General features: G+C 71.2%; 173 protein-coding genes and 10 pseudogenes (2 of these 183 running past the window's edge). 90 read left to right on the forward strand and 93 right to left on the reverse strand.

The window, feature by feature from the left end:
• The 3 genes from ACVDFE_RS35045 to ACVDFE_RS35055 form a co-directional block, all read right to left on the reverse strand.
• Positions 1–279, reverse strand: the start of a protein-coding gene (locus ACVDFE_RS35045) for an HEXXH motif domain-containing protein (protein WP_458433480.1). The gene continues 1,425 nt to the left of window position 1, outside the view; only the first 279 of its 1,704 coding nucleotides appear in the window; its start codon is at positions 277–279; its stop codon lies beyond the left edge, outside the window.
• On the reverse strand, positions 273–491 hold the full coding sequence (locus ACVDFE_RS35050; protein ID WP_458433481.1) for a hypothetical protein: 219 nt from the start codon (positions 489–491) through the stop codon (positions 273–275). The genes ACVDFE_RS35045 and ACVDFE_RS35050 overlap by 7 nt, the downstream gene beginning before the upstream one ends.
• Before the next feature lie 277 nt (positions 492–768).
• Positions 769–1,443 (reverse strand): TetR/AcrR family transcriptional regulator, encoded by a 675-nt coding sequence (locus ACVDFE_RS35055; protein ID WP_458433482.1) that lies wholly within the window; start codon positions 1,441–1,443, stop codon positions 769–771.
• A gap of 73 nt (positions 1,444–1,516) precedes the next feature.
• Between ACVDFE_RS35055 and ACVDFE_RS35060 the strand changes: the two genes are divergently transcribed.
• Both ACVDFE_RS35060 and ACVDFE_RS35065 read left to right on the forward strand, forming a co-directional pair.
• Positions 1,517–2,731, forward strand: a complete 1,215-nt coding sequence (locus tag ACVDFE_RS35060; RefSeq protein ID WP_360401630.1) for a cytochrome P450 — start codon at positions 1,517–1,519, stop codon at positions 2,729–2,731.
• A complete protein-coding gene (locus tag ACVDFE_RS35065) occupies positions 2,728–2,922 on the forward strand; it encodes a ferredoxin (protein ID WP_360401627.1) in 195 nt (64 codons plus the stop codon). Before ACVDFE_RS35060 ends, ACVDFE_RS35065 begins: the two co-directional genes overlap by 4 nt.
• 42 nt (positions 2,923–2,964) lie before the next feature.
• Here the strand turns inward: ACVDFE_RS35065 and ACVDFE_RS35070 are convergent, their stop codons facing one another.
• From ACVDFE_RS35070 to ACVDFE_RS35120, 11 genes are all read right to left on the reverse strand, one after another.
• The gene (locus ACVDFE_RS35070) at positions 2,965–4,581 is read right to left on the reverse strand and encodes a protein kinase domain-containing protein (RefSeq protein WP_458433483.1); all 1,617 of its coding nucleotides are present in this window, start codon (positions 4,579–4,581) and stop codon (positions 2,965–2,967) included.
• Complete coding sequence (locus tag ACVDFE_RS35075) at positions 4,574–4,753, reverse strand: hypothetical protein (protein WP_458433484.1); 180 nt, start codon at positions 4,751–4,753, stop codon at positions 4,574–4,576. The genes ACVDFE_RS35070 and ACVDFE_RS35075 overlap by 8 nt, the downstream gene beginning before the upstream one ends.
• A 72-nt stretch (positions 4,754–4,825) precedes the next feature.
• Complete coding sequence (locus ACVDFE_RS35080) at positions 4,826–5,380, reverse strand: EF-hand domain-containing protein (RefSeq protein WP_360401621.1); 555 nt, start codon at positions 5,378–5,380, stop codon at positions 4,826–4,828.
• Between the two features lie 135 nt (positions 5,381–5,515).
• A complete protein-coding gene (locus tag ACVDFE_RS35085; RefSeq protein ID WP_458433485.1) occupies positions 5,516–7,759 on the reverse strand; it encodes a transglutaminase domain-containing protein in 2,244 nt (747 codons plus the stop codon).
• Complete coding sequence (locus ACVDFE_RS35090; RefSeq protein WP_458433486.1) at positions 7,756–8,895, reverse strand: DUF58 domain-containing protein; 1,140 nt, start codon at positions 8,893–8,895, stop codon at positions 7,756–7,758. Before ACVDFE_RS35090 ends, ACVDFE_RS35085 begins: the two co-directional genes overlap by 4 nt.
• Positions 8,896–8,899: 4 nt before the next feature.
• Positions 8,900–9,868: an AAA family ATPase gene (locus ACVDFE_RS35095; RefSeq protein WP_360401612.1), complete on the reverse strand. Its 969-nt coding sequence runs from the start codon at positions 9,866–9,868 to the stop codon at positions 8,900–8,902.
• A gap of 17 nt (positions 9,869–9,885) precedes the next feature.
• Positions 9,886–16,053, reverse strand: a complete 6,168-nt coding sequence (locus tag ACVDFE_RS35100; protein ID WP_458433487.1) for an Ig-like domain-containing protein — start codon at positions 16,051–16,053, stop codon at positions 9,886–9,888.
• 105 nt (positions 16,054–16,158) lie between these two features.
• The gene (locus ACVDFE_RS35105) at positions 16,159–17,640 is read right to left on the reverse strand and encodes a serine/threonine-protein kinase (protein ID WP_458433488.1); all 1,482 of its coding nucleotides are present in this window, start codon (positions 17,638–17,640) and stop codon (positions 16,159–16,161) included.
• Positions 17,637–18,788: an FHA domain-containing protein gene (locus ACVDFE_RS35110; RefSeq protein ID WP_458433489.1), complete on the reverse strand. Its 1,152-nt coding sequence runs from the start codon at positions 18,786–18,788 to the stop codon at positions 17,637–17,639. Before ACVDFE_RS35110 ends, ACVDFE_RS35105 begins: the two co-directional genes overlap by 4 nt.
• Positions 18,785–19,525: a PP2C family protein-serine/threonine phosphatase gene (locus ACVDFE_RS35115; RefSeq protein ID WP_458433490.1), complete on the reverse strand. Its 741-nt coding sequence runs from the start codon at positions 19,523–19,525 to the stop codon at positions 18,785–18,787. Before ACVDFE_RS35115 ends, ACVDFE_RS35110 begins: the two co-directional genes overlap by 4 nt.
• The gene (locus ACVDFE_RS35120; protein WP_458433491.1) at positions 19,522–19,773 is read right to left on the reverse strand and encodes a hypothetical protein; all 252 of its coding nucleotides are present in this window, start codon (positions 19,771–19,773) and stop codon (positions 19,522–19,524) included. Before ACVDFE_RS35120 ends, ACVDFE_RS35115 begins: the two co-directional genes overlap by 4 nt.
• 206 nt (positions 19,774–19,979) lie before the next feature.
• Between ACVDFE_RS35120 and ACVDFE_RS35125 the strand changes: the two genes are divergently transcribed.
• Positions 19,980–20,660: a class I SAM-dependent methyltransferase gene (locus ACVDFE_RS35125; RefSeq protein WP_458433492.1), complete on the forward strand. Its 681-nt coding sequence runs from the start codon at positions 19,980–19,982 to the stop codon at positions 20,658–20,660.
• Here the strand turns inward: ACVDFE_RS35125 and ACVDFE_RS35130 are convergent.
• The 4 genes from ACVDFE_RS35130 to ACVDFE_RS35145 all read right to left on the reverse strand — a co-directional run bounded on the left by ACVDFE_RS35130 (position 20,648) and on the right by ACVDFE_RS35145 (position 26,169).
• Entirely contained in the window at positions 20,648–22,846 is a 2,199-nt protein-coding gene (locus tag ACVDFE_RS35130) for a rhamnogalacturonan lyase family protein (RefSeq protein ID WP_458433493.1), read from the reverse strand. The genes ACVDFE_RS35125 and ACVDFE_RS35130 overlap by 13 nt on opposite strands.
• 81 nt (positions 22,847–22,927) lie before the next feature.
• A complete protein-coding gene (locus ACVDFE_RS35135) occupies positions 22,928–24,226 on the reverse strand; it encodes an extracellular catalytic domain type 2 short-chain-length polyhydroxyalkanoate depolymerase (protein ID WP_458433494.1) in 1,299 nt (432 codons plus the stop codon).
• A gap of 138 nt (positions 24,227–24,364) precedes the next feature.
• Entirely contained in the window at positions 24,365–25,183 is an 819-nt protein-coding gene (locus tag ACVDFE_RS35140; RefSeq protein WP_458433495.1) for an alpha/beta hydrolase, read from the reverse strand.
• Positions 25,180–26,169 (reverse strand): hypothetical protein, encoded by a 990-nt coding sequence (locus tag ACVDFE_RS35145; protein WP_458433496.1) that lies wholly within the window; start codon positions 26,167–26,169, stop codon positions 25,180–25,182. The genes ACVDFE_RS35140 and ACVDFE_RS35145 overlap by 4 nt, the downstream gene beginning before the upstream one ends.
• Positions 26,170–26,234: 65 nt before the next feature.
• Here ACVDFE_RS35145 and ACVDFE_RS35150 point away from each other — a divergent pair, with 65 nt between their 5' ends.
• The 4 genes from ACVDFE_RS35150 (at position 26,235) to ACVDFE_RS35165 (ending at position 30,726) form a co-directional block, all read left to right on the forward strand.
• On the forward strand, positions 26,235–26,708 hold the full coding sequence (locus ACVDFE_RS35150) for a (2Fe-2S)-binding protein (RefSeq protein ID WP_360401579.1): 474 nt from the start codon (positions 26,235–26,237) through the stop codon (positions 26,706–26,708).
• 105 nt (positions 26,709–26,813) lie between these two features.
• Complete coding sequence (locus tag ACVDFE_RS35155; RefSeq protein WP_458433497.1) at positions 26,814–28,751, forward strand: molybdopterin cofactor-binding domain-containing protein; 1,938 nt, start codon at positions 26,814–26,816, stop codon at positions 28,749–28,751.
• 26 nt (positions 28,752–28,777) lie between these two features.
• Complete coding sequence (locus ACVDFE_RS35160) at positions 28,778–29,254, forward strand: MarR family winged helix-turn-helix transcriptional regulator (RefSeq protein WP_458433498.1); 477 nt, start codon at positions 28,778–28,780, stop codon at positions 29,252–29,254.
• A 107-nt stretch (positions 29,255–29,361) separates the two neighbouring features.
• On the forward strand, positions 29,362–30,726 hold the full coding sequence (locus ACVDFE_RS35165) for an alpha-amylase (RefSeq protein WP_458433499.1): 1,365 nt from the start codon (positions 29,362–29,364) through the stop codon (positions 30,724–30,726).
• A gap of 42 nt (positions 30,727–30,768) precedes the next feature.
• On the opposite strand, the gene ACVDFE_RS35170 is transcribed toward ACVDFE_RS35165, so the two are convergent.
• On the reverse strand, positions 30,769–31,800 hold the full coding sequence (locus ACVDFE_RS35170) for a LacI family DNA-binding transcriptional regulator (RefSeq protein ID WP_458433500.1): 1,032 nt from the start codon (positions 31,798–31,800) through the stop codon (positions 30,769–30,771).
• 234 nt (positions 31,801–32,034) lie between these two features.
• Between ACVDFE_RS35170 and ACVDFE_RS35175 the strand changes: the two genes are divergently transcribed.
• The 4 genes from ACVDFE_RS35175 to ACVDFE_RS35190 are packed head-to-tail and all read left to right on the forward strand — an operon-like array spanning position 32,035 to position 36,484.
• The gene (locus ACVDFE_RS35175) at positions 32,035–33,291 is read left to right on the forward strand and encodes an ABC transporter substrate-binding protein (protein ID WP_360401999.1); all 1,257 of its coding nucleotides are present in this window, start codon (positions 32,035–32,037) and stop codon (positions 33,289–33,291) included.
• Positions 33,292–33,302: 11 nt separating this feature from the next.
• A complete protein-coding gene (locus tag ACVDFE_RS35180) occupies positions 33,303–34,223 on the forward strand; it encodes a carbohydrate ABC transporter permease (protein WP_360402002.1) in 921 nt (306 codons plus the stop codon).
• 4 nt (positions 34,224–34,227) lie between these two features.
• A complete protein-coding gene (locus tag ACVDFE_RS35185) occupies positions 34,228–35,115 on the forward strand; it encodes a carbohydrate ABC transporter permease (protein WP_360402005.1) in 888 nt (295 codons plus the stop codon).
• A 22-nt stretch (positions 35,116–35,137) separates the two neighbouring features.
• Entirely contained in the window at positions 35,138–36,484 is a 1,347-nt protein-coding gene (locus ACVDFE_RS35190; protein WP_458433501.1) for a GH1 family beta-glucosidase, read from the forward strand.
• 220 nt (positions 36,485–36,704) lie between these two features.
• Here ACVDFE_RS35190 and ACVDFE_RS35195 read toward each other — a convergent pair whose 3' ends face one another.
• The gene (locus ACVDFE_RS35195; RefSeq protein ID WP_458433502.1) at positions 36,705–37,670 is read right to left on the reverse strand and encodes an SDR family NAD(P)-dependent oxidoreductase; all 966 of its coding nucleotides are present in this window, start codon (positions 37,668–37,670) and stop codon (positions 36,705–36,707) included.
• Between the two features lie 59 nt (positions 37,671–37,729).
• Positions 37,730–37,930: a hypothetical protein gene (locus tag ACVDFE_RS35200; protein ID WP_458433503.1), complete on the reverse strand. Its 201-nt coding sequence runs from the start codon at positions 37,928–37,930 to the stop codon at positions 37,730–37,732.
• A 59-nt stretch (positions 37,931–37,989) separates the two neighbouring features.
• Here ACVDFE_RS35200 and ACVDFE_RS35205 point away from each other — a divergent pair, with 59 nt between their 5' ends.
• Positions 37,990–38,397 (forward strand): hypothetical protein, encoded by a 408-nt coding sequence (locus ACVDFE_RS35205; RefSeq protein WP_458433504.1) that lies wholly within the window; start codon positions 37,990–37,992, stop codon positions 38,395–38,397.
• Between the two features lie 175 nt (positions 38,398–38,572).
• Complete coding sequence (locus tag ACVDFE_RS35210) at positions 38,573–39,829, forward strand: extracellular catalytic domain type 1 short-chain-length polyhydroxyalkanoate depolymerase (RefSeq protein WP_458433505.1); 1,257 nt, start codon at positions 38,573–38,575, stop codon at positions 39,827–39,829.
• An 86-nt stretch (positions 39,830–39,915) separates the two neighbouring features.
• Here the strand turns inward: ACVDFE_RS35210 and ACVDFE_RS35215 are convergent, their stop codons facing one another.
• The 4 genes from ACVDFE_RS35215 to ACVDFE_RS35230 all read right to left on the reverse strand — a co-directional run bounded on the left by ACVDFE_RS35215 (position 39,916) and on the right by ACVDFE_RS35230 (position 43,360).
• The gene (locus tag ACVDFE_RS35215; protein WP_360402023.1) at positions 39,916–40,572 is read right to left on the reverse strand and encodes a lytic polysaccharide monooxygenase auxiliary activity family 9 protein; all 657 of its coding nucleotides are present in this window, start codon (positions 40,570–40,572) and stop codon (positions 39,916–39,918) included.
• Positions 40,573–40,746: 174 nt separating this feature from the next.
• Positions 40,747–41,394, reverse strand: a complete 648-nt coding sequence (locus ACVDFE_RS35220; RefSeq protein ID WP_360402026.1) for a response regulator transcription factor — start codon at positions 41,392–41,394, stop codon at positions 40,747–40,749.
• Complete coding sequence (locus ACVDFE_RS35225) at positions 41,391–42,536, reverse strand: sensor histidine kinase (RefSeq protein ID WP_360402029.1); 1,146 nt, start codon at positions 42,534–42,536, stop codon at positions 41,391–41,393. The genes ACVDFE_RS35220 and ACVDFE_RS35225 overlap by 4 nt, the downstream gene beginning before the upstream one ends.
• Positions 42,533–43,360, reverse strand: a complete 828-nt coding sequence (locus tag ACVDFE_RS35230) for a CPBP family intramembrane glutamic endopeptidase (protein ID WP_458433506.1) — start codon at positions 43,358–43,360, stop codon at positions 42,533–42,535. The genes ACVDFE_RS35225 and ACVDFE_RS35230 overlap by 4 nt, the downstream gene beginning before the upstream one ends.
• Positions 43,361–43,659: 299 nt before the next feature.
• Between ACVDFE_RS35230 and ACVDFE_RS35235 the strand changes: the two genes are divergently transcribed.
• Positions 43,660–44,391, forward strand: a complete 732-nt coding sequence (locus ACVDFE_RS35235; RefSeq protein ID WP_360402035.1) for a D-Ala-D-Ala carboxypeptidase family metallohydrolase — start codon at positions 43,660–43,662, stop codon at positions 44,389–44,391.
• A 312-nt stretch (positions 44,392–44,703) separates the two neighbouring features.
• On the opposite strand, the gene ACVDFE_RS35240 is transcribed toward ACVDFE_RS35235, so the two are convergent.
• Entirely contained in the window at positions 44,704–45,630 is a 927-nt protein-coding gene (locus ACVDFE_RS35240) for an alpha/beta fold hydrolase (RefSeq protein WP_458433507.1), read from the reverse strand.
• Positions 45,631–45,810: 180 nt separating this feature from the next.
• Between ACVDFE_RS35240 and ACVDFE_RS35245 the strand changes: the two genes are divergently transcribed.
• Both ACVDFE_RS35245 and ACVDFE_RS35250 read left to right on the forward strand, forming a co-directional pair.
• Positions 45,811–47,019, forward strand: coding sequence for a PP2C family protein-serine/threonine phosphatase (locus ACVDFE_RS35245; protein ID WP_458433508.1), 1,209 nt, complete (start codon positions 45,811–45,813; stop codon positions 47,017–47,019).
• Between the two features lie 153 nt (positions 47,020–47,172).
• Positions 47,173–47,589, forward strand: coding sequence for an ATP-binding protein (locus ACVDFE_RS35250; protein WP_360402044.1), 417 nt, complete (start codon positions 47,173–47,175; stop codon positions 47,587–47,589).
• 4 nt (positions 47,590–47,593) lie between these two features.
• On the opposite strand, the gene ACVDFE_RS35255 is transcribed toward ACVDFE_RS35250, so the two are convergent.
• The 15 genes from ACVDFE_RS35255 to ACVDFE_RS35325 all read right to left on the reverse strand — a co-directional run bounded on the left by ACVDFE_RS35255 (position 47,594) and on the right by ACVDFE_RS35325 (position 62,456).
• Positions 47,594–47,950 carry an STAS domain-containing protein gene (locus ACVDFE_RS35255; RefSeq protein WP_360402047.1) on the reverse strand — a complete coding sequence of 119 codons (357 nt, stop codon included), beginning with the start codon at positions 47,948–47,950 and terminating at the stop codon, positions 47,594–47,596.
• Positions 47,947–49,365, reverse strand: coding sequence for a PP2C family protein-serine/threonine phosphatase (locus ACVDFE_RS35260; RefSeq protein ID WP_458434449.1), 1,419 nt, complete (start codon positions 49,363–49,365; stop codon positions 47,947–47,949). The genes ACVDFE_RS35255 and ACVDFE_RS35260 overlap by 4 nt, the downstream gene beginning before the upstream one ends.
• On the reverse strand, positions 49,365–50,168 hold the full coding sequence (locus ACVDFE_RS35265; RefSeq protein WP_360402050.1) for an alpha/beta fold hydrolase: 804 nt from the start codon (positions 50,166–50,168) through the stop codon (positions 49,365–49,367). The genes ACVDFE_RS35260 and ACVDFE_RS35265 overlap by 1 nt, the downstream gene beginning before the upstream one ends.
• Positions 50,169–50,566: 398 nt before the next feature.
• The gene (locus ACVDFE_RS35270; RefSeq protein WP_458433509.1) at positions 50,567–51,883 is read right to left on the reverse strand and encodes a glycosyltransferase 87 family protein; all 1,317 of its coding nucleotides are present in this window, start codon (positions 51,881–51,883) and stop codon (positions 50,567–50,569) included.
• Positions 51,867–53,213, reverse strand: coding sequence for a glycosyltransferase family 4 protein (locus ACVDFE_RS35275; protein WP_458433510.1), 1,347 nt, complete (start codon positions 53,211–53,213; stop codon positions 51,867–51,869). The genes ACVDFE_RS35270 and ACVDFE_RS35275 overlap by 17 nt, the downstream gene beginning before the upstream one ends.
• A complete protein-coding gene (locus tag ACVDFE_RS35280) occupies positions 53,210–53,968 on the reverse strand; it encodes a glycosyltransferase (protein ID WP_360402099.1) in 759 nt (252 codons plus the stop codon). Before ACVDFE_RS35280 ends, ACVDFE_RS35275 begins: the two co-directional genes overlap by 4 nt.
• Positions 53,965–54,675: a transglutaminase-like domain-containing protein gene (locus ACVDFE_RS35285; protein WP_360402102.1), complete on the reverse strand. Its 711-nt coding sequence runs from the start codon at positions 54,673–54,675 to the stop codon at positions 53,965–53,967. Before ACVDFE_RS35285 ends, ACVDFE_RS35280 begins: the two co-directional genes overlap by 4 nt.
• Positions 54,676–54,690: 15 nt before the next feature.
• The gene (locus tag ACVDFE_RS35290) at positions 54,691–55,830 is read right to left on the reverse strand and encodes an acyl-CoA dehydrogenase family protein (protein ID WP_360402105.1); all 1,140 of its coding nucleotides are present in this window, start codon (positions 55,828–55,830) and stop codon (positions 54,691–54,693) included.
• A 4-nt stretch (positions 55,831–55,834) separates the two neighbouring features.
• On the reverse strand, positions 55,835–57,235 hold the full coding sequence (locus ACVDFE_RS35295; RefSeq protein ID WP_458433511.1) for a class I adenylate-forming enzyme family protein: 1,401 nt from the start codon (positions 57,233–57,235) through the stop codon (positions 55,835–55,837).
• 29 nt (positions 57,236–57,264) lie between these two features.
• On the reverse strand, positions 57,265–58,050 hold the full coding sequence (locus ACVDFE_RS35300) for a maleate cis-trans isomerase family protein (protein WP_458433512.1): 786 nt from the start codon (positions 58,048–58,050) through the stop codon (positions 57,265–57,267).
• Positions 58,047–60,113, reverse strand: a complete 2,067-nt coding sequence (locus tag ACVDFE_RS35305) for an MFS transporter (protein WP_458433513.1) — start codon at positions 60,111–60,113, stop codon at positions 58,047–58,049. Before ACVDFE_RS35305 ends, ACVDFE_RS35300 begins: the two co-directional genes overlap by 4 nt.
• Positions 60,110–61,048, reverse strand: a complete 939-nt coding sequence (locus ACVDFE_RS35310; protein ID WP_458433514.1) for a pseudouridine-5'-phosphate glycosidase — start codon at positions 61,046–61,048, stop codon at positions 60,110–60,112. Before ACVDFE_RS35310 ends, ACVDFE_RS35305 begins: the two co-directional genes overlap by 4 nt.
• 78 nt (positions 61,049–61,126) lie before the next feature.
• Positions 61,127–61,501 (reverse strand): ectoine synthase, encoded by a 375-nt coding sequence (locus tag ACVDFE_RS35315; RefSeq protein ID WP_360402123.1) that lies wholly within the window; start codon positions 61,499–61,501, stop codon positions 61,127–61,129.
• Between the two features lie 29 nt (positions 61,502–61,530).
• On the reverse strand, positions 61,531–61,782 hold the full coding sequence (locus ACVDFE_RS35320) for an acyl carrier protein (RefSeq protein ID WP_458433515.1): 252 nt from the start codon (positions 61,780–61,782) through the stop codon (positions 61,531–61,533).
• The gene (locus ACVDFE_RS35325; protein WP_360402129.1) at positions 61,746–62,456 is read right to left on the reverse strand and encodes a hypothetical protein; all 711 of its coding nucleotides are present in this window, start codon (positions 62,454–62,456) and stop codon (positions 61,746–61,748) included. Before ACVDFE_RS35325 ends, ACVDFE_RS35320 begins: the two co-directional genes overlap by 37 nt.
• 202 nt (positions 62,457–62,658) lie before the next feature.
• On the opposite strand from ACVDFE_RS35325, the gene ACVDFE_RS35330 reads away from it, so the two are divergent.
• Complete coding sequence (locus ACVDFE_RS35330; RefSeq protein WP_360402132.1) at positions 62,659–62,823, forward strand: hypothetical protein; 165 nt, start codon at positions 62,659–62,661, stop codon at positions 62,821–62,823.
• 67 nt (positions 62,824–62,890) lie between these two features.
• Here ACVDFE_RS35330 and ACVDFE_RS35335 read toward each other — a convergent pair whose 3' ends face one another.
• Positions 62,891–65,968, reverse strand: a complete 3,078-nt coding sequence (locus tag ACVDFE_RS35335; RefSeq protein WP_458433516.1) for a BTAD domain-containing putative transcriptional regulator — start codon at positions 65,966–65,968, stop codon at positions 62,891–62,893.
• A gap of 843 nt (positions 65,969–66,811) precedes the next feature.
• Here ACVDFE_RS35335 and ACVDFE_RS35340 point away from each other — a divergent pair.
• On the forward strand, positions 66,812–67,162 hold the full coding sequence (locus ACVDFE_RS35340) for a PadR family transcriptional regulator (protein WP_458433517.1): 351 nt from the start codon (positions 66,812–66,814) through the stop codon (positions 67,160–67,162).
• 283 nt (positions 67,163–67,445) lie between these two features.
• Complete coding sequence (locus ACVDFE_RS35345) at positions 67,446–67,814, forward strand: hypothetical protein (RefSeq protein ID WP_360402141.1); 369 nt, start codon at positions 67,446–67,448, stop codon at positions 67,812–67,814.
• On the opposite strand, the gene ACVDFE_RS35350 is transcribed toward ACVDFE_RS35345, so the two are convergent.
• A complete protein-coding gene (locus ACVDFE_RS35350) occupies positions 67,811–68,620 on the reverse strand; it encodes a hypothetical protein (protein WP_360402144.1) in 810 nt (269 codons plus the stop codon). The two genes, ACVDFE_RS35345 and ACVDFE_RS35350, sit on opposite strands and share 4 nt — an antisense overlap.
• A 103-nt stretch (positions 68,621–68,723) precedes the next feature.
• Positions 68,724–68,909 carry a hypothetical protein gene (locus ACVDFE_RS35355; RefSeq protein WP_458433518.1) on the reverse strand — a complete coding sequence of 62 codons (186 nt, stop codon included), beginning with the start codon at positions 68,907–68,909 and terminating at the stop codon, positions 68,724–68,726.
• A gap of 555 nt (positions 68,910–69,464) precedes the next feature.
• On the opposite strand from ACVDFE_RS35355, the gene ACVDFE_RS35360 reads away from it, so the two are divergent.
• Entirely contained in the window at positions 69,465–69,782 is a 318-nt protein-coding gene (locus ACVDFE_RS35360; RefSeq protein ID WP_360402150.1) for a PadR family transcriptional regulator, read from the forward strand.
• Positions 69,783–69,943: 161 nt separating this feature from the next.
• On the opposite strand, the gene ACVDFE_RS35365 is transcribed toward ACVDFE_RS35360, so the two are convergent.
• Entirely contained in the window at positions 69,944–70,747 is an 804-nt protein-coding gene (locus tag ACVDFE_RS35365; protein ID WP_458433519.1) for a hypothetical protein, read from the reverse strand.
• A complete protein-coding gene (locus ACVDFE_RS35370) occupies positions 70,744–71,040 on the reverse strand; it encodes a hypothetical protein (RefSeq protein WP_360402174.1) in 297 nt (98 codons plus the stop codon). The genes ACVDFE_RS35365 and ACVDFE_RS35370 overlap by 4 nt, the downstream gene beginning before the upstream one ends.
• A gap of 392 nt (positions 71,041–71,432) precedes the next feature.
• On the opposite strand from ACVDFE_RS35370, the gene ACVDFE_RS35375 reads away from it, so the two are divergent.
• From ACVDFE_RS35375 to ACVDFE_RS35425, 11 genes are all read left to right on the forward strand, one after another.
• Positions 71,433–73,889 carry a TIR domain-containing protein gene (locus tag ACVDFE_RS35375; RefSeq protein WP_458433520.1) on the forward strand — a complete coding sequence of 819 codons (2,457 nt, stop codon included), beginning with the start codon at positions 71,433–71,435 and terminating at the stop codon, positions 73,887–73,889.
• A complete protein-coding gene (locus ACVDFE_RS35380; RefSeq protein WP_458433521.1) occupies positions 73,886–76,510 on the forward strand; it encodes a hypothetical protein in 2,625 nt (874 codons plus the stop codon). Before ACVDFE_RS35375 ends, ACVDFE_RS35380 begins: the two co-directional genes overlap by 4 nt.
• Positions 76,507–76,956 carry a J domain-containing protein gene (locus tag ACVDFE_RS35385; protein WP_360398778.1) on the forward strand — a complete coding sequence of 150 codons (450 nt, stop codon included), beginning with the start codon at positions 76,507–76,509 and terminating at the stop codon, positions 76,954–76,956. Before ACVDFE_RS35380 ends, ACVDFE_RS35385 begins: the two co-directional genes overlap by 4 nt.
• Positions 76,956–77,684, forward strand: a complete 729-nt coding sequence (gene grpE, locus ACVDFE_RS35390) for a nucleotide exchange factor GrpE (RefSeq protein WP_458433522.1) — start codon at positions 76,956–76,958, stop codon at positions 77,682–77,684. Before ACVDFE_RS35385 ends, grpE begins: the two co-directional genes overlap by 1 nt.
• Before the next feature lie 7 nt (positions 77,685–77,691).
• Positions 77,692–79,632 carry an Hsp70 family protein gene (locus tag ACVDFE_RS35395; protein ID WP_360398784.1) on the forward strand — a complete coding sequence of 647 codons (1,941 nt, stop codon included), beginning with the start codon at positions 77,692–77,694 and terminating at the stop codon, positions 79,630–79,632.
• A 2-nt stretch (positions 79,633–79,634) separates the two neighbouring features.
• Entirely contained in the window at positions 79,635–81,056 is a 1,422-nt protein-coding gene (locus ACVDFE_RS35400; protein ID WP_458433523.1) for a tetratricopeptide repeat protein, read from the forward strand.
• An 11-nt stretch (positions 81,057–81,067) separates the two neighbouring features.
• Positions 81,068–82,960, forward strand: coding sequence for a hypothetical protein (locus tag ACVDFE_RS35405; RefSeq protein WP_458433524.1), 1,893 nt, complete (start codon positions 81,068–81,070; stop codon positions 82,958–82,960).
• A gap of 4 nt (positions 82,961–82,964) precedes the next feature.
• The gene (locus ACVDFE_RS35410) at positions 82,965–83,180 is read left to right on the forward strand and encodes a hypothetical protein (RefSeq protein WP_360398793.1); all 216 of its coding nucleotides are present in this window, start codon (positions 82,965–82,967) and stop codon (positions 83,178–83,180) included.
• A 7-nt stretch (positions 83,181–83,187) separates the two neighbouring features.
• Positions 83,188–84,837, forward strand: coding sequence for a tetratricopeptide repeat protein (locus ACVDFE_RS35415; RefSeq protein WP_458433525.1), 1,650 nt, complete (start codon positions 83,188–83,190; stop codon positions 84,835–84,837).
• Positions 84,838–85,131: 294 nt separating this feature from the next.
• Complete coding sequence (locus tag ACVDFE_RS35420) at positions 85,132–87,405, forward strand: M4 family metallopeptidase (protein WP_458433526.1); 2,274 nt, start codon at positions 85,132–85,134, stop codon at positions 87,403–87,405.
• Positions 87,406–87,625: 220 nt separating this feature from the next.
• The gene (locus ACVDFE_RS35425) at positions 87,626–88,372 is read left to right on the forward strand and encodes a thioesterase II family protein (protein ID WP_458433527.1); all 747 of its coding nucleotides are present in this window, start codon (positions 87,626–87,628) and stop codon (positions 88,370–88,372) included.
• 6 nt (positions 88,373–88,378) lie between these two features.
• On the opposite strand, the gene ACVDFE_RS35430 is transcribed toward ACVDFE_RS35425, so the two are convergent.
• The 4 genes and pseudogenes from ACVDFE_RS35430 to ACVDFE_RS35445 form a co-directional block, all read right to left on the reverse strand.
• Positions 88,379–89,023, reverse strand: a complete 645-nt coding sequence (locus tag ACVDFE_RS35430; RefSeq protein WP_360398804.1) for a response regulator transcription factor — start codon at positions 89,021–89,023, stop codon at positions 88,379–88,381.
• Positions 88,987–90,288, reverse strand: coding sequence for a sensor histidine kinase (locus ACVDFE_RS35435; protein ID WP_458433528.1), 1,302 nt, complete (start codon positions 90,286–90,288; stop codon positions 88,987–88,989). The genes ACVDFE_RS35430 and ACVDFE_RS35435 overlap by 37 nt, the downstream gene beginning before the upstream one ends.
• An 83-nt stretch (positions 90,289–90,371) precedes the next feature.
• On the reverse strand, positions 90,372–92,870 hold the full coding sequence (locus ACVDFE_RS35440; protein WP_458433529.1) for an ABC transporter permease: 2,499 nt from the start codon (positions 92,868–92,870) through the stop codon (positions 90,372–90,374).
• Positions 92,870–93,611, reverse strand: a pseudogene (locus ACVDFE_RS35445) (ABC transporter ATP-binding protein). The gene ACVDFE_RS35440 and the pseudogene ACVDFE_RS35445 overlap by 1 nt, the downstream one beginning before the upstream one ends.
• Positions 93,612–93,978: 367 nt before the next feature.
• On the opposite strand from ACVDFE_RS35445, the gene ACVDFE_RS35450 reads away from it, so the two are divergent.
• Positions 93,979–94,230 carry a hypothetical protein gene (locus ACVDFE_RS35450; RefSeq protein ID WP_360398816.1) on the forward strand — a complete coding sequence of 84 codons (252 nt, stop codon included), beginning with the start codon at positions 93,979–93,981 and terminating at the stop codon, positions 94,228–94,230.
• A 41-nt stretch (positions 94,231–94,271) separates the two neighbouring features.
• Here the strand turns inward: ACVDFE_RS35450 and ACVDFE_RS35455 are convergent.
• From ACVDFE_RS35455 to ACVDFE_RS35475, 5 genes and pseudogenes are all read right to left on the reverse strand, one after another.
• Positions 94,272–98,105, reverse strand: a pseudogene (locus tag ACVDFE_RS35455) (type I polyketide synthase); the annotation flags it as partial.
• Positions 98,106–98,151: 46 nt separating this feature from the next.
• Entirely contained in the window at positions 98,152–99,558 is a 1,407-nt protein-coding gene (locus ACVDFE_RS35460) for a type I polyketide synthase (protein ID WP_458433530.1), read from the reverse strand.
• Positions 99,559–99,571: 13 nt separating this feature from the next.
• Positions 99,572–113,632, reverse strand: a pseudogene (locus ACVDFE_RS35465) (SDR family NAD(P)-dependent oxidoreductase); the annotation flags it as partial.
• 77 nt (positions 113,633–113,709) lie between these two features.
• Complete coding sequence (locus ACVDFE_RS35470; RefSeq protein ID WP_458434450.1) at positions 113,710–118,518, reverse strand: type I polyketide synthase; 4,809 nt, start codon at positions 118,516–118,518, stop codon at positions 113,710–113,712.
• Positions 118,515–123,795: pseudogene (locus tag ACVDFE_RS35475) on the reverse strand (SDR family NAD(P)-dependent oxidoreductase); the annotation flags it as partial. The gene ACVDFE_RS35470 and the pseudogene ACVDFE_RS35475, both read right to left, overlap by 4 nt.
• Positions 123,796–124,436: 641 nt before the next feature.
• On the opposite strand from ACVDFE_RS35475, the gene ACVDFE_RS35480 reads away from it, so the two are divergent.
• Positions 124,437–127,220: an AAA family ATPase gene (locus tag ACVDFE_RS35480; protein WP_458433531.1), complete on the forward strand. Its 2,784-nt coding sequence runs from the start codon at positions 124,437–124,439 to the stop codon at positions 127,218–127,220.
• Between the two features lie 69 nt (positions 127,221–127,289).
• Here ACVDFE_RS35480 and ACVDFE_RS35485 read toward each other — a convergent pair whose 3' ends face one another.
• The 14 genes and pseudogenes from ACVDFE_RS35485 to ACVDFE_RS35550 all read right to left on the reverse strand — a co-directional run bounded on the left by ACVDFE_RS35485 (position 127,290) and on the right by ACVDFE_RS35550 (position 156,739).
• Positions 127,290–134,048 carry an SDR family NAD(P)-dependent oxidoreductase gene (locus ACVDFE_RS35485; RefSeq protein ID WP_458434451.1) on the reverse strand — a complete coding sequence of 2,253 codons (6,759 nt, stop codon included), beginning with the start codon at positions 134,046–134,048 and terminating at the stop codon, positions 127,290–127,292.
• A 34-nt stretch (positions 134,049–134,082) separates the two neighbouring features.
• Positions 134,083–137,637, reverse strand: a pseudogene (locus ACVDFE_RS35490) (acyltransferase domain-containing protein); the annotation flags it as partial.
• A gap of 63 nt (positions 137,638–137,700) precedes the next feature.
• Positions 137,701–137,751: pseudogene (locus tag ACVDFE_RS35495) on the reverse strand (hypothetical protein); the annotation flags it as partial.
• Between the two features lie 64 nt (positions 137,752–137,815).
• Complete coding sequence (locus ACVDFE_RS35500; protein ID WP_458434452.1) at positions 137,816–138,385, reverse strand: acyl carrier protein; 570 nt, start codon at positions 138,383–138,385, stop codon at positions 137,816–137,818.
• Between the two features lie 127 nt (positions 138,386–138,512).
• Positions 138,513–143,558 (reverse strand): annotated as a pseudogene (locus ACVDFE_RS35505) (SDR family NAD(P)-dependent oxidoreductase); the annotation flags it as partial.
• A 24-nt stretch (positions 143,559–143,582) separates the two neighbouring features.
• Positions 143,583–148,349 (reverse strand): annotated as a pseudogene (locus ACVDFE_RS35510) (SDR family NAD(P)-dependent oxidoreductase); the annotation flags it as partial.
• Between the two features lie 89 nt (positions 148,350–148,438).
• A complete protein-coding gene (locus tag ACVDFE_RS35515; protein ID WP_458433532.1) occupies positions 148,439–149,704 on the reverse strand; it encodes a methylaspartate mutase in 1,266 nt (421 codons plus the stop codon).
• The gene (locus ACVDFE_RS35520) at positions 149,701–150,183 is read right to left on the reverse strand and encodes a cobalamin B12-binding domain-containing protein (protein ID WP_458433533.1); all 483 of its coding nucleotides are present in this window, start codon (positions 150,181–150,183) and stop codon (positions 149,701–149,703) included. Before ACVDFE_RS35520 ends, ACVDFE_RS35515 begins: the two co-directional genes overlap by 4 nt.
• Positions 150,183–151,415: a type III PLP-dependent enzyme domain-containing protein gene (locus ACVDFE_RS35525; RefSeq protein ID WP_360398843.1), complete on the reverse strand. Its 1,233-nt coding sequence runs from the start codon at positions 151,413–151,415 to the stop codon at positions 150,183–150,185. The genes ACVDFE_RS35520 and ACVDFE_RS35525 overlap by 1 nt, the downstream gene beginning before the upstream one ends.
• Positions 151,412–152,938 carry an AMP-binding protein gene (locus ACVDFE_RS35530; RefSeq protein WP_458433534.1) on the reverse strand — a complete coding sequence of 509 codons (1,527 nt, stop codon included), beginning with the start codon at positions 152,936–152,938 and terminating at the stop codon, positions 151,412–151,414. The genes ACVDFE_RS35525 and ACVDFE_RS35530 overlap by 4 nt, the downstream gene beginning before the upstream one ends.
• Before the next feature lie 32 nt (positions 152,939–152,970).
• Entirely contained in the window at positions 152,971–154,545 is a 1,575-nt protein-coding gene (locus ACVDFE_RS35535) for an AMP-binding protein (protein ID WP_458433535.1), read from the reverse strand.
• A gap of 3 nt (positions 154,546–154,548) precedes the next feature.
• On the reverse strand, positions 154,549–154,791 hold the full coding sequence (locus tag ACVDFE_RS35540) for a phosphopantetheine-binding protein (protein ID WP_458433536.1): 243 nt from the start codon (positions 154,789–154,791) through the stop codon (positions 154,549–154,551).
• Between the two features lie 31 nt (positions 154,792–154,822).
• Positions 154,823–155,779, reverse strand: a complete 957-nt coding sequence (locus ACVDFE_RS35545; protein WP_360398855.1) for an ACP S-malonyltransferase — start codon at positions 155,777–155,779, stop codon at positions 154,823–154,825.
• Positions 155,780–155,782: 3 nt separating this feature from the next.
• Positions 155,783–156,739 (reverse strand): proline iminopeptidase-family hydrolase, encoded by a 957-nt coding sequence (locus ACVDFE_RS35550; RefSeq protein ID WP_458433537.1) that lies wholly within the window; start codon positions 156,737–156,739, stop codon positions 155,783–155,785.
• A 314-nt stretch (positions 156,740–157,053) separates the two neighbouring features.
• On the opposite strand from ACVDFE_RS35550, the gene ACVDFE_RS35555 reads away from it, so the two are divergent.
• From ACVDFE_RS35555 to ACVDFE_RS35605, 11 genes are all read left to right on the forward strand, one after another.
• The gene (locus tag ACVDFE_RS35555; protein WP_360398861.1) at positions 157,054–158,295 is read left to right on the forward strand and encodes a cytochrome P450; all 1,242 of its coding nucleotides are present in this window, start codon (positions 157,054–157,056) and stop codon (positions 158,293–158,295) included.
• 28 nt (positions 158,296–158,323) lie between these two features.
• Positions 158,324–159,565 carry a cytochrome P450 gene (locus ACVDFE_RS35560; RefSeq protein ID WP_458433538.1) on the forward strand — a complete coding sequence of 414 codons (1,242 nt, stop codon included), beginning with the start codon at positions 158,324–158,326 and terminating at the stop codon, positions 159,563–159,565.
• Positions 159,566–159,588: 23 nt separating this feature from the next.
• Entirely contained in the window at positions 159,589–159,789 is a 201-nt protein-coding gene (locus ACVDFE_RS35565; RefSeq protein WP_360398867.1) for a ferredoxin, read from the forward strand.
• 307 nt (positions 159,790–160,096) lie between these two features.
• Entirely contained in the window at positions 160,097–161,872 is a 1,776-nt protein-coding gene (locus ACVDFE_RS35570) for a methylmalonyl-CoA mutase family protein (protein ID WP_458433539.1), read from the forward strand.
• The gene (gene scpA / locus ACVDFE_RS35575; protein ID WP_458433540.1) at positions 161,869–163,989 is read left to right on the forward strand and encodes a methylmalonyl-CoA mutase; all 2,121 of its coding nucleotides are present in this window, start codon (positions 161,869–161,871) and stop codon (positions 163,987–163,989) included. Before ACVDFE_RS35570 ends, scpA begins: the two co-directional genes overlap by 4 nt.
• A gap of 17 nt (positions 163,990–164,006) precedes the next feature.
• On the forward strand, positions 164,007–164,219 hold the full coding sequence (locus ACVDFE_RS35580; protein ID WP_360402063.1) for a DUF5988 family protein: 213 nt from the start codon (positions 164,007–164,009) through the stop codon (positions 164,217–164,219).
• Between the two features lie 51 nt (positions 164,220–164,270).
• Positions 164,271–165,755: a DHA2 family efflux MFS transporter permease subunit gene (locus tag ACVDFE_RS35585; RefSeq protein WP_458433541.1), complete on the forward strand. Its 1,485-nt coding sequence runs from the start codon at positions 164,271–164,273 to the stop codon at positions 165,753–165,755.
• Positions 165,730–165,951 carry a helix-turn-helix domain-containing protein gene (locus tag ACVDFE_RS35590; protein WP_360402069.1) on the forward strand — a complete coding sequence of 74 codons (222 nt, stop codon included), beginning with the start codon at positions 165,730–165,732 and terminating at the stop codon, positions 165,949–165,951. Before ACVDFE_RS35585 ends, ACVDFE_RS35590 begins: the two co-directional genes overlap by 26 nt.
• 1,445 nt (positions 165,952–167,396) lie before the next feature.
• Positions 167,397–168,347 carry an arabinan endo-1,5-alpha-L-arabinosidase gene (locus tag ACVDFE_RS35595; RefSeq protein WP_458433542.1) on the forward strand — a complete coding sequence of 317 codons (951 nt, stop codon included), beginning with the start codon at positions 167,397–167,399 and terminating at the stop codon, positions 168,345–168,347.
• 45 nt (positions 168,348–168,392) lie between these two features.
• On the forward strand, positions 168,393–169,889 hold the full coding sequence (locus tag ACVDFE_RS35600) for a family 43 glycosylhydrolase (RefSeq protein WP_458433543.1): 1,497 nt from the start codon (positions 168,393–168,395) through the stop codon (positions 169,887–169,889).
• A gap of 71 nt (positions 169,890–169,960) precedes the next feature.
• Positions 169,961–171,343, forward strand: a complete 1,383-nt coding sequence (locus ACVDFE_RS35605) for a glycoside hydrolase family 43 protein (protein ID WP_458433544.1) — start codon at positions 169,961–169,963, stop codon at positions 171,341–171,343.
• Here ACVDFE_RS35605 and arfA read toward each other — a convergent pair.
• From arfA to ACVDFE_RS35625, 4 genes are all read right to left on the reverse strand, one after another.
• Complete coding sequence (gene arfA, locus ACVDFE_RS35610) at positions 171,337–172,842, reverse strand: arabinosylfuranosidase ArfA (RefSeq protein WP_360402081.1); 1,506 nt, start codon at positions 172,840–172,842, stop codon at positions 171,337–171,339. The genes ACVDFE_RS35605 and arfA overlap by 7 nt on opposite strands.
• Before the next feature lie 7 nt (positions 172,843–172,849).
• Positions 172,850–173,713: a carbohydrate ABC transporter permease gene (locus tag ACVDFE_RS35615; protein WP_360402084.1), complete on the reverse strand. Its 864-nt coding sequence runs from the start codon at positions 173,711–173,713 to the stop codon at positions 172,850–172,852.
• The gene (locus tag ACVDFE_RS35620) at positions 173,710–174,675 is read right to left on the reverse strand and encodes a carbohydrate ABC transporter permease (RefSeq protein WP_458433545.1); all 966 of its coding nucleotides are present in this window, start codon (positions 174,673–174,675) and stop codon (positions 173,710–173,712) included. The genes ACVDFE_RS35615 and ACVDFE_RS35620 overlap by 4 nt, the downstream gene beginning before the upstream one ends.
• A gap of 61 nt (positions 174,676–174,736) precedes the next feature.
• The gene (locus ACVDFE_RS35625; protein ID WP_360402090.1) at positions 174,737–176,032 is read right to left on the reverse strand and encodes an ABC transporter substrate-binding protein; all 1,296 of its coding nucleotides are present in this window, start codon (positions 176,030–176,032) and stop codon (positions 174,737–174,739) included.
• Between the two features lie 392 nt (positions 176,033–176,424).
• Here ACVDFE_RS35625 and ACVDFE_RS35630 point away from each other — a divergent pair, with 392 nt between their 5' ends.
• The 3 genes from ACVDFE_RS35630 to ACVDFE_RS35640 all read left to right on the forward strand — a co-directional run bounded on the left by ACVDFE_RS35630 (position 176,425) and on the right by ACVDFE_RS35640 (position 179,640).
• A complete protein-coding gene (locus ACVDFE_RS35630) occupies positions 176,425–177,456 on the forward strand; it encodes a LacI family DNA-binding transcriptional regulator (RefSeq protein ID WP_360402093.1) in 1,032 nt (343 codons plus the stop codon).
• 360 nt (positions 177,457–177,816) lie between these two features.
• On the forward strand, positions 177,817–178,407 hold the full coding sequence (locus tag ACVDFE_RS35635; protein WP_458433546.1) for a hypothetical protein: 591 nt from the start codon (positions 177,817–177,819) through the stop codon (positions 178,405–178,407).
• A 444-nt stretch (positions 178,408–178,851) separates the two neighbouring features.
• On the forward strand, positions 178,852–179,640 hold the full coding sequence (locus tag ACVDFE_RS35640) for an ANTAR domain-containing protein (RefSeq protein WP_458432142.1): 789 nt from the start codon (positions 178,852–178,854) through the stop codon (positions 179,638–179,640).
• 527 nt (positions 179,641–180,167) lie between these two features.
• Here the strand turns inward: ACVDFE_RS35640 and ACVDFE_RS35645 are convergent.
• Entirely contained in the window at positions 180,168–180,764 is a 597-nt protein-coding gene (locus ACVDFE_RS35645) for a hypothetical protein (protein ID WP_458433547.1), read from the reverse strand.
• A 240-nt stretch (positions 180,765–181,004) separates the two neighbouring features.
• On the opposite strand from ACVDFE_RS35645, the gene ACVDFE_RS35650 reads away from it, so the two are divergent.
• The 5 genes from ACVDFE_RS35650 to ACVDFE_RS35670 all read left to right on the forward strand — a co-directional run bounded on the left by ACVDFE_RS35650 (position 181,005) and on the right by ACVDFE_RS35670 (position 183,976).
• Positions 181,005–181,475 carry a helix-turn-helix domain-containing protein gene (locus tag ACVDFE_RS35650; RefSeq protein WP_458433548.1) on the forward strand — a complete coding sequence of 157 codons (471 nt, stop codon included), beginning with the start codon at positions 181,005–181,007 and terminating at the stop codon, positions 181,473–181,475.
• 50 nt (positions 181,476–181,525) lie between these two features.
• Positions 181,526–181,771 carry a hypothetical protein gene (locus tag ACVDFE_RS35655; protein WP_458433549.1) on the forward strand — a complete coding sequence of 82 codons (246 nt, stop codon included), beginning with the start codon at positions 181,526–181,528 and terminating at the stop codon, positions 181,769–181,771.
• Positions 181,772–181,798: 27 nt separating this feature from the next.
• Positions 181,799–182,239 carry a hypothetical protein gene (locus tag ACVDFE_RS35660; RefSeq protein WP_458433550.1) on the forward strand — a complete coding sequence of 147 codons (441 nt, stop codon included), beginning with the start codon at positions 181,799–181,801 and terminating at the stop codon, positions 182,237–182,239.
• Between the two features lie 551 nt (positions 182,240–182,790).
• Positions 182,791–183,519 carry a calcium-binding protein gene (locus ACVDFE_RS35665; RefSeq protein ID WP_458433551.1) on the forward strand — a complete coding sequence of 243 codons (729 nt, stop codon included), beginning with the start codon at positions 182,791–182,793 and terminating at the stop codon, positions 183,517–183,519.
• Positions 183,520–183,841: 322 nt separating this feature from the next.
• Positions 183,842–183,976 (forward strand): hypothetical protein, encoded by a 135-nt coding sequence (locus ACVDFE_RS35670; protein ID WP_458433552.1) that lies wholly within the window; start codon positions 183,842–183,844, stop codon positions 183,974–183,976.
• A 125-nt stretch (positions 183,977–184,101) separates the two neighbouring features.
• Here the strand turns inward: ACVDFE_RS35670 and ACVDFE_RS35675 are convergent, their stop codons facing one another.
• Positions 184,102–184,278: a hypothetical protein gene (locus ACVDFE_RS35675; protein WP_360401474.1), complete on the reverse strand. Its 177-nt coding sequence runs from the start codon at positions 184,276–184,278 to the stop codon at positions 184,102–184,104.
• A 283-nt stretch (positions 184,279–184,561) separates the two neighbouring features.
• Here ACVDFE_RS35675 and ACVDFE_RS35680 point away from each other — a divergent pair, with 283 nt between their 5' ends.
• The 9 genes from ACVDFE_RS35680 (at position 184,562) to ACVDFE_RS35720 (ending at position 189,323) form a co-directional block, all read left to right on the forward strand.
• The gene (locus ACVDFE_RS35680) at positions 184,562–184,810 is read left to right on the forward strand and encodes an isoprenoid biosynthesis enzyme family protein (RefSeq protein WP_360401477.1); all 249 of its coding nucleotides are present in this window, start codon (positions 184,562–184,564) and stop codon (positions 184,808–184,810) included.
• Between the two features lie 18 nt (positions 184,811–184,828).
• Positions 184,829–185,368 (forward strand): terpene synthase family protein, encoded by a 540-nt coding sequence (locus tag ACVDFE_RS35685; protein ID WP_458434453.1) that lies wholly within the window; start codon positions 184,829–184,831, stop codon positions 185,366–185,368.
• A gap of 253 nt (positions 185,369–185,621) precedes the next feature.
• Positions 185,622–185,849: a DUF2188 domain-containing protein gene (locus tag ACVDFE_RS35690; RefSeq protein WP_458433553.1), complete on the forward strand. Its 228-nt coding sequence runs from the start codon at positions 185,622–185,624 to the stop codon at positions 185,847–185,849.
• 221 nt (positions 185,850–186,070) lie between these two features.
• Positions 186,071–186,598, forward strand: coding sequence for a glycosyltransferase (locus ACVDFE_RS35695; protein ID WP_458433554.1), 528 nt, complete (start codon positions 186,071–186,073; stop codon positions 186,596–186,598).
• A 614-nt stretch (positions 186,599–187,212) separates the two neighbouring features.
• Positions 187,213–187,407 (forward strand): hypothetical protein, encoded by a 195-nt coding sequence (locus ACVDFE_RS35700; protein WP_360401486.1) that lies wholly within the window; start codon positions 187,213–187,215, stop codon positions 187,405–187,407.
• 59 nt (positions 187,408–187,466) lie between these two features.
• Positions 187,467–187,604, forward strand: a complete 138-nt coding sequence (locus ACVDFE_RS35705) for a hypothetical protein (protein ID WP_360401489.1) — start codon at positions 187,467–187,469, stop codon at positions 187,602–187,604.
• Complete coding sequence (locus tag ACVDFE_RS35710) at positions 187,601–188,083, forward strand: hypothetical protein (protein ID WP_458433555.1); 483 nt, start codon at positions 187,601–187,603, stop codon at positions 188,081–188,083. Before ACVDFE_RS35705 ends, ACVDFE_RS35710 begins: the two co-directional genes overlap by 4 nt.
• Positions 187,983–188,720: a hypothetical protein gene (locus tag ACVDFE_RS35715; protein WP_458433556.1), complete on the forward strand. Its 738-nt coding sequence runs from the start codon at positions 187,983–187,985 to the stop codon at positions 188,718–188,720. The genes ACVDFE_RS35710 and ACVDFE_RS35715 overlap by 101 nt, the downstream gene beginning before the upstream one ends.
• A 108-nt stretch (positions 188,721–188,828) precedes the next feature.
• Positions 188,829–189,323: an ANTAR domain-containing response regulator gene (locus tag ACVDFE_RS35720; protein WP_458433557.1), complete on the forward strand. Its 495-nt coding sequence runs from the start codon at positions 188,829–188,831 to the stop codon at positions 189,321–189,323.
• Between the two features lie 137 nt (positions 189,324–189,460).
• Here the strand turns inward: ACVDFE_RS35720 and ACVDFE_RS35725 are convergent, their stop codons facing one another.
• The gene (locus ACVDFE_RS35725) at positions 189,461–190,207 is read right to left on the reverse strand and encodes a hypothetical protein (RefSeq protein ID WP_458433558.1); all 747 of its coding nucleotides are present in this window, start codon (positions 190,205–190,207) and stop codon (positions 189,461–189,463) included.
• Here ACVDFE_RS35725 and ACVDFE_RS35730 point away from each other — a divergent pair.
• The 6 genes from ACVDFE_RS35730 (at position 190,200) to cas6e (ending at position 193,504) form a co-directional block, all read left to right on the forward strand.
• Positions 190,200–190,412 (forward strand): hypothetical protein, encoded by a 213-nt coding sequence (locus tag ACVDFE_RS35730; RefSeq protein ID WP_458433559.1) that lies wholly within the window; start codon positions 190,200–190,202, stop codon positions 190,410–190,412. The genes ACVDFE_RS35725 and ACVDFE_RS35730 overlap by 8 nt on opposite strands.
• A gap of 8 nt (positions 190,413–190,420) precedes the next feature.
• Positions 190,421–190,606 (forward strand): sigma factor-like helix-turn-helix DNA-binding protein, encoded by a 186-nt coding sequence (locus tag ACVDFE_RS35735; protein ID WP_360401555.1) that lies wholly within the window; start codon positions 190,421–190,423, stop codon positions 190,604–190,606.
• 444 nt (positions 190,607–191,050) lie between these two features.
• Entirely contained in the window at positions 191,051–191,449 is a 399-nt protein-coding gene (locus tag ACVDFE_RS35740) for an HPF/RaiA family ribosome-associated protein (RefSeq protein WP_360401504.1), read from the forward strand.
• Complete coding sequence (locus ACVDFE_RS35745) at positions 191,446–192,075, forward strand: GAF domain-containing protein (protein ID WP_360401507.1); 630 nt, start codon at positions 191,446–191,448, stop codon at positions 192,073–192,075. Before ACVDFE_RS35740 ends, ACVDFE_RS35745 begins: the two co-directional genes overlap by 4 nt.
• 90 nt (positions 192,076–192,165) lie before the next feature.
• Positions 192,166–192,558, forward strand: coding sequence for a GAF domain-containing protein (locus ACVDFE_RS35750; protein WP_360401558.1), 393 nt, complete (start codon positions 192,166–192,168; stop codon positions 192,556–192,558).
• Between the two features lie 412 nt (positions 192,559–192,970).
• Positions 192,971–193,504 carry a type I-E CRISPR-associated protein Cas6/Cse3/CasE gene (gene cas6e, locus ACVDFE_RS35755; protein ID WP_458433560.1) on the forward strand — a complete coding sequence of 178 codons (534 nt, stop codon included), beginning with the start codon at positions 192,971–192,973 and terminating at the stop codon, positions 193,502–193,504.
• Between the two features lie 199 nt (positions 193,505–193,703).
• On the opposite strand, the gene ACVDFE_RS35760 is transcribed toward cas6e, so the two are convergent.
• The 5 genes from ACVDFE_RS35760 to ACVDFE_RS35780 are packed head-to-tail and all read right to left on the reverse strand — an operon-like array spanning position 193,704 to position 197,993.
• The gene (locus ACVDFE_RS35760; RefSeq protein ID WP_458434454.1) at positions 193,704–195,167 is read right to left on the reverse strand and encodes an HAD-IC family P-type ATPase; all 1,464 of its coding nucleotides are present in this window, start codon (positions 195,165–195,167) and stop codon (positions 193,704–193,706) included.
• Positions 195,055–196,257, reverse strand: coding sequence for a cation-translocating P-type ATPase (locus ACVDFE_RS35765; RefSeq protein WP_458433561.1), 1,203 nt, complete (start codon positions 196,255–196,257; stop codon positions 195,055–195,057). Before ACVDFE_RS35765 ends, ACVDFE_RS35760 begins: the two co-directional genes overlap by 113 nt.
• Positions 196,238–196,660, reverse strand: coding sequence for a universal stress protein (locus ACVDFE_RS35770; RefSeq protein WP_458433562.1), 423 nt, complete (start codon positions 196,658–196,660; stop codon positions 196,238–196,240). Before ACVDFE_RS35770 ends, ACVDFE_RS35765 begins: the two co-directional genes overlap by 20 nt.
• Positions 196,661–196,701: 41 nt before the next feature.
• A complete protein-coding gene (locus ACVDFE_RS35775; RefSeq protein ID WP_360401516.1) occupies positions 196,702–197,124 on the reverse strand; it encodes a universal stress protein in 423 nt (140 codons plus the stop codon).
• Entirely contained in the window at positions 197,121–197,993 is an 873-nt protein-coding gene (locus ACVDFE_RS35780) for a universal stress protein (protein ID WP_360401564.1), read from the reverse strand. Before ACVDFE_RS35780 ends, ACVDFE_RS35775 begins: the two co-directional genes overlap by 4 nt.
• 407 nt (positions 197,994–198,400) lie before the next feature.
• Here ACVDFE_RS35780 and ACVDFE_RS35785 point away from each other — a divergent pair, with 407 nt between their 5' ends.
• Positions 198,401–199,414 (forward strand): magnesium transporter, encoded by a 1,014-nt coding sequence (locus tag ACVDFE_RS35785; protein WP_458433563.1) that lies wholly within the window; start codon positions 198,401–198,403, stop codon positions 199,412–199,414.
• Here the strand turns inward: ACVDFE_RS35785 and ACVDFE_RS35790 are convergent.
• From ACVDFE_RS35790 to ACVDFE_RS35845, 12 genes and pseudogenes are all read right to left on the reverse strand, one after another.
• Complete coding sequence (locus ACVDFE_RS35790) at positions 199,392–200,492, reverse strand: acetate/propionate family kinase (protein ID WP_458433564.1); 1,101 nt, start codon at positions 200,490–200,492, stop codon at positions 199,392–199,394. The two genes, ACVDFE_RS35785 and ACVDFE_RS35790, sit on opposite strands and share 23 nt — an antisense overlap.
• 9 nt (positions 200,493–200,501) lie before the next feature.
• On the reverse strand, positions 200,502–202,610 hold the full coding sequence (locus tag ACVDFE_RS35795; RefSeq protein ID WP_458433565.1) for a phosphoketolase family protein: 2,109 nt from the start codon (positions 202,608–202,610) through the stop codon (positions 200,502–200,504).
• A pseudogene (locus tag ACVDFE_RS35800) lies at positions 202,492–202,878 on the reverse strand (phosphoketolase family protein); the annotation flags it as partial. The gene ACVDFE_RS35795 and the pseudogene ACVDFE_RS35800, both read right to left, overlap by 119 nt.
• A complete protein-coding gene (locus ACVDFE_RS35805; RefSeq protein ID WP_458433566.1) occupies positions 202,875–204,044 on the reverse strand; it encodes an AI-2E family transporter in 1,170 nt (389 codons plus the stop codon). The pseudogene ACVDFE_RS35800 and the gene ACVDFE_RS35805, both read right to left, overlap by 4 nt.
• 133 nt (positions 204,045–204,177) lie before the next feature.
• Positions 204,178–204,915, reverse strand: a complete 738-nt coding sequence (locus ACVDFE_RS35810) for a GAF and ANTAR domain-containing protein (protein ID WP_458433567.1) — start codon at positions 204,913–204,915, stop codon at positions 204,178–204,180.
• Between the two features lie 5 nt (positions 204,916–204,920).
• Positions 204,921–205,649 carry a GAF and ANTAR domain-containing protein gene (locus ACVDFE_RS35815; protein ID WP_458434455.1) on the reverse strand — a complete coding sequence of 243 codons (729 nt, stop codon included), beginning with the start codon at positions 205,647–205,649 and terminating at the stop codon, positions 204,921–204,923.
• 5 nt (positions 205,650–205,654) lie between these two features.
• A complete protein-coding gene (locus ACVDFE_RS35820; protein ID WP_458433568.1) occupies positions 205,655–206,764 on the reverse strand; it encodes a tetratricopeptide repeat protein in 1,110 nt (369 codons plus the stop codon).
• Between the two features lie 407 nt (positions 206,765–207,171).
• Entirely contained in the window at positions 207,172–208,497 is a 1,326-nt protein-coding gene (locus ACVDFE_RS35825) for a hypothetical protein (RefSeq protein WP_458433569.1), read from the reverse strand.
• 549 nt (positions 208,498–209,046) lie between these two features.
• Entirely contained in the window at positions 209,047–209,940 is an 894-nt protein-coding gene (locus ACVDFE_RS35830) for a hypothetical protein (RefSeq protein ID WP_458433570.1), read from the reverse strand.
• A gap of 925 nt (positions 209,941–210,865) precedes the next feature.
• Positions 210,866–212,032, reverse strand: a pseudogene (locus tag ACVDFE_RS35835) (IS3 family transposase).
• A gap of 759 nt (positions 212,033–212,791) precedes the next feature.
• Positions 212,792–213,463 carry an HAD family hydrolase gene (locus tag ACVDFE_RS35840; protein ID WP_458433571.1) on the reverse strand — a complete coding sequence of 224 codons (672 nt, stop codon included), beginning with the start codon at positions 213,461–213,463 and terminating at the stop codon, positions 212,792–212,794.
• Positions 213,456–214,328 carry a GntR family transcriptional regulator gene (locus tag ACVDFE_RS35845; protein WP_458433572.1) on the reverse strand — a complete coding sequence of 291 codons (873 nt, stop codon included), beginning with the start codon at positions 214,326–214,328 and terminating at the stop codon, positions 213,456–213,458. The genes ACVDFE_RS35840 and ACVDFE_RS35845 overlap by 8 nt, the downstream gene beginning before the upstream one ends.
• A gap of 548 nt (positions 214,329–214,876) precedes the next feature.
• On the opposite strand from ACVDFE_RS35845, the gene ACVDFE_RS35850 reads away from it, so the two are divergent.
• The 22 genes from ACVDFE_RS35850 to ACVDFE_RS35955 all read left to right on the forward strand — a co-directional run.
• Positions 214,877–215,197, forward strand: coding sequence for a hypothetical protein (locus ACVDFE_RS35850; protein ID WP_458433573.1), 321 nt, complete (start codon positions 214,877–214,879; stop codon positions 215,195–215,197).
• Entirely contained in the window at positions 215,194–215,646 is a 453-nt protein-coding gene (locus tag ACVDFE_RS35855; protein ID WP_458433574.1) for a DUF3307 domain-containing protein, read from the forward strand. The genes ACVDFE_RS35850 and ACVDFE_RS35855 overlap by 4 nt, the downstream gene beginning before the upstream one ends.
• Before the next feature lie 34 nt (positions 215,647–215,680).
• Positions 215,681–215,866: a hypothetical protein gene (locus ACVDFE_RS35860; protein WP_458433575.1), complete on the forward strand. Its 186-nt coding sequence runs from the start codon at positions 215,681–215,683 to the stop codon at positions 215,864–215,866.
• Positions 215,867–215,908: 42 nt separating this feature from the next.
• On the forward strand, positions 215,909–216,304 hold the full coding sequence (locus tag ACVDFE_RS35865) for an RRQRL motif-containing zinc-binding protein (protein WP_458433576.1): 396 nt from the start codon (positions 215,909–215,911) through the stop codon (positions 216,302–216,304).
• Complete coding sequence (locus tag ACVDFE_RS35870; protein ID WP_458433577.1) at positions 216,304–216,714, forward strand: hypothetical protein; 411 nt, start codon at positions 216,304–216,306, stop codon at positions 216,712–216,714. Before ACVDFE_RS35865 ends, ACVDFE_RS35870 begins: the two co-directional genes overlap by 1 nt.
• A 14-nt stretch (positions 216,715–216,728) precedes the next feature.
• A complete protein-coding gene (locus ACVDFE_RS35875) occupies positions 216,729–217,112 on the forward strand; it encodes an HIT family protein (protein ID WP_458433578.1) in 384 nt (127 codons plus the stop codon).
• Positions 217,113–217,274: 162 nt separating this feature from the next.
• On the forward strand, positions 217,275–217,439 hold the full coding sequence (locus ACVDFE_RS35880; protein WP_458433579.1) for a hypothetical protein: 165 nt from the start codon (positions 217,275–217,277) through the stop codon (positions 217,437–217,439).
• A 167-nt stretch (positions 217,440–217,606) separates the two neighbouring features.
• Positions 217,607–217,756, forward strand: coding sequence for a hypothetical protein (locus ACVDFE_RS35885; protein ID WP_458433580.1), 150 nt, complete (start codon positions 217,607–217,609; stop codon positions 217,754–217,756).
• Between the two features lie 100 nt (positions 217,757–217,856).
• Entirely contained in the window at positions 217,857–218,054 is a 198-nt protein-coding gene (locus ACVDFE_RS35890) for a hypothetical protein (protein ID WP_458433581.1), read from the forward strand.
• Positions 218,055–218,062: 8 nt separating this feature from the next.
• A complete protein-coding gene (locus ACVDFE_RS35895) occupies positions 218,063–218,203 on the forward strand; it encodes a hypothetical protein (RefSeq protein ID WP_458433582.1) in 141 nt (46 codons plus the stop codon).
• Positions 218,204–218,400: 197 nt separating this feature from the next.
• A complete protein-coding gene (locus ACVDFE_RS35900) occupies positions 218,401–219,147 on the forward strand; it encodes an NUDIX domain-containing protein (protein ID WP_458433583.1) in 747 nt (248 codons plus the stop codon).
• 73 nt (positions 219,148–219,220) lie between these two features.
• Complete coding sequence (locus ACVDFE_RS35905) at positions 219,221–219,400, forward strand: hypothetical protein (protein WP_458433584.1); 180 nt, start codon at positions 219,221–219,223, stop codon at positions 219,398–219,400.
• A gap of 91 nt (positions 219,401–219,491) precedes the next feature.
• Positions 219,492–220,037: a hypothetical protein gene (locus ACVDFE_RS35910; RefSeq protein WP_458433585.1), complete on the forward strand. Its 546-nt coding sequence runs from the start codon at positions 219,492–219,494 to the stop codon at positions 220,035–220,037.
• The gene (locus ACVDFE_RS35915; protein ID WP_458433586.1) at positions 220,034–221,158 is read left to right on the forward strand and encodes a hypothetical protein; all 1,125 of its coding nucleotides are present in this window, start codon (positions 220,034–220,036) and stop codon (positions 221,156–221,158) included. Before ACVDFE_RS35910 ends, ACVDFE_RS35915 begins: the two co-directional genes overlap by 4 nt.
• On the forward strand, positions 221,155–223,413 hold the full coding sequence (locus ACVDFE_RS35920) for a hypothetical protein (RefSeq protein WP_458433587.1): 2,259 nt from the start codon (positions 221,155–221,157) through the stop codon (positions 223,411–223,413). The genes ACVDFE_RS35915 and ACVDFE_RS35920 overlap by 4 nt, the downstream gene beginning before the upstream one ends.
• A 315-nt stretch (positions 223,414–223,728) precedes the next feature.
• Positions 223,729–223,914, forward strand: coding sequence for a hypothetical protein (locus tag ACVDFE_RS35925; protein ID WP_458433588.1), 186 nt, complete (start codon positions 223,729–223,731; stop codon positions 223,912–223,914).
• Between the two features lie 338 nt (positions 223,915–224,252).
• Entirely contained in the window at positions 224,253–225,968 is a 1,716-nt protein-coding gene (locus tag ACVDFE_RS35930) for a DNA cytosine methyltransferase (RefSeq protein ID WP_458433589.1), read from the forward strand.
• A 77-nt stretch (positions 225,969–226,045) separates the two neighbouring features.
• Positions 226,046–226,804: a PP2C family protein-serine/threonine phosphatase gene (locus ACVDFE_RS35935; protein WP_458433590.1), complete on the forward strand. Its 759-nt coding sequence runs from the start codon at positions 226,046–226,048 to the stop codon at positions 226,802–226,804.
• Positions 226,801–227,109 (forward strand): hypothetical protein, encoded by a 309-nt coding sequence (locus ACVDFE_RS35940; RefSeq protein WP_458433591.1) that lies wholly within the window; start codon positions 226,801–226,803, stop codon positions 227,107–227,109. The genes ACVDFE_RS35935 and ACVDFE_RS35940 overlap by 4 nt, the downstream gene beginning before the upstream one ends.
• A 97-nt stretch (positions 227,110–227,206) precedes the next feature.
• On the forward strand, positions 227,207–228,271 hold the full coding sequence (locus ACVDFE_RS35945; RefSeq protein ID WP_458433592.1) for a bifunctional DNA primase/polymerase: 1,065 nt from the start codon (positions 227,207–227,209) through the stop codon (positions 228,269–228,271).
• Between the two features lie 58 nt (positions 228,272–228,329).
• Positions 228,330–230,027 carry a hypothetical protein gene (locus tag ACVDFE_RS35950; RefSeq protein WP_458433593.1) on the forward strand — a complete coding sequence of 566 codons (1,698 nt, stop codon included), beginning with the start codon at positions 228,330–228,332 and terminating at the stop codon, positions 230,025–230,027.
• A gap of 124 nt (positions 230,028–230,151) precedes the next feature.
• Positions 230,152–230,686, forward strand: partial view of an endonuclease/exonuclease/phosphatase family protein gene (locus ACVDFE_RS35955; RefSeq protein ID WP_458433594.1) — the 5' portion only. Its footprint extends 380 nt past the window's final position; 535 of the gene's 915 nt are visible here — the first part of the coding sequence; its start codon is at positions 230,152–230,154; its stop codon lies beyond the right edge, outside the window.

Below are 230,686 nucleotides of genomic sequence, written 5' to 3' on the forward strand. Positions count from 1 at the left end.
CCTGCGCAGCAGGTCCGTGAGCCACACCCCGACCTGGGGCAGCAGGAGGACTTCGCGCACGAGCCCGGGAGACTTGCGCTGCGCCGCCACGAGCAGGTCCCACGCCTCGTCGAGGCCGAGCAGGAACTCGCGGCCGGACGCCAGCTCCAGCAGCGCACGCAGACCCACGAGCCGTGAGCTGAACTGCCCGTTGCTCAACAACGTCAGGAGCTCGTCGTCGCCGCCGCCGCACGCGAGCCGGTCGATCGAGCGCAGAGGCAGCCGGTGCGCGCTCAGCACGTGATCAACGGCAGCGGCTCCCGCTCGTCGTGCCGCTCGGGCAGGAAACTTCCGCTGCAGTCGTCGTCTTTGTTGCTCATCCGCGACATGCGGTGAACGGGGTCGGAAGCCTCACGCAGCACCGTGCGCACCGACGCCGTGACCGACTCGTCGGTGGTGTGCCGGAGCTCGTCGAGGGAAATGCCGGTCAGGTCGACGAGTTCACAACTCACCGCTGGAGCATCTTGCATGGGTCCTCCCGACTACCGAGGGTGACACCGATGTCACCACCATCATGCCCAATCGACCTGGGATATGGGAGATCCTTTCGCGTACTTGCGGGCTGCTCCATCCGCGCCATCTCCAGAAAACCAGCTGCGCACAGCACCGGAAATCCCGCCGGGACACAAAAAGTTGACAGTATCTGGACAAGGATTCCTCGTGGGCGGGCAATTGCGGCGCGACATTGCGGTGTGGCGCCGGCTTTCCCGCTCGGGCGCGCCGGAGCGGTCAGCGTTCGCGCATCAGCGAGCTCGCGTCCGAAAGGCCGCGCAGCACGAGGCCGAGGGCGCGGGCGAGGTGCTCCCTGTGGTCCTCGAGTGCCTCCGGTGTGATGCCGCCGGCGGTGGCGGCCGCCACGTCGTCGGTCGCGGCCTTCAGCACCGCGCTCATGGCGGCGGCCTGGACGCGGACGGCGATCGAGTCGGCGGGGAGGGCCATGCGGTGGGCGAGGACTTCGGCGAGGGCGTCCTCGTCGCGTTCGCGGAGCATCAGGTACGCGGCGCGCAGGGCGGGTTCGTGGTGGGTGAGGCGGACGACCGCCAAGACCGCGGCCACGTCGTCGTCGGAGCCCGCGTCGAGGACGGGCTGGTAGGCGGTGCGGAGGTGGTCGATCAGGTCGAGCTCGGCCGGCCAGGCGCGCAGCACGGCGCAGAAGGCGTCCACGCTGCGGGTGAGGAGGGGCTCGACGCAGCTCTCCTTGTGCGGGAAGTGGCGCCAGAAGGTGCGTTCGGAGACGCCGGCGGCCCGGGCGATCTGCTCGCCGGAGGTGGCGGCGACGCCCTGCTCGGCGAACAGGCGCACGGCGTGGCGGGAGATCTCCAGGCGCTGGCGGCGGCGTTGCTCGCCGCTCACCGGCGGCCGGCCCCTGCGGGGTGCCCCGTTTTCCGCCACAACGTCCGCCATCGGGTGATTCAAGCACGTCAGAGGCTCGAAAGTTTAATGGCAGCTAGTGCCAATAAACGGTACGGTCGGGGTCATGAGCCTTGCTCCCGAACGCATTCAGCTGCCTTTGCCCAGGCCGAACGTGCTCGAACTCGCCCCGCTCTACTCGCTGCTGCGCAGAGAGGCCCCCATCGCCCCGGTCACCACACCGACCGGCGACCCCGCGTGGCTCGTGACCCGGTTCGAGGAGGTGCGCCTCCTGCTCGGTGACAAGCGCTTCGGCCGTTCCCACCCGCACCCCGAGCAGGCCTCGCGGATCACGACCGCGGCCGTGCTGGACGGGCCGACCGGCGAGTACGAGACCGAGGAGGCCGACCACGCGCGGATGCGGCGCCTGCTCACGCCCGCGTTCTCCGCCAAGCGCATGCGGATGCTGTCCGACCACATGGAACGGTTGATCGAGGGGTACCTCGACCGGCTGGAGGCGGAGCACGAGACCGCCGGGGTCGTCGACCTGCACCGCGGGCTGGCGTTCCCGTTGCCGGTGGCCATGATCTGCCGCCTGCTCGGCGTCCCGGAGGCCGACAGCGAGCTGTTCGCGTCGTTGTCCGAGCGCATGGCGGGCACGGCGATCGGCGAGGAGGCGCACCGGGCGCGCGAGGAGTTCTTCCGCTACATGATCGGGCTGATCGAGACCAAGCGACCGGACCTCGGTGAGGACGTGATCTCCGACCTGGTCCGCGCGCAGGGCGCCGACTCGGCGTTCGACTACGAGCAGATGGTGCGGCTGTGCGTCGGGCTGCTGTTCGCGGGCCACGAGACCACGGTCAACCGGATCGGGCTCGGCGTGCTGTTCCTCATGACCAACCGCGAGCACTGGGACGCGCTGGTCGCCGACCCGGACGGGCACGTCGACGCGGTGGTCGAGGAGATCATGCGGCTCGGCGCGCCCGGTGACCTGGGGCTGCTGCGGTATGCGCACGAGGACGTCGACATCGCCGGCGTGACGATCGAGCGCGGTGACGCGCTGATCCTGTCGATCAACGCCGCGAACCGGGACGACGGGGTGTACTCCGACGCGGAGGTGTTCAACCCCGACCGTCCGGAGAGGACGCACCTCGGGTTCGGGCACGGCGCGCACTTCTGCATCGGCGCGTCGCTGGCCAGGACCGAGCTGCGGGTCGTGTTCGCGGCGCTGGCCAAGCGGTTGCCGCGGATGCGGCTGGCCAAGGACGTGTCGGAGCTTGAAATCAGGGCCACGCTCACGGGTGGCGTGTCCGAACTGCCGGTGACGTGGAGGTCGGAATGAGGGTCAGCGTCGACCAGGGCAGGTGCGTCGGGGCCGGGCAGTGCGTGCTCGCCGCCGACGACGTGTTCGACCAGCGCGACGAGGACGGGCTGGTGGACCTGCTGAACCCGAGCCCCGCGGAGGAACGCCGGGCCGACGTGCGGCACGCGGCCGAGGTGTGCCCGGCGTCCGCGATCAGCGTGGAGGACTGAGAACGGGTGCGGCGCGGTGCTCTCGACGCACCGCGCCGCGCCTCACTGCGCCATCAGCGGCTCGGTCAGCGGCGTGCCGTCCGCCCTGCCCACGAAGCAGTGGATGACGCGGCTGGAGTGCCGGTAGCCGTTCTGGGTCTTCACCTTCCACGACTCGGCGGTCGGGACCACCACCCAGTACCGCAGCGTCTTCTCCTTGTCCTGCCCGGTGACCTTGTTCGACAGGAACGTTTTGGTGCAGGCGGTGCCGCCGATCTTCGTCAGCTCCTCCACGCCTGGGTACGCCACGTCCTTCTCCATCTCGGAGTTGGCGAGCACGGTGTCGAGGACCTCGGTCGCGTGCTCCTTGTAACAGCCACCGCGCTGCTGCGGCTTGATCGGCGCGGCGTCCTTCGCGGGCGTCCAGGCCAGGCAGTCCTTCCTGAACGCCAGCAGGCTGTCGTCCTTGATGTCGCCGTCGATGCCCAGGGTCAGCACCGGTTGCATCGCCGCTGAGCTGGCGGGGCCGTCGCCCGTGTTGCCGGCACCCGTGTTGCCCAGGCTCGTGTTGCCCAGCCCCGTGTTGCCCAGGCCCGTGTTGCCGAACCCCGTGTTGCCGAGCATCGGCTTGAAGACGGTGAAGTACAGCAGGACGAACACTCCGACGATGAACAACGGCGTCAGCGTCGCCGACAGGTACATGCCGACCGAGCGGCGCTTGCGCGGCGGCACGGGGACCTCGACCGGTGGTGCCGCGGTGAACGGTGGTGGCGTGGTGAACGGTGGCGGCGTGGCGACCGGGCCGCTGTGGAACGCGGGAGGCCTGGGCGCTGGCATCGGCCCCGACACCGGTTCGAAGCGTTCCGTCAGGTCCGGCTGCACGAGCGCGCGGGTGATCAGCCGGCGGGCCTGCCCGGTGCCGAGGCGGCGCTGCGGGTCGGGCTCCATCAGGCCGGTGATCAGCTCGCCCAGCGGTCCGCTGACCCGCGGCACCGGACGTTCGCTCATCACCGCGAGGATCGTCGCCGAGGTCGTCGGGCGGTCGAACGCGCCGCGGCCCTCGACCGCGTAGAACAGCGTGGCGCCCAGCGCCCACAGGTCCCACGCCGGTGAGGCCTCCCCGCCCGCCAGGCGTTCCGGTGACATGTAGGCGGGCGAGCCGATCAGCGTCCCGGTGGCGGTGAGCCGCGGGTCGTCGAGCGACTGCGCGATGCCGAAGTCGGTGAGCTTCGCCGTGCCCCTGCCGGGCACCATGACGTTGCCCGGCTTGACGTCGCGGTGCACGATGCCCTGCTCGTGCGCGGCCTCCAGCGCGTCCAGCAGCTGGCCGGCGAGCGTGGCGGCCTCCCTCACGCCGAGCGGGCCGTCGCGGTCGACGCACGCGTCCAGGGTGGGGGCGTTGATCAGCTCCATCACGATGAACGTCTGGTCGTCCTCGGAGATCAGGTCGAAGACGGTCACCACGGCGGGTTCGGACAGCCTGCTCGCGATGCGCGCCTCGCGCAGCACCCGTTCCTGGTAGACGGCCCGCTCGTGGGCGGGCACGGTGCCGGGCAGCAGCAGCTCCTTGACCGCGACCTCCCGGCCCAGGACCGAGTCCTCGCCGAGCCACACGGCGCCCATGCCGCCCCGCCCCAGCTCGCGGATCAGCCGGTAGCGCCCGTTGCCCACCTCACGCATGCGGGAAGTCTCGCAAGCCGATCACCCGGTCCGGTGAACGGGGGGCACGATGACGTGCCACGAACGTCAGCAGCTCCCCCCGGATCGCCGACAGGTCCGGGGCGGACCAGGTCGCGGTACCGGTCACCAGCGAGCGGCTGAGCACGCCCGGCGGGCTCAGCGCCGTGCCCACGAACCAGCTCGGCGCACTCGTCGACCGGGTGGAGCACGGCAACGCCGGCACCGCGAACGGGGCCCGGTCCCGTCAGGTGCGCTGCAACGCCTTCGGGTACAGCCAGCTGCCGGGCGTGTCCTCGGCCGGGTTCGTGTAGTAGTCGCGCACCGCCGCGATGTACTCCGGCACGCTGATCGCCCCGTCACCGTCGGTGTCGAGGTGCGCGAACGCCACCCCGCACTCGTCGTCACCGAGCCCGCGCGCCTTGAGCAGCACGGTGAACTCGTCCACGTCGACCCGCCCGTCACCGTCGGTGTCCGCGAGGGCCAGCAGCTCCTGCACCACCTCCAGGAAGTCCGCCTCGATCGGCCCTCCGGTCACGAACATCTCGATCATCGCCTCCCGGTACTCCTCCGGCGAGACCTGCCCGTCCCGGTCGGCGTCGCAGTGCACGGCCAGCATCTCCCAGAACCGGTCGTGCGCCTCCACCAGCTCCCGCCCGCGCTCCGACCCCGCCGGCTCCCCGAACGCCCGCAACAACCGCTCCGCCAGCGCGTAGACGTCGGCGAGCTCGATGACACCGTTGCCGTTCACGTCGTAGTGGGCGAACGTCGCGTCGATCCTGTGCTGCAACACCTGCTTCATGTCCGGCACTGTGTTCACGCGACCCCCTGGCGCGCAACGCAGGTCGCCCAGCCGGGTGGAGTTGTTCCACCGCTCCGGGTGATTGCGGGTTCAACGGCATGGGAGCGCGCGAGCGTGAACGTGATCTGCACGCCCTCACCTGGCCCTGGCCGGCAGGAACGTGCGGACGTCGAGCGGTGCGAGCCACCGCCGCCAGCGCGGCACGCCGGTGCGCATCCGCTTCCTGGCCTCGCGCACGTCCGCCCAGTACGCGTCCACGGCCGCCTGGTCCGGCTGTCCCGGCCCGAACACGTGGGCGTCGGCCCGCACCGCCAGGCCGCCCAGGTCGAACCCGGCCAGCAGGGTGGCCTCCTGGCGCCGGGTCAGGCCGCGCGGCACCCGTGCCCCGAGGTCGCGGGCGTGGTCCACGAGCTCGTGCCAGCCCGTGGCGAACCGGTTCGCGGTGCTGCCGCGCGTCTGGCGGCGGTGACGGCGCACGGCCTTGCCCCCGACGACGAGACCGACCACCGCGGCGATCGGCAGCAGCACGGAGGCGGCGTCGGCCAGCAGGCCGGCGAGCCAGCCCGGCAGCCAGGACCCGCCGGGGTCGCCGATGCCGACGCCGCTCGCGTCGGTGCGGCTCGCGTCGACCAGTGAGCTGGGCATCTTCACCGTGTTCGGCGGTGGCACCACCGCGGCGTCGGTGTTCTCGATCTCCTGCGGCGGCTGGTGGTCCGGCTTCTTCGAGCGGTCCGGCATGAACTCGGTGTTCGGGACGACCGCCCACGTGCCGTCCGCGAGGTGCAGCTCCACCCACGCCTGCACGTTCTCGCCGCGCACCACACCGCCGCTGCCCGGCACCGCGCCCAGCACGACCCGCGCGGGCATGCCGATCTCGTTCGCCACCAACGCGTACGCGGCGGCGTACTGCTCATCGTTGCCCGCCGGGCGCTTGGCGTTGAAGAACGCCGTGAGCCGGCCCGCGCTGTGCCCCGGCAGGTACTCGGTCTCGCCGGGACCGCCGTCGGTGTAGGCGCCGTTGTCGCGCAGGTACGCGGCGGCCGCCTTCAGCCGTTCGGCGGTCGTCGTCGCGCCACCGGTCCACTTGGCGACCTTGCCGCGCACGAAAGCCAGCTCGGAGGTGCGCACCGACGGCCGCCCGAACGGTTGGGCGTCGTCCGGGATGCCCGCTGTGGTCAGGACCGTGCGCAGCGAGTAGGTGTCCCCCTCGCGCAACCGGTCGGCGACGATGCCGGACGCCGTGGCGAGGTTGTAGCGCAGGTTCTCGGTGTGACCGGCCCTGCGCTCACCGCTGAAGGCGATCTCCCGTGCGCGTCCGGCCGTCGGCAGCCACGCGCTCAGCTCGTCCGCCGTCGCGTAGGCGGCCTCGATCCGGATGGTCACGTCGGACTCGGTTCCGGTCCCGGTGGCCGGGATGCGCACACCGATGCGTTGGAAGTTGTTGCGCTGCACCGGGTCCACCGCACCGGCCGGGTCGTTCGTCGCGCCCCACACCCGGCCGTCGTACCCGTCGAGGGTGGCGATCCGGACGCGTTCGCCCTCCGGCAGCCCCTGCACGGTGAACAGCGTCTGGTCCCAGAGCTGGTTGGCGTCCTTCGTGTGCTTGCGGTAGCCGACCAGCGGGCTCGCGTAGGCGCCGATCTCGAACGGCGGCTCCACGTACTTGCGCAGCACCACCCGGTGGGCGCTGCCGGTGCCGGGCAGCACCGGCGACACCACCAGCGCGAACCCGGCCGCGACGCCGACGAGCGCCACGGCGGTCACCGCGCGCACCCGGCGCATCCCACCGGCACGCACACCGGTGCGGTGCCGGGCCGCGCGCACCGCGAGCCAGCCTGCCGCGACCGCGGCGAACACCGCGCCGAGCACCCCGGCCGCCTCACCGGTGCCGAGCAGGACCACCGCGGCGAGCACGGCGAGCGGCGCGCCGATCGGTGCCCCGCTGAGCGGCACGCGGCGGGCCAGCGTGAAGCCTCCCGACCCGCACAGCAGGCCGAGGATGTACGGGATCACCAGCAGCGGACCTGCGCCGTCGACCGGCGGCAGCGTGGTGAGCAGCTGCTTCCAGCCGTGCACGCCGAGGTCGAGCAGACCGGCGAGGACGTCGGGTGTCGGCAGTCCCCCGTCCTCGCGCAGCGCCACGACACCGCCGAGGAGGAAGAACACCGCGACCGTCATGGCGGCGACGGCGATCATCGGCCGGCGCAGCACCGACGCGACGTGCCCGGCCAGGACGCCGAGCAGGAGGCCGGTGCCGCCGGCGAGCAGGAAGCCCCAGCCGGTGTAGGTGGTGCGGAACCCCAGCAGCGCGACGACGAACAACGCGCACAGGAAGGCGGCGTCGACGAGGTCGTCGCGGCGGGGCACGAGTCCGGTCACTGCAGGGTCCCTCCCGCCAGCAGCACCGGCAGGTCGCCCAGCCGGCGCAGGGTGAGCACGGTGAACGCGGTGCTCGCCGACCGCGCGGTGCGCTGCCGCGGGTCCACCCGCAGCACGACCTTGCGCACCTCGGCCGGGAACGCGGTCGCGACGGCGCGCAGGTCGCCGTAGCCGTGCCGCGCGCCGGTGACGAGCACGAGCAGCGTGGCGTCGGGAGCCGCGGCCGCCGCGCGGGCGGTCGCCTCGGCGAGCGACGGGCCGCCCAGCTCTGCGCGGGCGAACACGTCCAGCACGTGCTGGGCCCGGCCGGAGAGGTGCCCGGAGGCGACCACGCTGGTGTCGATCCCGTCCGCCACCGCGCGCTGCACCACCGACGCACCGGCGGACAGGGCCGTCTCGAACACCGAAGGGTCCGGATAGGACTGTTCGGCGCCGTCGACGACCACCACGACGTGCGCGCGCCGGGAGTCGAGGTACTGCCGCACCAGGAACCGACCGTCCTGAGTGGACGCGGCGAGCTTCGCCGTGGAGCGCCAGTGGATGTGCCGCCGGTCGTCGCCCGGCGCGTACTCGCGCAGCGCGTGGAACGCGAGGTCGCTCATCGAGACGTCGTTGGTGGTGCAGCCCTCCAGGTCGCGCAGCAACCCGGTGCCCAGCGGCGCCAGCGGCACGGTCAGCGGGTGCACGAACAGCTCGACGACCTCGGTCATCGCGACCGTCCGCCGCACCAGGCCGAGCGGGTCGCCCCTGACCGTGGTGGCCGGTCCGACCGCGATCACCCCGCGCCGCAGCCCGGCGACCTCCACCTCGCGGCCGCTGTCGAAGACCTCGACCCGGTCCCGGCCGATCGGCAGCTCCACCTCGGGCGCGAACAGCGTCCTGCGGCCGTGGTGCTCGACCTCGACCGCGCAGCGCGTCGACTCGTCGGGCCGCAGGCGGCGCTTGGCGACGGCCACGTCGACCCGCACCGCGCCGCGGCCCAGCGTCAGCCCGCACGCCAGCGCCAGCAGCACCAGCCCGGTGGCGCCGAGCAGCACGAGCTCGTCCCAGCCGAGCACGGCGCCGAGCACCCACCCCACCGCCGACGCGACCGCGAGCAACCGGCCCGCCGGCGAGACCACCTCCAGCAGCCGCACCACCTCAGGCCCCCCGGCGCACGGGCGGCTCGACGTCCGCGAACAGCGAGTCGACCACCTTCTCCACGGTGGCGCCGTCGAACTGCGCCTCCGGGTGCAGCAGGATCCGGTGGCCCAGCACGGGGTGCGCGAGCTGCTGGACGTCGTCCGGCACGACGTGACCGCGCCCCTGGGCGAGCGCCCACGTCTTGGCGCACCGCACGTACGCGAGACACCCGCGCACCGACACGCCGAGCCGCACCGCGGGGTGCGACCGCGACGCCTCGGCGATCCGGCTGACGTACCCGAGCACCGCCGGATCGACGTGCACCTGGTCGGCCAGCGCGGTCAGCTGCGCCACCGCGCTCGCCGCGATGGCCGGCGGCACGGTCGCCGACCGGTCCCGCGTCGCCGCGTCGGCCAGCAGCGCCACGGTGGCGTTGTGGTCCGGATAGCCGATGCTGGTCTTCATCAGGAACCGGTCGAGCTGCGCCTCCGGCAACCGGTAGGTGCCGGCCTGCTCGATCGGGTTCTGCGTGGCGATCACCATGAACGGCGACCCCACCGGGTGCGTCTCGCCGTCGACGGTGATCCGGCCCTCCTCCATCACCTCCAGCAGCGCCGACTGCGTCTTCGGCGAGGCCCGGTTGATCTCGTCGGCGAGCACGATCGAGCCGAAGATCGGCCCGGGGTGGAACCGGAACACACCGCGCTGCTGGTCGTAGATCTGCACACCGGTGACGTCCGACGGCAGCAGGTCCGGCGTGAACTGGATGCGGGCGCTGGTGCCCTGCACCGTGTTCGCCAGCGCCTTCGCCAGCGATGTCTTGCCCGTGCCGGGGTAGTCCTCCAGCAGCAGGTGGCCGTCGGAGAGCAACGCGGTGAGCGCCAGGCGGATCACGTGCTCCTTGCCGGAAATGGCCCGCGAGATGTTCAGCACCATTTGCTCGAAGGTCTGCGCGAACAGCCGAGCCTGTTCAGGGGTCACGGTCATGGTATTTCCTTCACTGTTCACCAACGGAATGATCCCTGGACGCCACCACAGGTCACGTAGACCTGTTCGCCCGGATATCCGTAGTAGTTCCTCGTCTGCCGGCGCTCGTTGGGGCCGAAGTTCTCGTTCACGAATCCGACCGGGCCGTGGTCGCTGTTGAACGTGCACGTCACGCTGCTGCTGAAATTCGCGGTCTGCACGACGACGTACGCACACGCCGAAGAAGTGCAGACACCTGATCCGTTGCACCCGCCCGCACCGCAGGCGGCTCCCTTCGACACCGTCACGGTGGGTGGCGGCGGAGGCGGTGGGGTGGCCTGCTGCCGGGACTGGCTCAGCATCGGCCGGCCCGCGTCGGACACCGTCGCCGTCACGGTCACGTTCTGCGAGTAGCCGACGTCCTGGCTGCCCGACCAGCTCCACCCGCCGACACCGGTGGTGAAGGTCTGGTCGAAGCCGCGGCTCGTCGTCACGCGCACGGTCGCGGGCTTGCCGTTCGGGTTCACCGAGACGGAGAAATTGATGACCGTGTTGTTGTTCGAGGTGTTGAGCGCGAGGTCGCGCATCGGCCCGTAGGTGGCCACGCCCGCGGTGGCCGCGCTGTTGCACGGGTTGCCCGCGTACGCCCCTCCACCACTGCCGTTGCACGCCTGGAGGCTGATCGTGACCGGCTGCCCGTTCGGCAGTCCGTTGATCGTCTGCGTCGCGCCGGCCTGCCCGCCGACCGGGTAGGTCCAGGTGCCGCACGAGCCGCCGGACCAGGTGCAGCTCACGGTGTTCGACCTGCCGTGCGAGGCGCCGACGTCGAACCGCAGCGCAGCCTGCCCGTCCACGCCGGTGGGTGCCGCGGTGAACCCGGTGATCGGGTCCGGGGTCGCGGTCGCCTCCATCTGCGCGGGCGCGCTGGCCGGCGAGGTGTGCCCGGCCGGTTCGGCCTCGGCGGCGGCGTTCGCGGCGACGACGGTGTAGCTGTAGATCGTGCCGTCGTTCTGCAGGCCGTCGTCCAGGCACGTGGTGGCGGTGACCTTCGAGCACACCGTCTTGGTGCCGCCGCCGGTGCGGGTCAGCGTGTAGGTCGTGGGGCCGGGGCCGTTCGCACCGACCGCGCCCCACGACACGGTGACCGCGCGGGTCTGGGCGTTCGCGGCGTTCGTCGCGGTGAACGCCGGCGCCGCCGGGGCGTCCGGGGCACCGGCCGACTGGCCCTCGACGGTGACCGCGGGGCCGGGGCCCTGCGAGTTGACCGCGATCACCGTGAACACGGTCTGCGCGTCGTTGTCGAGGCCGGTGGCCGTCACGCTCGTCGCACCGCCGGGTGCCGTCGTGCGGCCACCGCCGGACCAGCTGATCTCGTGCCGCAGCACGGGCGTGCCCTCGTTGGCGGCCGCGGCCCAGCTCAGCTTCAGCGTGCCGTCCCGCGGCTCGGACGTGCTGAGCCCGGTGACGGCGCCGGGCACCGTGTTCGGCTGGGCCGGCGCGGACGAGCCGCTCGGCTTGCCCCACCCGACGAGGTTGTGCGCCCGCACGGTGAACGTGTACTCCGTGCCGTTGGACAACCCGGTGATCGTGCACGGCGACGCCGGGCACACCTGCTTGCCGCGGCCGTAGTCGACCTCGTAGGAGTCGATCGGCGCGCCGTTGCCCGAGGGCGTGCTCCAGGACAGTTCGACGACCTTGCTCAGCACCGTGCGACCGGTCACCGGGGTGCCGGGGGCGTCGGGCACGCCGAGCACGTTCAGCCTGATCCGGCCGGTGACCCTGCGGTCCTCCCGGCCGGTGTCGGCCACGTCGGTCACGACGACGTTGAACTCCATGGCGCCGTGCGCGTCGCCGTTCGGGGTGATGCGCACGGTCGAGCCCTCGTTGCTCACGTTCGCCCCGGCACCGTTGACCTGGGTGACCGCGACGACGGAGATCTTCGGGTCGCGCAGCTGCGAGCGCACGTAGGAGACGAGGTCGACGGTCGCCGTGTCGCCCGCCTTCACGCCGTCCACCGTCACCGGTGCGATGGCGGGCGGCAGTGCGGCGGCGACCTCCACCACGAGCTTGCTCTTCGGCCCGTCGCCCGCGCCGACCTCGATCGTGCCGGTCGAGCCCGGCTTCGCGCCGCCGGCCGCGGTGACGGTCAGCGTGCGTTCGCCGGAACCCTCCAGCGACACGCCGTCCGGCTGTTCGAGCCAGCTCGCCCGGTACCGGACGTCCCCGAGCCTCGACCGGTCGGCGACCCACACGTGGCACACGGACGTGACGTCGACCTTCACCGGAAGGCCTCCCTCGACGACCGCGAGCGCCGAGGACGGGCACCGCAGCACCGGCGTGTCGGGGCCGACCTGCACCGGCACCGTGATCAGGGCGAACTTGCCCTCGGGGTCGGTGAGCGAGCTGCCGTCGGTGACCTGGAACGTGACCGCGGCCGGTCCGGTGTAGCCGTCGCGCGCGGTGAGGACGAGCCCGGTGTCGCCCTCGTTGCGCACCGCCAGCCCGGTCGAGGGCGCGGCGGTGACCCGGTCGACCGTCGTGAGCTTGGGCTGCTTGCCCGACGGGACCTCGACGTAGTCCTCGACCTGCACGGTCACGGAACCGTCCGCGGGCACGGAGATCAGCTTGTCCGGGATGGCGCGCGGGGCGCCGGTGCCCTTCGACGGCACGTGGACCAGCCCCGCCGCCGTGGCCCCGGAAGCGTCCCTGACCTCGTAGACGAGGGTGCGCGGGTGGTCACCGACCGGCACGGTCGCCTTGAGCCCGGAGACCTCGGCCCGCTCGTGGAAGACCTTGGTGACCTCCAGCTCGCCGGCCGGCCCGTCGGGGTCGGCGACCGCGCCGGCGAGGTCCACCTCGACCGTGCTGTCGCCCTTGCTCACCAGTGGGAACAGCTCGCCGGCGACCGGCGGGACCTGAAAGCCCTCCCGGCTGCGGACGGTGAGCGTGGCGACCGAGGGCTGGCCGAGTCCGTTGGTGACGGCGTAGGCGATCACCAGCGGCTTGCCGGTGAGGTCCGGCGCGGTCAGCTCGATGCGGCCGTCGGTGGCCTTCACGTCACCGGGCAGCGACGGGTTGCGCGCCTCCAGCGGTTCGACGGTCACCGTGTCGCCGGGTGCCCGCACGTCGTTGGCGAGCACGTCGACGGCCAGGCGCGCACCGGGTGCGGCGGTCACGACGTCGTCCACCGCGACCGGTGGCTGCGGGTCTCCCGGCGGCACCACGGCGACGCGGACCAGCGACTCGCCGGTGCGGCCGTAGGAGTCGGTGACGACGAACCCGAACGTGTCGGTCCCGTTCGAGGTCGGGAACGCCTCGTAGGTCAGCGAGGTGCCGGCGATCCCGACGACGCGGCCGATCGCCGGTGCGGACGCGATGCCGGTGACCGCGACCGAGTCGCCGTCGGGGTCAGCGCCGCTCGACGGCACGGTGACCGTCACCCGGTCGCCGGCGACGACCCGCACCTCGACGGGTTCCGGTGCCGGCGGCTGGTTCGGGTTGGCGGGCGTCGGCGCCGGGTTCACGGTCACGTGCGCGTGCCCGACGGCCTGGTCGCCGTCCGGGTTCTGCACCACGTAGGAGACGTCGGCGACGAACGGGGTGTCGAGCCGGTCCGGTGCCACGTAGCGGACCACGTCGCCCGCGACGTAGGCGGTGCCCGCGTCCTGGCGGCCGTCCCGCGTGGTGACGGTCAGGCGCCCGGTGCCCGGCGCGCCCTGCACGTTGGACTGCAGCGTCAGCGGGGCACCGGCCGGTGAGATGTCGTTGTCCAGCACCGGGATCGTCGCCGAGTCACCGGCGCGGGCCGCCGCCCGGTCGTCTTTGGGCACCGGAGTGTCGTCCGCGGGCGGCGGCAGCTGGGTGACGGTGACCTCGCCGGTCACCGGGCCGGTCACGCCGTCGGTCACGGTGTAGCGCACGACCTGCGGGTTGCGGTCGAGGGTGGGCGCGGTCGCGTTGATCCGCAGCCAGCGGCCCTTGACGACGGCGACCTCGAGCTGACCGGAGGTGCTCTCGGCGTGCTGCACGCCCAGCAGCGACCCCGCCGGGCTGAAGTCGTTGGCCAGCACGTCGGCGACGACGGGTTCCTGACCGCGCACCACCGCGTTGTCCGGCATGGCGACCGGCGGCAGCGGGGAGGCGGGTGCGGCGGCGACGTCGATGCGGATGGCGCCCTTGGCGAACGGCGCGTTGCCGAACGCCGCGGTGTAGTCCAGCGGGAAGGTGCCCGGCTTCGTCGCGGTCAGCGTGACCAGGCCGGTCTTCGTGTCGGTGGTGACCGTCGCGCCCGCGATCGGTGCCACGTCGGCGGCAAGCCGCAGCTCGGCGGCGGGGTCGACCGGGTCGGCGCCGGGCAGGTCGTTCTCCAGCGGGCGCACCAGGACCGGTGTGCCGACCTGGCCCCGTGCGACGTCCGGGCGCGCGACCGGGGGCAGGGCGGCCGGTGCGGCGGCGTCGAGCACCCGCACGCGTTCCGCTCCCGCGACGGCGTTCGCGATGCCGTCGGTGACCCGGTAGTCGACCGCCTGCTGACCGGCCTGGACCGGTGCCGCGTACTCGACGAACCCGGTGTTGGTCGTGGTCGCGACACCCGCCTTGGCCGCGGCCTCGGTCAGCACGACCGGGTCGCCGTCGAAGTCGCGCCAGTCCGCGAGCACCGGCAGCGTCAACCGGCCACCGGAGGCGACCGACCACTCGTGCGGCACGGCGCCCTTGCGCACGGCGGGCGCCTCGTTCTGCGTCGCGGTGCGCACCTGCACGGTGACGGCGGCCGTGGCGTTGAGGCCCTTGCCGTCGTCGACGGTGTACTTGAAGTGCGCGTCCTGGGCCTGCTCCGGCAGCGTCACCTCGACGGTCTGCCCGTCCGGGGCGATCGCGAGCGCCACGTCCTTGCGGTCGAGGTCGCTCACGGCCGTGACGGACAGGATGTTGCCCGCGGGGTCGGAGTCGTTGTCGAGCACGTGCAGCACCGTGGTGCGGCCGGGCCGTGCGCCGAGCGTGTCGTCGGAGGCCTTCGGCGGCTTGTCCTTGGCGGACTCGGTGGTGTTCTCGTTCTTGTCCTTGTCGCTGGGGTTCTGCTGGGGCGGCGGCTTCACCGACTGCCAGTCGTCGACCTTGCGCTGAGTGCTCAGGTCCCACACCGCGCCGGTCGCGACGTCGTTCAGCACGATCGCCTTGCGGTTCACCCGGAACACCGGCTGCACCAGCGCCTTCGCGTCCCGGATGTTGCCCGGTGCGGCCTTCTGGCCGCCGCACGAGCGGAAGTAGCCGCCGGACGCGCCGGCCCACGCGGCGTGCACGCAGTCGCCGAGCCGCACCGGTTCGGCCGGGGCACCGTCCACGCCCTCGTGCAGCACCACCGCGCCGTCGCCGTCCAGGTCGAACGCCGTCAGCTCGGTCCGGCCGGCCACGACGACCGCGGCCGCCTCCGGTCCTGCGTGCTGCAGCACGGACTCGCGCCCGGCCCGCGCGGTGCGGCCGCCGGGCAGGAAGAGGGTGCCGGACTCCGCGTCGAGCACGACGGCGTCGTTGCCGACGGCGGTGATCGCCGGTGCCTTGAGGGCGGTGGGGAGCTTGCCGTACTCGGGTTCACCGAAACCGGTCCCGGCCGGGGTCACCCGCACCGTGCGGCCGTTGGCGGACACGGCGTGCACCGCACCGTCCAGCCCGACCGCCAGCGCGGCGGTGCCGGCGGCGTCCAGGCCGGCGAGCGGCGGGGTCTCCTGGCTCACCTGGTCGAGCGCGCTCACGCCGGCGGCGACGTCGACTCGGGTCGCCCAGACCTTGCCCGCGGCGGGGTCGAGCACGGCGAGCGTGCCCCCCGCGAGCGCCACCTGGCCGCCGCTGGGCAACGCCAGCCCGTGGTCACCGAGCGTCACCGAGCGGGCGACGTCGACCGGGTACAGCTTGCCGCCTGCCCGGTCCCGCGCGACCACCGCGGAGGCGTCCTGGACGACGTCGAGCTGATAGCTCTGCCGCGCCCCACCGGGCGGGTTGAACGCGGCGTCGAGCGCTCCGACCGGTTTGTTGAGCCGGCCGAACAAACCGTCGCGGTCACTGGTGACCCAGACACCGCCGTCGTCGAGGTCGACCTGGCGGACCGGATTTCCGGTGGACGTGAACGCGTAGGCGACGAGTGAGGCGGCCGCGAGAACGAGCACCGTTCCGGACGCGAGCGTGGTCCGGTGCTTTCGGAAGAATCCCACTGTTCCCCTCGTTTGCGGTCGCGGCGCTCCCCGGCGGTTCCGTCAACCGCCTGTCGGGCCGATCCCTGAATCCGTTGCAGCTTTCACCCGAATGCGGGCGGAGGATTATCCGCAGCTCTCCTGCGACCAGTCGGCGGTCGCGTTGCTGCCGTCCGCGCGCACTACTTTCACCTGGAGGCACACGGGGTTCGCGCCCTCGACGACCACCTTCGGCGCCTTCTCCACACCGGTGCGGGCACCGTCGGACGTGCGCCAGGAGAACGTGTCCGTGGCCTGCTGGGCCGAGTAGCTCCACTCGAACCGGACTGTTCCCGCGTCCACGCGCGTCGCGGTGATCACCGGACGGCCCGGCGGGGCGCCGCCCGCCCCCGCGTTCTGGTCGGGGACGTCGTCGACGACGGTGGCCGGCGCCGGTCCGGTCGCGGGTTCCTCCCCGCCGGACAACAGGAACACGCCCACACCGATGATCGCGACCGCCGCGGCGGCACCGGCGGCGTACAGCGGCCAGCGCACCCGTTCCACGTGCTCCGCCGGTGTCAGCCGCGGTGCGGAGGCGGGCTCGCGGACGATCGTCGCCGGCTGCGGGTTTCCCTGCCGCGCCAGGGTGTGCGGGGCGCGGGGCGCCGTCGGCGGCACCCGTTGCCGGGTCGGCGGCGCGGTGCGCGGAGCAGGCGGCGCGAACGACGGGACGCCGGCCGTGCGCACCGGGTGCCGCTCCGGCACGGTGCCGGGCATCAGCACCAGTTCGGTCCGGCCGAACCGGTACATCACCTGGATCCGCTGCAGCTCGGCGGCGAAGTCGAGCAGGGAACCCGGCCGTGCCGCCGGGTCCTGGTCCATGGCGCGCAACAACAACCGCCGGAGCTCGTCGGGTGCGGCCAGCTGGTCCGGCCGCCACCCGCTCACGATCCGGTGCTGGACCGCCTCGACCGAGTGGTCGGTGCCGAGCGGCATGAACGGCGACCGTCCCACGAGGAGGTGCCACAGCGTCGCGGCGAACGAGAACACCTCGGTGCGCACGCCGTACCTCGCCACGGCGTCCACGCCGAACAGCTCGGGCGCCGACCACGGCGGCGACAGCGCCACCTGCGTCTCCCGGCCGCGGTCCGCGAGCCGGCCCGCGATGCCGAAGTCGGTCAGGCACGCGTCGCCGGACTCGTTCATGAGCACGTTGGCCGGCTTGATGTCGCGGTGCAGCATCCCGCGCCCGTGCGCCGTCTCCAGCGCGCCCGCGATCTGCACCCCGATGTCGAGGACCTGCTTGACCGACAACGGCATCCGGCTCGCCATCTTCGCCAGGTCGCCGCCGGGGCAGTACTCCATCACCAGGTACGGGCGCCCGTCCACCGCGGTGCCGGTGCCGTACACCGTGACGACGTTGCGGTGCTTGCGCAGCTTCGCCATCGACTCGCCCTCGGCGAGGAACCGCTCGCGCACCTCGTCGGACAGGCCGGCCGTCTGCGGCACCTTGACCGCGACGTCGTCCTTGAGCTTGCCGTCGTAGTAGCGGTGCACCGTCGCGAAGCCGCCCGCACCGATGTCACCGCGGTACTCGAAGTCCGGGATCGCCGGTGGTCCCAGCGTCATCCGCCCACCTCGAACGTGAAGAAGACCTGCTCGCTCAGCGACACCCTGGTCCCGGGGGTGAGGAACTGCTCGATGTGCGGGGCCAGCTGCTCCGGCGGGCAGCCGGGGCGGGAGATCGTGGTGCCGTTGGTGGAACCGAGGTCGCGCACCAGCACGTCCCAGCCCTCCAGCCGCACCTCGACGTGGGTCCGCGAGATCTCCGCGTCGGTCTCGCTGCCGACCTGCACGAGGTTCGCGTGCCTGCGGTCACCACCGGGGTCGCGGCCCACCACCACGTCCCGGTCGAGCGCGATCGTGTCGCCGGTGGACATCCGCAGCAGGCCCAGCACGGGCCTGTCCAGCACGATGGCGACCTGGTCGGGCAGCAGGACCTCGCACACCCGGCAGTGCACCGCGTAGTCCGAGCTGAGGTGTCCCGACGGGCACCGCCGCGCCCGCACCCGGTGGTTCCCCGCGTGCAGCATCCGGGTGTCGCCGGGGGACGTGGCGTTCGTGCGCAGCACCGTGTGCGTCACCGGCTCGGCGGGTGGCGCCGCGGCGACCCGGGGCGCCCAGTCGAACGACTGGATCACGCCACCGGTCCGGGCGAGCGCGGGCACCGGCGGTGGTGCGACGTGGTCGCGGACGACGGGCAGGTCGACCGGTTCTTCCTGGCGCACAACGGTGTGCTCGACGGCCTCGGTCGGCGGGGCCGGTTGCGGCGGCAGAGCTGCGGCGGCGTCGGACAGCGTCACGACGAGCTCACCCGCGAGGACCACGCCCCCGCGCAACGGCAGCGCGGTGCCTCCCGGACCGGCGGTGACCCGCAGCAGGGCCACGTCGTCCAGGCCGCGGTCCACCCACGTCGCGACACCGGTCGCGGTGATCTCCTCGACGGCACCGGACCCGGTGACGGCCTGCAGCTGGACCTCGCCGCGCACCACGGCGCGCTGTTCGGTCGCGGTCACGCGGACGAGCGCGAACCCGCTCACCGCGCGGAACCCCTCGTGCACGATCGCGGCGAGCACCTCGTCCAGCGGCTCGTCCGCGCGCACCAGCTCCCAGCAGCGGCGGACCAGGTCGGAGCCGGGTGCCACGGACAGCAGGAGCCACGTCCGCTCCCCCGCCACGGCGGTCCACGTGCCCGGCACGTACTCGACAGCGGTCATCGCGGACCCCGCGGTGCCGTGTCGCAGCTGGACGCGACCGCCTCGGTGTAGTCGACCACCAGCGCGGTGACGTTGTCGCGGGCCCCGGCGGCGACGGCGCGGTCGACGAGGTCCGCCGCGGCACCGGCCGCGTCGGCGTGCAGCCGCAGCACCTCGTCCAGCTCGTCGTCCGCGAGCTCACCGGTCAGCCCGTCCGTGCAGATCAGGAACCGCTCACCGGCCTGCGGCGGGAACACCCACAGGTCCGGGTCGCCGGCGCCGGTGCTGCCGAGCACCCTGGTGACGACGTGCCAGCGGGGGTAGGTCCTGACCTCGTCCGCGGTCAGCACCCCGGCCGCCACGAGCTCCTGCGCCTCCGAGTGGTCGACGGTGAGCTGCGTCAGCCCCGCGCCGTCGAGGCGGTAGACCCGCGAGTCGCCGACGTTGAACACGACCCAGTGCGGCCGCCCGGAGAACGCGACCAGCGCGAGCCCCGCGACCGTCGTCATCCCGCCGTGCTCGGCCTCCACCAGCGACCGGCCGGCGGCGGCCAGCGTCGCCCGCACGTCCTCCACCCCCGGCAGCTCCAGCCCGTCGAGCTCCCGCAGCCGCGCGACCACGAGCCCGCTCGCGACCTCGCCGGCCGCGTGCCCGCCGACCCCGTCGGCCACGGCGAACACCTGCCTGCCCGCGACGGCGTCGTCCTCGTTGACCGTCCGCACCACGCCGGGGTGCGTGGTCAGCCCCGTCCGGATCACCGTGCTCCCACCACGTCCGGGAACAGCTCGCCGACGCGGGCGCACGCCTCGCCGGGACTGACCGGGGTACTCCTGCCGGGGTCGTCCCCGGAGTCCGAGGGGTACCAGGCCCCCGCGGCGTCGTGGCCGCGCCAGGGCGAACCGAGGAGCACGACCGCGAGCTCGGAGCGGACGCCGTCCACCCGGTCGGCGCACGCGAGCAGCGTCGACGCCAACCGGTCGAGCCGGTCCGGATCGGACCCGATCACCGCGCACACCCGCATTTCCTCCGCTCACCCGTTCGGACCTCTCGTCGTTCGGCGCACGCTCGGCGTTAGCTGAAATTTGGGGACAAAAAGTGGTCAGCGGAAGGCGAAACGTTCCGGCCGCGAGAAGCGATGGAACTCGACCGATCAGGTCGCGGACGCGAAAACCAGCACTCCCGGTGCTGTGTCCGGTTTGCTAGCTTTGCCCGATGAGTCGTGTTGGTCGGCTGCTGCGCACGGGCTACTACACCGCCAGTTACGGGCGGCGGTTCCCCGGCCACGACCGCGTCGAGCGGTTCGTCCGCGACTTCGAGGCGCGGGAGGCCAAGGGGGACACGCCCCGGGAGCGAGCCGCGTGGGACGCGCAGTACGCCAGGGGCGAGTGGGACCACCTGGCGGGACTGGGCGAGCAGGCGCACTACGCGGTGATCGTCGGGTATGGGACGTTCTTCGCGCCGGGTGGCAGTGTGCTCGACGTCGGGTGCGGTGAAGGTGTGCTGCACAGCCGGTGGCTGCCGCACGGGTACGAGCGGTACGTCGGGCTCGACATCTCCGAGGTGGCCGTGCGGAGGCTGGCGCAGCGGGTGGACGAGCGCACGGAGTTCCGGGCCGCCGACGCGGACACGCACACGCCGGACGGGAAGTTCGACGTGATCGTGTTCAACGAGAGCCTGTACTACCTCACCGATCCGCTGGTGGCGCTCGAACGGTACGAGCGGGCGCTCACGCCCGACGGCGTGGTGATCGTGTCCATGTTCCTGGGCTCCCGCCGGTCCCGCGCCATCCTCGGTGCGGTCCGGCGGGAGCGCCGGGTCGTGGACTCCACGCGCACCACTCAGGGTGCGACGTCGTGGGAATGCCTTGTGCTCAAACCCCTTCAGCCCGCGTAGTGCACGTCCGGCCACGGCGGGGTGGCCATGCCGGCACCGATGTGGAAGCTCGGGTGCGGGGGCTGGTTGTAAGCCGTGTTCTGCCACGCGATGGCGACGCGGTACATCGGGTCGTGCATCAGCGTCGGGATGCGGCGGTCGGTTTGCGCCGGCGTGCTGTAGATGCGGAGCGCGCGGTTGTCGGTCGTGGGCCAGATGACCTCTTCGCGCCAGTCACCGAGGATGTCGCCGGAGAGCGACGGGGTGGACTTGGTGCCGTTGTTGGAGTGCACGTCGGCCGCGGTGAGCAGGCGGGTGTCGGCGGAGGTGCCGTACTTGTCGACGTGCGTGCCGTCGAGGAGCTCGCGGGTGGGGTCACCGTCCCACCACAGCAGGAAGTTCGCCGAGGACGGTTTGCGGCCGATGGCCTGGCCCCTGGTGTCGCGGAGCTGGCTGTCGGCGCTGGACCAGGACTCGGCACCGGGGCTGCCGGGGTGGATGTCGCCGGAGACGCCGCGGCCGTTGTCGCCGGCGGCCGGGGTCTGCCAGAGGACCTGGCCGGTGCGGGCGTCGGCGAACCAGGACGCGGGTTTGCTGGCGTCCTCGGAGACCTTGTAGTACTCGAGGCCGGGGCGGGACGGGTCGAGGTCGCCGAGGTGGGCGGCGTCGCCGTGGCCGAAGCGGGTGTTCCAGAGGCCGCGGCCGGTGTCGTCCACGACCGCCGCGCCGTAGACGATCTCGTCGCGGCCGTCGGCGTCCACGTCGCCGATGGTCAGCGAGTGGTTGCCCTGGCCCGCGTAGGCGGTGTTGCTGTTCGAGTCGAACGTCCAGCGCTTCACGAGCTGGCCGCCGCGGAAGTCCCAGGCGGCGATCACCGAACGGGTGTAGTAGCCGCGGGCCATGATGAGTGACGGGCGGGCACCGTCGAGGTAGGCGGTGCCCGCGAGGAAGCGGTCGACGCGGTTGCCGTAGCTGTCGCCCCACGAGGACACGGTGCCGCGCGGCGGGTCGTAGTTCACGGTGGACACCGCGGCACCGGTGAGGCCGTTGAACATCGTCAGGAACTCGGGGCCGCTCAGCACGTAGCCGTCGCTGTTGCGGTAGTCGGCGGAGGCGTTGCCGATGACCGTGCCGCGGCCGTCACGGGTGCCGTCCGCGGTCTTCATCGCGATCTCGGCACGGCCGTCGCCGTCGTAGTCGTACACCTGGAACTGGGTGTAGTGCGCGCCGGAACGGATGTTGCGGCCCAGGTCGATGCGCCACAACCGGGTGCCGTCGAGGCGGTAGGCGTCGATGAACGTGTTCCCGGTGACGCCGGCCTGCGAGTTGTCCTTCGCGTTGTCCGGGTACCACTTCAGGAAGATCTCGTACCGGCCGTCGCCGTCGGCGTCGCCCACGCTGGCGTCGTTCGCGCTGTACCCGCCGGCCGGCGCGGAGATCGGCACGTCGAGGTAGCCCTGGGCGAACGACAGCGACGCCGGGGACGCGGGTTGCTCCACGCCGCCGGCGACCGCGCGCACGGTGTAGGACGCGCCCGCCGGGCCACCGGCGTCGAGGTAGTTCGTGGACGCCGTGACCGGTGCCGAGGTGAGCCTGGTGCCACCGCGGTACACGTGGAACCCGGTGTCGCGCGCGTCGCCGGCGAGCAGCCGCCAGCTGACCAGGTTGCCGCTGCCCGAACGGACGCTCACGACACCGCGGTCCAGCCGCTCGACCTGCTTGCGGCCGGTGGGGTCACCGGGCTCGGGCGCGGGAGTGGTGGTCGTCGTGGTCGTGGTCGTGGTCGGCCCCACGCCGCCCGTGCACACCACGCCGTTCAAGGAGAACGACTCCGGCGTGCCCACCTCCGAGCCGGACACCGTGCCGTTGAACCCGAACGACGCCGTGCCACCGGTGGGCACGGCACCGTTCCAGTCCACATTGGACGCCGTTACGCTCGCGCCGGACGCCGTGAACCGCGCGTTCCAGCCCTCGCCGTAGCGCTCGGAACCGGGGAACGTCCACGCCAGGCTCCACCCGGTCACCGGGTCGCCCAGGTTCGTGATCGTCACGTTCGCCGAGAACCCGCCCTGCCACCGGTTCTGCACCACGTAGTCGACTTTGCAGCCGGGGGCCGCCACGGCCAGTCCCGCCGCCGCGACACCCCCTGCCACCACACCGAGAGCCGCCGCCACGGCACCCACGCGCACACCAACGCTGCTGAGCACGTCTTCTCCCTCGAAGTCCGTTTTCTGGGAGCGCTCCCAGAAACCTGCCGTGCTTCATGACAGCACCGGACCGGAGAGGGGTCAAGGGCGGAAACGGGCCAACGCACCGCGCGAACGGCTTCTTTCGGTAAGCGCTTTCCACCCTTCACGGCGACGTGTCAGCACTTCACCCAGTAGTTCGGCGCGCTCTGCCGGACGCTGCTGGTGACGAACGTGTTCCACAGCCCGAGCGCCTGGTTGGAGCCCAGCGCGTAGGTCTGTCCCAGGTTCGCGTAAGCGCGGCCGGCGGTGGTGTGCGCGTAGTTGCTCGCGGTGACGCACTCCGACCCGGGTGACGTGGTGGTGGTCGTGGTCGGCGTCTGCCCGCTGGTCAGCGCCTTCACCATCGCCACGACGGCGGCCATCTGCGGACCGGACTTCAGCGGGTACGACGCGGACTGGTAGCCCCACCAGTCCCAGCACCCCCCGCGGGTTGCCGGTCATCGTGGTGGCCTGCGGGTACAGCACGATCATGCGGTTGGTGTCGGCGTACTCGTTGAGGTAGCCCTTGTCCATCAACGCGTTCCCGACGAGGCCGTGGTACTGGTAGCAGCCGTGCAGGGTGACCATCAGCTTGCACGGCCCCGTTTCACACGCCCGCGGCACGTACGCGAACCCGTCACGGCCCAGGCTGATCGCCGCCGCGTTCCCGCCGGGCGCGTACCGGCCCTGGTCGAACTGCACGAGCTTGCCGGTCAGCGACGACGCGGGCGCGGCCACCGACCCGAACAGGTGTCCGAGCATCTCGCGCACCGGGTCCGCGGTGCCGCAGTTGTTGACGTACGGCGAGGCCGTCGAGCCGCAGCTGTTCGGTCCGATCGGGCTGACCCACGCGTGCCCGGCGGCGGAGGTGTTGTCGTACGCCACCCTCGCACCGAAATCGCGGTAGTAGGTGGCCAGGTCGTCGTTCACCGCGCGGGCGACGGTCTGGTCGGCGCTGCCGTGGAACAGCCACACCGGGTCGCCGGACAGGTTCGCGGGCGGGTCGACCGTGCCCGCCGACGCACGGGTCCTGGTCAGCTGTTCCAGCTCGGCGGGCGTCTTGCGCGGCTGGTAGGTGTCCATGCACGCGTTCAGCGCGGTGGTGAGGTTGTTCTGGGCGCAGTCGTAGGGGCCCGCGGAGAAGATGCCCGCGCCCTGGAACACCCCGGAGTAGGCCACGTGCAGCTGGTTGGCCATGAAACCGCCGGACGACAACCCGCTGACGTACGTGCCGGTGACGTCGTAGCGGGCGAGGGTGCCCGGTTGCGGCGCGGGGACCGCCGCCAGCGAGATCGACAGGGACGCGGCGGCCAGGCCGGTGGCCGCCGCGAGTGCCAGGAACACGTTCCCGAGTCGCATGTGTTCGCCTCCGTCGGTGCAGGCAGGGACATGACGACCCCAGTGAAGACCCGGCAGGACGAGCGCACCACGTGCGCGGCCACCACCTCGTGCCGCCGTCCGCCGTGGACCCGCACCATTGCCCCGGCCGGCCGGAGCTCACATGGCGGCGAGCGCAGCCACCGTGGCCGCGACGATCCGGTCCTGCGCCTGGTCCCTCGGCACCGTCGGCGTCCCGTCGCCGGGCTGGTCGCCGTAGTCGCCGAAGAACGCGTGCACGGCGCCCGGCACGACCTCGAACCGGGTGTCCGCCGGCAGCCGCCGCCGCGAGTCGGCGACGTCCTGCGGGGTGGTGAACCCGTCCCGCTCCCCCGAGATCGACCACGCCGTCAGCCCTGCCCGCCCGGACAGGTCGTCGACCGGGTACGACGCCCACAGCACCAGGCCGCGCACCGAGCTGTCGGCGAGCACGTCCCGTCCGGCGGCCACACCGCCCAGCGAGTGCCCGCCGACCGCCCACACCGGCACCTCGGGGTGGGCGGCGCGCACCGGTGCCGTGTCACCGGCCAGCAACGCCATGTTCAGCGGCTCGCGCACGACCACCACGAGGAACCCCTGTGCCGCAACGCGTTTGAGCAACGGCAGGTAGGCGCGGTAGTCGACGCGGGCACCGGGGTGGAACACCAGCCCGGCGCGCACGGCACCGTCCGGCCGCAGCACCGCGGCGTCGTCCTCCACCCGCGTGGCCGCGAACGGCTGCAGGTACACGGCGGGCGCGACCAGCACCACGGCGAGCACCACCACGAGCCACGACGGCACCTTCCGCCACAGCGCGAGCCCGCCGCCCACCACGGCCACCGCGCCGAGCAGCACCGGCTGCGCCGGGTGCCCCGCCGTCAGCGGACCCCAGCCCGCGACCAGGAGCACCAGCGGCACCACCAGGCAGGCGGTCCCGGCCAGCCGCCGCGCCCAGGTCACGACCGGACCAGCGCGGCCGCGCGGACGCCGGCCCAGATCAGCAGCGCCAGCACCCCCACCAGCAGGTACTCGATCAACGGAATCCGCACCACCTCGTCGATCCGGTCGAGCCCGCGCCACGAGTACACCGCGAGCGCCGCCACCACGAACGTCCCGCCGATCCACCAGCGGGTGCGGGCGCTCAACCCGACGCCGTGCATCTGGGTGAGCACGAAGATCGCCACGAACCCGAACAGGAACATCGGCCACACCCCGTCCGGCCCCGAGTTCATCACCGCGACCAGTGTGCCGTGGATCGCGACCATCAGTTCGAGGGTGAGCGTCCACCACCGGTTCGTGTGAGCGCGGCTGAACATCAGGCTGCTCTGCACCAGCAGCAGGAACATGTAGAAGAAGCCGATGAGGTGCCCGCTGGTCGACTCCATCGGGTGGTACCAGAAGGTGTAGATCGCGGCCCAGCTGAACAGGTAGCCGTGGTAGCGGCGGGCGAACGACACCACCTGCGCGGAGATCGGCGCCGACCAGGTGAGCACCAGGCCGCGGCGGCGGTTCTCCATCAGCAGCACCCAGACCAGCAGCAGCACGACGGAACCCTGCGAGCTGAAGATCGACACGTCCTGCGCCAGGCCGTCGTAGAACAGCTGCGTCTGCACCGCGTGCAGCGCGATGAACCCGCCGTTCGCGGCCAGCGCGATCACGTTGATCCGGTGCAGGCCGTCGGTGTAGCGCCGCACCCTGGTCTGCGCGAAGTGGATGAGCCACCACGACACCAGCTGGTGCGCCGCGTAGCCCACCCAGGCGGACGCCCTGGTCCAGGAGGTGGGGTCGGGCAGCTTCCAGTAGTACCAGGACGCCCCCTGGTCGGGCAGCAGCTCGACCCCGTGCAGCCGCTGACCCAGCAGCCACACCAGGCCCGTGAGCAGCGCACTCGCCGCCACGCCCCACACCAGCACCCCTCGGGAGGAGCGCCGCACATCGTTCAGCATGCTGAGCATTATGCACGGTTCGTCGTGATATGTTCAGCGCACTGAGCAACTCGGGAGGCAGCGCGGTGGCCCGATATCTGTTGCGCGTCAACGGTGAACGGCACGAGGTCGACGTCGAGGGTGACACTCCCCTGCTGTGGGTGTTGCGCGACGAACTGGGGTTGACAGGGGTCAAGTACGGGTGCGGGGTCGGTCTGTGCGGCGCCTGCACGTCCCATGTGGACGGTGAGGCGGCACGGCCGTGCGTGCGCACGACCGCCGACAGCACGAGAACGCGGATCACCACCATCGAAGGGCTTTCGCGCGACGGCGACCACCCCGTGCAACGGGCGTGGCGCGAGCTCGACGTCGCCCAGTGCGGCTACTGCCAGCCGGGTCAGGTGATGGCCGCGGCGGCACTGCTCGCGAAGAACCCCGACCCGGACGACGCGGCGATCGAGGAGGCCTTGCGCGACAACGTCTGCCGCTGCGGCAGCTACCCGCGCATCCGCGCGGCGGTGCGCCGGGCGAGCCGGCTCATCCGCGAGGAGGACCGGTGATCAGCAGGCGGACCCTCCTGCGCGGTGCGGGAGCGGGAGCACTCGTCGTGGCGGTGCCGGTGCCGGCACTCGCGCAGGAGAAGCTCCGAAGGCGCCACGGGCCTGGTGCCCACCATCTTCGTGCGGCTGGACGACAAAGGCCGGATCACGGCCACGGTGCCACGGCCGGACACGGGCCAAGGCGTACGCACGGTCGTCGCGCTGATGGTCGCCGAAGAGCTCGCGGTCGACGCCGACGACATCACGTTGGAGCAGGCGCACGGCGACACGGAACGGTTCGGCTCGCAGGCCGTGGCGAACTCGTCGTCGGTGCGCCAGCTCGCCACGCCGATCCGCACGGCCGCCGCGACCGCGCGCTGCCTGCTGGTCACGGCCGCGGCGCAGCGCTGGAAGGTGCCGGTCGCCGAGTGCACGGCGAAGGACGGCACCGTGCGCCATCCACGCCGGGGCCGGCTCGCCTACCGGGCCCTCGTCCGCGCCGCCGCCGCACTCGACCCCGCCACGGTGCCGGTCGAGCTCACGCCGCCGGAGGAGTGGCGGCTGCTGGGCAAGACCCGCGGTGGCCGCGTGGACACCCGCGACATCGTCACCGGTCGCACCCGGTACGGCATCGACGCCCGGCCGGCCGGCGGGTTCGTCGCGGTCGTGCTGCGCCCGCCGTGGCTCGGCGCGGTGCCGGACGCGGTCGACGACACCGCGGCCCGCGCGCTGCCGGGCGTGGTCGACGTGCTGACGCTGACCGCACCCGCCGAGGGCCAGGGCGGTGTGGCGGTCGTGGCGAAGTCGACCCACCAGGCGTTGCGCGGCCGGGACGCGCTGCGGGTCACGTGGCGCGGCGGCACCCCTGCGGCGGACAGCCGCGCGTGGCTCGCCGACCTGGAGGCCGCCCTCCCCGCGCAAAGCCCGATCGACGGCGTGCAGCGCGTCTACCGGATGCCGTTGCTCGCGCACGCGCCGATGGAACCGATGAACGCCACCGCGCACGTCCGCCCGGACGGGCTGACGGTGTGGGCACCGACGCAGGACCCCGGCGGCCTCCGCACGCAGCTGGCCCGCCAGCTCGCGATCCCCGCGACGTCCGTGCGGGTGGAGGCGACGGCGTCCGGCGGCGCGTTCGGGCGGCGCATCGAACCCGACCCCGTGCTGGAGGCCGTGGCCTGCTCGCGGAAGGTGGGTGCGGCCGTGCAGGTGCTGTGGACCCGCGCCGACGACATGCGCAACGACTCCTACCGGCCGATGTCGGTGCACCGGATGACCGCGCTCGTCGGGCCCGACGGCCTGCCCACCCGGCGGTCGCACGAGGTCGTCACCTGGCCGTTGACCGTCCTGCCGATGTTCGCGAACCCGGCGTTGATCAAGGCGAGCGGCGACCACTTCCCGTACACCGTGCCCGGAGACGTCGTGGTCGGCGTGCGGCCGGCGCCGCTGCGGACCGGGTTCTGGCGCGCGGTCTACGCCGGGCAGTTCCTCTACGCCGAGGAGAACTTCCTCAGCGAGCTCGGCGCGCGGGCCGGCCTCGACCAGATCGCCCTGCGCAGGGCGCTGCTGCCGGCGGGGTCGCGGTTGCACCGGCTGCTCGACACCGTCGCCGAGAGGTCCCACTGGGCGAAGCCACCCGCACCGGGCACGGCCCGCGGTGTCGCCTGCCACGAGGACTACGGCTCGGCGATCGCGGTGGTCGCCGTGGCCGAACCGGGGTCGCGCCGGGTGCTGCGCGTGCACGCCGCGGTCGACGTCGGCGTGGCCCTGCACCCGTCCGGTGTGCGGGCACAGGTCGAGGGGTGCGTGGTCGACGCGGTGTCCACTGTGCTCGGTGCGCAGATCACCGTCCGGGAAGGACGCGTCGTGGAGTCGTCGTTCGGCGACTACCGGTGGGCGCGCATCGGGCAGGCACCCGACGTCGACGTCACGATCGTGCAGTCGAACGCCCCGCTGGGCGGTCTGGGCGAGCTGGCCTACCCGCCGGCGGCCGCGGCCGTCTCCGCGGCGCTCGCGGCCGGTGGCCCGGTCACCGGCATGCCGTTCGGGACCGACGTGGGGTGATCGGGCGGGTCTGGGATGATGGGGTCGTGGCCGAGGGAGACGAGCTGGCGGTGGCGCACCGCCCGGACCAGGTGGGCGCGGACGTCGCCTCCTGGCCGACCGGCAGGCTCCTCTCGGTCGCGGCCCGCGTCGTCGAGAAGCGGTTCGACGACTTCCTCGCCGGCCGCGGCCTCACCCACGCCGGGATGATCACGCTGCACCACCTCGCCGACGGGCCGCGCTCGCAGCGCGAGCTGGCCGTGCTGTGCCGGGTCACCGACCAGACGATGAGCCGCACGATCGAGCACCTCGACCGCGGCGGCCACGTCGTGCGCAGCCAGGACCCGGCCGACCGCAGGCGCACGTCGGTGAAGATCACCCCCGCCGGTCGCCGCGCGCTGGCGGCCGCCCGCCGGGAGGAACGCGAGTCCGACGCGCTGCTCGGCGCGGTCGACGACTACGAGCACTTCCGCCGCCAGCTGATCGCCCTGATCGCGGCGGCCACTTCGACCACACAGGACTAGTCCGTGCGCTTCGCGGACGAATTCGCGGAGAAAGTTCTTGCAACGCTTCCCGGTGCACGGGTCGGCCTGGTACGACCATGGGGAACCCCTGCAACCTAGGAGACAACGTGGTTTCCTCGGCTCTTCGCGTCCTGGTCACGGCCGTGCTGGCCGTGACGCTGTTCGCACCGGTGCAAAGTTTTGCGGCACCGCCGGGCAACAGGGACGTCACCGTCACCCTGTTCCAGTGGCCGTTCGCCCGCGTGGCCTCGGAGTGCACGAACGTGCTGGGCCCCAAGGGCTACGGGTACGTGGAGGTGTCCCCCGCCACCGAGCACGTCCAGGGTCCCCAGTGGTGGACCACCTACCAGCCGGTCAGCTACCGCATCGCCGGACGACTCGGCGACGAGAACGCGTTCAGGAACATGATCTCGGCCTGCCACAGCGCGGGCGTCAAGGTCATCGCCGACGCGGTGGTCAACCACATGAGCGCGGGCTCCGGCACCGGCACCGGCGGCACCGGCTACTCGAAGTACAACTACCCCGGCGTGTACAGCGACTGGGACTTCCACTCGTGCCGCTCGCCGATCAGCAACTACCAGGACCGCTCCAACGTCCAGAACTGCGAGCTGGTCGGACTGTCCGACCTGAACACCGGCAGCGACTACGTGCGCGGCGCCATCGCCGGGTACCTCAACCGGCTCATCGCGATGGGCGTGGACGGGTTCCGCATCGACGCGGCCAAGCACATCGCGGCCGCCGACCTGTCCGCGATCAAGTCGAAGCTGACCAACCCGAACGTGTTCTGGGTGCACGAGGTCATCTACGGCGCCGGTGAGGCGGTGCAGCCGGGCGAGTACACCGGGTCCGGTGACGTGGACGAGTTCCGCTACGCCTACGACCTGAAGCGGATCTTCACCAACGAAAATCTGGCCTACCTGCGCACGTTCGGCCAGTCGTGGGGCTTCCTGCCCAGCGGCCAGGCCCGGCCGTTCGTGGACAACTGGGACACCGAGCGCAACGGGTCCACGTTGACCTACAAGGACAACTCGACCTACACGCTGGCGAACGTGTTCATGCTGGCGTGGAACTACGGTGCCCCGCAGGTCTACTCGGGCTACGAGTTCAGCGACAAGGACGCGGGCCCGCCCGGTGACTGGGCCTGCTACAACGGCGGCTGGAAGTGCCAGCACGCGTGGACGCAGATCGCGAACATGGTGGCGTTCCGCAACACCGTGGCCGGCACCGACGTGAACAACTGGCAGGACAACGGGTACGACCTGATCGCGTTCGGGCGGGGCAGCAAGGGCTTCGTCGCGATCAACCGGGAGACCTTCGCGGTCACCAGGACGTTCCAGACCGCCCTGCCCGCCGGGAGCTACTGCAACGTGCAGGAGACCGGCTGCGTGCGCGTGACGGTCGACTCGAACGGCCGGTTCACCCACACCCTCGGTGCGGGCACGGCGCTCGCGCTGCACGTCGGCGCGAGGTAGGCCGGGGTGGTGCCCGCCGCGGGAGCCGCGGCGGGCACGACCTCAGGAACCGCAGGACTCCCTGACCACCAGGCGGGTCGGCAGCACCACGGGGTCCTCCCGGCCGGAGCCGGTGATCATCGCGAGGATCGCCTTGGCCGCCGCGACGCCGAACCCCGGCTTGTCCTGGGCGACCGTCGTCAGCGCCGGTTCGACCAGCGCGGCGACCTCGATGTCGTCGAACCCGACGATCGCCAGGTCGTGCGGCACCCGCAGACCGGCGGCGCGGGCGGCGAGCAGAGCGCCGACCGCCATCTCGTCACTGGCCGCGAACACCGCCGTCGGCGGGTCGTCGAGCGCCAGAAGCCGGTGCATCGCAACGGTTCCGCTGGTGCGGTAGAAGTCGCCGGCGACCACGTACTCGTCGCGCGCCGGCAGACCGGCGTCCTGCAACGCCGTGCGGTAGCCCGCGACCCGGTCCCGCGAGGGCTGGTTGCCGGGCGGACCGGTGATCGTGGCGATCCGGGTGTGGCCGAGCCCGGCGAGGTGGCCGGTCGCCATCCGCGCGCCACCCGCGTTGTCCGACGTCACGTAGGTCGCCCTGGGACCGTCGACGGCCACGTCCAGCGCCACGCACGGGACACCCGACTGCGCGAAGGCGGCGAACGCCTCGGCGTCGGACCCGCTGTCGATCAGGACCAGCCCGCCGAGGTGGTGGCGGCGGGTCATGTTCACGTAGCCCACCGGGTCCGCGAGCGACGCGCCGACCTCGCGGGCGTCACCGCTGGTCGCGAGCATCAGCAGGTGGTAGCCGTGCGCGCTGAGCGCCGACTTCAGCCCGATCAGCAGGTCCTGCAGGTATGGGTGCCGCCAGCCGGGCCTGCGGTGGTCGGTGTCCCAGACCAGCCCGATCATCGTGGACTGCTTCGTCGACAACGCCCGCGCGGACTCGTTGGGCTGGTACCCGAGCTCCTTCGCGACCCGCAGCACGCGTTCACGCGTGTCCTCGTTGACCGTTCCCGGCTGGTTGAAGACGCGCGACACCGTCGCCACGGACACACCGCAGAGCTGGGCGATCTCACGCCCGGTCGGCATCGTCGGCCTCCGTTTCACCGTAAGCGGTTACATCACCGTATGAGCAGCACTTCTCCTAGTCAAACGGGTGCGGGAGTTGATCTGTTTATCATCTCGTTACTTGACGTACACCGCGTAACCCCGTTGTCATAGGCGCCACACCTCTTCGGCCGGCAGTTCCGCTCAATCGTCGGCCCATCCGCACCGGAACCACTTTTCTCTTCAGCGCGCCCAAAATTCGACGGAGGCCTGTACATGCGCCCCAAAGCACTCGCCCTCGGCTGTGCCGTGCTGGCGACCGCCGTGGTGCTCAGCGGTTGCGGCAGCAGCACCGCGGGCGGTGGCAAGACCAAGCTGTCCATCGGGTTGTTCGGCAACTTCGGTTACGCCGAGCTGCTCAAGGAGTACGCGGCAGCGCACCCGGACGTGGAGATCACCGACCGGACGGCGTCCTACTCCGACCACCACAAGAACCTCGCCGCGCACCTCGCCACCAGCAGCGGCACCGCGGACATCGAGGCCGTGGACACGGGCTACATCAACCAGTTCAAGGCCACGCCGGACAAGTTCGTCGACCTCAACACCAAGGGCGGTGACCAGCTGAAGGACCGCTGGCTGCCGTGGAAGTGGGAGGGCTCGCTGTCCAAGGACGGCAAGCAGATCGGCTACGGCACCGACGTCGGCGGCCTCGCGATCTGCTACCGCCGCGACCTGCTGCAGAACGCCGGGCTGCCCGCCGACCGCGACCAGGTCGCCGCGCTGTGGCCGACCTGGCAGGACTTCATGGCCGCGGGCAAGAGGTTCCAGGAGAAGGCGCCCGAGGGCGTGAAGTGGTTCGACGGCGGGCCGACCGTGCTCAACGCGATCGTCGGCCAGGCGTCGGTGGGCTACTACGACAAGTCCGACAAGATCGTCGTGGGTGAGAACAAAGAAATCAAGGACGCCTGGGACCTCGTCGTCGACGGCGTGAACTCGGGTCTGTCCTCGAAGCTGCTCTTCTCCACCCCCGTCTGGAACACCGGGTTCAAGCAGGGCCAGTTCGCGACCGTGACCTGCCCCGCGTGGCAGATGGCCAAGATCAAGGACCAGGCCGGTCCCGAGGCCGCGGGCAAGTGGGACGTCACGTCCGTTCCCGGCGGTGGCGGCAACTGGGGCGGCTCGTACCTCACGGTGCCGAAGTCGGGCAAGAACGTCGACAAGGCCGTCGAGCTGGCCGCGTGGCTGACCGCGCCCGAGCAGCAGGCGAAGGTGTTCAAGAGCGCCGGGCTGCTGCCGTCGATCCCGAAGCTCTACGACGACCCGTCGATCGTCGACTTCAAGAACCCGTACTTCAACGACGCGCCGATCGGCAAGCTCTTCACCGACGCCGCGAAGAAGCTGAACCCGCAGTACCAGGGCCCGAAGGCCGGTGACATCCAGACCGCCATCGGCAACGCGATGCAACGCGTCGAGCAGGGCAAGCAGAACGGCGAGGAGTCCTGGCGCCAGTTCGTCGGCGACGTCCAGAAGTGACGGGCTGACCCATGACCTCGATGGACCGGACGGCCAGAAGGCACCGGTGGGACACGAAGTTCGCGCCCTACGGGTACGTGGCGCCGTACTTCCTGATCTTCGGTGTCTTCGGGCTGTTCCCCCTGCTCTACACCGTCTGGGTGTCGATGCAGCACCGCAACCTGCTCGACGAGGGCGGCGCGTACGTCGTCTGGTTCGACAACTACGGCAAGCTGCTCGCCGACCCGTACTTCTGGAACTCCATGGGCAACACGCTCAGCCTGTGGCTGCTCACGACCGTGCCGCAGATCCTGTTCGCGTTGTTCATCGCCCAGCTGCTCAACCGCAAGGTCCGCACCCGCACGCTGTTCCGGATGGGCGTGATCCTGCCGAACATCACCTCGGTGGCGGCGGTGACGATCATCTTCGCGCAGCTGTTCGGCCGGGACTTCGGCCTGGTCAACTGGGTGCTGGGGCTGCTGGGCGCCGGTCAGGTCGACTGGCAGGCGGGCACCGCCACCTCGCACATCGCCATCGCGGTGATGGTGGTGTGGCGGTGGACCGGCTACCACGCGCTGATCTTCCTGGCGTCGATGCAGGCGATCCCGTCGTCGCTGTACGAGGCGGCCACGCTGGACGGCGCGAGCGGCCGGCAGCAGTTCTGGCGGATCACGGTGCCGCTGCTGCGGCCGCAGATCATCTTCTCGACGATCATCGCGACCACCGGCAACATGCGCCTGCTCGCCGAGCCGCTGCTGTTCAACCCCGGTGCGGCGGCCGCGACCGGCGGGTCCGACCGGCAGTTCCAGACCGCGGCGCTGTACCTGTACGAGCAGGGTTTCACGAACTACGACTTCGGCTACAGCTCGGCGATCGCGGTCGTGCTGGCCATCGCCACGATCATCGTCGCCGGGATCGGTTACCTGGTGACCAAGCGGATCCGGACGGAGTGACCCCATGACCGCTGTGCTGGAGCGTCCCGCACCGGCGCGCCCCACCGGGCCGTCGGCGCGGGCCCGCCGGCTGGCCCGGCGCGTGGCCGGTCCCTGGACCTACGCCGCGCTGATCGCCGTGCTCGCCGGATCGGCCTTCCCCGTGTACTGGTCGTTCGTGGTGTCCTCGCAGACACCGGACGCGATCGACAGCGTGCCCCCGGTCCTGGTGCCCGGCGGCCACCTCTTCGAGAACATCGCCCGCGTCTTCGACACCACCGACTTCGCGCTGGCGCTGATGAACTCGATCATCGTCGCCGGCACGGTCACGGTGTCGGTGGTGCTGTTCTCCACGCTGGCCGGGTTCGCGTTCGCCAAGCTGAAGTTCCGCGGCCGCAACGTGCTGCTGCTGCTCATCATCGCCACCCAGGCGATCCCGACCGAGCTCGGCATCATCCCGCTGTACATGATGATGGCCGAGTTCGGCTGGGCGGGCGAGATCCACGCGGTGATCGTGCCGGGCCTGGTGACCGCGTTCGGCGTGTTCTTCATGCGCCAGTACTTCGAGCGCGCGATCCCGAACGAGCTGCTGGAGGCCGGCCGGATGGACGGCTGCCACTCGCTGCGGCTGTTCTGGCACGTCGCGCTGCCCGCGGCCCGCCCGGCGGCGGCGGTGCTGGGGCTGTTCACGTTCATGCAGGCGTGGAACGACTTCTTCTGGCCGCTGGTGGTGCTGGTGCCGGAGAACCCGACGGTGCAGACCGCGCTGTCCACCTTGGCCAGTGGCTACACCACGGACTACACGCTCGTGCTGACCGCCGCCACGATCGGCACGGTCCCCGTGCTGGCCGTGTTCCTGTTGTTCGGCCGCCAGATCGTCGGCGGCATCATGTCGGGCGCCGTCAAGGGCTGACCCCTCGCAGAGGAGACAAGCAGTGAACTTTCCGGCCGGCTTCCGCTGGGGCGTGGCGACCTCGGCCTACCAGATCGAGGGAGCGGCGGCCCTCGACGGCCGCGGTCCGTCCATCTGGGACACCTTCGCCGCGGTACCCGGTGCCGTCGCGAACGGTGACACCGGTGACGTGGCCGCCGACCACTACCACCGGTGGGCAGAGGACGTCCGCCTGCTCGTCGACCTCGGCGTCGACGCGTACCGCTTCTCGGTGTCGTGGTCGCGAATCCTGCCCGAGGGCCGCGGCCTCGTCGAGCAGCGCGGCCTCGACTTCTACCGCAGGCTCGTGGACACGTTGCGGGACAACGGCATCGAGCCGTTCGTCACGCTCTACCACTGGGACCTGCCGCAGGCGCTGGAGGACCGCGGCGGCTGGCGGGTCCGCGACACGGCCCTGCGGTTCGCCGACTACTCGGCGATCGTGCACGACGCGCTCGCGGACGTCGTCAGCAAGTGGACCACGCTGAACGAGCCGTACTGCTCGTCGGTCGTGGGCTACGCGGAGGGCCGGCACGCACCCGGTGCCCGCGAGGGCCACGGCGCCCTCGCCGCCGCCCACCACCTGCTGGTGGGGCACGGTCTGGCGGTGGAGGCCATGCGCGCCAACGGCGTGCCCGGCCAGGAGTTCGGCATCGTCCTCAACCAGTCGCCGACCGTGCCGGTGAGCGACTCGCCCGCCGACGTGGCCGCGGCCACCCGGCAGGACGTGCTGCTGCGCCGCCAGTTCACCGACCCGCTCTTCGGCGGCACCTATCCCGAAGAGATGACGTCGATGTACGGCGAGCTCACGGACTTCTCGTTCCGCCACGACGGCGACCTGGCGGTCATCGGGCAGCCGCTGGACTACGTGGGCCTGAACTACTACTACCGGCTGCACGTCGCCGACGCACCGCACCGCGAGCCCGACCCGGCCAAGCGCACCGCGCACGACATCGGCGTCGACACGACCCGGCTGCCGGACGTGCCGCGCACCGGCATGGGCTGGCCGGTCGAACCGGTCGGGATCACGACCGCGCTGAGCGACCTCAGCGCCCGGCACCCGCAGCTGCCGCCGATCTACGTGACGGAGAACGGCTGCGTCTACCCGGACACCGAGGACCTCCAGGACACCGACCGGATCGCGTTCCTGGAGGGCCACATCGCCGCGGCACTGGCCGCCGGCGTGGACCTGCGCGGCTACTTCTGCTGGTCGCTGCTCGACAACTTCGAGTGGGCGCACGGCTACAAGCACCGGTTCGGCCTGGTCCACGTCGACTACGCGACCCAGCAGCGGACCCCGCGCGCCAGCTTCCACTGGTACCGCGACTTCGTCGCACGGGCGCGGGGCTGAGAGCGCCCGGCGGCACACCCCGGCTTCCGGGCTGCGATCACGCGGTACTTCGACGAGGTCGTGGACCGGCTCGCACGCGAGGGGGCCGACGCGCGCAGGTGCTGGAACTGTCGCCGACGCACCCGAGGCGCGGTCAGGTCGTGACCGCGCCGGGGTCCGGTGCCGCGCCGGCGCGACGACCTCGGCGGGAGCAACGGCCCGGCCGGGGTCCGGTGAGCCGTCACGGCACGAGGCCGGCGGCGTTCGTGCAGTAGGCCCAGAACGCGGCGATGTCGGCACGCCGTTCGGCCGTGGTCGGCAGGTAGTGCGTGGTCCGCTCGCGCCGGTCGTGCCAGAACCGGCCGGTGCGCGGGACCGGGCTGGTCGCGGCCAGCCACACGACGGTGTCCGCGCCCTCCTCCGCGGTGCGCAGCAACGGCCGGGTCAGCCGGTGGAAACCGGGCAGCGAGCTCGCGACCCCCGGTGTGTCGGCCCAGCCGGGGTGCATGCCGTGCACGCCGATGCCGTCGGCCCGGTACCGCTCGGCCAGCACGGGGACGAGCGCCACCTGCATCCGCTTGGTCCGGGCGTACGCGGTGGCGCCGCGGTACTCGCCGTCGCGGTACTCGGGGTCACCCGCGCGCAGCCGCTGGGTGTACATGCCGCCGGAGGACACGAACACGACCCGCGCGTCCGGTGAGGACACCAGCAGCGAGCGGAGCAGCTCGGTCAGCAGCAACGGCCCGAGGACGTGCGTGGCGAGCGTCAGCTCGTGGCCGTCGACGCTGGTGGTGCGCTTCGCCGGCATGGTCCCGGCGTTGTGCACCAGCACGTCCACGCGGTCGAACTCGCCCAGCAGGTCGCTCGCGAACCGGCGCACCGAGGCCAGGCTCGACACGTCGCACAGCCGCACGAAGACCACGGCGCCGGGAACGGCGGCGATGATCTCGTCCCGCGCGGCCCTTCCCTTGACCTCGTCGCGCACCACGAGCACGACCGCGGCGCCGAGGCGGGCGAGCCCGAGCGCGGTGGCCTTGCCCAGTCCCGTCCCCGCACCGGTCACGACGGCGAGCCCGCCGCGCAGCGCACCGGGTTCGGGGTCGGTCGCGGGCCAGCCGGCGCGGCGCAGCCGGTAACCCCACCGCGAGTAGCCGGGGACCACGAGCCGGTCCATCGCGCTGTCGAGCACGCCGGGCAGTCCGCTCACCGGTTCCTCCTCCGCTGCCGTCCCGTGGTGGTTCGGTGCGCAGGGCCCGTCCGGTTCGGTCAGCCGTGGCGCAACGGCTTGCGCGCGGACTCGGCGAGCACCCGCGACGCCATCCAGGCCAGGCCGTCGACCGTGGCCGCCGGGCTACCGGTGGGCTGCACGGCGTGGCTGAGCACGGTCCGGGTGAGCACGTCGATGACGACCCCGGCCTGCTCGCCGGTCAGCGCGGGGCGGTAGGCCTCGACCCGTTCCGCGAGCACCGCTGACCGCCTGTCACGTCCGGGGCCGCTTCGGCGATCTTGTGGAGGAAGGAGGCGTCGTGGCGAAGAAGTCGATCACGGCCCGGACGGTGTCCGGGCTCGTGCTGGCCGGTGCGGTCCTGGGCCTGGTGCTGCTCGTCCAGTCCGCGACCGAGCAGCGGTCGTGGGCCGGCTCGGAGGGCACCGTCCAGGAACGGCTGAAGTCGGGCAAGAGCGTCTCGGTCAAGGTCGAGTACCCGTTGCCCGACGGCACGAGGCAGGTCGCGACGCTGTCGGAGAACGGCCCGGCCCGCAACCCCGGCGACCGCGTGACGGTCCGTTACGACCTGCGCGACGGCCGGGTCGTCAGCGCCGCGCTGGCCGACAACGACCAGGCGCACCGGGTGGTGGGCGGCATGCTCGGGGTCGTGGTCCTCGGGGCGCTGTTCGCGAACCTGGTCGTGTGGGTGCCGCGCCGGCACGCGTGATCCGGGGGCACGACTCCTGGAGCGGTCCGACCCCTTGAGCACCACACCGTCCACATCGGACTTGTTCGTCGAACGACGTACCGCATTCGTTGGTCACAATCTTGACGACCGTCACCGATCTGAATACCTTCGGGAACCTCCTGGGAGATCCCGAATCTCTGACCGGAGGTCGACGATGACCACACGTGCCACCACGTTCACAGCGCTCGTCAGCGCCCTGATCGCCACAGCCGCGCTCCTGCTCGCGTCCCCGGCGTCCGCCGCGTCACTGGTGGAGGTGACCGGTTTCGGCGCCAACCCCGGCGGGATGCGCATGCACGTCTACGTGCCGGACAACCGGCCGGCCAAACCGGCGATCGTCGTCGCGATGCACGGCTGCGGCGGCTCGGGTCCCGGTTTCTACTCCGGCAGCGAGTTCGCCTCGCTCGCCGACCGGTACGGCTACGTCGTGATCTACCCGAGCGCGCAGCAGGAAGCCGGGTTCGGCAAGTGCTTCGACACCTGGTCGGACGCGGCGAAGCGGCGCGGCGGCGGCAGCGACCCGGTGTCGATCGTGTCGATGGTGACCTACGTCCAGCAGCGCTACGGCGGGGACCCGAACCGGGTGTTCGCGACCGGTTCGTCGTCGGGCGGCATGATGACCAACCACATGCTCGCGGTGTACCCGGACGTCTTCAAGGCGGGCGCGGCGTTCATGGGCGTCCCGTTCAACTGCTTCGCCAACGCCGCGGACTACCCGCCCGGCGGCAAGTGCACCAACGGCACCATGAACCGCACGCCGCAGCAGTGGGGTGACGCCGTCCGCCAGGCCTACCCCGGCTACACCGGCCCGCGGCCGAAGATGCAGCTGTGGCACGGAACCGCCGACAACCTCGTGCCGTACTCGTTGCTACAGGAGGAGGTCGACCAGTGGACCAACGTGTTCGGCCTGAGCCAGACGCCGACGTCCACCGACACGCCGCGACCGGGCTGGAACCGCAGCAGGTTCTCGGACAAGGTCGAGGCGTACAGCATCCAGGGCGCGGGACACAGCCTGCCGTCGGCCGGCATGGCCGCGGTCGCGCTGGAGTTCTTCGGCATCACCGGTGGCAGCGACCCGAACCCGCCGGTGCCGGGACCGTGTGCCGTCAAGGCGAGCGTCACCGCCTGGAACAACGGCCTGACCGAGCGGATCACCATCACCAACACCGGGACCACCGCGGTCAACGGCTGGTCGCTCGCCTTCACGCTGCCCGGTGGTCAGAACATCGCCGGCGGCTGGAACGCCGGCTACTCACCGACGAGCGGTCAGGTCACGGCGCGCAACGTGAGCCACAACGCCGTGATCGCACCGAACGGGTCCGTCGAGATCGGATTCCAGGCCACCCACAGCGGTGACGCCGCCGCGGCGTCCTCGTTCTCCCTCAACGGTTCCAGCTGCTCGAACGGCTGAGCGGCGCGGTGGCGGAGGAAGGCCCGGATGCGGCCCCGGCGTGCACCGCGCGCCGGGCCGGGCCCCTCCACTCCCGCTGCTGCGGACTAGCCGAAGTTCACGTCACTGCACCACATGTAGGCCTGGTCGAGGTGGGACGCCTGCCAGATGGTGAAGACGACGTGGTGACCCCGGTAGCCGGAGGTCGAGACGTTGAACTTGATGTCCTTCGCCGGGGCGAACCGGCCGGTCTGCGTGATGAAGTCGAGGTTGCCCCAACCCAGGCTCTGCGTGGTCGGGTCGAACCCGTTCTTGCTCACGTAGACGCGGAAGTAGTCGGCGCCGTGGCTCGCCTGGTCGTACAGGTGCATCGTGAAGTTGCTGCTCACGTTGGTGGTCCGCCAGCGGCCGGGCACGTTCAGCGAGTTGTTGCGTGCCAACCCGTTGCTGCACAGCTGCCCGTTCGGGGTGGCGCCCTGGAAGTTGCCTCCGAGCCCGTCCCGCAGCGCGCTCATCCAGTTCCACATGGTGTCGGCGTTGGCCTGGAAGGCCTGCCAGCACATGGGGTCCTGCTGCTGCATCGCGGGGTTGGTGTGCTGGCTGCCCCACGCCTGCCAGCACTGGTAGGCGCGAGTGGCCGGACTGATGATGGTTCCGTGCGCCTGAGCCGACGGGGCCCACAGGAACGTGCTGATCAGCACGCCGATGAGCACGATGGCGCCCCGCCGTCGGGTGACGGAACCGGAGGTGCTGCGCGTACGCATGTATGAGCCTCCATTAACCGGTGGTCGATCAACAGCGGCGGCGGATTGGGAGCGCTCCCAGAGCATTTACCGTACCGATGACTCTGCGAAATCACAAGGAAACACTACGTGATGATCAGTGATTAGCGGACTCGGTGCAGGTCATGGCGGTGGAAAAGTCACCCGGGAAAGGCGCTACGCCACCAGGCCGTGCCGGAACGCGTAGACCACGGCCTGCACCCGGTCGCGGAGGTCGAGCTTGGTGAGGATGCGCGACACGTACGTCTTGACCGTCTCGTGGCTGATCACCAGCGCGCCGGCGATCTCGCTGTTCGACAGGCCGTCCGCGATCAGCCGCAGCACCTCGAGCTCGCGCGCGGTCAGCGGGACCTCCCGGGGCCCGCCGACCGGCCGGATCCGTTCGGCGTAGCGGCCGACGAGCTGGCGGGTCACCTCGGGCGCGAGCAGCGCCGCACCGGCCGCGACCGTGCGGATGCCGTGCAGCAGCTGCGCCGGCGGGGCGTCCTTGAGCAGGAACCCGCTGGCGCCGGCCCGCAGCGCCTCGTAGACGTACTCGTCGAGGTTGAACGTCGTCACCACCAGCACCCTGGCCGGGCCGGCCACGCCGGCGCCCGCGAGCAGCCGGGTCGCCTCGATGCCGTCGAGCACGGGCATCCGGACGTCCATCACGACCACGTCCGGGTTCAGCCGCGCGGTCAGGTCGACCGCGGCCCGCCCGTCCCCGCACTCGCCGACCACCTGGAGGTCGGGCTGCGCGTCGATGATCGTCGCGAACCCGGTGCGGATCAACGCCTGGTCGTCGCAGACCAGCACGCGCGTCACGGGCGGACCACCGCCGGAATCCGTGCGGTCACCACGAAACCGCCGTCCCTGCGGCCCGCGCTGAACTCGCCGCCGAGCACGCCGACCCGGTCCCGCAGCCCGGCGAGCCCCCGCCCGCTGCCACCCGGTGCCGCGGCGGCCGGCCCCGCGCCGTCCGTTCCGACCTCCACCACGACCTCGCTCTCACCGTGCCGCACGTGCACCGTCGTCCGGTTGCCGTGCGCGTGCTTCAGGGCGTTGGTCAACGCCTCCTGCACCACCCGGTACGCCACCACCTTCGCGCTGCCCGCCACCGGTGCGCCCTCCTCGACGAACTCCACCGGCTGCCCGGCCTGCCGGGTCTGCTCGACGAGCGCGCCCAGGTCGCCCACCGACGGCGCCCGCACGTCCCCGCCGTGGTCCGGGTTCAGCAGCTCCAGCAGCTGCCGCAGGTCCGCGATCGACCGGCGGCCGGTGTCCGTGATCGCGGTCAGCGCCTGCTCCAGCCGTTCGGGGGCGGCGGTCAGGTACCGCGCCGCCTCCGCCTGCACCACCATCGCCGTCACGTGGTGGGTCACCACGTCGTGCAGCTCGCGTGCGATCCGCGTGCGTTCCGCGACCCGCGTCTCGGCGGCGACGTGCCGCCGCCGTTCCTCCTCCGCGTCCTGCGCCAGCCGCAGCCACGCCCCGATCCCCCACGCCAGGGCGAGCGCCAGGTAGAACGTGACGAATCCGGCGACGCCCTCCTGCGACCCGTCCCGGTCGAGCGCGACCGCCAGCGGCACGTACGCCACCGACACCAGAACCGCTGTGGTGCGCCGGAACCGGCGCAGATGCAGCCCGGTGCTCAGCAGCGCGATCGGCAGCGCCGTGCCGGCGACGGCGTGGTAGCCGAGGAGCTGGTCGGCGGCGAATCCCACGCACACCAGCGCGAGGCAGATGACCGGCCACCGCCTGCGCACGACCAGCGGCAGGCACTCCACCGCGATCACGACCAGCGCCAGCGCGTCCATCGGCCGGGTCGGCAGGTCACCCAGGTGCGTGCCGCGGTTGTGCAGCGCGGGCACGAAGGAGGCGAGCACCAGCGCCAGTGCCAGCGGGGCGTCCCTGACCGTGACGTCCCAGCGGCGCCACAGGTCCGGGACCCGGCGGAGGCTGATCACGCGGCGAGCGTAGTCGCGGTGACCGCGCGCCGGCGACGGGGCACGAGGTTCCCGCGCCGCTTCGCGAGCCACAGGAACACGACGGTCACCACGACCCCGCCCAGCACCGAGTACGCACTCGCCTCCGGCCCGAAGTCACCGCCGCTGAGCAGGTACGGCCCGGACGTGACGCCGTCCAGCAGCCCCTTCGGCGCGTCCGTGCCGGAGACGCTGGTGCTGAAGATGCCGCCCTGCGCGTAGTTCCAGCCGAAGTGCACCCCGATCGGCACCCACAGGGTGCGCGTGGCGGCGTAGACCGCGGCCAGCATGAACCCGGCCTCCACGGCGATGGCCACCGCACCCCACACGGTGGCGTGCTCGTTGAACAGGTGCGCCGCCCCGAACACCACCCCGGTCAGCACCAGCGAGAGCCACGTCCCGAGCCGCTGCTCGACGATGCGGAACAGCACCCCGCGGAACAGCAGCTCCTCCACGACCACCGCGACCGCCGTGAACCCCAGCAGCGCCACCGCACCCGACGCGGACCCGAACCCGCGCACCTCGTACCCGCCGAGCAGGGCGATGTTCAGGATGACCGCCCCGAACATCCCGAGCCCGATCGCCACTCCCCTGCCCAGCGCCCCCGCCGACCCGGCGAGCGCGACCTCGTCCGCCACCCGGTGTTCGGTCCGCCGCACCACCAGCGCGTACACCCACAGCGCCACCCCGGCCGCCACCAGCCCGAGCACCAGCGTCAACGGCGCGTTCCACCCCGCCAGCCCGACCACCGCGCTCCCGGCGAAAGCGACCAGCGCCACCGCCCCGAACTGCACCAACAGTCGCATGTCCCGTCCCTCACCAGCCGTCCGCGGCCGTCGTGCCGCGGCTACCGGGAACGCTAGGGACCCGAGCCCCGCAAATCGTCACCACGCAGTGGACATCCGCGGGTAGCTCGCACGGGGGACAACCCTCCACAGTGGAGCCTTTGCGCGGTCCCGGCACAGCGCCCCCACCCGTCGGCACGCGCTGCCGCCCGTCCGGCGGTTCCTCCTGACCCAACTAAGAGTTCACTTCGTTGGTCGTTGACAAACCGGACAGGCCCTCGACAGGCTGCACTCCCTGTGATCGAAAGGTAGCGCTTGCCATGAAACTCCGTTTGGTCTTACCGCTGCTCGCACTGCTCCTCGGCGCCGTCACCCCCGCCGTCGCGGCCGCGGCCCCCGTGGAGGCGGCCGACGCCTGCTACACCTGGAACCGCACCCTGTCGCAGGGCGCGTCGGGCGAGGACGTCCGCCAGCTGCAGATCAGGGTCGCCGGCTACCCCGGCTACGGCGCCGTGCTCGGCATCGACGGCCAGTTCGGTCCCGCCACCAAGGCCGCCGTCACCCGCTTCCAGCAGGCCTACGGCCTCGGCGCCGACGGCATCGCCGGCGCGGCCACCTTCTCGAAGATCTACGCCCTGCAGGACAACGACTGCACGCCGGTCAACTTCACCTACGACGAGCTCAACAACTGCAACTCCACCTGGGCCGGCGGCAACGTCTCCGCTGCCACCGCCAAGGCCAACGCCCTGGTCTCCATGTGGAAGCTGCAGGCCATGCGCCACGCCATGGGCGACCGCCCCATCGACGTGAACGGCGGCTTCCGCAGCGTCTCCTGCAACAACGCCGTCGGCGGCGCCTCGGGCAGCCGCCACCTCTACGGCGACGCCGTGGACCTCGGCGCCGGCCCGCAGGGCTTCTGCGCCCTCGCCAAGCAGGCCCGCAACCACGGCTTCAACGAGATCCTCGGCCCCGGCTACACCGGCCACAACGACCACGTGCACGTCGCGCACAAGTCGAGCCGCTTCTGGTCCGCACCGAGCTGCGGTATCTGATCCTCCCGGTCGCGTGGTGGTCAGCGAGCTGATCACCACGCGACCGGCCGTCATCACCACCGCCTTCACGCGCCGTGGTGCCCGACGGCAGTCCTGATCATGCACCACACAGTGAGAGCGGTGGTCACGGACAGCGATACCCCCTGATCCAGTACGTGTGATTTGCTCACGACGAGTACCTTTCTCACCAACCGCGGCGCCGCATCCGCACCGTCGCGCCCACCAGCCTGGTGGTGACCACGATCGACGAGGTGCGGCACCGCGCCGAGCTGTGACCGGACACCGACCCGCACGCGCGGAAACGGTCCCCCGTCACACCGCGTCGAGACGGCACAGGAAGCGGCGGATCACCGGGACGACCTGCTCGAAATGCGTCTCGAGCAGCCAATGGCCGCCGTCCGTGAGCACCAGCTCCGCCTCCGGGATGTCGCGCAGGTAGGCGCGTGCGGATTCCTCGGGCATGTAGCCGTCCTTCGGCCCCCAGACGATGAGCGTCCGCGGCTGGTGTTCGCGCAAATAGGCCTGATAACGCGGAAACCATTCAAGGTTGTCCTTCAAGCCCTCCATCAGCTTCCGCATGATGTCCCGCCGCTGCGGCGTGTTCATCAACGGCCAGTGGAGCTTCCACAGTTCCGGTGGTATCCGCGCGGCCTGGTCAGCAGGAACCTCGCCGACGAACTCGTCGCGGAAACCCTCTTCGCACACCGCTTCTTCGAGCGCCGCGCGGTTGCTGTCCGACGGATCGCGCCAGTACTCCCGGAGTTGCTCGTACTTGGGTCCGAGCGTGTCCTCGTAGATGTCGCCGTTCTGGATGATGAGGGCGGTCACGCGGTCAGGACGCCGGATGGCCAGCCGCAGGCCGATCTGCGAACCGTAGTCGTGCAGGTACAGGGCATACCGGTCAAGGCCCAGCTCATCGCAGAAGGCTTCGAGGAAGCCCGCGTAAGCGTCGAAGTCGAAGCCGAAGGCATCAGCCGGTGGCGTGTCGCTCAGGCCGAAGCCGGGGTAGTCCGGGGCCACCAGGCGCCACCGGTCCGCCAGTGCCGGCATGAGCCGCCGGTACTGGTACGACGAACACGGATAGCCGTGCGGGAGCAACAGCACAGGCGCGTCACTCGGGCCTGCTTCGCGGTAGAAGACCTGCATTCCCCCGACGTCGACGAAGCGGTGAGCTGTCGCGTTCGCGTCGGCGGTCAGCGGAGAAGCGCCTTGCGCTGGCGTGGAACTGCGCTGGGTCATGCAGCCATGCTGCCCAACGAACCGGACGACCGCAGCTCAAGCGGTCACCGTGAACCCGGCGGTGACGCCCGCGGGCCGTGCTCGTGGACCGTTCGGCTGGTCACAGGCGCGGCCGGCCGTGAAAAGGCGGTGAACGCACGACATAATGTCGCGCAGGCACCCGCCTCGATGGGAGGCACGATGGCAGAGGTCGGAGTTCCGCTGATCCGGCTGCGAGCGCTCAACGCGGTCACGGACCCGCCTCTCAAACAGCTCGACCTCGACAAGCTCATGGAGGTCCTGCTGGAGCGCACCCGTGAGCTGCTCGCCGTCGACACCGTCACCGTCCTGCTGGTGGACCGCAGCGGCACGCAGCTGGTCGCCAGGGCCACGTCCGGCTTCGAGGAGGAAGTGTTCCAGGGGGTGCGCGTGCCGGTCGGCAAGGGTTTCGCCGGCGCCGTGGCGCAGCGCCGGGAACCTGTTCAGCTCCACCGCGTCGACGAGTCGACGGTGGTCAACCCGCTGCTGTGGGAGCACGGGCTGCGGGCGCTGCTGGGCGTGCCGATGATCGCCGAGGGCGAGCTGACCGGCGTCGTGCACGTCGGCAGCACCACGCCCCGCCGGTTCACCGGCGAGGAGGTCGAGGCGCTGCAGCTGGTGGCCGACCGGCTCGCCGTCGGGGTCTACGTGGACCGGACCCGCTCCGAACGCGCCGCGGCCGCGATGCTGCAGGAGAGCCTGCTGCCGTCGAGGCTGCCGAGCACCGAGGGCTGGGAGCTGGCGGCCCGCTACGTCCCCGGCACGGACAGCGGTGTCAGCGGCGACTGGTACGACGTGTTCGAGCTGCCCGGCGCGCGCATCGGCGTGGTGATCGGCGACGTCGCCGGCAACGGGCTGCGGGCCGCCGTCGTGATGGGGCGGCTCAGGAGCGCGTTGCGCGCGTATGCGATGGACTACCCCGACCCCGCGGACGTGCTCGGCAAGCTCGACCGCAAAGCCAGCCACTTCGAGACCGGCACCATGGCCACCGCCGCCTACGCCGTCATCGACACGGCGACCGAACACATGCGCATCGCCGTGGCCGGCCACCTGCCTCCGCTCCTCGCGACGCCCGGTCACGAGACCTGCTTCCTGCCCGCCCACATCGGCCCGCCCATCGGGTTCGACCTCGGGAGCACAGGCCGGCGCAGCATCGACGTCGAGGTGCCGCCGGGAGCCTTGATGATCTTCTACACCGACGGTCTCGTCGAACGCCGGGGTGAGGACCTCGACGACGGCCTGGAGCGGCTGTGCCGCGTCATCTCCGCGGTCGACCCGGAAGCGGCGTGCGCACAGGCCATGGCCACGATGGTCGGCGACCAGCCAGCGACCGACGACATCGCGGTGGTGGCGGTGCGCCACGGCACCTGAGCCGGCCGGGCGTGCACCGAGGCGTGCGGTGTCGCAGCCGTCGCCGGGTGTCGCGCCCCGGTCTCCCGGCGAACTGACAGCGGTGATTTTGACGTGCCCCGATCGGGTACACCGGAGGGACGCCCGTGCACACCGCACCTCCCGGGAGAACCCATGACAGGCGCTTCCGACGGGCATCCAGAGCTGATCTTGGACGTGGACCTGCCGGGAGTCGCGACACCGCCGCTGGGCGAGCTGCGGCGCTCGTTGCGGAAGGCACTGTCGCACCTGGAAACCGACTGCGTGGAGGACGCCGAGCTGCTCGTCACGGAGCTGGTCAGCAACGCCTACGACCACGGCCGGCCGCCGATCGGCTTGCGCGTGTGCCAGCTGCCGGACTCCACACTGCACATCGACGTCGAGGACGGCGACCGGACGACCCTCCCCCGGCTTGGCTCCTCCCGGCTGGGCGAGGACCGGGGCCGCGGCTTGCTCCTGGTGACGCAGCTGTCCCGCGGGTGGGGATGCGTCGTGACCACGACGAGCAAGGTCGTGTGGGCGGAGCTGAGCTGCCGCGCGGCGCAGAACTGAGGCGTCAGCTCGGTTCCGGCTCGGACCTGCCGAAGTCGTCGGCGTGCCGGACGGGGATGAGGGTGTCGGTCGCCGTCATGCGCAGCAGGCGGCTGAGGCGGTCCGGAACGGCGGCCAGCGCCAGGCTGCCGCCACTGGCGTTCGCCTGCGCCCACAGCGCGATGACGACGCTCAGGCCCGACGAGTCGCAGAAGTCGACTTCCGACATGTCGAGCAGCAGGTGCGGAGTTCCCTCAGCGAGCAGGGACAGACCTCGCTCGCGGAGCCGGGGTGCGGTGAGCGGGTCCAGCTCGCCGCTGACGGCGATCAGGGCGTGGCCGGCACCGGCGTGCCGCACTTCGAGGCGGAAAGCTCTGGTCATGGACGGTCGGTGCTCCCGATCGGCACCTGGTTCGGCTCGGACGCGGTGACCGGCACGGCGGCGGTGGACGACCCGGCGGTCGCCGCGCCGGCACCGGGGGCACCGAGGGCGAGCAGAGCGACGTCGTCATCGGTGCCGTTGGGCAGTCCGGCGAGGAAGGCGACGGTGTCGGCCACGACAGCAGCCGCGGTGCAGGGGCCGGTGCGCGCCGCCAGCATCGCGGCGACACCCTCGGTGTCGAGCAACTGGTCGTCGGCGTCCCGGGCCTCGGTCAGGCCGTCGGTGTAGAGCAGCAGGGCCTGACCCGGTTCGAGGTCGACGGTGGTCGTGACGAAACGCGCACCGGACAGCGCGCCGACCAGCATCGCTCCCGGCAACTCGACCGGCCGCACCCCCCTGTCGCCACCGCCGTCGTCACCTGCCGAGAGGTGGAACGCCGGAGGATGCCCGCCGCCTGCCAGCCGCACGGTCACGCCACCGTCGTGGGCCGGGCGGAGGGTGCCGTACAGGACGGTGCAGAACCGGATGCCCACGCTCGGGTCGTGCAGCAGGGCCGTGTTGAGGGCGCTGAGCACCGCGACGGGGTCGTCGGGGTCGTGGTGCGCGGCGGCCCGCAGGGTGTAGCGGCTCAGCGAGGTCAGCGCCGCGGCCTCGACACCCTTGCCGCACACGTCGCCCAGGAAGAAACCCCACGTGTCGTCCGTCAGCGGGAAGACGTCGTAGAAGTCTCCGCCGAGCTGGTCGGGAGAAGCGGTGTGGTAGTGCCCGGCCAGCTCCACGCCGGGCACCGCCGGCAGTGACGGCGGCAGCAGGGTCTGCTGCAGCACCGCCAGCGTCGCGGCCAGTCGTTCCCGGTCGGCCTCGGCCTGCAGCCGGGCCTGCTCGGCCGCGGCGTAGGCCCGTTCGGCTTCCTGCCGGCGACGCAGGAGCTCCTCTTCGTAGGCCCGGCGGTCGGAGGCGTCGAACACCGTGGTGCGGATCAGCAGCGGCTCTCCCCCGTCACCGCGCTTGAGCGTCGACGAGACCAGCACCGGCAACCGCCTGCCACCGGACGCCTTCATCTCCAGGGCGATGCCCCGCAGCTCGCCCTGCATGCGCAGCAACGGCGCGAAGTGCGTCTCGTGGTACAGCTTGCCGCCGACGGTGAGCAGGTCGGCGAACCGCTTCCGGCCGACCACGGCCTCACGGGTCAGGCCCAGCCAGTCCAGCAACGTGGCGTTGATCTTCGCGATGGTGCCGTCCATCATCGTGGACAGGTAGCCGCAGGGCGCCGCGTCGTACAGGTCCTCCGCGCTGTCCTCCAGCAGAGCGGTGAACGCCGCGTCCGTGCTGCCGGTCTGACCCGGGTCCACACCGCTCCCGGTGTGGGCGGGCTCCGGCGCGTCCTCGGCGGACGCGCCGTCCGCGCGGCACATCACGGGCGGGTCCCGAGGAAGTCCAGGATCGCCTCTGCGGTGGCCTCGGGCGCGCTCAGCTGCGGGCAGTGCCCGGTGGCGTCGAGGGTGACCAGGCGCGAGGACGGGATGGCGGCGTGGACGAACGCACCGACCTCACGGGGCGCGATGACGTCCTCAGCGCACTCCAGCACCAGCGTGGGCACCGCGACACCGGCCAGGTCGGCACGGCTGTCGGTCAGGAACGTGGTGCGGGCGAACACCCTGGCGATGTCGGGATCGGTGGCGCAGAAGCTGTTGGTGAGCTCCTGCCCGAGCTCCGGCCGCTCCGGGTTGCCCATGATCACCGGCGCCATCGCCGAGGACCAGCCCAGGTAGTTCGACTCCAGCGAGACCAGCAGCTCGTCGATGTCCTCGGCGGTGAACCCACCGCGGTAGCCGGCGTCGTCGATGTAGCAGGGCGAGGGCGCCACCATCACCAGCGACCCGATCCGCCGCGGCGCCATCCGCGCGGCCAGCACCCCGACCATGGCGCTGACCGAATGCCCCACCAGCACCGCCTGCTCGATCTCGAGCTCGTCGCAGACGTCCACGACGTCCTGGGCGTACCCCTCCAGGCTCGAATACCGCTCGGTGCTCCACGCCGACAGGTCCGAGCCACCCGACCCCACGTAGTCGAACAACACCACCCGGTACCGCTGCGACAGCGCGGGGACGATCAGCCGCCACATGTTCTGGTCGCAGCCGAAGCCGTGCGCCAGCACCACGGTCGGGCCGCCGGTCGCGCCGGTGACCGTGACGTTGTTCCGGTGACGGATGTCCATCGCTTCTCCCTCGGACCTGTTCAAGCTGATCAGGGTAAGGCTTGGCGGCATCCGCACCTCCACCGACCGTGCCGCCGCACCTCGGCGACCGTCCGTGCGGGCCGGTGGTGGGAGCGGTTCCAGCACCGGCCGGGTCTGGCCGGTCACCCCGGCAACTGCGCAGCCAGCGGGGTCCGAACCATGTGCGCCATGGACTGCCGGGACCGCAGTACCCCGTGATCAAAGCTCGACAGGGCGGTGGGTCAGTGCCTCGTCGGCGATCTGCTCCGCACTCATGTTCTCCTCGTGGCGTACGGCAGCACTGCACACACGAGAAGGCTGCTGGTTCGCAGCCTTCTCGTGTGTCAGCCCGAGCATCGTTCCCGTGAGCGGGTCGACCACCGGCCACCGGCGCGAGATCAGGACGACCGCACCTCCGGTTCGCTGACCGAGCCGGCCCCGACACCGACCGGTGCCGGCCGGCCCGCGCGGCGTTCCCCGGCCCCGCTGCCCAACCGGACCTGCGAGGCAGCGCGGAACTCCCGGCGGACCCACAGCGGCCCGAGCAGGAGCAGCAGCAGTGCGGCGACCGGCATCATCGAGGAGGCCAACTGCTGGCCCGCGGTCATGTCCATCGGCTTCGCCGGGAACTCCGGCACGCCCACCCACCAGAACACCCGCAGCGTGAACACCGCCACGAGCAGCACGGCCACGGCGGACAGGCCGGCCGAGCGCCGTTGCCAGGCCCGCACCACCAGCCACACCAGCAGGGGGACCACGTACACCCAGTGGTGCTCCCAGCTCACCGGCGACACCAGCAGCCCGGTGAGCGCCGCGGCGCAGAAGCCCAGGAAGTCGGAGCCCCGGTGGTGGACATACCTGGCCACCGCGAGTCCCAGCACACCGACCAGGGCCAGCACGACGATCCACCAGCCGGCGAACACCTCGCTGAGCGACACCCTGGCCATGGCCGCGGCCAGTGACTGGTTGGGGGTGCTGAACACGGCGCCCGCCCGCGACGACTGGAACACCAGGCCGCCCCAGTACTCCAGGGAGTCGGCCGGTGCCACCGCGAAGCCCGCCGCGACCGTGCCCGCGAACGCCAGCACCGCCGTCCGCGCCGCCTTCCACTGGCCCGTGACCAGCAGGTAGGCGATGAAGATCAGCGGCGTCACCTTCAGCCCGGCCGCCACGCCGATGCCCACGCCGCGCCACCGGCCCGCGTCGCGGCGGAAGTCCAGCAGCACCAGCAGCACCAGGAACGCGTTGATCTGGCCGAAGATCAGGTGGATGCGGGTCGGCAGCAGGCAGAACACCAGGGCGAGGCCGACGACGGTCAGCACCAGGCGCGTCCTGGGGGCGCGGACGTCGGCGACGCCGAGGGTGATCCACACGATCGCGCCCAGCGCGATCAACGTCGCGGCGTTCCACAGCAGCCCGGCGGTGCCGAACGACAGGAAGGTCAAGGGGACGAAGAACAGCACGGCGGTCAGCGGCGGGTACAGGTACGGCATCGGCCCGTACAGGGGTGACATGATCACCACGTCGTACAGGGACTGGCCGTCGCGCACCGCCTGCCCGCTGGCGATGTAGACCCACAGGTCGGCCATGTAGCGCACACCCCAGTGCGCGTCACGGGTGTAGAGGACCTGGGCGATCAACGCCAGGGCGAACGCTGTGATGGCAACCGCGGACCAGGTGAGCACCCTGGTCCTGGTGTCAGCGCGAGTGGACACGGTCGTCGACCTTCCTCGTGGGTTCGGTGGCCGGGGGCGGAGCATCTGGGCGGGGGCCGAGCATCAGGTCGTCGTGGGTGGCCAGCCGCACGCGCGCTCCCTCGATCCCGAGGCGGTCCAGGACGCCGACCGCGTCGAACTCGTCGCAGCCGTTGAGCAGGAGGCTGACCGACCCACCGGCCTCGACGACCTCGTCGGTCACGCGCAGCGCGCCCGCGGGCACGCGGGCACCCGCCGGCAGCCGCACCACGGTGGCGATGTCGAACCGGGCACGGCGGCGTGGACCGTCGCGGCGGGTCGCGCGCACCTCGTGCTCCACCGCGGCGGCCAGCAGCCCGGCGGTGCGGTCCCACCGGAAGCCGCCGGCCCAGTCGCGGCAGCGCCGGGCGAGCTCCTGCGCGTGCCGCGGGTCCGCCTGCGGGGCGAGGTGACGTGCGACGGCGGGGGCGAGGTCGTCCGGCGAGCCGACGACCTCGCCGACCCGCACGAAGTCACGGGCGCCGACGGCGTCGAGTGCCACGCACGGCACGCCGTGGGCGGCGGCCTGCAGAACCGCCTGCGCGGGCAGTTCGCCGGCCGCCGCGGAGACGAACAGCCACGCCCGGCGCAGCGCCGCCACCCGCTCGTCGGCGGACACCCGGCCGCGGAACTCGACCGCGTGCGCGACGTCGAAGTCGTGCGCGATGCGCACCAACCTGGGCAGTTCCGGCCCGTCGCCGAGGACCTCCACCCGCAGCCGCGGGTGCTGCGCCAGCACGAGCGGAAGACCCCGCAGCAGCGCGTCCAGGTGACGTTCGGGCGCGGGCGCCACCACCACGGGGTGGTCGGCGCGCTCACCGCTGCCGGTCGCGGGCGCGGCACCGGGCGGTGCGACGAGCACGGGGCCGCGCAGACCCACGCGGCACCGCAGTTCGTGGCGCTTCGACGGGGACAGCACGACCGTTGTGCGACGGTCGCCGGCCCACCGCGCCAGGCGCACCGGCACCGGCAGCCGCTTGCGCCCACCGCGGTGCGACCCCAGCTCCAGCCGCACGACGGGGATGCGACCGCGCCCGGCCAGCCATGCCGTGGCCACCGCGCCGTCGGTCGCGTCCACCACCGCGTCGAAGCGGTGTGCGTGCCGCAGCACCCACACCACCAGCGAGGCCGGCCGCGCGAAGCGCCGGACCGCCACCCCCGTGACGGCCTCGTGGGCGGGCGTGCCGGTCACCGCCAGCGTGACCCGCGTTCCGCCGGCGGCCCAGCGCCGCACGACCTCGCGCACGTACCGCTCGCCCTCCGCCGCCGGGTCGTAGCCGGACACCACGAGCACCTGTCGCCGGGTGCTCATAGCGCCGCCTTCGCCCGGTACAGGCGCACCAGGTCCGCGAACGCCGCACGGCCGTCGTGCAGGGGGCGGAAGGTGGACCGCTGGTCGTCGGTCCAGGCCACGGGCACCTCGGCGATGCGCCCCCCGGCCAGCCGGATGCGCCGCAGCAGCTCCACGTCGAACGCGAACCCGTCGACCTGGCACCCCGCCAGCGCCCGCTGCACGGCCACCCGTTCGAAGAGCTTGAACCCGCACTGGGTGTCGTGCACCTCGGGCACCAGGCGGCGGGCCAGCGCGCGGAACACCGCGCCGCCGACCCTGCGGCTCAACGGCTGCGGGATCACCAGCTCGGCACCGGGAGCGTGCCGGGACCCGATCGCCGCCGCCGCGCCCGCTTCCAGCTCCGCCACCGCGCGGGTCAGCGTCCGCACCGGGGTGGACAGGTCCGCGTCGAGGAAACCGACGAACCGGGACGTGCTGCTCTCCAGGCCGCGGCGCACGGCCGCGCCCTTGCCGGGGCGGGCACAGCCGATGACCACCACGTCGGGATGACCGGCGACGGCGGTGGCGGTGCCGTCGGTGCTGCCGTTGTCCACCACCACGACCCGCGACCGCCACGGCCGGTCCGCCAGGAACTCGGTCAGCACGGCGAGCGTAGCGGGCAACCGGCCTGCCTCGTTGAACGCGGGCACCACCAGCTCCAGGTCCACTGTGGAGCGCAGCCGGGGGTCGTGGGCGGCGCGCTGCCGGGGCAGGACCACCGGGGGCGCTGTCATGACCGGTCCCCTTGAGCGGCCGCGTCGGCGACCAGCGAGCCGCGCGCGGTCGTGTGCCGGGAGGCGAACAGCTTCGGGTGGTTGGCCCGGATGCCGTCGACCACCACGTCGTACGGGAAGTCGTCGAACTCGCCGTGCTCGCGCAGGAACTCCATGTGCCGGCGGCCGTTCTCGTCGTACGGGTGGTACATGCTGTCGGTGCGGCCGTCGAACTCCAGCGGCTTGATCCGGTAGAGCTTGCACAGCATCTTGTTGAACACCGGGGTGGCGCGCACCCACCTGCCGTCGAGGAAGACGGTGGCGAGGCTGTGGTAGGTGAAGACGTTGCCGCCCATCAGCTCTTCCAGCTGCGGTGACGCGAGGTGGTTGCGCACGTCGCCGTAGTAGAGGCGGCTCGGGATGCCCACGGACCGCACGGCAGCGGCGTACACGATGGACTTGTGGACGCAGAAACCCGTGCCGCGCTGGATGATCGCGCTCGCCTTGAGGCCGTCACGGGTCAGGTCGGCGCCGTAGACCTCGTAGTGGATGCCGTCGCGCACCGCGTAGTAGAGGGCGCAGGCCCGTTCGACGTCGGTCATGCCCTCGCCACCGCCGGGCAGCACCCCGTGCACGAAGTCGCGGACGACGTCGCTGTCGTGGTCGAGGAACTCGGTGACGGCCAGGTTCGGGTGGAGCAGGCCGGTGTTGGCCGCTTGCACAGACATCTTCGGTCACTCTCCTCATAAACCCATCATGGAAGCGATGCGCTGCCGCTGGATGTCCGAGGTTCCGGAGTAGATCGTCCCGGCGACGGCGTTGCGCAGGTCCTTCTCCAGCCCGTACTCCGCGGTGTAGCCGTACCCTCCGAAGAGCTGCACCGCGGACAGGGCCGTGCTGACGTTGGCCTCGCTGGCCTGGAGCTTGGCGATGGCCAGGTCCGCGGTGACGTTCTTGCCGTTCTGGAGCTTCACCGCGGTGTCGTAGAGCCACTTGCGCGCGGTCTCCACCGCGATGCGCATCTCCACGACCCGGTTCGACACCGACTGGAACGACCCGATCTTCTGTCCGAACTGGACCCGCGTGCGGGCGTAGTCCACACAGCGCTCCAGCCGGTGCTGCATCTCGCCGACGTTGATGATGAAGGAGCACAGGATCTCCCACTTCATCACGTGGTCGAGGATGAGGAACCCCGCACCGGGCGAGCCGACGACGTTCGCCGCAGGCACCCGGCAGTCGTCGAAGTACAGCTCGCTCAGGGGCGAGGTGCGCAGCCCCATCTTGGCCACCGGTTTGCCCACGGTCAGACCGGGTGTGTCGCGGTCGACGAGGAACGCGGTGATGGCGGCGGGGCTGCCGCGCTTGCCGGTGCGGGCGTAGACGACGACCACGTCGGCCAGCGGCCCGTTGCTGATGAACGTCTTGCTGCCGTTGAGGACGTAGTGGTCGCCGTCGCGCACCGCGGAGGTGCGCATGGCCATGACGTCCGACCCGCCCTCGGGTTCGGTGATGGCGTGCGCGCCGATGACCGAGCCGTCGCACACCCCGGTGAGGTAGCGGTCCTTCAGCTCCGCTGAGCCGAAGCGCTGCAGCGGCACGCCGGTGCTGACCATGTGCGTGGACACCGAGAAGCTGAACCCGCCGTCGCGGCAGGTGTGGCCGAGGCCCTCCAGCACGTACATGGTGGTCAGCAGGTCTTGGCCGAGACCGCCCCACCGCTCGCCGAACGGCAGGCCGAGCAGCCCCGTCTCGCACAGCACCTTCCAGGCGCCCTCGGCGAACTCGCCGCCGGCGTCGCGCTCGACGTGGCCTTCGCCGAGCACCGGGCCGAGCTCCTCGACCGCCGCGCGCAACGAGCGCTGGTCCTCGTTCCACTCGATCATCACGTCACACCCCTTCCGCGACCGCTGTCCGCCGCGTGCGCAGCATGGTGCGGTCGACCTTGCCGGTGGAGGTGCGGGGCAGCGCCTCGTCGCCGATCTCGAACGCGCCGGGGATGGCGGTCCTGGGCAGCGCGGCGGCGCAGTGCGCCCGCAGGTGCAGTCCGTTGAGCCGCGAGCCCGGCGCGCGGCGGACCACCGCGCGCAGCACGGTCCCGGCCTCCTCGTCGGGGAGCGGGACCACGGCGGCCTCGACCACCTCGGGGTGGGCAAGCACGACGTTCTCGACCTCCTGGACGTTGGTGCGCACGCCGCGCACCTTCACCTGGTGGTCGGTGCGGCCGGTGAGGTGCACGAGCCCGGTCCCGTCGCGGCGGACCAGGTCACCGGTGCGGAACCAGCCGTCGTGCCACCGGTCGCGGGTGAGCTCGGGGTCGAGGTAGCCCTCGGCGCGGAACGGGGTGCGCACCACCAGCTCGCCGCTGTCGGCGTCGCGGTCCTCGTCGTCGACGATGCGGAACTCGACACCGTCGATCGGGGTGCCGATCGGCGTCGGCGTGCGGGTCGGGTCGATGCGGTGCACGAAGCTGTCGTTGGTCTCGGTGCAGCCGTAGACGTTCCACAGCCGGGCCTGCGGGAAGGCGGCCGCGACGCCGGTGAGCAGTGCGGGCGGAGCGGCGTCCCCGGTGAGCAGGACCTCCCGCACGGCCGGGAGGACCCGCCCGGTCGCGGTGACCAGCCGGAAGAACAGCGGCACCGCCTGCACCACCGCGGGTGCCCACTCGGCGCACAGATCGGCCAGGTGGTCGCCGTCGGTCGCGCGTTCGGGGTCGACCAGGTCCGTGCGGGCGCCGACGGCCAGTGCCGCCCACAGGTCCAGCAGGCACAGGTCGAAGTTGAGCGGCGCGTAGTTGAGCACCCCGACGCCGGGGCCGATGCCGAACGTGCGGGCGGACCAGGCGAGGAACTCGTCCACGCCCCGTTCGGCGAGCACGACGACCTTGGGCGTGCCGGTGGAGCCGGAGGTGGTCAGCAGCAGACCGGGTCCGGGCAGCACGGCGGCGTCGGCGCCGGTCGTCCGCACGCCCTGCGGGGTGAGCACGTGCGAGCAGCCGACCTGCTCGCACAGCCGCAGCAGGGCGTCGTGGCCCAGCGTCGCGGAGGGCAGCAGCACCCGCCTGTTCTCGCGGAAGCACGCGATGAGCAGTGCGATGGTCTCCGGCGACTTGTGCGCGGGCACGCACACCGGCGCGTCGGCCGGGACGTCGTGCAGCAGCGACGCGGACTCCCGCGCCAGCCGGTCCAGGGAGGCGTAGTCCACCGCGGCCCCGGCCCAGGACAACGCCGGGGCGTGCGGTCGTGCGTCCACCTGCGCGGCGAACGCGGTCACGAACGATGTGGTGGGCATGGTGGTTCCCCAGTCGAGGTCGGGCCGGCTCAGCGGCCGGCGGTCAGCAGTCCGCCACCGGGCACCCGCGCGTCCAGGCCGGTGAGGTCGAGCAGTCGCCACAGGCACGCCTGGTTGGAGGTCACGACCGGCACGCCGAGCCGGCGCTCCAGCTCCTCGACGGCCTCCCAGGAGCGGAAGCCGCTGCCGGGCAGCAGCAGCCCGTCGGCGTGCGCGGGGAAGGCCGCCGCGGCCTGGCGGCACACCTCGGCGGGGTGCACGTCCCAGCGCCCGCCGCGGTCGAAGAGCCGGTGGCGCTCGACGCCGTCCCACCGCTCGCCCAGCCGGAAGGGCACCAGCGCGGCGGGTTCGAACCCGGCGGCCGTCAGGTAGGACTCCGCGGCGGCGAACGTCGGCGCGGTGAACCACGGCGGCGCGAGCACCATGGGACGGCGCACGCCGAGCGTGGTCAGCGCGGCGCGGATGGCCTGCCCGGCGGTGTAGACCGGGGTGCCGCCGGTCAGCTCCGCGGCCGCGGCGGTGAACCCGGTGTCGAACTCCAGGCCGCCGAAGAAGCTGGCCGACCCGAAGCACAGGCAGATCGCCGAGACGCCCAGCTCGCCGAGCTGCACCAGGCCGCGCCGCACGTCCGGGCTGGACACCACGCGTTCCCAGGACTCGCTGGTGTACTCGGCGCCGGTGCTGGTCGGGCTCTCGAAGCGGGCCGTGTGGACGGTGACGCCCGGCGGCGCCATGGACCACAGCTCCGCCTCGACCACCGGGTCGTTGTGCACGACCAGCACCCCCAGCCGCGCGGTCCAGGCCTGCGCCCTCACGACCGGCTCCCCTCACGCCGGACCGGCCCGAACCAGGCCAGCAGCGCGCCTGCCGCAGCCGCCACGGCGGTGGTCACGAACGCCGCGGCGAACGCGCCGGCGTCGGGCTCACGACCGAGCACCAGCACCAGCACGGCCACGCCGAGGGCGCCCGCCATGTACTGCGAGGTCGTCATCAGCGCGCTTCCGGTGCCCTGGTTGCGGTCCTCGACGTCGGCCGTGCCGGCGATGAACATCGACACGTAGGTCACGCCGTGGGCGAAGCCGGTGATCAGCAGACCCGGCAACAGGTGCACGACGTAGCTGTCGCCGTGCGCCTGGAACGCGAGCAGCAGCAGGCCGGCCGCGTCCGCGACGAACGCCAGCGCGAGCGTGGCCCGCACCCCGATCGCGGCCACGATGCGCGCCGCCACGGAGTTCGCCACCGCGATCGCCACCGCCATCGGCAGGAACGCCAGCCCCGCGGCCAGCGGGTCGTAGCCGCGCAGCTGCTGCACCAGCAGCGTCACCACGAAGAACTGGTTGCCGACGCTGGCCATGTAGAGCGCCGTGGTGCCGCAGCCGACCAGCAGCGAACGGGTGCGCCGCAGCACGGGGTCGACCAGCGGGCGTTCGCTGCGCCGCTCCTGGACCACGAACCAGGCGAGGAGCACCGCGGCCGCGCCGAACGCCGCCAGGGCACCGGGGTCCGTCCAGCTGCCGCCCGCCGTCAGCGTCAGCGCCAGCGCCGCGGACAGCACGGCACCGGTGCACAGCACGGCGCTGGGCACGTTGAGACCGCCGCGATCAGCGGTGGTGATCTCGTTGCGGGGCAGGAGCTTCGGCGCGGCGAACGCGCAGATCGCCGCCAGTGGCAGGTTGATCAGGAACACCCACCGCCAGGACACCGTGGTCAGCAGGCCACCGATGACCACGCCCGCGGCCAGCCCGGACGCGCCGACCGTTCCCCACACGCCCAGGGCGCGGTTGCGGGCGGGTCCGGCGGGGAACGAGGTGTTGATCAGGGCGATGACCGCGGGCTGGAGCACCGCGGCCGCGACGCCCTGGGCGGCGCGGGCCACCAGGAGCAGCGGTGCGCTCGGCGCGAGGCCGCCCAGCAGCGAGGCCACGCCGAACAGCAGGGTGCCTGCGATGAACAGGCGGCGCGGGCCGAACCGGTCCGACACCCGGCCGCCGACGACGAGGAACCCGGCGAAGAACACCGCGTAGCCGCTGACCACCCACTGCAGGGAGCTCTCGGTCAGCGCCAGGTCCGCGCCGACGCTGGGCAGTGCGATGTAGACGATGGAGTAGTCGAGTGCGATGAGGAACTGCGCCACGGCGAGGATCGCGAGTGCCGCGTTCGCGGTGCGCCCGCGTGCCGTGGCGTCTTCCGTACTGGTCATGGTGATCACCTCGAAGGGGTGCTGATCGGGGAGGAGGACGGTGCCGAGCCCGAGCGCGTCGGCGTGCACGGCACTCGCCCCCGCGGCCAGCAGCTCGTCGGCGGTGGCGACGCCGGTGGCCACGCCCAGGGCGGTCATGCCCGCGGCACGGGCCATGGCCATGTCGTCGACCGCGTCACCGACGACGACGCAGTCGGCCGGGATGACGCCGAGCCGGTCGGCCGCCAGCAGGGCCAGGTCGGGGTGCGGTTTGCCGCGGTCGGCCATGCCGTGGCAGACGAGAACGTCGAAGTGGACCAGCAAACCGGTGGCCGCCAGCAGCTCCACCGCGCTGCGGTGCACCTTGCTGGTGACCGCGGCGACGGGACGGCCGTCCGCGCGCAGGCCGTCGAGCAGCTCGGGCACGCCGGGCAGGACCAGCTCGCGCGCCGACGGGATGACCACCTCGGTGAACAGCTCACGGGCCCGGTCGGCGGCGCGCTCGGCACCGGGGTGTTCGGGCGGGAGGCCGAGCAGCAGCGCCAGGGAGGCGACCAGCGGGCGGCCGACGGTGGCGCGCAGCCGCGCCTCGTCCGCAGAGCCGCCGTTCTCGGCCACCACCTGGCGCAGCACCGCCGTCATCCCGGCCGGCGTGTCGACCAGCGTGCCGTCGACGTCGAACAGAACGGCGGTGCTCACGCCTGCTCCTCCGGGCGGCTGCGCTGGAGCGCCGAGGCGAACCCGGCGGCCAAGGCGCTGGTGGACAGCAGGACCGACCGGTTGGCCTCGCCGGTGCGGCCGCTGGTGGCCTTGCCGACCGCGCTGAGGATGGCCGGCGTCACGTCCTTGCCCTGCACGCCCGCCGCCTCGGTCTCGGCCTGCTTCTCCCGCACCAGCGCGTAGACCTCGTCCGCGGGCAGGGCGTCCTCGGCGTGGATCGGGTGGGTGACGAGGAAGCCACCGGTGTTGCCCACCGCCCAGTGCAGGCGCACCGCGGCCGCCAGCTCGTCGAGGTCGTCCACGCGGCGCGGGTTGCGCTCGCCGCTGGAGACGCTGTAGTAGGCCGGGAAGTCGTCGCAGCGGTAGCCCACCACCGGAACGCCCTGGGTTTCCAGGTACTCCAGGGTGAGCGCCGGGTCCAGCAGCGACTTGGCACCCGCGCAGACCACGGCCACCCGGTGCCGGGTGAACTCCACCAGGTCCGCTGAGATGTCGAAGCTGCGCTGCGCTCCGAAGTGGACACCGCCGATGCCGGCGACCGCGAACACCTCGATGCCGGCCCTGGCGGCGGCGACCAGGGCCGCGGAGACCGTCGTGCCGCCGTGCCCACCGCCGGCCAGCACGGGACCGAGGTCGCGGGCCCCGACCTTCGGCACGGTCGGCGTGGTGGCGAACAGCTCCACCTGCTCGTCGGACATGCCCACCACGAGCCGGCCGGACACGATGCCGGTGCGGGCGGGCACGGCGCCTTCGGCGCGGATGGCCTTGTCCATGTCGAGCGCGGTCTGGAGGTTCAGCGGGTGCGGCAGGCCCTGCACCACACCGGAAGACTCCAGCGCCACCACCGGCCGGCCCTCGGCCAGCGCGTCGGCGACCTCCTCGGACACCGAGAAGAACTCGTCGCGTGCGGACACCGTGAACTCCTTCGCGTCGTGTCTTGGGGTCGGCCGGTGGCGTGGAAGCGGGAGCGCTCCCACGCCACCGGTCGCCGGTCAGTACTGGGAGAACTCGTCCGTGTCGAAGTTGTGCCGCTCGTCCCCGCGCAGCGGCGGGTTGAAGACGCTGATCAGCTCCAGGTCCTGTTCGGGGGAGGCGATCAGGAAGTGCCGGTCGTGCCGGTCCAGCGCGTACATCACGCCCGGCTCGATCTCGTGCGTCGTGCCGTCCTCGTCGATCACCTGTCCGCGCCCCGCGATGCAGTAGCACGCCTCCAGGTGGTTGCGGTACTCCAGCGGGGACTTCGACCCCGCCTTCACGACGGTGTGAGCGATCGTGAAGCCCATGTTGTCCTTCTGGACCAAGAGCCGGTAGCTGAGCCCGTTCCCCCAGTCGATGCCGTCGATGCCGGCCTTGTCGCGCACGATCATGTGCGTGAGCCCTCCCTCTCCTCGGTCTTTCAGACGTAGGTGTGTGCGTCCGCGATGAAGGCCGTGATGGCCTCCACCGAGCTGAACTGGGCCGGGGAGACGTCGCGCTCCTCGACCGGGATCTCGTAGCGCTCGCCCACCCAGGCGATGAGGCGGAGCAGGCCCAGGCTGTCCACCACCCCGTTGTCCAGCAGGTCGTAGTCGGACGGGAGCTGGTCGGGTGTGACGTCCGGGGCGAAGGTGGTCACGATGAACCGCTTGACCTCGTTCTCGATCGACACTCGTGGTCCTCCTCCTGGGTTTGTCCGTGCTGCCGTTGTTCGGTCAGCAGGTCGACGAGCAGCACGTGGTCCGCACCGGTGCGGCCGGCGCGCTCGCCGGTGACGACCTGCCGCAGGTCCGCCTCGACGGGACGGCCCTGCGGGCACGCCGCGCTCAGCAGAGCCAGGTCGTCGACGAACCGGCCGTCCACCGCGCCGGTCAGCGCCGCGGGCAGCTCGCCGCCGCTGGCGTTGACCAGCAACGCCCCGCGGGGCAGGTGCGTGGGCCACGTGTCGAGGCCGGCGCCGGAGGTGACGACCACGAGGTTCGCCCCGAACACCGCCTCAGCCGCCGTGGCGGCCACGTGCAGCCCGATGCCGGTCCGGTGGAGCCCGTCCACCAGGTCGCGGTCCAGCGGCGCGCCGTCGAGCACGCGGACCGCGACGTGGGTCAGGTCCGGCACGGAGCGGGTCAGCGACTCCAGCTGAGCCCGCACCGCCTGGCCCGTGCCCACCACCGACGCGGTGACCACGCCGGGTGCGAGCAGGTACCGGGCGGCCAGCGCGGTGAGCACCGCGGTGTGGTGCTCCTGCGCTACCGCCGACCGCAGCGCACCCGTCACGGCCGCACCGGTCATGAGCCGCTCGACCACGGCGTCCACGAGATCGGGCGCCAGGTGTCGCCTGGAGCCCACCTGGGAACAGTTCACGTGCGCTGCCCTCCGTGGTCGCCGCAGCAGGTACGGGAACAACGGTGCGGGGCGGCGCTGTCGATGCGCTTTCCGCCCGCTATCGGTTGCGGGCCAGGTGCTGTGAGCGCGGGGAAGGCGCGTCGAAGGCGGGAGCGGGTCTGCTGGTCGCACCGAGCCAGAACGGCACGGACGGAAGGAGAATCCGGTGCTGAAGTCCCTGCTCACCGCGGTCGTGGTCGGTGTGTCCGTCATCGCGGGCCCTGCGGCGGCCGTCCTCGCGGACTCGACGGCCACGGCGGCCGTGCAGTGCCCGCCGGACACCCACTGGAGTGACAAGCTGCAGATGTGCGTGGACGACACGCACTGGTGAGCGGATCGACCGACGCAACGGCCCGGCCGGCAGCACCCGCCGCCGGGCCGTCACGCGGAAAGCCCGCTCACCCCACGACGGACCCGCACGCCAGCCGCTCGCGCAACCGCGCCACGAGCTCGACCGCCTCGGCGGACTCGATGCCGTACAGGAGCACGAGGGCCTGCTCGACCCGCTCCCGCGACTCCGCGCCGTCGAAGTGCTCCGCCAGCAACGCGAGCGCCTTGGCCTGCCACAGCGCCGATCCGAGCTCGTCGAAGAGCCGCAGGGCCTCCTCCAGGTGCGCCGCGCCCCCGTCCACGTCGCCACGGGCGAGCGCGATCTCGCCGAGCGAGTACCGGGACCTGGCTTCGATCAACCGCTCCCCCACCCGCCGGGCCAGCTGCAGCGCGTTCACCAGCGTCGTGTCGGCGTTGTCCAGCCGCCCCTCGCGCTGCCGGAGCAGTCCCAGGCCGTGCACGGCGTAGACCTCGCCGATCCGGTCACCGTTGTCGCGCACGATGCGCAGCACGCGGTGCAACGCGTCCCTGGCGGCGTCGAGCTGACCGGTGGCCAGGTGGAGCTCGGCGAACCTGTGCTCCACCTGCGCCTCGACCCGCAGGCAGCCGGTCTCCCTGGTGATCGTCAGCGCCTGGTCCAGCAGGCGGGCCGCGCTCTCGGTGTCCCCCTCGTCGACCCGGTGCTTGGCGATGCTGCGCAGGACGTGCGCCTCGCCGATCCGGTCGCCCACCGCCCGCAGCACCGCCAGCGCTTCGAGGTACTTGGCCATCATCGCGGCGGTGTCGCCGCGGAGTCCGTGGACGTGCGCGTAGTTCCGCAGCACCAGCGCCCTGCCGTGCTCGTTCCCCACCGCGTCGAACAGCTCCAGCGCGACCGTGAAGCACCTCTCCGCGTCGTCGAGCCGGGCCTGGAACACGTGGAGCGTTCCGAGGGAGTACTGCGTCGCGGCCATCCCGAGCCGGTTGCCCGCCTGCCGAGCCGCCTCGTGGGCGAGCCCGGAGCACTCCAGCCAGTCGTCGAAGTACCCCTTGGCCTCGAACAGCGTGACGGAGGTCAGGGCGAGGTCCCAGCACAGCTCGTCCAACCCGGCCTCTGCGGCCTGCCGGACCGCCGCCACCAGGGCCCTGCGCTCCGCCTCCCACCAGTGCGCGGGTTCGCCGAGGTGGTCGTCGAGCTCGGCGGCGCCGGGGTGCCACCGGCGCGCGGTGCCGTGCAGGACGGTGTAGTCGCCGCCGTACTCGCGCCGGTGCGCCTCCTCGGCCAGCGCCAGCCAGCCGCCCAGCACCCGCCCGAGCGCGTCGGTCCGCTCCTCCTCCGTGGTGTCCTGCTGCAACCGTTCGGCGGCGTAGACCCGGATCAGGTCGTGCAGCCGGTAGCGCGGTGACGCCTCCCCGTACTGGACGATGTCCACCAGCTGGGCGTCGACCAGGCTCTCCAGCACCTCCTCGGCCTCCGCCGCAGTGGTGTCCAGCAGTGCGGCGGCCGTCCACCCCGGGAAGTCGGGCGCCGTGACCAGCGAGCACAGCCGGAACAGCCGCCGGGCCTGCTCGCCCAGCACCCGGTGGGTGATCTCGAACGTCGACCGCAGCTCCAACCCGTGGTGGGCGAACTCGTCCAGCCGCCGCGCCTCGTCGTGCAGCCGCCGGACCAGCCCGCTCAACCGCCAGTGCGGCCGGGACACCAGCCGCGCGCCCGCGATGCGCAGGGCGAGCGGCAGTCCGCCGCACAACCGGACCAGCTCCACCGCGGCGTCCGGCTCGGCCCCGGCCCGCGCCGGGCCGATGATCCGGTTCAGCAGTTCCAGCGACTTCGCCACGCCGAACACGCCGACGTCGAGCTGACGGACCCCCGGCAGCCCGCTCAGGCGGACCCGGCTCGTCATGATCACCGCACACGACGGGCTGCCCGGCAGCAGCGGCCGCACCTGCGACTCGTCGGACACACCGTCCAGCACGAGCAGCACCCGCTTGCCGGACAGCTTGCTGCGGTACAGCTCGGTCCGTTCCTCCACGTCCTCCGGCACCGCCGAGCCGGCCACGCCCAGCGCCCGCAGGAACCGCGCGAGCAGCTTGGCCGTGTGGTCGTTGTCGCCGGCCGCCCCCATGTCGGCGTACAGCTGGCCGTCCGGGTAGCGGCTGCTCAGCTGGTGGGCCGCGCGGGCCGCGAGCGTGGACTTCCCGACGCCCCCCTTGCCGGAGATGGCGATGATCGGCATGCTCCAGCGCTTGTCCTCGTCCACGTCCAGCAACCGCATGATCTCGTCCAGCTGCTCCTCGCGGCCGGTGAAGTCCGCGATGCTGGCCGGCAGCTGCCGCGGCACCACGCCCAGGGCCGGCCGTTCACCGGCGGCGGGCGCGGGCGGGGCCGGCGGACCGAGCGGCAGCGGTGACTCCGGCACACCGAGTGCCGCGTCCCCGCGCAGGATCGCCTGCTCCAGGTCCCGCAGCTCCTGACCGGGTTCCAGCCCCACCTCCTCGATGAGGAGCGCGCGGGCGCGCCGTCCCACCTCCAGCGCCTCGGCCTGGCGCCCGGTCCGGTACAACGCGAGCATCAGCAGCCCGTACAGCCCCTCCCGCAGCGGGTGCCCGTCCACCAGCGCCCGCAGCTCGACGACCACCTCGCGGTGCCGCCCGAGCCCCAGGTCGAGCCGGATGCGGGCCTCGATCGCGGCCAGCCGCTGCTCCTCCAGCACGGTGGCGCTGCGCTGCACCAGATCACTGGGCAGGTCCGCCAGCGCGGGCCCCCGCCACAACCCCAGTGCCTCGCGCAACGTCGCCGCCGCGTCCACGGGTTTCCCGCTCTCGGCCAGCTCCCGCGACGCCGCCACGAGCTCACCGAACCGGAGGCTGTCCACCTCCCCGGCACCGAGCCGCAGCACGTACCCCGGTGGGCGGGTCACGATCACGTCCGACCGGCCGGCGTCGGCGAACAGCTTGCGCAGCAACGAGATGGAGATCTGAACCTGTCCCCGCGCCGTCGACGGCGGAGCCGTGCCCCACACGGCGTCGATCAGCTGCTCGACCGGCACCACCCGGTTGGCGTTGAGGCCGAGGACCGCCAGCACGACCCGCTGCCGCGGGCCCCCCAGCTCCACCGACCGGCCGTCCAGGACCAACTCGACCGGCCCGAGCAGCCCAAGCCCCATGTCAAGCTCCCGTTCCCCCATCACGGTGGCTCGATCGCCACGGCACGCCGACGTGCACGACGCCGCACGCCGCGGGCGACGTTGGATCTTCGCCGAGGCTACCCCAGGCGTGGGAGCGTTTTCTTCACAAAAATAGTGGTCCCGTGGAATACACCCGAACAGCCCAAAGGGCGAGTTTCTTCAGCATTGGACCGAATTGCTCGGGAACCGAGCGATGAGCGTTCTGCGCGCTCCGCGACCGGATAGCCCGTCTGGAGCAGTCGCGCAATACCGAACCCATCCCCTGAAACCGCCTGCGGCATCAGACATCTCAATGGCCGGGCCCGTTCCCCATCACAGTGCGCATGGGAGCACGTCTCGCCCTCGACCTCGCCGGTGCAGGTGAGAGACCTCCACCTCCCACAGAGACCGCGCGGGTGTCGGCAACGGGCTCGCGGGCAACTTCGACGACCTCGAAGCCTTTGTGGCGATGACCGCGACCGGCTCGTGCTTGAGCTGCACGCCCCCATGGCCGTGCGCATTGATGCCGCCGCAGCGCTCACCGTCCAGAGCCTGCCGCCAGACCGTGAACCGAATTTCAGAATCGCCACGCCTCCCCTGCCAAACCCCGGAGACGGTCAGGGCCACCCTTGATTGGAATGGCCGCAATACAACCACACGAGGTGAAGAACCTCCAGTTCACCCATTCGGTTCGCCGAACGTTGACGCAGGTGGAACGCCTGGATGATAGGTTCACGCCAGATCGGCGACGGATTTCCGCACCCGCAATAGCCTGATCTTCGATCACCGTGGATCACCACCAAGATATGCCACTCGCGTTCCCATCTGCGAAAGCGATCGAACATGTCTCGCAGTCCCGAATGGCAGGCGCACCGCACGCTGCCGAGCAATCTCATGACCGCCCGGCCGAGGATGACCGTCCACGTCCAGGCCGTGTTGCGACTGCTGCTGTCCGACCCGACCGCGGAGCACTTCGGGCTGGAGATCGCCAAGTCGGCCGGCATGATGCCCGGCACCGCTTATCCGATCCTGGCTCGCCTGGTGCGGCTGGGCTGGCTCGAGACCCGCTGGGAGAACGTCGATCCCCGCGCGGCGGGCCGACCCAGGCGCCGGTTCTACCGGCTCACCGAGACCGGTGTGCTCGCCGCGCGGCCGGCGCTGGCCAAGGCGGGGTCTTCGCGGCCGCTCGGCTGAAGCGGCCACCACTCGTCGACCCTCCACGCGCCACCGCTCAACGGCGCAGCCGACGTGCACCGAACGGCAGGCGGCCGAACGAGTGACGTCCTCACCCCGGCGGGATGACGCCGTTGCGTCCGCACTGAAATCCTGTTGATCAACTCAGCCGAAGGAGTGGCTCCGCGTCCGGCCGAATGGCGGACGTCGAACCGCACACCCCGGCGACGCCGTACAACCACACAGAGGACGTAGAGCGAGCGGTGAGCACGTTGCGCAGGAGCAAGAGCACGGTGGGACGAAGATGACCGAACGCGCGGAGTCGCCCGAACGTCCTCCCCACCCGTTGGCCGTCGGCGACCTCCCGATCGCCTGCGGCTACCTGCGGAGGGGAGAAGGCAAGCGGGTCTCCGTGCCGCAGCTGCAAGAACGGATCATGACGCACGCCAGGGAGCTCGGCTTCGCGCTCTACCACCCGATCTTCGTCGACCTGCGCCCCGGAAGCCCGCTGGAACGCAACGCGTTCAGGGTCCTGCTCGACGTCGTGTGGGAGCTGCACATCACCACCGTGATCACGCCGAGCACCTGGCACCTCTCCCAGGACGAGGCCGAGGCCGACGAGGTGCACCGGCGGCTGACCTCCTACGGCTGCCGGGTGATCTTCATGCGCTAGCCGTCCAGCTCCCGGGCCATGCCCGTCATGAGCGCGGCACGCAGGCGCCGGCTCAGGTCGAGCGCGTGGGACCGGAGCCGGTCGAGCTCCTCGAACCTGAGCGAGTGCGGAGGCTGTTCGTGCCGCGGCCACACCCGGCGGTGCATCCGAAGCACGTCACGGTTCAGCAGGTACACCCGTTCCCTGGTGTCGAGCAGTTCGGCAGCGAGCTCACGAGCGGCCCTGAAGTGCTTGCTCTCCGTCGCGAGCAGCCGCTGCGCCATCACCAGGGCGGGCACGTTGTGCGCGGCACGGCGGTTCTGCAGGCGTGAGATCCCCACGGCGTGGAGGAGGTCGAAGGTCGTGCTGCGCCTCCCGTCGGGCGCCAGCACCATGACCAGGTGCTGCGCCAACCGCAGCTCGTTGCCCCTGAAGCGACTGGCGCGGAGGTACCGGAAGCGCGTCCAGCTCAGCTCGACCCAGTTCTTCGGCGCCGTGAGGAACAGGTCGGTGAGGAACGTCTTGCGACGCTGCCCGCTCAGCTCGTTGAGCTGCGCCTGCATCTGTTCGAGCCACACGGGCACGTAGTGCTCCGGCATGCCGATCGCGACGAAGGTCAGCACCCAGTGACGCGTCTCGGCGTGGAGGTCGCGCACGTAGAGCCATGACCACAGGGCCAGCGCGGCGCCGCCCCACATCACCATGGCGCCCAACCCCACGACCAGCGAGGTCAGGAGCGAGAGTTCGAGAACCTGGCTCAGGGTGGTCCCGAGTGGAAGCGCTGCGAGAAGCGCCAGCCAGAAGCAGCGCTCGCCCGGCTCTTTCAAGCACTCCTCCGTTTGTCGGGAGTGCGGCGCACCCTCCAGCTCACCCCGGTATTCTCACCGAGATCATCCCGTGATGCTCTCGTTATCAGGCGACACCACTCCATCAGGGCTTCCCCTCACAGCGCTGCACCGCCGACGGCAGGCCTCCCGACTCCTCGTCGCCTTTGGCCAGGCGTGCCAGCTCGGTCACGCGGGCGAAGGGCTCGTGCCTCTTGGAGAACACGGCCAAGAACACCCCGCTGACCGTGACCAGCGCGATGAACAGGAGCCCGGCCACTAACCAGGACATCCAGGAGGCGAGGAAGACGCTCGCGAGAGAGCCTCCGCCACCCAGTACTGCAGCCACAGGGGTGACGCGCCTGCGGCGGCCGGCCCGCTGGACAGGCGTGCGCCGAGGACGGTGCTGCGGGGACATTGAACGAAGTACCTCACGTGAAAGCCGACCGGGGAGAACGGATCAGGGCATGCGCAGCGCGCCCGCCACAGCAAGGCGCTCACAATTGTCAGGGGTGTGCGGTAAGCCTTGAGCGGGACAACGCGCGGGACGAACGGGGGCACGCGGGCATGGACCTGTCGGCCAGGTCGGCGATGGCGGTGCGGACTCGCCGCAGCTGCGTCATGGGCAGAACCTACACCCCTATAATGATCTCTATATAGGGTCGGCGCCGCAACCACCCGATCGTGTACTGGTCGGCGTGACCACTCAACGACGCGCTGGGAATGGACGTCTACGTCTGATGGCCCGATCGCGCCGTCCGAGTGCACGTAAGGGTGTTTCCACGCACATGGCCCTGCGGCGGCTCCACAACTCGATATAGGGTGCCTCGTTGTGGGAGCACTGCGGATGACCGTCCAGACGCAGGCCGTTTTGCACGCTCTTCTGGCTGATCCGACCGCCGAGCTGTACGGCCTGGAGATCGCCGACCGCACCCACCTGATGCCCGGCACGACCTACCCGATCCTGGTTCGCCTGCTCACGGCAGGCTGGATCACCGATCGCTGGGAGGACGTCGACCCGCACGAGGAAGAACGGCCGCGGCGGCGCTACTTCAAGCTCACCGAGGACGGCGCCGAGAAAGCCCGTGAAGCGCTCCGCACCGCGGCCACGAAGGGTTTCGCGCAGTCCTTCCAGCAGGGACGCCTCGCGAACGGCCTGAGCTAGGGCCTGTGTCGAAGTCCGTGTTCGCGACAGCCGGGCCTGAGGCGGCCCCCGGGGGCACGGGCGAACAGCCCACATACAACACCGGTATGCGGGCTGGTCGCCCGCACCGCCAGGAACCACCTCAGGCGCGACTCTCATCGAACGGGACCTCGACACAGGCCCTAGGCCGCCCCGCCCACCTCACGCTTCCAGCCACGCCGTGACGTTGCCAGCCGCTCGACGAGCTGCGTGATCACCAGCGTCGTGTGGTTGATCTCCAGCAGGTAGGCGACCTCCAGCGGGGACGGCAGGCGGTCCTGCGGGCGAGCCCGGTCAGGCCGCTCCTGCTCCGCGAGCAGACCGGTGCAGCTCCTCGCCAGCCACGCGGCGTTGGTGACGATCTTCGGGTGGTGCCGCTCGCTCACGCCGCGCGCCAGCAACCACCCCCACAGCCGGAGCTTCCTCAGCTGCCTCTGGAGCTGGTGGAGCTGCTCCTCGTGCTTCGGCCAGACCGGCATCCTGGAGCGCAGCAGCGCGTTCACCCGGCCGATGCGGGGCAACATCCACACGGCGGTGAGCCAGCTGGACAGCTCGCGCAGGACGTCGAGCTTCTTCGCCACCCATGCCGCCCATGTTGCGCGCAGCAACACCAGGAACGACATCCCGATGTGCGAACGCACCGCATCACGTTGCCGCGGCGGGAGATCAGCGAGCTGTCCTTCGAAGTCCGCGATCCACGCGCGGGCCTCGCCGAGCGGCAGCAGCGGTGCGATCAGGAGGAGCCAGGCCACCTCACGCGGCTGCACCGACAGCGACCGGACGACAAGGCAGTAGCGCACCGCGTAGAGCACGGCGACCACGCCGGCCACAGCGCCGGCGCCGGCGGGAACCTGCGACGTGTGGTCGCCGCCTTCGATCAGCACCGCGTAGAGCGCAGCCGCTCTGTCATAGCCGCCATCAGCGATCGGCAGCCAGACGGTGTTCACTCGGCGGTCTTCCCATCGGCGGGCCACGAGGGGACGAACCGCGGACGGTGCTCGGCGGAGACCCACCGCCCGTAGACCGTTGCCCGGTGCAGCTGGCGCCCCGAGCGCCCGGGGGTCGCGGCCCAGCGGGTGGCGACCTGGTTCAGCCGGCGCAGGCGCACCAGGACGGGGTACAACCGCGCTGGACTGAGGGCAGCCGCCTCCGCAAGTGCTGCCGTGTCGAGCTCGAGGTCGGGTCGTGCTGTCAGGGCCCGCAGCACGCGACCGGCGTGACGCCGCCGTCGCCAGAACATGGCGGGACAGTACCGTGACCTGGGTTTCTTGTACTCTATATAGGGGCGCTGCTTCACACTAAAGAGATCAGCTGGAGCCGTTCCCCTCACCCTTTCGGTGCATGATCTGCGCGGTCTCGACGCCCGCAGTGAGCCTTTGCCGGTGGAGATGCGCCGTTCGAGTGAGCCAGCAGGCCGCGGCGAAGATCGCGAACGCTTCTCGCCGCACCGAAACTGCCGAGAGCGTGCACACGCGTCGGTGTCCCGGTTGTCCGGCAAGGCCGAACACGGGTTTCGACTGCGCGTTCTGGCCTCTATTTGTCCTCTTTTTGGCCACTGACGCCGCGCCCCGCGCTGATAACCTGCCGGAATCCGGGGGGTGACCGACAAGGTCGCGGACGGAGGATTTCGAGTTGGCTGACCGGGACGACCTGTCCCCCGTTTTCGACGTGTTCATCAGTTACGCGATCGCCGACGAGGACTTGGTCAAACCTTTTGTCACGGCTCTCAAAAGGGATGGGTTCCAGGTCTGGATCGACTACGAGCAGATGGCGGGCGGCGTTCCCGTCATGGAACAGCTGGCGGACGGGATCGCGCAGTCGGCACACATGATCGTCTGCCTGTCCGACGCCTACCTCGGACGCGACTGGACCAAGGCTGAGCTGCACATCAGCCTCGCGCGAGATCCCGGCGCGCGGGAGGTGCGAACGATTCCGGCGATCTTCCGGCCGCTGACGATGAAGGTGCCGTCGTACCTGAGCCAGCTGACCATCTGCGACCTGACAAACCGGCGCCACGACTACGACCAGCAGTACCTGCTCGTCACCAGACGAATTCGCCGGAGGGTGGAGCCGACGAGTCCGGGGAAAGACGCGCTCGGCCAAATATGTGCCACCCCGTTCGGTCACGTCGACCAACCGGAACGAGCGTTGTTCGAGGCGTACCGGGCCTATCGTGAACTGTGCCAGTATTTGTACCGCCAGGAAGTCGGCGAAATTCCAGGGCACGCGGAGTTCGGCTGGATCACCGACCGGCTGATGATGCGGCGGAGCCTGCCTGCCGAGATCCGGGACGCGCTGGCGACCATGGAGGGCTACGGACGACAGGTCGTACCCGGCTACGTCGACGGGCCGGCCGTGACGGCGGAGACGATCGAGTCCCCGCTCAAGACCCTGGCGATGCTGACGCAGTGGGTGTTCCCCGACTGGCACCGGCCGGACGAACAGGTGGCGGCCTGGGACGTCCTGCCCGCCGGTGAGGACGGAACCCGGCGGTTGCCCGGCACCGACTACCTGCTGCGCGGCCCCGCGCTGGGGCGCACCACGCTCGGACCGCTCTACGGCGCGCACGACACGAGCCGCGACAAGCCGATGACGGTCGTCCTCGTCGAACCGCCACCGGCCGACGAACGCGCCTTCCGCCAGCACGTCGCCCGGTTCGCGCACGGGCGGCGTGGCGGCGTCCTGGCGCCCGACGACGGCGGCGACCTCGTGATCGCCGGTCGCCGGCTGCACTACCTCGCGATGCCCGCGATCGACGGTGTCTGGGCCGAGAACCTGGTCGAGCACGTGCGGGAGCTGCCACCCCGCGCCGCCTGCGAGCTGGCGCTGGGCGTCGCGGAGGTGCTGCGCGGACTGCACGAGGCGGATCCGCCGGTCGTGCACGGTGATGTCGTGCTCGCCAACGTGGTCGTCGGTGCGCTGGGCACCGTGGCGCTGTGTCCGGGCCGGCCGAGGACCACGACCAGGGCCGAGGACCTGAGCGCGCTCGCCGCACTGGTGGACGGTCCGCTCGCCGAGCGGCTGGCGTCCTGCACGACCGCGGTGCGGGCCTGCCGGATCCTCCGCGACGCGTGCCGCGACCTGCCGTCCGAGGACAGCCTCGGTTCGGTGTACCGGCGTTTCCGCGGCTCGACGCGAACGGCCCCGCGGCGGGACGGCCGGGCCACGCAGCTGGTGGAGACGTGCCGGATCGAGAGCCGGGCGGCCTGGCCCCTCGGCGACGGCCGGCTGGTGGTGTGGGAACGCGGCACCGACACCCTGGTCGTCCGGGAGGGCGAGCACACGGTCTGGCGGGACAGCTGTGCGGTCGTGGTGCGCCGGGTGGCCCGCGGACCGGACGGGCGGCTGGCCGTCGGCGGCTGGGACGGAGCGGTGCGCTGCTTCGCCGACGGGGCTCCCGTGGTCACCGCGCGGATGGACGGCGCGGTCGGCGACCTGTGCTTCGTCGGTGACAACCTGGTCGCGGGGTCGTGGAAGCAGCACCTGTGGCTGTTCGCGCCGGACGGCCGGCGCCACGAGCTGCTCGAGGTCAAGGCCGGGGTGCACCGCATCGCGGCGGCCGACGCCCGTGACCGGTTCGCCGTCGCCGACCTGTCCGGCGGGCTCGCCATCTACTCCGACAACCGCCGCGTCGCCAACATGCCGGCGGTCGGCTTCGTGACCGATCTCGCCTACGCGGGCACCCGGCTGGTCCTGCTCACCGGTGAGGCGCTGACGAGTCTGCGGCTGGACGGCTCGATCGGCGTGGGCGAACCGCGACCCGGTGCGCGCGGGCTGTTGCCCGGTTCGGCAGCCGGCCAGTGCACGCTGCTGGTCGAGACGGCGGCCGGAACCGAGACGTGGCTGGTCGACGCGGCGGACCGGCAGGTGCGCGACCACGTCTTCCCCGCGGGCCACTCGCTGATCGGCACCTGCGGGGTGCCCGGCCGGTTCATCGTGTCCGATCCGGACGGTGGGTACGCCTACTGGCGCGACGGGGAGCCGCAGGCACTGTGGCCCAACGCGACCACCGCCACCATCTCGGCGAACGGCCGGTTGCTCGCCGTCTGCCGGCCCGGTGTCGTCGAGCTGTACGAGGACTTCACGTGACGGTCACGGCCACCGGCGGCAACACGAGGACATCGCTGCTGGCGGCGATCGAGGAGCTGCGCGCCCGCGACGCCACACCGGCCGTGCGGATCGCGCTGGCAGAGGCCGAGTTCCGGCTGGCCGTCGCGGAGGACACCGAACCGGCGGAGGCGATCGACCGGCTGCGCGCCGCCATCGAGCAGGACCCGTTCTGCCCCAAGCTGTTCCTGCACCTCGGTCGGTTGTTGCACAGGTCCGGCGGCGCGGTGGCCGCAGTGCCCGAGTACCGCCACGCCATCCGCCTGGCACCGAACAGCCGCCGGGCGCACCTGCTGCTCGCGCTGGCACTGCTGGACATCGGGAAGCACACCCGTGAGCTCGGCGACCGGGTGCTCGCGGGCCTGAACAGCGGCAGCCCGCAGGACCTGAAGGCCGCCGTCGCCGAGGTGGACTCGTGGCTGGAGGACCAGGGCACCCCCGGCGGTGACCGGAAGTCCCGCCGTCCCGCCCCCAACCGCGGCGTGCAGGGCGCGCCGGCCGCCTGGCGGGTCGCGCTGCACGAGCAGATCACCCGTGGCAAGACGCAGGCGAGCCAGCTTTCCGCCCTCCTGCAGGCGGGACTGCTGCGCGTGGGCGAAGCCGGTGAGGTCGGCGAGTACGCCACCGCGTGCGCGTTGCTGCTGGCGAACGGCCAGAAACCGCGTTCGGTCCGGGAGTTCGCCAAGCCCGTCATGGCCGGGCACTCGGACCACCCGGCGGTCAGGATGCTCGCCGCGGCACTGGACCTCGCCGAGGCGGGCGGTCCGGCGGCGTTCGTCACGACGGCGGCCGAGCACGTCGAGAACGGCACGCTGCCACTGGAACTGGTGTGCTGCCTGCATCTGGACCGGTACGGACCGGACCACCACAGCTCTGCCGTCGAGGCGCTCGCACTGCTGGACACCTACCCGCGGGCGCTTCGGGACTCCGACGGCTTCGACGAGCTGAGGCTGGCCGTGCTGGACGGGCACGCGCGCAAGGCGTGGGCGGCCGAACGGTTCGACGAGGCCAGGTTGCTGTGGCAGGAGGCAGGCTCGATCGACAGGTTCCGCGTCCCGGTGGCGCTCAACCTCGCGTTGCTGGCCGCCAAGACGAAGTCGGAGCAGGACTACGGCCCGGCCTGGGACCGGGCGAGCGAGCTGCTCTACCTGCACGCGGCCGGCGCCGGCGACGTCCAGCTGCTGCTGGAGGAGCGCCGGTCGTTGCACTCCGCCCTGACCCAGCAGGCCCACCAGCGGCACTGCGAGCGCACCGGACTCAGGGACACACCGAGTGCCGAGGAGATCACGGCGTGGATGGCCGATCCGGACGCGCTGACCGAATGGCTGCACCAGTGGGACCTCCACTACGTCAACGCACGCCTCGGTTTCCGGTCACCGGCCCACCTGCTCGGGGTTCCCGCCGACGCCGGCCAGGAGGACCACGTGGCGGCCGAGGAGGCGTTCGTCAAGCACCTGCGGCTGGCCTTGAGCGGGCGGGACTGGGCCGGTGTCGGCGTTTTCGCGACCCTGGCCGCCGGGCAGGCCCGGCGCGCCCGCCTGTCGATCGGCGAGACCAGGGACGCCTACTACGAGCCGGAGCGCCAGGAGGCACGGTCGCTGGCCGAGCTGGCGTTGCGCCGCGGGCTGATCCTGCGGGAGATGATGAAGGAGCTGCACAGGAGACCGTCCGGTGCGCAGCTCCGGATGGGCTACGAGCTGGCACGCCGGCAGCTGGTGCTGCCCTGGCGGGCGCTGCGGCCGATCTGCGTCGCGATCGGTGCGATCGCCGACGACTTCGACCTCGTCCGGATGTTCGAACAGGACCTCGTCGCGCTGGCGACCTACTGGGACACCCCGAAGCCGCGCACCGACGAGGAGTCGGCCGATCGGTTGTCCCTCTTGGACGGTTGCGTCGAGGTGGTGCCGCACGACCTGACGCTGCGGTTGATGCGGTGCCTGGCGCTGCGCGCCGTGAACCGGCATGACGACGCGTACGCGGCCGCGGTGGCAGCACTGGAGCTCCCGCCACCGCAGGACGAGGACGACAACCGGCAGGCGACGGTCGACGAGCTGGTCGCCCTGGTCGACCTCATCGGCATGGAGGGCATCCCGCGGAGCCTGCCGAGCCGGGAGGCGGCGATCGCGGCGGCCCGGCGGGAGCTGGAACGGTTCCCGCGCTGCGGGCAGCTGCGGCGGGAGCTGGTGAAGCAGCTGTCGGCGACGGGCCGCGTGGCGGAGACGAACGAGGCGATCGCCCTGCTGAGCGAGGGCATCGAGCTGGCGCTGAGCGCGGGGCAACGGGCCGACTTCACCGAGCGGCTCGTGGCGCTGGAGCCGGTGGCGGCGGCCGCGCCGGTCCGCGCGTCGCTCCGGCAGCTGGTGGAGCCGGCCCAGGAGGCGGCCAGTGCCGCGATCGCCGAGTACGTGCGCGACACCGGCGACGAGACGAGGAAGTCGGCGCTGACGGCCGTGCGCGTGGCCGTCGACAAGGTGACCGAAGGGCTGCGGATCGCGGAGCAGGCGGGGCTCGACGCGGAACGCGCGTCACTGGACAAGGCCCTCGCCAGGCTGCGGGAGATGGCGGCCCGGCTGGCAGGCGAGCTGGAAGACGCTGGGAGATGACGATGTTCATGATCGACCTCGGGGGTGACTCCCACTACTCGCGGCTGGGGGTGTCACCGGACGCCTCCGCAGAAGAGATCCGGCAGGCCAGGGACCGGTTGATCCGCGAGCTGCGGGAACGGGTGCGCCGCGAACCGGGGCGCAAGGACGAGCTCACCGAACGGCAGCAGCAGATCAACGGTGTCGCGGACGTGCTGGTCCGTCCGGCGAAGCGGCAGCAGTACGACAGGGGGCACGAGCACCTGCGGTTCTTCACGATCCGCTCCGCGGCCGCGCCGGTGTTCACCAGCCAGGCGGACCGGATCGACGTGCTGCACCGGGTGATCAGCGCTCATCTGCGAGCGGCCGGAGTCGAGCTCCGTCCGCTGTCCGATGTGGACCGCAGCGACTTCGCGGCCGACGTGACCCCGAACACCCTCCTCGACGACCTGATCGGACAGTGCTGATGGACACGGCGCCGGACACCGACCGCACGACCGAACCGGAGCTCAAGACCGACCCGGAACCCACGACGGCCCCAGAACCCACGACGGCCCCAGAGCCCACGACGGACCACACCGCTGACCCGCCGGCCGGCACCGACCCCGCTGTCGAGCGGCTGGACCGGATCGGGGCGTTGCTGGAGGAGGTCGTCGACGACAACACCGCCGTCACGACGTCGATGAACCAGCTCGGCCACGCACAGCGCGCGCTGGGCGCCGACGTGCGGCGGGAGCTCGGCGAGCTGCGCCGGGACCTCGCGGCCGGCCTCGCCTACCGCACCCTCAAGGACCTGTGCGTCGAGCTGATCGGCCCGCTGGGCGCGATGGAGGCGATGCTGGACAAGGCCGACTTCACCGACACCGAGGCCGTGTCCGGGCACGTGCGCAGTCTCGTGATCACGTTGCACGGGGTGCTGAGCCGGATGGGTGCGGAGCGCATCGCCGTCTCGCTCGGCGAGGAGGCGTTCAACCCCAACCGGCACCGCTGCGTCAGCCTGGTGGCGCCGGACGAGTCGCCGTTCCCGGACGCCCCGCCCCGCACCGTCGTGCGCGTGCTCGAAGACGGCTACCTGCTCGATCAACGCCTGCTCACGCCCGTCGCGGTGGAGGTGCAGGCCGACCGTCCCGCCGCCGGTACCGAGCCGGAAACCGGCACGACCACGGACACCGACACCGACACCGCAGAGGCATAGGAGAGTCATGCCATTCCACAAGGTCATCGGGATCGACCTGGGCACCACCTACTCCGCGGTGTCCATCTACGACGGCAAGGACACCGTCGTCATCGAGAGCGCGCTCGGCACGAAGACGGTGCCGAGCGTCGTGGGGCTCGACCCGGAGGGTCAGGTGATCGTCGGGGCGCCCGCGCAGAACAACCTGGCCAGCGACCCGGAGAACACCGTCATCGAGGTCAAGCGCGACATGGGCGCGTACCTCAGGGAGCCGACCGGGCCGGAGGACTCCGGCGAGCCCAAGCGGGTCCGGTTCCGCGGCAGGGACTACCTGCCGCAGGAGATCTCCGCGTTCATCCTGATGGAGCTCAAGCGGCAGGCCGAGGAGTTCGTCGGCGAGCCGATCCACGACGCCGTGATCACGGTGCCCGCGTACTTCCGCGAACCCCAGCGCGGCGCGACCGAGGACGCGGCCAGGATGGCCAGGCTGAACGTGCGCCGGCTGGTGAACGAGCCGACCTCCGCCGCGGTGTGCTTCGGCGCGGACAAGATCGAGGACGACCAGACCCACACCTACGCGGTGTACGACCTCGGCGGCGGCACGTTCGACGTGTCGATCATCCAGGTCAGCCCCGGCAACATCAGCGTCGTCGGCACCGGCGGCGACCCCCGGCTGGGCGGCGGCGACTTCGACGACCTCATCACCGGCTACGTGCTCAACCACATCAAGGAGAAGCACGGCACCGACCTCTCCGGCGACCGCGCGATCTGGCAGCGGGTGAAGCGGGAGGCGGAGATGCGCAAGCGCGAGCTGTCGGTCGCCAACGCCGCGACGCTCAACCTGCCGTTCCTCACCAAGGACCTGTCGGTGAACGTGCCGCTGACCAGGACCGTGTTCGAGTCGCTGATCAAGGACCTGCTCGACCGCTCGCTCACCTGCCTCGACGAGGCGATCGAGTCGGCGCGGGAGAGCAACGGCATCGAGCGCGACGAGATCGAGCAGGTGCTGCTGGTCGGCGGGTCCACCAGGATCGCGTGCATCCGCGGGATGCTCGCCGAGCACCTGGGCCTGGAGCTCAAGGACATCCGATCCGACATCAGCCCTGACGAGGTGGTCGCCCGCGGCGCGGGCATGGTCGCGCGGGACTACCCCGCCGCCGACGGTTACGAGGGCGCCGACATCGAGATGGCCCCGGTGGAGGACGAGAACGGCCTGGTGATCGGCGGGGCCTCGCCCGAGGGCGGGATGATCGTCCTGCAGGACGTCACCAGCCACACCCTGGGCATCCTGGCGAACAAGACGGACTTCGTGCCGATCCTGCCCAAGGACAGCCGGATTCCCGGCAGCGAGACGAAGGACCACTTCACCAACTCCGGTCCCGGCAAGCTGCTGATGGTCCGCATCTTCCAGGGCGAGAACCCGGTCGCCTACGAGAACGACCTGATCGGCAAGCTGCCCATCGAACTGCCCGAGTCGCGGGAACAGGGCTACTACAGGTTCGCCGTGACGTTCTCGATCGACGAGAGCGGGCTGCTGGCCGTCGGCGTGCGGAACCTGAACGACAACCGGTTGTGGGAAACCAAGCTGCAGTGCGACGTGCGGGCCACCCGCGAGCAGATCGAGAAGAGCGCGGCGCACCTGAAGGAAGCGATGGCCGGTCATCAGGGCGCCGGGCTGCCGGAACCGCCCGGTGGCACCGAGGTCGTGCCGGACGGGCTGCCGAAACCCCCTGGGGCACCAGGGGACCAGAGCGACGCCGCGGCGCTGCCCCCGCCGCCGGACGACACCCCGGCCGAGTTCAAGAGCGTGGTGAGGCGGTCGTACAAGCTGATCCCGCAGCTGCCGGAGGCGCGGCGGGCGGAGCTCACGTCGGCGTACCTGGCGTTCGTGATCGCCGTGCGCAACGGCTCCGCTGAGCTGGAGGACCTCGGCGACCAGCTCAGCGACGTCTTCTACCGGTACAGGTAACCGTGCAGGGACCACCGGGGGTCGAGATGGTGGCCGCGGTCGGCAGCACCGGCCGCGGCACCCTGTGGCGCGCGAGCAGGCGGCAGCCGGACGACCGGATCGTGCGCATCGTCGAGCCGCGGTTCGCCGACGGCGTCTTCCGGCAGGCCGTCGCCGCGCTCGCCAGGCGGCAGCCGGCCGGGATGGTCGCGATCATCGGGCACGACTGGACCCCCGACGGCTGCTACTACCTCGAGTACGCCACCGGTGACGCCTGGCTGACGCTGGCCGAGCGGCTGGCCGGACTCGCGGACTGGCAGGACCGGGTGGTGCTGCTGGAACGGGTCTGCTCGCTGTTCTCCCGCTGGCAGCGCAGCCCGGTGCACCCGCTCGGGCTGAGCCTGCACGACATCGTGGTGGTGGCGGAGGACGACCGCTGGCTGCCGTGGTTGTTGCCCTGCCCGGAGATCACCCCGGCCACGCCGTGCGACCTGTTCGGAGTGGACACCCCGGCGGTCGCGGCGCTGGCCCCGGAGATCGTGCGCGGGCTGCGGCCGGACCACCGGGCGGTGGACTGCTACGCCCTCGGCACGGTGGTGGCGCAGGCTTTGTGCGACGACGACGTGCCGTCGTCCGTCGCCGCCGAGGACCAGGTCGAGGCACAGGCGCGCGGCATGCTGTGGCCCGCGCTGCGGTCCCGGACGCGGATACCGAGCGCGCTGGCCGCCGTTCAGGAGGGCGAGGACCTGTTCCGCGCGGTCGAGCACTACCGCCACGCCGTGCCGAGTGCCCGGCCCGCGGACGCGGAGGAGCTGCGGTCGGCGCTGGCGGCGCTGGCGGATCCGGTGTCGATCGCGACCCGGCTCCGCGACACCGATCCGCTGCTCGCGCTGGACGTCCTGCGGTGGGTGCGGGAGGACGGCGGAGCCGCGCACGTCCGCGCGGGCCTGCTCGGGGCGGAGATCGCCGCCGGCCGCGGTGACGACGAGACGGCCCTGCGCCACCTGAACGGGGTGGTCCGGTCCGCGCCGTACCGGTTCGACCTGCGCCGCCGCCGGTACGAGGCCGCGTGGCGGGTGTTCGCGGCACGACCGGCGGATCGCGCGCTGGGCGAGGTGCTCCTGGACGACATCACCCTGCTCAAGCAGACGAACCCCGAGGACGACGACTCCGCGCTGCACCAGCGGGCCGCCGAGGTGCACCTGCTGCTCGGCGATCCGGGCGCGGCCGCACGGGAGCTCTTCACCGTGCTCGCCCGTGACCCGGGTGACCTCGACGCGCTGGTGGCGTACTGCCGCTGCTGGCTCGAACTGGGCGATGTCCAGAACGCCAGGCGGACCGGGGCCGAGGCACGGCGGCGCATCGAGCGCATGGTCGACACACAGCTGCTCACGTCAGGGGAGGCACAGCAGTGGTACGAGCGGTTCGCCCGGCTGTTGTCCTGATCATCGCGGTCGTGGCCGTGCTGGTCGCGGCACCGGCCCACGGCGCTCCACAGGACCCCGTGATCGTCCTGCCCAGCGGCACCGTGCTGCCGCCCGGCCGCCACCAGGCCAGGATCGACACGGGGTCAGGGGTCGTGACGGCCGAGGTCGTCGTGCCCGGTGCTCCCGCGGCCGGCACGACCCAGCCCGCTGTCCCCAGTGGACAGCCGACGACGAACGGTTCGGCCGCGCCTTCGTCGGCCACCACCGGCCAACCGGCCGCGTCGTCATCCGGGTCGTCGTCGTCCGAATCGTCATCGGGGTTCTGGACGACATTGCTCGCGGTTCTCGCCGTCGTCCTGCTGCTGATCGGTGTCCTGGTCGGCTACCGCAGGCTGGTCGCGCCGCGCCGCCAGGTCCGCGAGTACCGCGACGCGGTGGGCATGGTCAAGCGCGGCGACCACGTGAAGGCGTTGCCCGCGCTCGAACGGCTCGAACACCGGCTGCCGGAGAAGCACCGGGCCGAGGCCGGGTTCTTCGCCGCCTTCGCACTGGTCAAGGCCGGCCTTCCGGAGGAGGCGGAGTACCGGCTGGCCGCGCTGCACCGGGAGAACCCCCGCGACGTCGACGTCGCGTACCTGCTGGCCTACCTGCGGGTGGAACGCCAAGATCACGACGGCGCGGAGCCGTTGCTGGAGGCGATCGAGGCGGCGGGCGGGATGGGCGAACCGCGGGCGCGCCGGCTCTACGGCATCGTGGAGTTCCACCGTGCGCTGGCGGCGTTGCGCGACGGCCGGGTCGATGCCGCGGCCATGTTGTTCCAGAAGGTGGAGAGGCTCGGCGACTTCGCCGACCGGGTGCCTGCCGACCTGCGCAACCAGCACGCCGTGCTGGGCGCGCAGGCGTTGTTCGACCGGGACCTGGTCGTGGCTCGCGGCCAGTTCGAGGACCTGGCGCGGGCGGCAGCGGACGCGGACCCCGACCGGCGGGAGTCGATGCTGGCGTCGGCGAAGATCGGCCTGGCGCTGGCGGCGTGGCTGGAGCACACGGTGGCGTCGACGGGCCAGGTGGACGAGTTGCTGGAGAGCGCGGCGAAGCACCTCGACCCGGACGCGGAGACCGAGCGGGAGTGGAGTTGCGTTCCCGACGACGAGAGCGTCACGGAGCGACTGGCCGCACTGGTCGCCCGCCAGGGCAGGGCGGCCGAGATCACCGAACGCGACATCACGTTGCGCGCCGTCCACCTGCTGCGCGCCGCTGCCGTGCTGCGCCTCTGGGCGGCGGGCAAACGCACGCGCGAGGGGGACGCCAAGCGGCTGGCCGAGGTGCTCGGGCGGCTGGCGTGCGCCCGCGAGTACGACCCGGAGCTCGGTGACCCGTACCTGGTCGCCGGTCTGCTCAAGTGCTACCTGGCGACGACGGCGCGGGAACGCGACGACGGGGTCGCCCTGCTGCGGCACGCCCAGCGACTGGGCGTGCGGGAACCGGAGGTCGTGCGCATCCTCAACGAGGAGGCCCGCCGGGGCCAGGCCCGCAGGGACGCGGCCGACCGGTACCTGCAGGTGCTCGACCAGTTCATCGAGGACCCGTCGGTCCGCCACGAGGTCCGGGTCAGCCTGCTCGAACGGTTGTCGCGGTTCAGCAAGGTGCGTTCGCTGGACCGCCGGCCGGAACTGGCCAAGGCGCGCACCGTGGCGCCGACGGTGGACGAGATGAACAGCCGCACCGAGCTGCTGCGGGAACGGGTGAGCCAGCTGATGAGCGCCCAGAGCGGCAACGAGAACCTGACCGCTGCCCAGCGGCTGGTGCACAACCTGGAGGACGACAGCCGGGTGCTGGCGGAGCAGGCGCATTCCGTGGAGGCGAAGGAAGCGGACCTGCTGGTGCTCATCGGAGACTGGCTGCTCGGCGACGACGAGAGGTGACCTGATGGCGAGAAAGCACATCTCCCCCGCCGACTGCCTGGACGAGCTGCCGGAGCCGGAGCTGGAGTTCACCGACGAGGCCATGGGCGACTCGATGCGGCGGATCGAGCTGCGCCGCTCGATCCTCGCGATCGCCGAGCTGGACCACCCCGCGGAGACGGCGCTCGTGACCGCGGTGGCGAAGAACCGCAAGGAAGGCAAGGCGAAGCGACGTGGATGACAACGGCGTGGACCACGGTGAAGACGCCGGTCTCGCCTTCCAGCCAGGCGAGGACTCGGACCTGACCTTCGTCAGGAAGACGGCCGAAGCGTTCGAGCCACTCGATCTCGGCCGCCGAGGCGCGTTCGCACCGGAGCCCGAGATCGGCCGGAAGACCCGTCTCGGTGAGATCGGCGACCGGTTCGAGCCGGCCGGCGACGGCCTGTGGATCGACGCGGACGACGACCGGTTGCGCGACGACCTGGCAAAGCTCGAGGAGCACCAGGCCGACCTGAGGCTGCGCGCCCTGCTGACCAACGCGGACCGCGCGCTGCGGGCCGGCCGTGCCGGCGAGGCGTGGGAGCACGTCGAGGCGGCGTTGCGGATCGCGCCCGCCAACGTGGCCGCACTCCTGCTCGGTGCCCGCTGCCACGACGCGCTCGAAGCGTTCGACAGCGCGCTCGACCTGCTGGCGACGGCACGGCAGCACGCCACCGACGCCGACGAGGTGACCGTCCTGCTGCGCCTGCGGGACGGCTGCCGGCTCAGGCTGACCAAACACGTCACCGTCCGCGCGGACGAGCTCCTGCGGGAGGGCCGCACGCCGGAGGCGGTCGAGTACACCGGGCAGCGACGGGCCAAGCACCCGGAGGTGCTCGGACTGCACTACGTCCACGGTTCGGTGCTGCTCATCGCCGACCGGCCCGCACAGGCACGCGAGGTGGTCGAGGCGGCGCTGGCCACCGCACCGGACAGCGAGATGTTCGCCGAGCTGCACCGGGTGATCCTGTCCAGGCTGTGCAAACCCCAGGTGGACCGCGCCTGCCGGTCGTTGCGGGCCGGTCAGCCCAAGGCCGCCATCGAACACCTCGAAGTCTGCGGCGACGCACTGCACAGCGAGCCCATGCACGAGTGGCTGTGGTCCTACGCGCACGAGCGGTACGCGAAGAAGGTGCCGATCATCGGCTGGCGCCGCGCACGCCGCGCGAACGTCGTGCCGCTGGACGCGGACAGCCTCCAGGAGGTGCTCGGGCGGCTGCTGACCGAGGAGTTCACCGAGGTGATGAAGGCCTTCGAGCGCGGCGACTTCGAGGCCGCCGGCGAACACTGCGAACGCGCCGAGGCCATCGACGGGCGCTACGGCACCATCGCCTACCTGCACGCCACCGCCGAGGCCCTCGCGGCCGACAAGGCACTCAGGACGATCAACCCGCGCACGCTGACGATCGCCGAACGACACCTGTCCGCAGCCGCGCGGATCGCGCCGAAGATGGCCTTCGACCCCGAGCTGACCGCCCAGCGCGACAAACTGACGGCCAGGATCGACAGCGAGCTCGCCGAAGTGGCCCGGCTCAAGAGGTTCATCACCTGCGTGTCCCGGTTCAACGACCTGATGTCGCGCTACGAACATCAGAGCATCACGAGCCGCTACGAGCTTCCAGAACGTCCGGGGCGAGCTGATCTCGATCCGGAAGGCGGCCCACAGGTCCAGGCAGGAGCACCCGCCGAACTCCCCCGCCCAGCAAACACTGGACCGGGTGATCATCGCGGTCGACTCCAACCTGCGGTCGTTGCCGACCTGACGAAGCAAAATCGCCCATTCGCGGACGATCTCGCTCGACGTGGGCCAAAAAAGGAACCAGCGGGCTGGCTCAGACCGCCGGACGCCAGGATTTGAACCTGCGGCCCCTCGCCCTCAGGACGATCTGCGCCGACCGGCAAAAACAGCGGACACGCACGCCCGACATGCGGCACAAGCTGGGGCAAACCGAACAAGCACGACGACAAAGGAATGTTCGGCAGCAAGCCCTGCAAATGCGCACAAACAAGTGGGTGTTAATAAGTTAGTCCTTGTTAACGATCGGTTCGCAACAGATCCTTGCCGTGCTCCGTAAACACATTCACCTCGACGAACGTCCGGCTCTCCCTGCAACCGCAGAGCCGGGCCGTTCGCCCTGCAACGAGGAGAACGATGCAAGCGAGACGTAGTTTTGTGCTGGCCGCGGCCGGGTCACTGGCCGTCGCCATGCTCACCCAGACAGGTGCGCACGCGGCCCCGCAGCCCCAACCGGGCCAGACCGCTGAGGCGCTGGCGGTGGACGCGGCCGCGAGCCTCGTCGACAGCCGGCCCAGCCAGCTGCACGCCAGCGCGAGCGACCAGTTCGTGCGGCACAACGTCATCTCGTCCACCAACGGCCTCAAGTACGTCCCCTACGACCGGACCTACAAGGGCATGCCGGTGGTCGGCGGTGACTTCGTCGTCGTCACCAACTCGACCGGGCAGGTGCTGCACACCTCGGTCGGCCAGAGCTCCACGATCGACCTGGCGAACACGACGCCGTCCGTCACCAAGGCGCAGGCCGAGAAGACCGCGCGGACCGCCCTGTCCACTGTGGATGGTGTCGGCGCGCCCGAGCAGGTCGTCTACGCGCTCGACTCCACGCCGAAGCTCGCTTGGAAGGTCTCGGTCACCGGCCGGGGCTCCGAGGGCCCGAGCAAGCTCGACGTGGTCGTGGACGCGACGACCGGCCAGGTGCTGCACACGCAGGAGCACGTCCTGCACGGCACCGGCAACAGCGGGTGGAACGGTCCCTCCGTCCCCCTCGCCACCACGCAGTCCGGGTCGACGTACTCCCTGAAGGACCCGAACCTCACCAACGTCAGCTGCCAGGACGCGGCGACCAACACCACGTTCACCAAGTCCTCCGACTCGTGGGGCAACGGCAACGCGACCAACCGCGAGACCGGCTGCACCGACGTGCTGTTCGCAGCGCAGACCGAGTCGAAGATGCTCACGCAGTGGCTGGGCCGCAACGGTTTCGACGGCAACGGCGGTGGCTGGCCGATGCGCGTCGGCCTGAACGACCAGAACGCCTACTACGACGGCAGCCAGGTCCAGATCGGCAAGAACACCAACGGGCAGTGGATCGGCTCGCTCGACGTCGTGGCGCACGAGCTCGGTCACGGCATCGACGACCACACGCCGGGTGGCATCTCCGGTGCGGGCACGCAGGAGTTCGTCGCGGACGTCTTCGGCGCCACCACCGAGTGGTTCGCCAACGAGCCGTCGCCCTACGACACGCCTGACTTCCTGGTCGGCGAGACGATCAACCTCGTCGGCAGCGGCCCGATCCGCAACATGTACAACCCGAGCGCCATCGGCCACGCGAACTGCTACAGCAGCTCGATCCCGAACACCGAGGTGCACGCGGCGGCCGGGCCCGGCAACCACTGGTTCTACCTGCTGTCGCAGGGCACGAACCCGACCAACGGCCAGCCGACCAGCTCGACGTGCAACAACACCTCGATCACGGGTCTCGGCGTCGAGAAGGCCGTCAAGATCTTCTACAACGCCATGCTGCTCAAGACCTCCGGCAGCTCGTACCCCAGGTACCGCACGTGGACGCTGACCGCGGCGAAGAACCTCTACCCCGGCAGCTGCGCGGAGTTCAACACCGTCAAGGCCGCCTGGGACGCGATCAGCGTGCCCGCGCAGACGGCCGACCCGACGTGCAGCGCGACCGGCACGGTCACCATCAGCAACCCCGGCAACCAGTCCAGCACCGTCGGCACCGCGGTGAGCCTGCCGCTGTCGGCGAGCGGCGGCACCGCGCCGTACACGTGGTCGGCCACCGGCCTGCCCGCCGGCCTGTCCATCAACTCCAGCACCGGCACCATCTCCGGCACGCCGACCACCGCGGCCACGTCGAACGTCACGGTGACCGCCACGGACAGCGCGAACAAGAGCGGCACCGCGTCGTTCAGCTGGACCGTCGGCACGGGCGGCGGCAACTGCTCCGGCCAGAAGCTCGCCAACCCGGGCTTCGAGTCCGGCAACACCTCCTGGACGGCGACCTCCGGTGTCATCGGCCAGCACGGCAGCAACGGTGAGCCCGCGCGGTCCGGCACCTGGTCGTCGTGGCTGAACGGCTACGGCTCGTCGCACACCGACTCGCTGACCCAGTCGGTGACGATCCCGGCCGGCTGCAAGGCGACCCTCACGTTCTACCTGCACATCGACACCAACGAGACCGGCAGCACCGTGTACGACAAGCTGACGGTCACGGCCGGGAGCACCACCCTCGGCACGTTCTCGAACGCCAACGCGGCCTCCGGCTACGTGCTGAAGACGTTCAACCTGTCCTCGTTCGCGGGTCAGACCGTGTCGGTGAAGTTCAACGGCACTGAAGACGCCTCCCAGCAGACCTCGTTCGTCATCGACGACACGGCGGTCACGCTCAGCTGACGCGTGGTGCGGTTGCCGGCGCTGGAACATCAGCCCGGCAACCGCACACCTGTTTCGCGGTGGTGGGGAGCGGTCCACAAGCCGTGGACGGTCGCTTGGTCATCGCCGATGTCGACGGGCGATTGGAGAAGTCACCGGCCTCCGCCCGCGGACTGAAGCGTGCACTCGGCAGGGGGTGCCAGGGGTAGCCCCTGCCGGGACACGTTGCGAGATTCGTGGCATGAGCTCAGCTATCACCTCAAATGCTTGGTTGCGGCGGTTCCGGCCGCGGGACAGCGCCCCCGTGCGCCTGGTCTGCCTTCCGCACGCCGGAGGTTCGGCGACCTACTTCCTGCCCGTGGCAGCGGCGCTGGATCCCTCGGTGGACGTCCTGGCGGTCCAGTACCCCGGCCGCCAGGACCGGCGTACCGAGCCGTTCGTGCGCACCATCGACGAGCTGGCCGAGCTCGTCACCGAGCAGTTGAGCGGCTGGACGGACCGCCCGCTGGCGTTGTTCGGGCACAGCATGGGCGCGACGCTCGGCTTCGAGGTCGCGCGCAGGCTGGAGCGGGCGGGCACGGTTCCGGTGGCGTTGTTCGTCTCGGGCAGGCGGGCGCCCTCGTGCTTCCGCGACGAGCGCGTCCACCAGGAGGACGACGAGCAGCTGCTGGCCGATGTGCGCGCGCTCAGCGGCACCGACGCACGGCTCTTCGGCGACGAGGAGATCATGCGGATGGTGCTGCCCGCGCTGCGCGCCGACTACGAGGCGGCGGAGACCTACCGGTACGAGCCGGGAGAACCTCTGCGGGCACCCGTCGTCAGCATGGTCGGAGATGCCGACTCCAAGGTGACCGTGGACGAGGCGCGCGCGTGGGATCGGCACACGAGCGGGGAGTTCGACTTCCACGTGTACCCCGGCGGGCACTTCTTCCTCGACGAGCACGCCACCGCGGTGATCGACATGATCAAGCGGCGGCTGCTCGGCTGAACGAGCTCAGGTGTTGAGGTAGGCCAGCACCGCGAGCACCCGGCGATTGGTGTCCCCGGTCGCCGGGAGCACCAGCTTCGTGAAGATGCTGGAGATGTGCTTCGCCACGGCGCCTTCGGTGACCGCGAGGTGCTGGGCGATCGAGGTGTTCGAACGGCCCTCCGCCATCAGCTCGAGGATCTCGCGCTCGCGGGCGGTGAGCGCGGCCAGCGGTTCGTCCTTGGAGTGGCTGACCATCAGCTGTGCCACCACTGTGGGGTCCATGGCGGTTCCGCCGCCGGCGACCCTGCGCACCGCGTCGATGAACTGCACGTCGTCGAGGACACTGTCCTTGAGCAGATAGCCGATCCCTCCCTTGCCGTCGCTGAGCAGCTCCCGTGCGTACATCTGCTCCACGTGCTGCGACAGCACGAGGATCGGCAGCCCGGAGTGTTCACGCCGCACCCGCAGCGCGGCTTGCAGGCCCTCGGTGGTGAAGGTGGGGGGCAGGCGCACGTCCACGATCGCCACGTCCGGCCGATGCCGGGCGACGGCGGTCACGAAGTCGGCGCCGTTGTCGACCGCCTCCAGCACCGTGCACCCGTGCACCTCCAGCAGTTGAACAATGCCTTGTCTCAGGAGGAAGAGGTCCTCGGCGAGAACAACGCGCACGGCACCTCCATCTTTGTTCTCGTGGGACCGCCGGGCGGGCTGTCCAGGTCGAAACTTCCGTCGAACGCGGCAAGTCTGCGCCGGATCCCACCGAGTCCGCCCTCCTCGGTGAGGACCGCGCCGCCACGGCCGTCATCGGTGACCGTGACGTGGAACGTGCCCTCGTCGTAGCCGCCGATGATGTCCACGTGGCGCGCATCGGAGTGCTTGAGCACGTTCGCCAGCAGCTCCGAGATCGAGAAGTACACCGCCGACTCCACCGGGTCGGGCAGCTTCCCCGGCAGGTCGAACGTCACCTCGACGGCCAGCGGACTGGCCAGCCCGAGCGCGCGCACGGCGTCGGCGAGGCCACGTTCGGCGAGCACCGGGGGGTGGATACCGCGCACCAGGTCGCGGAGCTCCCGCAGCGCCTGCACGGACGACGCACGGGCCTCGCGCAGCACCTGCCGCGCTTTCTCGGCGTCGTTGTTGCCGACGTGGCGGTCGGCCACGCCGAGCTGCAGGCCGAGGCTCACCAGCCGGGCCTGCACGCCGTCGTGCAGATCGCGCTCGATCCGCCGCAGCTCCGCCGCCTGGGTGTCCAGCGCGCCGGAACGCGTCTCGGCGAGGTGCCGCACGCGGGAGGCGAGCCGGCTCCGCTCGGTGGGGCCGAGCAGCAAGCGGACGAAGTGCGCATAGCCCGTGACGATCCACGGCGACAGCGTCAGCCACACCACGAACCCCACGACCGCGAGGCCCGCCACGGCCGCCGCGGAGACCCAGCTGCCGACCTGGAAGAAGGCGTACCAGGTCGGAGAACCGTCCTCGGCCAAGGGAATCCAGAGGCCGCTCGCGAGCACGAGCCCGTGACCGACGTAGTAGAGCAGCGCCGCGGGCAGCACGGCCACGAGGCCGGCCACGCAGTTCAGCAGCAGCCACAGCAGGTCGCGCCAGGTCGCCGGGTCGGCGAGGATCCACTTGCAGCGGCGCGTCCAGCCGACGATGTCGCGCTCCACCTGCTCCGGCTGCGGGCGGTACGGGCGCTCGACCGGCACTCCGAGCCGGGTGGCAGCGCGGCGGTTGAGGTCGCACAACCACCGCACGGCCGCGGTCAGGTGCGGCAGCACGACGAAGCCGATGCCGATCAGGCACAGGATGGTGAAGTACGTCGTCGAGATGAACAGGACGATCGAGAGCAACGCGCCGGCTCCGGCGGCCGCACCGATCGCGGTGTGCAGGACGGCACGGCGGAGCCAGGGGCGCCAGGAGGCCGCGATCGTGTGCACCCGAACATGATCCCATTCCCCGAGTGCGGCAGGCGGATCGCCCCAGTTCTGGAACGGGGGCGATCCGTGACCGGTGGTCGCGGTCATCCTTCCTTGACCGCCTCCACCGCCGGCGAGCGCATGCCCCGCCAGGAGGACGTCAGCGTCGCGCCGAACACCAGCAGCAGCGAGCCGGCGACGATCGCCAGGTAGATGCCGATGGAGCCGGACGGCAGCCAGTCGCCGGTCTTCACCAGGCTGTAGGGCACGATCGTGGTGGCCGACGCGATCGTGCCGAGCAGGATCGCCACCACACCGACCAGCACGCCCTCGGCCGTCAGCATCCCGAGCACCTGCCGCTTGGTCGCGCCGACCAGCTGCTGCAGCCCGAACTCGGCCTTCCGCTTGCGGGTCACCGCGATCAGCGTGTTGAGCACGGTGATCGCCGCGTAGCTCACGATCATCGCGACGATCGTGTAGTTGGCCGAGGCGAGGATCTGCTGGATCTGGTTGTTGCGAGCGGCCAGCGCGGAGCTGTCGACCAGCTCGGTGCCGGGCACGCCGGCGGCGAGGGTCGAGAGCCGGTCGCGCACCGCGCCCACCTGGCCCTCGTTGGAGCGAACCAGGATCTGGCTGACCACGCCTTCGGTGGTGTGCCGCGCGAGGGTGTCCGCGGGCAGCGTCAGGTAGTTCTGGTCGGGGTTGTCGGCGTACAGGGCGACCACGGTGGGCCGGACGCCGGTGCCGTCGCCGAGCTGCAGCGGCAGCCGGTCGCCGACCTTGACGCCCTGCTTCTCCGCGGTCTTGTCCGACAGCGCCACCGCGTCACCGGTCAGCCGGTCCAGCGAACCCGCGACCAGCGGCAGGTCGAGGTTCCGCGCCACGCCGTCCGCGGAGACACCGCGCAGCTCGACCGAGTCGCCGCCGCCCCCCAGGTAGCCCGTGCTGGTGACGAAGTCCGTGGCCGCCGCCACACCCGGTGTGGTCCGCACCCGGTCGAGCACCTCGGGGGCGAAGCCGCCGGAAGAGGAGACGAGCAGGTGGTCCGCGAGCACGTTCCGGTCGTACGAGGCCTGCGACACGGTGTCCTCGGTGGCCTGCATGTACAGCGTGCCCGTGGCGATGCCGACGAGCAGGATGATCGGCGCGATGGCACCGGCCGTCCGCACCGACGAGGTCATCGCGTTCCGCACCGCGAGCCTGCCCGACAGCCCGCTGAGCAGCCGGACCGGCCACCACAGCACGGCGATCAGCGCCTTGGTGATGCCGGGGGCGAGCAGCGCGATGCCGATGCAGAACAGCACCGAGGCGGGTCCCGCCGTGCTGGCCAGCGTGGGACCGTTCTCCATCAGCGTCGCGGTGGCCACGGCGAGCCCGATGCCGTTGGCGAGGAAGAACAACGCGAAGATCAGCCGCCACTTGCTGAACCACTTGGCTTCCGACGCGCTCTCCGCTGCGGCCACCACCGGTTCGGTGCGCGCGGACTTCCGCCCGGCGAAGCGGGTCGCGAGCGCCGCGGCCAGGACGGTGACCAGCGCGCCGACGGCCATGGGCGCCCAGCCCGCGTGGTAGACCACCGAGGAGGACACCACGCCGCTCGAGGACAGCACGGCGAAGAGCGCGTTGCCGAGCCAGTACCCGGGGAAGAGCGCCAGGAGCACGGCCAGCACCGACAGCACGGCCGTCTCGGACCCGATCATCCGCCGCAGCTGCCCCGGCGTGGCGCCGACGCCGCGCAGCAGTGCCATCTCGCGCACCCGCTGCTGCAGGGACAGCCCGAACGTCGAGGCGACACCGAACATCACGATGAGCACGACCGCCGTGCCGAAGACCGCGGCGAGGATGACGATCGTCTCCCGGCTCGCGAGCGTGCCCGGCAGCTCGGCGAGCCCGCGGGTGTCCCCGGTGAGGACTTCGGCGCCGGTACCGACCTTGGCGCTGATCGCGGCGGCGACCGCGGTCACGTCGGCGCCCGGAGCGAGCACGACGGCCACGGAGTCGATGCTGCCGCCCGCGAGCCGGCGTGCGGTGTCGTCGGTGAAGAACAGTGCGCCCGCGGGGTTCGCGTCGCCGTTCTGCCCGGCGACACCGGTGACGCGGAAGGTCTGGGTGACGCCGCGGACGGCGACCCGCACCGACGCACCCGGCTTGACCCCCGCGGCCGCTGCCAGGCCGGAGTCGAGCACGACGTCGTCACGACCGGCGGGCGCCTTGCCGTCGGAGAGGGTGTAGGGCGTCAGGCCCGCACTCCCCCAGCCGTGGCCGTAGGAGGTGCCGCCCACGGCCTTGCCGTCGCGCAGCACGGCGGACTGGACCGAGACGTCGGGAACCACGCCTTCGACACCGGGCACCGACGCCACGGTGGCGGCCAGCTTCGGATCGAGGTGGCGGCGCTCGGTGAGCGCCCCCGCGTCGCCGGACTGCTGCCCGGTGACGACGATCGGCGCACCGCCGAGCCGCTGGGGCTCGGCGGACATCCGGATGCCGGTCTCCATCAGCGCGCCGCAGGCGATCACGATCGCGGCGCCGAGGAACATCGCGAGGAACGTCGCGACGAAGCTCGCCCTGCGGAACTTGAGCGTGCTCAGTGCCAGCCGGAACATCAGAACCCACCCCTCATGGGCGCGGCCGCCGTGTCGTCCTGCCAGGCGCCGAGCCGGGTCATCCGCGCCGCGACCGCGTCGGCCGTCGGCGACACCAGCTCACCCGCGATGGCGCCGTCGGCCAGGAACACCACGCGGTCCGCGTAGGACGCGGCGACCGGGTCGTGGGTGACCATGACGAGCGTCTGGCCGGCCTGGTTGACCGACTGGCGCAGCAGGGCGAGCACCGAGGAGGCGGTACGGGTGTCGAGGGCGCCGGTCGGCTCGTCGGCGAACACCACGGCGGGCCGGGTCACCAGCGCCCGCGCGATGGCGACGCGCTGCTGCTGACCGCCGGAGAAGCTCCGACGGCCGGTGCTTGAGCCGGTCGGCCAGACCGACGCGGTGGACGACCTCGCTGATGAGCGCCTTGTCCGCGCGCTTGCCCGCCAGCTGCAGCGGCAGGGTGATGTTCTCCATCACCGTCAGCGCGGGCATCAGGTTGAAGGACTGGAAGATGAAGCCGATCCGGTCGCGCCGCAGCTCGGTGAGCTGGGTGCTGTCCAGACCGGACAGGTCGATGCCGCCGACGGTCACCCGGCCCGAGGTCGGCGTCACGAGCCCCGCCGCGCAGTGCAGGAAGGTGCTCTTGCCGGAACCGGAGGGTCCCATCACGGCGGTGAAGGTGCCGTCGCCGAAGTCGAGGCTCAGACCGCGCAACGCGGCGACCTGGCTGTTGCCCTTGCCATAGGTCTTCGACACGGACTCGAGCCGGACCGCCTTCGTGCGGCCGCGGATGGCAGTTGTGGTCACTGCGGTCTCCTGACTGGATTCCCGCGCTCCTAGCACGGCGTCTGGATTCGAGATTAGTGATCGGGCCGGGAGGCCACATTGGCTCTAACCCGCCGATTGAAGGTAGACTTTTCTCCACCTCGACACGCTCAGTAGCCGCGCGGGGAGGAACCTCCCCGTCGAACCTCCAGTTTTCTCCACTGTTTCCGCTCCGGTTCGTACCACCGCATGAATTGACCTCAGCACCAATGCATTCGCACTTCAGGTCCGGTAACCTCCAGATGTCAAGATCAGTGCGGAATCCGCGGCGACGGCCGCGGACTCGGAGGTTCACGCCATGACGGCGCATGATGAGGAATTCATCGCACGTGTGCTGCCCGACGGATGTCTCGAACTCTTCTGCCAGAGCGAGCAGACCTGGCACAAGTGCAGCCGGCGCGGTACCGCGATGTGGATCGCACTGCGGCGCAGCGACTGGCGGCCGGATCTGGCAGCACACGAAATTGCGTGGCAGTTGAATGTGGACGCCGACTCCGTGCGGTGTGACGCGGAAGCCTGGCTGGCACATTTTCGCATGAAGACGAACTGAGCAACCCCGTCGCCGTTTCCCGTCACTTCCGGCCGCTGCTCTCACCGGCTGACTTCACGGGACGTGCGCACCCAGCGGTCGACGGCTTCGGCCGTCGACGTGGCGAAATCCTCCAGCACGGTGAAATGCGTTCCGGGAACCTCGGTCAGCTCGTGGTCGCCGGGCCAGGTCGCCCGCCACTCGGAATCCCCCTCGGCGAAGGACTCGGAAGGCCGCACGAACAGGACGGGCGCGGTCAGCGCGCCAGGGGGGCAGTGCTGGATCAGGTCGCTGTAGCGGCTCATCGCCGCGAGCCGGGAGGTGCCGAACCCGCCGAACGCCGACTCGCGGTCCAGCATCCCGCCGAACATCTGCTGCCACAGGTCGTCCCTGCCCTCGCCGCCGGGCAGGTACGTGTCCACCAGCACCACACCGCCGGCAGGCAGACCGGCCCTCTCCAGGGCTTCGGCGGCGGCGTGCGCGAACTGCCCGCCGGAGGAGTAGCCCACGAGCACGTAGGGCCGGCCGTCCTCACAGGCGGCGCGAACGCCCTCGACCACCACGTCCACCACCGCGGCCACCGAAGCCGGCAGCGGCTCACCGGCACCGAAACCGGGCACGGCGGGCACGAGGACGTCGCGCACGCCGTGGAAGTGCCGGGCGAACCGCGCGTACTGGTGCGCGCCGCCGAGGGCCATCGGCGAGGGCACGCACACCAGCCGGACGGGGGCGTCCCCGGTGGAGAGCCGGACCGGCGGCGGCACCACGCCGAACTCCTCGACGCCGTCGAACGCGGGCAGGACGTCCGCGACGCAGCGCAGCAGGTCGATCACCGCGGACATCCGGCCGTCCGCCGCGGCCCTGCGCACCAACCCGGCGACCGACTCGTCCTCGGTGAGACCGCCGGAAGCAGGCTGCTCCCCCGCGACCAGCTGCTCCTGCAGGTGCGCGGCGAGCGCGTACGGGGTGCCGTGGTCGAACACGGTGCCGGCGGGCAGCGTCGTGCCGAGAGCGCCGGCGAGGGAGTTGCGGAGCTCGGCGGCCGAGACCGAGTCCATGCCGATCTCCAGGAACACCGCGTCCTCGTCGACGTCGCCGGGACCCGCGTGACCGAGCACGGCGGCGGTGTGCGCGCGCACCGCGTCGGTCAGCCGCGCCAGCTGCTCCTCGCGGGGCAGTCCGGAGATCCTCGCCCACAACGCCTTCTCGGGCGGGGCGTCGTCGACGTGACCGGGCAACGTGTCGAAGGTGAGCTGCGCCTGCGAGGCCAGCCAGTAGCGCTCGCGCTGGAAGGCGTACGTGGGCAGCGCCGCGCGGCGCGTGCCGGGGAACAGCCTCCGCCAGTCGAGCGCCACTCCGCTGACGTGCAGCCGCGCGAGACCGGCGGCCAGTGCCAGGGGTTCCTCGACCTGGCGACGTCCGAGGGCGATGAGCCCGGTCTTGCCGTCCTCGTCTAGACACTCGCCGGTCATGCCGGTCAGCACGGCGTCGGGGCCGAGCTCGACGTAGCGGGTGACACCGGAGGCGCGCAGGGTCGCCACCGCGTCCGCGAACCGCACGGTCTCGCGCACGTGGCGCACCCAGTAGCCGGGGTCGGTCAGCTCGGCCGCGGCCGCGCGGCCGGTGAGCGCCGAGACGATCGGGATGCGCGGCTCGTGGTACGTGAGCTTTTCCGCCACCACGCGGAAGTCGGCGAGCATGTCGTCCATCAGCGGGGAGTGGAAGGCGTGCGAGACGGTGAGCCGGCGGGTCTTCGCGAACCGTCCCGCGACCGCCAGCACGGCCGCCTCGTCGCCGGAGAGCACCACCGAACCGGGTCCGTTGACCGCCGCGACCGCCACGCGGCCGGGAGCGTCCGCCAGCAGCGGGAGGACGTCGTCCTCGCTCGCGGCCACCGCGACCATCACGCCGCCTTCCGGCAGCGCCTGCATCAGCTTGCCGCGCGCCACGACGAGCGCGCACGCGTCGGGCAGGTCGAGCACCCCCGCCACGTGCGCGGCGGCGAGCTCGCCGATCGAATGTCCCGTCAGGGCGGCCGGTTTCACCCCGAGCGAGGTGACCAGCCGGAACATCGCGACCTCGAAGGCGAACAACGCCGGTTGCGCGTACTCGGTCCTGCGCACCAGCTCGGGGTCCTCCGAGGCCAGCACCTCCGCGAGGCCGAGGCCGGACACGGCGTCGATCTCGTCGAACGCTTCCGCGAACACCGGGTGGTGCGCGCGCAGGGCCAGCCCCATGCCGGGGCGCTGGGCGCCCTGGCCGGTGAAGAGGAACGCCGTGCGGCCGCGGTTCTGCGCACGGCCGCTGACGGCTGCCGCGCTCGGTTCGCCCGCCTCGAACGCGCGCAACGCGTCGAGCAGCTGTTCCCCGGTGGAACCGAAGACGGCCGCGCGGTGCTCGAACGCCGACCGCGCCGTGCCGAGCGTCCGCGCGACGGCGGTGATCGGCTCCGCCTCCCGCTCCGCCAGGAAGGCGTGCAGCTTGCCGGCCTGCGCGGCGAGCGCGCAGGGCGACCGTGCGGACAACGGCCACACCACGACGGGTGCCGGGGGCTCGTCTCCCGGCTCGGGTGCCGCGGGAGGTGCTTCGAGCACCACGTGGGCGTTCGTGCCGCTGATGCCGAACGAGGAGATCCCCGCGCGGCGCGGACGGCCGGTCTCCGGCCACGCCCGTTGCCGGATCAGCGGCCGCACGGCTCCCGCCGACCAGTCCACCCTGGTGGACGGGGTGCCGACGTGCAGCGTCCGCGGCAGGACCCCGTGCCGCATGGCGAGCACCATCTTGATCACGGCCGCCGCACCGGCGGCGGCCTGGGTGTGCCCGATGTTCGACTTGACCGAGCCGAGCCACAGCGGTTCGCCGCCCTCACGGCCCTGGCCGTAGGTGGCCAGCAGCGCCTGCGCCTCGATCGGGTCACCGAGGGTCGTTCCGGTGCCGTGCGCCTCCACCACGTCCACATCGGACGGTGCCAGCTCCGCCGCGGCGAGGGCCTGCGCGATGACGCGCTGCTGCGACGGCCCGTTGGGCGCGGTGATGCCGTTCGACGCGCCGTCGGAGTTCACGGCGGAGCCGCGCAGGACGGCGAGCACCTCGTGACCGCACCGCCGCGCTTCCGACAGCCGCTCCAGCACGACGACCCCGACGCCCTCGGCGAAGCCGGTTCCGTTGGCGTCGTCGGAGAACGACCGGCAGCGGCCGTCCGGGGACAGTCCTCCCTGCCTGCTGAACTCCACGAAGGTGCCGGGGGTGCCCATCACCGTCACACCGCCTGCCAGCGCCCGGTCGCACTGGCCGCCGCGGATGGCCTCGGCGGCGAGGTGCAGCGCGACGAGCGACGAGGAGCAGGCGGTGTCCACCGACATCGTCGGGCCTTCCAGGCCCAGCACGTACGACACGCGGCCGGAGACCATGTTGCCGGTGCCGAAGCTGCCGAAGTAGTCGTGGTACATCACGCCCGCGTAGACGCCGGTGCGGCTGCCCTTGAGCGAGTGCGGGTCGATTCCCGCGTCTTCCAGGGCCTCCCAGGAGGCCTCCAGCAGCAGCCGTTGCTGGGGGTCGAGCACCGCGGCCTCGTTCGGGCTGATGCCGAAGAACGCGGCGTCGAACTCCCCCGCGTCGTGCAGGAAACCGCCTTCCCAGGTGTAGGTGTGTCCTGCCTTCCCCGGTTCCGGGTCGTACAGCGCGGGGTCCCAGTCGCGGTCGGAGGGGAAGGCGGTGATGCCCTCCCGGCCCTCCACGACCAGCTGCCACAGCTCGTCCGGTGTCGTGACCCCGCCGGGGTACCGGCACGCCATGCCGACGAGCACCACCGGGTCGTCGGCCACCTCGGTGAGGGAGCGGTTGAGCTCGCGCAGCCGCTCGTTCTCCTTCAGCGAGGCACGCAGGGCCTCGACGAGTCTGGCGTCCGGTTTGCCGGCGTTGTCAGCCATCCGTGCCTCCATGTCACAGCCCTTCGCCGGCGAACTCGTCGCCGGTCTCGCCGAGGGCGAGACTGATGAGGGCTTCGGTGTCGAGATCGTCCAGCGCGTCGGCCACCGGGGCGTTCGTCCCGGTGGCGGCGGGACGGGGCTCGGCGAGCGCGAGCAGGGTGTCGAGCAGACCGGCCTCGCGGAGCCTGCCCACCGGGATCGACGCGAGCACCGCCCGGACGTCCGCTTCGGCGCCGTCGCCGCCACGCGGAGCGGGCGTCACGGGCTCGAGCTGTGCCGCGAGGTGCGCGGTCAGCGCGTCCGGGTTCGGGTAGTCGAAGACGAGCGTCGCCGGCAGCCGCAGACCGGTGGCCTCGTTGAGGCGGTTGCGGAACTCGACGGCGCTGAGCGAGTCGAACCCGAGGTCCTTGAACGACAGGCCCTCCTCGATCCGCTCGACGCCGAGCGCGTACCGCACCTCCTCCTCGACGAGCCGCACCAGCCGTTCCGCGCGGCCCTCCTCGTCCAGCGCCGCCAGCTCGCGCCGCAACGCCGCCGCCGCACCGGAGCCGGACGCCGCCGCCTGCTGCTTCGGCACCCTGACGAGCCCGCGCAGCAACGGGGCCACGTGAGCGGCATCGCGCGGAGCCGAGGTGTCGAGTACGGCGGCGAGCAGCAGCGCGGACTCCCCCGCCTCCCCGGCCGTCGCGGTGTCGAACAACGCGAGCGCGGCCTCCCGGGCGAGCGGGAGCACACCACCCCTGCTCATCCGGCCGGCGTCGCCGTCGTCCAGCGAGGCGGCCATGCCGGCCCCCTCCCACGGTCCCCAGGCGAGCGACACGGCGGGGAGTCCGAGCGCACGACGGTGTTCGGCGAGCGCGTCGAGGAACGCGTTGCCCGCCGCGTACCCGGCCTGTCCCGGGCTGCCGAGCAGACCCGCCGCCGAGGAGAACAGCACGAACCGCCTCAGGCCCCGGTCACGGGTCAGCTCGTGCAGGTGCCAGGCCGCGTCCAGCTTCGGGCGCAGGACCTCGCTCAGCCGTTCGGCGGTCAGGGAGGTCAGCACGGCGTCGGCCAGCACACCCGCGGTGTGCACGACGGAGGACACCGGGTGTTCGTCGAGCACCCTGGCCAGCTCCGCGCGGTCCGCGGTGTCGCAGGCGACGACGGTCACCTCGGCACCTGCCCCGGCCAGCTCGTCCCGCAGCGCGAGCGCTCCGGGGGCGTCGGGACCACTGCGGCTCACCAGCACGAGCCGGTCGGCACCGTGCGCGGTGACCAGGTGCCGTGCGACGGCGGCGCCGAGCGCACCCGTGCCACCGGTCACCAGCACACCCCCGGACCAGTCGGCCGGGTCCGCGGCCCGCTTCGGGGCACGCACGAGCCGGGGGATGGCGACGTGGCCCTCGCGCACGACGAACTGCGGTTCGCCGGACGCCACGGCACCGGGCAGCGCTCGCCAGGAGCTTCCCCGCGGTGTCGGGGGCTTCGAGGTCCGCGAGCACCACGCGGCCGGGGTTCTCCGTCTGTGCCGAGCGGAGCAGCCCCCACGCGGCCGCCTGACCGGGACGGGTCGGGTCCGGCCCCGCCGCGCCGTGCGTGACCACCACGAGCGTCATGTCGGCGAACCGGTCGTCCGTGAGCCAGTCCCGCACCAGGGCGAGCAGCCGTTCGAGGGCGGCACGCGCGGAGTCAGGACCGTCGCCGCCGGGCTCGGCGAGCACGACGAGCGTGTCGGTCGTGCTGTCCAGCTCGCGGAGGTCCCTGGCGAGGACCACCTCGGCGACGGCCTCTTCGAGCACGCTCGCGACCTCCTTGCACCGCGAGTCCGGCACGTCGCCCTGGCCGAGCACGGTCCACCGTCCCGCGCTCGGAGCGGACGGCACGGCGAGCGGCGTCCACGCGAGCTGGAACAGGTGCTCGTGCCCGCCGGACGCGGCCGCGGAGAGCTGCTCGGGCCGGATCTCGCGCAGGGCGAGGGAGTCCACGGTGAACACCAGGCGGCCGGTCGCGTCGGTGGCCACGACCCGCACGGCGTCGCCACCGCTCGGGCTGATCCTGACGCGCAGCGCGGTCGCTCCCCGCGTCGCCAGCTCCACGCCGTTCCACGCGAACGGCAGCCGGATCCGCTCCGGCTCCTCGCCGGAGCGCAGGCCGATGCCGTGCAGCACCGCGTCCAGCAACGCCGGGTACAGCAGGAACGGCTCCGGGGCGACCGGTTCGCGCGGCACCTCCACCTCGGCGTAGACGTCCTCGCCGCGCCGCCAGGCCGAGCGCAGGCCCTGGAAGCGGGGACCGTAGTCCGCGCCCAGCTCGGCGAAGCGTTCGTACACGCCGTCGAGCGCGACGGGTTCCGCGGCCGGCGGAGGCCACGCACCGAGGTCGGCCGTCTGCCCGTGCGCGGGCCGCAGCAGGCCGGACGCGTGCAGCGTCCACGGCTCGCTCCCGACCGCCGCGTAGCAGCGGAACTCACGACGTCCGGCGTCGTCGGGCTCCCCCACGGTGCACTGCACCCGCACCGCCGCGTGGTCCGGCAGGACCAGCGGCTCGGTGACCAGCAGCTCGTCGATCCGCGCACAGCCGAGCCCGGCACCGGCGGCCAGCGCCAGCTCCACGAACGCCGCGCCCGCGAGCAGCGGCACGCCGCCCACGGCGTGCTCGGCGAGCCACGGCTGCTCGGCCAGCGACAGCCGTGCCGTGTGGACCACGCCCTCGCTGCCCGCGAGGTCGACGGCGGTGCCCAGCAGCGGGTGCCCGCCCCCTGACGAGGCCGCGGCGCCGCTGGTGAGCCAGAACCGCCGGTGCTGGAAGGCGTACGTCGGCAGGCTCGCGCCGTCGCGGTGCGGCAGCAGCGCCGTCCAGTCGACGGCGGCACCGTGCACGTGCAGAGCGGCGAGCGCGGACACCAGCGACGCGGCCTCGTCGGAGTCCTTGCGCAGCAGGGGAACGACCGCGCTGCCGTCCTCCGGCAGGCATTCGACCGCGGCCGCGGTGAGGGCGTTGCCGGTGCCGACCTCGGCGAACCGGCGCACCCCCGCGTCGTGCAGCGCGCCGACCGCGTCGGCGAACCGCACCGCTTCACGCGCGTGGCGCACCCAGTACCCGGGTGAGGCCAGGTCGGCGCCGGTGACCGCCGTCCCGGTCAGGCTGGAGACGAACGCGATGCGCGGCGTTCCGAAGCTCACCGACTCGGCGATCTCGCGGAACTCGGCGAGCATCGGGTCCATCAGGGACGAGTGGAAGGCGTGGCTGACCTTCAGCTCCCGTGTGCGGCCGAACCGCGCCGCGATCGCCCGCACCGGTTCCGCGGGGCCCGCCACGACCACCGACGACGGGCCGTTGACCGCGGCGATGCTCACGTCCCGGGTCAGCAGTGGCGCCACCTCGGCCTCGGTGGCCTTGATCGCGATCATCACGCCGCCCGCGGGCAGCTCCTGCATGAGCCTGCCGCGCGCGGCGACGAGGCGGCACGCGTCGGGCAGGTCGAGCACACCCGCGACGTGCGCGGCCGCGAACTCCCCGACCGAGTGCCCCGCGACGGCGTCCGGCCGGACGCCGAGCGCGGTGAGCAGCCGGAACAACGCCACCTGGTGCGCGAAGAGCGCGGGCTGCGTGTACCCGGTGCGGTCCAGCGCGGCGGCGTCGTCGAGCACGTCGTCCAGCGGCCGTTCGAGCAGCGGGTCGAGGTGCGCGCGGACCTCGGCGAAGGCCTCGGCGTAGACGGGGAACACCTCGCGGAGCCGCTTGCCCATGCCCGCTCGCTGCGACCCCTGTCCGGAGAACAGGAAGGCGAGCTTGCCCTCGGTGGCGGCGCCCGACGCGCCGGTGCGCGGCGACCGGCCTTCGGCGACCTCGCGCAGCCCGCCGGTCAGTTCCTCGACGGTGCCGCCGAGCACGGCGGCACGGTGCCGCAGCCGGGTGCGGGCGCTCGCCAGTCCACCCGCGAGCACCGCGATCGGTTCCCCGGTACCCCCGGTGACGTGGTCCAGCAGCCGGGCGGCCTGCGCGCGCAACGCCTCCGGTGTGTGGCCGGACAGCAGCCACGGGACGACACCGGTGTCCGGCGCGGCCGGTTCGCTCGCCGGTACCTCGTCTTCCGGCGCGGCTTCGATGATCACGTGCGCGTTGGTGCCCGAGATGCCGAACGAGGACACACCGGCGCGGCGGGGACGGCCGGACGCGGGCCACGGGCGCGACTCGGTGAGCAGCTGGACGTTGCCGCCCTCCCACTCCACGTGCCGGGAGGGGGCGTCGACGCCGAGGCTCGCCGGCATCGTCCCGGCACGCATCGCCTCGATCATCTTGATCACCCCGGCGACGCCCGCCGCGGCCTGCGTGTGACCGAGGTTGGACTTCACCGATCCCAGCCACAGCGGCGTGTCCGCGGACCGGCCGGCGCCGTAGGTGGCCTGCAGGGCCTGCGCCTCGATCGGGTCGCCCAGCGTCGTGCCCGTGCCGTGCGCCTCCACCACGTCCACATCGGACGGTGCGAGTCCCGCGGCGTCGAGCGCCCTGCGGATCACGCGCTGCTGCGCGGGCCCGTTCGGAGCGGTGATGCCGTTGGACGCGCCGTCGGAGTTCACGGCGCTGCCCCGCACGACGGCCAGCACGCGCCTGCCGTTGCGCCGGGCGTCGGAGAGCCGTTCGAGGACGAGCACGCCGGAGCCCTCACCGAAACCGGTGCCGTCGGCACCGTCGGCGAACGGCCTGCACCGGCCGTCCCGCGAGAGCCCGCGGTGCTTGCTGAACTCCACGAAGGTTCCCGGCGTCGCCATGACGGTCACGCCACCGGCCAGCGCCAGCGCGCAGTCGCCCTGCCGCAGCGACTGCACGGCGAGGTGCAGCGCGACGAGCGACGACGAGCACGCGGTGTCGATCGACAGCGTCGGCCCTTCGAGTCCCAGCTCGTACGCCACGCGGCCGGACACCACGCTGCCGGAACCGGCACTGCCGACGTAGTCGTGGTACATCACGCCCGCGAACACACCGGTGTCGGAGCCGCGCAGGGTCACGGGGTCGATCGACGCGCGTTCGAGCGCCTCCCACGAGGTCTCCAGCAGCAACCGCTGCTGGGGGTCGGTGGTGAGCGCCTCCTCGTCGTCCATGCCGAAGAAGCCGGGGTCGAAGTCGGCGGCGCCGTCGAGGAACGAGCCGTGCTTCGTGTAGCTCGTGCCCGGCCGGTCGAGGGTGGGGTCGTACAGGTTCGCGACGTCCCAGCCGCGGTCCTGCGGGAACTCGCCCACCACGTCACGGCCTTCGGCGACGACCCGCCACAGGTCCTCGGGAGAGCCGATCCCACCGGGAAGCCGGCAGCCGATGCCGATGACGGCGATCGGCTCGTCCGAGGCCCCGCCCGCCTTCGGGCGCGGCGCGCTGACCGCCGTGGCGATCGTGCCCGCGAACTCGTCCAGCAGGTGCCGCCCGAGCGCGGCGGACGTCGGGTGGTCGAACACGAGCGTCGCGGGCAGCCGCAGGCCCGTCGCCCTGGACAGGCCGTTGCGCAGTTCCACCGCGGCCAGGGAGTCGAACCCGAGCTCGCGGAACGCGAGGGTGCGGTCGACCTCCTGCGCCGACCGGTAGCCGAGGATGGCCGCCACGTGCTCGCGGACCAGGTCGACCAGCAGTGGTTCGCGGTCGGGCTCGGCCACGGCGGCGAGCCGTTCGCGCAGCCCGCCGGCGCCGGCCGTGCTCGCCCTGCCCGCCGCGACGCGGCGGACCGGCACGAGGCCGCGGAACAACGGCGCCAGATCCTCGCCCTGAGCGCGCAACGCCGCCAGCTCCAACCGGACGGGGAGCACGACGGGCTCGCTGCCGCGCAGCGCGGCGTCGAACAGCGCCAGACCGTCCGCCGTGGACAGAGGCGCGACACCCCCGCGCGCGATGCGCGAGCGGTCGGTCTCGTCGAGCGTGCCGGTCATGCCGCCCGACTGGTCCCACAGGCCCCACGCGAGGGAGCGCGCGGGCAGTCCGAGTCCGTGCCGGTGCCGCGCAAGCGCGTCGAGGTAGCTGTTCGCCGCCGCGTAGTTGGCCTGTCCCGGCGATCCGAGGGTGGCGGCCGACGAGGAGAACACGACGAACTCCGCCAGCGCACTGCCCGCCGTCAACTCGTGGAGGTTCCACGCGGCGTCGACCTTGGGCCGGAACACCGCGTCCACGCGCTCCGGCGTCATCGACTCCAGCACGCCGTCCGCGAGCACGCCCGCGGCGTGGATCACCGCGGCCAGCGGGCGCTCCGGGGGCAGGCCCGCCAGCACGGCGGCGAGCGCGGCGCGGTCGGCGACGTCGCAGGCGACCGACGTCACCTCGGCGCCGAGCGCGGTCAGCTCGTCGACGAACTCCGGCGCGGCGCCGCGCCGGCTGAGCAGCAGGAGGTTGCGGACGCCCCGCGCGGTGACCAGGTGGCGCGCGATCGCCGTGCCGAGTGCACCGGTGGCGCCGGTGAGCAGCACGGTCCCTTCCGCGAGGGACGCCGGTTCGGTGTCCTCGATCGTGCTCCTGGTGAGCCGCGGCACGAACCACGCGCCGTCCCGCAGCAGCACGTGCGGTTCACCGATCGCGACGGCCTGGCTGATCCGGTCTTCCGTCACGTCCGCGCCGTCGCTCTCCACGAGCAGCACGCGGCCGGGGTTCTCCGACTGCGCCGAGCGCACGAACCCGGCGACCGCGGCGCCCACGGGATCGGACCCGGTCACGACCGCCAGCAGACCGTCCGCGGCGAGGGCGTCCCGCAGCTGGGCGCACACCTGGTTCACCGCGGCGCGCGCTTCGCCCGCACTGCTGCCTTCCGCCGCCCGCAGGACCGCCGCGACGGGTTCGCCGGTGGCGTCCGGTACGGCCACGGGTGTCCAGCCGACGCCGTACAGGGCGCCGTTCGCACCGGCCTGCTCGGCGGCGGCGAGTGCGTCGGTGCGCAACGGCCGCAGCGTCAGCGACTCGGCCGTCGCCACGACGCCGCCCGCGGGATCGGCGAGCACCAGTGAGACCGCGCCTTCGCCCAGCGGGCGGATCAGCGCGCGCAGGGCCGTCGCACCGGTGGCGTGCAGGCGCACACCGGACCACGCGAACGGCAGCATCGGGCCGGACCCGGAGCCGCCGAGCACCTCGCCGGCGAGCGCCACGGTGTGCAGTGCCGCGTCGGACAGCGCGGGGTGCAGGCCGAACCCGTCGGCGGTGGCGCCGCGACCGTCGAGCACCAGGTCCGCGCAGAGGCCGTCCGCCGTGCGCCACGCGGCGCGCAGGCCGCGGAACAGCGGTCCGTAACCCAGCCCGATCTCGGCGAGCTCGTCGTAGAACCCTTCGAGCGGCAGCGGTTCCGCGTTCGCCGGTGGCCAGGCGGCCAGGTCCGCACCGGGGACGGCGGGCAGCGTGCCGGTCGGGGCGAGGACACCTTCGGCGTGCCGGGTCCAGCTCACCTCGTCGTCGCGGTCGGCCGGCCGCGAGTAGACACCGACCTCGCGCGTGCCGTTGCCCGGGTCCGCGGCGCCGACCACCACCTGCAGCTGGACCGCGCCCTCGTCGGGCACCACCAGCGGGGCGCCGAGGGTCAGCTCGGCGACGTCACCGGTGCCGACCTGCTCTCCCGCGCGCAGGGCGATCTCCAGGTGCCCGGTGCCGGGGAACAGCAGCCGGCCGGCCACGCGGTGGTCGTTCAGCCAGGGCTGCAACGCGGGCGAGAGCCGTCCCGTGAACACGGCGCTGTCCTCGTCCGCGCGCAGGACCGCCGCACCGAGCACGGCGTGCTCCGTGGGCGCGAGGCCGAGCGAGGTCACGTCGGCGCCGGCCGCGGTGCTGTCGAGCCAGTACCACTCGCGCTGGAACGCGTAGCCGGGCAGCGCCACCCGCTTCGGACGCCCGCCGTGACCGTCGGCGACGGCGGCCCAGTCCACGGCGGCACCGTGCGCGAACGCCTCACCGAACGAGGCGAGGACCCGGTCGAGGCCTCCGTCGTCGCGGCGCAGCGAGCCGACAGCGGCCACCGCGGCGTCGGTCTCCTGGATTCCCACGGTGAGAACCGGGTGCGGGCTCGCCTCCACGAAGAGCGTGTGCCCGGCGTCGACCGCCGCGCGCACGGCCTGTTCGAACAGGACGGTGCCGCGCAGGTTCGTGTACCAGTAGCCGGCGCCCATCGTGGCGGTGTCGATCGGCTCACCGGTCACCGTCGAGTAGAACGGCACGCCGGTCGAGCTCGGCCGCAGGCCGTCGAGCACCTCGGCGAGGCGTTCGCGCAACGACTCGACGTGCGCGCTGTGCGAGGCGTAGTCCACCGGGAGCCGCTTCGCCCGGACGCCGCCGGCCACCAGCTGCTCGTACAGCTCGTCGAGCGCGTCACCGTCACCGGAGACCACGGTCGAGGCGGCACCGTTGACGGCGGCGACCGACAGCCTCCCCTCCCACGCGCCGAGGCGTTCCCGGACGTCGTCCACCCCGGCACCGACCGACATCATGCCGCCGGTGCCCGCGAGCACCTCCGCGATGGCGCGCGACCGCAACGCCACGACACGGGCGCCATCGGCCAGCGACAGCGCGCCCGCGGCGCACGCGGCGGCGATCTCCCCCTGCGAGTGGCCGATGAAGGCCGCGGGGGTGACGCCGGCCGCCTGCCAGGTGTGCGCCAGCGACACCATCACCGCCCACAGCAGTGGTTGCACCACGTCCACGCGGTCCAGCGCGCCGGAGAGCTCGGAGTCGAAGTCCCAGTCGGTGTACGGCTTCAGCGCGGCCGCGCAGTCGGCCATGCGCGCGGCGAACACCGGTGAGGAGTCGATCAGCTCGGTGGCCATGCCCCGCCACTGCGACCCCTGGCCGGGGAAGACGAACACCGGCTTGGCCCTGCCCGCCGCGGTGGCGGAGGTGAGCGCGGCGTGGGTGCCGCCGGCCGCGAGCGCGGCCAGGGCCTCGTGCCGTTCCGCGTCGGTACCGGTGATGGACGCGCGCTGCGCGAAGCGTGCCCTGCCGTGGGCGAGCGACCAGCCGACTTCCGGCGTGCCGAGCCCGGGATGCGCGTTCAGGTGGTCGCGCAGGGTGGCCGCCTGGCCCGCGAGCGCGTCCGGCGTCTTCGCGGAGAGCAGCCAGGGCAGCCGCGCTCCTTCCCCGGCGGCGCTCGCGGCGGGCACGGCGGGCGCCTGCTCGACGATGACGTGCGTGTTGGTGCCGCTGATCCCGAACGAGGAGATCCCTGCGCGGCGCGGACGGGACAGCGCGGGCCACTCCCTCGCCTCGGTCAGCAGCCGCACCTCGCCCGCCTCCCAGTCCACCTTGGACGAAGGGGCGTCGACGTGCAGGGTCTTCGGCATGATGCCGTGGCGCAGCGCTTGGACCATCTTGATGACGCCGGCGACACCGGCGGCCGCCTGGGTGTGACCGATGTTCGACTTGATCGAGCCGAGCCACAGCGGTTCGCCGTGCTCGCCGCGTTCCTGCCCGTAGGTGGCGAGCAGCGCCTGCGCCTCGATGGGGTCGCCCAGGGTGGTGCCCGTGCCGTGCGCCTCCACGACGTCCACATCGGACGGTGAGAGGCGCGCGTTCGCCAGCGCGTCCAGGATGACGCGCTCCTGCGACGGCCCGTTCGGCGCGGTCAGGCCGTTGGAGGCGCCGTCCGAGTTCACCGCGGTCCCGCGGACCAGGGCGAGGACCTCGTGGCCGTTGCGGCGTGCTTCGGAGAGCCGTTCCACGACCAGCACGCCGACGCCCTCTCCCCACACCGTGCCGGACGCCGAGTCGGCGAAGGCGTGGGTGCGGGCATCGGCGGCGAGCGCGCCCTGCCGGCTGAACTCCACGAACGTGTCCGGCGTCGCCATCACCGCGACACCGCCGACGAGCGCCAGCCCGCACTCGCCCTGCCGCAGCGCCTGTCCCGCGAGGTGCAGCGCCACCAGCGAGGAGGAGCACGCGGTGTCCACGGACAGGCTCGGGCCCTCCAGTCCGAGGGTGTAGGAGATCCGGCCGGAGATGATGCTGCCGGTGCCGAAGCTGCCGAGGTAGTCGTGGTACTGCACACCGGCGAACACGCCCGTGCGGCTGCCCTTGAGGGACTGCGGGTCGATGCCCGCCGCTTCCAGCGCCTCCCAGGAGGCTTCGAGCAGCAACCGCTGCTGCGGGTCCATCACCGCGGCCTCGTTGGGGCTGATGCCGAAGAACGCCGCGTCGAACTCGCCTGCCTCGTGCAGGAAGCCGCCTTCGCCGACGTAGCTGGTGCCGGGACGCCCGCCGGTCGGGTCGAGGACGCGGTCGACGTCCCAGCCGCGGTTGCGCGGGAACGGGGTGATCGCGTCGGAGGCGTCGTGCACCAGCCGCCACAGCTCGTCGGGCGAGGTGACACCACCGGGGTACCGGCAGGCCATGCCGACGATCGCGAGCGGCTCGTCCGCGGGGGCGGTGGAGGTGCGGCCGCGACGCTTGCGCCCTCCGCCGGTGACGAGGGTGCCGAGGTAGCTGCTGAGCACCTCGGACGACGGGTGGTCGAACACGAGCGTCGCCGGCAGGCGCAGCCCCGTCTCCTGGATGAGCGCGTTGCGCAGCTCGATCGCGGCGAGCGAGTCGAAGCCGAGGTCGTTGAACGCGCGGTCGGCCTCGATCCCCTCGGGTGAGGCGTGCCCCAGCACCGCGGCGACGTGCGTGCGCACGAGCTGCAGCAGCGCCTCGGCGCGTTCTTCGTCCCCGAGGGCGGCGATGCGGTCGGCGAAGGCCGTCCCCGTCTCGCCCGCGGCGGCCCTGCGGCGCTCGGTCCGTCCGGCGAGCGCGCGGAACACGGGGGCGAGCGACTCACCCTGCGCGCGCAACGCGGTGAGGTCGAGCCGCACCGGTGCGAGCGCCGGCACGGCGGTGCGCAGGGCACGGTCGAACAGCGCCGTGCCTTCTTCTTCCGTCAGCGGCGTCATGCCGCCGCGCGCGATCCGCGCGTGGTCGGCCGCCTCGATCGTGCTCGTCATCCCACCGGTGGGCACCCAGGGTCCCCATGCGAGCGACAGCGCGGGCAGACCGCTCGCGGCGCGGTGCGCGGCGAGGGCGTCGAGGAGGGCGTTCGCCGCGGCGTAGTTGCCCTGGCCCGGTGCGCCGGCGGTGCCGGCGATCGAGGAGAACAGCACGAACGCCGAGACCTCGCCGGCCAGTTCGTGCAGGTGCAGCGCGCCGAGCGCCTTCGGCCCCAGCACGGTGTCGAGCCGTTGCGGTGTCAGGGAGTCCACGACGCCGTCGTCGAGCACGCCGGCCGCGTGCACGACGGCGGTGAGCGGGTGCCCGGCCGGGATGGCGGCGAGCACGGCGGCGAGCGCGGCGCGGTCGGCCACGTCGCAGGCGGCGCTCGTCACCGCCGCGCCGAGATCGGTCAGCTCCGCCACCAGCTCCGCACCCGCGCCGCTCCGGCTGACCAGCAGCAGGTGCCGCACGCCGTGCTCGGTGACGAGGTGCCGGGCGAGCACCGGGCCGAGACCGCCGGTGGCACCGGTGAGCAGCACCGTGCCTTCGGGGTCGAACGCGGGCCGGTCGTCGTCCGCGGCGCGGTTCGCGCGCAGGAGGCGGGCCGCGTAGGTCCGGCCGTCGCGGACGGCGAGCTGCGGTTCGCCGGAGGCGAGAGCCGCCGGGACGAGCTCGGCGAGGTTGTCGGCGGCGCCGGGTTCGAGGTCGACCAGCAGGAACCGGTCCGGCTGCTCGGACTGGGCGGACCGCACCAGGCCCCACACCGCGGCACCGGCCAGGTCGGTGACACCTCCGGCGCCGGTGTGGTCGACCGCGCCGCGCGTCACGACCGCGAGCGGCCGCGCGTCGTCCTCCTGGAGCGCGGCCAGCGCGGCGTGCGTCGCCATGCGGACCGCCTCGGGCGTGGTACCGGGTGTCGTCATCAGCACCCGGTAGCCGGAGTCGCCGCCGGTCTCGCCGAGCGTCACCGGCTGCCAGCCGAGGGCGTACAGCGCGTCGGCGGTCGCGTCGTGCTCCCGGCGCAGGTTCGCCAGTGGCCGCGAGACGAGCGAGGCCGCGGTGGCGACCGGTGCGCCCTCGCTGTCGGCGAGCTCCACCGCGAACTCGCCGTCGGACAGCGGCAGCAGCCGCGCGCGCAGCACCGCCGCACCCGTGGCGTGCAGCGCGACTCCGGTGAACAGGAACGGCAGCCGCGCGCCGTCACCTCCCGGGGTGTCGCCGCCGAGCAGCGCGAGGGAGTGCAGTGCGGCGTCGAACGCGGCCGGGTGCAGACCGAACCGGCCGGCGTCGGCCGCCGGGCCGTCCGGGAGGCGGACCTCGGCGTACACCTCACCGGTCGCACCGCGCCACGCCGCCGTGAGCGCGCGGAACGCGGGGCCGTAGTCCAGCCCGGACCCGGCCAGCCGCTCGTAGAGGCCGGTGACGTCGAGCGGTTCGGCGTCCTCGGGCGGCCAGACGTCCAGCCCGGCCGGCCGCTCAGTCCGCCCGGAGCCGAGCAGGCCCGACGCGTGCAGCGTCCAGGGCTCGTCCGGCGCCGCCTGCTCGGGACGCGCGTACACCGCGACCTCCCGGAGGTCGTCCTGTCCCCCGCCGACGACGACCTGGATGCGCACGGCCCCGTCGGGTGGGAGCACGAGGGGCACCTCGAGCGTCAGCTCGTCGATGCTCCGCGCGCCGACCTGGTCTCCCGCGCGGACGGCGAGCTCCACCATCGCGGTACCGGGCAGCACCACCGCGCCGCCCACGACGTGATCGGCGAGCCACGGGTGCGTGCGGGTGGAGAGCCTGCCCGTGAGCACCACCCCGCCCGAACCGGCGACCACCGTCACCGCGCCCAGCAGCGGGTGCTCGGCCGCGTCGACACCGAACGCGGCGACCGAACCCGTCGAGCCCGTGTCCCCGACCGTCTCCGGCCAGAACCGGTCGCGCTGGAACGCCGTCGGCGGCAGGTCGACCGGACGTGCGCCGCGCACCAGCTCCGTCCACTCGGGACCGGCGCCGGAGACGTGCAGCCCGGCCGCGGCGGTCAGGAGCGTCTCGGCCTCGTCGCGCTCACGGCGCGCCGTCGCGACCAGCACCACGTCCGCCTCGGTGCCGTCCTCGGCGACCAGGCACTCGCGCGCCATCGCGGTGAGCACCGCGTCCGGGCCGATCTCCAGGAAACGGGTGACGCCCGCGTTGTGGAGGGCGCGCACGCCGTCGTGGAAGCGCACCGCCTCACGCACGTGACGCACCCAGTACTCCGGTGCGGCGAGCTCTTCGTGCCCGGCGAGCGCGCCGCTGACGTTGGAGACGACGGGAATCGTCGCGCGCCGGTAGGTCAGCGCGGCGGCGACCGCGCGGAACTCGGCCAGCATCGGCTCCATGAGCGGCGAGTGGAAGGCGTGGGACACGCGCAGCTGCCGGGTCTTCTCGAACTGCGCGGCAACCGACCGCACGGCGTCGGTGTCACCCGAGATGACCACGGACCGCGGTCCGTTGACGGCCGCGATGCCCACCCGTCCGCCGGTCCTGTCGAGCAGCGGCAGGACCTCGCTCTCGGTGGCGCGCAGCGACACCATGGCGCCGCCCTCCGGCAGCGCCTGCATGAGCCTGCCGCGCGCGGCCACCAGCCGGACGGCGTTGTCCAGGTCGAGCACCCCGGCGACGTGCGCCGCGGCCAGCTCGCCGATCGAGTGGCCGCCGACGTGGTCCGGTGCCATGCCCCAGGACTCGATCAACCGGTACAGCGCGACCTCGAAGGTGAACAACGCGGCCTGCGTCACCGCGGTGCGGTTCAGCGGTTCGGCGTCGGTGCCGAACATGACGTCGCGCAAGCCGGACAGCGCCGCGTCCTCCTGTGCGAAACGCTCGCACAGCTCGTCGAACGCCGCCGCGAAGACCGGGAAGCCGGCGTGCAGCTCCCTGCCCATGCCGGGCCGCTGCGAGCCCTGTCCGGTGAACAGGTACGCGGTCTGTCCTTTCCGGACACGACCGGCCACGGCGGCGGGTCCGCCTTCGGCGACGCGCGCGACGGCGGCCAGCAGCGCGTCGCGGTCCGCGCCCAGCACCACCGCGCGGTACTGCTGGGCGGTGCGCGTCCCGGCGAGCGACCAGGCGACGTCCAGCGGGTCCAGGTCGCGAGCGTGCTCGGCCAGTCCCGCTGCCTGTGCGCGGACCGCCGCCGGCGTGCGACCCGACAGCACCCACGGCACGACCGCCGGCACGAGGCGGTCCACCGGTGCTTCCCCTTCGCCCGCGGGCTCCACGACCGGGGCTTCCTCGATGATGGTGTGCGCGTTGGTGCCGCTGGCGCCGAACGACGACACGGCGGCCCTCCGGGGACGGTCCGCCTCCGGCCACGGCCGGTTCTCGGTCAGCAGCCGGATCTCGCCGCCGCTCCAGTCCACCTTGGACGTCGGCTCTTCGCCGTGCAGCGTCTTCGGCAGGGTGCGGTGCCGCAACGCCATGACGACCTTGATGATCCCGGCGACGCCCGCGGCGGCCTGGGTGTGCCCGATGTTGGTCTTGACCGAACCGAGGAACAGCGGGGCCTCACGGGTGTGCTCCGCGCCGTACGTCGCCTGCAGGGACTGGGCTTCGATCGGGTCGCCGAGCGTGGTGCCGGTGCCGTGCGCCTCGACCAGGTCCACATCGGCCGGGGTGAGCCTGGCCGAGTCCAGCGCCGCGCGGATGACGCGCTGCTGCGACGGTCCGTTCGGGGCGGTGAGGCCGTTCGAGGCGCCGTCCTGGTTCACCGCGCTGCCGCGCACGACGGCCAGCACCTCGTGGCCGTTGCGGCGCGCGTCGGAGAGCCGTTCGAGCACGAGCATCCCGGCGCCCTCGCCCCAGCCCGTGCCGTCCGCGGAGTCGGAGAAGGCCTTGCACCGGCCGTCCGCCGACAGCCCGCGCTGGCGGCTGAACGCGATGAAGGCGTTCGGCGTGGCCATGACCGTCGCGCCGCCCGCGAGCGCGAGCGTGCACTCCTTCGCCCGCAGCGCCTGGATGGCGAGGTGCACCGCGACGAGCGCGGACGAGCACGCGGTGTCGACCGTGACCGCCGGGCCTTCGAGCCCGAGGGTGTAGGAGATGCGGCCGGAGAGCACCGCGGCGAGCACACCGGTCCCGAGCGCCGCCTCCCGGTCGCTCGGCATCCGGGCGAGCAGGTCCTTGTAGTCCTGCCCGTTCGTGCCCGCGAAGACACCGACGCGCGCGCCCCGCAGGGTGCCCGGCGCCACCCCGGACCGCTCCAGCGCCTCCCAGGAGGTTTCGAGCAGCAACCTCTGCTGGGGGTCCATCGCGAGCGCCTCGCGCGGGCTGATGCCGAAGAAGTCCGGCTCGAACCCCGCGGCGTCGTCGAGGAAGGCGCCGCGGGTGAGGTAGGTCTTCCCCTCGGCGTCGGGGTCCGGGTCGAAGAGCTGCCCGATGTCCCAGCCGCGGTCGGACGGGAACTCGTCCACCGCGTCGACCCCACCGGTCACCAGCTGCCACAGCTGTTCCGGCGTGGTGACACCGCCGGGGAACCGGCAGCCCATGCCGACGATCGCGATCGGTTCGGCGTCCTGCGTCTCGACCTCGCGCAGCCGCTGCCGCGTCGCGTGCAGCTCGCCCGAGACGCGCTTGAGGTAGGCGAGCAGCTTCTCGTCGTTGGTCATCGGTGTGTCGCCACTCCTGTGCGAAGCCGAGGGCCGCGGCCGGATCAGGCCGAGCCGAGTTCTTTGTCGATGAAGGCGAAGACGTCGTCCGCCGACGCCTCCTCCAGCCGTCCGGCCAGCACAGCCGCCCCGTCACCGACGAGGGCCTCGTTCAGGTCGGTGAGCAGCGCCTGCAGCCGCATGGTGATCCGGCCCTGCTCCAGGTCGGACGGGCTCATCGCGGTCAGCCGGGCGGCCATGCCCTCCAGCTCGGCCACCACGCCGTCCACGGTGCCCGCCGCGTCCGCGGCCGCGCCGCCGCCGATCTGCTCGTCCAGGTGCCGGGCGAGGGCCAGTGGCGTGGCGTAGTCGAAGATCAGCGTCGCGGGCAACGGGACGCCGGCCGCGCTGCTGATCCGGTTGCGCAGGTCCACCGAGGTCAGCGAGTCGAAGCCGAGGTCGCGGAACGCGGTGCCCGGCTCGATCGCGGTACCGCTCTCGTAGCCGAGCACCGACGCGGCCTGGGTGCACACGAGGTCCTGCAACGCCCGGTCGCGCTCACCGGCGGTCAGGCCGGCGAGGCTGTCGGCGAAGCCCGCGAGCTCGGCGGTGCCGGCACCGCCGCCCGCGCTGACGGTGGCCCCGGGAAGCTCCGCCAGCAGCGGGCTCGGCCGCGTCGCGGTGAACGCTGGGGCGAAGGTGGACCACTCGACGTCCGCGACGGTCACCGCACTGTCGCCTCCGTCGAGCGCACGGCGCAACGCCACCAGCGCTTTGCCGGGGTCGAGCGCCGTGATGCCCATGGCGGCCGTCGCGGAGCGCACCGCGCCGTGTGCCGCCATGCCCTCGCCGCCCCACGGTCCCCAGGCCACCGACGTCGCCGCGAGTCCCATGCCACGGCGGTGCTCGGCGAGCGCGTCGAGGTAGGCGTTGGCCGCCGCGTAGTTGGCCTGGCCCGCGCCGCCGACCGTCGCGGTCAGCGAGGAGAAGAGCACGAACGCCGAGAGGCCCTTGTCCTTCGTCAGCTCGTGCAGATGCCTCGCGGCGTCGGCCTTCGGCGCGAAGACGCCGCTGAACCGCTCGGGCGTGAGCGAGTCGAGCACGCCGTCGTCCAGCACGCCCGCGAGGTGCACGACCGTCGAGAGTGGACGGTCTGCGGGGATGCCGTCGAGCAGTGCGGCCACCGCGTCGCGGTCGGCCACGTCGCAGGCGACCAGGCGCGCCTCGACACCCGCCGCGGCCAGTTCGGCGACGAGCTCGTCCGCACCGGGTGCCTCCGCGCCGCGCCGCGAGATCAGCAGCAGGTGCTTCGCACCCTGGTCGACGAGCCAGCCGGTGACGGCGGCGCCGACCGCACCGGTGGCGCCGGTGACCAGCACCGTTCCCTCCGGCTCCCAGCGGGAGGCGATCCGCGCGGGCGCGGGTTCGAGCCGCCTGCCGTAGGCGACGGACTCGCGGACGAGCAGCTGGTCCTCGTCTCCCGGGTCGGCGAGCACGGCCGCGAACCGCGCCACGGCGGCGGTTCCCAGCTCGGCGGGCAGGTCCACGACGCCGCCCCACCGGTCGGGGTGCTCCAGCGCGGCGACCCTGGCGAGGCCCCAGACCGCCGCCTGGTCGACCCCGGTCACCGCGGATGAGGCGCCGTGGGCCACCGCATCCCGTGTGACACACCAGAGCGGTGCGCCGTGGCCGGCGTCGCCGAGGGCCTGGACGAGGGCCGCGGTCACCGCGGCCGCCTCCACCGCGGTGCCGGCGGCCGGTGCGAGCAGCGACAGCACTCCGTCGGCGCCGGGGCCGGCCGAGGCGAGCAGCTCGGCGAGCGCGGTGCGACCGGTGCCACCGGGCACGGCGAGCACCTCGGTCCGCAACCCGGCCGCCGCGAGACCGTCGAGCACCGCGCGCGTCCAGTCGTCGGGGTCCTGCGGTGCCAGGACGAGCCAGGAGGCCGCTCCACCGGGCGTCGCGGGCGGTGCCAGCGGAGCCCACGTGACCCGGTGGCGCCAGGCGTCGGCGGCCGCGTCGGCGCGCTGCCGGTCGTACCACGAGGCGAGTGCGGGAAGCACCGGCGCGACCGAGTCCTCGCCGACGCCCAGCGTCGCGGTGAGAGAGGCCAGGTTCCCTTCGGACACCAGGTCCCAGAAGGCGGCGGTCACGTCGCCGCGGGTGCCTGCGGACCGTTCGGCCTGCAGGATCGGCGCGTCCTCCCAGTAGCGGTCGCGCCGGAACGGGTACGTCGGCAGGTCCACCTTGCGGCCGCCGGCGAACACGGCCCTCCACTCAGGACCTCCGCCGGTGGTGTGCAGTGCGCACAGGGCTTCCACGAGGGTCTCGTCCTCGGGCCGGTCGCGCCGCTGCGTGCGGAGGACCGCGACCGTCTCGCCCACCACGGCCAGTGCCATGGTGGTCAGCACCGAGTCCGGCCCCACCTCGAGCAGCCGCGTCGCGCCTTCCTCGACCAGCGTGGAGACACCGTCGCCGAAGCGCACGGCCTGGCGCACGTGCCGCACCCAGTACTCCGGTGAGGTCAGCTCCTCCGCCGTGGCGAGCACGCCGGTGACGTTGGAGACCACCGGCAGCGAGGGCTCGTGGAACGTCAGTCCGGACAGGACTTCGCGGAACTGTCCGAGCATCGGGTCCATGCGGTGCGAGTGGAAGGCGTGCGAGACGGTCAGGCGGGTGGTCTTCTCGAAGTGCGCGGCCACCGCGGTCACGGCGTCCTCGTCACCGGAGATCACGACCGAGCGCGGTCCGTTGACCGCCGCGATGTCGACGCCCTCGGTCAGCAGCGGGACGACGTCGGCTTCGGCGGCCAGCAGCGACACCATCGCACCACCGGACGGCAAGGCCTGCATCAGCCTGCCGCGCGCGGCCACCAGCGCGACGGCGTCCTCGACGCTCAGCACGCCCGCGACGTGCGCGGCCACCACCTCGCCGATCGAGTGACCGCCGACGTGGTCGGGACGCACGCCCCAGTGCTCCAGCTGGCGGTAGAGCGCGGTCTCGAAGGTGAACAACGCCGCCTGCGTGTAGGCCGTGCGCGCGAGCGCCGTCACGGCGGCCGGGTCCTCGGGGTCGGCGAACATCAGGTCGCGCAGCGGTTCGTCGAGGTGCTTGCCGAACGCCAGGCAGAGCTCGTCGAAGGTCTGCGCGAACACGTCGAACCCGGCGTGCAGCGTGCGGCCCATGCCGGGTCGCTGGGAACCCTGGCCCGAGAAGAGGACCGCGAGCCCGCCGGGCGCCCCGGCGACGACGGCGGGGGTGTCCCCGGACGCGACCGCGCGCAGCGCCTCCAGCAGTTCGGCGCGGTTCCTGCCGGTCACGGCGGCGCGGTGGGAGAACGCCGCGCGCGTGGTGGCGAGCGAGAACCCGATGTCGAACGGATCGGCGTCGGCGTCGTCGCCGAACCTCGCGCGCAGCCGGTCGGCCTGACGCCGCACGGCGTCGGACCCCTTGCCCGACAGCACCCACGGCACCACCGGCAGCGCGGCGCGCTCCCGCTCCTGCCCGGCGGCGGGCTCGGGTGCCTGCTCGACGATCACGTGCGAGTTGGTGCCGGAGATGCCGAACGACGAGACACCGATGCGGCGCGGGTGGTCCTGCTCCGGCCAGTCGCGGGTCTCGGTGAGCAGCCGGACGTTGCCCGCGGACCAGTCCACGGCCTTGCTCGGCTCGGTGACGTGCAGCGTCTTCGGGAGCACGCCGTGCCGGATCGCCTGGACCGCCTTGATGATCGAGGCCACGCCCGCCGCCGCCTGCGGGTGACCCATGTTCGACTTGATCGAGCCCAGCCACAGCGGCGCCTGGCGGTTCTGGCCGTAGGCGGTGATCACGGACTGCGCCTCGATCGGGTCCCCGAGCGTGGTGCCGGTGCCGTGCGCCTCGACCGCGTCGACGTGGTGCGGTGCGAGCCGCGCGTCGGCGAGCGCCTGCTCGATCACGCGCACCTGCGCCGGGCCGCTGGGCGCGGTGAGGCCGTTGGAGGCGCCGTCCTGGTTGACCGCGCTGCCGCGCACGACGGCCAGCACCTCGTGCCCGTTGCGCACGGCGTCCGAGAGGCGTTCGAGCAGCAGCATCCCCGCTCCCTCCGACCAGGCGGCACCGGCCGCGTCGTCGGAGAAGGAGTGGCAGCGCCCGTCCGGGGACAGCGCGCGGCGCTCGCTGAACTCGAGGAACATCTCCGGGCTCGCCATGACCGCGGCGCCGCCGGCGAGGGCGAGCGTGCACTCCCCGCGGCGCAGCGACCCGATCGCCGAGTGCAGTGCGACCAGCGAGGACGAGCACGCGGTGTCCATCGTGACCGCGGGCCCCTCCAGTCCGAGCGTGTAGGCGATGCGGCCGGAGACGATGCTGCCGGAGATGGTGCCGCCGACGTAGTCGTGGTGCATCAGTCCGACGAAGACCCCGGTCGGGGTGCCCTTGCAGGCCCCGGGGTCGATTCCCGCGCGCTCGAACGCCTCCCACGTGACCTCCAGCAGCAGTCGCTGCTGCGGGTCGGTGCCCGGAGCGTCCTTGGGGCTGATGCCGAAGAACGCGGGGTCGCACTCGGCGGCGTCGTGCAGGAAGCCGCCCTCGCGGACGTAGGAGGTGCCGGGCGGGCCGGGCTCGGGGACGTAGAACGACTCGGCGTCCCAGCCCCGGTCGGACGGGAACTCGCTCACCACGTCGACGCCGTCGGCGACGATCTCCCACAGGTCCTCCGGCGTGCGCACCCCGCCGGGGTACCGGCAGCCCATGCCGATGATCGCGATGGGCTCGCGGTGGCGGTCCTCCAGCTCGCGGACGCGGCGGCGGCTGCGCTCCAGCTCCGTCGTCGCCCGCTTGAGGTAGTCGCGGAGCTTGTCCGCAGTCGCCGAATCTGCCGTGGCATCCATCAGAGGGCTCCCAGTTCGTTGTCGATCCTCGCGAAGAGCTCGTCGTCGCTCGCCTCGCCGGCATCGGGCGAGGCGGGTTCGGAGCCGTCCGTGCGGCCGTCGCGCCAGGCGTGCAGCAACGCCTCCAGCCGTGCCGTCACGCGGGCCTGCCCGTCACCGTCGCCGTGCAGCGCGCGCAGGGCCGCTTCCAGGCCGTCGATCTCGGTCAGCACCGCCTGGGCGAGGTCCTCGGGGCCGGGCACGAGTGCGGCCTTGAGGTGCGCGGCGAGCGCGATCGGGTTCGGCTGGTCGAACACCAGCGTCGCCGGGAGGGTCAGTCCCGTCGCCGCGGCGAGCAGGTTGCGCAGCTCCACGGCGGCGAGCGAGTCGAACCCCAGCTCCTGGAACGCGCGGCCCGGGTCGATCGACTCGGCCGACGGGTGGCCGAGCACACCGGCCACGTGAGTGCGCACGAGGTCCAGCAACGCCTTGTCCCGCTGCGCTTCGGTGAGCGACGCGAGTCGCTCGCGCCAGCCCGCGCCGTTCGCGGCGCCGGCACCCGGCTCGGCTGCCCGCCGCGGTGCGCGCACGAGACCGCGCAGCAACGGCGGCACACCGCCCGCGCGGTGCCGCACGGCGGCCGCGTCGAGCCGAGTGGGGACGAGCACCGCCTCCTCGCCACCGACCGCGGCGTCGAAGAGGCGCAGGCCCTGCTCGGCGGTCAGCGGCGGGAACCCGAGGCGCCGCAGGCGTTCGGTGTCCGCCTCGTCCATGTCGTCGCTCATGCCGCCGGTGCCCGTCCACAGGCCGTAGGCGAGTGAGACGGCGGGAAGTCCCAGCGCGCGGCGGTGCTCGGCGAGCCCGTCGAGGAAGGTGTTCGCCGCGGCGTAGTTGCCCTGGCCGCCCGGTACCAGCGTGCCCGCGGCCGACGACAGCAGCACGAAGGCCGACAGGTTCCGTTCGCTCGTGCAGCTCGTGCAGGTGCCACGCGGCGTCCACCTTCGGCCGCAGCACCCGGTCGACGCGCTCGGGGTCGAGCCCGGCCAGCACACCGTTGTCCACCACGCCGGCCGCGTGCACCACGGCGCGCACGTCGTGCTCGGCGAGCAGCGCGGCGAGCGCCGCGCGGTCCGTCACGTCGCAGCGGGCGAGCGTCACCGACGCGCCGGCCGCCTCCAGCTCCGCGCGCAGCTCCTCGGCGCCGGGCGCGGCCGCTCCCCTGCGCCCGGCCAGGAGCAGCCGCCGCACACCGCGTTCCGCGACGAGGTGCCGCGCGAGCTGCGCGCCGAGGCCACCTGTGCCGCCGGTGATGAGCACAAGTCCGTCGGAATCCCAGGACAGCGGTTCGGCCGACTCGGCCCGTGCGAGGCGCGGCACCCACAGCTCACCGCCGGCGACGACGACCTCCGGCTCGCCGACGGTCAGCGCCGCGCGGACCGCGTCGTCGGCGGCGACCTGCTCGTCGGTCGCGGCCAGATCGGTGCTCACGACGAGGAACCGGCCGGGGTTCTCCGCCTCCGCGGCGCGGATCAGCCCGCGCACGGCCGCGTGGGCGAGGTCGCCCGTGCGCAGCACCACGGCCAGGCGGCGTCCGGCGGACAGCGGGTCGTCCAGCCACCCCCGCACCCGGTCGAGCGTCGTGTGCACGCGTTCCCGCACCATTCCCGGCACCTCGTCACCGGCGTCGGGCACCGGCGGGACGAACACGGGGTCGGTGTCGGAGCGGTCGGCCGCACCGGACGCCGCGACCAGCTCGATCCGGTACAGCGGCAGGTCCGCGGAGCCCGCGAGCGCCTCCGGGGACACCGGGCGCGCGACGAGGCTGCGCACACTGGCCACCGGGTGCCCGTGCTGATCGGACAGCTCGAGCGACACCGCACCCGTCCCGTCCGGCGAGAGCCGCAGCCGCAGCACGTCGGCTCCGGCGCGGTGCAACCGCACCCCGCCCCACGCGAACGGCAGCACGGCACGTCCGTCGGGCAGGTCGAGCAGGTTGACGTGCAACACGGCGTCGAGCAGCGCGGGGTGCAGGCCGAACCCGGCGGCGGTGCCCCGGGCGGAGTCGGGTAGCGCGGCTTCGCCGAACAGCTCGTCGCCGCGGCGCCACATGGCCCGCAGGCCCTGGAACACCTCGCCGTAGCCGTAGCCGGTGCGCGCCAGCCGCGGGTACAGGTCGGCCAGCTCGACCGGCTCCGCTCCCTCCGGCGGCCAGACCTCCGGCGCCGCGGCCGCTTCCCCCGCACCCGCGGCCAGGGTGCCGCTCGCGTGGCGCGTCCAGGAGCCACCTTCGTCGGCGGCGTCACCCCGGCGGGACCAGATGGTCAGTTCACGGCGGTCCGGCGCGTCGTCGCGCGCACCGCCGACGACCACCCGGACGGCCACCGCGCCGTCGCCGGGGAGGAGCAGCGGTGCGTCGAGGGTCAGCTCCTCGACGGTGTCGCACCCGACGTGCTCGCCCGCTCGCAGGGCCAGCTCGACGAACGCCGTACCGGGCAGCAGCACCGCGCCGTGCACCGAGTGGTCGGCCAGCCAGGTCTGCGCCGTCGGCGAGAGCCGTCCGGTGAGCACGGCGGCCCCGTTCTCGGGCACGTCGGTCGCCGCGGGCACCAGCGGGTGCCCGGTCGAGTGCTGGCCGAGCCCCTCCGGGTCGCCCGCCGGCGTCGTGCTCTCCTCCAGCCACAACCGTTCGCGCTGGAACGCATAGGTCGGCAGCTCCACCCGCTGGGCGTTGTGGGCGGCGAAGAAGCGCTCCCAGTCGACTGTGCCCCCCGCGGCGTGCAGGGTCGCGGCGGCGCTGACGACGTCCAGTTCCTCGTCACCGTCGCGGCGGAGCCCGGCGATCGCCACGCTGTCACCGCCGAGTGCGTCGGCGGCGAGCGCGGTGAGCGCGGCGTCCGGTCCCAGCTCGACGAACCGGCGCGCGCCGAGCGCGTGCGCAGCCGCCAGCGCGGGGGCGAAGCGGACCGGTTTCACCACGTGCTCGACCCAGTACTCCGGTGTGGTCAGCGCGGTGGTCGCGAGCTCACCCGTCATCGTCGAGACGATCGGCACCCGCGGCTCCGCGTAGGAGCACCGTTCCGCCACCTGCGCGAACTCCGCGAGCATCGGACGCATCAGCGGCGAGTGGAAGGCGTGGGACACGGTGAGCCGCTTGACCTTCCCGAACCGCGCGGCGAGCTCGTCGACGGCTTCGGCCGTGCCGGAGACGACGACCGACCGCTCGCCGTTGACGGCCGCGAGTGCCACCTGGCCGGTGAGGAACGGCGCGACCTCGGCCTCGGAGGCCCGCACCGCGGCCATCGCGCCCCCGGACGGCAGTGCCGCCATCAGGCGACCCCGCGCACCGGTCAGCGCGACCGCGTCCTCCAGCGAGAACACACCGGCGACGTGAGCGGCGGCCAGCTCACCGACCGAGTGGCCGACCAGGTGGCCGGGCACGATCCCCCAGGACTCGAACAACCGGTACAGCGCGACCTCCACGGCGAAGATGGCGAGCTGCGCGTAGTCGGTGCGGTTCAGCAGCTCGGCGTCGCCGTCGATCACGGCGGCCAGCGGCTCGTCCAGGTACCGGTCCGCGAGCACGCACACGGCGTCGAAGGTTTCGGCGTACACGGGGAACGCCGCACGCAGCGCGCGGCCCATGCCGATCCGCTGCGAACCCTGGCCGGTGAACAAGAACGCCGTCGAACCCCTCTTGCCGGCCAACGGGGACGCGAGGGCGAGCCGGTCGAGCAGCTCCCCCTCGTCCCTGCCGACGGCGATCACGCCGTGCTCGAACCTGGACCGTGTGACGGCAAGGGACAGCGCGACGTCCGCACTGCGCAGCTCGGGGTGTTCGGCGAGGTGCGCTCGCAGGCGGGCACGCTGGTCCTCGAGTGCGCGCGGCGTGCGCGCGGTGACGATCCACGGCACCGCGGAACTCGCCGGTGTCCCGGCCTCCGGGGGCGGTGCCGGCGCGGGAGGCTGCTCCAGCACCACGTGCGCGTTGGTCCCGCTGAGCCCGAACGAGGACACGGCGGCCCTGCGCGGCCGGCCGGTCTCCGGCCACGGCTGCCGCTTCACCGCCAGCTCGACGGCGCCCGCGGTCCAGTCCACCTGGTCGGTGGCGGTGTCGGCGTGCAGCGTCGGCGGAACCTCGCCGTGCTTCATGGCCAGCACCACCTTGATCACGCCCGCGATCCCGGCCGCGGCCTGGGCGTGACCGATGTTCGACTTCACCGAACCGAGCAGCAGCGGGTGCGCGCGGTCCTGACCGTAGGTGGCCAGCAGCGCCTGCGCCTCGATCGGGTCGCCCAGCGCCGTACCGGTGCCGTGCGCCTCCACGACGTCCACGTCGGACGGCTTCAGACCGGCACTCGCCAGCGCCTGCCGGATGACGCGCTGCTGCGACGGCCCGTTCGGCGCGGTCAGCCTGCTGCTCGCACCGTCGGAGTTGATCGCGGAACCGCGGATCACCGCGAGCACGGGGTGACCGTTGCGCTGAGCGTCGGACAGGCGTTCCAGCAGGACCATCCCGGCGCCTTCGCCCCAGCCCGTGCCGTCCGCGTCGGCCGAGAACGCCTTGCACCGGCCGTCGGGAGCAAGTCCGCGCTGCCGCGAGAAGTCCACGAACGTCTCGGGAGTCGACATCACCGTCACGCCGCCGGCCAGCGCGAGTGAGCACTCGCCGGACTGCAGCGCGCGCACCGCCCAGTGCAGCCCGACCAGGGAGGAGGAACAGGCGGTGTCGACGGTGACGACCGGGCCTTCGAGCCCGAAGGTGTAGGCGACGCGACCGGAGGCGATGCTCGCGGCGCTGCCGTTGGAGAGGTAGCCGTCGAGGTCTTCCGGGACCGAGGTGATCCTGGTGGCGTAGTCGTTGTACATGACGCCCGCGAAGACTCCGGTGCGGCTGCCCCGCAGGGACGACGGGGCGATGCCGGCACGTTCAAACGCCTCGAAGGACGTTTCGAGCAACAGCCGCTGCTGCGGGTCCATGGCGAGCGCTTCACGCGGGCTGATGCCGAAGAAGTCGTGGTCGAACTCGGCGGCGTCGTGCAGGAATCCGCCCGTGCGGGCGTAGGTGTGCCCGCGGCGCGACGGATCGGGGTCGTACAGCGCCGAGATGTCCCAGTTCCGGTTCGACGGGAACTCCGAGATCGCGTCGACACCGGAGGAGACCAGGTCCCACAGGTGTTCCGGCGCCGTGACGCCACCGGGGAACCGGCAGCCGATCCCGATGATCGCGACCGGGCCGCGTTCCCGCTCTTCCTGCTCGCGCAACCGCTTCCGCGCCTCCCGCAGCTCCGCCGTGGTCCGCTTGAGGTAGTCGAGGAGCTGATCTTCGTTGTTCACCAGCGCGCCATCCGATCACGATCGCCGTGCCTGTTCGGCCGTTGGCTTCCGCCCGCGGACCCCCTTGGCCGCTCTGCATCGGAGGCTAGGGAGACGGCATTCACGTCAGGTACCCCTAATGCCCCCAGGAGGGCGTCCTGCAGTGCAGGGGTCAGACGTGGGGACGGGCCGGCACACCCTGGCGCAGGTCGCTTGCCGGAGAGGGCCGGATGAGACCGGCACACACGCGCGACCAAGTGGTTTAGGAGAATTCCCAGGACGGTTCCGCGTTGATCCGCGAGTCAGTTAACAACGGTGTTACCGGCAGGTTCACCGTCCGGAAAGGATCTTGAACGGCCGGGCGCGAATTGAGACATGTGCCCTTCGTACACCGGCGAAAGTATCCCGAATCGTGCTAGCTTGGACCCATGCCGGGCAACACCGCTGCATGACATGAGCGACTCCGGAAGCAGTCATTGCGGAGTCGTTCCCCGTGAGGTCGGAGTGACCGCGGACGAACGGTCATCACCCTTCTCACCGGCGGTGGCTTCGCACCAGGGCGCGGCCGCACACAACGGCGAGTGCGAGTTCCCCGGCTCCCTGCGGGTACTGGGACGGAATACGAGGCGATGGCGCGCATATTCGGTCGAACGAGAGAACTGGCCAGTCTGCACGAAGCATTCGTCGAGAGCACCAGAGGAAACGGCCTGCTCGTACTGGTGAGCGGCACACCCGGTTCCGGAAAGACCCAGGTTCTCGACGAGTTTCTGATCAGCGTCCGGGAATCGGGTGCGCGGATACTGCACGCCACGGCAGACCCCGCCTCCCGGGACAGACCGCTGAGCCTCGCCCGGAATTTGCTGAAGAACAGCGGAACCGCCTGCCCGGAGCTGTGGAGCGAAAAGCAAGACCACATCGTTTCCGACCGCGTTCACCCTCCGCGAGAAAAAAGTGAAGAAGTCGATTTCCCCACGGCCGAGCTGGAAGCCTCTGCGGAGGCTCTGCTCGGCCGCGCGGACGAGGACTGCCCGCTGGTGCTCGCGGTGGACGACGCCCACCTGATGGACGCCTGGTCCACCACGAGCATCGTGCACCTGCTGCAGCGCGGCCGGTTCCGCAAGCTGCTCGTCGTGTGCACGCTCGGGATCGAGGACGACGCCTCGCGCACCGTCTCCTCCCGGCAGCTGAACCGCCATCCGCACCGGCGCATCCGGCTGGCGCCGCTGTCCGCCGCGGAGCTCGCCGAGCTGCTCGCCGCGGACGCCGGAGGACCGCCTTCCGAGGAACTGACGACCGGGTTCTCCCGGATGACCGCGGGTGTCCCGCTGCTCGCGCACGCGCTCCTGGACGACTGCAAGACGCGCGGCGCCCTGGTCGAGCGGCCGGTCGCGGGAGCCGCGTACCGCAACGCGGTCCTGCAACTGCTGCACCGCAACTCGTCCGAGAAGATCCACGTGCTGCGGCTGCTGGCGTTGTTCGGCGAGTCCGTCCAACACCTCAGCGACACCATCGACAGCGTCAACCTGTCCGAGACCATGGGTGTGAGCGACGAAACGGTCAGCAACGCCGTCGACCGGGGCAACTCGACCGGCCTGCTCACCGGTCGCCGTTTCCTCGACCCGGCCGCGGCGGCCGCGGTGCGCGAGGACATGAGACCGGACCTGCGCACGACGCTGCACTGCAGGATCGCCGAAGCGCTCTACAACTCCGGCGCACCGGCCGAGGTGGTCGCCTCACACCTGCTCGCCGCCGAGCTCGTGCCGGCGGGCTGGGGCACGAGCACGCTGCGCAGCGCCGCGGAGGCGGCGCTCGGGCGGGACGACCTCGAACGCTGTGCCGCCTGCCTCCAGCTCGCCCTGCGCGGCTGCTCCGGCACCGCGGAAAGCCACGAGATCACCGCGGCGCTCGCCAGGGTCGAGTGGCTCACCAACCCGGCCGCGGCCGGCAGACGCCTCGACCCGCTGCGGCAGGCCGCCGAGAAGGGCGAGCTGGACCTGCGTGATGCCACCACGGTGCTCCGGCACGTGCTGTGGCAGGGCGACACGGAGCTGGCCGGCCGGATCGCGGAAGCGCTGCCGCCGCCGGTCTCCTCGGCCGACGAGCTGGTGCGGCAAGAGGTCGACATGATCCGGCAGTGGTTCTACGGCGCGGGCGAACCCGCCGGCCCCTCCCGTTCGAACGGGCACCCCGACAAACGGCGCACCATGTACGGCATCATGGCGCCGCTGAGCGCGCTGCTCAACGGGGTGGACACGGCGGAGTCCACCACCGCGCTGGCGCAGTGCCTGCAGGGCCACCGGCTGGACGACCTCAACCTCGAGATCGTGGCGATGTCGCTGCTGGCGATCGCGTACGCCGGCCAGCCGGCGCTGGCCGGCGCCGCCTGCGAGGGACTGCTGGAGTCCGCCGTCGCGCGGCGTGCCAAGACGTGGCAGGCGATCCTGGGGAGCGTGCAGGCCGAGGTCGCACGATTACAGGGAGACCTGCCGGCCGCGCTGACAGGGGCGAGGGAGGCGGTGGAGCTGCTGGCCCCGCAGGGGTGGGGTGTGCTCATCGGCCTGCCGCTGTCCACCGCGTTGTTCGCCAACCCCGGGCTGGGCGCGATCGCGCACAACGAGCAGCTGCTCAACCTCCCCGTGCCGAAACCGATGTACCGCACCGTGTTCGGCGTGCAGTACCTGCGCGCGCGAGGGCACCACTACCTGGAGACCGCGCAGCCGTTCGCCGCACTGAACGACTTCGAGACCAGCGCACGGCTGATCCGGGAGGGCAACTCCCAGCTGCAGCGCGGCATTCCGTGGCGCACCGACCTCGCCATGGCGTACCTGCGGCTGGGCAAGACGCGCACGGCCCGCACACTGGCCGAGGAGGAGCTGCGGCGTTCGCGGACCAGCAGCGCGAACGCCCAGGCCCTCGCGCTGAGGGTGCTGGCGGCGACCAGCAAGCCCTACCAGCGCGCACCGCTGCTCCACCAGTCGATCGACCTGCTCAAGGCTTGCGGCGACCGGCAGTCCCTCGCTCACGCGTACGCCGAACTGGCGTCCGCGCACTACGAGTTCGGCGAGTTCGCCCGCGCACGGCTGGTCGCCAAGCACGCCGCGCGCGAGGCGGAGGCGTGCCGGATGGTCTCCCCCGTCGACCAGCACCTGCTCGAGGACGCGGAACCGACGGCCTCCGACTCCGACCAGAGGGGGACCGTCCTGCTCAGCGACGCCGAACGCCGCGTCGCGCACTTCGCCGTGCTCGGCTACACCAACCGCGAGATCAGCGACCGGTTGCACGTCACGATCAGCACCGTCGAACAACACCTGACCCGCGTGTACCGCAAGCTCAACGTCGCCAAGCGCTCCGGCTTCCCGTCGGACATCATCGTCGGTGAGCAGGCGCAGCGGCAGAAGACGGCGGTGGACTGACAACCGCCCGGGGGACGAGCCCAGACGTGCCGAAGCGGCCCGCCACAGGATGGCGGGCCGCTTCGCGCGTCAGATGTGGCTTCCGAGCTCGTCGTCCAGGATGCCGAGCAGTTCCTCCACGGTCGCGGTCTCCAGCGCGCGCTCGTCGCTCACGACCGGTACGTCCGTGCCGTAGGTGGCGGCACCGTCCCAGCGCGCGCTCAGTGCGCGCAGCCGGGCGCCCACCCTGGCGCGCTGCTCGTCGTCCACCGAGGCCGGGTCCGCGGTGGAGTCCAGCAGCGTCTCCAGCCGGACCACCTCGGCCTCCAGGTCCACCACCCCCGCGGCCGCTGTCGCCCCGCCCAGCTCGGTGAACAGGTGCTCGGCGAGTGCGTCGGCGGTCGGGTGGTCGAACGTGAGCGTGCTCGACAACCGCAGGCCGGTGTCGGCTCCGAGCCGGTTGCGGAGCTCGAGCGCGGCCAGTGAGTCCACGCCGAGGTCACCCAGGGAGCGGTCGGGTTCGACCGCGGCCGCGGAGGTGTGGCCCAGCACGCCGGCGACGTGACCGCACACCAGTTCGGTGAGCAGCTTCCTGCCTTCGGCCGCCGGGAGCTTCGGCAGCCGTGCGGACAGCGGCTCGGCCACGACCTCACCGGCGGCGTTCGCCACCCGGCGAACCGGTGCCGCCGCGGCGTGCCCGGACAGCGCGCGGACGAGGGCGGGAGCGTCCTCGGTGACGCGCACCCGCACCGGCAGGACGGCAGCGTGGTCGGCACCGAGCGCGGCGTCGAACAACTCCAGCGCGCGACTCACCGGCAACGGCAGGATGCCGTCGCGGGCGAGCCTGCTCCGCTCCGCCTCGTCCAGGCTCGCGCCCATGCCTCCCGCGCCCGCGGTCTCCCACAGGCCCCACCCGAGCGAGTGCGCCGGCAGGCCCAGGGAACGGCGGTACGCGGCGAGGGCGTCGAGGAAGGCGTTGCCCGCCGCGTAGTTGGCCTGTCCCGCGGCTCCCAGGGTGCCCGCCGCCGACGAGAACAGCACGAACGCCGCCAGGTCCAGGTCCTTCGTCAGCTCGTGCAGGTGCCACGCCGCGTCCGCCTTGGGCCGCAGCACCGTCTCGAACCGGTGCGGGGTGAGGTCGGTGAGCAGTCCGTCGTCGAGGACGCCCGCCGCGTGCACGACGGCCGTCAGCGGGCGGTCCGCGGGCACCGCGGCGACCAGTCCGGCCAGCGCGGCGCGGTCGGTGACGTCACAGACCACCACCTCCACCCGCGCACCGAGCTCGTGGAGCTCCGTCAGGTCCGGCTCGCGGTGACCGCGCCCCACCAGCACCAGGTGACGGACCCCGTGGTTCGCCACCAGGTGCCGGGCCAGCAGCAGACCGAGGCCACCGGTGCCGCCGAGGACGAGCACCGTGCCCGCCGGGTCGAGCGGCACGGGCGTGCCCGGACCGTCCACTTCGGACAGCTCGGGGACGTGGGCCACCCCGGCGCGCAACGCCAGCTCCGGAGCCCCGGTCGCGACAGCGGCCGCGAGGACGGCGTCCGACTCGGCCGTGCCGTCGGAGTCGAGCAGCACGAACAGGCCGGGGTGCTCGACGGCGGCCGCGCGCACCATGCCCCACACCGCCGCCTGCGCGAGGTCGGGGGTCTCGTCCGCGGTGACCGCCACCGCACGCCGGGTGCGGACCACGAGCGGACCGCTCGCGGTGCCGCCGGCCTCGCGTTGCAGCACCGCGAGGGTGGCCGCCACCGTCGCACGCGTCGCGGCCGTCACCTCGCCACCGGCGTGGTCCACGGTGTGCACCCGCGGTTCGGCGGTCGCGGTTCCGACCGGCTTCGGCGTCCAGTGGAGGCGCAGCAGGTCACCGGGCTCGGTCGTCCGCAGCTGGCCGGGGTCGATCTCGCGCAGGCTCAGCGCGGCGACGTCGGCGACCGGAGCGCCCACGCCGTCGTACAGGCGCACGCCGAGCCGGCCCTGCTCCAGCGGCGTCAACCGCACCCGGAGCGCGGTCGCCCCGGTGGCGTGCACGTCGACGCCCTCCCACGAGAACGGCAGGGCCATGACGTCCGGGTCCTGGCCATCGAGGAGGTCGAGCAGGTGCAGTGCCGAGTCCAGCAGTGCCGGGTGCAGGCCGAAACCGGTGCCCTTGCCGTCCGGCAGTCGCACTTCGGCGCACACGTCGGCACCGTCGCGCCACGCGGCGCGCAGCCCGCGGAACAGCGGCCCGTAGTCGTAGCCCTGTGCCGAAAGCCGGTCGTAGACGCCGCTGACGTCGATCGGCTCCGCACCCGCGGGCGGCCACTCGCCCAGCGCGGGCGGTTCCTCCGCCGAGGCCGTGACGAGGACACCGGTGGCGTGCCGCGTCCAGGCCGCGTCCGTCCCTTCCGGACGCGAGTGCACGGCGAGTGCGCGACTGCCGTCCGATCCTGGTGCGGCGGCGGTCACCTGCAGCTGCACGGCCTCACCGGCGGCGAGCGTCAGCGGCCGTTCGAGCGTCAGCTCGGCCAGGTGCGGGCAGCCGGCCTGGTCGCCCGCGCGCACAGCGAGCTCCACGAACGCGCTGCCGGGCACGAGCACGCTCCCGGCGACGACGTGGTCGGCGAGCCACGGGTGCGTCGCGATCGACAGCCGCCCGGTCAGCGCCACGGTGTCGTCGCCCGCGAGCGTCACGGCCGCGCCCAGCATCGGGTGCGCCGCGGGGGTCTGGCCGAGGCCGCGGGCGTCCACCACCGCGCCGGGCTCGTCGTGCAGCCACAGCCGCTGGTGCTGGAAGGCGTAGGTCGGCAGGTCGATCGTGCGCGCGCCGGTGCCCTCGAACGCCTGCGCCCAGTCGACGTCGACTCCCCGGACGTGGGCGGTGCCGAGCAGCGTGGCGAAGGTGCGCACCTCGTCGTGCCCGCGTCGGCACACCGGTGTGAAGGCCGGCGTGGCGTTCTCCGCGTTCCCGACGACCTCGCGGCCCATCGCGGTGAGAACCGCGTCGGGACCGACCTCGATGAAGGTGCTCACCCCGGCGTCGGCGAGCGTGCGAACGCCATCGGCGAAGCGCACGGCCTCGCGCACGTGCCGCACCCAGTACGCCGGCGAGCACAGCTCCTCGTCGGTCGCGCGCTCACCGGTCACGTTGGACACCAGGGGGATCGACGGCGCGGCGAACTCCAGTCCAGCTGCGACCTGCTCGAACTCCGCGAGCATCGGTTCCATCAGCGGCGAGTGGAAGGCGTGGCTCACCCGCAACCGCTTCGTGCGGCGGCCGGTCAGCTTGTCCGCCACCGCGGCCACGGCGGCTTCGGAGCCGGACACGACGACGGCACTCGGCCCGTTGACCGCGGCGATCGCCACGTCGTCGGCCGTCAGGTACGGCAGCACGTCGGTTTCCGCCGCGTCGACGGCGAGCATCGTGCCACCGGCGGGCAGGGCGGCCATGAGTCGTCCGCGTGCGGCGACGAGACGCGCGGCGTCCCGCAGCGACCACACGCCAGCGACGTGGGCCGCGGTCAGCTCGCCGATCGAGTGGCCCGCCACCCAGTCCGGCCGCACGCCGTAGGACGCGAGCAGCCGGAAGAGCGCGGTCTCGACGGCGAACAACGCGCACTGGGTGTAGTCGGTGCGGTCGAGCAACGCGCTCATGTCGTCCGCATCGGCCCACACGACCTCGCGCAGCGGTACGTCGAGGTGCTCGTCCAGCGCCTCGCAGACCTCGTCGAAGGCGGCGCGGAACACGAGGTGGCTCTCGTACAGCGCACGCCCCATGCCGAGTCGCTGGGCGCCCTGCCCGGTGAACAGGAACGCGACCTTGCCCGCCACTGGACGCCCGGTGACGACGGCCTCCGACGTGCGTCCCCCGGCGAGCGCCTCGAGCGCCGCGTCCAGCTCCCCGGCGTCGCACGCCACCACGGCGGCACGATGGCCGAACGTGCTGCGCGTCGTGAACAGCGAGTAGGCGAGGTCCGGCAGCGACGCGCCCGCGACCTGCCGCAGTCGCGCGGCCTGCGCGGCGAGTGCGTCCGGTGTGGTCGCGGAGACCACGAACGGCAGCAGGGGGGCCTCCGCCGCGGGTTCCGGCGCGGGAGGGGCGGCCGGGGCCTGCTCCAGGATCAGGTGGGCGTTGGTGCCGCTGATCCCGAACGACGACACGCCCGCACGACGCGGGTGGCCGGACTCCGGCCAGGCGCGCTGCTCGGTGACCAGCCGCACGGCACCGGCGTCCCAGTCCACCTCCGCCGACGGCGCGGTGACGTTCAGCGTCGCGGGCAGGACGCCGTGGCGCATCGCCTGCACCATCTTCACCACCCCGGCGACGCCCGCCGCGGCCTGCGTGTGCCCGAGGTTCGACTTGATCGAACCGAGCCACAGCGGTTCACCGCGGCCCTGGCCGTAGGTCGCCAGCAGCGCCTGCGCCTCGATCGGATCGCCGAGGGTCGTGCCGGTGCCGTGCGCCTCCACGGCGTCCACATCGGACGGTCCGAGGCCGGAGACGCGCAACGCCTCCCTGATCACGCGCTGCTGCGACGGGCCGTTGGGCGCGGTGAGGCCGTTCGACGCCCCGTCCGAGTTCACCGCGGAGCCGCGGACGACGGCCAGCACGTCGTGGCCGTGGCGCCGGGCCTGCGACAGCCGTTCCACCACGAGGACGCCGACGCCTTCGGACAGCGCCGTGCCGTCCGCGTCGTCGGAGAAGGCCTTGACCTTGCCGTCGGCCGCGAGGTTGCGCTGCCTGCTGAAGTCCACGAACGTGTCCGCGGTCGACATCACGCTCACGCCACCGGCGAGAGCACGGTCGCATTCGCCCCGTCGCACGGCCTCAGCGGCGAGGTGCAGCGCGACGAGCGACGACGAGCACGCGGTGTCCACGGAGAGCGTCGGGCCCTCCAGTCCCAGCGCGTAGGCGACGCGGCCGGAGGCGACACTGCCGAGACTGCCGTTGCCGAGGTAGTCGCGCACCTCCTCGGGCACGGCGCGCAGCCTGCTGCCGTAGTCGTGGTACATCACGCCCACGTAGACACCGGTCCGGGTGCCGCGCACGGTGTGCGGGTCGACGCCCGCGCGCTCCAGCGCCTCCCAGGAGACCTCCAGCAGCAACCGCTGCTGCGGGTCCATGGCGAGCGCCTCCCGCGGGCCGATGCCGAAGAAGTCGGGGTCGAACCGGTCGGCGTCGTGGAGGAACCCGCCCACGGCCGTGCTGCAGTGCCCGGCCTTGCCCGGCTCCGGGTCGTAGAGGTGCGCGAGGTCCCAGCCGCGGTCGGTGGGGAACCCGCCCATGCCGTCGCGGCCGTCGGTGACGAGCTGCCACAGGTCCTCCGGCGTGGCGATGCCGCCGGGGAACCGGCAGGCCATGCCGACGATCACCACCGGATCGTCCTGCGCGTCCACGGTGACCGGCACGGCCGGCACGGGCTCGTCCGCCTCGGCGCCGAACAGCTCCGTGCTGACGTATGCGATCAGCGCGTCGGCGTCGGGGTAGTCGAAGACGAGCGTGGCGGGCAGTCGCAGGCCCAGCGCCGTGCCGAGGCGGTTGCGCAGTTCCACGGCGGTCAGCGAGTCGAAGCCGGTCTCCCGGAACGGGCGGCGCGGGTCGAGCACGAGGTCGTCACCGAAGCCGAGCACGGCGGCGACGAGCGTGCGCAGGAGCTCGCGCAGCTCGGTGTCGCGTTCGGCGGGACCGAGGGCGGTGAGGCGGTCGACGAGCGACGACCGCGCGGCGGCGGCGAGACCGGTCGCGGCGCGCTTGCCCGTGGGCACGAGCCCCCGCAGCAGCGGTGCCACCTCTCCCGCCCTGCGCAGAGCCGGGAGGTCGAGAGCGATCGGCACCAGCCGGGCGTCCGGCGCGGACAGCGCCACGTCGAACAACCGGAGTCCGTCGGCGGTCTGGATCGGGCGCACGCCCGCGCGGGCCATGCGCTCGACGTCGGCGTCGGTCAGGTGCTCGGTGAGCCCGGTGCGCTGGTCCCAGAACCCCCAGGCGAGGGAGTGCGCGGGCAGGCCGAGGGACCGGCGGTGCGCGGCGAGCGCGTCGAGGAACGCGTTGGCCGCCGCGTAGCCGGCCTGTCCCCCGCCGTCGACCGTGCCGGCGGCCGAGGAGAACAGCACGAACGCCGCGAGGTCCAGGTCCTTCGTCAGCTCGTGCAGGTGCCACGCCGCGTCCGCCTTGGGCCGCAGCACCGCGTCGAGGCGTTCGGGGGTCTGGTCGCTCACCAGGCCGTCGTCGAGCACACCCGCGAGGTGCACCACGGCGGTCAGCGGGTGTGCGGGGTCCACGGCGGCCACCACGCGGGCGAGCTGGTCGCGGTCGGCGGCGTCGCAGGCGACCACCGACACGTCGGCGCCGAGGTCCGACAGGTCGTCCGCCGCCACACCGCGACGGCCGGTGAGGACGAGCCGCCGCACACCGTGCTCCCGCACCAGGTGCCGGGCGACCAGGCAACCGAGGACACCGGTGCCCCCCGTCAGGAGCACCGTGCCCTCCGGGTCGAGGGTCGCGGTCGGCGCGGTGGCGGGCACCCGCGCGAGGCGTGGCACGGACACGGTGCCGTCGTGCACGGCGAGCTGCGGTTCGGTGGTCGCGCCCGCGGCCGCGACCGCCGCCTCCACTCCGTCGCCGGAGTCGACCAGCACGAACCGGCCGGGGTGTTCGTCCTGGGCCGCGCGCACCAGGCCCCACACCGCGGCGGCGGCCACGTCGCGGACGGGTTCGGTGACTGCGCCCCCGGTGAGCACGAGCAGCCGCGCGGAAGGCTCCTCGGTGATCCAGCGCTGGATCGCGGCGAGCGCGAGTCCCGTGGTGCCGCGTGCCGCGGCAGCGGGGTCGAGAGCGCCTCCGGTGGTCCCGTCGATCGGCAGGACCACCCACTCGTGTGCGCCATCGGGCAGTGCGGAGTCACCGTCCCACACGACGAACGAGCCGGGTTCGGTCCTGGGCACCGGCAGCACCGGCCAGCTCAGGCGGTAGAGGTCGTCGGTGCGGGTGGCGACGGCACCCCGGTCGACCGGGCGTGCCACCAGCGCTTCCACCTCCGCCACCGGCGCGCCGGTGGGGTCGGCCATGCGCAGCGACAGGGTCTCACCGCGCCGGATCGCCACTCGCAGGGCGGTCGCGCCGGTGGCGTGCAGGGAGACACCGGTCCAGGCGAACGGCAGGCTCGTCTCGCCGGCACCGTCGGCGGCCAGGCCGTCCACGTGCAGGGCGGCGTCGAACAGCGCCGGGTGCAGGCCGAAGCCCGCCGCCTCGACGGGCAGCTCCACCTCGGCGAACAGCTCGTCACCCCGCCGCCAGGCCGCGCGCAGCCCCTGGAAGGAGGGACCGTAGTCGTAGCCGAGCGCGGCGAGCCTGTCGTAGGCGTCGTCGACGACCAGCGGTTCCGCGCCGCTCGGCGGCCACACCGCCAGGTCGAAGGCCGCGGCCGCGGGCTGGGGAGCGAGCAGGCCGGAGGCGTTGCGCGACCAGGGTTCGCCGGGATCGCCGTGCGGTCGCGAGTGGACGGTCAGCGCGCGGTGCCCGGTCTCGTCCGGCGCGTCGACGCGCACCTGCAGCTGGACGCTCCCCCGCCCGGCCAGCACGACCGGCGCGTGGAGGGTGAGCTCCGCGAGGTGACCGTGCCCGAGGTCGTGGCCCAGCGACAGCGCGAGCTCGACCAGCGCCGTGCCGGGGAGCAGCACCGTGCCGGCCACGGCGTGATCGGCGAGCCACGGCAGCGCCGACGTCGAGAGACGGGCGGTGAAGACCACCGCTCCCGCACCGTCCTCGTCCTGGGCCACGGGGACCGCGGCGCCGACGAGCGGGTGCGCGACGGTGTCGAGGCCGGCCGCCGTGACGTCGCCCGTCGCCCCGGACCGGCCCAGCCAGTAGCGTTCCCGCTGGAACGCGTACGTCGGCAGATCGGTCACGCGCGCGCCGGAAGCGCTCAACACCGCGCGCCAGTCCACGGGGACCCCGGCGACGAACGCCTCGGCCAGCGAGGTGAACAGCCGTTCGGGACCGCCGTCGTGCCGGCGCAGCGACCCGACCCCGGTGACGTCGACTCCGGCGGCGTCGGCCGTCTCCGCGATGCTGTGCAGCAGCACCGGATGCGGGCTGCACTCGATGAAGGCACCGTACCCGGCGTCGAACAGCTCGCGGGTCGTCTGTTCGAAGAGGACGGTCTGCCGCAGGTTCTCGTACCAGTACTGGGCGTCGAGGACCACCGTGTCGATCCGGCCGCCGGTCACGGTCGAGTAGAACGGCACGTCCGCCGTGCGCGGCCGGATGCCGGCGAGGTCGGTGAGCAGCCGCTCGTGGATCGCCTCGACGTGCGCGCAGTGCGACGCGTAGTCGACCGGCACGAGCTTGGCCCGGTGCCCGTCCGCGATCACCGCCGCGCGCAGTTCGCCGAGCGCCTCGGGGTCGCCGGAGACCACCACCGACAGCGGGCCGTTCACCACGGCGATCTCGAGGAGGCCGCCGTGGGCCGCGAGTCGTTCGCGCACCTGCTCGGCCGGGAGCGCGACCGACAGCATCCCGCCGCGGCCGGAGAAGCTCGTCGGCGATGGCCTTCGCGCGCAGGGTCACCACCTTCGCACCGTCGGCGAGGCTGAGCGCGCCCGCCACGCACGCGGCGGCGATCTCGCCCTGCGAGTGGCCGATGACCGCCGCGGGCTCGACCCCGTGCGCACGCCAGAGTGCCGCCAGCGACACCATGACCGCCCACAGCACCGGCTGCACGACGTCGACGCGGCCCAGCTCACGCCGGGCGCGGACGGTGTCGAGCAGGTCCCATCCCGTGATGGGGTCGAGCACCGCCGCGCACTCCGCCAGCGCGGCGGAGAACGCCGGTGAGGAGTCGAGGAGGTCGGCGGCCATGCCGGCCCACTGCGAGCCCTGGCCCGGGAAGACGAACGCGACCCGCGACTCGGGGGCGCGGGCACCGCGCACGACACCGGTGGCGGTGTCGCCCGCGGCCAGCGCGGTGAGCCCCGCCGTCAGCGCGGCGAGGTCGTTCCCGACGACGACAGCGCGTTCGTCGAGCACAGCACGCGACGCCACGAGGCCGTACGCGATGTCGGCCGGGGAGTCCGGGGTCGCGGCGAGGTGGTCGAGCATCCGGCGGGCCTGCGCCGCGAGGCCGCGTCCGCTCGCTCCCGACAGCACCAGGGGCACCGGGCCCGACCACGGCTCGGCCGGTTCCGCGACGGGCTCTTCCGCCGGCGGTGACTCGAGGATGACGTGGGCGTTGGTGCCGCTGATGCCGAACGAGGACACGGCGGCCCTGCGCCGTCCGTCGCGCGCCGGCCAGTCGCGCGCCTCGCGGAGCAGCTCGACCGCGCCCTCCTCCCAGTCGACCTTCGAGGTGGGCTCGCCGGCGTGGAGGGTCCGGGGCAGCCTGCCGTGCCGCATGGCCTCGACCATCTTGATGATCCCGGCGACGCCCGCCGCGGCCTGCGTGTGCCCGATGTTCGACTTGATCGAACCGAGCCACAGCGGTTCACCGCGGTCCTGGCCGTAGGTCGCGAGCAGCGCCTGCGCCTCGATCGGGTCGCCGAGCGGCGTGCCGGTGCCGTGCGCCTCCACGACGTCCACATCGGACGGTTCGAGTTCCGCGTCGGCCAGCGCCGCCCGGATCACGCGTTGCTGCGACGGGCCGTTCGGCGCCGTCAGCCCGTTCGACGCGCCGTCCTGGTTGATCGCGGAACCGCTCACCACGGCCAGCACGCGGTGCCCGTTGCGCCGCGCGTCGGAGAGGCGTTCGAGCAACACCATCCCGGTGCCCTCGCCCCAGCCCGTGCCGTCCGCGCCCTCGGCGAACGACTTGCAGCGCCCGTCCTGCGCGAGACCGCGCTGCTTCGAGAAGTCGATGAACGTGTCCGGGGTGGACATCACCGTCACGCCGCCCGCGAGCGCCAGCGAGCACTCGCCTGACCGGAGCGCCTGCACCGCGAGGTGCAGCGCGACCAGCGAGGACGAGCACGCCGTGTCCACCGTGACGGCGGGGCCTTCCAGCCCGAGCGTGTACGACACCCGCCCGGACGCGACGCTGCCCAGGTTGCCGTTGCCGAGGTAGCCCTCGACCTCCTCGGGCACCTCGGTGAGCCAGGTCCCGTAGTCGTGGTACATCACGCCCGCGTAGATGCCGGTCCGGGTGCCGCGCAGGCTGTGGGGGTCGATGCCCGCGCGTTCCAGGGCCTCCCAGCAGACCTCCAGCAGCAACCGCTGCTGCGGGTCCATGGCGAGCGCCTCCCGCGGGCTGATGCCGAAGAAGGCGGGGTCGAACCACGCGGCCTCGTGCAGGAACCCGCCTTCGCGCACGTGGGTCCTGCCCGGTGCGTCGGGATCGGGGTCGTAGATGTTGTCGACGTCCCAGTCGCGGTCGGCCGGGAAGTCCCCGATCGCGTCGGTGCCTCCGGCGACCAGCTCCCAGAGCTTCTCCGGGGTGTCGGCGCCACCGGGATACCGGCAGCTCATCCCGACGATCGCGACCGGTTCCCTGGCCGCTTGGGCGTTCTGCGCGCGCAGCCGCTCGTTCTCGATCAACGACTGACGCAGCGCTTCGACGATCTGTTCGACGGATGTTTCCATGCTCGGTGTCGCTCCCCTGCTCGCTCGGCTTGGCCCTGCTTCCCCGGGTGGCCGGGCGGGCGGCTCAGGTGCCGCTGCGGTTCAACGCGGCGCGCACGAGGTCGGCCACGTCCATGGACTTGATGTCGGTGCCGGGTTCGCCGTCCGCTGTCCGCGGCACCTGCGGTTCGGCCGGCGGTTCCGGGGCCAGGCGGCCGAGGAGGTAGCCGGCGAGTGCGGCGGGCGTCGCGTAGTCGAAGATCATCGTGGACGGCAGCCGCAGCCCGCTGACGGCGTTGAGCCGGTTGCGCAGCTCCACCGCGGCGAGCGAGTCGAACCCCAGCTCGGTGAAAGCGCGCCGTGGTTCCACGTCGGCGGGCCCTGCGTGGCCGAGCACCCCGGCCACCTCGGTGCGGACGGCGGTGAGCACGACGTGCTCGTGGTCGGCCTTCGGCAGCCCGGCGAGCCGGTCGCCGAGGGTGCGGGCGTGCTGGGCGGGTGCCACGGCGACGCCGGCGAGCGTCCGCAGCGGCGCGGGCACCTCCTCGCCTCGCCGCCGCAGCGCCCGGAGGTCGAGCCGGACCGGCAGCACGGCGGGCAGGCCGGTCGTCACGGCGGCGTCGAAGAGGGCGAGCGCGTCGTCCGGTTCGAGCACGCCGACGCCGGAACGCTCGATCCGGGCGAAGCTCGCCCTCGTCCAGCGACGCGCCCATGCCGCCGCCCGCCCACAGGCCCCACGCCATCGACGTCGCGGCGAGCCCGAGGTCCGCCCGGTGCGCGGCGAGCGCGTCGAGGAACGCGTTGGCCGCCGCGTAGTTGCCCTGGCCGGAGGCGTCGATGGTGCCCGCGGCCGACGAGAACAGCACGAAGTGCGCCAGCTCGCGGCCGAGGGTCAGCTCGTGCAGGTGCCAGGCGGCCTCGGCCTTCGGGCGCAGCACGGTGTCCACACGCGACGGTGTCAGCGCCGTGATGACGCCGTCGTCCAGCACACCGGCCGTGTGCACGACGCTGTCGACCGGTGTGAGCGCGAGCAACGCGGCGACGGCCGCGCGGTCGGCGACGTCGCAGGCGACGACCTCGGCCTTGGCGCCCAGCGCGCTCAGCTCGCCGAGCAGGTCGGCGGCACCCGGCGCGTCCGGCCCGCGCCTGCTCGTGAGAACGAGCCTTTCGACGTCGTTGCGCCGTGCGAGGTGCTTCGCGACGAGCGCGCCGAGCCCGCCCGTCCCTCCGGTGATGAGCACGGTGCCCCACGGGCGCTGCGCCGTGCGGTCCGCCGCGTCCGGTGCGCGGACGAGACGCGGTGCGTGCACGTCGCCGTCCTTGAGGCGCACCTCCGGCTCACCGGTGTCGAGTGCCGCGCCGAGGGACGCGAGGTCCGGCCGGGCGTCTCCGAGGTCCACGAGCACCACGCGTCCGGGTTCCTCCGCGTACGCGGCACGGACGAGACCGCGCACCGCCGCGCCGGCGAGATCGTCGCGGGTCAGCACGACGAGCACCGCCTGCCGTTCGTCGGCGAGCCACGCCTGCACGACCCGCAGGGTCCCGGCGAGGGCTGACCGCACGGCGTCCGGCACAGCGGTGCCGTCCGGCACCGGTGCGGCGTACAGGACCGCGTCGGCGGTGCCCAGCGCGGCGGGCTCCGGTGCGACCGGGACGCCGAGTCCGAGGTCGTCGTCACCGAGCACCGCCCAGTTCCGGTGTGCCCGCACGACGGGCTTCGGCACCGGCTCGCCGGCCACGACGTACAGCTCCCGGGCCGGGGCACCCAGCCGGTCTGCGGCGACGGGCCGCGTCACGTACGACGCCACGGTCGCCAGCGGTGCTCCGTCCTCTGTGGAGAGTTCGATCCGCAGGCCGCCGGTGCCTGCGCGGGTCACGCGCACCCTGGCGGCGAGCGCGCCGGAGCCGTGCTGGGTGACCCCGGTCCACGCGAACGGCAGCTCGACCACGCCCGCGCCGGCACCGGCGGACTCGGCTCGCGGGTCGAGCAGACCGGTGACGTGCAGCGCCGCGTCGAGCAACGCCGGGTGCAGGCCGTAGCGGGCGGCGTCGTGCCTGGCCTCCGCGGGCAGTTCCAGCTCCGCGAGCACGGTGTCCTCGCCGGCCCGCCACGCGGCGCGCACGGCGCGGAAGACGGGCCCGTAGTCGTAGCCCTCGGCGTGCATCCGCTCGTACAGGCCGCTGACGTCGAGCCCGGTCGCGCCCGGCGCGGGCCACTCGGCGACCGGCGCCTGACCGGACGCGTCCCCGACCACGTCGAGAACGCCCGTGGCGTGGCAGGTCCACTCGCCGGTCGCGTCGTCGGGCCGCGAGTGGATCTCGACGGTGCCGTCGGCGGCGGCCGAGACGTGCAGCCGCACGGCCGACTCCCCCGGCACGACGAGCGGCGACTGCAGGGTCAGCTCGGTGAGCGCGGGGCGGCCGGTGAGGCGGCCGGCGTGCAGGGCGAGGCCGACCAGCGCGGCACCGGGTACCAGCACGGTGCCGAGGACGGCGTGCTCGGCGAGCAGCGGGTGCGTGGCGAGCGAGACGCGTCCGGTGAGCAGCAGGCCGCCGGCACCCGGCAGGTCCACGGCCGCGCTGACCAGCGGATGGTCCACTGAGGACAGTCCGTGCGCGGTGACGTCGCCGCCGGTCGCGGCCAGCGGCAGCCAGTGGTGCCGGTGCTGGAACGGGTAGGTCGGCAGGTCCACGTGCGCGCCGGTGAAGTCGCCGTAGAGCTGACGCCAGTCGACGTCGAAGCCCCGCACGTGCACCTCGGCGAGCGAGGTCAGCAGCGCGCGCACCTCCCCGGTGTCCTTGCGCGCGGTGCACGCGAAGGCCGGTTCGGCATCGCCCTGGGCTTCGACGAGGCAGTCGGGTCCCATCGCGGTCAGCACGGGGGCGGCGCCGAGCTCCAGGAACGTGTCGACGCCGCGGTCGGCGAGCGCGCGCACGGCGTCGGCGAAGCGCACGGTCCCGCGCACGTGGTCCACCCAGTAGCCGGCCGAGCCGAGCTGGGCGGCGGTCGCGGGCTCGCCGGTGAGCGTGGACATGATCGGCACCGCGGGCTCGTGCGCGGTGAGCCCGGCCATGACCTCGCGGAAGCCGGCCAGCATCGGTTCCATGCGCGGCGAGTGGAAGGCGTGCGAGACCCGCAGCCGCCGGGTCGTGGCGAACCGCGCGGCGACCGCCTCCACGGCGTCCTCGTCACCGGACACCACGACCGCGCGGGGCCCGTTGACCGCGGCGATGCCGCACCGCTCGCCGAGGAGCGGGGTGACCTCCTCCTCGGTGGCCTGCACGGCGATCATGGCCCCGCCGGCGGGCAGGGCCTGCATCAGCTCGCCCCGCGCGGCGACCGCGGTCACCGCGTCGGACAGCGACCAGACACCCGCCACGTGCGCGGCGGCGAACTCGCCGATGGAGTGCCCCGCGAGCCACGCCGGACGCAGCCCCGCCGACTCGAGCACCCGGTAGAGGGCCACCTGCGTGGTGAACAGCGCGGCCTGCGTGTAGGCGGTCTGGTCGAGCAGCGCGGCCGCCTCGCCGTCGCCGAACAGCACGTCGGCGAGCGGGTGACCGAGGTGACCGGCGAACTGCGCGGCGATGCGGTCGAAGTGCTCCGCGAAGACGGGGTGGGTGCGGTACCAGTCGCGTCCCATGCCCGGTCGCTGGGCACCCTGACCGGAGAACAGGAACGCCAGCGTGCCGTCGGTGACCGAACCGGTCACGACGAGCCCCGGCGCGTCGGCGGCCAGGGCGAGCGCGTCGAGGCCCGCCGTGACGTCGTCGGAGGAGTCCGCGCCGGCGAGGACGACGGCGCGCTCGTCGTGCGCCGCGCGCGTGGTGGCGAGGGCGAAGCCGAGGTCGGCGGGGGCGGTGGTGGACGCCGCGGTGACCAGGTTGCGTGCCTGGTCGCGCAGCGCCGCGGTCGTCCGCGCCGAGACCGGCAGGGCGACGACCGGGGGCGCTTCTCCCCCGGCCACCGCCTCCTGCGCGCCGGGCTCTTCGATGATGACGTGGGCGTTCGTGCCGCTGATGCCGAAGGACGACACGGCGGCACGGCGCGGCCGGGCTCCGGGTTCCCACGGACGGGCCTCGGTGAGCAGCTCGACGGAGCCCGCCTCCCAGTCGACCTTCGAGGACGGCGCGTCGACGTGCAACGTCTTCGGGAGGACGCCGTGCCGCAGGGCCTCGACCATCTTGATGACACCCGCGACACCCGCCGCGGCCTGCGTGTGCCCGATGTTCGACTTGATCGAACCGAGCCACAGCGGTTCACCGCGGTCCTGACCGTAGGTCGCCAGCAGCGCCTGCGCCTCGATCGGGTCACCGAGGGTCGTGCCGGTGCCGTGCGCCTCCACGGCGTCCACATCGGACGGTGCCAGGCCGGCCGCGGCGAGGGCCGCGCGGATGACCCGTTGCTGCGACGGGCCGTTCGGCGCCGTCAGCCCGTTCGACGCGCCGTCCTGGTTGATCGCGGAACCGCTCACCACGGCCAGCACCCGGTGCCCGTTGCGCCGCGCGTCGGAGAGCCGTTCGACGACGAGCACCCCGACGCCCTCGCCCCAGCCCGTGCCGTCCGCGCCGTCGGCGAACGACTTGCAGCGGCCGTCGGCGGCGAGCCCGCGCTGGCGGGAGAAGTCGATGAACGTGTCCGGTGTGGACATCACCGTGACGCCGCCGGCGAGGGCGAGGTCGCATTCGCCCTGCCGCAGCGCCTGAGCGGCGAGGTGCAACGTGACCAGGGACGAGGAGCACGCCGTGTCGACGGTGACCGCGGGACCCTCGAGACCGAGCGCGTACGCGACGCGGCCGGAGACGACACTGCCCAGGTTGCCGTTGCCCGCGTAGGCCGCGAGGTCCTCCGGCAGCTCGGGGAGCCAGGCACCGTAGTCGTGGTACATCACGCCCGCGTAGACGCCGGTCCGGCTGCCGCGCACGGTGGCGGGGTCGATCGACGCCCGTTCCAGCGCCTCCCAGGACACCTCCAGCAGCAACCGCTGCTGCGGGTCCATCGCGGTGGCCTCCCGGGGGCTGATGCCGAAGAAGCCGGCGTCGAACCGCGCGGCGTCGTGGAGGAACGCGCCTTCCCGCGTGTACGTGCGGCCGGGCGTGCCCGGCTCGGGGTCGTAGAGCGCGTCGGCGTCCCAGCCGCGGTCGGCGGGGAACCCGCCCACCGCGTCGACGCCGTCGGCGACCAGCCGCCACAGGTCCTCGGGCGAGGTGACGCCGCCGGGATAGCGGCAGGCCGTGCCGACGATGACGATCGGATCGGTGGTGGTGCCGGGGTCGCGCACGACGACGGGAGCCACGGGCTCGGCGCTGCCGAACAGGCCCTCCTCGACGTGCTTGGCGAGCGCGCGCGGCGTCGGGTGGTCGAACACGAGGGTGGCGGTCAGCCGCAGCCCGGTCACCGCGTTGAGCCGGTTGCGCAGCTCGACGGCGGCGAGGGAGTCGAACCCGAGCTCGGTGAACGCGCGCGCCGGGTCGATGGCGGAGGCTCCGTCGTGGCGCAGCACGTCGGCCACCTCGGTGCGCACGAGGTCCAGCACCACGCGTTCGCGCTCGGCGACCGGAACGGTGGCGAACTGGCCTTCCTCGGTGGTCCGCGCACCGCCCGCGGCAGCACGGCGCACGGCGGGACGCACGAGCTCGCGCAACAGGTGCGGCACGCCGTCGGGACGGCGTCGCACGGCGGCCGCGTCCACCTCGACCGGCACCGCGGTGGACCGTCCTGATCGGACGGCGAGGTCGAACAGCCGCAGCGACCGTTCCGCCGGGAGTCCCGGCAGCCCGGCGGCGGCGATGCGGCGCAGCGCGGCGGCGTCGAGTGCGGCACCCATGCCGGTGCCCGTCGCCCACAGGCTCCAGGACAGCGCCGTGGCGGGCAGGCCGAGTGACGCGCGGTGCTCGGCGAGCGCGTCCAGGTAGGCGTTGGCGGCGGCGTAGTTGGCCTGGCCCGGCGCGTCGAGCACCGCGGCGAGCGAGGAGAACAGCACGAACCGCTTCAGCGGGCGGTCGAGCGTCAGCTCGTGCAACAGCCAGGCGCCGTGGGCCTTGGCGTGGAAGACCTCATCGACCATCTCGTCGGTGAGCGAGCCGAGCAGGCCATCGCGGACGACTCCCGCCGCGTGCACCACCGAGTCGGCGGGGTGCTCCGCCAGCAACCGCGTGACGGCGTCGCGGTCGCCGATGTCGCAGGCCACCACGGTCACCTCGGCGTCCAGGTCCCCGACGAAGCCGGGCACCTCCCCGCGCCTGCCGGCCAGCACCAGGCGGCGGACGCCGTGCGCCTCGACCAGGTGCCGCGCCACGAGCGACCCAACCCCGCCGGTGCCACCGGTCACCAGCACGGTGCCCCAGTCGTCGGCGGCGGCTGCGGTGGCCGGGACCGAGACCGGAGCGGAGACCAGGCGCGGGACGAGGAACTGCCCGCCGGTCAGCGACAGCTCCGGCTCACCGCTGGCGAGGGCCTGGGCCAGTTCGGCCTCGGAAGGCTCGGCATCGTGCTCGACGAGCACGAAACGACCGGGGTTCTCGGCCTGCGCCGCGCGGACGAGCCCGCGGACCGCGGCGTGCGCGGGGCTCGCGGGCGGCGTCACCACGACGAGCGGTGCGGTCGTGCTGTCGTCTTCCAGCCACGTGCGCACCAGGCGCAGTGCCGTGCCGGCGTGCTCGCGGGCGTCCCGCGCGTCCGCGCTCGCGGCACCGCCGAAGCGGTGCACGACAGTGCCCTGTGGAACTGCGGTGGGTGCCGGGGCACGGTGTGGCACCCACCGCACAGCGTGCAGGACCTCCTGGTCCTGCACGAGCCGGGAAACCAGTCCGCCGATGTCGGCCACCGGCGCACCGGTGACGTCGGCGAGCCGGAGTGAGATGCCGCCTCCTTCGCCGCGCGTGATCGCGACGCGCACGGCGGTCGCGCCGGTGGCGTGCAGCGTGACGCCGGTCCAGGCGAACGGCACGCTCACCTCCGACGGAGGCGCGTCCAGGTCCGCCGCGTGCAACGCCGCGTCGAGCAACGCGGGGTGCAGGCCGAACGCACCCGCGCTCTCCGCGATCCCCTCCGGCAACGCGACCTCGGCGTACACGGTGCCGCCCTGCCGCCACGCCGCGCGAAGACCCCGGAACGCCGGCCCGTAGCCGTACCCCTCGTCGGCCAGGCGCTCGTAGAGGTCGTTCGTGTCGACCGGGTCGGCACCCGGCGGCGGCCACTCGCCGAACGGCGCGGGATCGGCGGCGTCGGCCGGGGCGAGGACACCCGCGGCGTGCTCGGTCCACGGGCCCGCCTGGTCGGCGCGGCTGTGGACGGTGACCTGACGACGACCGTCCTCGTCCGCCACGCCGACCGCCACCTGGACGGAGACCTCCTCGTCGCCACCGAGGACGAGCGGTGCGCTCAGGGTCAGTTCCTCCAGCTGCAGCGGCGGGCCGGCGGGTACGTGGTCGGCGGCGCGCAGAGCGAGCTCCACGAACGCCGTGCCGGGGAACAGCACCCTGCCGCCGATGACGTGATCGGCGAGCCACGGCTGGGTGCGCGTGGAGATCCGTCCGGTCAGCACCGCGGCGTCCGCGCCCACGCCGGCGACAGCGGCGAGCAGCGGGTGATCGGCGGGCAGCTGTCCGAGCGCGCCGGCGCCGGCGGACGTGCCCTGGTCGAGCCAGAAGCGCCGCCGCTGGAACGGGTACTGGGGCAACTGGACCGGAGCGCCACCGAACCCGGCGAAGTGCCGCCGCCAGTCGACGGGGACGCCGCGCGAGTGCACGGCCGCGAGCCCCGACATGGCCTCGTGCGCTTCGGGCCGGTCCCGGCGCAGCGCCGCGATGAAGGCCACTCCGCCGGCGTCCACGCACTCCGGTCCCATCGCCGACAGCGTGGCACCCGGTCCGAGCTCGAGGAACGTGCGCACGCCCGTGTCGGCGAGCAGCCGCAGCGCGTCGTGGAAACGCACCTGTGCGCGGACGTGGCCGACCCAGTACTCCGGATCGCACATCTCGACCGACACCGGCTGCCCGGTCACGGTCGACACGATCGGCAGGCGCGGCTCGCGGAAGTCGAGCACGCGCACGACGCGGCGGAACTCGTCGAGCACCGGCTCCATGAGCGGCGAGTGGAAGGCGTGGCTCACGCGCAGACGCCGGGTGTCGCGATCACGTGACGACAGCTCGGCGGCGATCCGCTCGACGTCGCCGAGCTCGCCCGACACCACCACCGACTCGGGGCCGTTGACGGCGGCGATCCCGGTTGCCGCGGTCAGCAGAGGGGTCACTTCGGCCTCGGACGCGCGAACGGCGAGCATCGCGCCCCCGGCGGGCAGCCGCTGCATGAGCCGGCCGCGCGCGGCGACGAGGATCGTCGCGTCCTGCAGCGTCAGCACGCCCGCGACGTGCGCGGCCGCGATCTCGCCGACGGAGTGGCCCGCGAGGTGGTCCGGCGTGAGGCCCCAGCTCTCGAACAGCCGGTACAGCGCGACCTCGACGGCGAACAGCGCGGGCTGCGCGTACTCCGTCGTGTCCAGCAGGGCGGCGTCGGCACTGCCCGGCTCGGCGAACATCAGCTCGTCGAGCCGGCGCGGCAGCTGGAGGTCGAAGTGGGCACAGGTCGCGGCGAGCGAGTCCGCGAAGACGGGGTAGGTGGCCGCCAGCTCGCGGCCCATCCCCGCGCGCTGGCTGCCCTGCCCGGCGAACAGGAACGCGATCTCGCCCGGCACCCGCTGCGGCACCGCGGTGGCACCGTTCGCGAGTCCCTCCAGGGCAGCGCGCAGCTCGTCCCGGCCGGTCGCGACGAGCACCGCCGAGTCGCGCAGCGCGGCACGCGTGGTGCCGAGCGCCTGTGCCAGCTCCACCGGTTCGACGGTGTCGACGAGGGGCAGCAGGTCACGGGCACGCGCGCGGAGCGCGTCCTCGCCGCGCGCGGACAGCGGGAACGCCAGCGGGCGGGCGCCGGCCGGGCTCGGCGCGGAGGTGTCCGGTTCCTGCTCGGGGCGTTCGAGGATGACGTGCGCGTTGGTGCCGCTGACGCCGAAGGACGACACGGCGGCGCGGCGCGGGCGGCCCGTCTCCGGCCACGGACGGGACTCGACGGTCAGCTCGACCTGGCCGGAGGACCAGTCGACGTGCGGCGTCGGTTCGTCGACGTGCAGCGTCGCGGGAACCTCGCCGTGCTGCATCGCGAGCACGGCCTTGATCACCCCGGCAACGCCGGCGGCGGCCTGGGTGTGCCCGAGGTTGGACTTCACCGACCCGAGCAGCAGGGGCCTCGCGCGGTCGCGTCCGTAGGTGGCCAGCAGCGCCGTCGCCTCGATCGGGTCGCCGAGCCGGGTACCGGTGCCGTGCGCCTCGACGACGTCGACGTCCGCCGGCGTGAGTCCCGCTGACGCGAGCGCACTGCGGATGACCCGCTGCTGCGCGGTGCCGTTGGGCGCGGTGAGGCCGTTGGACGCGCCGTCGGAGTTCACCGCGGAGCCGCGCACCACGGCGAGCACCCGGTGGCCGTTCTTCCGCGCGTCCGACAGCCGCTCCAGGACCAGGACGCCCACGCCTTCGGCGAAACCGGTGCCGTCCGCGGCCGCGGCGAAGGGTTTGCAGACCCCGTCCGGTGCGAGGCCGCGCTGCCTGCTGAACGCGGTGAAGACACCCGGTCCACCGAGCACGGCCACACCACCGGCGAGCGCGAGCGTCGTTTCCCCCGCGCGCAACGAGCGGCACGCCAGGTGCAGCGAGACGAGTCCCGCGGAGCACGCCGTGTCCACGGTGAGGGCGGGACCTTCCACACCGAGCACGTACGCGACCCGGCCGGACACGACGCTGGAGGCGTTGCCCGCCAACAGGTACGCGTCCATGCCGTCGGGTGCCTCGTGCAGGTGCGGGCCGTAGTCCAGCATCTCCGCACCGACGAAGACACCGGTCGCCGTGCCGCGCAACGCGGTGGGGTCGATCCCGGCGTTCTCGAGCGCGTGCCAGGTGGTCTCGAGCACGAGCCGCTGCTGCGGGTCCATGCCCAGCGCCTCGCGCGGGCTGATGCCGAAGAACTCGGCGTCGAAGTCGGTCGCGGTGCCGAGGAACCCGCCCTTGCGCACGTAGGCGCTGCCCGGCGTCTCGGGATCGTCGTCGAACAGGGCGCCGAGGTCCCAACCGCGGTCGGAGGGGAAGTCGGACAGCACGGTGCCGCCCTCGGCGAGCAGCTGCCACAACGCCGCCGGATCGTCGATGCCGCCGGGGAAGCGGCAGCCGATGCCCACGATCGCGACCGGCTCGTCGTCGACGGCGGCGGGGGTGGCGGGGGCGGCGGGCACGTCCGCGGCGTCGTCGGTTCCGTCGGCCGCGCGCAGCAGCCGGTCCACCAGCTCCGGCAGCGTCGGGCAGTCGTAGGCGAGGCTCACCGGCAGGGGAATCCCGGTGCGCTCGGTGAGGACGTGGTGCAGGTGGACGGCGGCCAGCGAGTCGAGCCCCTGCGCCGCGAAGGACTGCTCGGCGTCGAGCGCGCCACCGGCGGCCGCTGCGTCCGGCCGCGCCTGCGCGATGGCCTCCGCCACGGCGGCGCGCACCAACTCGGTGACCACCCGGCGGCGTCCGCCCGGCGCGGCCTGCGCCAGCCGTGTCGCCAGTGCTGATTCGGCTACGAGCCCGTTCATCCGCGCATCTCCCGACTGACCGGCGCGATCTCTGGTCCTTGCTTGGAACGTAACGAGAGCAGGAGGAGGGACCCCACCCTTAAAAGCCCCTAAGACACACCGGCGGCGGCCATGCCGTCGTAGCTGCGGCGCACGAAGGACAGCGACCGCAGCAGTTCCGACGACGTGAGTCCGCGCGCCGCGCGGCTCTCGGCGATACCGCGCAACGGCATCCGCCCGATCCGCGACCAGCGCAGGCTGCCATCGGTGTCGATGTAGCTCCTGCTCTCCCCCGCGTTGTCCGGGTGCAGGCAGTACGGCACGTCGAGCAGGCCCGTCGCGAACGCCGTCAGGAACGCCTGGCCGAGGTCGTCGTTCAACGCCAGCACGGCCTCCACCAGTGCGCGGGCTTCGGCGTGGACGGCGTTGCCCTCCAGCGGGGCCGGCGCGTACGGCGTGCGGGCGGCGACGTCGGAGGCCAGCTCCAGGGCGGCCACGTTCTCCTCGATCGACGGGATGCGTTGCGACTCCGCGACCGTCTTGACGATGATCCGCTCCGACCCCGTGCGCGACGCCAGCCCTGCCGCCGCGCCGAGCAACGCACGCGCGCCGTCCTCGGTCTCCGGGAACACTCCCATGTAGGCGTAGATGACGACGTGCCAGTCGACGTCCGGCAGGAGCACCGAGCACAGCGCGCGCAACGCGGCGACGGCTTCGGCGTCCTGGGCCTCGTTCGTCTGCTGCGCATAGCTGACCGAGATGCTGCGTATGCCCAGCCGCCGGAAGAACACCGCTTCCAGCACGCTGATCGCGACGAGCAGGCTCGGCGGGCACAGCTGCCCGAGCATGCACCCGCCGAACGTCTCGAGGTGCGGTTCCACGCCCGGCCCGCGCGCGGCCGCCATCAGCTCGGACGCCGCCGTCCAGTGCGCCACGGACTCCCGCAGCGACACCCGCCCGTAGGGCAGGCAGTAGGAGATCGGCCCGCCCTCCGAAGCGTCCAGCCCGACCTCGAGCAGAGCGCGGATGATGTCCTCCGGTGCCGCCGAACCGTGCCGCACCTGGACCGGGAAGTCCGGTCCGCAGACGCCGTCGAGCACCGCCTCGGTGGTCCGGCGCTCGTGGCTCACGATCGGGTACCCGTTGAGCGCGGCCCCTTCGAGCAGGGCCAGGCGGGCCGACTCCAGATCACCGACGCGCGTGTAGCTGTCGATGGTCAGGGTGCCGACCGTGGTCGCGTCGGCCTTCCTGGTGGCCCGCAGGCCCGCGCGCATCCGCTCGGGATCGCTCATCCCCATGCGCGGTTGCACGACGAGCCTGCCGCGCTCGTGCGCCTCGCGGACGAAGGCGCCGAAACCGGTTCTCGCGCGGGTCATACCCGCAGCCGCTGGGGCAGTTCGAACAGCAGGCGGCTGAACTCGTCGATGCCCCCGCTGTCCACGCCGTCGGCGAACACCGCGTCGTAGCCCGCCGCCTTCAGCTCGGCGACCTGTTCCGCGGACGAGCTGCCGGTGATGCCGAGCTTGCCCCCGATCACCGCGGGGACGTCGGCGAGCTCCTGCCGCGCGCGCAGTCGGGTGACCATCCGGATGCCGTCGTGGAAGCCGTGGCCGTTGACGCTGCTCACGACCACGAGCGCGGGCTGCTCCGCCACCGCCTCTTCGACGAGCAGGTCCTCCGGCACGCACGGGCCGAGGTTGACCACCCGCCTGCCGTGCTCCTCGATCAACAGCTGCAGGTAGACGAGGTTCCAGGTGTGCGAGTCCGACGTACCGCCCGCCACGAGCACGGGCTGGTCGCCCGCGTCGCCGGGAAGGAGATCGAGGTTGTCGCGCCGCGGCGAAGAAATGTTCATCAGAGTGCCTCTCCGTGTTCATATGCTCGTGAGTGCTCGATGCGGGAGGCGGAGACGACATCGGCACCGCGGACGACGACTTCGGTGGGCGCGGGCCTGCCGAGGAACATCAACAGGCTCGCGGTCGGGCCGTAGGACCCGGCGTTGGGCACGGTCAGCAGTTCACCGGGCTCCAGGTCGGGCAGCCGGACCCCCCTGCCGAGCAGGTCGCCGGGGGTGCACAGCGGACCGGCGAGGTGCGCGCCGGCGCCCTCGGCGACGGCCTCGTGCGGCTCGACGGAGATCGGCATGATCCGCCCGAGCCCGGACATGCCGCCGAAGGTGTTGATCCCCGCGTCGAGGACCAGGTAGCGCTGTCCCCTGCTGTGCTTGACGTTGACGACCGAGGTCAGCAGCGTGCCGCTGTCCGCGACGAGGTACCGGCCCGACTCGCAGGCGATCCGCGGCGCGCCGTCCCGCCAGCCGGGGAAGTGCTCGTCGAGCGCCTCCGACATGGCCTTGCCCAGGTACTCGTAGACAGGGCGGTGGCCCTGCACGGCGTACGGCGCGGCGAAACCACCGCCGATGTCGACCAAGCGGAACCGGACACCGAGAACGTCCTGCAGCCGTGCGGCGCTGGTGATGGTGTGCTGGAACTCCGCGATGAGGCTGTCCTCGTCCTGGGTGTTGCTCAACGGGAAGAAGTGCAGCCCGGCGATGGTCGTCCCGGGCACCTCGCGCAGAGCCGGGGCGAGGTCGGCCAGCGTCTCGCTGTCGAACCCGAACTGCGACGGCACACCGGTCATCCGGATGCTCGTCGCCGCGGCCCCCGTGGCGTTGTTGACGCGCAGGAGGCAGTCCGCGGTCGTGCCCGCCTCCAGCGCCACCGCGCCGACGCGGCGCAGGTCCCCGATCGACTCGACCGAGAACAGCCGCACGCCGTGCGCGATCGCCGTGGCGAGTTCGCCCGCCGTCTTGCCGGGGCCGGTGTAGAGCACCTCGTCACCGCGGAAACCGGCGCGCAGCACCGCGTCCAGCTCGCCGGTCGAGCTGATCTCCGCGCGGACGCCGCGTTCGCCGGAACGCAGCTCGCGCAGCAGCTCGGGGTGGGGGTTGGCCTTCGCCGCGTAGTACAGCACCACCTGCTCGGGCAACGCCGCGAGCAGGTCGTCCCTGGCCGCCACGACGCGGTCGAGGTCGTAGACGAAGGCAGGCGTGCCGAAGCGGTCCGCGATCTCCCGGTAGCCGGTCACGGTGCGACTCCTTCCAGGAGCTTGGTGAGGCGGGCCCTGTCGTACTTGCCGTGCTGGGTCAGCGGCAGTTCTTCGACGATCCTCGCCACCGAGGGCACCTTCGCGGGTTCGAGCCGGCGCGCGAGCTCCCGCAGCAGTGCGTGCGGTTCGATGTCGCCTTCCACGAACACGGCGAGCGCGCGACCGTCCTCGGGCGGTACCGCGGCTGCCGCGCGCACACCGGGCACGTCGGCGGCCGCGGCCTCCAGCTCGGTCGTGCTCATGCGCACGCCCTTGTGCTTGAACATGTCGTCGCGGCGGCCCTCGTAGTAGAGGAACCCGTCCTCGTCCACACGGCCGAAATCACCGGTGTGCAACCGAAGCCCGCCATCGGACCCGACGCGGAAGGAACGCGCGGTCTGCTCGGGGGCGCGCCAGTAGCCCGGCATCACGTGCGGTCCTTCGACCACGATCTCCCCGATCTCTCCCGGCGGCAACGGCTCACCGTGCTCGTCCACGACGAAGGCGCGGGTGCCGGGCAGTGGCCTGCCCACCGAGTCCGGCTTGCTGCCGGCGAGCTCCGGCGGCAGCACGGACACCCGCTTGCACTCGGTCTGTCCGAACTGGATGATCACCTCGGCGCCGGGGAAGGCCGCGCGCAACGCGTCGGCGGTGGGCTTCGGCAGCGCGGCACCGGTGTTGGTGAACATCCGCACCCGCGCACCCTCCGGGACACCGCGCTCCGCGAGCGTGCTGATCATGGTGGCCAGCGAGGGCACGATCGGCACGACGGTCGCGCCGGTGTCCACGATCCGGCTCAGCAGCAGCAGGTCCGACTCGCCGTCGGCGAGCACCAGCTCGCTGTGGCCGGCTGCGGTGAGCAGCACCTTGTAGAGCCCGTAGTCCCAGGAGATGGGGAACCGGCAGAAGACCACGTCGTCGGGCCGGTAGCCGAGCTCGGCGTTGATCGCCCCGGTGACGAACACCATCTGCCGGTGCGGGCAGATCACCGCCTTGGGCGCCGCGGTCGAGCCCGAGGTGTAGACGAGCACGGCGACGTCGTCGGGGTGCACGTCGGTGCCGGCGCCCCGCGCTTTCATCCGGTACAGGTCCTCGATCTCGGCCCACACACCGGAGAAGCCGCGCACGGCCACGCCGCCGGAGAACGCGGCGACGCGGTCCACCGCCTCGTCGGGCACGATGATGAGCGCCGGTTCGGCGTTCTGCACCACCGCGCGGAGGTGGAAGTCCTTCATCCCGGTGTTGATCGGCACCAGCACCGCGCCGCAGCGCGACGTGCCGTACAGCAGGGCCGCCAGTTCGCGGTTGCTCGGCAGCTGGACCAGCACGCGGTCGCCGCGGCCGATGCCGGAGAGGGCCAGCCAGGCGTCGACGGCGTGGCTGTGGCCGGCCAGTTCCCGGTAGGTCCACCGGCCGGCGGAGTCGCTGATCGCGAAGGAGTCGGGGTGGCCGGCGAGGGCTTCGTCGAGCAGGTCGTGGACCAGGGCGCCGGTGCGGGCCCCGGTGGTCTGGGTGGAGTTCACTTGTGGCTCGGGCCTTTCGTGCTGGTTCCCGGTCACCGGCCGCCGCGAGGGCGGGGCCGGCCTCTGACCGCGGCCCCGCTCGCCTCGGAGGTGAGCTTCGAGCGGTCGATCTTGCGATTGCTGTTCAACGGGAACGCGTCGATGTGGTAGTAGGCCCGCGGCACGACGCCGGAGGGCAGCCGGTCGCGCAGGTGCCGCGCGAGCCGCGCGGGCGAGAGCGGTTCCCCGGTGTGGAACACGGCCAGCTCGACCGTGCCCTCCATCTCCAGCGCCACCGTGACGGCCTGGTCGACGCCTTCGCAGTCCCGGACCGCCGCGTCCACCTCGGCCAGTTCGACGCGGATGCCGTGCACCTGCACCTGGGAGTCCCTGCGGCCCAGGTACAGCAGCCCCGCGCCGTCGGTGGCGAGCCGCACGCGGTCGCCGGTGCGGTAGAAGCGCTTTCCCTCGTGCACCAGGAAGCGGTTCACGTCGTCGGCCGGGTCGAGGTAGCCCGCGGTCAGCTGCGGGCCCGCGACGCACAGCTCGCCCTCCCCGGTCCGGCTCGGCCTGCCGTTGTCGTCCAGCAGCACCAGGTCGTGACCTTCGTGGAGCTCGCCGATGGGCACGACGTGGTGCCGCCGTTCCTCGTCGCACCAGCGGTAGGCGCTGACGGTGATCGTCAGCTCGGTGGGCCCGTAGAGGTTCTCCAGGGTGGACCTGGACGCGGCCTGCGCCCAGTCGGCGGCGTCGACGTCGTGCAGCGCCTCACCGGCGAAGAAGCTCCACCGCAGGGTGCTGAGGGACCCCGCCTGGAGACCGCCGGTCTTGCGCACCAGGGAGATCGCGCTCGGCGTGGAGAACCACACCGTGATGCCGTGCTCGCTCAGGAACTCGGGGAGCCGCGCGTAGGCTTGGGGCGGCAGCGGAACCACCGGCGCGCCCGCACCCCAGGCGCAGAACAGGTCGAACATCGCGCAGTCGAAGTTGAGGTCGAAGGTCTGCGAGAAGACGTCCTCGGGACCGAAGTCGTAGCGCTTGTCCTGCAAGGCGAAGTAGTGCGCCGTGTTGGCGTGCGTGACCGGGACGCCCTTGGGACGTCCCGTGGACCCCGAGGTGAACAGCACGTACGCGACGTCGTGCGGACGTGTCGGCATCGGGGCCGTCAACGCGCTGCCGGGGTCGATCCGCAGACCCGGCGCCGGGTGGCCGCCCGGCGCGAACAACGTCGGCAGCTCGACCCCCTCGTCCGCCAGCGCGCGCAGCGCGGGCAGGGAGTCGTCGTCGGCGAGAAGTGCCTGCACACCGGCCGCCTCGATCATCTGCCGGGTGCGCGCCGCGGGGAACGCGGGCTGCAGCGGCACCACGGTCAGTCCACTGTAGAATCCCGCGAGCAGGGTCGCGTAGGCCGAGGTTCCCTTGCCCACCAGCACCCCGAGCGTCCGGGTGTCCTCGGCGAGGCCGGCGAGTGCGGAGCCGGCGAGCAGCAGTGCCCGCTCGTGCAGCTCGCGGAAGGTCGTCACGCCCCCGTCCGCGCGCACGGCCGGCCGCTCCGGTGACAGAGCGAGGCCGCGGGAGAACCGTCCCGCCAGGGTGCTGTCGGTGATCTGGACCAGGTTCGCCGTCATGGCTCAGCGCGCCGCGTGGTCGAGTGTGCGCTCCACGGTCGACCACAGCATGCCCGCCGTGCGGAAGGTCTCCATGCTCAGCGCGCTGTCGTCGAAGCGGACGCGGTAGGCGTTCTCCAGAACGCTGAGCAGGTGCACCGCGTTCAGCGAGTCGAGGCCGAGCCTCCTTGAGGTCGGCCTCCGGTGCCAGGTCCTCGGTGTCGGGAAGGAACGGCAGAAAGCCGCGGACCAGGTCCTCGAAGTCATCGTTCCACATGGTTTCCTCCATCTGTCTGGCTCAGGCCGCGAGCACGCGGCGCCGGGGTGTCATCGCGAGCCGCGGCTGGGCGGCGACGACGTCGAACCGCTCCGCCGCGCACGGAACGCGGCCGAACAGGCTGTCCGGCCCGGCGACGCACAGCCGCCGCACGCCGGAGTCGCGCAGCGCGTCCGTCACGCTCGGCCAGTTCATCGGGTGGTCGAACCCGTCGAGCAGCATCGTGCGCAGCTGCTCACCGGTGTGCAGCAGCGAGCCGTCCTGGTCGGCCACGACGGGCAGCGAGGGGTCGGCGAACCGGTAGCGCGAGACGACCTCGCGCTCGGCCTTGTCGCGCAGCCCGCGGAAGAGTGAGGCGTGCATCGGCGGCCGCATCGTGTACAGCGGCATCCCGCCGATCCCGCGCACCCGTGCCGCCAGCCACTCGACCTCGCTCTCCGCGATCGACACCATGAAGAACCCGTCGTCGACGTAGCAGGAGATCTCGTGCCACTCGCCGCGTTCGGTGAGCTCGGCGAAGATCGGCTCGATCTTCGCCATGGGGGCGCGGACGAAGGACAGCGTGACGACATCGGTGTGCTCCTCGGCGAAGTACTCGTCGAGGCACCGGGCGATGTCGGCGGTGAGCCGCACCGCGTCAGGCAGTTCGAGCACGCCGGTGTAGGCGAGCACCGCCTTCTCGCCGAAACTGGGTCCCGTCACCACGTCCGGTGTCACGCCGAGGTCCGCCTCTGCCCACCGCGCGCAGGCGAGGCAGTTCACGAAGAACGCCACCTGCGCGGCCTCGGTGTAGTCGCCGGGGTCCTCGCGCAGCGAGTCCACCAGCGAGTAGCCGAGCACGTCGTCGGCCACGGCGACCAGTTCCCGCGCGAACGGGTTGGCCACCATGAACCGGCCGATGTCGCGGAACGGCACCGGTCCCATGCCGGGGAAGACCATCGCCGTGGTGAACCCACCGCCGCCACTGGGCGCGCCCACCGTTCAGAGTCCCTTGAGGAAGTCGACGAGCACCTCGTGGAAGAGCTCGGGCTCTTCGAGGTGCGGAAGGTGCGCGGAGTTCTCGAAGACCTCCCAGCGCGCGCCCTTGACGTGCTCCTCGTAGGGCCGCATCACGGTCGGCGTCGCCTCGTCGTAGCGGCCGCTGAGCAGCAGCGTCGGGGTGTCGATCGCGGGGAGGTCGTCGATGACCGAGAAGTCCTTGAGCGAGCCGATCACGTGGAACTCGTTCGGCCCGTTCATCGCGTAGTAGACGGTGGGGTCGTTGTAGATCTCCATGTACGAGGAGACGAAGTCGCGCGGCCACGGCCGGGCGCGGCAGACGTGCCGGTCGTAGAAGACCCGCATCGCGGCGAGGTACTCCCGGTCGTCGTAGGTGCCGGCCGCCTCGTGGCGGAGCAACGCTTCCTGGGTCTCCCTCGGCAGGTCGGCGCGCAGGCGCGCCATCTCCTGCAACCAGATCGGGTACGAGGCCGGCGCGTTGGCCACCACCAGCCCGCGCAGCCCTGCCGGGCCGGCCGCGGCGTGCTTCGCGCACAGCGGACCGCCCCACGACTGTCCGAAGAGGACGTAGTTGTCGGCGATCCCGAGGCCGGTCAGCAGGTTGTCCAGCTCCTCCAGGAAGAGCTCGACCGTCCAGAACGCCGGATCGGCGTCGGGCAGGTGCGTCGACCCGCCGTTGCCGAGCTGGTCGTAGTGCACCACCGGCCAGCCGTCGTCCGCGAGCCGCGCCAGCGGCAGCAGGTAGTCGTGCGTGCTGCCCGGTCCACCGTGGACCGCGACCACGGCCGGCCGGTCGCCGCCGAGCTCACCGGTCACGCGGTACCAGGTCCGGTAGTCGCGGAAGGCCACCGTTCCCTTGGTGCTGGCCAAGGGGACACGGGTTCCGAACGGCACGAAGACCACCTCCTCGGGCAGCACTCGCTGGAACGGCCGCGGCACCGGCAAAATGGCGCGCTGACCGTTGGGGACCGAACTTCCAGCCGAAAGCTATCGCCGACCCCGACCCCTAAAAGCCCCTACGCGGCGGGGTCGGGTTCCGGTGCTCCGTGAGGTGCGTCCCCTGTGTGGTTCGCTTCAGAAATGAGAACGCTCACAACGGAAAGCCCTCACGGCACAACCGAAAGCGTCTCACTACGGACAGCGGTTTCTAGGGGCGATTAGGGGTGGGAGCGCTCTCCCCCTCTCCCTAGGTTGCGGACAGTGGCGTGCACCGCTGCCATCCCGTCCGTCTACCCCAGCGACGAGGACCTCCCATGGCTACCCCCGACTCCCCCTCCGCACCGGTCGGCGACTCCGATCTCCCGGACTTCCCGATGCGCAGGGCCTGTCCGTTCAGCCCGCCCGCCGAGTACGCGCGACTGCGCGAGACCGAGCCCGTCTCCAAGGCGAAGCTGAAGGTCAACGGCAAGCACACCTGGCTGGTGACCCGGCACGACCTGTACAAGAAGCTGCTGTCGGACTCGAGGGTGAGCTCGAACCTCAAGCTGCCCGGCTACCCGCTCCAGGTCCCGGTGCCCGACGAGATCCTCCAGCAGGTCCCGCACACCTTCCTGTCGCTGGACCCGCCGGAGCACTCCGTGCAGCGGCGCATGCTCACGCCGGAGTTCAGCGTGCGCAGGATGCGCCAGCTGCGCACCCGCGTGCAGGAGATCGTCGACGAGCGGGTGGACGAGCTGCTGGCCAAGGCGGGCGACGGCCCGGTGGACCTGGTGTCCGTGCTCGCGCTGCCGGTGCCCTCGCTGGTGATCTGCGAACTGCTCGGCGTGCCCTACGCCGACCACGGTCGCTTCGAGGCCTGGGCGTGGGCGATCATGAGCCACGAGCTGAGCGAGGAGGAACGCGGCCGCGCGCACTACGAGCTGGACCGCTACGTCGACGAGCTGGTCACGCTCAAGGAGTCGGAGCCGGGCGACGACATGATCAGCCGGCTGATCGCGTTCAACCGGGAGACCCCGTCGGTCACGCACTCCGAGCTCTCCAGCATGGCCAAGGTCATGCTGATCACCGGGCACGAGACGACGGCCAACATGATCGCCCTCGGCGTGCTCGCCCTGCTGGAGCACCCCGACCAGCTCGCCGCACTGCGCGCCGAGCCGGAGCTGATGACGACCGCGGTGGAAGAGCTGCTGCGGTACTTCTCCATCTCCGACGCGGGTACCGCGCGCGTGGCGATGGAGGACATCGAGCTCGGCGGGGTCACCATCCGCGCCGGTGAGGGCATCCTGCCGCTCAACCACGCCGCGAACCGCGACGTGAACGTCTTCGAGGACCCCGACCGGCTGGACGTGCGGCGCGAAGCGCGCAGCCACGTCGCCTTCGGCTACGGGGTGCACCAGTGCGTCGGGCAGAACCTCGCCCGCATGGAGCTGGAGATCGTGTACTCGACGCTGCTGCGCCGCGTGCCGGGGTTGCGCCTCGCCGCACCGCTGGAAGAACTGCGCTTCAAGGACGACGCCATCGTCTATGGCGTCTACGAGCTGCCCGTCCACTGCTGAGACCGCCCACGCCTTCCGAGAGGCAGTCATGACCGAATCGCTCCAGTCCCCCGGCACCGTCGGCGCAGAGCCAGAGCTGCCGCAGTTCCCGATGCGCCGCGAATGCCCGTTCAAGGAGCCGGCTGCCTACTCGGAGCTGCGGGAACGTGAACCCGTCTCACGGGCGACGGTGAAGGTCACCGGACGACCCGCGTGGTTGGTCACCCGGCACGCCGACGTCAAGCAGGTTCTCGGCGACCCGCGCGTCAGCTCGAACCTCAAGCTGCCCGGCTACCCGCACCAGTTCCACATCCCACCGGAGCTGCTGGCACAGGTGCGGCTGATGATGCTGTCGATGGACCCGCCGGACCACACCGCGCAGCGACGGATGCTGATCCCCGAGTTCACCGCCCGGCGCGTCCGTGAGATGCGCCCGCGCATCCAGCAGATCGTGGACGAGCGGATCGACGCGATGCTCGCGGCAGGCGGTCCTGCGGACCTGGTCACGGCACTCGCGCTGCCGGTGCCGTCACTGGTGATCTGCGAACTGCTCGGCGTGCCCTACGCCGACCACGCGCAGTTCGAGGAGTGGTCGGCGGCCATGATGAACCACGAGCTGAGCCCGGCCGAGTACGGCGCGGCCGTGCAGGCGTTGGACGCCTACCTCGACGGGCTGGTCACCGCCAAGGAGAAGGAGCCCGGTGACGACCTGATCAGCCGGTTCCTGGAGAAGAACCGGGTGGAGCAGGTCGCCGACCACCTCGACGTGGTCACGATGGCCCGGCTGATGCTCGTCGGCGGGCACGAGACGACGGCGAACATGATCTCCCTGGGCGTGCTGGCGCTGCTGGAGCACCCCGGGCTGTCCGAGGAGCTGCGCGCTGACCCGTCCCTGCTGCCCGGCGCGATCGAGGAGCTGCTGCGCACGTTCTCGATCTCCGACTCCGGCACCGCCAGGGTCGCGCTGGAGGACATCGAGGTCGGCGGCGTGACCATCCCGGCCGGCGACGGCATCCTCGCCCTGAACGGCGCCGCGAACCACGACGCGTCGGTGTTCCCCGACCCCGGCGTGATCGACCTCCACCGCAAGGAGGCCCGCAGCCACCTGGCCTTCGGTTTCGGCATCCACCAGTGCATCGGCGCCAACCTCGCCCGCGTCGAGCTCGAGGTCGTCTACGGAACGCTGCTCCAGCGGATTCCCGGGCTGAAACTGGCCGTACCCGCCGACCAGCTGCGCTACAAGGACGACGCGATGGTCTACGGCGTCTACGAACTTCCCGTCACCTGGTGAGGAACGGCAAGAGGAGCACCCTGATGCACGTCACCACCGACAGTGCCCGCTGCGTGGGCGCGGGTCAGTGCGCCATGGTCAGCCCCGAGGTGTTCGACCAGGACGACAACGGTCTGGTCGTCGTGCTCCAGGACCACCCCGCCGAGGACCTGCACGACTCGGTCCACCAGGCGGCGGACCTGTGTCCGGCGCGCACGATCGTCCTGAACACCGCGAGCGTCTGAAGTCTGGCGGCCGGGCGCTGTTCGAGTGGTTGTCCCAGCCACTCGAACGGTTCCCGCGCTCCTGTCCGCACTGGAGGCGGTGACCACCCCGCCGCCGCTCGCCTGCAGGTGTGGCATGGCGGCTTTGTGCATCGCGGCGAACGCGCGTTCATTGAGTCCACAATGGACATACGGACGTGATCTCGGCGAAAGCTTTGGGGACTCGGTTCTCCTGCACCGCACGCCGCTCGCGCTGACCGGCCCCGGCACCCCTAAGCGTTGTGGGATAGGGGTTGTCGAAGCCCGTAGTCGTGGAAAGACTCGACACATGATGGAGCTGGCAGCAGAGTTCCCAGCAGCGTCGTACGGACAGTGGCGCGATCTGGTCGACGCCGTGCTCCGCAAGTCGGGAGCGGACTTCGACTCACTGATCACCCGCATACCCGACGGCATCGACGTTCAGCCTCTCTACACCGACGCACCGGCGAGCTTTCCCTGCCTGGCACCGGTGAAGCAGGGCTGGGACATCCGCCAGCGCCACGCCGTGCCCGACCCGGTCGCGCTGATGAACGACCTCGAAGGCGGCGTCACGTCGTTGTGGCTGTCCGTACCGGCCGATTCCCTCAAGACCGTGCTGGCGGACGTCCACCTGGACCTGGCGCCGATCGTGCTGGACGGCTCGCCGGAGGTGGCCGTCGCCATGCTGCGGCTGTGGGGCCGGATCGCTCCGGAGTCCGTCCGCGGAAACCTCGCGCTCAGGCCGACCGGCGACGCACTCGACTTGATCACGCGGGTTTCCCGCACGTTCCCCGGTCTGCGGACGGTCGTTGTGGACGCGTTGCCGTTCCACGACGCGGGCGGGTCGGACGCGGAGGAACTGGGTGCGTCGCTGGCCTTGGCCGTGTCCTACCTGCGTGCTCTGGTTTCCGGTGGTCTGTCGGTCGAGTCGGCGTTCGCGCAGCTGGAGTTCCGCTTCGCGGCCACGGCGGACCAGTTCGCGACGATCGCGAAGCTGCGTGCGGCGCGCCGGTTGTGGGCGCGGGTGGCTGAGGTGTCGGGCGTGGACGTGCCGCAGGTGCAGCACGCGGTGACGTCGTCGGCGATGATGACGCGCCGTGATCCGTGGGTGAACATGCTGCGCACCACCGTCGCCACCCTGGCCGCCGGTCTGGGCGGTGCCGACGCGGTGACGGTGCAGCCGTTCGACGCGGCGATCGGGCTGCCGGACGAGTTCGCGCGCCGGATCGCGCGCAACACGCAGAACCTGCTGCTGGAGGAGTCGCACCTCGGCGCGGTGATCGACCCGGCGGCGGGGTCCTGGTACGTGGAGCAGCTGACCGAGTCGCTTGCCGTGGCGGCGTGGACGTGGTTCCAGGAGCTCGAACGGGCCGGTGGGCTGCCGGACGCCTCTGCGCTGGTCGCCTCGCGGATCGCGGAGACGTGGGCGCGGCGGTCGGCCCGGCTGGCGGACCGCAGCGACCCGATCACGGGGGTCAGCGAGTTCCCGGACCTGGCCGAGAAGCCCGTGGTCCGCCCGCCCCACGCACCCGCGCCTGCCTCGGCCTCCCCGGTGTCCGCGGCCCCGCCCTTCGGAATCGATACCGACTCGCAGGCCCCCAGGGGGGACGCACCCCCCATCCCGATCATCTCAGGCGGGTCTGACAGTTTCGGGCTGCCGCGGGTGCGTTATGCACAGGCCTTCGAGGAGCTGCGCGACCTCGCCGACGCCCAGCCCGAACGCCCCGTGGTCTTCCTCGCCACCCTGGGCCCGGTCGCCGCCCACACCGCACGCGCCACGTTCGCGGCCAACCTGTTCAACGCCGGCGGTTTCGCCACCCCGAGCGCGGGCCCGACGAAGACCGCCGACGAGGTGGCCGACCGGTTCCGGGGCTCGGGCGCCAAGATCGCGGTCGTGTGCGGCAGCGACTCCAGCTACGCCGAACTGGCCGTCGACACCGTCGAAGCGCTGCGGAAAGCCGGTGCGGCACGGGTGCTCCTGGCCGGCAAGAAGACCGATGCCGACGTCGACGGCCGCGTGTACGCGGGCTGTCCGGCGCTGGAGATCCTGAACAGCACCTACGAGCTCCTGGGAGTGCAGCGATGATCCCCGACTTCGCGGACGTCGACCTCGGCTCGCTCCCGTCGGCGAAGTACGAGACCGATCTGCCCGTGTGGGAGACGCCGGAGGGCATCGCGGTCAAGCCGGTCTACGGGCCGCAGGACCTCGACGGCCTCGACTTCCTGCGGACCTATCCCGGTGTCGCGCCGTTCCTGCGCGGCCCATATCCGACGATGTATGTCAACCAGCCGTGGACGGTGCGCCAGTACGCGGGGTTCTCGACGGCGGAGGAGTCGAACGCTTTCTACCGGCGCAACCTCGCGGCCGGTCAGAAGGGCTTGTCGGTGGCGTTCGACCTGGCCACGCACCGCGGCTACGACTCGGACCATCCGCGGGTGGCCGGTGACGTCGGCATGGCGGGGGTGGCGATCGACTCGATCTACGACATGCGCACCCTGTTCGACGGCATCCCGCTGGACAAGATGTCGGTGTCGATGACGATGAACGGCGCGGTGCTGCCGATCCTGGCCCTGTTCGTGGTGGCCGCGCAGGAGCAGGGGGTGCGGCCGGAGCAGCTCACGGGGACCATCCAGAACGACATCCTCAAGGAGTTCATGGTCCGCAACACCTACATCTACCCGCCCCAGCCGTCGATGCGGATCATCTCCGACATCTTCAGCCACACCTCCGAGCACATGCCGAAGTTCAACTCCATCTCGATCTCCGGCTACCACATGCAGGAAGCGGGCGCGACCGCCGACCTGGAACTCGCCTACACCCTCGCCGACGGCGTGGAGTACCTGCGCGCAGGCCAGGCAGCCGGGCTCGACGTCGACAGGTTCGCCCCGCGGCTGAGCTTCTTCTGGGCCATCGGCATGAACTTCTTCATGGAGATCGCCAAAATGCGGGCCGCGCGCCTGCTCTGGGCGAAGCTGGTCAACGAGTTCCAGCCGAAGAGCCAGAAGTCGCTCAGCCTGCGCACCCACTGCCAGACATCCGGCTGGTCGCTGACCGCGCAGGACGTGTTCAACAACGTCGCGCGCACCTGCGTCGAAGCGATGGCGGCGACGCAGGGCCACACGCAGTCGTTGCACACCAACGCACTCGACGAAGCGCTCGCACTGCCCACCGACTTCAGCGCCCGCATCGCCCGCAACACGCAGCTGCTGCTGCAACAGGAATCGGGCACCACGCGGGTGATCGACCCGTGGGGTGGCAGCGCCTACGTCGAACGGCTGACCGCCGAGCTGGCGGCGAAGGCGTGGGGGCACATCACCGAGGTCGAGAAGGCCGGCGGGATGGCCCGCGCGATCGACGAGGGCATCCCCAAGCTGCGCATCGAGGAAGCCGCCGCCCGCACGCAGGCGCGCATCGACTCCGGCCGCCAACCCGTGATCGGCGTCAACAAGTACCCGGTGACCGGCGACGAGCAGATCGAGGTCCTCAAGGTCGACAACGCCGGCGTGCGCGCACAGCAACTGGAGAAACTGCGCCGCCTCCGCGAAGAACGCGACCAGTCCGCCGTGGACAGTGCCCTCGACGCCCTGACGAACGCGGCAGGCGGCGGGGGCAACCTGCTGGAGCTGGCGATCAACGCCGCCCGCGCCAAAGCCACCGTCGGCGAGATCTCCGAGGCGCTGGGCAAGGTGTGGGGCCGGCACTCCGCGCAGATCCGCACCATTTCCGGTGTCTACCGGCAGGAGGTCGGCCCAGTGTCCAACGTGGACGCCTGCCGCGAGGTCGTCGACACGTTCGCCGAACAGGAAGGCCGCCGGCCGCGCATCCTGGTCGCCAAGATGGGCCAGGACGGGCACGACCGCGGCCAGAAGGTGATCGCCACGGCGTTCGCCGACCTCGGCTTCGACGTCGACGTCGGCCCGCTGTTCCAGACACCCGACGAAGTCGCCCGCCAGGCCGTCGAGGCCGACGTGCACATCGTCGGCGTCTCCTCCCTCGCCGCCGGGCACCTCACGCTGGTGCCCGCGCTGCGCGAGGAGCTGGCCAAGCTCGACCGCGCCGACATCATGATCGTCGTCGGCGGCGTCATCCCGCCACAGGACTTCGACGAGCTGCACGCGGCCGGAGCGGCGGCGATCTTCCCACCCGGCACCGTCATCGCGGACGCCGCCAAGGACCTGCTCCAGAAACTGATCGTCCTATGAGAAACCAGAGGGTTCCGATGAACATCCAGATCCAGGCGCTCGACCAAGGCAACCACATCCACGTCGTGCTGGAGGGCGGTCCGGGGAACATCACCATCCCGGAACAGGTCACCGTCGACCGAGGGAAGATCAAGCTGCCGTGCCGCGGCGGTCACGAGCACTTCGAGCGGGTGTCCGAGGACAAGCCCTCGGTCTTCCGCTGGACCATGCGCACCTCGCTCGCCGAGTGAGCAGCGGTCTGAGGAAGTGGCCGTGCAGGGTGGACAAGAGTTGGGATGACCATGGGGTCGAAGATCGGCACGACTGACACGTCGAACCCAGGCGGCGGACCTGCGGGCCCGGGAACAGGTGCGACGCCGCAGCCGGTGGTGAATGCCAGGCTGGTGATCTGGCTGCTGGCCGGCTCGGTGTTCGTGATGATCCTGAACGAGACGATCATGAGCGTCGCACTGCCGGTGCTGATCGTCCAACTGCAGGTGTCCACGGGCACTGCTCAATGGCTGACCAGTGGCTTCCTGCTGACGATGGCGGTGGTCATCCCGATCACCGGCTTCCTGCTGCGGCGCTTCCCCGCACGGGCGGTCTACCTGACGGCGATGAGCCTGTTCTCGATCGGGACGCTGCTGGCGGCGCTTGCACCGGGCTTCGGTGTGCTGCTGGCAGCGCGGGTCGTGCAGGCGAGCGGGACGGCGGTGATGACGCCGCTGCTGATGACCACGATCCTGACCCTGGTCCCGGCCGAGCGCCGAGGTCAAACCATGGGCACGCTCACGATCGTGACCGCGGTGGCGCCGGCCGTCGGCCCGACGCTGTCCGGCGTGGTCCTTTCGACTCTGGGCTGGCGCTGGCTGTTCTGGGTCGTGCTGCCGATCGCGCTGGTAGCGCTCGCGGTGGGCGCCATCTGGCTGCGCCTGCGTGACGAGCGCACCGACCCGGTACGCCTCGACGTGCTGTCCGTGCCGCTGTCCGCGGTGGCGTTCGCCGGGCTGGTGCTCGGGCTGTCGCTGATCGGGGAGAGGGCGCACGGTGCGGGAAATGGGATTCCGCCATGGGTGCCACTGGTCCTCGGCGCGGTGTCGATGGTCGCGTTCGTTGCCCGCCAGCTGCACCTGCAACGCCGGGGGCGGGCGCTGCTGGACCTGCGCCCGTTCTCCGATCGGCGCTTCACGGTGTCGCTGGTGCTGATCATGGTCGGGTTCATGTCGATGTTCGGCATGATCATCCTGCTGCCGCTGTACATCCAGAACGTGCAGGAACGCAGTGCGTTCGTGGCCGGGTTGATGCTCCTGCCGGGGGGCCTGCTGATGGGCGTCCTCGGCCCGATCATCGGGCGTGCTTACGACCGCTACGGCGCCCGGTACCTGGTCGTATCCGGTGCGGTCCTGCTGAGCGCGGCGCTGTGGACGATGTCGACCCTCGACGCCGAATCCTCGATCTGGGAGGTCGTGCTCCTCTACACCGCGGTCACGGCCGCCCTGTCCGCGATGTTCACACCCCTGATGACCGACTCGCTGGCCACCCTGCCCACCGACCTGTACTCCCACGGCAGCGCGATCCTGGCAACGATCCAGCAGGTCGCCGGCGCGGCCGGCACGGCGCTGTTCGTGACCGTGGTGACGCTGTCGTCGGTCACCGGCGGGACACCGGACGTTCCTGGAGTGCAGACAGCGTTCAGGGTCGCCGCAGCAATCTCGGTGGTGGTCGTGCTGGCGTCGTTCCTGACCAGCCCGAAGCCCTGGGTTGATCGCGGAGACGCCGGCCTCTGACCGACAGAACGGTTGTGCGGGATGTCGCTGTGTCCAAACCCCGCTCCAGGAGCTCCGCGGCCATGTCGTGCGGGTCGCTCGTGACCGCGAGCCTGGTGTGACGGTCGAGCAGATCGCCGAAGATTTCGGGGTGCGCCCGACAACGTTGTTCAAGTGGCTGCGCCGAGCTCGGTGCGAGCCGGGCTGGTTCGGCTGAGCTGCGTGAGGCGTGTGCGCCGATCAAGCTGCTGGAGCAGGGGAACGAGGTGCTGCGCCGTCGCCGCCCTGTTGGGCGTTGGCCATCCACGTCGTCGTGCTGGTCGCGGAGATCTGCGTGCTGCTCGTCCTCGGGGCTTAACTCATCGACGCCAGCACACTGGTCGCTGCGACGCTGGGGCCTGCTCGCACCCAAAAAGCCCACTGACCTGGGCTTTCATCCAGAATCAGCGGGCTGGTTCAGACCGTCGGGACGACAGGATTTGAACCTGCGGCCCCTTGATCCGCAGGGTGGATCGGATTATGTCGTGACCTGCGGATACGTTGAATCGGCAGGTCATGGCGGCACAGTTGGACGCACTTGAGTGCAGCTTGATCCTGTTGCCACGCCTTGACTTCTCCCAATTTGCTCCCATCTTTCCCCATGACGCGTCCGTGTCGACCGCGGTGGCGCGCGGTTGGTGGTCGACCTGATTCCCACGTGCCGCATGGCGCACCGGCCGAGATCACCGTGACGCATGACCTGGCCGGCACGCCCTTGAGGATCGTGCTATCAGCGAGCGTGTCGTAGAACCACTCCGACTGCGGGGGTCGGCCTCAGAGTCATCACGCGTGCTCGTCTTGCGACCTAGCGCGTCATAGGTGTACGGCCAAATCTGTCCTTCGCCCGGTTCGGCGGCAGACGCATCCAGCTCTGGGCAACGAATCCGGTTGGCCGGAACGACGAGAAAAGGTCAGCACTCGCGACAACGTGGACAGCGCCGGCTTGAGGTGGCACCAACGCTCGACGCGAAGCACTCAACCTGGACGCCGAGCTCGACGAGGCGATGGCGTTGTTCTGGTGGCGAGATGCGGTGTCGGCAGGCGTCTGGGACATCGTCACCGCGACCGGCCTCAACCGATCAAGGTCTTCGATGTCCGCGGAGCAGCTGCCGAGCATGAGCAGGTGCGCACCTGCCCGGGAGAGCCGCGGCGCCGCCAGATCCCACAGCACCCGCCGATGTGATCGCTAACATCACGCCGCCGGGCCAGTTCGTCCCCGTTTTAGTTGATCATCAGTTTCCGCAGCTCAACAGTGTTTCGAAACTTGCATGGTCGAAAAATTCGACATCACAACCGCTGTTAGCGATAACAGAAGGTCTTGTCGACCGTGCCGGTCCTCGATATCGTGCTAAAAGCGCATCCGGAGTTATAGCCCGGAACACGACCGGTGGTGCACTCAGGTTCCCGCTCGCGAGGAGGCGAGGCATGGGCTCACTCCCGCGGACGACTTTCCGGGCTGCCGACGTCCTGGTCCTGCGCAGATCACCACACCGGCACCGGACGTTCTTCCGCTTGCGCTGACACCGCTCGACTCCACCAGCCGAGACCGCGCCGCTCCGGATCGGCAGGAACCCGCGCCGCCGCAACCACTCGCCAGAAATCGAGGACATCGTGGTCTCATCGATGAAACGCGTTCTGATACCCCTGCTGGCTTTGGCCGTCACCGTTGCGGTGACACCGTCCGCGTCGGCGGCCTACCCCGCCCCAGGCCGGGTCACCGGTGACATCGGCGTGCACGACCCGAGTACCGTCAAGCGCTCGGACGGCAGCTACCTGCTCGCGCACACCGGCAACGGAATCGCGCTCAAGACCTCCACCGACCGCACCGCGTTCCGCAACGCCGGCGCCGCCTTCCCCAACGGCACGCCATGGGCCAACACCTACACCGCGAACAGCCGCAACCTCTGGGCGCCGGACATCTCCTACCGCAGCGGCCAGTACTGGATGTACTACTCGGCCTCGACGTTCGGCTCGAACCGATCGGCGATCTTCCTGGCCACCAGCCCCAGCGGCAACTCCGGCACGTGGACCAACCGCGGTCTGGTCGTCGAGTCGCGCACCAGCGACAACTTCAACGCCATCGACCCCGACCTCGTCATCGACGACCAGGGCCGCTGGTGGCTGAGCTTCGGCTCCTTCTGGTCCGGCATCAAGATGATCGCGCTCAACCCGTCGACCGGTCTGCGTTCCGACTCCACGATCCGCGCGCTCGCCGGTCGCAACGGCGGCGCGATCGAGGCGCCGAACATCGTGAAGCGCGGCAGCTACTACTACCTCTTCGTCTCGTTCGACCGCTGCTGTCAGGGCGTCGCCAGCACCTACCGCGTCATGGTCGGCCGCTCCACCAGTGTCACCGGCCCCTACGTCGACCGCAACGGCACGGCGCTGACCTCCGGCGGCGGCACCGAGGTCCTCGCCGGTCAGGGCAGCATCCACGGTCCGGGGCACCAGGACGTGCTGGCCGACAGCGACAGCGACGTGCTGGTCTACCACTACTACGCGGACAACGGCGCATCCCTGCTCGGCATCAACCTGCTGGCGATCGACTCCGCCGGCTGGCCCTACGTCCGCTGATCGAACGCAACCGACACCCGTGCAGCGGCCCGCAGGGGGAAAAGCATGATCTCGACCATCAGCCGCCGTGAACGACGGCGAACCACCCTCGTCCTGCTCGCCACCACCGCGTTGCTCGGCGGGATCACCTCCGCCCTGCCACCGGCGGTGTCGGCGGCCACAGTGGACACCAACGCGTCGTACGTGCTGGTCAATCGCAACAGCGGCAAGGCCATGGACGTCTATGACCTCGCTACGAACGACGGCGCCCGGATCGCGCAGTACACGCGCAACGACGGGGCGTGGCAGCAGTGGCAGTTCGTCGACTCCGGCGGCGGCTACTACCGGCTCAAGTCCAGGCACAGCAACAAGGTCCTTCAGTTCTCGGGCGGCTCGACCGCTGACGCCGCTGACCTGGTGCAGTGGACCGACAGCAACGCGACCAGTCAGCAGTTCCGGCTCGCGGACTCGTCCGGTGGGTACGTGCGGCTCCTCAACCGCAACAGCGGCAAGGCCGTGGAGACCTACGAGTGGTCCACCGCCGACGGTGCCAGGGTCGTGCAGTGGCCGGACACCGGGGGCGCGAACCAGCAGTGGCAGCTGGTGAAGCTGGGCGCTCCGGCGGCGGGAACGTTCACCAACCCGATCAAGCGCAACGGCCCTGACCCGTGGCTGCAGTACCACAACGGGTACTACTACCTGGCGACGACGACGTGGAACTCCACGATCACCATGCGGCGGTCGCGCACCCTCGCCGGGCTGTCGAGCGCCGCCGACCAAGTGATCTTCAACCTGGCAGGCCGCCCGAACGGGTGCTGCAACATGTGGGCACCGGAGTTCCACCTGCTGAACGGCCGCTGGTACTTCTACTACGTCGCCGGGCAGAACGTGCCGGACTACAACCCCACCCAACGGCTGCACGTGCTGGAGTCCTCCGGCACCGATCCCATGGGGCCCTACAGCTTCAAGGCCGACCTGGGCAACACCTGGGAGCTGGACCCGAGCATCCTGCAGCACGGCGGCAAGCTGTACCTGATGGGCAGCGCGATGGACGGCACCCAGTCGCTGACCATCACCCCGATGTCGAACCCCTACACGCTCAGCGGCGCGCGGCGCACGATCAGCCAGCCGACGCTGTCCTGGGAGCGGCAGACGGGTGCGGTCAACGAGGGCGCGGAGCCGCTGTACCGCGACGGGAAGACGATGATCGTGTACTCGGCCAGCGCGTGCTGGGGTCCCGACTACAAGCTGGGACTGCTCACGCTCACCGGCTCCGACCCGCTCAACCGGTCGCACTGGACGAAGTCGCCGAACCCGGTGTTCCAGCGCAACGACGGCAACGGCGTGTTCGCCCCCGGCCACAACGGGTTCTTCAAGTCGCCCGACGGCACCGAGGACTGGATCGTCTACCACGCCAACGACAGCGCCTCCGGTGGCTGTGACATGAACCGGTCGACGCGTGCCCAGAAATTCACCTGGAACTCCGACGGCACGCCGAACTTCGGCACCCCGGTCCGCCTCGGCACGCAGCTCGCCGCTCCATCCGGCGAACCCGCGGCCTGACCGACCACCCCTCCGATGGCCGGCGGCCCTCGCCGCCGGCCATCCCCCACCGCTCCCGACAGGAGACGTCCGTGCTGCAACGACGCACTTTTCTCGCCGGTGGAGTGGCCTCAGTCGCCCTGGCAGGCGCGAACCGGCTCCCCGCGCTCGCCGCACCGGGTGACACCGCCTACGTGATGGGCTACTTCACCGAGTCGCCCGGCAAGGTCGCCGACCGGTACGCCCTGCACCTGGCGGTGAGCACCGACGGCCTGAACTGGATGCCGCTCAACCAGGGCAACCCGGTGGCCACTCCCACCGCGGGCACCAGGGGCCTGCGGGACCCGTTCATCATGCGCAAGCAGAACGGCGGGTTCGTCGTGCTGGCCACCGACCTGACCGGCACCGACTTCACCCGCCAGAACCAGTACATCCACGCCTGGGACTCGGCCGACCTGCGGTCGTTCACCGGGTACCGGAGGCTGAAGATGCACTCCATGCCGACCCACACGTGGGCACCGGAGGCGTTCTGGGACGCCTCGCGCAACCAGCACGGCATCCTCTATTCCGCCAACAGCGGCGGCCGTGACGCCTTCTACGTCAACTACACCAAGGACTTCGTCAACGTCGGCACCCCGCAGCTGTTCTTCGACCCCGGCTTCAACGTCCTCGACGCCACCGTGCACGTCGGCAACGGGGTCAACTACCTGTACTACAAGAGCTTCAGCGACGGCCGCCTCTACGGCGCCCGGTCCGCCACGCTCACCCCGCGCAGCTTCGACCGGGGCACCTACACCGCCGGCGTGGTGAGCGGCGGAATCGAGGCCCCGATCGTGGTGAAGGCCCACGACCGCAACGAATGGTGGCTGTGGGGCGACTCGTTCTCCCCCGTCAACGGCGAGCTGTACGCCTGGCGCTCTGCCGACATCGCCACCGACTCGTGGTCGCCGCTGACCAAGGCCCAGTACACCCAGCCGCTCAACGCCAAGCACCCCACCATCTGCGGCATCACCGCGACCGAGTACAACGGCCTGGTCAACCGCTGGGGTGCGCCCGCCTGGAACCGGATCAAGTCCTACAACTTCTCCGATCACCTCATCCGGCACTCCGGTAACGCCGCCCGCATCGACCCCTATCCGTTCGACCCGTACCAGGACGCGATGTGGCAGCTCGTCCCGGGCCTGGCGGCCTCGGCCGGCATCTCGTTCCGCTCGGTCAACTACCCGGACCGCTACCTGCGCCACGCCGACTACGCGCTCGTCCTGGCGGCGAACGACGGCAGCGCGACCTTCGCCGCCGACGCCACCTTCCACCGGGTCGCGGGACTCGCCGACCCGGCGTGGACCTCGTTCCGCTCCCACAACTTCCCCGACCGCCACATCCGGCACTCCGGGTACGTCCTGCGCATCGACCCGATCTCGACCGGGTCGGCGGCGGCCGACCGCCAGGACGCCACCTTCCGCGTCGGCTACTGACCGCCAGTGAGGCGGACGGCGGTCCAGGACCTGGGCGGCAGGACCACGTGCAGGGCGCCGTCGGCGACGTCGGCTTGCCGCGGTCGTGGGACGACACGGTCAGGATCGGCCTCGGTGTTGGTCGCCGCACCGTCCTCGTCGTGCACGGACCACGCCTCGGCCACCGCCACCTCCCCGAACGCCGACAGGTCCGCACGGAGCTCCACCGGTTCGGTCTGGTGCCGGTTGACCGCGAACACCACCGTGTCGCCCGTTCCTGGGTCGTGCGTCGCGACCGCGTCCACGACGGGGACGTCACCGAAGCGCTTGGTCGAGTACACCGGCGAGGACGTCTCCACCCGCAGCACCTGCCCGCGCGCCAGCCGCGAGGTCAACGCGAACGGGTGGAAGATCGTCTGCCGCCACGCCGGCCCGCCCGGCTCGCTGCGGATCGGCGCGATCACGTTGACCAGCTGTGCCTGGCACGCCACGGCCACCCGGTCGCTGTGCCGCAGCAACGACATCAGCAGGTTGCCGACGACGACCGCGTCGTTCACGTCGTACTGGTCCTCGATGACCCGCGGCGCGACCTCCCACTCGGTGCGCGGCGTGTCGTGGAACCGCTGCATGTACCAGACGTTCCACTCGTCGAACGACAACGTGATCCGCTTGTCGCTCTTCAGCCGCGCGCCGACCGCGTCCGCCGTGGCGACGACCCTGTCGATGAACCGGTCCATGTCCACCGCGGAGGCGAGGAAGCTGTCCACGTCACCGTCCAGCACCTCGTAGTAGGCGTGCAGGGAGATGTGGTCCACCTCCTCGTACGCCAGCTCCAGCACGATGGACTCCCACTCGCCGAAGGTGGGCATGGCCGAGTTCGAGCTGCCGCACGCCACCAGTTCCAGGTCCGGCTCGGCCTGCCGCAACGCACGGGCCGTCTCGGCGGCCAGCCGTCCGTACTCGTGCGCGGTCTTGTGGCCGAGCTGCCACGGACCGTCCAGCTCGTTGCCCAGGCACCACAACTTCACCCCGTGCGGCGCCTCGGACCCGTTCGCCCTGCGCAGCTCCGACAGGTGCGTACCGCCTTCGTGGTTCATGTACTCGTGCACGTCGAGCGCTTCGGCGACACCGCGGGTGCCGAGGTTCACCGCGTACATCACCTCGACATCGGCCTTGCGTGCCCAGCGGACGAACTCGTCGATGCCGACCTCGTTCGTCTCGAGGCTGTGCCACGCGAGCTCGCGGCGCACCGGCCGCCCGGCGACCGGGCCGACGCCGTCCTCCCAGCGGTAGCCGGAGACGAAGTTGCCGCCGGGATACCGGACCAGCTCGACCCCGAGCTCACGGGTCAGTTCCAGCACGTCGCCCCGGAAGCCGTCCTCGTCGGCGGTTGGATGCCCTGGCTCGTAGATGCCGGTGTAGACGCAGCGGCCCATGTGTTCGACGAACGACCCGAAGAGCCGGCGTCGCACCGGCGCGATGACGTAGTGGGGATTGAGGACCAGGGAAGCGTTGAGCACGGTTCTCCTACTTCAGAGCGCCTGCCGCCGCCCCGCTGCGCCAGAAGCGCTGCAACAGGACGAAGGCGATGACGAGCGGGACGATGGCCAGCAGAGAGCCGGTGACGACGAGGTTGAACAGCATCCGGTTCCCGGCGTCCTGCTGCGCGGTGTTGAACCAGGTGGTCAGTCCGACGGTCAGCGGGTACAGGTCGGCGTCGCTGAGCATCACCAGCGGCAGGAAGTAGTTGTTCCACGTCGCGACCAGGGTGAACAGGAAGACGGTGACGAGGGCGGGACGCATCATCGGCAGCACGATCTGCCAGAAGATGCGCAGCTCGCTCGCCCGGTCGATCCGGGCGGCGTCGATCAGCTCCGCCGGCACGCTCTCGTCCACGTAGACGCGGACCAGGTACGCACCGAACGGGCTGAGCAGCGACGGCAGGACGACCGCCCACATGGTGTTGACGAGGTCGAGCTCGGACAGGATCAGGTACGTCGGCAGCACCAGCGCGGTGGCCGGCACCATGATCATGCCGAGCAGCGCGGTCTCGAAGAACCGCTTGCCCAGGAACGTGAACCGCGCCAGCCCGTAGCCCGCGGCGGCGGCGAGCGCGGTCGCGCCCAGAGCGCTGAGCCCCGAGTACAACGCCGTGTTGACCAGCCACCCGCCGTAGACGCCGCCGTCCTCGTGGAACAGCTGCTCGATGTTCTCCAGCAGGTTGAAGTCGGCGAACCACAGCGCCGGGCTGTCGAGCAGGTCCGGCTGGCTCTTGGTGGCCGCGATGACCACCCAGAGCAGTGGCACCAGGAAGTACAGGATGCCCGCGCCCATCAGCACATGTGGAAGCCAGGTCTTCGCCGTCGTGTCGCCGGCTGTGCCGCTGGTCATGAGTGTGCTCCCCGCCTGCGGCTGACGAACACGAACGCGTAGGCCACCACGAACACCAGGAAACCGAGCGCGAACGAGAGTGCGGCCGAGTAGTTGAAGTCCGAGTAGGCGAAGGCCTGGTTGTAGGCGTAGAGGTTCGGCGTGTAGCCGGCCGAGACCTGCGGCGCGAACCGGGCCATGATCTGCGGTTCGGTGAAGAACTGCATGGTGCCGATGACGGTGAAGATCACGGCCAGCGAGATGGCCTGCCTGATCGCGGGAACCTTGACCCGCAACGCGATCTGCACCGGCGTCGCCCCGTCGATGACCGCGGCCTCGTACATCTCGCGCGGCACGCCCTGCAACGCCGAGTACAGGATGATCATGTTGTAACCGGTCCACGCCCAGGTCACGATGTTGCCGAGCGACACCAGCAGCAGCGAGGAGCTGAAGAAGTCGATCGGGTCGCCGCCGACGAGCGTCGGCAGATCCGCGAACGGACCGAACGTGCGGCTGTACAGGAAGCCCCACATGAGCGCGCCGACGACGGCCGGCACGGCGTAGGGCATGAACGCGATGAGCCGGAACGCCAGGGCGAACCTGGTCGTGACGGCGTCGAGCGTCAACGCTCCGGCCAGCGCGATGCCCAGCATGACGGGGATCTGCACCAGTCCGAAGAGGACGACCCGCAGCAGGCCGTCCAGCAGCACCGGATCGGTGAACGCGCGCACGTAGTTGCCGATGCCGGTGAACCGGGTGCCGAGCGCGAGGCTCTTGCTGGACAGGCTGAGCCAGAACGCATAACCGAGTGGCACGACCAGAAACGCCACGACGACGAGGAAGAACGGCAGTACGAACAGCGCTCCGGCCACCGGGTGCTCGGTGACCCGGCGCGGCTTGCGCCGTGGCCGGTGCTCGACCGGACGGGGAGACGGCGGCAGGTCGTCGGCCGCGGGTGCCGTGATCGGTGATGACCGCGTCACGGGAAACCTCCTGGACTGGGGGTCTGCCGCGACCCGTGGGTCGCGGCAGACCTCGGGTGCACTAACGGCTGACCTTGAAGCCCTGCTTCTCGGCGTACGCGATGACGTTCTTCTGCGTCTCCCCCAGCACCGTGCTCCACCGCCTGCTGCCCGACATCGCCTCGGCGGTGCGGTCGTTCAGGTCCTTGAAGACGAAGTCCTGGAACGGCGTGTACTGGAACTCACCGAGCTTCTGCGACACCGGCACGAAGATCTCGTTCACCTTCTGCCCGTTGAAGAAGTCGTACGCCTTGCCGGTGAACGCCGGGTCGGCCGCGACCTCCTTCGCCAGCGGGTAGAGGAACGCCTTGTTCAGCCCGATGTCCCACGCGGCCTTCGAGCGGCCGAACAGCTCGCGGGCCACCGTGGTCGCTGCCTTCGGGTTCTTGGCCTGCTTGGTCACGGTGAACGTCGAACCGCCCCAGTCGCCCTGCTCGTCGGCGCCCGCGGTCCACTGCGGCATCGGCGCGACCGCCCACTTGCCCGCGGTGTTCTTGAGCGAGCCGGCCACGTATCCGGGTGTCCAGCCGGCCGCGGCCCAGGTCCAGTACTTGCCGGAGTCGAGCGCCGCGGTGGCGTCGGCGGTGAAGAACTTGTCCTGGGCCATCTGCCCCTTGCTCACCAGGTCGCCGTACAGGTTGACGACCTTCTCGCACTCGGGTGCGGTCAGGTTGATCTTCACCTGGTCCTTGGCCTTGGCCTGCGAGTAGCCGTACGGCCGGCAACCCGCCTGCCACATCAGCCCGTTGAGCCAGCCGCCGTCGCTGCCGAAGCTCGCGATGTAGGCGTTCGGATCGACGGCCTTGATCTTCGCGGCCGCGTCGGCGTACTCCTGCCAGGTCGTCGGCACCGGGATGCCGTGCTGGTCGAAGAGGTCTTTGCGGTACATCAGCGCCATCGGTCCGCCGTCCACCGGGATGGCGTAGACCTTGTCGCCGTCGGTGGCCTGGCTCCACGCCCATTCGGCGTAGAGGCTCTTGTCGTCGTTGGCGCCGTGCTGCCCCATGTCCACCAGTGCGTCGAGGATGACGAACGTCGGGATCTGCTGGAACTCGACCATCGCGACGTCCGGCGCGCCCTTGCCGGCGGTGAACGCCGTCTTCAGCTTGGCGTACTGGTCCGGGCCGGTGCCGACGTTGGTCCAGTCGACCTGGATGTCGTCGTGGGAGGCGTTGAACGCGTCGACCACGGCCTTGAACTCCGGGTACCAGGCCCAGACCGACACGCGCACGGGTCCGTCGGCGTCGTCCACGGCACCGCCGCACGCGGCCACGGCGAGCAGGCCGGTGGCGACGAGCCCTGCACGGAGTTTCGCCATCCATCTGGTGCCGAGCATGAGTAGCGCCTTTCCGTCGCGGCATGCGTCAGTGCATGCTCGATCGCCGTCACGGTGAGTGATCGGAAATGCGGTGACCCCGTGAGGCACGAACCGAGGACCGCTGAGGTCGTGAGGTGCTGCACCACGGTTGGCGGGAGGGAGCGGATCGACCGGTACTGCCACCGTGGCGGTTGGGTCTTGCTGCGCTGCAAAGCACTATGTACTGGCTTTTGCCGCGCTGCAAGACCCAATCTGACGTAGTTCGAGCCAGATGCGGGTGCGGTCCCACGACACTCGGAAGACCGGGACTTGTCGTGGCGGGGATCGGCAGGCACACTGCGCTGCAGCGCTGCAGCGGTGGGCCGCCGCGCCGGTCTCGACGGAGTGAGTACATGCGCGATGCCACGCTGCGTGACGTTGCTGAGCTGGCTGGTGTGTCCGCACGCACGGTGTCTAACGTGGTCAACGGCTACGCCCCGGTCACCGACCCCACCCGCGAGAAGGTCGAGAAGGCGATCAAGGAGTTGGGCTACCGGCCCAACGTGCTGGCCCGCAACCTGGCGAACGGCCGGTCAGGGCAGATCGCGGTGGTGGTTCCCTTCCTGGACGTGCCCTACTTCTCCGAGCTGCTGCAGGCGATCATCCCGAAGGCCCGTGAGCGGGGCTACCACGTGCTGATCGACCAGACCGACGGCGATCCCACCCACGAGCGAGAACTGATCCGGCGCGGCGCACGGGCGGCCCTGTTCGACGGGATGATCTACAGCCCGCTCGGCCTCGCGCAGGAGGACCTGGCCGAGAGCGACCCGACGTTCCCGCTCGTCCTGCTCGGTGAGCGGTCGTCCAACGCTTTCTTCGACCATGTCGGCATCGACGACGTCGAGGCATCCCGTGCGGCCACAGCGCATCTGATCGGCCTGGGCAGGCGCCGGATCGCCGCGATAGGCGATCAGCCGTACCCGACCGGCGAGGCGGCGCAGTTGCGCACCCTCGGGTACCGGCAGGCCCACGCGGACGCCGGTCTCCCGGTCGACGAGTCGCTGATCGTCCAGACGCGCCGGTTCAACCGCGCCGCCGGTGCGGCCGCCATGCGGGCGTTGCTCGATCGGGACGACCCACCGGACGCCGTTTTCGGCTACAACGACACCGTGGCGCTCGGCGCGTTGCACGAGGTGCTGGAACGCGGGCTGCGCGTGCCCGAGGACATCGCGGTGATCGGCTACGACGACATCGAGGAAGGCCGTTACGCCAACCCGGCGATCAGCACCATCTCGCCGGACAAGGACGCCATCGCCACAACAGCGGTGGAACGGCTGCTCCTGCGCATCGGCAGCACGGATCCACTGCCCGGCATAGAGGTGCGCGCCCCGCACCGGTTGATCGCCCGCCACAGCACGCTGGGGCGCGCACCTCGCGTCAAGTGATGGACGAGCCGTTGCCGGTCGCGAAGCAGCCGTTCGGCACATCGGCGAACGCGGCTCCTGGCCGGAAGGCCTCCGGGAGGTCCGTCTCCAGGAACTCGGCAGCCTCGTGCGGAGTGGCGAACCTCGGCTGGCTCGGTCACGGCGATCCACTGCTCGCACAGGCGCCAGAACGCGTAGAGGAACCGCATCGCGAAGCTGTCGTCGTGGTCCTCGATCTCGCTGCCCAGCGTGTGCTCACCGATCACCCGATCCTCATCGATTCCCAGTTGGTGCCGGGGTCGGCTGTCACGCGCGCGAGACCAAACCACCCCTGGACGACAGCACCGCTGCTCCGCCTCATCCTTCGGTGGTTCCGAACCCGTGCGTGGACACGGCGGAGCCGGGCGGGACACCGCACAGGGCGGCACCGTCCGCTACCCGACCTCGGGCTTCCTCGACCGGGTCACCAAGGAACTGGTCATCAACGTCGTCAGCCTGCTCAACCGCAGCCGCTACTCCATGACCCACCACACCGTCATCGGCTACAACACCCTGTCCGAGCTGCTGCCCCACCCCGACCCCGACACCCGCGCCGAGCAGGCCGAGGCAATGCTGCTGCACCTGGTCGACGACCACGGCAACCCCACCTTCGACCGCCCCGGCGCACCGCCCTGCACCGACACCCCCGCCTACCACAACGCCTACGCCACCGGCATGCTCGTCGAACTGACCTGGCTCACCGTTCACTTCAGCGGCCTGCTCAACGTCTGGTTCACCGTTCTGCACACCTTCGACGAAGCCAGCGCCGCCGACGACGAAATCGACTTCATCACCGTCTACAACACCACCGTCCCCGCCGCCATCCGGCGCCGCAACAACGCCCTCCTCGGCGCCACGGGCTGGGGCGACCGGCCACTCAACGGAACCGGACCGGCGCCGGCGGTGTCCTCCGTCGAAGCGCTGACGCCGTGACCTCCCTCGGCCGCGACCGATTCGGCCTGCCCGACTCGCTGCAGGCGCGGGACGCGGCCGTGGTGAAGCGGTTCACGATCGACGTGGCCAACGGCGGGCTGTGACGGTCATGACTCGCCTCTGCCGCGACGAGGAAGCCGCTGTGCGGTCCGGCGGAAGCTGCGATTTCTGCGTCGATCTGATCAACGCAGGATTGGATCAGCGCCGCAGGGGTATGGAAGGGGCGCCGTAGCACGTGCGCGTGAACACGGTGGGCCGCTTTCGGGCGGGCCGGCCGGCTCCGGCGCGGGGACAGTTGAAACTGTGCAGCTTCCCCGCGCCGGTTCCGGTTCGCTCGCGCGGCCCGTTGGCCGTGGTTGTGTCGTGATCATTGCGTACCATGCCCTGACGACGTCAAGCAGCGGCGCCGTAGATCAGTTCCTCTGAGCTACGAGGTGCGGCGGCATGGCCGATGAGACGAACGCGTCCGAGACGTCCGCGGCCGAGCCGGGCGGCGGTAGTCGTCCTGATGCCCTGAGCAGACTCGACGAGACCGCCGAGGCGGTGACGGTGCTGCGGGACTACTTCACCGACGAGGAGCCGCTCGACAACGCGTTGCAGAGGCTGGCCGACACCGCGAGCAGGGCGATCCCGGATGCCGACTCGGTGACGGTGTCGCTGATGGATCCGGCGCGGCCGCGCACTGCCGCCTCCACGAGCCCCGAGTTGATCGAAGTCGACGAGAAGCAGTACGCCGCTGACCGGGGCCCGTGCCTGGAGTCCGCGCGCACCCTGCGGCCTGTGCGGGCTGTCGTCGGCGAGCACCTCGACGAGTGGCCGGAGTTCGAGGCAGCCGCCGCGGCGCACGCGATCCGCGCCTACCTGTCCGTGCCGGTGCTGCTGCCCTCCTCGAACTCCTCCGACGAAAAGCACCTCGGTTCACTCAACATCTACAGCCACACGGCCGCGGCCTTCGACCCCTTCGACGAAGGGCTCATGCGGCTGTTCACGACAGCCGCGTCGGTCACGATCGCCAGCGCCCAGCGCTGGCAACGCTCACGAGACCACATCGACAGCCTGGAGAAGGCCCTCGCCTCCCGGGCCGTCATCGACCAGGCCAAAGGTGTGCTGATGGCCGTGCACTCCTGCAGCGCCGACGAAGCCTTCACGATGCTCGTGCAGCGCTCGCAGCACGAGAACGTCAAACTCCGCGACGTAGCCAAGAACCTCCTCGACTCGGTCGCCGGTTCCTGAACGGTCGGCGCCGTTCGCGGCAGACGGGCAACACCTCGCCCCGCCAGCTATTCGTCCTGGGTTCTCAAGCGTTCTGAGGCGCCGCTGATGAAGCTCTCCGCCGTCGACCGTGGCCTCGAGTGATGTGCGGCGGCGGCGCCGGGAAAGCGGGGATCGTGGACGCGCGAACTGTTCGCCCGCATGCGGTGCGCTGGTGGGCGTGTCAATGAGCAAGGCGACGTCTGGGCGCACGTCGCCGACTCCCTCCACGCTGAAGACGCAACTCGCCGGTTTCGTGGGAGCTCCACCTCAAAACTCGGCATACTGATGGGGCTCTGCCGAAACATCGGGCCGACCGCTATCCGCACCTGGACCCATTACCTGATCAAGGTTGCGTGACGCAGCACTAGCTGGGTCTTTCAGCTCAGGCTGAGGCGCGTTGACGGAGGTTTCTGCGAGGGCTTCCCATCCCGCAGAGCCCAACCGTGGGGCGGACCCGGTCGGCGCGGTGCTCATGGCTCATCCGTGCCGAGCGGTGCGTGGTCCCCCTACCCTTCCCGGTTCGACCAGGACAGGAAATCCGACCAGAACGCTGCTGTGGCGGCAACGACGTGCCGCTCCTCGTCGGCTCTGCCCTGCGGGCCGCCGAACTCCTGGTGCACGTAGTCGATGAGGTCGTACCCGTAGGGGATGATGTCGGCGCCGCGGATCGACAACACCGGGTGAGCGAATGTCGCCTGGCCCGCGGGCAGGTAGCGATGGGAGTAGACCGGAACCAGCTGCGGCACTGACGCCAAGTGCGCCCTCGCGCCGGCTACGGCGTCGGTCCGCCGGGCAGGGCGCGTGCCCCAGCTCGGATGCCAGAAGTCCGCCTCCGCCACCGCGAATACCACGTCCTCGACCGGTCTGTCGAGCCAGGAACGAAGCTGCGCGGCGTTGCCGTGACGCCAGTCGGGCCATGCCCCTCCCGTGGGCAGCCCCGCCGCGAGAAAAGCGCGGTGGTCGTCGGCGAACGCGAACCCGAACCGCGCTTCGATACCGGTCAACTCCTGCTCCGTCAACCCTGGGCGGATCTCGGCGCGTCCGAGCCGGGCCAGCAGGCGTGCGGCCTTGGCGCCGAGACTCACCCCGAACGGATTGATCATTTGTGCAGGTTACAGCCCCATGGCGTGCAATCAGGGCCCAAGAGCTGCGAGTTCGTCGACGCGCAGAAGATGTACGACGCGCATCGGAGCGATCGTCAGCACCGCACTCGCCCCGCTCGACATGGGAGGACCAGCCTGGACCGTCAGCAGACCGAGCCGATCACCGGGTCAACGTTCCGAGATGCGGCACCAGTAGTGTCGCTGCTTAGTTATGGCGCGTTTGGCTGGGAGGCTGTTGTCATGGCCTCCCAGTTGAAGCGGCCGGTGACGTTGTCGGCGCGGGATCGTGAAGAGCTGATCCGGCTGACCACCACTGGTGTGCACTCAGCCTCAGCGATCAGGCGGGCGCGGGTACTGCTCGCGCTGGACACCTCGGCAGGTGAGCCCGATCCGAAGGAAGTGATCGCAGATCGGCTCGGGGTCTCGGGTGAGATGCTGCGGCTGGTCGCCAAGCGATTCGCCGAGACCGGCGGTGATGTCCTGGCCACGATCGGACGCAAGAAGCGTGACCTTCCGCCGGTGCCCTCGCCGGTCACCGGTGAGGTCGAAGCCCGGTTGATCGCCCTGGCGTGCTCGCAGCCGCCGGCGGGGCATGCTCGATGGTCGTTGCGGCTGCTGGAAAAACACGTCGAGCTCACCGAGGACATCCCGAACCTGGACCACTCGACCATCGGCCGGGTTTTGAAAAAACAGAACTGCGTCCTCATCTGAGGAAGTGCTGGAACATCCCGCCGAAGGCGAACGCGGAGTTCGCAGCCCGCATGGAAGACGTCCTCGCCGTCTACGCCCGCCCGCACGACCCTGCCCGCCCGGTCGTGTGCATGGACGAGAAGCCCTTCCAGTTCCTTGGCGAGGTCCGCGACCCGCTGCCGGCCCGGCCGGGCCGCGATGCCCGCCAGGACAGTGAGTACGTCCGGTGCGGCACCTGCTCGATCTTCGTGTGGGCAGAACCGCTGCGTGGCTGGCGCCGCGTGCATGCCCTGGCCCAGCGCACCAAACTCGACTGAGCAGGGCAGGTCAAACACCTACTGACCGTGGACTATCCCGACGCCGAGACCGTCGTGCTGGTCATGGACAACCTCAACACCCACGGCATCGCCTCGCTCTACGAAGCCTTCGACCCCGGCGAGGCCTTCGCCCTGGCTCAGCGACTCGAGATCCACCACACCCAAACACGGGTCCTGGCTGCTCCTGCCACCGGTTCGCAAGCGCCCTCGTCCAACGCCAGTGCCGACGCCGCCGGCCGCACCGGCGCCACCGATACCACCGGCACCCGCGCCACCGGCGACGAGACCGCTGTTACCTCCGAGGCCGCCAAGACCGCCGTTGCCGCCCTTGCCCGCGGTGCGCACGACGGTATCGCTACCGGCGCCGCCGGTGACGGTCCCGGCGTTGCCGGTAAAGCCGTCCCACCGCGGTGCCCAGGTCGACCAGGGCCCGGCCCGTCGTACTGGTACGTGCTGTCGATCCCTTGACCGACCTTTCACTCTGAAGTGAGCCCGGGACTGAGGTCTCCTCTGCCACCGCCTGCCTTGCTTTCGCCCGCCTGACCTCCCACACGCCACGAAAATATCACCGAAACAGCGGACGGAAATTACGGAGGCGCGAATTACGAGAACAGCGGCAACGATCAACCGGTACTAGCCTGCGATCTTCACCGGGACGTTGACCAAATCTGTGGGACAACCTCGGTTCCAAGCCATGAGGAAATATGTGTTCCATAGTGTCTGATCAGGTTTTTCACCAAGCCCACCACAATCAACTTCCGCACAGGTGGGCCATTTAGGGGACGGCGGTAACGGTCGGCGCATCTGAAGGAGTACACTTCGGTCTGTTACCCCGGACCTCGGTGACGTGACATGACCCGCGATGATCATGGGTACAGATCACGAGCCGAGGTTTTCGTATGTGCGAGTAGCCGCACAGGCTGCTTCGGCAAGGTCTCCGCGCGTCGCTCGCGCACTCTTCTCCGCTGGCGCGTCCGCGCTGTGCGGCTATGAACAAATCGTGTTCGGGAAATGAAGACATGAGGATCCAGCAGAGTCAGATCCGCCGGGTGATCGTCGCCGCGGTGGCCGGAGTTCTCGCGGTCCCCGGCTTGTGGGCGGTCGCTCCACTGACCGCCCAGGCCGCCGTCAACTGCGTCGTGAGCGCCGGTGTGACCCAGACCGACACCGTCGTGATTGGAAGTCCCGGCAACGACACGATCGACTGCGGCGGAACGGATCCCGCCAAGACGATCCGCGGCAACGGTGGCAACGACACCATCACCGGCTCAGCGCTCGACGACACGATCGACGGCGGCGACGGCAACGACACCCTCACCGGCGGCACCGGCAACGACACCCTCACCGGCGGCCTGGGCATCGACACGATCTCCGGCAGCGCGGGCACCGACACCCTCATCGGCGCTTCCGTCGACGGCAGCCAGGACAGCCTCGACGGTGGCCTCGGCGTCGACACCTGCCAGGGGCCCGCACCGGACCCCGACATCCACGCCAGCTGCGAGAACACCAGCACCCCGCCGGCAACGGGCCCCGGCTCGGGCACGGGAAACGCAACCGCACTGTGCATCGTGACCGGCGGCGTGCTCACCCTCACCGTGAACCCGGTGGGATATGTCTGCGTGTTCAACCCCCTCAGCCCGGCGAACCGCCGCGTCCAGGAAGCCCGCAGCATCTGCACCGGAGCCGGAGGAACGTTCGTGAGCCTGCTCCCCCTGAGCTACACCTGCCTCCTACCGACCACGCCATGAGGTATCCGCCCCACGAACTGATCCAGTCGCTGGGCATCCGAGCGAGGAGAGAAGTCAGGCCCTGATCCCGTCCCGAGAGGGCCCCGGGCTCCGCGGAGGCCAGGGTCCTCGTGCCGAACGCACCTGTCAGCCCCGGAACGCCGCTCGTGGCGTCTTCGACCGGTTGCGAACTCTCTCAGCAGGTATCGCAACCGGGTGAAATTCCAGACCGAAGTGTCCTGCCCAGCAGAATGTAGTCCGATGTGGACATACTGATCCCCAACCTCCGACAAGGCACCTCGCCGGTCGGGCCCGCCGCTCATGCAACGAAACGCTCCTCCGTTTGGACATCGTCACAACCATCGGCCAGTCGATCGTTGCACAGGCCGAGCGCAACCGGGCCAAGACGCCACACCTGTCCGCCGCGGTCTGCTTCTACCGCTCCGTGCACGGGTTCGGCACGAGTTTCGTGTACTGAAGGGCGTGGGTCGAGGGCGGGGAGAGAGTCGATGGAACATCGTCTGTTCACCGTCATGCGGGTAGCGGATCTTTCCCGCCGCAAGGAGTTCTTCACCGCGATCGGGCTTCGGTTCGACCTCGATCTCACGCGTCGTCGACACCCGGACCGAAATCGAAGCCGTGTTCGACATCTTCGCCAACGACCGCGGCGATGTGGAGCTCATCGTCGACCGAGCCATCATCGCTGGCGGCCAGGAGTACTCGCCACCGTGGGATGCGGACTTCTTCCATCAACGCGTCTTCGAGGACCTCGACGGCCACCAGCGGAAGATCTGCTGGGTCAAGAACGCCCCGGCATCATGAGATGACACGTGCGCGACCTCGCACCGTCCGAGAAGTAATCACTCTCCCGGGTGTCTCAGCAACCGCCTGAACGGACGGCTCGGGTCGCGGCCATTCGTCGGTAGTGCCCGATGCGATGATCACTATCTGCAACTCGTACTGGATTCACGCTGAACGCCAGGCCAGGTCGTGGGCTGCCCGACACGGCCTGGTCAGCGAGGGCGAGCAGGCGCGGCGGTTGGGTCGCATGGGGCACGGGCGCATGGCCGGATGGCTGACTCCGCATGCGGACCCTGCTGAGCTGGGGGTCAAAGCCGAGTGGGGTGCGTTCGTCGCGCTGGTCGACGACAGGTTCGACCAGGAAGGGCAGTCACCGGCCGAGGTGCGGAAGCTGCTGCAACAGCTCCTTGAGGTGCTCAGCGGCGCGGACCGAAGTGAGCACCCGGTGGCAGCGGTGCGCGCACTCGGCGACCTGTGGGGCCGCACGAAAGCGGCGGCTCGGCCGGGATGAAGCGACCAGTTCATCGGGCTGTACCGGGACTTTGCCGAGGCCATCCGCACGGAGGCGGAGCTGCGGGCGTCTGGTGAGCGGCTCGGGCTCGACGATTACGTGGTGTTGCGCCGACGCACCATCACGGTGTTGCCGGTGCTGGCCGTCATGGAACGCGCTCTGCCCGAGGCCCGTCAACTGGACGGGTTGCGCAACGCGACCGCCGACATCATCGCCTGGACCAACGACCTGCGTTCCGCGCGGCGGGAGTTGGAGGAGGGCACGGACAATCTCATCACTGTGCTCGCCCGGCACCACCGGTGCAGCCTGGCCGAGGCTGCGGCGAAAGCTCGCACGATGCTCGGCGGGCGCATGGACGACTTCGAGCAGGGCGGTGCCGGCGGCGACCGGGCCGAGCTGATCCGCCGGGCGCGGGACGGATCCCTCGCCTGGCAACGCGAAACCTGTCGAAACACGACGGGCTCGGTGACTTCGGGCGAGCCTCGGAGGGGTGTGCGGGCGCTGGCCAGACATCTGGCTGTCGAGGTGGACGCCACCGGTGTCGTGGATGACCGGTGATGGCCGCGATCCACCGACGCTCGGCTGACCTGCACGAAACGTATTCCCGGCATGCACGAACTCGCTTTGATCTGATCTCGATCGGGTTTCCGGGCAGCGGCTTCCGAACCTGATCTGCGCGGGCACGCTGCACAAGGCCCGCACGACGGGCATCTCGACCAAGCGGCGCGACCGATCGGCTCGCGGAGGGCAAGCGGTGTGACAGCCGGCGCCAGCGGGTACTCGGAAGGTCGAACCTGCGGGGAGTGAGCCCATGCGTGGCGACATCGAGACCTACTTCGAAAACGGCCGGTGGAAGAACAAGGTCGAGGGGAACGACCTTCCTTCCAGCATTCACCTGTCCAAGGAAGATGCGCGCACGAACGGCCGTGAGATGGCCATCTCGCACGCGGTGGACCACGTCGTCCGCGGCCGGGACGGTTCGGTCGCGGAGCACGAGGTGTACCCCCGCGGGCGCGACCCGCGCACTCTCTCCCGCTGAATCTCTGGCGGCCGCCGGCAACGCGACTGTCCTGTGCTGGTGGCGTTCCGCCGTCCTGCTGAACGAGGCCGGCCCAATTCGCGACAACATCCACAGTGGACTTCGAACGCCACGGTCGGATAAGCGGCAGACAGTGTTCAAAAATTGAAGAATCGGTGAACGGCGAACGGCCGCACAACGGATCCCCCAGAATCACGGGAAGGGTTCGAACGGGTGCCGTCGTGGTGGCGTGCTTGCTCGCGCTGCTCGCGGCGGCTCTGATCGCGGGGCAGACCCATCCGAAGGTGCTGGCGCACGGGGGCGAGAGGTACCGGACGCACCTGCGCGACCGTGCCGCCGCCCACGGCGTCGGGGACCTGGTGGAGTTCGATCCGACCTACCTCGAGGCGAACGCGCTGGCGGACCTCGTGGGCCGGGCCGATGTCGTCCCGCTCCCCTACGACTCCTCCGAACAGGTCACGTCGGGCGTGCTCGTCGAAGCGCTCGCGGCGTGCGGACCGGTCGTCACCACGGTGTTCCCGCACGCCGTCGAACTGCTGGCCGGCGGAGCCGGTCTGCTGGTGCCGCACCGAGACCCTGCGGCCATCACGGCGGCGCTGCGGCGCGTGCTGACGGAGCCCCAGCTCGCCGCGGGAATGCACGACCGCTCCACCGAGCTCCGTCCGGCGCTGAGCTGGCCCGCGGTGGCCGGCCGGTATCTCCGCCTCGCCGAGGACCTGCTCACCACCCGAGTCGTCCTGACACGATGAGGGAACCCGACTTCTCCCACCTGGTGCGGCTCAGCGACGACACGGGTCTCTACGAGCACGCGGAAGGCCCCTTGCCGCGGCGGGAGCACGGCTACTGCCTCGACGACGTCGCCAGGGGTCTGGTGGTCCTGAGCCGCGAACCGGAACTGCCCGCCGAACTGGCCGGGCTGGCTGAGGGCTATCTGGCCTTCATGGCCTACGCGCAGAACGAGGACGGGCGCTTCCACAACCGTCTCGGGCCTAGGCCGCGACTGGCAGGACGAGCCGGGACTGGGCGACTGGTGGGGCCGGGCGCTGTGGGGACTCGACACCGCCGCCGCCCGCTGCCCGGTGCCCTCGATCCGCCGGACAGCACTGGAGTGCTTCGACCGCAGCGCGCACCGCCGGCCGCCGTCGGTGCGCTCGATGACGTTCGCCGCGCTCGGCGCCGCCGAGGGCCTCAGCGCCGATCCGGTCCACGCCTCCGCCGCCGCGCTGCTCGGCGATGTCCCCTCGTACGTCGGTGAACCACGTCCCGACCCGACGTGGCCGTGGCCCGAGAACCGGCTGTTCTACGCCAACGCCGCGCTGGCCGAGGCGCTGATCGCCGCGGGGATCTCCTCGCCGACGACAAGGTGCGCGATGACGGCCTGCGGCTGCTGGAGTGGCTGCTGGGCGTCGAGTCCACGGACTTCCACCTCTCACCGGTCCCAACCGGTGGGTGGTTCCTCGGCGAGCAGCGCCCGGCGTTCGACCAGCAGCCGATCGAGGCGGCCGCGATGGCCGACGCCTGCGCCCGCGGCTACCGCTGCACCGGCGACCCCACCTGACTCGCGGCATCCACCGTTCGATCGCGTGGTTCAACGGTGACAACGACCTCGGCTCGTCGATGCGCGACGATCAGACCGGCGGCGGTTACGACGGGCTGACCCCGCAAGGCCCGAACAACAACCAGGGGGCCGAGTCGACCCTGGCTCTGATCTCCACCCGCCAGCACCTGCGCACGCTCCTGAGGAGCACCGGATGAACGCACGCGTCACCCGAAGCCGGCTGCGGCTGCGTCCGGACCCGCGCCGGGTGATCACCAGGCTGTTCGTGCCCGGCGAGAAGGTGCCCGAGCACGAGTCGCGGTCCGCAGCCGTGATCCGGCGGGTCATGGCACTCGACGACGGCGTCGTCCTCGCCGCGCTCGAGCGCACGGTCCGCCTGTTCGCGGAACGGCACCAGGACATCCGCGCGACCTTCGCGGACAACTTCGCGAGCGTCAGCCACCGCCTGCCCGCGGACGTCGACCTGGCCGAACCCCGCCGGTTGCTGATCGGCGCGTACTTCACCCACGTGTACGCCGTCGTAGGGAGCGGCGGTGTGCACCCCGTCCATGGTCGTGCATCCCGACCAGAGCGGGATGGCACCCGACCGGCTGAGGTTCGTGCTGAGCGTCCGCTGCATCGACGAGGGGCACCTGCCCTCGACAAGTTTCCAGACCGGGACGCTGGGGCCCGGTGACGACGTCAGCACGGATTCACGACCAGACGTCATCAGCATCGGCCTGCGCCGCGACGCCGTCCACGAGAAGAGCGTCTTCCAGGGCAAGCTCTCCGAACGCGGCCACGACGACGAGGTCTCCGCCGTGCTGAACCGGTGGCTGCCCACCCGGTTCACCGGCGCCGAACTGTTGGCAGGCCTGCACCCGAAGCTCCTCGCCAGGCAGGCGGCACACCGGACCGTCGAACTCGTCAGGTGGATCGCCGCGTACAACTACACGACCGAGTTCCCGGAGAACTCGGTCGTGGGCGGGCGGGTGCTCTGGCCGTCCGGGGTGGCCGCAGGGTCGCGACGCGAGCGCTGCCGACCGCCTTCGTTGTCGTGGAACCGCTTCGCGTGGCCGCCGGGCTGGTACGGGCCTTGGAACACCCGGTCACCACATCGATTCGTCGTCCTCGCCTTCGCGGCACTCTCGCCGACACCTCTGCGCCGTACCATTCGCTGCGCGTTGAGCACGAGCGCCGCGAACTCGTTCCCCGCGGAAGGCGATGCGGCATGGACAACCTGGCTACCGTCCTCGGACGGAAAACGCGCACACCGCCGAAGCCGACCCGCAGGGACGCGGTGGAGTGCCGGGACGAGGCGGCCGTGGCTCTGACCACGCTGAGGGACGGGATGTCCGTCGAGGAGCCCCTCGACGGACATCCTCGAGCGGCTCGCCGACACCGCGACGAAAGCGATCCAGGACGCCGACGCGGTCACGGTCATGGTCATGGTCAACGATGAGCGCCCGAGGACCGCCGCGGCCAGCGACAGCACTTTCGCCGGAGCCGACGAGAGGCAGTACGACGCCGACCGCGGCCCCTGCCTGGAATCCGCGCGCGCTTGCCTTTCCGTGGCCATCGAGCTTCCGGCATCGGACAGCAACGACGCCGTCCACATGGGATCGCTCAACATCTGCAGCTACAGCGCGCCGGCCTTCGACCCGTCCGACGAGAGCGTGATGTGGTTGTTCACCACGGCGGCCAGCGCGGCGATCAGCAACGCCCACCAGCAGCAGAGATCGCGTGAGCACATCGGCAACCTCGAGACCGCGCTGGCCTCACGTGCAGTCATCGAGCAGGCCAAGCGGATTCTCATGGCGGTGCACGCCTGCACCGCCGACCAGGCCTTCGAACTGCTCGTCCAGCAGTCGCAGCACAACGACGTCAGACTCCGTGACGTCGCCAGGCACCTCCACGGCAGCGTCGCCGGGCGGTGAGCAGGTCCGGTCGGTCCGCCCAGGTACATGGCGACCCGAGTCATATGCACCCGAACAGCGGCGGATCACGACGTGGGTGCCGTACTAAGATCGATGTCGATCCAGCCGCCCCGGACCCCGGCGGCACCATCCGCCACTCAAGGCTCGGGGTGCCCGTCATGATCGGACTTTCCAACGCCACACGCCCGGAAGAACACACTCGGGCGTTGCGCGAACTGGACCACCGCAGTGGCGGTGAGAACTGCCTCGATGACATCCGGCGCCAGGTCCGTGACAGCCTGCCGTTGCTCACCACACGCGTGCCGGCGCACGTACGGCAGCGACTGCACGCCGCTGTGGCAAATCTGCGGAACATCGCGGGGTGGGCCAGATTCGACGCGGGCCTGGTGAGCTCCGCGCACCACCACTTCGGCCACGCCCTCGCCCTGGTCGGGCTCGCGCGTGCGGACGGGTTGACGGCCAACGTGTGCTACCGGCTGGGGCGCGTGTTCCTGCACCACGGGCAGATCGACAAGGCGTTGCGCCACTTCGACATCGGCCGGCTCGCGGCTGCCAAGGCCGGCGACGACCTCGCGGCCGGCATCCTCTCCGTGAACGCGGCGTGGGCGTACGCCAAGAAGGGGGCCGAGCACGGCGCCCTCGCGCTGCTCGATCGCGGCCAGGACGAGTTCGCCGCCGTGAACCGCGTCGACGTGGCCGGTTGGGCGGCTTTCTTCACCGAGGCGGAGCTTCTCCGCGATCGCAAGAGCCGTGCACACGGACCTGTCGGTCACGGTGGGACGACGGCACGCGCGGACCGCCGTTCCCCTGCTCACCACGGCAATCGGCGAGTACGACGAGATACTGGTCCGGGGCCGAACGTTCAGCTTGATCCTGTTGTCCACCAGCCATCTGGTCGAAGGAGACGTCCGGGGCGTGGTGGACTGCGGGATGCGGGCCCTCATGATGTCGGCACTCGTCGACTCGGCCCGCGTGCGCGACCGCTTCCGCCCGCTCGCGTCCCTGGTACGCAGGCATGAGGACTACGCAGGGGCGTGGGGCCTCGCCGACCACATCGACGCGGGTCACGGTACTTCCAGGGCGTCGTGAGCGGTCCGGTGTGGCCCGGCCTTCGGCACCTCGCGGCACTCACCGAAGATCAGCGCGAAGTCCTGCGCCTGCGGGTCGTTCGAGGCCTCTCCGCGGAGCAGACGGCACACGTGCTCGGGTCCACGCCAGCAGCGGTACGCCTGGTGCAGCACCAGGCGCTCGAAACCCTCCGTGCTGTGATCAGGCTGTCCTGACCTCGGTGCCGTGAGGCGCAATCACTGCATCGGTGCTTCCGCCACTCGCCAAACAGACGCACGAGCGTCGATACGTTTGTGAGCCGCACCGCGAAAAATCGCGACAAAATCGTTGACCACGAGATGGTCCAATTTTTCCTAAGGGAGATTGTTTCAGAACAAACCCCCGGAAACCATTCTGGCGCGACCATGCGGAGCGACACCAGGGCCCTACTGCAGCCCACCCTTCGACAGAGAACGCTGGTCACGTGCACTTTCAGTCCGGCACCAGGTCACGCGCACGCCCGTCCCGCAGCACCGGCCGCCCGGCGCGGCCTTCGCACAATGAGTTGAAGAAGTTTGAGAACGACCGCGCAGGGGCTACTCTGATATTGATCCGCCCGGACCCCGCGGTCGCTCTGATCTCACGAGGAGATTTCAGTTGAGCACCGTATGCGGCAAAGCATGAACGCGGTCCCGGCCGACGCGTCAGTGATCGTCCAGCGCCTGCATCTCTCCGCCGGCTTCCACGCCACCGGACGCGACTGGGTCGTGGGGTGTCTGGCCGCGCTCGGCACCCGCCTGCGGTCGTACCGCGACGACCAGGTGGACCTGGAGATCAGCCTGAAGGACCGCGACGGCGACGAGCAGCGGGTCGTCCCGCAGTGCTGGATCAGCAGCGCGCACCGCGTGCACTTCGTCGCGACCTCGTCGAAGCAGCGGTTGTTGTCGTCGGCACTCGGCGAGGCCAGGGACGACCTGATCCGTCAGGTCGACGAGGCGAAGACAGACCCGCACCGAACCGCGTCACAACCGATCGCTGCGGCCGGTGGCGCCCGAACCCGGGATCGGCTAGCGACATGAGCACCGAGCAGCACCGCCAGGTGGCCGACGTGGAGACCTACGAGAACGAGGACGAGCACCGGCAGGTCGCCGTTCGCCACGTCTGCATCGCCTGCGGCGTGCGGACGAACGCGGTCGGCAGCGCGATCTACCTGCGGACCACACGAAATGGCGTCCAGCCGTTCGAGACCGCCGGCTTCTGCGGGGTGGAAATCGCTGAATTGCAGACCATGCTCGCGGAGGGTCCGGCTTTCACGGCGACGCGGCAGAACTGGCCCGTGCTGGTGCCGGACCTCGCCGCCACGAAGCACTGGCCCGTCTTCGCCCCCGCTGCCATCGCGATCGGGGTGGCGGCGATGTTCGCGTTCCCATTGGTGCTCAACGCGCACTCGCTCGGCACTCTGGAGATCCACCGGGACGCCTGCGGCGCCCTGCTCCCGGACGAGATCGCCGACGCGGTGCACCTGGCCGACGTGGCCACGGCCCTGTTGCTCGACCGGCCCGCGGGCCGGAGCGCAGAGGACGAGCACGGCGGAAAGGCGTCCATCCGCACGCGTGGACCGTCCGGCCCTGCGGTCCGCCACCTCTTCTCGGTGGCGAACGACCGGGCCGAGCGCGGACTCATGTGCACCAACATCGACAAGTAGAGGTGGCGCGAATGTCGGACCGGGTGGCCCAGACCTTCGTCGCGCTGGCCGACGAACAAGGTGCTCAAGCTGATGGCCGTCTCGACCAAGATGACCCGGCCGCTGGAGCACCACCTGGCACACGACGGAGAAGGCCCTTCCGAGGAGTGCTTCCGCTCAGGTCAGAGCGTCCGGTGTGACGACCTGCGCGCGGGGCCACCGCGGTGGCCCCGGTTCAACGCCGCCTCGGTGCGCCTCGGGTTCGTCGCGGTCGACGCGGTGCCGATGCGGCTGCGGAGCGAGGTCATCGGCACGCTCAACCTGTTCCGGACCTCGCCGGATGCACTCCCCCCGAGGCGACGACGTTGGCGCAGTCGTTCGCGAACGTCGCGACGATCAGCCTTCTCCAGGTGCGCGCGATCCGGCGGAACCGGGTGCTCGCGGAACAGCTGCAAGCCGCACTCACGAGCCACATCACCATCGAGCAGGCCAAGGGCGTGCTGACGGAGCGCCCGCAGATCGACGTGGAGGACGCCTTCTCGCTGATGCGCACCCACGCCCGCAACACCAACCAGCTGCTCTCCGAAGTGCCCCGAGGGCGAGCCCGGCAGCGAACTCGTCCGCGACGAACCGCTGAGCTTCGACCCCCGCGAACGCCGCTACGGGTGGCGATCCGTGCGACACGGCCGCGTCACCATCCCCAACCCGGCCTACCAGCCAGTGCCTGCGGACGCCGCCAGCGATCCCCTCGACCCGATGACTGTGTTCGAGGAGATCTTCTGATGCACCTGACCCGGTTCGAGATCAACCCGGCCCGCCGCGCCGCCCGCGATCTGCTCGCCTCACCGCAGAAACTCCACGCCGCCGTGCTGGCCGGTTCCCCACCCTGGCCGCAGCACCGGCCGGGAACGGGCGGGTGTTGTGGCGGCTTGATCAGCGTGACTACCAGACCCTGCTCTACATCGTCAGCCCGCACAAGCCCGATCTCACTCACCTGGTCGAGGACGTCGGCTGGCCCACCACCCACGGTTGGGACACCCGCGACTACACCCGCCTGCTCGACCGGCTCAAGGCCGGCGACGAGTGGGCGTTCCGACTCAAGGCCAACCCGGTGAGCAGCCGCCGCAAAAGCGACGACGCCGCACGGTCACAGCGTTTCGGGCACGTCACCGTGGCCCAGCAGACCGACTGGCTGCTCACCCGGACCGAACGCCACGGCTTCACCATTCCCCGCGGCGAGCACAAAGAAACCGACGTGGCCGTCCGCGGTCGCGAACACCTCAAGTTCCAGCGCCAAGGACGCACCGTCACCCTGGCCACCGCCGTGTTCGAGGGCCGTCTGGAGATCACCGACCCCGACGCGCTGCGGCACAGCCTCACCCACGGCATCGGACACGGCAAGGCCTACGGCTGCGGGCTGCTCACCCTCGCCCCGGTGAAGCGTGCCTGACATCCCCGGCGCGAGGCCGGTCCCGCTGTCGCAGCTGGTTCAGCGCAGCTCGACCCTGTTGCCACACCTCGACTTCTTCCAGTGTTCTCCCCCGGCCAGCCGGCACATGCCGACCGCTGCGGAGCGCGGACGCCCGTGCGCAAACCAAGTGAAAAGAGCTGACGCAGGTACCAAGAGCGCTGCGGCGACGCCAGTGCCGCTAGCCGGAAGGACGTCGCCTCACCGCTGCGATACGGCGGCGCCATTTGTCGAGTTCCACCAGCACGTACGTCAGGGCGCTCAGCACCAGGACGGAAGTCCAGGTGTGCCAGGGCATTGGCGCGGTGTGGAACAAGGTGTTCATCGCGGGCAGGTAGGTCAGCAGCAGTTGCAGACCGATGGTCAGCGCGATACCACCGAGCAGCCATCGGTTGCTCAGCAGTCCGGCGCGCGACCGCAGGTTTTCCAGTGATCGACAGTTCATCAGGTAGGCGATCTGCGCGCCGACGAACACGTTGACCGCCACGGTGCGGGCGAGTTCGAGTGACGCCCCGGAGGAGAGCTGCCAGCGGAACGCTCCGAACGAGCAGGCGAGCAGGACCGCGGAGACGAACGCGACGCGCCCCACCAGCGATCTGGTCAGCAGGGGCAGGGTCGGCGGCAACGGCGGCCGGCGCATGACGCCTGGCTCGCGGGGTTCGAAGGCGAGGGGCAGGCCGAGCGCGACGGCGGTGGTCATGTTGATCCACAGGATCTGCACCGGGAGGATCGGCAGGGCTGTGCCCAGCACGATCGCGGTGAGGATCACCAGGCCTTCTGCCATGTTGGTGGGCAGGGTCCAGATGATGAACTTGCGCAGGTTGTCGAAGACCGCGCGGCCTTCCTCGACGGCGGCGCGGATCGAGGAGAAGTTGTCGTCGGTGAGCACCATGTCGGCCGCCTGCTTGGCGACCTCGGTGCCTCCCTTGCCCATCGCCACGCCGATGTCCGCGCGGCGCAGGGCGGGTGCGTCGTTCACACCGTCCCCGGTCATCGCGACCACCTCGCCTCGTGCCTGGAATTCCGTGACCAGCCGCAGCTTCTCCTCCGGTGACACTCTCGCGTAGACGTCGTCGATGTCGAAGTGGGCCGCGATCGACCGTGCGGTCGCCGGGTGGTCACCGGTGATCATCTTCACTTCGATGCCGGCGGCCTGGCAGGCGTGCACGGCCTCGATCGCCTCGGGACGAGGTGGGTCCTGCATCGCGACCAGTCCGAGCAAGGTCACCTTGCCGCGCAGTGCTTCCTCGGTCAGCTCAGCGCCATGGGCGGTTCCGATCGCGAGCACTCGCAGGCCGTCGCGTGCCAGTTCTTCTGCTTCGACGCCGTGTTCCAAGCCTGCGAGTTCGAGCACGCGTTCCACCGCGCCCTTGACGTACACGGCGCCGCCGGTGTGCTGGGTCGCCATGAACAGGCGTTCCGAGCTGAACGGCAGCACGTCCACCCGTGCCGGCACGTCGGCGGTGCCGAGTCCTGCTTTGCGGGCCGCGACGACGAGTGCGGCCTCGGTCGGGTCGCCGACAGGCTGCCACTCACTTTTCTCCTCGATGATTCGCGCGTCGTTGCACGCCCACGCGGCGAGCAGGCATTCTCGGACCGCCGCGTCCGCGGGTGGCGCGAGGTCCCCTTCTGGGGAATAGCCGATACCGCTTAGCTCGTGGTGCCGGGTGCCGGGTGCCGACGACGACCGTCCGCACGGTCATGGCGTTTGCGGTCAAGGTGCCGGTCTTGTCGGTGCAGATCACCGTGGTGCTGCCGAGGGTTTCCACGGCGGGCAGCCGGCGAACGATCGCGTTCCTGCGTGCCATCCGCGCGACGCCGATCGCGAGCGTCGCCGTCACCGCCGCGGGCAGGCCTTCCGGAATCGCGCCCACCGCGAGGGCAACCGCCGCGGTCACCATGCCCGCCAGCGGTTCTCCTCGCAGCAGTCCGACCGCGACGCTGGCCACGGCCAGCCCGAGGATCACCAGTGTCAGCACCTGGCTGAACCGTGCGAGTTTGCGTGTCAGCGGCGTCCGGACCGTCACCGTCGTGCCCACGAGGCGGTGCACTCGGCCGATCTCGGTGTCGGTGCCCGTCGCGGTGACGACGCCTCGGCCGCTGCCGGCAGTGACCAGTGTGCTGGAGTAGGCCGTGTTGGCCCGGTCGGCGAGCGCGGTGTCCGGTGGCAGTGCCAGTGGGTCTTTCGACACCGGCGAGGATTCGCCGGTGAGTGCGGACTCGTCGACGCTGAGCTCCTGCGTGTCGACAAGTCTCAGGTCGGCGGCCACCTGGTCGCCCGCTTCCAGGAGAACGACGTCACCGGTCACCAGTTGGGCGGATGGGACACGGGACGTGACGCCGTCGCGCAACACCGTGGCCTCGGTGCGTGTCATCGCCGCGAGGGCGTCCAGTGCGCGTTCGGCCCGCATCTCCTGCAGAAACCCGATGATCGCGTTGATCACGACGACGGCGAGCACGACAGACGCGTCGACGATCTCGCCGAGTGCGGCGGTGAGCACCGCAGCCGCGAGCAGGACGTAGATCAGCGGGTTGTGCAGCTGTTTCAGCAGCCGCACAACCCAGTTCGACCCTCGGCTGGGCGGTAACTCGTTCGGTCCGAGCTCCGCGAGCCTGCTCTGCCAGTCTGAAGTGGACAGTCCGGTCATCGCATCGGAGCGGGCCTGTCGCACGACCTCGTCGGCCGGCTGCGCGTGCGGAGTGGGAGCCTTGGGATCAGCTCTGGTCAGCGGCATGGCTCTGCTCGTTGCGTGCCTCTCGTTGCACGGGGATCACGAGGACGGGTGCGGACGAGTGCCGCACGCAGTGCGTGCTGGTCGATCCGAGAACGGTCTTGCGCAGCCAGTGCCCGCTGTGAGTGGCCACGACGAGCATGGTCGCACCCACCGACTGCTGCTCCAGCACTTCGGCGGCGTCGCCTCGAACGCTTCGCCGGACGATCACAGGGATGTCGGTGCGCCCTGCCAGGGTGGCACGCAACGCGTTCTCCACCAGTGCTTCGGACGCCGGCATCCCTCGGGCCGCGTCTGTTTGCGTCCAGTCCGCGAGCGGCTCGTAGTTCCACGCGTGCACGACGTGCAGCGGGCAGTCGCGGACGAGAGCCTCGTCCATCGCCCACTGCAACGCTCGCTCTGACACCGACGTTCCATCGACCCCGACAACGATCGGGTTTGCTGTGCTCATGACTCCACCTCGTCGACTCCGAGCCTCGACCGGCGGCGGGCGCCGGCACGCGTTGCCTGTCCTTGACCCGCGTCGGAAAGCGCTGCCACGAGCAGCACGGCGCTGCGCGAGGCCTCGATCAGCACCGACTTGGGATCGCCCTCGGCGAGGGTCCTGCACACCCCGGAGCCGTTGCCCGCCCTCACCGCTTTGTCGAGTACGGCCTGGTGTCCCGCGCGCACGCGTTCGGACGTCCACTCCATGCCGAACTCGACGGGAATCGGACCGATCATCAGGGCGTGGTGCCGGTGCCAGGCGAAGATCGCGACGACCGGGTAGCCGTGGTGCCGCGCCTCCGCCGGAGCCCAGCCCGGTGCCGCCTCGCTGGAGGGAGATCCGTCCACGCCAACCACGATGGTCCCGGTCGCGATGTCGCTCATGGCCGTACGATCGCGAGCGGGCAGGGCGCGTGGTAAACCAGCGCCTGGCTGGTCGAGCCGATCAGCATTCCGACGAACCCGCCGTACCCTCGACTGCCCACCACCAGCAGCTGGGCCTGCTCGCCGAACCGCGTCAAGGCTCGTACCGGCCGGTCGTGCAGCACGACGCGGTCGACCTGCACGTCTGGGTACTTCTCCTGCCAGCCGGCGAGTTGTTGTGCCAGCAGGCGTTGTTCCTGCTCCTCGACACGGTTCCAGTTGATCGCGAACTGCGAGTCGTCGAAGTCGCTGCCGATCATGAGGTTGTGCCACGACATCACCGCGGTGAGCGGCGCGCGACGCACCGATGCGGCCTCGAACGCGAACGCCACCGCTGCCTCGCTCGTCGGCGACCCGTCGACGCCGACGACCACCGGCCCCTCAGAACGCGGTGTCCCACGCACGACCACGAGCGGGCATTGGCCGTGCGACGCCAGTGCGAGCGCGGTCGAGCCGACGAGCAACCCGGTGACGCCGCCGAGTCCTTGCGATCCGAGCACCATCAGCCGGGCCTCACGCGACTCCTCGATCAGCGATGTCGCTGCACCCCCTGCGACGACGTGCGTCGTCACATCGATGTCGGGCGCACCAGCCAGTGCGGCTTGGGCGGCCTCGTCCAGCCATGTGCGCGCTTGTGCTTCGATCGCCTGGTGGACCTCGGTGCCCGTGAGGATGACCTCCGGATAGCCGCGGCTCGGCAGGAGGTAGCCGTGCACCAGGCGCAACGGTGCGTGGTGGCGGGCGCAGTCGTCGGCTGCCCACCTCACCGCCGCGAGCGCAGAGGACGAGCCGTCGATACCGACCACGACGGGTGCCGCAGGTCCCTTCATCACGAGTTCTCCTCATACCAAGAGTCGTACGTGGGCATCACCATCCACTCAGGACACACCCAAGTGGCGCGCGGAGACGCGGAACCCTCGCGAGCGAGGTTCCGGCGATTCGGTGCACGGCGATCACGTTGCGCGACAATTCGGCGACTTAAGAGGGAACATCCCACGACCTCCTCGGCGCGTCAGCGATCCACGCGTGCGCCGCCGAGGTCCGGGGCGGATGTACCACTCAGCGTAGAGGGCCTCGGACAGGAGCGCACCTTGTGCGGGAAGGATGCTGGTCTCTACGCTCGAGCAACCTTCCTTCACGCCCGCCCGACCCCGCGGTCGCCACGGTCTCGTGAGGAGACGTCCGTGAACATTTTCATCGGCTGGCGCCGGTCAACCGACCACCGGCACGCAAGACGATGAACCCGTCCCTGTCCGGGACCGCGGATCCGAACCAGCCGGTGACCGGCCGGGGACCGGCCGATCTGCTCAGCACAGCGGCCGCGCACGCCTCCATGAACGTGCCGGTCGTGGCGGCGACCGACATCGCGGACGAGGTGCACGCCGGTCTGCGGGGGCGGAAGTTCGACAGCGCGGCGGTGCTGGCCGTGTGTCGTGGCGACGCCCTGATCGGGCTCGTCACGATCGAGCAGCTGCTCGCGGCCTCGCCTGACACGCCGATGAGCGCGATCATGGATGCCCGGCCTCCTGTGGTGCACCCCCACGTCGATCAGGAGAAAGCGGCCCGGCAGGCGGTGCAGAACCGGGAACCCGGGCTCGCCGTCATCACACCGGACGGCCGGTTCCGCGGGTTGATCTCGGCACAGCGCCTGCTCGGCGTCCTCATCGAGGAGCACGACGAGGACCTCGCCAGGCTCGGCGGTTTCCTCACGACATCTGCATCTGCGCGAAGCGCGAGCACGGAGCGGGTGGCAAGGCGGCTGTGGCACCGTCTGCCGTGGCTGCTCGTCGGCTTGGCGGGAGCACTGCTGGCGGCGGGAATCGTCGGGTCCTTCGAGGAACTGCTGGCCCGCCAGGTCCTCGTCGCGCTGTTCGTGCCGGGAGTGGTGTACATCGCCGACGCGGTCGGCACCCAGACCGTGGCCCTCGTGATCCGAGGGCTGTCCGTGGGCATCGGGATCGGACGTGTCGCGCTGCGCGAGGTCGTCACCGGCGTGCTGCTCGGCACCCTGCTCGCGGCGATCGCCTTCCCGCCGATCCTGCTGGTGTGGGGTGACTTCCAAGTGGCGCTGGCCGTGTCGGCCGCGTTGCTGGTGGCTTCGTCGATCGCGACCGCCATCGCCATGGCCCTGCCGTGGCTGCTGCACCGGCTGGGCCGCGATCCCGCGTTCGGTTCTGGCCCGCTGGCCACCGTCGTCCAGGACCTGCTCTCGGTCTACGTCTACTTCGTCATCGCGACCGCTCTGCTGTGACGATACCGCGCGCCTCGCGAGCGATCTGGAGGTCTTCCCGAGCGGTGATCACCAGTGTCCTCACGTCCGCACCGGCGGCGGTGATGTCCTGATCGTCGCGCACGGTGTCGTTGCGGTCGAGATCGATGGCCGCGCCGAGGAACCGCAGCCGCTCGACCGCTCGACGTCGCACCGCGGACGAGTGTTCACCGACCCCACCGGTGAACGCGAGAACGTCCATCCCCCCGGTTGCCGCCGCCATGGCGCCGATGCCACCCACCAGTCGATGTGTGTAGACGTCCAGAGCGAGGGCCGCGTCCGTGTCTCCACGATCCGCCGCGGCTTCTACTTCGCGCATGTCACCGGTGCCGGCGAGCGCGGTGAGTCCGGAGCGCTGTTCCAACGCCGTGGCGACCTCGTGCGGTGACAGGTGTTCGTGCTCTTCCAGCCAGAGCACCAATCCGGGATCGACGGTACCGGACCGGGTCGCCATCACGAGACCTTCCAACGGGGTGAAGCCCATGGTGGTGTCGACGCTGCGTCCGTCCACCACTGCCGCGAGCGACGCTCCCGCGCCCAGGTGACAGGAGACGACCCGCAGTCCGGCCTGCGGCCGGTCGAGCAGTTCTGCCGCGCGGCGCGAGCAGTAGCCGTGCGAGAGGCCGTGGAATCCGTAGCGCCGGATCGCGTAGCGGTCCCGCCATTCGCGTGGCACCGCGTAGGTCGCGGCCGCCTCCGGGATCGTGGCGTGGAAAGCGGTGTCGAAGCACGCCACCGCGGCGATACCGGGGAATTGTCCGGTGACGGCGTCCAGAGCGGCGAGCGACTTGGGTTGGTGCAGCGGGGCGAGGCCGGTCAGATCGTGCAACCGCTCCCGCACCACGTCGTCGATCCGTACCGGACCGGTGAAGCCGGTTCCACCGTGCACGACACGATGCCCGACCACATCCGGTTCGTCCCAGTCACGCAGGACTCCGGCGAGGCGCGACGTGTCGAACCCGTCCGCTCCGGCAGGCAGGTCAGCGGTGTGCCGCACCGCGTCGTGCTCGTCGAGGAAGCGGAGCTTCAGGCTCGACGAGCCCGCGTTGACGACCAGCACTCGCACTGCTCAGTCCTGTTCCGGCCAGGTCCAGCCGGAGATCGCCGGGTCGTCCTCGCCGTGTTCGCGGGTGTACCGGCGTGCCGCCAAACGAGCGTCCGTCATCCGCTGGCGCAGCGTCGCGGCGTTGCTGCCCAACGACGGGACGCGGTCGATGACGTCCATGACGAGGTGGAAGCGGTCGAGGTCGTTGAGCATCAGGACGTCGAACGGCGTGGTCGTGGTGCCTTCTTCTTTGTAGCCGCGCACATGGAGGTTGTGGTGGTTGTTGCGCCGGTACGTGAGCCGGTGGATCAGCGCCGGATAGCCGTGGAATGCGAAGATCACCGGTTTGTCCGTGGTGAACAGCGCGTCGAAGTCGCCGTCGGACAGCCCGTGCGGATGTTCGCTGGCGGGCTGCAGCCGCATCAGGTCCACGACGTTGATGACCCGCACCCTCAGCTGGGGAAGGTGGGCGCGCAGCAAATCCGCGGCGGCCAAGGTTTCCAGCGTCGGGATCTCTCCCGCGCAGGCGAGTACGACATCGGGCTCGCCGTCGGTGTTGCTCGCCCACGGCCAGATCCCGAGACCGCGCGTGCAGTGCGCGACCGCCTCGTCGATGCTCAGGTAGGTCAACGCGGGCTGTTTGCCGGCGACGATGACGTTCACGTAGTGCTTGCTGCGCAGGCAATGGTCGGTCACCGACAGCAGCGTGTTGGCGTCCGGCGGCAGGTACACCCGGATGATCTCGGCTTTCTTGTTGACCACGTGGTCGATGAACCCGGGGTCCTGGTGGGAGAACCCGTTGTGGTCCTGGCGCCAGACGTGCGACGACAGCAGGTAGTTCAGTGACGCGATCGGTGCTCGCCACGGAATCGCGCGTGTCGTCTTGAGCCACTTCGCGTGCTGGTTGAACATCGAGTCGATGATGTGGATGAACGCCTCGTAGCAGTTGAACAAGCCGTGACGGCCGGTGAGCAGGTAGCCCTCGAGCCAGCCCTGGCACAGGTGCTCGGACAGCACCTCCATCACCCGTCCGTCCGGAGCGAGGTGATCGTCACCGGGCTCGGTGATGGCGTTCCACGTGCGGTCGGTCGCCTCGAACACCGCGGAGAGGCGGTTGGACGCCGTCTCGTCCGGCCCCATGACGCGGAACCGGTCGGGATTGCGGATGATGATGTCGCGCAGGAACGCGCCCAGCACCTTGGTCGCCTCGGCGGCTTCTGCGGCAGGACGCTCCACCGGTACGGCGTGGTCGCGGAAGTCGGGCATGACGAGGTCGCGCAACAGCAGGCCGCCGTTGGCGTGCGGGTTGGCGCTCATCCGCCGGGTCCCTCGCGGGGCGAGTGCCTGCAGTTCCGGGATCAGTCGCCCGGTGCGGTCGAACAGCTCGTCCGGGCGGTATCCGCGCATCCACTGTTCCAGCAGTTCACGGTGCTCGGGGTTCGCGCGGGTCGCGGCGACCGGTACCTGGTGGGCGCGGAACGTGCCCTCGACCGGCAGGCCGTCGACCACCTTGGGCCCCGTCCAGCCTTTCGGCGTGCGCAGCACGATCATCGGCCACAGCGGGCGCTTCCCCGTGCCGGATCCTTCGCGGGCCCGGTGCTGGATGGCGGCGATGTCATCGAGCACGAGGTCGAGCGTGGCCGCCAGTTGCTCGTGCACGTCCATGGGATCGTCACCCACGACGAAGTGCGGGACATAGCCGTACCCGCGCATCAACGCGGTGAGCTCGTCGTCGGGGATCCGTGCGAGCACGGCCGGGTTGGCGATCTTGTAGCCGTTGAGGTGCAGCACCGGCAGCACCGCGCCGTCCGTCGCCGGGTTGAGGAACTTGTTTGAATGCCAGCTGGCCGCCAGCGGACCGGTTTCCGCTTCCCCGTCCCCCACCACGCACAGCACCAGCAGGTCCGGGTTGTCGAACGCCGCACCGTAGGCGTGCACCAGCGCGTAGCCGAGCTTCTCCGCCCTCGTGGACGGAACCGGGTGTCTCGGGCGCGACGTGGCTGGGAATGCCGCCGGGGAAGGAGAACTGCCGGAACAACGCCCGCAGCCCGTCCTCGTCCTGCCCGATCGAGGAGTAGACCTCGCTGTAGGTGCCTTCCAGGTAGGCATTGGCGACCAGTCCTGGACCACCATGACCAGGACCGGTCACGTACAGCGCGTTGAGGTCACGAGCGTTGATGACCCGGTTCATGTGCGCGTACAACAGGTTCAGCCCGGGAGTGGTTCCCCAGTGCCCGAGCAGGCGCGGCTTGACGTGTTCGGTCCGCAGCGGATCGCGCAGCAACGGGTTGTCCAACAGGTAGATCTGACCGACCGACAGGTAGTTCGCCGCCCGCCAGTACGCATCGATCAGCTCGAGGTCGTGCCGGGTGAAGGCCGGTGCCAGGTCGGTGCGTGTCACGAGCGTGACTCCTCATCAGGTTGTAGCGATCGTCTGTTGTGGACGGTGTTCGACGAACCGGTCGTCCAGGCCGCGTCTCCTCGGATCGTGGTGTCCGTCACCGCGGTCGGCGCCGCAACCGGTTGTCCGCCGCGGTGGTGCCAGATGTCGCGCAGGACGACCTGGATGACGCCGACGACCGGGATGGCGAGCAGTGCGCCGAGTATTCCGGCGAGTTCGGTCGCCAGGAGCAAGGCGACGAGCACGGTCAACGGGTTGAGCTTGACCGTCCTGGAGAAGATCACCGGTTGCAGCAGGTGGTTCTCCAGCTGCTGGTAAACGATGAAGAAGATGACCACGGTGATGGCCGCGGGCAGCGAGTGGATGAGCGCGGCGACACCCGCGACCACCGCGCCGAGGGTGGCGCCGACCAGGGGGATCAGGTCTGCGATCGCGACGAAGATCGCGATCAGCTCGGCGAACGGCACACCGAAGATCTTCAGCACGACGTAGGTCAGCACACCGCAGATCGCGCTGATGAGGAGATTGCCCGAGATGTAGCCGGTGACGGTCTTCGCGCAGTCGCCGCCCACCCTGCGGATGTGCTCCGCCCGCTGTGAGGAGAACAGCGCGAGCGTTCCCTCGACGACCTTCGGACCCTCCAGCACCGCGAGGTAGGCGATCACGAAGATGGAGATGGTCGCGACGATGCCGGTGACCGCGCTGCGCAACAGGCCCAGCGCCGGGGTGCCGAGGCCGGTGGCGAACTCCCGGATGCGTTCTTCGTTGTCACGGGCGAGCTCCAGCGCGTTCGTGCGCTCCAGCAAGATCCCGACGGGGCCTCTGCCACCACGTGCGTCCGCGATCATGTCCGGCAGCGCCGCCGCCAATCGTGTGCCCTGCTCGGCCAGCGGCACGGCGAACAACGTGAGAATGCCGCCGAACGCCAGCACGACGACGAGGAACACGACCAGGGTCGCCAGCGGGCGGCGGCACCACCTGACATGGTCTTGCAGCCAGTTCACCGCCGGGTAGAGCGCGACCGTGAAGACGACCGCGATGAGCATCCACACCAGAACTCGCTGGACGTGCATCACGAACACCACTGCCACGACCGTGGCCAGGGTCAGCCCGATAGTCGCGAGGATGGTCCGCACAGGAACCTTATGGGCGCGCTGGCTCGGCATCGTGTTCACCACTCCCGTTCCGGCCGTACGACGACCGTTTCCGGGGAACACCGAGGACAGCGCCAGTCCGGCTTCCGACGCGCGAAGTGCCCTCGGCACCTCGAACTTACGCCGGTGGGCTGTACGCCGCTTTTTACGGGCGTCGGGGGCTGCTGTCCCTCATCAGCTCGGTGATCTCCGGTGATCGCGATACGACGTGCTGCGCAACCTCTGACAGGAGCTGGTTGCTGTTGCGGGCGTGGGTGCGCATGAGGGAGAACGCGTCCGCGACATCGATCTGCAGGCGCTCGGCCAGGATGCCCTTCGCCTGCTCGATGACGATGCGGCTGTTGAGCGCGTTCTGCAGTTGTTCGGTGACCATTTCGCTGTGCCGCAGCGCCCGGACCTGGAGGATGCTGATCGTCGCGACGTTGGCGAAGGACTGGGCCAGTTCGACCGCGTCCTGCGGGATGGCGCTGGGCGAGGTCCGGAACAGGTTCAGCGCGCCGACGACCTGCTCGCGCAGCCGCATCGGCACCGCGTGCACGGCGGCGAATCCCTGGTCGCGCGCCGCGGCCGTGAACCGGGGCCAGCGCTGCGGTTCCTGCTCCAGGTCGGCGCACTCCACGGGCTGCCCGGTGTGGAAGCAGTCCAGGCAGGGGCCTTCCTCGTCCTGCAGCTGGAACAGTTCCAGCATGCGGGCCTGTTCGGTGGACGCGGCCACCAGGTTCAGCGCACCGCGCTGGTCTGCCAGCAGGATCCCGACCGCGTCCAACTCGAGCAGTTCGACGCAGCGTTCTGTCAACGTCTGCAGGAAGTCGATGGCGTCGAACCGCAGCACGAGCGTGTCCGCCAGCTCGACGAAGGTCTGGGTGATCCGCCGGTCCAACATGTGACTCACCTCTGTTTCTCGAAATCGGTGTCCGGGGTGAATCTCAGTCTGCGCGCGACCACGTCGGCCGCCACCTCCGACAGACGCAGGCCGGCGAGATACGCGTGCGCCCGCAATCTCAGGAACGCTTCCCCGAGATCGGTGTCCAGCTGCACCGACACCATGCCGGTGGCCTGGTGCACCACGCCCCAGCGGCGTTCCGGCTCGGTGGCCCACAGGTCGCCGCCGTCCAGCGCCTCCGGCGCCGCGGTCCGGCCGAGCAGCAGCGCCGTCGCCGTGTCCGCGAACAGCAGCGCGTCCGCGAGCTCCTCCGCCGACAGCGGGCCGTCGACATCCCGGCAGATCTCCAAGGCGCCCAGCGCGATCGCGCCGAGCGTCAAGGGAATCACGAAGATCGCCGCCACTCCCGCGGCGGCCGCGGCCGGGGCGAACACGGGCCAGCGCCGCGCACTCCACCCGCCCGCCAGATCGGATGCGAACACCGGCTGGTTCTGCCGCAGAGCCTCCGACACAGGCCCCTCGCCCACCGTTGCCTGGAGCTCGGCGATCTCGTCACCGGCAGTTCCGGCGACTTCGAGCGGTTGCGCGGTACCGACCAGGTAGACCGCGACACCGGCCGCGTTCAGACCGGTCCGGCAGGCGAGGCAGACATGGCGGACGCCGACGGGCTCCCGCTCGGCCACGGCGATCTTGTTGACCACCGCGAGGATGTCGAGATGCCGATTCGTGCCCATGCCGGTCACTCCTCGCCATTGTGATCCAGAACGAACCATAGCCCTTCACGCCACCGCCCACCGCCTCGGTTGCCGAACCACGGGGACCGGCGCAGAGGTGGAGCTGGGCCGAGCGCGGGAAGCTCCGACGGAAACGAGTCAGTGTTGCCGGTGCGGGAGGCCGGCGTATTCGGCGATGCGCGCGATGAGCTCCCGCGCACCGTGTGGGAGCGGTGGCGCGCCGCTTGCTCGCCGAGTGGCCGGATGCGATCGCGGACGCGTGCCGAGGTGAAGGTCTCGGCGGGCGCCAGCGCGCGGAACCCGACAGCTACGCCGTGACCGAGGTCCCGGTCGAGCAGGTGGTTGATCGACAGCAGGACGAGGCTGAACACACGGCTGCGGGCCATGTCGTCGCCGTAGTCGTCGACCGCTCCGGTGAGCAGCGGAATCGCGATTCGGGCGTGGCGAGGGCTCGTGGTGCGGGCCAGGTCGGTGTGGACGGCGCCGACCATGGCCGACAGATCCGTCTCGGTGAAGAACCCGGCCCAGCTGGGCACATCGGTGTGGCCGGCGGCCGCGAACCGGTCCCTGCCGCGATCGAGCTCGGCGAGCGCCTGACCACCGTCGCCCTTCCTGGCATGGGTCCAGGCCGAGTTCATCGACAGGATGCGGGCAGCGATCTCACCGCCCGGCCCGGCCGCGGCCAGCTGACCCAGCTCGAAGTAGTCCAACGCCTCGGCGAGGCTCCCGTGGTGCAAGCACACGCGGCCGAGCCGGTAGCAGATGTTGGCCACCAGGCCGTTGTGCCGGCCCCGACCGGCGAGCACGAACGCTTGGGCGAAGTGGACACGGGCACTGCCGGCCAGGCCGACGTCGAAGCACACCCAGCCGGCGAGGTTGTAGAGATCGCCCAGTGCCACGTGCAACCGGCGCCGCACGTACTCGGCGGCTGACGCGTCGAGCATCAACCGCCCCTCCCCCATCCGGCGGCGGATCGCGTCGAGACACGCATCGCCGCCTTGGCGGTAGTGCACCAGGCGCAGGGCGTGCGTGTCCGCCTTCAGCTGTTCGACGTCGGGCAAACCGATCGTGCGGGGCGCACGTTCCGCGCCGGGGAAGGATTCCGCGGTGGCCATAGCGGCACTCCTGACAGTAAAACTGGAGAAGTGGTCGCCGCCGGGGTCCAGGACGGTCACACGCCCTCGATGTCCAGCGGCTCACAGGCCACCGAACCGGCGAGGGGACTGCACATTCGTCGGCGTGAGCCGACTGCTACCCGAACATAGCCGAGCTCTTTCCCCCAATGCTGCCACCGAACAGGGCGGCACGCGAACGGGTGAACAGGCGTGGTGCCCGGAGTGGATCGCTGCTGCGCGCCGGCCACAGCGGGCGTGGGTATGGGTGTGAGCAGTGTGAGCCGCACCAGAACCGCAGGATGATGTGTCGTGGACGGAGTTGTCGGCGGCTACAGCGTCCCTGGGATCGCCGAGGGCAGCGGCAACACCGTTGCCGCTGGTGTTGCCGCTGCCCGTTGATACCGCTGTCAGCAGGTGCAGATGCCGCCGTTGTTGACCCCGGCGGCGCCGTTGCCGCCCGCGAGGCCGCTGGCGCCCGACGGGGTGGTGATGATGTCGAGCCCGTCGTTGATGGTTCCGGAGTTCCCGAGACCGCCGGCACCCGCGGCACCGCCGATGCCCCCGGGACCGCCGGGGCCACTGCAGCCGGTGCCGCCGTTGCCGCCACCGGCACCGTTGCCACCCTTGCCACCGGTCGCGGTGATGGTGTCCACGCCGGTTCCGCCGGTCAGGGTGCCGGAGTTTCCGATCCCACCGGCGCCACCGGCACCGCCCACGCCACCGGCGCCACCGGGCTGAACGGCCGCCAGACCGTTGCCGCCCTTGCCACCGACGCCACCGTTGCCGCCGAGACCACCGTTGGCCTTGAGCGAGTCAGCACCGGCACCGCCGCTGATGGTCCCGGAGTTCCCGACCCCACCCGCACCGCCGGCACCGCCGACGCCACCGGCGCCGCCGCCGTAACCGCAACCACCCACGCCACCGGCCGCACCGGTACCACCGGCACCACCGTTGGTGGTCACGTTGTCGAGACCGGCATCACCGAGATCACCGGTGAAGGTTCCGGAGTTCCCGACGCCACCGGCCGCGCCCGCGCCACCGATACCCCCGGCACCCGCGCCACCGGCGACGAGACCGCTGTTACCACCAAGGCCGCCAAGGCCACCATTGCCGCCCCTGCCCGCGGTGAGTACGACAGTGTCGCTACCGGCGCCACCGGTGACGTTCCCGGCGTTACCGACGCCACCGATCCCGCCGACGCCACCATCGCCTCCGGCGCCACCGGCACCGGAGGCGAACCCGGCCCCGCCCTGGCCGCCGTTGCCCCCGTTACCCCCGGCGCCACCGGTGACGATGATGCTGTCCGTGCCCGCACCGGCGTCGATGACACCGGTGGTCCCCACGCCGGCGCCGCCGACGTTGCCGGCTCCGCCGTTGCCGCCGGCATTTCCCGCAGGAGTGCCGGCATTGCCGTTGGCGCCTGCCGGGCCGCTGATGCCCGCCGTACCGACGACGCCGGTGACACTGATGGTGTCGCCACCGGCAAGGCTGTTCACCGTGCCGTTCACGGCACCGCCGGTGATGGTGATGATGTTGTTGCCCGTGGTCCCGGTCAGCACTTGACCGACGGGGATCCCGGCGGTGCAGGTGAAGTTGGCGCCGCTCTGGGTGCATCCCGGCGGGAGCGCCAACGCCTGCGCGGGAACCAGCAGGGAGAACCCCGCCGCGGTGCCCAAGGCGATGAGGGCCCGACCGGCCCGGCCTGCCGTGCTGATGCGTTCTGTCGATCTCATGATCAACCTTCCACCCGTGAAGAGAATCCGCAGCTGACGCCACGAACTTGCGAGGTGGTGTGATGACCGGGGTCTGGAGCCATTGTCCGATGCCGGAAGATGAGGGCACCGGCACCAAGCAACCCTCGATACGACCGAGCTTTCACGCATTCGACACCGCTGGCAACAAAAGGAGCGGCCGGTCACCCATATGCGGTCAAGTCCCCACTGATGCCGCCACCGACGAGGGCCTCGCACCTGGACGACAAAATGCGTTCCGCAAATTGCGCAACACCCGTTCGCAGAGGTTTTCGCATTTCTTTTATCACCTGCAAGCGGCGCGACCCCCACCAGCCCGCAAAGGCCTGGTGGGGGTCGCGCAGGTCTGGCTCCGCTATCAGATGATGGGGAGGAGCGCGCCAGCGGCACCGAGGATGCCGGCCACGGCGCCGTTGACGATGCCGATGACGGAGTCGATCAGGCCGCCGATGATGATGATTCCCATGACGAGATCTCCTTGCTGTTGAGTAGAGCATTTACTGGGTCGTGTGCGGTTCGTCCGCGCGATGGTCAGCCGGTGCAGCCGGGCACAGCCGGAACACTGCCGACGCAGTTGTTGGGGGTGTTGGCGGTGATGGGCGAGTTGGTTGCGGTCATGGTGCCGCCGAGGCGGTAGACGCCACCGGCGGTCAGCACCGCGGTGTTAACCGTGACGGCGGTTTGGGTCATGGTGGTCGCGGTGGAGTTGACGGCGGCGACACCACCACCTTCAGAGCCGGTGTTGTTGAGGATGAACAGCGGGCTGCCGGACACACCTGTGGTGCTCAACGTGCCGCGCAGGCCGTTGTAAATGCCACCACCGCGCAGCAGCGCGGTGTTGCCGGTGACGTTGCTCCTGGTGAAGGTCGCGGCGGGCGCGGTGTCCGAGGCGGTGTCGGCGTTGGCCAGTCCACCACCGTTGAGCGTGGCCACGTTCCCGACGAGGCCGCTGTTGGTGAGGGTGACCGCACCCCGGTTGAGGATGCCGCCGCCGTCACCGACGGCGCTGCCGTTCGTGAACACGACCGAGGTCGTCAGGGTCAGACTGCCGGTCGAGCCGACTTCGGCGATCCGGAACGGCAGCGCGGAGGAACGGGTGATGACCGCCGGGCCGATCATCTGGATCGGGGTCGTGATCACCGGCAGCCCGGTGGTCAGACCACCGTGAGCGGAGGTCAACTGATAGGTGCAGCCGCCCGCCAGCACGAGCGTGTCCGAGGCGGGAGTGCCGTTGGCCTGGTTCACCGCCGCGACCAAAGCGTTCTCGCTGCACGCCACCGGAATGGTGATGGCTTGCGCGACGGGGGCAAGGGTGACCAGACCGGCAGCCACGATCGTGGCTCCGATCATGGCGTGGAGAGTGGTGCGGATGCGTTGCATGACGAGTTCATTTCCTGAAACGAAAATTGGGGAAACCGCCGACACGAAGGCGCCAACGGAGAAAGACAGAAAGACTGCGGGCAGGGCACCCGATCAGAACGGCCTGCACATCGGGCCGTCCACACAAAAGCCTCGGCCCGTGATCTGTGTCCACAATTGTTGTGAACAGGTCACGTCACCGAGGTCCGGGGCAACAATGTTCAACCTACTCCTTCACCAAAGCGATGGGTACCACAGTCCCCCAAATGACCCCTCCGTCGTACCTCTGATTGTCCCAGCCACGCCGAAGCCAGCTGATCAATGACAGCTGTGCCCGCGACTTCTGCACAGTCTCGGTTTCACGAGTAGCGCAAGGTTTGCGCAAGAGTCCGCGCGACCCGCGACGCGCGGCAAACACTCGGCTCGACACGGACGTGAAAATCGTGTCTCATAACGCCCGCGTGGTGTCGAAGTCCGCACTGTGCCGCTGAGCACAGAATTCCACATAGGCGATCCCAGGGCATGCTCATCTTACGCCTGTTACATCTGGTCCCCGTCCGCCTCATCGGCTGGCTGATCTTGCTCAGCCGCCCCCAACGTCGAAGGACATCGAACTACTGGTGATGCGGCACGAGGTCGCGGTACTGCGCTGAACCAACCCCGACCGCGCGGTGCTCGCCGCGCTGCCGTCCCCCCGCGCTACGCACGAGACGGCTGGACCCTCAAGGTCAAGCCGGCGGAACACGAGAGGTCGCTCCTCGACAGCGACGCGCAAGCCATCAAAGACTGTGGGGTGCCAGAGCTCTGGACTCGCCGCTGAGCTGAGGTAATCGTGCGTCATCGCCATAGCGGCGGCATGATCGTGAACGTGGCGTTGAGGCTGCTGTACTTCATCTTCGTCCGACTTGTCGGCTGGCTGGCTCTGCTCGGCCCATCCTCGGCGGCCAAAGATGTCGAGTGGGTCTGCTGCACGAGTAGGTGACAGTGGTAGTCACGCAGCCCGGCTGGCTGGCGTGGCCATGATTGCTTCGTATTCGATCGGGGTCAACCTGCCGAGAGCTGCCTGGCGCCGGCGGCGGTGGTAGGTGCGTTCGATCCAGGTCACGATCGCGATCCGCAGTTCCTCGCGCGTGGTCCAGGTGCGCCGGTCGAGAACATTGTTCTGCAGCAACGCGAAGAAGCTCTCCATCGCGGCGTTGTCTCCGGCGGCGCCGACCCGGCCCATCCAACCGGACAGGCCGTGACGAGCGAGCGCGCGGACGAATTTCCTGGATCGAAATTGCGATCCGCAGTCGGTGTGGACCACGCAGCCGGCGACCTCGTCACATCTCGCGACGGCCGTTGGTGAGTGCGGTGACGGCGAGGCGGGACTTCATCCGGGAGTCGATGGAGTAGCCGACGATCCGGTTGGAGCAGGCGTCCTTGACCGCGCAGAGATACAGCTTTCCTTCTGTGGTGCGGTGTTCGGTGAGGTCGGCCAGCCACAGCCGGTTCGGTGCGGTGGCGGTGAAGTCACGGCGCACCAGGTCGTCGTGCACCGGCGGACCGGCTTTCTTGCCGTTGCGGCCGCGTTTCTTGCCGAACGTGCTCCACCAGCCCATGGACGAGCAGATCCGCCACGCGGTCCGGTCCGCCATCGACACACCGGCGTCGCGGGCCTCGTCGGCCAGGAACCGGTAGCCGAACTCCGGATCGTCGCGGTGCGCGTCGAACAACGCGTTCGCCCGCTGAGCCCGCTCGAGTTCGATCCCGGTGACCGGCCAGACGCGCCACCGGTAGTACGGCTGTCGAGCGATCCCGAGTACCCGGCACGTCACCGCGACCGGGATCCCGTCCGCGGCCAGCTCGGTCACGAGCGGGTAGAGCCTTTTCCCGACAAGTTCGCCTGCGACAGATACGCCGTCGCGCGGCGCAGGACCTCGTTCTCCTGCTCCAGCAGCTTGATCCGCTTACGCGCCTCACGCAGCTCAGCCGACTCGGCCCGGCTCGCACCGGCCTTGGCGCCTTCCTCGACCTCGGCCTGGCGCAACCACTTGAACGACGTCATCGGGTGCACCCCGAAGTCCTTCGCGATCTGCTCGACCGTCACGCCGGGCTCGCGGTCACGGGCGACCCGCACAACATCGTCGCGGAACTCCCGGGGGTAGGGCTTGGGCACAGCGACATTCTCCTCGGCCAGCTCGTGGTCGCCAACTTCTCTGACGATCTCTGCCTCCACCAGTGTCCACCCGTCGACGCCGCCCCGGCCCCGCCAGCATGGTCTGACACCGGTCGCCCATCGACGAAGACGACCTGCCCCGACAAACCCGTCACCGCCCCAGATGACCGCCGCGCGCGAGGAACGCCGCGATGTCACCCCACTGGCCACAGCCCAGCTCCGCAGGTGCAACTTCCACGATCCATGAGATCACCAGGCTCTGCCGCACTTGGACAACGCCGTCACACGCCGATCATGACCAGGAAGAACACCCGAACGGAGGACACGATTCGCTTAGCCAACGCGACCCCATTTCGCCCCGCGCAAACCGATTCTCCCAAAATCCTCCCAAACACCGGGTTACTGACCAGTACAGACCACTGTGGACAGTCACTTCAAGATCGAAAAATGCGCACGAAAAAGCCCGCTGAACTGGGCTTTCACCCAGAATCAGCGGGCTGATTCAGACCGTCGGGACGACAGGATTTGAACCTGCGACCCCTTGACCCCCAGGCACTTTGCTGGACTAATCGTCCAGCATGGACAGAATAGATAACCAGCATCAACAGTGCGTTGACGTCTGTGGGCGTCCTGCTTGGTCCGCAAGGATTGTCACTCAGTTGGTCACTCAGTCACACACCACAGCCGTCCACTATGGACAACCGCTGAACTGCCTCGCAGAGACTTAGCTAGCGCCGACCATCCACGTACGGCAAGCTGTCAGCGCCCGACCAGTAGGCCGTCCATGCTGTCGATCACCACTGTGGCGCCGGCGTTTTCCAACTCGACTCGCCGCGCGGCTGTCTTGGCGTATCCAACCGGAACCACCCCGGCTACAAGAGACGCCTCAATGTCCGTAACCGCGTCGCCGATTAGCAGCGCCGCGTCAGGCTTGATGCCGAGCGCATTGACTGCGCGGATCAGGGAATCTGGGTTTGGCTTCATGCGCGTAGGTTCAGCGTAGGGACGGCCCGCAATGAAGTCGACAAACGGTTTCAGTGAGTGAAAATTCAGATACTTCTCAATAGCGGGGGCCGAGTTATTGCTAACGATCGCAGTTGATTGACCACGGCGGCGCGCTGCCTCGATCGCCTCGTGCGCAAACGGCGTCGGTCCCGCACCGTCAACAGCAGCGTATTCCGCCGCACAGAGCACATCATCAATACACGACACCAAATTAGGCCAATTCTGACCAGTCCACCGAAGCACCTCCATAGGGTCGGCCTCGCCCGCGATCGTGGCAGGCAATCCACCCAACTCGACACTGAGTGCTTTCAACATTTCGGCTGCAACAGCAGAAGCTGGATAACCAGCAAATACACTGCAAACCGGGCCGTCAAAGTCAAAGAAGATGGCCTCAGCAGTCCCAAGAACATGAGCTATATTAGTCACGCGCATACTCCCGAGAGATGGTGTTCCAGAGAGAGTCGAACCACGTTCGCGCCTGCATCACATACTCGGTCGCAGTCGACGTGTCGTCTTCAGCGCTGACCGAGTAGTGGAAGAGAGTTGCATCTTTCCCCATCGGATCAAAGACAGGAACAGCTTCACCATTGATTGTCACTTCATGCTGCACGACCGGATAGAAGCCGAAAAACGCTTCCTCGTTGTTCAAAATGTACAACTTGAACAACGGAGCCGCTCCGTGGACACGGACTTGAGCAGTCGCTGATTTAACCAGTCCGAGGTTGGCAAGCTCCTCGACGTCGTCCACAATGCTTTCAATCGCACGCCTCATGATTCTCCCCTGACGCTTTCGGATAGCCGGGTCATCAGCCGCCGTATCTACTCGACACGGCAGAGCCATCGGTACGGTCATGTCGGAAACCATGATTCGAATAGCGATTGATTCAGGAGTAAGGCGTCCCGCCCTTACCTTGTCGAGCACTTCCGACAGCGCGTTCCGAAACGTCTCGGCGGTGAACCCCGCAAAGTCAATGGTCACGTGTGCCCGCGCAAACGCCGCCTCAACGTGCGGCCGGAGACCAACTGGCCGCTCCGTCTGAGCCCGGACAAACGTCCCGCTCCCCTGCCTGCTGATGATCAGGCGTTCGTTCGCCAAGACACGAAGTGCTGCCTTCACCGTCTCCCGCGCCACTCCGTACCGTGCCGCAAGCTCAGGCTGCGAAGGAAGCTTCTCGCCCGGCTGAAGTTTGCGAGTGAGGATCACTGCGCGCAGCACGTTCGCAATCTGCTGCGACTCCGTGCGCGGATCATCCGGATCAAGGTCGGCCAAGTGCCGCAAGGCGTCGGTCATGGCGGCCACCTTACCGCCCCTGACTAGCCAAGACAGTCTTTCTTCGAGTGACCACTTGACATGGCTAGCCAGGTAGGCCAAGCTCATTCTCAGCTCACCGCATGACTAGCCAGGTGAGTCAAGCTAGCGAGTTACCGCAGCTCAGTGACACGGCGAGCAGGACCGGACTCCACGTCGGTACCGCCGCCGCAGGTCTTGCTCTTTGACAACTGAACAGGGTCAGCAAAACCCGCACCCCTGGCAGCACGTTCGGGCCTCACGGCCTGGCGCTAGCCCGCAACGACCCGCGCAGAGCCCAGCTCCGCGCCGGCGAGCGAACGTGTGGCATTGGACGCCAATGCCGGGAGATCCACGGCCGAGGCTGACCCCTTGAGAAGCACCTGACGAACTCGTTCGTTGCGTGCCGGTTCCTCATCGTTCGCGGCTTCGGCCCGGCCGGTGAGGCTCCGGGACCCAATGCGGTTCTTCTGTCTAACTGCGGAGGCGCCTGTCTCCGCAGGTAGCCCTATCCCTGAGTCATTCGCATTCGCAAAGGAATTCTCATGTCCGTGAAGCAGTTCGTTGTGTCGCCGCTGGTGGCGTTCCGCCTGTACGAGGAGCACACCTGCGCCGGTTACCTCAAGGCCCGCAAGGCGATGGTGCGACTGTCGGCACGGGTCGCGTCGCTGAGCCAGCTGGTGCGGGAGCGTCCGGACCGGATCGACTACCGCACGGTGCTGGGCGAGCTGGTCGGCCGGCAGATCGACGCGGAGCAGCGCACCCGGCTGGCCTACGAGCGCTGGCAGCGGGCGCAGCGGCAGTCCGACATGGTGTGGATGGCGCAGGCCAAGGCCGCCGCCGGTACGCCCGAGCTGACGGTGGCGGCGTGAACGCGGCGGTGACGTTCGCGGCGGTGCTGCCCGGCCTGCTGGTCGCGCACAACGTCGCCGACCACTGGGCGCAGACCGACCACCAAGCCCAGACCAAAGGCCAGACCGGGAAGGCTGGTCGGGTGGCGTGCCTGGCGCACGTCGTGTCCTACACCGCGGTGACCGCCGTGGCGGTGGCCCTGCTGTGGCTGGTCCTTGACCTCGACATCAGCCCGGCGGGGTTCGTGGCGGGGCAGCTGGTGTCGGCGGTGACGCACTACTGGGCGGACCGCCGCTTCACCCTCGCCCGCCTGGCCGCCCTGCTGGGCAAGAGCACGTTCTACGTCCTGGGCGTGCCGCGCGCCGGCCGGGACGACAACCCCTCACTGGGTACCGGCGCCTACGCGCTGGACCAGTCCTTCCACTGGCTGTGGCTGTTCGTGGCCGCCCTGGTCACCGCCACCGCCTGACCCCATCCACCCTCACCGAACTGGAGCACATGCGATGACGACGAACCGCGTGCACGGCAACAACTACGGCGTCATGACCGGCACGATCACCGGCGGCCTGACCATCGGCGGCGGCAAGGTCCGCATCGGCGGCACCACCGACGACACCGGCGTGACGAACGAGGTCTACGGCGACAACTACGGCGTCATGTCCAGCACCGACGACGACACGAACCGGTAGGCGGTCGTGCCGGGCCGCCAGTACCCGTGGGTCCTTGCGCCGGTGCCCTGGTCGCAGGCGCAGGAGTTCACCCGCGGCACTCTCGACGGGTTGCCGTTGCTGTCGCGCGGTTGTGCGCCACGGGACACGCTGGCCACCTACCGCCAACTGCGCGCTCTGGGGCTGCGTCCCGGCGGGCAGGACCCGGTGGCGATGCTGTACGGGCGGCACCGCGGTTCCAAGGCGAAGTGGTTCGCCAACCTCTACCTGATCTCGCGTGCCAAGCCGGTGCGGCCGATGACGCCGGCCAAACACGCTGCGCTGGCGAAGGCGAACCTGGCCCGCCGTATCTGCCGCACCTGCGGGCGGGACCCGCTGTACGTGCTGCCGACCAGCACCCGTCAGTGCTGGCCGTGCTTTGAAGCCAACGAGAACACCGAGATGACGGAGGCCGCGTGATGTCCACGTACCTGCAACTCACCAGTCACTACGTCGAGAACCGCGGCGACCAGGTCGTCGTGTTCGACCCGTCGGTCACCGCGAGGTTCAGTGACGGCACCGCCGTGCAGTTCCCGCTGCCGTTCATGCGGATCGGCAACGGTCTCGCGCTGGTCCCGCGCGTCAAGGGTGCCGACGTCGGCGTGAGCGTGCAGATCGACTTCAGCCAGTGGTCTCCGGCTCGCATCGCCAACGGCAAGACGCAGGTCCTGCCGGTCGGACTGCCGGACCAGGCGCTGGCCGTGCGGCTGTGCCAGGAGTTCCACGCCGACCCTGACACCACGTGGGATGACCCGAGCGACAAGACCGCAGCCTGGGTGACGACCTGGTTGCAGGTCAACAGGTCCGATGCTGGCCGACCCACGAAGTGACCGGAACTGCATCGATGAGTGCTGCGACTGCCAAGCTGTTGTTCGACCGGGACTGTGTGTTCTGCCAGCGGGTCGTCAACGGCAAGTACGACGAGGGCGACCGTGACGCGGTGATCTTCGCGCCACGTCACCCGGTCACGCCGGGGCACATGCTGATCGTGCCCCGGCTGCACGTCACCGACGCCGCCGCCGACGCGGACGTCACCGCGGCGACCATGCGCCTGGCGGCCGTGTACGCCGTTCGGTCCGGTGTGGACTTCAACCTCATCACCAGCCGCGGGCACCTCGCCACGCAGACGGTGTTCCACCTGCACATCCACTTCGTGCCGCGCCGCGAGAACGACGGCCTGACGCTGCCCTGGACCGGTCAGCTCAAGCCGGACGGGCGGGTGTCGTGATGTGGGTGAACTGCATCGCGTGCGACGGCGACGGAACCTGCGGCGACGGGTGCTGCGACTGCTCGGACTGCCAGGGCAGCGGCGGCGCCGACTTCCCCGACCAGGACCCGGACTCGTAACCGTCCCGTCAACCGCACCACGCCGTCCTGAAAGGACAGAGTCATGACCGCCGCGTTCGTGAAGGTGCTGACCCACACCGTCAAGAACTGCCCGAACGGCTGCGACCTCAAGACCGTGCTGGTCGACCCCGGATACGGCGACCCGGTCCGCGTGCACGCCGGCACCTACGAGTACGCCTGCCCGCGCACCCCAGGCCGCCGCCGCTGACTTCCCCCGCTGCACAACGACCGGCCGGACACCCCGGCCTGGACGGAGCCGACATGGCCACCACCTGTTTCTCCTGCGGCACGCCGATCAGCAGCGGCGAGGTGTGCGCGGGATGCAACCGCGGACCGCACGGGTCCGCGGCCGACTGACGAAAGGACCCGACAGCGATGAGCAAGTCCAGCAACACCAACCGCACCAGCGGGGCGGCGGACACCTGCGCGAACGGCCACCGCGCCACGAACGGCCAGTGCTCGGTCGGCTGGTGCGCCTACAACAAGTGGCCGCACACGTGGCCGGAGAACCGCGCCCGCCGCTGACGTCGCCCTGGTCCGGCGGCTCGAACCGCCATCACGCACCGCCGGACCAGGTTGCACCACCTCACCCCCGCCGTGACCGCACCGAATCGAGGTATGCCCGATGTTGAACATCCGCAGGCTGGGTACCAAGTCCAGCGCCACCCACTGCATGGCGCCCACCGGCAAGAAGGGCCGCCACTGCGGCAAGCCGATCGGCAAGGGCCGCATGTCCAACGGCGTCACCTGCTTCGGCACGGACTGCCAGTACTGGTACCTGGCCGGTGAAGAACTCGCGATGGAACGGCAGAAGACCAAGTAGCGGCAGTCGTGAGCACCGAGGAAGACCTGCGGCGGCTGCTCGCCGAGATCGCTGACACCGCCAGCACCGACGCCGCGGACCTGATCCGCCGGCGTCTCACCGACAACGAGCGCGGCACCGCGGCGCGCTCGCAGCCACCCCGCAGCTGAGCACGCAGCCCTGGCGCGTGCTGACAGGCCCTGGTCCGGCGGCTCGAACCGCCAAGCACGCACCGCCGGACCAGGTTGCACCACCTCACACGGTCCACCAGGACCGCGCGCAGGCCCGCACAGTGTCCCGCACCTGTGCGCACGGGCAAAGCGTGACGTCCCTCCAGTCCACCTCGACCCGAAAGGGCCTGTTCACCATGCCCGAGAACAAGTTCACCCCGCCCGGAATCCCCGTGCCCGCCGACCTGCGGCCGTGGACGACGTCCTGGCCCTACTACACGCCCGTGGACATCACCCCGCCCCAGCTGCGCCGCACGGGCCTGGCTCAGTCGGTGGCGGAAGGCTGGGCCGAGCCCGCGGTGACCCCGGAGGACGTGCGGGACTGGCCCACCCGCGCGGCGCGGGCGCTGGTGCCGTTCACCTTCGACGCCTACCGCTGGCCGCTCAACCCCACCGGCCGCACCGGCAAGACCGGCCGCAACCTGGGCCGCTGGGGTGAGAACCCCGCGGCCGACCCGATCGTGGTCGCCGGTGACCTCGACCGCGACGGCGAACGCTACGTGCTGCTGATCCTGCGCAGTGACACCGGGCAGTGGGCCATCCCCGGCGGCATGGTCGACCGCGGCGAGACCGCCCCGGCCGCGTTGGTGCGGGAGCTGCGCGAGGAAACCGGAGTCGACCTGGCCGGACAGGCGCCGGCGATCGTCGCGTGCGGCTACGTCGATGACCCGCGCAACTCCGACCACGCCTGGATCTGCACCACCGCCGCGGTGTACCGGCTGCCGCACACCGTGCTCGCGGTCGGCGCCGACGACGCCCTCGACGCCGCCTGGTTCCCGTTCAGCAGCCTGGTGGCGCTGGTCAACGCCGTGCAGAAGAAGGACGGCGGACAGCTCTACCCGACGCACCTGCCGCTGCTGCGTACCGCGTTGCACGTGCTCTGACTGCCCTCCGCACCGTCCACTCCGGCCTGTATCAGGCCGCACTACCCATTCGCAGCAACGAAAGGTGACAGCCATGGCCCCCAAGTTGGTCAGGATCGTCGTGCGGGTGCAGGGCAAGTGCCCGAAGGGGCACCCCGGCTGGTTCGACAAGACCGTGGACGTGCCCCGCGGCGGACGCGGAAGCATCGAGACCTGGGGTGACTGCCCGCAGGGATGCGGCCCGGCACGCATGACCGGCACCTACACCGCCTGACCCTCCACGCCCTTGACGGGCGGCTCGAACCGCCCAACACACGCACCGCCCGCCAAGGGCTTCACCACCTCGCAGAAAGGACCTCTGTGTCATGCCCTCGACCGCCACCCGCACGACGTTGCGCGCCGTCATGGCCGCGATGACCGAGCACTGCCCGTCCCTGACCGCCACCCACGGCGAGGTCTCCGCCTGGTTCGCCCAGTGCGTGCACCTGCTCACCCCGATCACCTCCGACCCCAGCCACCCCGAGCACGACGACGCCTGCGTGCTGGCCGCGAAGTACTCCGCCGACGCCCGCGGCGCCTGCCAGGCCGGGGGGGACGCGATGAGCGACCCGTTCATGCTGCCGCTGCTGCTGGGTTCCGGTGTCGCGCTGGCGCTGGCGGTGCTGCTGTGGAAGCTGCTGGTGCTCACCGGCGGCATCGCCGTCGCGCAGTGGGCGTTCGTGACCGGGTTCGCCGACAACCCGGCCGTGCAGGCCGCCGCGTTCGCGTTGCCCGCGCTGCTGGCCGCCGCCGCGCTGCTGTACCTGCCGCGTGCCGCCGGCCGTTCCGCACAGGCACGCCTGCACCGTGCTCGTAGCTCGTTCAACCCGCGCCGCCGCGCGCACCAGACCCGTTGGGAGGCAATGGCATGAGCACCTGGGCCGAGAACCGCCGCGCCGACCGCGTGGCCGCCGCCGAGCAGGCACGCGAGACGCAGCGGATGCTGCTGGAGCAGCGCCGCGCCGACAAGGCCGCAGACGCGCAGCTGCGCCGCCAGGCCGCCGACAAGGCCCGCGCCGACCGCGCCGCCCGCCTGGCCACGCTCACCGGCTGGTGCCGCGCGCACGTGCTCGACCTGTTGTTCCTGCCGGTCATCATCGTCCCCGCGGTGCTCGCCTGGACCGCGATGGCCGACTACGGCACGAAAATCTTCGGCGCACCCGGCGTGCTGCTGCCCCTGTTCTCCGAGGGGGCGATGTGGGTGTTCGCGTTCGCCGTCGCCATCGCCGCCCGCGCGGGCCGGGCCACCGGCTGGTTGCAGCTGGGCACGTGGGTGTTCGCCGCCGTCGCCGCGGCACTGAACTTCGTCCACGGCTTGGACGCGGACGGCGGGGGCATCGGCCACGGCATCGTCATGGCGCTGGTGTCGATCGGCGGCGTGGTCGTGCACCAGCTCGTGCACGCCAACCCCATGCGCACCCGCCGCACCCGCACTGAACGCGCCGCGCTGAAGGTCGAGCGCGACGCGCACCGCCGGTTGCAGCGCGTGCGCCGCGCCGCCGTCCGCCAGGCCGCCGCGCAGGTCGCCGCCGACGGCACCGCGACCCTGCTCTACCGGCCCGGCACGTTCGTCCTGCGCGGCGGGTTCGGCCCCCGGTCGCGGCTGGTCCCGGCGACCGTTCCCGGTCTTCCCGTCGACCCCCTCGGGGACGAAGTGGCAGACGACTTGGCCGACCAGATCGGCGCCTACCTCGCCGCCCTCCCGGCCCCGGACACCACCACGACCGGGAAGACCCCGCACCCCTCGGGAAGAGGGCAAACGCCCGCGCAGGCCCCGGCGGTGGAGGTCCCGGCGGAGATCGCCGACAAGTTCGGCGGCTACGTCGCGCGGGTCCGCGCGGCCATCGACAGCGGGCGCCTTCCGGCCTCGCCGAGCAAGGACGCGGTGCGCAAGTTCCTGCGCATCCGCGCCACCTACGCGGCGGCCGTGTGGCAGGCCGCGACCGACCACGACAACGGCGGCGACGACGGCCGTCAGGAGGTGACCGCATGAGCACCCCAGGCAACACACAGCCCGACCACCCCGACGAGCCCGGTGCGCGGGTGTACGACCTGTCCGCGCACCGCACCACCACCGCCGCCGATCAGCACGCCGTGGACGGCGACGCGGGTCAGCCGGGAACGCACGACAGCGAGATCGTGACCGGCCCCGCGGCTGCCGAGCTGGAGGCGCGGGTACAGCGCGGGGAGCTGCGCACCATCCCCCAGACCCGCATCGGCCGCGCGCGGGTCGTGGTCGTCACGCGGGGCGGCAAGGCCGTGCGCCGTACCGCCCGCGCGGGATGGACCGTGGCGCAGGGCCACGGGTCGTGGATGCGCCGCGCCACCGACGCGGTGACCTTCGGCCACGTCCGCGAACAGATCCGCCTGGCCCGCATGCAGGGAGACAGCGTCGCCCTGGCCGAGTGGACCGAGCGGCTGAACATGCTCAAAACCGGTCGCGCGCAACGCATGCGTGAGCTTCCGGCCACCATCTACGCGGGCCTGCGGGCCGCCGCGGTGGTGACCATCATCGCCGCCGGCGTCATGCTGATGGCGGGGCTGGCCTTCCAGCTCACCCCCGGCGGCTGGACGTGGAGCGACTGGTGGAGCCTGGTCGGTGACGTCGTCGGCATCGCCGGCGTGTTCGTCACGATCGCCCTGCACACGGTGCTGTGGGGCGCGGCCCCGGCGTGGCTGTTCGCCGCCTGGCGCGAAGGACAGCGTGCCGGGATCGTGCCGCGCTGGCTGGTCAGCGACATCGAGCGCGCGGAGATGGACTCCGAGATCACGCCGGACCTGGTGACCCAGGCGCTCATGCACGTCAAGCTCCCCGCCCTGACCAAGTTCCTCAAGGACGGCGGCCAGCTGGAGTACCTGATCCAGCCGCGTGAGCAGGGCGGCGGCACATACTTGCAGGTCAGACTGCCCTTCGGGGTGGTGGCGGCCGAGCTGCTGCCATCGAAGAAGGTCGAACTGCTGGCAGGCAACCTCGGGCGGCACAAGCACGAGGTGTGGCCGCAGCGCGACCCGGCCGCCGACGCCCGCGTGCTGGACCTGTGGGTGGCCGACAAGGGCACGATGGACAAGCCCGCCCCGGCCTGGCCGCTGCTGGAGACCGGCGAGTTCGACGTGTTCCGCGAACGCATCCCGTTCGGCGTCACCATGCGCCAGGAACAGATCGAAGTCGGCGCCCTGCAGAAGCACTGGCTCATCGGCGCCACCTCCAAGCAGGGCAAATCCACCGTCATGCGGCTGATCGCCCTGTGCCTGGCGCTCGATCCGACGATCGAACTCAAGATCGCCGATCTCAAGGGCGACGGCGACTGGAAGATGTTCACCCCGCGCGCCACCACGTTCATCGAGGGCTCCACCGAGGAGGACGCCGAAGCCACCGCCGCCATGCTCGAATGGGGAGTGGCGGAGATGGAACGCCGCTACCAGGCCAAAGCCGACCAGAACATGGTCGGGCCGATCACGCGGGAGATCTCGCGGCGCAAGGGTTCCGGGTTCCACCCGGTCTACCTGATCGTGGACGAGTGCCAGGTCCTCTACGGCGCGGAGCACCCGGTGGGCGGCACCAAGGACGGTGCCCGCGCGGTCAAGGCCGCCAAGCGGCTGCACGACCAGGCACGCGCGGTCAACATCCACCTCATGCAAGCCACCCAGCGCCCGGACGACCGCACGCTTCCGGTGCGGGTCCGCGAGGGCGCGCACGTGCGCGGCTCGCTCAACGTCCCCAACGAGGCCACCGCGAAGATGATCCTGGCCGACGCGGTGGACCGGGGCGCCCGCCCACAGGACCTGCGGCCCGGCGCAGACGCCGGAACCATCGTCATGACCGGCGAAGTAGAGGACATTCCCGCAGGTCAGGCGTTCGTCATCGTGCGCAGCCACTACGTGTCCACCAAGGACGCCTATGCGGTCATCGCCCGCGCGATGGACATCCTCAAGCGCCACGGCCGCCAGGTCACCGCGGCCGAGACCCCCGAGGAGCCCGAACCGGTCGATCACCTGGCCGCCATCGAACGCGCCATGCGCGATGAGGACCGCACCCGCACCACCGTGGTGCTCGCGCGGCTGATCGAGGACAACCCGACCACCTACGAAAGCTGGAACGCCGAACGTCTCGCCGAGGAACTGCGCCACTGGGGCATCCCGGTGGTCAAGGCCAGCGTCAAGCTCATCAAGGCCGATGACGTCCGCACCGCAATCACCAAGCGTGACAAAGGTGAGGCGTTCGACGACGAGTCCGACACCGCCGAATAGGGCCGTGCACGCGGTCTGGACGGCGCCGCGACGCGGCGGGACCCCTAATGGGACCCCGCCGTGTCCGTGGGACTAGTCCCATACCCCCTCCCACGACGGGGTCCCATGGGATGAGCAGGGCAAACACTCGCAATGGGACCCCGGGACCCACCCCCTCGCCACCAGCGAAAACCCCCGAAAACACCCTGTTTTCGGCCGCTGCTAGGGGTCCCACGCCTCTCCCGCAACACCCATACACCCTCACCGCGACGCACCCGCACCACCGTGCACGCGGCCTATCCACGCACCCCCACACGGTCACTCACAGTGACAGAGATGAGGTACTTGATGACACGCGAGGTCATGCACGTCGTAGCGTCCAAGTCCTGGTGGAGCGGCACTGTCACCACGGCGTGCGGGGACACCATCGACAGCTCGGAGACGAACAGGGTCTGGTTCCCGTCGCTGTCGGGCAACATCAAGTGCCCGGCCTGCGAGCGCGCGAACGCGACACGGCGATGAGCTGCCCAGCAGCCCCGGCCCGGCACCCGCGCACACGGCACGCGCCTAACTACAACAACAACTCTTCTCAGGATGAGAGAACAAACCCGCAAACCCGCAGACGTGCTCGGGCAGAACGCTTGAGCTGCGGAAACACCATGCGGGTTTGGGTGCGGGTTTAGCCGGACGCGCGGGTTCGACACCCGCAAACCCGCATCCACGCCCGCATCCTTCCCGGCACCTTCCAGCCGCACACCTCACCAGCAGGCCCCACTACCCCGCGCGGGCTAGTGGGGCCTGCCCTTCACACCTCCGAAGGGGCGCGGCTCGCGTCCTGTCGAGCGCGAAAGGCAGACGCCATGAGCATCACCTACACCGACATCTTCTGTGGCGCGGGCGGTTCCTCGATCGGCCTGACCGCCGCCGGGTTCGAGCTGAAGCTGGCCGCGAACCACTGGGACCGCGCGATCGAGACGCACGCCGCGAACTTCCGCGACGCGGAGCACCTGTGCGCGGACGTGTCGAACTACGACATGCGCCGCCTGCCCCGCACCGACGTGCTGTGGGCCTCGCCGATCTGCACCGAGCTCAGCCCCGCCGGCGGGCGCAAGAAGAGCCGCGGGCAGCTGGACCTGCTGGCCGACCTCAACGAGCACGGCCCGGTCAGCACCGACGCCCTGACCCGCACGCGGGCCACGTTCCACGACGTCATCCGCGCCACCGAGGTTCACCGCTACAAGGCCGTCCTGGTCGAGAACGTCACCAACGTGGCCAGCGACTGGGAGCTGTTCGACTGGTGGGTGCAGGGCATGTGCCAGCTGCGCCCCGGCTACAACGTCCAGTACGTCTCCGTCAGCAGCGCCCACATCGGCGGCCCCGGCAACCCGCACGCACCGCAGTGGCGTGACCGGCTCTACATCGTGTTCACCCGCAAGGACATCGCCCTGCCCGACGTCGCCCCGCGCCCGGTCGCCTACTGCACGAGCTGCGACCAGGTGGTCGAGGCGGTCCAGTCGTGGAAGCGGCCGGAGCGCCGCGCGATCGGCAAGTACGGCCAGCAGTACCTCTACCGCTGCCCCAACAGCCGGTGCCGCCACGCGGTCGTGGAACCGTACGTGCTGCCCGCGTCGGCGGCGATCGACTGGTCCGACCTCGGGCAGGTCATCGGCGAGCGCACCAAGCCCCTGGCCGCCAAGACAATCAAGCGCATCCAGGCCGGGCTGGACATGTTCGCCGAACCCATCGTCGCCGCCGCCGGTGGAAACACGTGGGAGCGGCCGGGGTCGGACTACGTGCGGGCGTGGCCCGCCCTGCGGTCCCCGGCGATGGCCCGCACCGGCACTCCCGGTGACGGGGTCGCCGTGCCGCCGTTCCTGGCACCGGCCGGCGGGACGTGGAACGAGGCGCCGAGCCCGATCGCCGCGCCGATGCGGACCCGCACCACCCGCGACACCGACGCGCTGGTGTGCCCGCCGGTGATGGTGTCGGTCAACCACGACGGCCACGGCCGCGCCTACCCCGCCGACGCCCGACCGCTGCCCTCACGCACCACGAAGATCGGCGACGGCCTGGCGGTCGCGCCGCCGTTCGTGGCCGAGCTGCGCGGCGGCGGCTCGACCGCCCGCCCCGTCGCGCACCCGCTGGCAACCGTGACCGCGGGGGGCAACCACCACGGCCTGGTCGTGCCGCAGGACGCGTTCGTGACACGCCACTACGGCGGGCATGCCCCCTCGAAGTCCCGGCCCGTCACGCAGCCCCTCGGGGCGGTCACCGCGTCCGGCGGCAACCACAGCCTGGTCGTGCCGTACCGGCGTGGCGCCAAGCCGCACCGCGCGGACACCCAGCCGATCTCCACCGTCGCCACCCGTGAGCAGCACGGCCTCATGCACGCCGGGTACGCGGTCGAGGACTGCCGCTTCCGCATGCTCAAGCCGAGTGAGCACCTGGCCGCCCAACGGTTCCCGGCCAGCTACATCGTCACCGGCAACTCCGGCGAACAGACCATGCAGGCGGGCAACGCCGTCAGCTCCAACGTCGCGCAGTGGCTCGCTACCCGCCTCGCACAGGTCCTGTAACCCGCGCGCACCCACGACGCGACAGCCACCAACCGCTGTCCACGACAGACACACCACCCAACCCAGTCAGGAGAGCTGTGATCCGTCACGACTACAAGACGATGACCGTGTCGGTCGGTACCGCCACCGACATCGGCGGCCGGTCGCACAACTGCGACGCCACCGCCGTGCACAGCAACGGTTTCACCACCGCGGTCGCGATCGTCGACGGCATCGGCAGCACGCCCGAGGTCGAGCACACGGCCGGTCTGCTGGCCGAGGTCGCCGCCCGCATGGCCACGCGCCGCGGCACGGTGCCCGGTCTGCTGGCCGCGCACGAGCTGATCTCCGGGCCGGGACCGGAGACGCCCAAGCCCAACGCGGTCGGTGCGGTCGCGGTCGTCTACCCCTCCGACCGGGCGACCGTCATCGCGCACGTCGGTGACTGCCGCGTCTACTCGATGACCGGCGGGGTGCTCACCCGCCACACCACCGACCACACCGTGGGCGAGCTGCTGCGCATGGTCGGCGTGCAGGAGCAGCACGCCCAGCTGCACGACAACTGGGTGCGCACCAGCATCGCCAACGCCACCGTCGCCACCATCCCCGTCGCGGACGTCGTCGCGGAACGCGTGCTGCTCACCAGCGACGGCATCCACAAGGTCCTCACCGACGACCAGATCGCCGCCGTGCTGACCGCGTTCCCCGAAGACGTCGACCAGGCGGCGCACGAGCTGATCGCCGCAACCCTCGACGCCGCACCCGCCGGCGAACCGCTCGACAACATGACCGCCATCGTCCTGCACATCGACGGCCCGCCGTCGCTGGCGGACTCGATCCGTGTGGAGGTCAAGTGAGGGAACGCAATCGCCAGTGGCTGTGTCTCGGATGGTCGCGCCACGGCTGGTGGCTGCACGACTCGCCCGAACCGGCGGACGGCCCTCCGAACAAGACCAAGTGCAGTGCCCTGTTCGGCTGCACGCAATGCCAGGCCGACCGCGCTGGTCTGGGCAGCAGTGTCACCCGTGACCAGATGATGCGAATCCTTCAATCGCTGCACGCTCAACAGGTTCTCTCGATCTCGCTGACGGATCACCTGTTCATCGCCCATGAAGCCATTGAGGGCGCACTGGCCGACGCCGGTATCGAACTGCGCGACTGACCCACCCAGCCGAAGCGGGGCACGGCCATACCAGGCCGTGCCCCGCTTCCCGTTGCACCGCAACCACCACAGCCCACCGGGAAGGAACCGGCCGACCATGACCATGACCACGAACCCGACTGTCCAGGCCGCCGCCGACGCCGCGCTGTGGCTGGCAGTGCACCGCGGCTGGCACGTCCTGCCGCTCAACTACGGCACCAAAACCCCGCTGCGCGGCTGTGCCGACTGCCGCGCCGAGAACACCGACCACACCCCGCAGACCTGCCCGTGCCTGGCCCGCGGTGACGGGGCGCTGTGCCACGGAGTGTGGGCCGCCACCACCGACCCGCACGTGATCGGCCGGTGGGCGCAGCGCTGGCACACCAGCGTCTGGGCCGTGCACCTCGCCGTGTCCGGGCTGCTCGCGGTCGACCTCGACACCCGCCCCGGCCCGCCACCCCGTCACCCGCTCAACGGCTTGGCCTGGCCCGCCGACGAACCACTGCCCGCCGATGGCCTGGACACCTACGCCACCCTGGCCGCCCTGTCCGGCGGCACGGTCGGCACCGACACGTTCACCACCGACACCCCCTCTGGTGGCCTGCACCTGGTCTACGACGACGGCGGCCGGGACTGGAAAGGAAGTCACGGCAAGGTCCGCGACGGCGACGACACCGTCCGAACAGGACTTGGCTGGCAGATCGACATCAAGGCCTACGGCGGCTATGTCGTGCTGCCCGGCTCCACCAGCCAAGCCGGTCTCTACCGACGCAGCTCCACCACCACCACACCCCGCCCGCTGGACCCGTGGCTGGCCGACGCTCTGACCCGCACCGGCCACGACCGCACCACCGCCCCGGCCGCCGCGACCACGCCCGCATCGGTGCCCGCAGTCACCGGCGGGAACAGCGGCCCGGCCCGCTACGCCGCCAGCGCGCTGCGGTCCGCCTGCGCCGAGCTCGCCGCGATGGAGCCCGACAGCGGGCGCAACCGCAAGCTGTTCCGCTCCACCACCCGCCTGGCGGGCATGGCCGCCGCCGGGTGGATCGACCGGGACGTGGTCGAGGCTGCCCTGGCCGACGCCGCCCGGCACGCCGGGCTCCCAGCCGGGGAGATCCGCTACGTCCTGGCATCCGGGTTCGCCCGGCCGCTTCCCGTTCCCGACATCCGGAGCGCCGCGTGAGCACCACCCGCACCACCGCCGCACCAACCACGCCCCGGCACGGAGAGGAGGACCGCGCGTGAGCATCACCGCCGACACCAGCAACGACACCTCGACCGGCGGCGCCGACGACCACGCGCCGCCCACCGACCGTCCCGCCATCCAGATCGGCGGCGAGGCCGAGACCATCCGCGTCCTGACCACCGCCCTCGGGCAGGGCACGCTCCCGGACGTCTACGTGGCCGGCGGGCAGCTGGTGCACCTGTCCCGTGTATCCGGCAAAGCCGCCGGTGCCGCCGAGCACGCCCACCAGGCCGCCACCGGTGCACTGCCCGTGCAGGCCGACCCGCTCACCGCCCCGTCGCTGGCCTGGCTGCTGGCCCACCACGCGTTCGTGTTCCGCAAGAAGAAGAACAAGGACACCGAGCAGTGGGAGGAGGTCGAGGCCAGCCCCACCAAAGCCGCCCTGTCCGCGGTGCTGTCCACCCGCTACTGGCCCGACGTCCGCCCCCTGACCGGCGTGGTCACCTCACCGGTGCTGCGCCCGGACGGCACCCTGTTGCAGACCGCCGGATACGACACCGGGACCGGCCTGTACTACGCCCCGGCCACCGCCATGCCGCCCATCCCCGCGCAACCGTCCACACAGGAAGTCCACGACGCGCGTGAGTTCCTGCTGGGCAAGCTGCTGCGGAACTTCCCCTTCGTCGCCGACGCGGACAAGGCCAACCACATCGGCCTGCTGGTCGCCCCGATCCTGCGGCCGTTCCTCGGGTGCCTGACCCCGTTCGGGCTGATCTCCGCCACCACGCAGTCCAGCGGCAAGACGCTGCTGGCCGAGATCCCCGGCTACCTCTACGGCCGCAAGCACCTCGTGTGGCGCAAGGGCGACGACTCCGAGCTGGAGAAGGCCATCACCTCCGCCCTGCACAGCACCGCCCCGGTCATGCTCTGGGACAACCTCGCCGAAGGCACCGAGGTCAACTCCGCGGTGCTCGCGAAGCTGCTCACCGGCCCGCAGTGGGATGCGCGCAACCTGGGCTCCAACGGCGCCGGGTTCGAGGCCGCCAACGACCGGCTCTGGCTGGCCACCGGCAACAACATCCGCCTGGGCGGCGACATGGCCACCCGCACCGCCCTGGTGCGCCTGGACCCCAACGACCCGCACCCCGACCAGCGCGACCAGACCGGGTTCGGCATCCCGCACCTGGACGACTGGCTCAAGAAACCCGCCAACCGCGTCACCGTCCTGCGGCACCTGCTCATCCTGGTCATGGACTGGATCAACGCCGGAGCACCCCGCAGTGGTCACACCATGCGCCAGTTCACCAGCTGGGCAGGCGCGGCCGGCGGGTTCCTCGCCCACCACGGCATCGACGGCTTCCTCGACAACATCGAGGAGATGCGCGAGGCCGACGACGCCAACACCGAATGGACCGCGTTCCTCGCCCAATGGCACGAACTGCACGGCGACCAGCGACTCAGGAGCAAGGTCCTCTGCCACAGCGCCGAACCCCAGCTCATCGGCGACCAGCTGGTCGACCGGTGGGAAGGCACGTTCCTCACCGACGACCGCGACCGCATCCTGTCCCCGAAGAGCATCGGCAAGCTGCTCACCGGCCACGTCGGACGCTGGCACGGCCGCCACGTCCTGCGCAGCACCCTCGACCGCCACGCCAACTCCCTCGTGTTCTGGGTCGAAACCAGCCCCGAGCAGGCACAACCCGGCCACCACGACACGCCAGACACCAGCGAACAGGCCTCGTTGGACGTCTAGCCGCAGCTAGTAGGGCTCGGCACCCGGCTACGTATCTCTCCGCCGCGCGCGGTGGCTTGGCCGTGGGCGCGTTTCTGCGGCGAGGAGTTCCGACTCGAAAACCTGCGCTCACCAAGGAGATCCGATGACCACAGTGGGCACCGCGTTCCTGAACTACCGCGACGGCGGGCTGCTGCCCGGCTCCGGATTCGACTTCGACCCGCTGCGCCGCGCGTTCACGCCGCTGGTCGGCCACGCCCCCGCCCTGATCGCGCTCACCGAGGCCCAACGGTGGGCAAACGACGGCGGCGCGGGCGTCCACGGTGCGTGCGCCGTTCTGGACGACCTGCTCAGCCGCCCGTACACCGGGCTGCCCGGCTGGCACCGGCGCGGCGACTACGGCCCCGCCATCGTGTGGGACCCCCAGGTGCTGCGCCTGGAAACCTGGACCGGCCTGGACCACGAAACCAACGCCGTCCACGAGCGCAACACCGCGACATTCGCCATACGGGGCAACCCGGTCCGGCTGCGGATGATCGTGCGGCACTACTCGTTCGACTCCGGCACCGAACGCCTGGCCGAGGCCGAACAGGACGCCGAACCCGCCGGCGACGGGCTGCCCACCCTGCTGGTCGGCGACCTCAACGCCACCGGCAGCGGCCCCCACCTGCCACAGCGCG

Source organism: Lentzea chajnantorensis (assembly GCF_054300775.1).

Coding starts and splice junctions, on each gene's coding strand:
- ACVDFE_RS35055 (WP_458433482.1), bottom strand. CDS start 1,443: ATGGCGGACGTTGTGGCGGAAAACGGGGCACCCCGCAGGGGCCGGCCG.
- ACVDFE_RS35060 (WP_360401630.1), top strand. CDS start 1,517: ATGAGCCTTGCTCCCGAACGCATTCAGCTGCCTTTGCCCAGGCCGAAC.
- ACVDFE_RS35065 (WP_360401627.1), top strand. CDS start 2,728: ATGAGGGTCAGCGTCGACCAGGGCAGGTGCGTCGGGGCCGGGCAGTGC.
- ACVDFE_RS35070 (WP_458433483.1), bottom strand. CDS start 4,581: ATGCGTGAGGTGGGCAACGGGCGCTACCGGCTGATCCGCGAGCTGGGG.
- ACVDFE_RS35080 (WP_360401621.1), bottom strand. CDS start 5,380: ATGAAGCAGGTGTTGCAGCACAGGATCGACGCGACGTTCGCCCACTAC.
- ACVDFE_RS35095 (WP_360401612.1), bottom strand. CDS start 9,868: ATGACCGTGACCCCTGAACAGGCTCGGCTGTTCGCGCAGACCTTCGAG.
- ACVDFE_RS35105 (WP_458433488.1), bottom strand. CDS start 17,640: ATGACGCTGGGACCACCGGCGATCCCGGACTTCGAGTACCGCGGTGAC.
- ACVDFE_RS35110 (WP_458433489.1), bottom strand. CDS start 18,788: ATGACCGCTGTCGAGTACGTGCCGGGCACGTGGACCGCCGTGGCGGGG.
- ACVDFE_RS35125 (WP_458433492.1), top strand. CDS start 19,980: ATGAGTCGTGTTGGTCGGCTGCTGCGCACGGGCTACTACACCGCCAGT.
- ACVDFE_RS35135 (WP_458433494.1), bottom strand. CDS start 24,226: ATGCGACTCGGGAACGTGTTCCTGGCACTCGCGGCGGCCACCGGCCTG.
- ACVDFE_RS35145 (WP_458433496.1), bottom strand. CDS start 26,169: ATGCTGAACGATGTGCGGCGCTCCTCCCGAGGGGTGCTGGTGTGGGGC.
- ACVDFE_RS35170 (WP_458433500.1), bottom strand. CDS start 31,800: ATGCCGACCGGGCGTGAGATCGCCCAGCTCTGCGGTGTGTCCGTGGCG.
- ACVDFE_RS35175 (WP_360401999.1), top strand. CDS start 32,035: ATGCGCCCCAAAGCACTCGCCCTCGGCTGTGCCGTGCTGGCGACCGCC.
- ACVDFE_RS35180 (WP_360402002.1), top strand. CDS start 33,303: ATGACCTCGATGGACCGGACGGCCAGAAGGCACCGGTGGGACACGAAG.
- ACVDFE_RS35185 (WP_360402005.1), top strand. CDS start 34,228: ATGACCGCTGTGCTGGAGCGTCCCGCACCGGCGCGCCCCACCGGGCCG.
- ACVDFE_RS35210 (WP_458433505.1), top strand. CDS start 38,573: ATGACCACACGTGCCACCACGTTCACAGCGCTCGTCAGCGCCCTGATC.
- ACVDFE_RS35215 (WP_360402023.1), bottom strand. CDS start 40,572: ATGCGTACGCGCAGCACCTCCGGTTCCGTCACCCGACGGCGGGGCGCC.
- ACVDFE_RS35230 (WP_458433506.1), bottom strand. CDS start 43,360: ATGCGACTGTTGGTGCAGTTCGGGGCGGTGGCGCTGGTCGCTTTCGCC.
- ACVDFE_RS35235 (WP_360402035.1), top strand. CDS start 43,660: ATGAAACTCCGTTTGGTCTTACCGCTGCTCGCACTGCTCCTCGGCGCC.
- ACVDFE_RS35240 (WP_458433507.1), bottom strand. CDS start 45,630: ATGACCCAGCGCAGTTCCACGCCAGCGCAAGGCGCTTCTCCGCTGACC.
- ACVDFE_RS35245 (WP_458433508.1), top strand. CDS start 45,811: ATGGCAGAGGTCGGAGTTCCGCTGATCCGGCTGCGAGCGCTCAACGCG.
- ACVDFE_RS35250 (WP_360402044.1), top strand. CDS start 47,173: ATGACAGGCGCTTCCGACGGGCATCCAGAGCTGATCTTGGACGTGGAC.
- ACVDFE_RS35255 (WP_360402047.1), bottom strand. CDS start 47,950: ATGACCAGAGCTTTCCGCCTCGAAGTGCGGCACGCCGGTGCCGGCCAC.
- ACVDFE_RS35260 (WP_458434449.1), bottom strand. CDS start 49,365: ATGTGCCGCGCGGACGGCGCGTCCGCCGAGGACGCGCCGGAGCCCGCC.
- ACVDFE_RS35265 (WP_360402050.1), bottom strand. CDS start 50,168: ATGGACATCCGTCACCGGAACAACGTCACGGTCACCGGCGCGACCGGC.
- ACVDFE_RS35275 (WP_458433510.1), bottom strand. CDS start 53,213: ATGAGCACCCGGCGACAGGTGCTCGTGGTGTCCGGCTACGACCCGGCG.
- ACVDFE_RS35280 (WP_360402099.1), bottom strand. CDS start 53,968: ATGACAGCGCCCCCGGTGGTCCTGCCCCGGCAGCGCGCCGCCCACGAC.
- ACVDFE_RS35285 (WP_360402102.1), bottom strand. CDS start 54,675: ATGTCTGTGCAAGCGGCCAACACCGGCCTGCTCCACCCGAACCTGGCC.
- ACVDFE_RS35290 (WP_360402105.1), bottom strand. CDS start 55,830: ATGATCGAGTGGAACGAGGACCAGCGCTCGTTGCGCGCGGCGGTCGAG.
- ACVDFE_RS35295 (WP_458433511.1), bottom strand. CDS start 57,235: ATGCCCACCACATCGTTCGTGACCGCGTTCGCCGCGCAGGTGGACGCA.
- ACVDFE_RS35315 (WP_360402123.1), bottom strand. CDS start 61,501: ATGATCGTGCGCGACAAGGCCGGCATCGACGGCATCGACTGGGGGAAC.
- ACVDFE_RS35335 (WP_458433516.1), bottom strand. CDS start 65,968: ATGGGGCTTGGGCTGCTCGGGCCGGTCGAGTTGGTCCTGGACGGCCGG.
- ACVDFE_RS35340 (WP_458433517.1), top strand. CDS start 66,812: ATGTCTCGCAGTCCCGAATGGCAGGCGCACCGCACGCTGCCGAGCAAT.
- ACVDFE_RS35345 (WP_360402141.1), top strand. CDS start 67,446: ATGACCGAACGCGCGGAGTCGCCCGAACGTCCTCCCCACCCGTTGGCC.
- ACVDFE_RS35355 (WP_458433518.1), bottom strand. CDS start 68,909: ATGTCCTGGTTAGTGGCCGGGCTCCTGTTCATCGCGCTGGTCACGGTC.
- ACVDFE_RS35360 (WP_360402150.1), top strand. CDS start 69,465: ATGACCGTCCAGACGCAGGCCGTTTTGCACGCTCTTCTGGCTGATCCG.
- ACVDFE_RS35370 (WP_360402174.1), bottom strand. CDS start 71,040: ATGTTCTGGCGACGGCGGCGTCACGCCGGTCGCGTGCTGCGGGCCCTG.
- ACVDFE_RS35385 (WP_360398778.1), top strand. CDS start 76,507: ATGACGATGTTCATGATCGACCTCGGGGGTGACTCCCACTACTCGCGG.
- grpE (WP_458433522.1), top strand. CDS start 76,956: ATGGACACGGCGCCGGACACCGACCGCACGACCGAACCGGAGCTCAAG.
- ACVDFE_RS35395 (WP_360398784.1), top strand. CDS start 77,692: ATGCCATTCCACAAGGTCATCGGGATCGACCTGGGCACCACCTACTCC.
- ACVDFE_RS35410 (WP_360398793.1), top strand. CDS start 82,965: ATGGCGAGAAAGCACATCTCCCCCGCCGACTGCCTGGACGAGCTGCCG.
- ACVDFE_RS35420 (WP_458433526.1), top strand. CDS start 85,132: ATGCAAGCGAGACGTAGTTTTGTGCTGGCCGCGGCCGGGTCACTGGCC.
- ACVDFE_RS35425 (WP_458433527.1), top strand. CDS start 87,626: ATGAGCTCAGCTATCACCTCAAATGCTTGGTTGCGGCGGTTCCGGCCG.
- ACVDFE_RS35440 (WP_458433529.1), bottom strand. CDS start 92,870: ATGTTCCGGCTGGCACTGAGCACGCTCAAGTTCCGCAGGGCGAGCTTC.
- ACVDFE_RS35450 (WP_360398816.1), top strand. CDS start 93,979: ATGACGGCGCATGATGAGGAATTCATCGCACGTGTGCTGCCCGACGGA.
- ACVDFE_RS35480 (WP_458433531.1), top strand. CDS start 124,437: ATGGCGCGCATATTCGGTCGAACGAGAGAACTGGCCAGTCTGCACGAA.
- ACVDFE_RS35515 (WP_458433532.1), bottom strand. CDS start 149,704: ATGACCCGCGCGAGAACCGGTTTCGGCGCCTTCGTCCGCGAGGCGCAC.
- ACVDFE_RS35520 (WP_458433533.1), bottom strand. CDS start 150,183: ATGAACATTTCTTCGCCGCGGCGCGACAACCTCGATCTCCTTCCCGGC.
- ACVDFE_RS35535 (WP_458433535.1), bottom strand. CDS start 154,545: ATGACGGCGAACCTGGTCCAGATCACCGACAGCACCCTGGCGGGACGG.
- ACVDFE_RS35540 (WP_458433536.1), bottom strand. CDS start 154,791: ATGACTTCGAGGACCTGGTCCGCGGCTTTCTGCCGTTCCTTCCCGACA.
- ACVDFE_RS35555 (WP_360398861.1), top strand. CDS start 157,054: ATGGCTACCCCCGACTCCCCCTCCGCACCGGTCGGCGACTCCGATCTC.
- ACVDFE_RS35560 (WP_458433538.1), top strand. CDS start 158,324: ATGACCGAATCGCTCCAGTCCCCCGGCACCGTCGGCGCAGAGCCAGAG.
- ACVDFE_RS35565 (WP_360398867.1), top strand. CDS start 159,589: ATGCACGTCACCACCGACAGTGCCCGCTGCGTGGGCGCGGGTCAGTGC.
- ACVDFE_RS35570 (WP_458433539.1), top strand. CDS start 160,097: ATGATGGAGCTGGCAGCAGAGTTCCCAGCAGCGTCGTACGGACAGTGG.
- scpA (WP_458433540.1), top strand. CDS start 161,869: ATGATCCCCGACTTCGCGGACGTCGACCTCGGCTCGCTCCCGTCGGCG.
- ACVDFE_RS35580 (WP_360402063.1), top strand. CDS start 164,007: ATGAACATCCAGATCCAGGCGCTCGACCAAGGCAACCACATCCACGTC.
- ACVDFE_RS35585 (WP_458433541.1), top strand. CDS start 164,271: ATGGGGTCGAAGATCGGCACGACTGACACGTCGAACCCAGGCGGCGGA.
- ACVDFE_RS35595 (WP_458433542.1), top strand. CDS start 167,397: ATGAAACGCGTTCTGATACCCCTGCTGGCTTTGGCCGTCACCGTTGCG.
- ACVDFE_RS35600 (WP_458433543.1), top strand. CDS start 168,393: ATGATCTCGACCATCAGCCGCCGTGAACGACGGCGAACCACCCTCGTC.
- ACVDFE_RS35615 (WP_360402084.1), bottom strand. CDS start 173,713: ATGACCAGCGGCACAGCCGGCGACACGACGGCGAAGACCTGGCTTCCA.
- ACVDFE_RS35625 (WP_360402090.1), bottom strand. CDS start 176,032: ATGGCGAAACTCCGTGCAGGGCTCGTCGCCACCGGCCTGCTCGCCGTG.
- ACVDFE_RS35630 (WP_360402093.1), top strand. CDS start 176,425: ATGCGCGATGCCACGCTGCGTGACGTTGCTGAGCTGGCTGGTGTGTCC.
- ACVDFE_RS35640 (WP_458432142.1), top strand. CDS start 178,852: ATGGCCGATGAGACGAACGCGTCCGAGACGTCCGCGGCCGAGCCGGGC.
- ACVDFE_RS35645 (WP_458433547.1), bottom strand. CDS start 180,764: ATGATCAATCCGTTCGGGGTGAGTCTCGGCGCCAAGGCCGCACGCCTG.
- ACVDFE_RS35650 (WP_458433548.1), top strand. CDS start 181,005: ATGGCCTCCCAGTTGAAGCGGCCGGTGACGTTGTCGGCGCGGGATCGT.
- ACVDFE_RS35655 (WP_458433549.1), top strand. CDS start 181,526: ATGGAAGACGTCCTCGCCGTCTACGCCCGCCCGCACGACCCTGCCCGC.
- ACVDFE_RS35665 (WP_458433551.1), top strand. CDS start 182,791: ATGAGGATCCAGCAGAGTCAGATCCGCCGGGTGATCGTCGCCGCGGTG.
- ACVDFE_RS35680 (WP_360401477.1), top strand. CDS start 184,562: ATGGCCGGATGGCTGACTCCGCATGCGGACCCTGCTGAGCTGGGGGTC.
- ACVDFE_RS35690 (WP_458433553.1), top strand. CDS start 185,622: ATGCGTGGCGACATCGAGACCTACTTCGAAAACGGCCGGTGGAAGAAC.
- ACVDFE_RS35705 (WP_360401489.1), top strand. CDS start 187,467: ATGCGCGACGATCAGACCGGCGGCGGTTACGACGGGCTGACCCCGCAA.
- ACVDFE_RS35710 (WP_458433555.1), top strand. CDS start 187,601: ATGAACGCACGCGTCACCCGAAGCCGGCTGCGGCTGCGTCCGGACCCG.
- ACVDFE_RS35715 (WP_458433556.1), top strand. CDS start 187,983: ATGGCACCCGACCGGCTGAGGTTCGTGCTGAGCGTCCGCTGCATCGAC.
- ACVDFE_RS35720 (WP_458433557.1), top strand. CDS start 188,829: ATGGTCATGGTCAACGATGAGCGCCCGAGGACCGCCGCGGCCAGCGAC.
- ACVDFE_RS35740 (WP_360401504.1), top strand. CDS start 191,051: ATGAACGCGGTCCCGGCCGACGCGTCAGTGATCGTCCAGCGCCTGCAT.
- ACVDFE_RS35745 (WP_360401507.1), top strand. CDS start 191,446: ATGAGCACCGAGCAGCACCGCCAGGTGGCCGACGTGGAGACCTACGAG.
- ACVDFE_RS35750 (WP_360401558.1), top strand. CDS start 192,166: ATGACCCGGCCGCTGGAGCACCACCTGGCACACGACGGAGAAGGCCCT.
- ACVDFE_RS35765 (WP_458433561.1), bottom strand. CDS start 196,257: ATGCCGCTGACCAGAGCTGATCCCAAGGCTCCCACTCCGCACGCGCAG.
- ACVDFE_RS35775 (WP_360401516.1), bottom strand. CDS start 197,124: ATGAGCGACATCGCGACCGGGACCATCGTGGTTGGCGTGGACGGATCT.
- ACVDFE_RS35780 (WP_360401564.1), bottom strand. CDS start 197,993: ATGAAGGGACCTGCGGCACCCGTCGTGGTCGGTATCGACGGCTCGTCC.
- ACVDFE_RS35785 (WP_458433563.1), top strand. CDS start 198,401: ATGAACCCGTCCCTGTCCGGGACCGCGGATCCGAACCAGCCGGTGACC.
- ACVDFE_RS35795 (WP_458433565.1), bottom strand. CDS start 202,610: ATGGTGGTCCAGGACTGGTCGCCAATGCCTACCTGGAAGGCACCTACA.
- ACVDFE_RS35805 (WP_458433566.1), bottom strand. CDS start 204,044: ATGCCGAGCCAGCGCGCCCATAAGGTTCCTGTGCGGACCATCCTCGCG.
- ACVDFE_RS35810 (WP_458433567.1), bottom strand. CDS start 204,915: ATGTTGGACCGGCGGATCACCCAGACCTTCGTCGAGCTGGCGGACACG.
- ACVDFE_RS35815 (WP_458434455.1), bottom strand. CDS start 205,649: ATGGGCACGAATCGGCATCTCGACATCCTCGCGGTGGTCAACAAGATC.
- ACVDFE_RS35820 (WP_458433568.1), bottom strand. CDS start 206,764: ATGGCCACCGCGGAATCCTTCCCCGGCGCGGAACGTGCGCCCCGCACG.
- ACVDFE_RS35825 (WP_458433569.1), bottom strand. CDS start 208,497: ATGAGATCGACAGAACGCATCAGCACGGCAGGCCGGGCCGGTCGGGCC.
- ACVDFE_RS35845 (WP_458433572.1), bottom strand. CDS start 214,328: ATGACCGACGCCTTGCGGCACTTGGCCGACCTTGATCCGGATGATCCG.
- ACVDFE_RS35860 (WP_458433575.1), top strand. CDS start 215,681: ATGACGACGAACCGCGTGCACGGCAACAACTACGGCGTCATGACCGGC.
- ACVDFE_RS35870 (WP_458433577.1), top strand. CDS start 216,304: ATGTCCACGTACCTGCAACTCACCAGTCACTACGTCGAGAACCGCGGC.
- ACVDFE_RS35875 (WP_458433578.1), top strand. CDS start 216,729: ATGAGTGCTGCGACTGCCAAGCTGTTGTTCGACCGGGACTGTGTGTTC.
- ACVDFE_RS35880 (WP_458433579.1), top strand. CDS start 217,275: ATGACCGCCGCGTTCGTGAAGGTGCTGACCCACACCGTCAAGAACTGC.
- ACVDFE_RS35885 (WP_458433580.1), top strand. CDS start 217,607: ATGAGCAAGTCCAGCAACACCAACCGCACCAGCGGGGCGGCGGACACC.
- ACVDFE_RS35890 (WP_458433581.1), top strand. CDS start 217,857: ATGTTGAACATCCGCAGGCTGGGTACCAAGTCCAGCGCCACCCACTGC.
- ACVDFE_RS35900 (WP_458433583.1), top strand. CDS start 218,401: ATGCCCGAGAACAAGTTCACCCCGCCCGGAATCCCCGTGCCCGCCGAC.
- ACVDFE_RS35905 (WP_458433584.1), top strand. CDS start 219,221: ATGGCCCCCAAGTTGGTCAGGATCGTCGTGCGGGTGCAGGGCAAGTGC.
- ACVDFE_RS35910 (WP_458433585.1), top strand. CDS start 219,492: ATGCCCTCGACCGCCACCCGCACGACGTTGCGCGCCGTCATGGCCGCG.
- ACVDFE_RS35915 (WP_458433586.1), top strand. CDS start 220,034: ATGAGCACCTGGGCCGAGAACCGCCGCGCCGACCGCGTGGCCGCCGCC.
- ACVDFE_RS35920 (WP_458433587.1), top strand. CDS start 221,155: ATGAGCACCCCAGGCAACACACAGCCCGACCACCCCGACGAGCCCGGT.
- ACVDFE_RS35925 (WP_458433588.1), top strand. CDS start 223,729: ATGAGGTACTTGATGACACGCGAGGTCATGCACGTCGTAGCGTCCAAG.
- ACVDFE_RS35930 (WP_458433589.1), top strand. CDS start 224,253: ATGAGCATCACCTACACCGACATCTTCTGTGGCGCGGGCGGTTCCTCG.
- ACVDFE_RS35945 (WP_458433592.1), top strand. CDS start 227,207: ATGACCATGACCACGAACCCGACTGTCCAGGCCGCCGCCGACGCCGCG.